This window comes from Streptomyces sp. PH9007 (genome assembly GCF_059813725.1).
The window spans coordinates 1-167,087 of record NZ_JBQRUY010000002.1; the positions used below are offsets into that span (position 1 = coordinate 1).

The 167,087-nt window shown below is 70.7% G+C and carries 172 protein-coding genes and 4 pseudogenes; 110 read left to right on the top strand and 66 right to left on the bottom strand.

Annotation, left to right across the window (positions count from 1 at the left end; all coding sequences use genetic code 11):
* Positions 1-137: 137 nt before the first annotated feature.
* Positions 138-2,153, bottom strand: a complete 2,016-nt coding sequence (locus ACTFAP_RS28875) for a hypothetical protein (RefSeq protein WP_500469805.1) — start codon at positions 2,151-2,153, stop codon at positions 138-140.
* A gap of 465 nt (positions 2,154-2,618) precedes the next feature.
* Here ACTFAP_RS28875 and ACTFAP_RS28880 point away from each other — a divergent pair, with 465 nt between their 5' ends.
* Entirely contained in the window at positions 2,619-3,725 is a 1,107-nt protein-coding gene (locus tag ACTFAP_RS28880) for a hypothetical protein (RefSeq protein WP_500469807.1), read from the top strand.
* Between the two features lie 62 nt (positions 3,726-3,787).
* Here ACTFAP_RS28880 and ACTFAP_RS28885 read toward each other — a convergent pair whose 3' ends face one another.
* From ACTFAP_RS28885 to ACTFAP_RS28910, 6 genes are all read right to left on the bottom strand, one after another.
* Positions 3,788-4,744 carry a replication-relaxation family protein gene (locus ACTFAP_RS28885; RefSeq protein ID WP_500469808.1) on the bottom strand — a complete coding sequence of 319 codons (957 nt, stop codon included), beginning with the start codon at positions 4,742-4,744 and terminating at the stop codon, positions 3,788-3,790.
* A gap of 168 nt (positions 4,745-4,912) precedes the next feature.
* Positions 4,913-5,104, bottom strand: a complete 192-nt coding sequence (locus ACTFAP_RS28890; protein WP_500469810.1) for a hypothetical protein — start codon at positions 5,102-5,104, stop codon at positions 4,913-4,915.
* Positions 5,101-5,346, bottom strand: coding sequence for a hypothetical protein (locus ACTFAP_RS28895; RefSeq protein ID WP_500469812.1), 246 nt, complete (start codon positions 5,344-5,346; stop codon positions 5,101-5,103). Before ACTFAP_RS28895 ends, ACTFAP_RS28890 begins: the two co-directional genes overlap by 4 nt.
* Positions 5,346-5,561, bottom strand: coding sequence for a hypothetical protein (locus tag ACTFAP_RS28900; protein WP_500469814.1), 216 nt, complete (start codon positions 5,559-5,561; stop codon positions 5,346-5,348). The genes ACTFAP_RS28895 and ACTFAP_RS28900 overlap by 1 nt, the downstream gene beginning before the upstream one ends.
* 106 nt (positions 5,562-5,667) lie before the next feature.
* Positions 5,668-6,909: a helix-turn-helix domain-containing protein gene (locus ACTFAP_RS28905; protein ID WP_500469816.1), complete on the bottom strand. Its 1,242-nt coding sequence runs from the start codon at positions 6,907-6,909 to the stop codon at positions 5,668-5,670.
* A gap of 503 nt (positions 6,910-7,412) precedes the next feature.
* Positions 7,413-7,829 carry a hypothetical protein gene (locus ACTFAP_RS28910; protein ID WP_500469817.1) on the bottom strand — a complete coding sequence of 139 codons (417 nt, stop codon included), beginning with the start codon at positions 7,827-7,829 and terminating at the stop codon, positions 7,413-7,415.
* 221 nt (positions 7,830-8,050) lie between these two features.
* Here ACTFAP_RS28910 and ACTFAP_RS28915 point away from each other — a divergent pair, with 221 nt between their 5' ends.
* From ACTFAP_RS28915 to ACTFAP_RS29025, 23 genes are all read left to right on the top strand, one after another.
* Positions 8,051-8,929, top strand: coding sequence for a hypothetical protein (locus ACTFAP_RS28915; protein WP_500469818.1), 879 nt, complete (start codon positions 8,051-8,053; stop codon positions 8,927-8,929).
* A 97-nt stretch (positions 8,930-9,026) separates the two neighbouring features.
* Positions 9,027-9,275: a hypothetical protein gene (locus tag ACTFAP_RS28920; protein WP_500469819.1), complete on the top strand. Its 249-nt coding sequence runs from the start codon at positions 9,027-9,029 to the stop codon at positions 9,273-9,275.
* Positions 9,272-10,261: a conjugal transfer protein gene (locus ACTFAP_RS28925; protein WP_500469821.1), complete on the top strand. Its 990-nt coding sequence runs from the start codon at positions 9,272-9,274 to the stop codon at positions 10,259-10,261. The genes ACTFAP_RS28920 and ACTFAP_RS28925 overlap by 4 nt, the downstream gene beginning before the upstream one ends.
* Positions 10,258-10,560, top strand: a complete 303-nt coding sequence (locus tag ACTFAP_RS28930) for a hypothetical protein (RefSeq protein WP_500469822.1) — start codon at positions 10,258-10,260, stop codon at positions 10,558-10,560. Before ACTFAP_RS28925 ends, ACTFAP_RS28930 begins: the two co-directional genes overlap by 4 nt.
* The gene (locus tag ACTFAP_RS28935) at positions 10,557-11,126 is read left to right on the top strand and encodes a hypothetical protein (RefSeq protein ID WP_500469824.1); all 570 of its coding nucleotides are present in this window, start codon (positions 10,557-10,559) and stop codon (positions 11,124-11,126) included. The genes ACTFAP_RS28930 and ACTFAP_RS28935 overlap by 4 nt, the downstream gene beginning before the upstream one ends.
* Entirely contained in the window at positions 11,123-13,666 is a 2,544-nt protein-coding gene (locus ACTFAP_RS28940; protein WP_500469826.1) for an ATP-binding protein, read from the top strand. The genes ACTFAP_RS28935 and ACTFAP_RS28940 overlap by 4 nt, the downstream gene beginning before the upstream one ends.
* Complete coding sequence (locus tag ACTFAP_RS28945; protein WP_500469828.1) at positions 13,663-16,281, top strand: hypothetical protein; 2,619 nt, start codon at positions 13,663-13,665, stop codon at positions 16,279-16,281. The genes ACTFAP_RS28940 and ACTFAP_RS28945 overlap by 4 nt, the downstream gene beginning before the upstream one ends.
* Positions 16,278-17,315, top strand: a complete 1,038-nt coding sequence (locus ACTFAP_RS28950; protein WP_500469830.1) for a C40 family peptidase — start codon at positions 16,278-16,280, stop codon at positions 17,313-17,315. The genes ACTFAP_RS28945 and ACTFAP_RS28950 overlap by 4 nt, the downstream gene beginning before the upstream one ends.
* Positions 17,316-17,432: 117 nt before the next feature.
* Positions 17,433-18,581, top strand: a complete 1,149-nt coding sequence (locus tag ACTFAP_RS28955; protein WP_500469832.1) for a hypothetical protein — start codon at positions 17,433-17,435, stop codon at positions 18,579-18,581.
* Between the two features lie 58 nt (positions 18,582-18,639).
* Positions 18,640-19,113: a hypothetical protein gene (locus ACTFAP_RS28960; protein ID WP_500469833.1), complete on the top strand. Its 474-nt coding sequence runs from the start codon at positions 18,640-18,642 to the stop codon at positions 19,111-19,113.
* Entirely contained in the window at positions 19,110-21,314 is a 2,205-nt protein-coding gene (locus ACTFAP_RS28965; RefSeq protein ID WP_500469835.1) for a type IV secretory system conjugative DNA transfer family protein, read from the top strand. Before ACTFAP_RS28960 ends, ACTFAP_RS28965 begins: the two co-directional genes overlap by 4 nt.
* 192 nt (positions 21,315-21,506) lie before the next feature.
* Positions 21,507-22,136 (top strand): hypothetical protein, encoded by a 630-nt coding sequence (locus ACTFAP_RS28970; RefSeq protein ID WP_500469837.1) that lies wholly within the window; start codon positions 21,507-21,509, stop codon positions 22,134-22,136.
* A gap of 362 nt (positions 22,137-22,498) precedes the next feature.
* Entirely contained in the window at positions 22,499-23,011 is a 513-nt protein-coding gene (locus tag ACTFAP_RS28975) for an ATP/GTP-binding protein (RefSeq protein WP_500469839.1), read from the top strand.
* A gap of 15 nt (positions 23,012-23,026) precedes the next feature.
* The gene (locus ACTFAP_RS28980) at positions 23,027-23,707 is read left to right on the top strand and encodes an SAF domain-containing protein (protein WP_500469841.1); all 681 of its coding nucleotides are present in this window, start codon (positions 23,027-23,029) and stop codon (positions 23,705-23,707) included.
* A 10-nt stretch (positions 23,708-23,717) separates the two neighbouring features.
* The gene (locus ACTFAP_RS28985) at positions 23,718-24,581 is read left to right on the top strand and encodes a hypothetical protein (protein ID WP_500469843.1); all 864 of its coding nucleotides are present in this window, start codon (positions 23,718-23,720) and stop codon (positions 24,579-24,581) included.
* Complete coding sequence (locus tag ACTFAP_RS28990) at positions 24,574-26,133, top strand: TadA family conjugal transfer-associated ATPase (RefSeq protein WP_500469844.1); 1,560 nt, start codon at positions 24,574-24,576, stop codon at positions 26,131-26,133. Before ACTFAP_RS28985 ends, ACTFAP_RS28990 begins: the two co-directional genes overlap by 8 nt.
* Positions 26,133-27,047 carry a type II secretion system F family protein gene (locus ACTFAP_RS28995; protein ID WP_500469845.1) on the top strand — a complete coding sequence of 305 codons (915 nt, stop codon included), beginning with the start codon at positions 26,133-26,135 and terminating at the stop codon, positions 27,045-27,047. The genes ACTFAP_RS28990 and ACTFAP_RS28995 overlap by 1 nt, the downstream gene beginning before the upstream one ends.
* On the top strand, positions 27,047-27,925 hold the full coding sequence (locus ACTFAP_RS29000) for a type II secretion system F family protein (RefSeq protein ID WP_376049748.1): 879 nt from the start codon (positions 27,047-27,049) through the stop codon (positions 27,923-27,925). Before ACTFAP_RS28995 ends, ACTFAP_RS29000 begins: the two co-directional genes overlap by 1 nt.
* A gap of 36 nt (positions 27,926-27,961) precedes the next feature.
* The gene (locus tag ACTFAP_RS29005; protein WP_376049811.1) at positions 27,962-28,159 is read left to right on the top strand and encodes a hypothetical protein; all 198 of its coding nucleotides are present in this window, start codon (positions 27,962-27,964) and stop codon (positions 28,157-28,159) included.
* Positions 28,160-28,194: 35 nt separating this feature from the next.
* On the top strand, positions 28,195-28,533 hold the full coding sequence (locus tag ACTFAP_RS29010) for a TadE/TadG family type IV pilus assembly protein (RefSeq protein WP_500469846.1): 339 nt from the start codon (positions 28,195-28,197) through the stop codon (positions 28,531-28,533).
* Positions 28,530-28,967: a TadE/TadG family type IV pilus assembly protein gene (locus ACTFAP_RS29015; protein ID WP_500469847.1), complete on the top strand. Its 438-nt coding sequence runs from the start codon at positions 28,530-28,532 to the stop codon at positions 28,965-28,967. Before ACTFAP_RS29010 ends, ACTFAP_RS29015 begins: the two co-directional genes overlap by 4 nt.
* 4 nt (positions 28,968-28,971) lie before the next feature.
* The gene (locus ACTFAP_RS29020; protein ID WP_500469848.1) at positions 28,972-29,406 is read left to right on the top strand and encodes a pilus assembly protein TadG-related protein; all 435 of its coding nucleotides are present in this window, start codon (positions 28,972-28,974) and stop codon (positions 29,404-29,406) included.
* Between the two features lie 6 nt (positions 29,407-29,412).
* A complete protein-coding gene (locus ACTFAP_RS29025) occupies positions 29,413-32,895 on the top strand; it encodes a LysM peptidoglycan-binding domain-containing protein (RefSeq protein WP_500469849.1) in 3,483 nt (1,160 codons plus the stop codon).
* Between the two features lie 136 nt (positions 32,896-33,031).
* On the opposite strand, the gene ACTFAP_RS29030 is transcribed toward ACTFAP_RS29025, so the two are convergent.
* From ACTFAP_RS29030 to ACTFAP_RS29055, 6 genes are all read right to left on the bottom strand, one after another.
* Complete coding sequence (locus ACTFAP_RS29030) at positions 33,032-34,870, bottom strand: hypothetical protein (protein WP_500469850.1); 1,839 nt, start codon at positions 34,868-34,870, stop codon at positions 33,032-33,034.
* A gap of 270 nt (positions 34,871-35,140) precedes the next feature.
* Positions 35,141-36,013 (bottom strand): hypothetical protein, encoded by an 873-nt coding sequence (locus ACTFAP_RS29035; protein ID WP_500469851.1) that lies wholly within the window; start codon positions 36,011-36,013, stop codon positions 35,141-35,143.
* A gap of 141 nt (positions 36,014-36,154) precedes the next feature.
* Positions 36,155-37,453, bottom strand: a complete 1,299-nt coding sequence (locus ACTFAP_RS29040) for a phosphoadenosine phosphosulfate reductase domain-containing protein (protein WP_500469852.1) — start codon at positions 37,451-37,453, stop codon at positions 36,155-36,157.
* A 102-nt stretch (positions 37,454-37,555) separates the two neighbouring features.
* Complete coding sequence (locus tag ACTFAP_RS29045) at positions 37,556-38,950, bottom strand: hypothetical protein (RefSeq protein ID WP_500469853.1); 1,395 nt, start codon at positions 38,948-38,950, stop codon at positions 37,556-37,558.
* 83 nt (positions 38,951-39,033) lie between these two features.
* Positions 39,034-39,552, bottom strand: coding sequence for a hypothetical protein (locus ACTFAP_RS29050; protein ID WP_500469854.1), 519 nt, complete (start codon positions 39,550-39,552; stop codon positions 39,034-39,036).
* A 65-nt stretch (positions 39,553-39,617) separates the two neighbouring features.
* Positions 39,618-40,289, bottom strand: coding sequence for a hypothetical protein (locus ACTFAP_RS29055; protein ID WP_500469856.1), 672 nt, complete (start codon positions 40,287-40,289; stop codon positions 39,618-39,620).
* Positions 40,290-40,535: 246 nt separating this feature from the next.
* On the opposite strand from ACTFAP_RS29055, the gene ACTFAP_RS29060 reads away from it, so the two are divergent.
* The 3 genes from ACTFAP_RS29060 to ACTFAP_RS29070 all read left to right on the top strand — a co-directional run bounded on the left by ACTFAP_RS29060 (position 40,536) and on the right by ACTFAP_RS29070 (position 42,068).
* On the top strand, positions 40,536-40,988 hold the full coding sequence (locus tag ACTFAP_RS29060) for a hypothetical protein (protein ID WP_500469858.1): 453 nt from the start codon (positions 40,536-40,538) through the stop codon (positions 40,986-40,988).
* 114 nt (positions 40,989-41,102) lie between these two features.
* Positions 41,103-41,513, top strand: coding sequence for a hypothetical protein (locus ACTFAP_RS29065; protein WP_500469860.1), 411 nt, complete (start codon positions 41,103-41,105; stop codon positions 41,511-41,513).
* 78 nt (positions 41,514-41,591) lie between these two features.
* Positions 41,592-42,068, top strand: coding sequence for a hypothetical protein (locus tag ACTFAP_RS29070; RefSeq protein ID WP_500469862.1), 477 nt, complete (start codon positions 41,592-41,594; stop codon positions 42,066-42,068).
* Between the two features lie 226 nt (positions 42,069-42,294).
* Here ACTFAP_RS29070 and ACTFAP_RS29075 read toward each other — a convergent pair whose 3' ends face one another.
* On the bottom strand, positions 42,295-42,918 hold the full coding sequence (locus tag ACTFAP_RS29075) for a hypothetical protein (RefSeq protein ID WP_500469864.1): 624 nt from the start codon (positions 42,916-42,918) through the stop codon (positions 42,295-42,297).
* Positions 42,919-42,969: 51 nt separating this feature from the next.
* Entirely contained in the window at positions 42,970-43,386 is a 417-nt protein-coding gene (locus tag ACTFAP_RS29080; protein WP_500469866.1) for a hypothetical protein, read from the bottom strand.
* 238 nt (positions 43,387-43,624) lie between these two features.
* Here ACTFAP_RS29080 and ACTFAP_RS29085 point away from each other — a divergent pair, with 238 nt between their 5' ends.
* Entirely contained in the window at positions 43,625-44,083 is a 459-nt protein-coding gene (locus tag ACTFAP_RS29085) for a hypothetical protein (protein WP_500469868.1), read from the top strand.
* A 372-nt stretch (positions 44,084-44,455) separates the two neighbouring features.
* On the opposite strand, the gene ACTFAP_RS29090 is transcribed toward ACTFAP_RS29085, so the two are convergent.
* The 8 genes from ACTFAP_RS29090 to ACTFAP_RS29125 all read right to left on the bottom strand — a co-directional run bounded on the left by ACTFAP_RS29090 (position 44,456) and on the right by ACTFAP_RS29125 (position 52,204).
* Complete coding sequence (locus ACTFAP_RS29090) at positions 44,456-44,743, bottom strand: hypothetical protein (protein ID WP_500469870.1); 288 nt, start codon at positions 44,741-44,743, stop codon at positions 44,456-44,458.
* Between the two features lie 16 nt (positions 44,744-44,759).
* Positions 44,760-44,906, bottom strand: coding sequence for a hypothetical protein (locus ACTFAP_RS29095; protein WP_500469872.1), 147 nt, complete (start codon positions 44,904-44,906; stop codon positions 44,760-44,762).
* 195 nt (positions 44,907-45,101) lie between these two features.
* Positions 45,102-45,734 carry an HAD-IA family hydrolase gene (locus tag ACTFAP_RS29100; RefSeq protein ID WP_500469874.1) on the bottom strand — a complete coding sequence of 211 codons (633 nt, stop codon included), beginning with the start codon at positions 45,732-45,734 and terminating at the stop codon, positions 45,102-45,104.
* Positions 45,735-45,873: 139 nt separating this feature from the next.
* A complete protein-coding gene (locus ACTFAP_RS29105) occupies positions 45,874-46,761 on the bottom strand; it encodes a Scr1 family TA system antitoxin-like transcriptional regulator (RefSeq protein WP_500469876.1) in 888 nt (295 codons plus the stop codon).
* Positions 46,762-47,281: 520 nt separating this feature from the next.
* Complete coding sequence (locus ACTFAP_RS29110) at positions 47,282-48,118, bottom strand: Scr1 family TA system antitoxin-like transcriptional regulator (RefSeq protein ID WP_500469877.1); 837 nt, start codon at positions 48,116-48,118, stop codon at positions 47,282-47,284.
* Between the two features lie 187 nt (positions 48,119-48,305).
* Entirely contained in the window at positions 48,306-49,262 is a 957-nt protein-coding gene (locus ACTFAP_RS29115) for an FAD-dependent oxidoreductase (protein WP_500469879.1), read from the bottom strand.
* 26 nt (positions 49,263-49,288) lie between these two features.
* On the bottom strand, positions 49,289-50,668 hold the full coding sequence (locus ACTFAP_RS29120; RefSeq protein ID WP_500469881.1) for an NsdA family TPR-like regulatory protein: 1,380 nt from the start codon (positions 50,666-50,668) through the stop codon (positions 49,289-49,291).
* A gap of 285 nt (positions 50,669-50,953) precedes the next feature.
* Positions 50,954-52,204: an NsdA family TPR-like regulatory protein gene (locus ACTFAP_RS29125; RefSeq protein WP_500469883.1), complete on the bottom strand. Its 1,251-nt coding sequence runs from the start codon at positions 52,202-52,204 to the stop codon at positions 50,954-50,956.
* A 117-nt stretch (positions 52,205-52,321) separates the two neighbouring features.
* Here ACTFAP_RS29125 and ACTFAP_RS29130 point away from each other — a divergent pair.
* The 6 genes and pseudogenes from ACTFAP_RS29130 to ACTFAP_RS29155 form a co-directional block, all read left to right on the top strand.
* Positions 52,322-52,621: pseudogene (locus ACTFAP_RS29130) on the top strand (hypothetical protein); the annotation flags it as partial.
* A gap of 190 nt (positions 52,622-52,811) precedes the next feature.
* On the top strand, positions 52,812-53,837 hold the full coding sequence (locus ACTFAP_RS29135; RefSeq protein ID WP_500469885.1) for an aminotransferase class III-fold pyridoxal phosphate-dependent enzyme: 1,026 nt from the start codon (positions 52,812-52,814) through the stop codon (positions 53,835-53,837).
* 75 nt (positions 53,838-53,912) lie between these two features.
* Complete coding sequence (locus tag ACTFAP_RS29140; RefSeq protein ID WP_500469887.1) at positions 53,913-55,157, top strand: SIR2 family protein; 1,245 nt, start codon at positions 53,913-53,915, stop codon at positions 55,155-55,157.
* Between the two features lie 96 nt (positions 55,158-55,253).
* Positions 55,254-56,576: a UDP-glucose dehydrogenase family protein gene (locus ACTFAP_RS29145; RefSeq protein WP_500469888.1), complete on the top strand. Its 1,323-nt coding sequence runs from the start codon at positions 55,254-55,256 to the stop codon at positions 56,574-56,576.
* A 37-nt stretch (positions 56,577-56,613) separates the two neighbouring features.
* Positions 56,614-57,072, top strand: coding sequence for a GNAT family N-acetyltransferase (locus tag ACTFAP_RS29150; protein ID WP_500469890.1), 459 nt, complete (start codon positions 56,614-56,616; stop codon positions 57,070-57,072).
* A gap of 168 nt (positions 57,073-57,240) precedes the next feature.
* The gene (locus tag ACTFAP_RS29155) at positions 57,241-58,068 is read left to right on the top strand and encodes an SDR family oxidoreductase (protein WP_500469892.1); all 828 of its coding nucleotides are present in this window, start codon (positions 57,241-57,243) and stop codon (positions 58,066-58,068) included.
* 36 nt (positions 58,069-58,104) lie between these two features.
* Here ACTFAP_RS29155 and ACTFAP_RS29160 read toward each other — a convergent pair whose 3' ends face one another.
* The 6 genes and pseudogenes from ACTFAP_RS29160 to ACTFAP_RS29185 form a co-directional block, all read right to left on the bottom strand.
* On the bottom strand, positions 58,105-58,608 hold the full coding sequence (locus tag ACTFAP_RS29160; RefSeq protein ID WP_500469894.1) for a hypothetical protein: 504 nt from the start codon (positions 58,606-58,608) through the stop codon (positions 58,105-58,107).
* Positions 58,598-59,158: an IbrB-like domain-containing protein gene (locus ACTFAP_RS29165; protein ID WP_500469947.1), complete on the bottom strand. Its 561-nt coding sequence runs from the start codon at positions 59,156-59,158 to the stop codon at positions 58,598-58,600. The genes ACTFAP_RS29160 and ACTFAP_RS29165 overlap by 11 nt, the downstream gene beginning before the upstream one ends.
* Before the next feature lie 93 nt (positions 59,159-59,251).
* Positions 59,252-59,734, bottom strand: a pseudogene (locus tag ACTFAP_RS29170) (IbrB-like domain-containing protein); the annotation flags it as partial.
* Positions 59,734-61,056, bottom strand: a complete 1,323-nt coding sequence (locus ACTFAP_RS29175) for a DUF3440 domain-containing protein (RefSeq protein ID WP_500469896.1) — start codon at positions 61,054-61,056, stop codon at positions 59,734-59,736. The pseudogene ACTFAP_RS29170 and the gene ACTFAP_RS29175, both read right to left, overlap by 1 nt.
* A gap of 135 nt (positions 61,057-61,191) precedes the next feature.
* Positions 61,192-62,547, bottom strand: coding sequence for a helicase-related protein (locus tag ACTFAP_RS29180; protein WP_500469898.1), 1,356 nt, complete (start codon positions 62,545-62,547; stop codon positions 61,192-61,194).
* 105 nt (positions 62,548-62,652) lie between these two features.
* The gene (locus ACTFAP_RS29185) at positions 62,653-64,158 is read right to left on the bottom strand and encodes a hypothetical protein (protein ID WP_500469900.1); all 1,506 of its coding nucleotides are present in this window, start codon (positions 64,156-64,158) and stop codon (positions 62,653-62,655) included.
* A 274-nt stretch (positions 64,159-64,432) separates the two neighbouring features.
* Here ACTFAP_RS29185 and ACTFAP_RS29190 point away from each other — a divergent pair, with 274 nt between their 5' ends.
* From ACTFAP_RS29190 to ACTFAP_RS29210, 5 genes are all read left to right on the top strand, one after another.
* Complete coding sequence (locus tag ACTFAP_RS29190; RefSeq protein WP_500469902.1) at positions 64,433-64,750, top strand: hypothetical protein; 318 nt, start codon at positions 64,433-64,435, stop codon at positions 64,748-64,750.
* Positions 64,750-65,769, top strand: a complete 1,020-nt coding sequence (locus ACTFAP_RS29195) for a hypothetical protein (protein WP_500469904.1) — start codon at positions 64,750-64,752, stop codon at positions 65,767-65,769. The genes ACTFAP_RS29190 and ACTFAP_RS29195 overlap by 1 nt, the downstream gene beginning before the upstream one ends.
* 120 nt (positions 65,770-65,889) lie before the next feature.
* The gene (locus ACTFAP_RS29200) at positions 65,890-66,129 is read left to right on the top strand and encodes a hypothetical protein (protein ID WP_500469906.1); all 240 of its coding nucleotides are present in this window, start codon (positions 65,890-65,892) and stop codon (positions 66,127-66,129) included.
* 165 nt (positions 66,130-66,294) lie between these two features.
* On the top strand, positions 66,295-67,290 hold the full coding sequence (locus tag ACTFAP_RS29205; RefSeq protein ID WP_500469908.1) for a hypothetical protein: 996 nt from the start codon (positions 66,295-66,297) through the stop codon (positions 67,288-67,290).
* 31 nt (positions 67,291-67,321) lie between these two features.
* Entirely contained in the window at positions 67,322-67,783 is a 462-nt protein-coding gene (locus tag ACTFAP_RS29210) for a hypothetical protein (protein ID WP_500469910.1), read from the top strand.
* A 118-nt stretch (positions 67,784-67,901) separates the two neighbouring features.
* On the opposite strand, the gene ACTFAP_RS29215 is transcribed toward ACTFAP_RS29210, so the two are convergent.
* The 6 genes from ACTFAP_RS29215 to ACTFAP_RS29240 form a co-directional block, all read right to left on the bottom strand.
* On the bottom strand, positions 67,902-68,363 hold the full coding sequence (locus ACTFAP_RS29215) for a hypothetical protein (RefSeq protein ID WP_500469912.1): 462 nt from the start codon (positions 68,361-68,363) through the stop codon (positions 67,902-67,904).
* A gap of 99 nt (positions 68,364-68,462) precedes the next feature.
* A complete protein-coding gene (locus tag ACTFAP_RS29220; protein WP_500469914.1) occupies positions 68,463-69,242 on the bottom strand; it encodes a hypothetical protein in 780 nt (259 codons plus the stop codon).
* A gap of 306 nt (positions 69,243-69,548) precedes the next feature.
* On the bottom strand, positions 69,549-69,842 hold the full coding sequence (locus ACTFAP_RS29225; protein WP_500469916.1) for a hypothetical protein: 294 nt from the start codon (positions 69,840-69,842) through the stop codon (positions 69,549-69,551).
* Positions 69,839-70,087: a hypothetical protein gene (locus ACTFAP_RS29230; protein WP_500469918.1), complete on the bottom strand. Its 249-nt coding sequence runs from the start codon at positions 70,085-70,087 to the stop codon at positions 69,839-69,841. The genes ACTFAP_RS29225 and ACTFAP_RS29230 overlap by 4 nt, the downstream gene beginning before the upstream one ends.
* Positions 70,088-70,273: 186 nt before the next feature.
* On the bottom strand, positions 70,274-70,645 hold the full coding sequence (locus ACTFAP_RS29235) for a hypothetical protein (protein WP_500469920.1): 372 nt from the start codon (positions 70,643-70,645) through the stop codon (positions 70,274-70,276).
* 82 nt (positions 70,646-70,727) lie between these two features.
* Positions 70,728-72,062, bottom strand: coding sequence for an exonuclease domain-containing protein (locus ACTFAP_RS29240; RefSeq protein WP_500469921.1), 1,335 nt, complete (start codon positions 72,060-72,062; stop codon positions 70,728-70,730).
* A 458-nt stretch (positions 72,063-72,520) separates the two neighbouring features.
* Here ACTFAP_RS29240 and ACTFAP_RS29245 point away from each other — a divergent pair, with 458 nt between their 5' ends.
* Positions 72,521-73,186, top strand: coding sequence for a hypothetical protein (locus ACTFAP_RS29245; protein ID WP_500469923.1), 666 nt, complete (start codon positions 72,521-72,523; stop codon positions 73,184-73,186).
* 358 nt (positions 73,187-73,544) lie between these two features.
* A complete protein-coding gene (locus tag ACTFAP_RS29250) occupies positions 73,545-74,330 on the top strand; it encodes an SAM-dependent methyltransferase (RefSeq protein ID WP_500469925.1) in 786 nt (261 codons plus the stop codon).
* Positions 74,331-74,401: 71 nt separating this feature from the next.
* Here ACTFAP_RS29250 and ACTFAP_RS29255 read toward each other — a convergent pair whose 3' ends face one another.
* The 3 genes from ACTFAP_RS29255 to ACTFAP_RS29265 form a co-directional block, all read right to left on the bottom strand.
* Positions 74,402-75,379, bottom strand: a complete 978-nt coding sequence (locus ACTFAP_RS29255) for a DUF8094 domain-containing protein (RefSeq protein ID WP_500469927.1) — start codon at positions 75,377-75,379, stop codon at positions 74,402-74,404.
* A gap of 209 nt (positions 75,380-75,588) precedes the next feature.
* Positions 75,589-76,581: a DUF8094 domain-containing protein gene (locus ACTFAP_RS29260; protein ID WP_500469929.1), complete on the bottom strand. Its 993-nt coding sequence runs from the start codon at positions 76,579-76,581 to the stop codon at positions 75,589-75,591.
* Between the two features lie 148 nt (positions 76,582-76,729).
* Positions 76,730-77,125, bottom strand: a complete 396-nt coding sequence (locus ACTFAP_RS29265) for an ATP-binding protein (protein ID WP_500469931.1) — start codon at positions 77,123-77,125, stop codon at positions 76,730-76,732.
* Positions 77,126-77,343: 218 nt separating this feature from the next.
* Here ACTFAP_RS29265 and ACTFAP_RS29270 point away from each other — a divergent pair.
* Positions 77,344-78,057, top strand: a pseudogene (locus ACTFAP_RS29270) (MmyB family transcriptional regulator); the annotation flags it as partial.
* Positions 78,058-78,204: 147 nt separating this feature from the next.
* Here the strand turns inward: ACTFAP_RS29270 and ACTFAP_RS29275 are convergent.
* Entirely contained in the window at positions 78,205-79,233 is a 1,029-nt protein-coding gene (locus ACTFAP_RS29275) for a PhlD (RefSeq protein ID WP_500469933.1), read from the bottom strand.
* Between the two features lie 164 nt (positions 79,234-79,397).
* On the opposite strand from ACTFAP_RS29275, the gene ACTFAP_RS29280 reads away from it, so the two are divergent.
* On the top strand, positions 79,398-79,787 hold the full coding sequence (locus tag ACTFAP_RS29280) for a hypothetical protein (protein WP_500469935.1): 390 nt from the start codon (positions 79,398-79,400) through the stop codon (positions 79,785-79,787).
* A 39-nt stretch (positions 79,788-79,826) separates the two neighbouring features.
* Entirely contained in the window at positions 79,827-80,129 is a 303-nt protein-coding gene (locus ACTFAP_RS29285) for a hypothetical protein (protein WP_500469937.1), read from the top strand.
* Positions 80,130-80,388: 259 nt separating this feature from the next.
* Here the strand turns inward: ACTFAP_RS29285 and ACTFAP_RS29290 are convergent, their stop codons facing one another.
* Positions 80,389-81,771 carry an AlbA family DNA-binding domain-containing protein gene (locus tag ACTFAP_RS29290; RefSeq protein ID WP_500469939.1) on the bottom strand — a complete coding sequence of 461 codons (1,383 nt, stop codon included), beginning with the start codon at positions 81,769-81,771 and terminating at the stop codon, positions 80,389-80,391.
* 348 nt (positions 81,772-82,119) lie between these two features.
* Here ACTFAP_RS29290 and ACTFAP_RS29295 point away from each other — a divergent pair, with 348 nt between their 5' ends.
* From ACTFAP_RS29295 to ACTFAP_RS29315, 5 genes are all read left to right on the top strand, one after another.
* Positions 82,120-82,530, top strand: a complete 411-nt coding sequence (locus ACTFAP_RS29295; RefSeq protein ID WP_500469941.1) for a DUF6233 domain-containing protein — start codon at positions 82,120-82,122, stop codon at positions 82,528-82,530.
* A gap of 31 nt (positions 82,531-82,561) precedes the next feature.
* Positions 82,562-82,876 (top strand): hypothetical protein, encoded by a 315-nt coding sequence (locus ACTFAP_RS29300; RefSeq protein WP_500469943.1) that lies wholly within the window; start codon positions 82,562-82,564, stop codon positions 82,874-82,876.
* A 257-nt stretch (positions 82,877-83,133) separates the two neighbouring features.
* The gene (locus ACTFAP_RS29305) at positions 83,134-83,859 is read left to right on the top strand and encodes a hypothetical protein (protein ID WP_500469945.1); all 726 of its coding nucleotides are present in this window, start codon (positions 83,134-83,136) and stop codon (positions 83,857-83,859) included.
* A gap of 70 nt (positions 83,860-83,929) precedes the next feature.
* Complete coding sequence (locus ACTFAP_RS29310; RefSeq protein ID WP_500469658.1) at positions 83,930-84,355, top strand: NUDIX domain-containing protein; 426 nt, start codon at positions 83,930-83,932, stop codon at positions 84,353-84,355.
* Between the two features lie 198 nt (positions 84,356-84,553).
* Positions 84,554-85,126 carry a hypothetical protein gene (locus ACTFAP_RS29315; protein ID WP_500469660.1) on the top strand — a complete coding sequence of 191 codons (573 nt, stop codon included), beginning with the start codon at positions 84,554-84,556 and terminating at the stop codon, positions 85,124-85,126.
* A gap of 167 nt (positions 85,127-85,293) precedes the next feature.
* Here ACTFAP_RS29315 and ACTFAP_RS29320 read toward each other — a convergent pair whose 3' ends face one another.
* The 3 genes from ACTFAP_RS29320 to ACTFAP_RS29330 form a co-directional block, all read right to left on the bottom strand.
* Positions 85,294-85,875 (bottom strand): hypothetical protein, encoded by a 582-nt coding sequence (locus ACTFAP_RS29320; RefSeq protein WP_500469662.1) that lies wholly within the window; start codon positions 85,873-85,875, stop codon positions 85,294-85,296.
* 438 nt (positions 85,876-86,313) lie between these two features.
* Positions 86,314-86,706 carry a hypothetical protein gene (locus ACTFAP_RS29325; RefSeq protein ID WP_500469664.1) on the bottom strand — a complete coding sequence of 131 codons (393 nt, stop codon included), beginning with the start codon at positions 86,704-86,706 and terminating at the stop codon, positions 86,314-86,316.
* Positions 86,707-86,929: 223 nt separating this feature from the next.
* Entirely contained in the window at positions 86,930-88,318 is a 1,389-nt protein-coding gene (locus tag ACTFAP_RS29330) for a hypothetical protein (protein ID WP_500469666.1), read from the bottom strand.
* Between the two features lie 382 nt (positions 88,319-88,700).
* On the opposite strand from ACTFAP_RS29330, the gene ACTFAP_RS29335 reads away from it, so the two are divergent.
* On the top strand, positions 88,701-89,054 hold the full coding sequence (locus tag ACTFAP_RS29335; RefSeq protein ID WP_500469668.1) for a hypothetical protein: 354 nt from the start codon (positions 88,701-88,703) through the stop codon (positions 89,052-89,054).
* 38 nt (positions 89,055-89,092) lie between these two features.
* On the opposite strand, the gene ACTFAP_RS29340 is transcribed toward ACTFAP_RS29335, so the two are convergent.
* The 8 genes from ACTFAP_RS29340 to ACTFAP_RS29375 all read right to left on the bottom strand — a co-directional run bounded on the left by ACTFAP_RS29340 (position 89,093) and on the right by ACTFAP_RS29375 (position 94,567).
* A complete protein-coding gene (locus tag ACTFAP_RS29340) occupies positions 89,093-89,470 on the bottom strand; it encodes a toxin Doc (RefSeq protein ID WP_500469670.1) in 378 nt (125 codons plus the stop codon).
* 2 nt (positions 89,471-89,472) lie between these two features.
* Positions 89,473-89,721 (bottom strand): hypothetical protein, encoded by a 249-nt coding sequence (locus tag ACTFAP_RS29345; protein WP_500469672.1) that lies wholly within the window; start codon positions 89,719-89,721, stop codon positions 89,473-89,475.
* A 309-nt stretch (positions 89,722-90,030) separates the two neighbouring features.
* The gene (locus tag ACTFAP_RS29350) at positions 90,031-90,342 is read right to left on the bottom strand and encodes a hypothetical protein (protein WP_500469674.1); all 312 of its coding nucleotides are present in this window, start codon (positions 90,340-90,342) and stop codon (positions 90,031-90,033) included.
* A gap of 64 nt (positions 90,343-90,406) precedes the next feature.
* A complete protein-coding gene (locus ACTFAP_RS29355) occupies positions 90,407-91,189 on the bottom strand; it encodes a hypothetical protein (protein WP_500469676.1) in 783 nt (260 codons plus the stop codon).
* Positions 91,190-91,244: 55 nt separating this feature from the next.
* Positions 91,245-91,610 (bottom strand): hypothetical protein, encoded by a 366-nt coding sequence (locus tag ACTFAP_RS29360; RefSeq protein WP_500469678.1) that lies wholly within the window; start codon positions 91,608-91,610, stop codon positions 91,245-91,247.
* A 37-nt stretch (positions 91,611-91,647) separates the two neighbouring features.
* On the bottom strand, positions 91,648-92,502 hold the full coding sequence (locus ACTFAP_RS29365; RefSeq protein WP_500469680.1) for a DciA family protein: 855 nt from the start codon (positions 92,500-92,502) through the stop codon (positions 91,648-91,650).
* Positions 92,499-93,941, bottom strand: coding sequence for a helix-turn-helix domain-containing protein (locus ACTFAP_RS29370; protein ID WP_500469682.1), 1,443 nt, complete (start codon positions 93,939-93,941; stop codon positions 92,499-92,501). The genes ACTFAP_RS29365 and ACTFAP_RS29370 overlap by 4 nt, the downstream gene beginning before the upstream one ends.
* Before the next feature lie 503 nt (positions 93,942-94,444).
* Complete coding sequence (locus ACTFAP_RS29375; RefSeq protein WP_500469683.1) at positions 94,445-94,567, bottom strand: hypothetical protein; 123 nt, start codon at positions 94,565-94,567, stop codon at positions 94,445-94,447.
* Between the two features lie 342 nt (positions 94,568-94,909).
* Between ACTFAP_RS29375 and ACTFAP_RS29380 the strand changes: the two genes are divergently transcribed.
* Positions 94,910-95,533 (top strand): hypothetical protein, encoded by a 624-nt coding sequence (locus ACTFAP_RS29380; protein ID WP_500469685.1) that lies wholly within the window; start codon positions 94,910-94,912, stop codon positions 95,531-95,533.
* 43 nt (positions 95,534-95,576) lie between these two features.
* Here the strand turns inward: ACTFAP_RS29380 and ACTFAP_RS29385 are convergent, their stop codons facing one another.
* Positions 95,577-96,125 (bottom strand): GNAT family N-acetyltransferase, encoded by a 549-nt coding sequence (locus ACTFAP_RS29385; RefSeq protein ID WP_500469687.1) that lies wholly within the window; start codon positions 96,123-96,125, stop codon positions 95,577-95,579.
* Positions 96,126-96,128: 3 nt separating this feature from the next.
* Positions 96,129-96,947 (bottom strand): GntR family transcriptional regulator, encoded by an 819-nt coding sequence (locus tag ACTFAP_RS29390; RefSeq protein WP_500469689.1) that lies wholly within the window; start codon positions 96,945-96,947, stop codon positions 96,129-96,131.
* A gap of 114 nt (positions 96,948-97,061) precedes the next feature.
* Between ACTFAP_RS29390 and ACTFAP_RS29395 the strand changes: the two genes are divergently transcribed.
* From ACTFAP_RS29395 to ACTFAP_RS29565, 35 genes are all read left to right on the top strand, one after another.
* A complete protein-coding gene (locus ACTFAP_RS29395; RefSeq protein WP_500469691.1) occupies positions 97,062-97,529 on the top strand; it encodes an RNA polymerase sigma factor in 468 nt (155 codons plus the stop codon).
* A 327-nt stretch (positions 97,530-97,856) separates the two neighbouring features.
* On the top strand, positions 97,857-98,828 hold the full coding sequence (locus ACTFAP_RS29400) for a hypothetical protein (RefSeq protein WP_500469693.1): 972 nt from the start codon (positions 97,857-97,859) through the stop codon (positions 98,826-98,828).
* 41 nt (positions 98,829-98,869) lie between these two features.
* Positions 98,870-99,211 (top strand): hypothetical protein, encoded by a 342-nt coding sequence (locus ACTFAP_RS29405; RefSeq protein WP_500469695.1) that lies wholly within the window; start codon positions 98,870-98,872, stop codon positions 99,209-99,211.
* Between the two features lie 53 nt (positions 99,212-99,264).
* Complete coding sequence (locus tag ACTFAP_RS29410; protein ID WP_500469697.1) at positions 99,265-99,474, top strand: hypothetical protein; 210 nt, start codon at positions 99,265-99,267, stop codon at positions 99,472-99,474.
* Between the two features lie 321 nt (positions 99,475-99,795).
* The gene (locus ACTFAP_RS29415; RefSeq protein ID WP_500469698.1) at positions 99,796-100,617 is read left to right on the top strand and encodes a hypothetical protein; all 822 of its coding nucleotides are present in this window, start codon (positions 99,796-99,798) and stop codon (positions 100,615-100,617) included.
* Between the two features lie 111 nt (positions 100,618-100,728).
* A complete protein-coding gene (locus ACTFAP_RS29420; protein WP_500469700.1) occupies positions 100,729-100,920 on the top strand; it encodes a hypothetical protein in 192 nt (63 codons plus the stop codon).
* Positions 100,921-100,985: 65 nt separating this feature from the next.
* A complete protein-coding gene (locus ACTFAP_RS29425; protein ID WP_500469701.1) occupies positions 100,986-101,189 on the top strand; it encodes a hypothetical protein in 204 nt (67 codons plus the stop codon).
* 328 nt (positions 101,190-101,517) lie between these two features.
* The gene (locus ACTFAP_RS29430) at positions 101,518-101,724 is read left to right on the top strand and encodes a hypothetical protein (RefSeq protein ID WP_500469703.1); all 207 of its coding nucleotides are present in this window, start codon (positions 101,518-101,520) and stop codon (positions 101,722-101,724) included.
* Positions 101,724-102,023: a hypothetical protein gene (locus tag ACTFAP_RS29435; protein ID WP_500469705.1), complete on the top strand. Its 300-nt coding sequence runs from the start codon at positions 101,724-101,726 to the stop codon at positions 102,021-102,023. The genes ACTFAP_RS29430 and ACTFAP_RS29435 overlap by 1 nt, the downstream gene beginning before the upstream one ends.
* 203 nt (positions 102,024-102,226) lie before the next feature.
* Positions 102,227-103,867 carry a DUF2637 domain-containing protein gene (locus tag ACTFAP_RS29440; protein ID WP_500469707.1) on the top strand — a complete coding sequence of 547 codons (1,641 nt, stop codon included), beginning with the start codon at positions 102,227-102,229 and terminating at the stop codon, positions 103,865-103,867.
* Positions 103,868-104,039: 172 nt separating this feature from the next.
* Positions 104,040-104,561, top strand: a complete 522-nt coding sequence (locus ACTFAP_RS29445) for a hypothetical protein (protein WP_375878409.1) — start codon at positions 104,040-104,042, stop codon at positions 104,559-104,561.
* The gene (locus ACTFAP_RS29450; RefSeq protein ID WP_375878410.1) at positions 104,558-104,794 is read left to right on the top strand and encodes a hypothetical protein; all 237 of its coding nucleotides are present in this window, start codon (positions 104,558-104,560) and stop codon (positions 104,792-104,794) included. Before ACTFAP_RS29445 ends, ACTFAP_RS29450 begins: the two co-directional genes overlap by 4 nt.
* 1,854 nt (positions 104,795-106,648) lie before the next feature.
* Positions 106,649-107,176 carry a hypothetical protein gene (locus ACTFAP_RS29455; protein ID WP_375878411.1) on the top strand — a complete coding sequence of 176 codons (528 nt, stop codon included), beginning with the start codon at positions 106,649-106,651 and terminating at the stop codon, positions 107,174-107,176.
* 8 nt (positions 107,177-107,184) lie between these two features.
* Positions 107,185-107,853 (top strand): hypothetical protein, encoded by a 669-nt coding sequence (locus ACTFAP_RS29460; protein ID WP_500469709.1) that lies wholly within the window; start codon positions 107,185-107,187, stop codon positions 107,851-107,853.
* 74 nt (positions 107,854-107,927) lie between these two features.
* Positions 107,928-108,794: a hypothetical protein gene (locus ACTFAP_RS29465; RefSeq protein WP_500469711.1), complete on the top strand. Its 867-nt coding sequence runs from the start codon at positions 107,928-107,930 to the stop codon at positions 108,792-108,794.
* Positions 108,791-110,398, top strand: coding sequence for a DNA/RNA helicase domain-containing protein (locus tag ACTFAP_RS29470; protein ID WP_500469713.1), 1,608 nt, complete (start codon positions 108,791-108,793; stop codon positions 110,396-110,398). Before ACTFAP_RS29465 ends, ACTFAP_RS29470 begins: the two co-directional genes overlap by 4 nt.
* Positions 110,399-110,457: 59 nt before the next feature.
* A complete protein-coding gene (locus tag ACTFAP_RS29475) occupies positions 110,458-111,006 on the top strand; it encodes a DUF6197 family protein (protein WP_500469715.1) in 549 nt (182 codons plus the stop codon).
* A 61-nt stretch (positions 111,007-111,067) separates the two neighbouring features.
* Positions 111,068-111,244, top strand: coding sequence for a hypothetical protein (locus ACTFAP_RS29480; protein ID WP_500469717.1), 177 nt, complete (start codon positions 111,068-111,070; stop codon positions 111,242-111,244).
* Between the two features lie 139 nt (positions 111,245-111,383).
* Positions 111,384-112,349 carry a hypothetical protein gene (locus ACTFAP_RS29485; RefSeq protein ID WP_500469719.1) on the top strand — a complete coding sequence of 322 codons (966 nt, stop codon included), beginning with the start codon at positions 111,384-111,386 and terminating at the stop codon, positions 112,347-112,349.
* A 262-nt stretch (positions 112,350-112,611) separates the two neighbouring features.
* On the top strand, positions 112,612-113,133 hold the full coding sequence (locus ACTFAP_RS29490; RefSeq protein ID WP_500469721.1) for an AAA family ATPase: 522 nt from the start codon (positions 112,612-112,614) through the stop codon (positions 113,131-113,133).
* 83 nt (positions 113,134-113,216) lie between these two features.
* Positions 113,217-113,750, top strand: a complete 534-nt coding sequence (locus ACTFAP_RS29495) for a hypothetical protein (protein WP_500469723.1) — start codon at positions 113,217-113,219, stop codon at positions 113,748-113,750.
* Positions 113,747-114,145 (top strand): Pycsar system effector family protein, encoded by a 399-nt coding sequence (locus ACTFAP_RS29500; protein WP_500469725.1) that lies wholly within the window; start codon positions 113,747-113,749, stop codon positions 114,143-114,145. Before ACTFAP_RS29495 ends, ACTFAP_RS29500 begins: the two co-directional genes overlap by 4 nt.
* Before the next feature lie 14 nt (positions 114,146-114,159).
* Positions 114,160-114,726, top strand: a complete 567-nt coding sequence (locus ACTFAP_RS29505; protein ID WP_500469726.1) for a hypothetical protein — start codon at positions 114,160-114,162, stop codon at positions 114,724-114,726.
* A 104-nt stretch (positions 114,727-114,830) separates the two neighbouring features.
* Positions 114,831-115,481 (top strand): hypothetical protein, encoded by a 651-nt coding sequence (locus ACTFAP_RS29510; RefSeq protein ID WP_500469728.1) that lies wholly within the window; start codon positions 114,831-114,833, stop codon positions 115,479-115,481.
* A 175-nt stretch (positions 115,482-115,656) separates the two neighbouring features.
* Positions 115,657-115,992, top strand: coding sequence for a hypothetical protein (locus tag ACTFAP_RS29515; protein WP_500469729.1), 336 nt, complete (start codon positions 115,657-115,659; stop codon positions 115,990-115,992).
* A gap of 187 nt (positions 115,993-116,179) precedes the next feature.
* On the top strand, positions 116,180-117,079 hold the full coding sequence (locus ACTFAP_RS29520; RefSeq protein WP_500469730.1) for a hypothetical protein: 900 nt from the start codon (positions 116,180-116,182) through the stop codon (positions 117,077-117,079).
* Positions 117,080-117,183: 104 nt separating this feature from the next.
* Entirely contained in the window at positions 117,184-117,612 is a 429-nt protein-coding gene (locus ACTFAP_RS29525) for a hypothetical protein (protein ID WP_500469731.1), read from the top strand.
* Positions 117,613-118,069: 457 nt separating this feature from the next.
* Positions 118,070-119,215 carry a DNA polymerase III subunit beta gene (gene dnaN / locus ACTFAP_RS29530; RefSeq protein WP_500469732.1) on the top strand — a complete coding sequence of 382 codons (1,146 nt, stop codon included), beginning with the start codon at positions 118,070-118,072 and terminating at the stop codon, positions 119,213-119,215.
* 38 nt (positions 119,216-119,253) lie between these two features.
* A complete protein-coding gene (locus tag ACTFAP_RS29535; RefSeq protein ID WP_500469733.1) occupies positions 119,254-119,742 on the top strand; it encodes a hypothetical protein in 489 nt (162 codons plus the stop codon).
* A gap of 131 nt (positions 119,743-119,873) precedes the next feature.
* Positions 119,874-120,320 carry a WhiB family transcriptional regulator gene (locus ACTFAP_RS29540; protein ID WP_500469734.1) on the top strand — a complete coding sequence of 149 codons (447 nt, stop codon included), beginning with the start codon at positions 119,874-119,876 and terminating at the stop codon, positions 120,318-120,320.
* Positions 120,320-122,032 (top strand): DNA cytosine methyltransferase, encoded by a 1,713-nt coding sequence (locus ACTFAP_RS29545; protein WP_500469736.1) that lies wholly within the window; start codon positions 120,320-120,322, stop codon positions 122,030-122,032. The genes ACTFAP_RS29540 and ACTFAP_RS29545 overlap by 1 nt, the downstream gene beginning before the upstream one ends.
* A 477-nt stretch (positions 122,033-122,509) precedes the next feature.
* Positions 122,510-123,001, top strand: coding sequence for a plasmid transfer protein KilB (gene kilB, locus ACTFAP_RS29550; protein WP_500469738.1), 492 nt, complete (start codon positions 122,510-122,512; stop codon positions 122,999-123,001).
* Positions 123,002-123,082: 81 nt separating this feature from the next.
* Complete coding sequence (locus tag ACTFAP_RS29555) at positions 123,083-124,534, top strand: hypothetical protein (protein WP_500469740.1); 1,452 nt, start codon at positions 123,083-123,085, stop codon at positions 124,532-124,534.
* A gap of 172 nt (positions 124,535-124,706) precedes the next feature.
* Positions 124,707-126,368 (top strand): DNA cytosine methyltransferase, encoded by a 1,662-nt coding sequence (locus tag ACTFAP_RS29560; RefSeq protein WP_500469742.1) that lies wholly within the window; start codon positions 124,707-124,709, stop codon positions 126,366-126,368.
* Between the two features lie 120 nt (positions 126,369-126,488).
* On the top strand, positions 126,489-126,992 hold the full coding sequence (locus ACTFAP_RS29565; protein ID WP_500469744.1) for a VUT family protein: 504 nt from the start codon (positions 126,489-126,491) through the stop codon (positions 126,990-126,992).
* Here the strand turns inward: ACTFAP_RS29565 and ACTFAP_RS29570 are convergent.
* Positions 126,976-127,170, bottom strand: coding sequence for a hypothetical protein (locus ACTFAP_RS29570; RefSeq protein ID WP_500469746.1), 195 nt, complete (start codon positions 127,168-127,170; stop codon positions 126,976-126,978). The genes ACTFAP_RS29565 and ACTFAP_RS29570 overlap by 17 nt on opposite strands.
* A gap of 348 nt (positions 127,171-127,518) precedes the next feature.
* On the opposite strand from ACTFAP_RS29570, the gene ACTFAP_RS29575 reads away from it, so the two are divergent.
* From ACTFAP_RS29575 to ACTFAP_RS29610, 8 genes and pseudogenes are all read left to right on the top strand, one after another.
* Positions 127,519-128,256, top strand: coding sequence for a hypothetical protein (locus tag ACTFAP_RS29575; protein WP_500469748.1), 738 nt, complete (start codon positions 127,519-127,521; stop codon positions 128,254-128,256).
* Positions 128,253-128,942, top strand: a complete 690-nt coding sequence (locus tag ACTFAP_RS29580) for a hypothetical protein (RefSeq protein WP_500469750.1) — start codon at positions 128,253-128,255, stop codon at positions 128,940-128,942. The genes ACTFAP_RS29575 and ACTFAP_RS29580 overlap by 4 nt, the downstream gene beginning before the upstream one ends.
* 138 nt (positions 128,943-129,080) lie before the next feature.
* Positions 129,081-129,659, top strand: a pseudogene (locus tag ACTFAP_RS29585) (XF1762 family protein).
* A gap of 40 nt (positions 129,660-129,699) precedes the next feature.
* Positions 129,700-130,263, top strand: a complete 564-nt coding sequence (locus ACTFAP_RS29590) for a DUF1643 domain-containing protein (RefSeq protein WP_500469751.1) — start codon at positions 129,700-129,702, stop codon at positions 130,261-130,263.
* A 225-nt stretch (positions 130,264-130,488) separates the two neighbouring features.
* Positions 130,489-131,418 (top strand): ParA family protein, encoded by a 930-nt coding sequence (locus tag ACTFAP_RS29595; protein WP_500469753.1) that lies wholly within the window; start codon positions 130,489-130,491, stop codon positions 131,416-131,418.
* The gene (locus ACTFAP_RS29600) at positions 131,418-132,515 is read left to right on the top strand and encodes a hypothetical protein (protein ID WP_500469754.1); all 1,098 of its coding nucleotides are present in this window, start codon (positions 131,418-131,420) and stop codon (positions 132,513-132,515) included. The genes ACTFAP_RS29595 and ACTFAP_RS29600 overlap by 1 nt, the downstream gene beginning before the upstream one ends.
* A 136-nt stretch (positions 132,516-132,651) precedes the next feature.
* Positions 132,652-134,199 (top strand): DUF2637 domain-containing protein, encoded by a 1,548-nt coding sequence (locus ACTFAP_RS29605; protein ID WP_500469756.1) that lies wholly within the window; start codon positions 132,652-132,654, stop codon positions 134,197-134,199.
* A 413-nt stretch (positions 134,200-134,612) separates the two neighbouring features.
* Positions 134,613-135,521, top strand: a complete 909-nt coding sequence (locus tag ACTFAP_RS29610) for an ATP-dependent DNA ligase (protein ID WP_500469758.1) — start codon at positions 134,613-134,615, stop codon at positions 135,519-135,521.
* Positions 135,522-135,712: 191 nt separating this feature from the next.
* On the opposite strand, the gene ACTFAP_RS29615 is transcribed toward ACTFAP_RS29610, so the two are convergent.
* On the bottom strand, positions 135,713-136,483 hold the full coding sequence (locus ACTFAP_RS29615) for a hypothetical protein (protein WP_500469760.1): 771 nt from the start codon (positions 136,481-136,483) through the stop codon (positions 135,713-135,715).
* A 149-nt stretch (positions 136,484-136,632) separates the two neighbouring features.
* Positions 136,633-136,851 carry a hypothetical protein gene (locus tag ACTFAP_RS29620; protein ID WP_500469762.1) on the bottom strand — a complete coding sequence of 73 codons (219 nt, stop codon included), beginning with the start codon at positions 136,849-136,851 and terminating at the stop codon, positions 136,633-136,635.
* A 118-nt stretch (positions 136,852-136,969) separates the two neighbouring features.
* Between ACTFAP_RS29620 and ACTFAP_RS29625 the strand changes: the two genes are divergently transcribed.
* Positions 136,970-138,247 (top strand): hypothetical protein, encoded by a 1,278-nt coding sequence (locus tag ACTFAP_RS29625; RefSeq protein WP_500469764.1) that lies wholly within the window; start codon positions 136,970-136,972, stop codon positions 138,245-138,247.
* Positions 138,248-138,273: 26 nt separating this feature from the next.
* Here ACTFAP_RS29625 and ku read toward each other — a convergent pair whose 3' ends face one another.
* Positions 138,274-139,077, bottom strand: coding sequence for a non-homologous end joining protein Ku (ku, locus tag ACTFAP_RS29630; RefSeq protein ID WP_500469766.1), 804 nt, complete (start codon positions 139,075-139,077; stop codon positions 138,274-138,276).
* A 232-nt stretch (positions 139,078-139,309) separates the two neighbouring features.
* On the opposite strand from ku, the gene ACTFAP_RS29635 reads away from it, so the two are divergent.
* Together ACTFAP_RS29635 and ACTFAP_RS29640 are read left to right on the top strand one after the other, a co-directional pair.
* Positions 139,310-141,172 (top strand): zinc finger domain-containing protein, encoded by a 1,863-nt coding sequence (locus tag ACTFAP_RS29635; RefSeq protein ID WP_500469767.1) that lies wholly within the window; start codon positions 139,310-139,312, stop codon positions 141,170-141,172.
* 69 nt (positions 141,173-141,241) lie between these two features.
* Entirely contained in the window at positions 141,242-141,754 is a 513-nt protein-coding gene (locus tag ACTFAP_RS29640) for a DUF6624 domain-containing protein (RefSeq protein ID WP_500469769.1), read from the top strand.
* On the opposite strand, the gene ACTFAP_RS29645 is transcribed toward ACTFAP_RS29640, so the two are convergent.
* Positions 141,738-142,571 carry an HAD family hydrolase gene (locus ACTFAP_RS29645; RefSeq protein WP_500469949.1) on the bottom strand — a complete coding sequence of 278 codons (834 nt, stop codon included), beginning with the start codon at positions 142,569-142,571 and terminating at the stop codon, positions 141,738-141,740. The two genes, ACTFAP_RS29640 and ACTFAP_RS29645, sit on opposite strands and share 17 nt — an antisense overlap.
* Positions 142,572-142,819: 248 nt before the next feature.
* Between ACTFAP_RS29645 and ACTFAP_RS29650 the strand changes: the two genes are divergently transcribed.
* The 6 genes from ACTFAP_RS29650 to ACTFAP_RS29675 all read left to right on the top strand — a co-directional run bounded on the left by ACTFAP_RS29650 (position 142,820) and on the right by ACTFAP_RS29675 (position 150,570).
* Positions 142,820-144,217 (top strand): NsdA family TPR-like regulatory protein, encoded by a 1,398-nt coding sequence (locus tag ACTFAP_RS29650; protein ID WP_500469770.1) that lies wholly within the window; start codon positions 142,820-142,822, stop codon positions 144,215-144,217.
* Positions 144,214-144,741 carry a GNAT family N-acetyltransferase gene (locus ACTFAP_RS29655; RefSeq protein WP_500469772.1) on the top strand — a complete coding sequence of 176 codons (528 nt, stop codon included), beginning with the start codon at positions 144,214-144,216 and terminating at the stop codon, positions 144,739-144,741. Before ACTFAP_RS29650 ends, ACTFAP_RS29655 begins: the two co-directional genes overlap by 4 nt.
* Positions 144,742-145,581: 840 nt before the next feature.
* Entirely contained in the window at positions 145,582-147,222 is a 1,641-nt protein-coding gene (locus ACTFAP_RS29660; protein ID WP_500469774.1) for a hypothetical protein, read from the top strand.
* 176 nt (positions 147,223-147,398) lie between these two features.
* Positions 147,399-148,346: a DUF8094 domain-containing protein gene (locus tag ACTFAP_RS29665; protein ID WP_500469775.1), complete on the top strand. Its 948-nt coding sequence runs from the start codon at positions 147,399-147,401 to the stop codon at positions 148,344-148,346.
* Positions 148,347-149,453: 1,107 nt separating this feature from the next.
* On the top strand, positions 149,454-150,101 hold the full coding sequence (locus ACTFAP_RS29670) for a helix-turn-helix domain-containing protein (protein WP_500469777.1): 648 nt from the start codon (positions 149,454-149,456) through the stop codon (positions 150,099-150,101).
* Positions 150,102-150,144: 43 nt separating this feature from the next.
* Entirely contained in the window at positions 150,145-150,570 is a 426-nt protein-coding gene (locus ACTFAP_RS29675; RefSeq protein WP_500469778.1) for a hypothetical protein, read from the top strand.
* A gap of 187 nt (positions 150,571-150,757) precedes the next feature.
* Here ACTFAP_RS29675 and ACTFAP_RS29680 read toward each other — a convergent pair whose 3' ends face one another.
* Positions 150,758-151,915 carry a competence protein CoiA family protein gene (locus ACTFAP_RS29680; protein WP_500469779.1) on the bottom strand — a complete coding sequence of 386 codons (1,158 nt, stop codon included), beginning with the start codon at positions 151,913-151,915 and terminating at the stop codon, positions 150,758-150,760.
* Positions 151,916-152,563: 648 nt separating this feature from the next.
* On the opposite strand from ACTFAP_RS29680, the gene ACTFAP_RS29685 reads away from it, so the two are divergent.
* From ACTFAP_RS29685 to ACTFAP_RS29715, 7 genes are all read left to right on the top strand, one after another.
* A complete protein-coding gene (locus ACTFAP_RS29685; RefSeq protein ID WP_500469781.1) occupies positions 152,564-154,777 on the top strand; it encodes a type II toxin-antitoxin system prevent-host-death family antitoxin in 2,214 nt (737 codons plus the stop codon).
* Positions 154,777-155,352: a transcriptional regulator gene (locus tag ACTFAP_RS29690; protein WP_500469783.1), complete on the top strand. Its 576-nt coding sequence runs from the start codon at positions 154,777-154,779 to the stop codon at positions 155,350-155,352. The genes ACTFAP_RS29685 and ACTFAP_RS29690 overlap by 1 nt, the downstream gene beginning before the upstream one ends.
* A gap of 105 nt (positions 155,353-155,457) precedes the next feature.
* Positions 155,458-155,718 carry a hypothetical protein gene (locus ACTFAP_RS29695; protein WP_500469785.1) on the top strand — a complete coding sequence of 87 codons (261 nt, stop codon included), beginning with the start codon at positions 155,458-155,460 and terminating at the stop codon, positions 155,716-155,718.
* A 311-nt stretch (positions 155,719-156,029) separates the two neighbouring features.
* Positions 156,030-156,542, top strand: a complete 513-nt coding sequence (locus tag ACTFAP_RS29700) for a hypothetical protein (RefSeq protein WP_500469787.1) — start codon at positions 156,030-156,032, stop codon at positions 156,540-156,542.
* Between the two features lie 147 nt (positions 156,543-156,689).
* Positions 156,690-157,121, top strand: coding sequence for a hypothetical protein (locus tag ACTFAP_RS29705; protein ID WP_500469788.1), 432 nt, complete (start codon positions 156,690-156,692; stop codon positions 157,119-157,121).
* A 688-nt stretch (positions 157,122-157,809) separates the two neighbouring features.
* On the top strand, positions 157,810-157,992 hold the full coding sequence (locus ACTFAP_RS29710; protein WP_500469790.1) for a hypothetical protein: 183 nt from the start codon (positions 157,810-157,812) through the stop codon (positions 157,990-157,992).
* Position 157,993: 1 nt separating this feature from the next.
* A complete protein-coding gene (locus ACTFAP_RS29715) occupies positions 157,994-158,440 on the top strand; it encodes a hypothetical protein (protein ID WP_500469791.1) in 447 nt (148 codons plus the stop codon).
* A gap of 350 nt (positions 158,441-158,790) precedes the next feature.
* Here the strand turns inward: ACTFAP_RS29715 and ACTFAP_RS29720 are convergent, their stop codons facing one another.
* From ACTFAP_RS29720 to ACTFAP_RS29750, 7 genes are all read right to left on the bottom strand, one after another.
* A complete protein-coding gene (locus tag ACTFAP_RS29720) occupies positions 158,791-159,216 on the bottom strand; it encodes a hypothetical protein (protein ID WP_500469792.1) in 426 nt (141 codons plus the stop codon).
* Complete coding sequence (locus ACTFAP_RS29725; RefSeq protein WP_500469794.1) at positions 159,213-159,506, bottom strand: hypothetical protein; 294 nt, start codon at positions 159,504-159,506, stop codon at positions 159,213-159,215. The genes ACTFAP_RS29720 and ACTFAP_RS29725 overlap by 4 nt, the downstream gene beginning before the upstream one ends.
* Entirely contained in the window at positions 159,503-162,169 is a 2,667-nt protein-coding gene (locus tag ACTFAP_RS29730) for a helicase associated domain-containing protein (protein WP_500469795.1), read from the bottom strand. The genes ACTFAP_RS29725 and ACTFAP_RS29730 overlap by 4 nt, the downstream gene beginning before the upstream one ends.
* A 31-nt stretch (positions 162,170-162,200) precedes the next feature.
* Complete coding sequence (locus tag ACTFAP_RS29735) at positions 162,201-163,949, bottom strand: hypothetical protein (protein WP_500469797.1); 1,749 nt, start codon at positions 163,947-163,949, stop codon at positions 162,201-162,203.
* Positions 163,946-164,962 (bottom strand): exonuclease domain-containing protein, encoded by a 1,017-nt coding sequence (locus ACTFAP_RS29740; protein WP_500469799.1) that lies wholly within the window; start codon positions 164,960-164,962, stop codon positions 163,946-163,948. The genes ACTFAP_RS29735 and ACTFAP_RS29740 overlap by 4 nt, the downstream gene beginning before the upstream one ends.
* 238 nt (positions 164,963-165,200) lie before the next feature.
* Complete coding sequence (locus tag ACTFAP_RS29745; RefSeq protein WP_500469801.1) at positions 165,201-165,584, bottom strand: hypothetical protein; 384 nt, start codon at positions 165,582-165,584, stop codon at positions 165,201-165,203.
* Between the two features lie 77 nt (positions 165,585-165,661).
* Positions 165,662-166,321: a hypothetical protein gene (locus ACTFAP_RS29750; protein ID WP_500469803.1), complete on the bottom strand. Its 660-nt coding sequence runs from the start codon at positions 166,319-166,321 to the stop codon at positions 165,662-165,664.
* Positions 166,322-167,087 lie beyond the last annotated feature (766 nt).

Consider the following 167,087-nt stretch of genomic DNA (forward strand, 5'->3'; position numbering starts at 1 on the left):
TTTAGAATTGCTCCGCAATTCTAAAGCTCCGTAGGTCAAGCGTCCGACCGCCCGGGCAGGCGTCCTAGTCGGGCGCCAACTCCCGGGTGGTCGGCGGGGCATGCGGGCAGGGGTGGGGCCGCCTGCCCGCATGCCCGCTACTGCCTGTGAGGGTAGAAGGGGGAGGGCTCCTGCTCGATGACGACTTCAGGGCACTCAGGGCATCGCTTGCCAGGTGAGCCGCTGGCTGTGCGGGGGATTCCATCCTTCCCCAGTGGCTCCACCCTGCGGCGCGATGCATCATGGGTAGAGTGAGGGCATTTGCTGGGGTGGGGGTATTTCACGCACCAATGGCTTCCGGAGTAGCTCAGATGCAACTGGCAGGTCTGCGTGTCTTCGAATTCAAGCCTTTCGATCCCCAGATGTACTACGTGAGCCACCATCAGGTTCCAGCGCATCGGTCCCACATTTCCCTCGGGGCTCCGGACTGAATACCACAAGTCCTCATCGAGAAATGACAGGAGTTCCACGATCGACTTTCCCTGGAATTCGGCAGGGATGTGGGTGACGTTCCCGCTCGTTTCCATTTCCGCAACGATGTCGGGCCGCTCGTTTTCCTCTGCCTGGAACTCTGCGCCTTCCTGATGCGCCTCGATCTCGGGGGGACTTGCCTTGCCCTGAGTCCGAGCAAGACGGACAGATCGCTTCTCCAGCGCCGCCGCGCGCCGCTGGGCCTCAAGCTCATGTGCGTGAGTGCGCATAGCCTCCTTGGCTGTGCCCATCGGCAGATCTTCGGCGATGGCATGACCGTCCCACGAGAGCTCGTACGTGAATCCGGTGGCCGCCTCCGACAGCTGGTACTCCTCACCGTTGCACGACCAGCCGTAGTAGGCCTTCACCTCCCATTCCTCGCTGTCGACGGGGGGAAGGTCAGTCAGGAGGGGGAGCTTCGGGAGGTCATTCCTGCGCTCCTGTTGGCGTGCGGCTTCCCAGTCGGCGACGGACTTCTCGTGAGCCAGGAGGTCCGTCCTGACCTGACGCACACGCTGCGCAGAGAGGATGTCTGAGATGCTGCTCCGCTCCGCCTCGGTCTCCTCCAGGGTGGCGTTCAGGCAGGTCGAGCACATGGCCTCGCCTCCGTTGAGGGAGCCGAGCAGACTGGCTTTCCTCTCCTTGCCGTACCCGGGGTTTGAGCACTTCCAGCAGATGCGGACTTCGGTGAAGGTCAGCTTCTGAAAGCGCCGGTTCTTCCACACTCGGCGTTCGGCTGTCTCATCGACCGAGCGCGCATACCGTGCGATCGATTCCAGCATTGCCCGGCGCGAAACGAAAAGGCCCAGATTCTTGACCAATTCTTCGCCATTCCACACGAGAGGCTGGTAGGTCTGCCGGAATGTTCCTTCCTGGGTTTCGTCGTCCCAGTCCAGCTTGACCGTGAAGGGAATTCCGTCCGCCATGACCTCAAAGTGCGGGAACTTGTGGCCATCCCATGCCGCTGGCTTGTTCTCGGAGATGTCGAGAGTGATCGGACGCTGCGGGTACTGCCACTTCTCCCATTCCTTCCCATAGGGGCGCCATGCGGCGTACGAGGGCGGGGGGGAGGAGACCTTGGCGCTCGGCGCGATCTCCAGGTCGATGTCGAACAGGGTCTGTTCCTGAGCCTGTCCGGCCAGCGAGGTGACCGGCGCCCCGCCGATCCAGCCCCTGTATCCGCCGCCGCTGCCGGAGGACTTCTCGCGCTCCATCACGTGGTACTCACCGGTGATCGCCGAACGGTCCGTCACGACGAAGAAGGTGTTCTTGGGGCCCTGCGACCAGATGGAGCCGGTGAGCGTCTCGCCGTCGCCAGCGTTCCACTGAACCCAGTCGCCGATCCCGAACTCCTTCGGCTGGAAGCCGGGCGCGTCCGGGGACTTGGGAAGCCGGATCTTCGGGTGTGCCGGCTTCTTGGCCGGACGCCACTTCGGGGCACCCTTCTCCTGCGCCTGGACAGCCTTCGTGAAGTCAGCCTTCCACTGGTTGTACCGATTGAACACGGCCTCCACGTAGCGGTCGCGCTCCTCGAACGGCGGAGGGCACGGCTGCGTGAGCCGCAGGCGCCCGTCCTCCGAGCTGATGACCTCGCGCTCGCCTCCGTGCCGCATCTTCATCGTCTCCACCAGCATCTGGTTCACCCTTCTCGTCTGCCTGCTGTGCTCGTGAGAGAACATTAAGAGTGTCGACTGTCGAAAGTCAAGTCTCTTGATGAAGATTTCTGCAGGTCAGAGGCACTTTCCGAAGCATCGCTACGCTCTGCAACGGGCGTCGGATGCTTGGCGAGGCGCCTGGGACGGGCGGCCGGCGCGCGCTGCGGCACGCCCTCGGGACGCCCTGCTTCAGTGGCCTCGGCGCCTGGTCCGAGGTTCGCTCCGCCCGGCCCCCTGCACCACGACATGTACTCAACTGCTGAGCACATATAGGGGTGTCAGGAAACCCGTGGCCCCTTGGTTGAGCCCCTGACCTGCGACGATGGCTGTCGCGCGCCTTGCCTTGCCGGAAGTGGTCTTGGAAGTGGTTCTGGAAGTGGTTCTGGAAGTGCAGCTCAGGGCTAGCCCAGGTCAGGGCAAGCCCCATTAGGAGAGTTCACTTGCGTCTTACGCATGGCGGTTGAGATCCTGGTCGGTATGACCAGCAGAGATGACCGCTACGCAGGACTTCGGGTCCGCATTCGGGAGCTCCGCGACGCCGACCAGCGTCTGGAGAAGGTGCAACGCCGGCTGTGGGAGAACCTGACCGATGCGCTGCCCGACACCCCTTCCGGCGGAGGCCAGCATCTCTCCGGGGCCGACCGAGGCGTCGCCAAGGCCCTGGCCGAGGAGTTCGAGATCAGCGACACCTGGCTGCGGCACAACACGACCGGCCCGGAGGGGATCCGGGCGGAGCGTGTTCAGGACGGCAAGTCGCCGCGGCGCCTGACCCGGGAAACGGCGCTGCGCAGAGCGCGTGAACTGGCGCGGCCTCGGACAGCCGATGACTACGCCGCGCTGGGCTACACGTTGTTCGACCTGCCCGCCGAGGATCCGGCGCTGGCGACCCTCCAGGCATTCCTGGACGCCTACCTGGCCGGCGCTGGTGACCTCTCCGGCCTGCTTGCTCCCGAGGCAGATGTACAGGCGATCGCCCTCGCTCCGTACGCAGTCCTGCGGGGGATCACCTCCGTTGCCGTGCACGGGGAGACGCCCGAGCCGGGCGGGGTTCTGCCGGCAGCAGACGGCACCACGGCTCAACTCTTGGTCCACGCCGAGGTGGAGACGCACTGGGGCGCGGAGAGCTCCGTGACTTACGCGCTCACGCTCCTCGCGGCCGGTGGACTGTGGAAGGTCTCCGGAGCCGAGGACCAGGCGCCGCTCCTGCAGCAGGCCCAGGAGCGCGTTCAGAGGGCCCTGAGAGGCGTCTACGAGGAGATTGAGCGACTGGTGCCCGCTCCGCCGAAGCAGCGGGCACGCAGAGGGCATCAGCGCGGCGAGGCGGACACGCTCGCGGAGATCAGCCGGCTCACCGGATACAACCCGGTATGGATCCGCAAGATCCGCGGCAGGATCGCTGACCGGCGAGAGGCGCAGGAGCTTGTTGCCAAGGGCCTGGCGGACGGCACCATGACTCCGGAGGAGGCTCGCGAGGTCTTGAGGCCGTTCACTGCACCGCTCAAGCAGCCGTCGGGGAGTAACCGTTTCTCGCGACAGCAGGGCGCCGGCGCGAAGGCTTGACCAGCCGGACGGGCTTCTCCGAAGGCTAGACCAGGCGTCCTGCTGGCCGGTTGACGTGCAGGTCAGGGGCGTTGCCGGGCGAGGCTGTCCGGGTTGTCCAGGGCGTCGAGGAGGGGCTGCAGTTGGGATCGGCCGTAGCGGCGCCAGACCGGGCCGAGGGGGCCGTGTTCGGTGAGCAGGGGCAAGGTCGTGGCGATGACGGGGACGGTGTCCTCGTGGTCGGTGTAGGAGATGCCCTCTCCCCAGGTGGTCTGGGTTTGCCCCGCCCATACGGTGCGCGATAGTTCTTCGACGGCCCGGGTGCGCTGGGCCAGGCCGCGGGGTCCGGCGCCAGCGAACACCAGGGCCACCGGGGGATACCCCTCGCGTTCGCCGGCGGGGTAGGTCAGTCTCCACAGCGGGGTCTCGCGGCGGTGACCGGGCAGCCGCACCTTGCGGCGGTAGTAGGTCCGGTAGCGGCTGATCTTCTCGGCGATCCGGGGCGGGGGCATGGTGCCGCGGTCGGCCTCGACCATCAGCACTGGGAGGCCGGCCTCCGGGGCCCGCAGCACCGCGTCCGTGATCACCGACTCGCGGCCGAAGATCGGGTGCTGAACCTCGGTCAGCCAGTCGGTCACCTCGACCTGCGCGAGGCCGTCGCTCTCGCGGAAGCCCCGGGCGAAGGCGACGACGATGTCGTTGACCATCATCGCGTGGGGTGCGCCGCTGCGTCCGGCGCCGCGGGCGGTGCTGCCCATGGGTGTGCCGGTGGGCAGGACTTCGGAGGCCGCCATGAGTCCGGAGGGTGTGAGGCGCCACAGCTTCTTGCTCTGCACCCGGGGGCCGGCCGCCGCCGCTGATTCCCGTGGCCAGGAGCGGCGGGAGGAGCCGTCGGACACGGCGAGGTGGTGGACTTCGAGATCCAGCAGGGCGATCCGGGCTGGCTTGGTGGAGGTGGCGGTTGGCCACATCAGAGCCGTGATGTGGTCGGCGGTCGCGATCTTCAGAATGCCGAGTGCGGCCAGGGCGCGCTCGCGCATGCCAGACGTCGAGCGGTGCGGGTACAGGCTCGAAGACGCGAATCCTGTCACGGGTTTCTCCCCTTTTCGGATCGGGGCCTGCGGTTCGCAGGTCCTCTCACGCGCGCTAAGGGGGTGCGGGTCGGTGATTGTGACCGCCGTGGCGGGCCTTCCCGGATGGGCTGCTGGTCACCGGGTGGCGCGCTTCGCGTCCAGCTTGGTGCCGGCGGGTACACGCAGGGATGGGGTGCCGGGTGAGAACTTGATGACGACGATCGGGCTGCCGGTGACCATGCGGTCGTGGCGGACGCTGGTGACGAGGTGCTGGCCCGTCTCGAGGGTGATGGTGTCGCCGGGGGCGATGAGGCAGGCGACGATCACCGGCTTGCCGCCCGCAGTTCGGGGTCGGCGTCGGCGGCCGCGGTGATGATTTCTGCGAGGCGTGCCGCGGCGCCGGCCGTGCATCCGCCGAGGTGGATCTGTGCCTGGCCGCTGGGCGTGGGTTCGCCGGCGATGAGGGCGGGCAGTGCCAGGCCGACGCGGTCGAGAGCGTCCTGCAGGGCGCGGGCGGCGATCTGTCCGGCTCGTACGGCGTCGCCGTGTGCGGGGGCCGGCGCGTCCATCACAGCACCTCGCGAACGGCTTCGGGGTCGGTGCTCCACTCGGTGCCGCCGTGTTCGGGCCGCAGGTACAGCCGGGGGATCTCCCCTCCTGCGGGGCCTTCTTCGAGGAGGCCGCCCATCAGGACGCCCTGGCGGTTGTGGAGGGCGTCGTGCACCAGGGTTCCGGGCTTGCACGGCAGCTCGTGATCGGGGATGTACGCGGCTCTGGGGATCATTCATTGACCGTATGGGCGGTTCTGTGGGGGAAGGGGGACAGTCTGTCCCCGGTGCGGGCCGGGGACGTTCTGCCCCGCTGTGGTCACCCGGCGGGGTGAGTGGTGGTCAGGCTGCGACGCCGAGGTCGTCAGCGAGCTGCCCTGCGGCGCGGGACAGCGGGCCGGTGGTGGTCCGGGCCAGGGCGCGCACCAGGGACCGGCCCGACGGAACGTAGCGGACCGCTTCGGGACTGGCCTCGACGGCGGCCCGCGCGTAGTACAGGGCTGCGGCCGGCTCTCGGCGCAGCTGCTCGCCGCGCGCTGCGTCAAGGTAGAGGCGTGAGCGCCGTTCGGTGGAGGGGATCGAGTCGATGTCCGTCTCCGCCAGCTGCGCGAGTGCGATGCCCGGGGTGTGCAGGTCGGTGCCGATGGTCACCGCGTGGACGGCCACGTTGCCCGGGCCGAACGCGGTCCAGGGGTGTGCGTACCCGGTGGGGAGTGCGCGGGCGATCTGGTCGGCCTCGCCGTGCCAGCGCCATGCGTCGCCTTCGTGTCCGTCCTGTGCGGCGGTGACGGCGGCGCTCAGGCATAGCGAGCCGTGGGTGGCGCGAAGCCGGGGTGATCCGCCTTCGAGTTGGGGGCGCAGTACGCGGGCGGCGTCGGCCACGATCCGCAGTGCGTCTTCGGTGTGTCCGCCGGCTCGCAGGCCGTTGGCGACGATCCAGGCGGCGGCGCCGAGCGCCACGGGGTCATCGGCCTGTTCCGCGTGGGTGCGGGCTCGGTCGACGATCACCCAGTACAGCTCGGGTTCGACGATGTGCGCCGCGTACTGCTGGGCCAGGGCGTAGACCTCGGCGGTGAGGACCGCCGCCCGGCGCCGCTCGGGGCCGTCCGCGGTGCGCATCGTGGCGTGTGCGGTGGCGATGAGGTCGGGCAGCAGGCGGGCGACGTCGGTGCGCTGCATGCGCGCGGTGTGCCAGATGTGCCATGCGCGGCGGACGCGGCCGGCGAGCTGGCCGATGTCCTGGGCTTTCCCAGCCGGGCCGAACAGGGGGGCGTGCACGGCCTGGCGCAGGTCGGGGACTGCGGGGTGGGTGGTCTTGCCGCCGTCATCGACGGGGATGCTGGTGTCGCCGCCCATGAGGTCCCGGATGTCGGTGAGCCCGAGCACGCGGGTCAGGGTGAGGACCATGGGGAGGGCGCGCAGCGGCCGCTCGCCGCGCTCAATCTTTTTCACCCAGTCCGCTGATCTTCCGACGAGTCCGCCCATGACGGGGCGGCTCAGTCCTCGGCGTTCGCGCCAGTACTGCAGTCGCTCGCCAGGTGTTGCTTCCGGTGTCAGCCCGTACCCGTGCTCGTGATCAGTCATCGTCATCGCCTCTGGTTGGCTCGTTGGGCCATGGTGATAACGGGTGCTCCGCGCGCCCGGTCACCGTGAGGATTCCCGCTGCGGGCGTGGCCGACGCGGGGCGGGGGCGATCCGCGGTGCGGATTCGCTGTGCGGATCGGCGCGCTTGCGGGGTCTGGATGGGCCGGGTTGGCGGGCGGCCCCGGGCTGGCGGGATGTGGGCGTGGGTGCTGCTGGGTTCTCGGTTGGTGGTGCCCGTTGGTGCGGGCTAGTCCAGGGGCTTGTCGTCGCGGTGTATGCCCAGGTCAGGGCCGGGGGCGAGAGTGGTCAAGCCGGGGCGGTTGGCAGGGCTGTGCGGGTGTGGGCGTTGGCGGGTGCCTTGCCCGATTGGCGGTGCCAACTGGCGGTCGGGGAAGGTCTTCGGGGGGCGCGGTGGCCGCTGCCGGGTGCGAGTAGGGGTGCGGATACGCGAAGGGGCCGGAACCGTTCGGTGGCTCCGGCCCCTGCGTGCTCTGGGTGGCTGCTCAGATGCCGCGCAGCTCGCAGAAGGCGATGAACTCTCGTGCCACCACGCGCCTGTAACGGTCCATCTCCCGGGCCACCGCGCTGGTCGAGGTGTTCTCCGGCGCCTCCACCAGCTGCGCGGTGGCGAACTTCAGAGCGCGCTGGGCCGCGCCGAGCAGACCCACCTCGTCGCTGGCGAGGCTGACCTTGCCCCACAGGGAGGCGGCCCGCTCGATGTACATGAGGTGCTCGTGGAAGGCCGGGGTGAGGGGGCGGATGTTGTCCTCCAGGGTGCGGATGGACGCGGCGCGCGCTTCGGTGGCGGCGATCAGCACCCTGTTCATCTCGTCCCGGATGGCCCGCTCGGTCCGCTCGGTCCGCTCGGTCCGCTCGGTCCGCTCGGTCCGCTCGTCGATGGTGGTGGTGTTCTCCTGCATGGGGCCCTCCAGTTGTTGGCTGTGGTGGCCTGACCGAGAACACATTAAGAGCGTCGACTGACGACAGTCAACACTCTTAATGGTGCAGAGGCTGCACCTCGGGCTTCACCACGAGCGGCTCGTCCACAAGAGACAAGCCCCCACCAGGCAAAACCCCGGATTCTGCGAGCCAGCGGACAACCCCTGATCCGGAGCATCGACGGCATCTGAACGAAAGGCAGATGCCCGTGTCGCTCATCTCCCGCACCACCACAGGCGCACCCCGTGACGCATTCCGACTGCTGGATGCCGAGTGGGACCGGCTCGACCAGCACACCGGACCCGCGCGGACCGTCGCACGATGGCTGCGGGATGCCAGAGCCATCGAGGACACCCTCGCCCCCCTGCGGATCAGCAGCCTCCTCGCCGTCCTGAAGACGCGCGACAGGGCTCAGGAGAGCCGCGAGCACAGCGACCGCTGGCTCGGTGCGCTCCTTGCCCGTGCCGGCGGTGAAGGCGCCGACGCCGAACTCGCCACCCAGGTCGTCATGAAGGCGATGGTGCCCGCGGCGGTGCGCACCGCTCAGCGCCTGGCCGTCTACAGCGGCGCGATGGAGGACGTCTCGCAGGTCGTGGTCGCCGGCCTGTGGCAGGTCGTCGTGTCCTACCCGCTGGAGCGCCGGCCGGTGAAGGTCGCCGCCAACCTGGCGCTGGAGACCCTGCACCTGGCCACCCGCGAACTGGCGCGCGAGCGGCCCGCCAGCTGGGGCCAGGACCCGGACTGGCAGTTCGCCGACGAGGAGATGTCCCCGGAGCGGATGGCGGAGAAGTCCTGGCTGTCCGACCACGCTGCCGGTCTGTCGCTGATCTCGGAACCGGGATGGGAACAGGCCACCGGCCGCCGCGGATACCTGCTGGACCTCCTGGTGTGGGCGGTCGATGCCGACGTGGTGAGCATCCAGGACGCGCGGGACCTGATGGACATGGCCGAGAGCCAGCACGAGGCGGGACTGCTGCGGCGGCCCGGGGTGAACGAGCCCGCACGGCTGAGGAAGCGGCGCAGCCGGGCCGTGCAGCGGCTGCGGGTCGCCCTGCCGGAGTTCCTGGCCGAGATCGCCTGACAAGACTTCCCGCTCTTTCCCCTCGCGCGTCACAAACGCGCCTTCGGCGGACCTGGGCGGGCGAGCGACGGACCCATGCGGAGATGAGGAGCGATACATGCCCGAGGTGACGGAGAACGAGGCGCAGTTGGTGCGTGCGCACCGGGCGGCCGGGCGGCTGGCGGTCGCGCTGGTGATGGACCCGTTCAGCGACGAGACCGTGCAGCGGCTGGAGGACTGGCTGCCGCAGGCCCTGGAGGCGGCCACGGTGTACCGGTCGATGGCGGGCGGGACGGAGGATCTGCGGCGGCGGATCACGCGCCTGTCCCAGGTCGCGGTCGACGCACGTCTGGCCGGTGCGGCGTGAGGGGGCGGTGGTGGCGCGGCGCCGCGCGGGCCGGGGCGGATGAGGATCTGGTGTGGCGGGCGTCGACCGGGGGCCGGGCGAACGTGGCGCTGCTGGCCCGGGTGGGGGTGTGGGCGCTGGTGGCCGCCGGGCCGTTGCTGGCGGTGGTGGCGCTGCTGAAGCCGGCCGAGGCCGCCCCGGTAGCGGCGGAGCCGCTCCCTGCGGATGTCGTGGTGGGAGATCCGGTCGGCCCGGCCGGGTTCGGTGAGCTGTACCTGCGGGCGTTCCTGGAGGGCGATCCGCAGGCGGCCGGCGAGGAGTTGGCGCAGTTCTATCCGCAGGCGCGGTCCCGGCCCGCTGGTGGAGGCGGCGGCGCGGTCGAGGTGCGGCACTCGGGTGTCGTGAGCACCGAGGCCGTCGGCAGCGGGTACTGGTCCGTGCTGATCGGCGCGCGGGTGGCCGAGGAGGTGCCGTCCCCCGACGGTTCCGAGGTCATCACCTCGGAGCAGCTGCGGTACTTCCGGGTGCCGGTGGCGGCGGTTGATGACGGCGGCTGGGAGGCCACCGCGTATCCGGCGGAGGTCGTGGCGCCGGCGTCGGGCGGTCAGCGGACTGCGGACTACGAGCTGGTCGCGCTGCAGGCCGGTGACCCGGCTCAGGTCACGCTGCATGACTTCCTCTCCGCGTACCTGACCGGTGTGGGGGACGTCTCCCGCTATCTGGCGCCCGGTGAGGACGCGCACGCGGTGTGGCCGGCGCCGTACGTCGACGTCGAGGTGACGTCGGTGTCGGCACAGCCGGGCGGTGACCTGCAACTGCAGGCAGGGGCCCGGGAGCAGCTGCTGGTGGAGGTCCAGGCGCGGTCGGCCTCGGGGCGGGCGTGGCCGCTGTCGTACGCGGTGGTCCTGACGGAGCGGGACGGCCGGTGGGAGATCGGGGCGCTTGAAGCGGCCCCGCAGTTGGTGGAGCCCGCACAGGGCTCGGACACGGTTGGGAGTGAGCGATGAGCAACGGTGTGGTGATGGCCGGGGTTATCGAGGGCCTCGGGAACCTGGGGCTGGACCTGGCGGGGCTGGCCGACGGCGTGCTGTTCTCGCTGCTCGTGGTGGCCGCGGCGCTGTTCGTGGGAGCGAAGACCCGGAGCATGGTGGCCGGGATGGTGACGCTGATCGCCGGGATCCTGCTGTGGTCGCTGGCGGTCAACCGGGAGAACGTGCGGGACAGCATCAACGAGGACGTCGGCGACTACTTCGCGGCCGAGGTCGTTGAGGGTCCTGCGGGGCCGGCCGGGCGGGGCGAGCTGTGAACGGCAGTCAGGAGGACGCCGGCGGCGAGGGCCTGATGGGACGCTCGTTCACCCGGTCCCGGCGTCTGCCCGGGATGGTGGGGCGGCTGCCCGGCAGCGACAAGCCCCTGATCGGCGGCCCGTACACGCTGCCGCAGGCCGGAGTGATGGTCGCTCTCATCACGGTGATGGCGTTCACGCCCGGGGTGTGGGCCAGGTTCGGGCTGCTGGTGAATCTGGTGCTGCTGCTGGGGGTGCCGTACGGGGCCGGGTTGGCGGTGCGGCGCCTGCAGGGTGAGGGGCGCTCGCCGTGGGCGGCGGTATCGGGCGCGGCCGGTTTGCTGGCTGCCCCGGGCGCTGGCCGGATGCGGGGCCGGCCGGTGAAGCGGCCCCGCCCGGTATCGGCGGGCGGCGTGCTCACGCTGCACGTCCTCAAGGGCCAGGAGCAGGACCCGGTGCCCGAGGACCAGCAGCCGTGCTCGGCGGCGGTGCCGGTGGTTGAGACCGATGCGGTGGAGAACGGGCCGGTGCTGTCGCCGGTCCAGGCGGCGCTGGCCCGCCGCCGGCAGGAGAGGGGCGGGCTGTGAAGGCGCCGATGCGGCATCTGGCCGGGAACGTGATGTGGAGTGGGCACGGCGGAGCATGGGCGGTGTGGCGGGTCGAGGGCCCGGGGCTCGCCCTGGTGTCGACCCGGCAGCGCACGCAGCATCTGCGGGTGATCGAGGGCCTGGTCAAGCAGTTGCGGGGCGAGGCGATGCTGCTGTCGCTGTGTCCTCCCACTGATCCGGGCGCGGTTGCTGACCGGATGATCCAGGGCGTGGCGCTGGAGGAGTCCGGCCGGTACGCGGCGGTGGTGGACCGGCTGCTCGATGAGCTGGGACAGGTGGAGCTGTCGGGGCGCACGGACTGGCTGGCGGTGCCGCTGCCGGCGACGCCGTGGCAGATGGTGCGCGACGGACTCTCTGCGGCGCGGGCCGAAGTCGCCGCGCGGATGGGCCTGCTGCCCGCTCCGGTCTCGGCCGATGAGGAGCTGCGGGCGCTGGAGGCGGCGCAGCGGATGGCGGCGACATGGCCGGCTGGGCTGCAGGTCCGTCCGGCGCGGGAGGCCGAGATCCTGTGGATGGTGGGGCACGCGCAGCGGCGCGGCGCCGGGGACGGGGCCCTGCCCGATGCGGTGGGGTCGCGGTTGGGGCGCGGACGGTCGGGTGCGGTACTGGAGGAAGCCGTGCTGCGCGAGGGCGGCCTGCGCGGTCCGGCGCAGGAAGGGCGGGGCAGGGTCGAGGCCGGCGCGGACGTGTTCCGCCGCCGGTGGCTGGAGGTGGCGACCGAGCACGGGACGTCGTACCAGTCGCTGCTCACGCTGGCCGAGATGCCGGCGGCCTTCCGTTTCCCCGGCTCGGAGTATCTCCAGGTCGTGGACGCGTGCGACTTCGCCGTGGACTACGCGGTGCGGCTGAACGTCGTCCCGCGTGCGAAGGCGCAGCGCGGCGTGCAGCAGCAGGCGAACGAGCTGGCTTACCAGGTGGGGCAGCACGGCGCTTCGCCGACGGGTGTGCCGGATGCGATCCCGGAGGCCGACGCCGAGCTGCGTGAGTACAAGCAGCGGCTGGCCGCCTCGCAGACCGAGGTCGAGGTCCAGGTCATGGTGACGATGTGCGTGTGGGGGGAGTCGGCGCGGGAGGCCGATGACCGGGCCCGGGCGCTGACCGGGATGCTGGCGGAGGGCGAGTACCAGCTGGCGCGGCCGGTGGGCCAACAGGAGGCGCTGTGGTACGCGATGCTGCCGGGGACCCGTACGCCGCAGGTGCTGGGCCGGTACCGGCAGTACCAGCTGGCGGCGGACTTCGCGATGTCCGGTCCGTGGGCGGGTGTTGAGCTGGGTGACCCTGCTGGGCCGCTGCTCGGTCTGCAGACGACGTCGGGCGGGGTGCGGCCGGTGCTGTGCGATCTGGGGATGGCGCCGCGCCGCCAGCAGTCGGCGTCGGCCGCGTATGTGGGGGAGCTCGGCTCTGGTAAGACGTTCGCGCTCAAGTCCGCGGTGTTCAACGTGCTGGCGTCCGGCCGGAGGTCGGGTGTCCCGGGGTCGCGGGGGCGGGCGGTCATCGTGGACCGGACCGAGCGCCGCGAGTGGGCCGCGTTCGCGGCGACGTGCCCGGGTGACACCCAGACCGTGGTCATCGGCCCCGACGCCGGGTTCAGTCTCGATCCGCTGCGCATGTTCTCCGATCTGAAGGAAGCGCAGCGGCGGGGGGAGACGTTCCTGTCGATCCTGCTGGGGGTGCCGTCCTCCGGGGAGCTGGCCTCCGCGCTGTCGGAGGGGATCGCGGCGGTGCTGGCCGCCCCGGGTCCTTCGCTGCTGCGGCTGATGGCTCATCTGCAGGAGGCGGGCGGTACGGATGCGGCGGCCCGGGCGGTGGCGCGGTCGCTGGCGGCGGTGGCGCGGCGGGATTTGACGCAGCGGCTGCTGTTCGACGCGTCGCTGCCCGCGCTGCGCGTGGGCGATGCGGATTCGATCGTCTTCGCGGTGTCGGCGCTGGAACTGCCGATGCCCGAGGACCTGGCGGGCGGGCGGGAACACCTGGCGGCGGAGAAGATCCTGGGCCAGGCCGTGATGTATCTGGTCACGGCGCTGTGCCGGCAGGTGTGCATGGCGGACCGCTCGGAGTTCGCGGTGGCGGTGTGGGACGAGTGCTGGTGGGTGGCGTCCATCCCCGAGGGGCTGCGGCTGCTGGTGGAGCTGATCCGGGACGGACGCAAGCACAACGCCGGGGTGCTGCTGGGTACGCACGACGCCGACGACATCCTCCAGGTCAGTGCCCAGCTCGGGCAGGTCGCGCTGGGGCTCATCCCGAGGCGGTTCCTGTTCCGGCACAGCTCGGTGGAGCTCGCCGAGCGGGGCCTGCGGTTTCTGGGACTGCCGGTCACCGAGGACCTGGTGCAGCTGGTCACCACCGGCCTGTCCCCCACCAACCTGCCGGCCGCCGAGGCCGAGGTCCGCGCCGGCGAGTGCCTGCACCGGGATCTCGCCGGGCGGATCGGCGCGATGAAGATCCTGGCGCCGCTGGGCGACCCGGTCGTGTCCGCCATGTACTCCGAGCCGGACTCCGGCGTCGAGGTAGCGGCGTGAGCGGGGCGGTGCGTACGGCGTGGATACGGCTGTGGGGTCCGGCCCGGCAGTCGATGACGTGGCGGGCGATCGTGACGCTGGCGCTGCTGTCCACGGTCACCTCGGTGCTGCTGTCCGGGGCTGGTACGGCGTGGGCGGATCCCGGGGGCGGTGAGGGCTCTTCCAGTTCGGTGGAGGAGGAGGGCGGGGGCGCCGGTGGCGGGTCGTGGGAGGACGACCCCGCTGCCGGCGGGGGAGACGGGGGCGGAGCAGGGGGCGGGTCGGGCGGGTCCGGGCAGCCGGAGCCGTCGCCCGAGCCCCGGCCTGCCGACGAGGAAGTCGAGGATCTGTCCGCGGCGGAGCAGTTCGAGGAGCTGGTGCGCGAGCAGCGGGAGGCGGACGCCCTCAACAAGGGCGTCCTGTCCGCGTTCGATGTCCGGGACCGCGACGGCGCGCCGGTCGGCTCCTACCGGGTGTACTCGGACACCGGCGGGGTCACGGACTGGCAGTTGTCGGTCCTGGATCTGCTGGTCCAGCTCTGCTTCACGGGCATCGTGTGGACGATCTCCCTCACCTGCTGGATCCTGGCCTGGGCTCTGAGCTTCAGCCTGGCGGCGCTGCTGTTCCGGCCGGTCCACGCCGTCGCCACCTCGCTGCACTCCAACGTTTTCGTGGCGATGGGCCTGCCCGGCCTGTTCCTGGCGATCGCCATGCTGGTGGCCGCCTGGCACGTGTTGTTCGGCGCGCGGTCGCGCGGATGGGGCGAGGCCGCTGCCGCCCTGCTGATCTCCGCCCTGTCGGTTGGTCTGCTGGCTTCCCCGCCCGACCTGCTGCTCAGCGAACGCGACGGAATCGTCGGCACGGTCCGCGATCTGGCCACCGAGATCGCCGGCGTCACGATCGGCCCTCTGGATGACCAGCGGCCGCTCACCCCCGAGGAAGAGCACGCCCTGGAGCAGGACTTCCACCGCGGCGTCGACATCAGCCGCACCCCCGATCTCCCCGACGCCCCGCACGAGCTGAGCCGGCCGATCACCGACGCCCTGGTCGACGCCTTCGTCGCCCGTCCCGCTCAGCTCCTGTCCTACGGCCAGACCTTCGAGGGCGAGTGCGAGGTGGCGTTCCGCGACATGCAGGTACGTCAGCGCGTCTACGAGGAGGTCCTGGAATCGAAGCGGGACGGGAACGATCCCATCGGTGACTGGATCGACAGCACGGTCCGGAGCATCCCCGGCGTCGGCGGCTACCTCGCCGACTTCATGTCCTGGCACGGCGACAACACCCGGGAGCAGTGGGGCGCGAACGACGTCATGTACGAACGGATCGACGACGCGTGGAAGGAGATTCTCAACGTCGGTCCCATCGCCGACTTCGAGGAGTCCTGCGTGGCCGGCTCGGCGTCGAAGCGGGCCTCACTGGAGAAGGTGGGCGGCGCGTTCTTCGCACTGATCGCCGCCGTGCTGGCCGCCGCGTTCGTGCTCCTGCTGGTGTCCACCTTCCTCTCCGCGCAGTTCTGGCTCGGCGTCGAAGCGATCCTGGCCAAGCTCGCCCTGGTGGTGGGTGTACTGCCGGGCATCGGCCGGGCGTGGATGCTGGCCAGGGCGGCAGAGATCCTGCGCCGCCTGCTCACCATGCTCGCCTCGGCCGGAGCGCTCGGCGTCTTCGTGGTCATCATCACCGAACTCATCCGCGCGCCGGACTCGGAGATCCCCGGAGGGCTGGCCACCCGCTTCATCGTCATCGACCTGGCCTGCATCGCCGGATTCGCCGCCCGCAAACGGCTCGCCGCCACCGCCGGCAACCTCGCGCAGCGCACGAGGGAACGGCTCAACCTCTCCCCGCTCGGCGGTGGCACGACCTCCGCCGCACGGCCCCTGGGGATGGGCGCGGGGCTGCGCGCGCTGCCCATCGCCGGGCTGGGTGGTGGAGGCGGCCGGGGCGCGGGCATGGGCGCGCTCGCCGGCGCGGTTGCCCTGGGCGCGGTCACCGGAGGTGGCTCAACCGCCGCCCGCTCCCTGGTCCGCGCACCGGGCCGGGCAGTTGCCGGGCTGGCCCGGAACACCGGTCGCACCGGCGCGGTGATGGCACGCGGCGCCGGCATCGGCACCGACGCGGCCACGACCGCCGGGAGGGCCGTACTCACCAAGGCCGGACGGCAGCAACTGAACACCGGCGCCCGCAACATCGCCGCCCACGCACGTACCGGGCTCCCCGCCGGGGTTCCCGCGACCGCCGCAGGGCTGCGGGCGCGCATCGCCGCGCTCCAGGCCGCCGCGGTCAAGAAGAACGGCACACCGGCCCGGCCCGCGGGCCGCCTGTGGGTGCCCGCCGGATCACGCCCGGCCCGCCGGACCGGCGGACCACGCGCCGGCCGGGTGACCGCCCCGGCCACTCCCCCGCCCGCCCCCGGGCCCGCGCAGGTCCCGCCCTCGGTGGCGGCCATGCGGCAGCGAGCCGCGCGGATCCGGGCACGCCACGCCGCCAAGACCACCGGGGCGCCCGCCACGCCCAGCACTTCAGCTCGCCGTACGGAGCGCGGGGTGCCTCCGGCGCCAGGGAAGAACGTGCGCGGGTCAACTCCCGCGCCCCGCAAGCCCAATCCCCGCCGTCGCGGCCAGCCCGGGAAGTCCTCGTGAAGTGGACCGCCTGGGCCGCGGCGGCCGCCGCCTGCTGCTCACTCCTGCTCCTCATCCTGATGGGTCCGCTCGGCGCACTCGCCGAGGAGGCGCAGCGCCAGGAGGAAGAGCGGCGCGCCGCCGCCGCGGCCGCCGGTGCCGGAATGCTCGCCCCAGGGTCGGACATCCCCCGCGCCTACTGGACGCTGATCGAGGAGTGGGGCACGTACTGCCCCACCCTCACCCCGCCGAGGCTCGCCGCCCAACTGCAGCAGGAATCCGGCTGGAACCCGGCCGTCATCAGCGGCAGGCAGCTGTCGACGGCAGGGGCCATCGGCATCGCGCAATTCCTGCCCGGCACCTGGGCGGAGTACGGCATCGACGCCAACGGCGACGGCGTCGCCGACCCCACCGACCCGGAAGACGCCATCCCCTCGGCCGCGATCTACGACTGCGCCGTCGCCCGGATGGTCCGCGACGTACCCGGCGACCCGATCGACAACATGCTCGCCGCCTACAACGCCGGCCCCGGCACCGTCATCAACCACCAGGGCGTGCCCGCCAAGACCTGGGGCAACGGAGAGACCTACAACTACGTGCGGAACATCCGCGCCCTGGAGAAGACGCTCGCCGCTCCCCCGCCGGCGTACGGGCAGGGCCCGGTCACCGCGCAGGCCGCCGCCGTCCTCAGCCTGGCCCGCGAGCAGATCGGCGCACCGTACGTGTGGGGAGGCGGTGACAAGGACGGGCCCACCGGTGGCGGCTTCGACTGCTCGGGCCTGGTCGTCTACGCCTACTTCCAGGCAACGGGGGGACGACTCGAACTGCCGCGCACCTCTCAGACCCAGCGGAGCGCGGGTGTGCGCGTCACGGCCGAGCAGATGATGCCCGGCGACATCATCGTCATCAACAACGACGGCGACTGGGGCCACGTCGGCATCTACGCCGGCGGCGGGATGATGATCCACGCCCCCCGCCCGGGAAAATCGGTCGAGGAGGTCGAGCTCGCCGGCTACTGGAGCGGGTTCACCTGGGACATCCGGCGCGTCCTGTGACTGATGAGCCCATACCGATGGCAGGACGGCTTGTGAGTTCCATCCTGGCCAGTTCTCACCCCGGGTGCCGGGCGGCAGGTCCATCCTGATGTCCCACGCTCATGGAAAGGAACGGCTGTGACCGATGAGGCACCGCTGACCTGGGACGAACTGTTGTCCACGCCCTTCAATATCTCCGTGGTCACCACCCACAACAGCAGTCTCCTGACGGAGACGAGACAGATGTTCAACATGAGCGACGAAGAGTTCCACCAGATGATGCGGGTCAACTATCTTCTGCTGCGCCGCGAGCTGGAGACCCACGACATCACCTACGAAGAGCTGACGAAGGCCATGAGGCCGTATCCCACACGCGAGGAGATCGCTCTCTTCTTCGATGTGGAAGTCGCATCAGCCCGCAGCAACGGCTGGTACGCCATCGACATCGCGTCCGCCTGGCTTCCGGCGCTCCCTCAGTCGAAGGGCCGCCCGGTCAACTCGATCCTGCGAGGCGACATCGTTGCCGGCACAGCCGCTGAAGTGGCCCAGGCCATGCAGGAGAGCGTCATCTACCACCGGCCCCACACCATGACCCATCCCTTGATGATCTACTGCGTCTACATCACCAACCTGACGAAACACCAGGCCGCTCACATGACAGCGGTCGCCGAGAAGCACCCCGCGTACTTCGGGCACGCGAACTGTCATGGCCGCAGCGCCATCAAGGAGTACCTCGGCAGGTCTCTGTTCAACGCAGGTCTGCGTGTCGGCAACATCATCCTTGAGGGCGTCCCGTTCCTCGGCGACGTTCCGGACGGGGTGCCGAATCCAGCTCTGCTTCCGCTCGCCGAGTACGGGTTCACGGCCGTTGCGGTGCGCGAGACCCGATTCCTGCCCTTTCTGAGCTACCGGATCAACAGGCATCTGACTGGCAGGAACCGGGAGGACACCTACGCGGAGCTCACGACGTTGCACCCTGACGCCTACCTGATCGAGGCGCCAGCGCTCTGGATGACCGATGGCCGCTATGGCTACCTCCATCAGAAGAAGGCAGACTCCCTCGCCGCAGCCGGGCTCCTTCATCTCGACCGGCCAGCCCTCGAGCAGGCTCTGAGTGAGCTGGCCGCAGAGAGCCACCTCTACAACCTTGAGCTCAACGAGTGGGGAGCTCTGAAGTACAACGCCTTGATCACGGTCGAGACGAACAGCGGGGGACACCGGACCCTGACCCTCGGCCTCCGGTTCGATCCCCGGGATAAGCGGGTCGAGGTCGTCACTTTCTTCTGAGCTGAGGCCGGTCACAAACCCTTGTCCTCCTCCACCTAGGTGGTGTGAAGGAGGCGAGATGATCGACATTTTCCTGGAAACGGCCGGACAGTGGCTGCGGCCCATCGCGGATGCACGCTGGTGGCTGGCCGCTGCAGCAGCCGGGACCGGCATCGGCCTGGGCGGCGCGGTGTGGTGGTGGCGCATCCGTGCACGGGCTTCCCTGCTTTCCCGGCACAGCGTGCAGCTTCTGCCGACCCAGACATTCGAGCCGAGCCGGGGCCAGATCCTAGGCGCAGCGCCAAGGCTGCACCGGCTTCCCCAGTTGGCGGGGTGGCTGCCCCGCCGTGCGCGGGCTGTGAGGATCCGTTTGAGCATGGCGGACGGGGAGCTGGCGTATTTCCTGGATGCCCCGGCTGCCGCAGAGCACGTGATGAAGGTGCCGCCCTTCGACGGCGTCGAGGTTCACGGGGCCGCGGTAGGCAGTGAGCAGCAGCAGGTGCCCTCCGTCCGTTTCGCGGGTGCGGAGCCGCTGGTGGAGTCTGCGCCGTGAGCGCGCCTGAGATGTTCGTTGCGCGGGCGGAGCTTGTGCTGGCGCGGGCGGACCACCGGCCGCTGCGGGAGGTGGGGCTGGATCCTGACCCGCTGGGGATGATCGCTCTCGCCAGTGCGGCGGCGGACACGGAGGCCGGTGAGCGGGTCGATGTGGTGATGGACCTCCTGCCGGTCTCCGGGGCGGCTGTGCTGAGGCGTCGGCGACGGCTGATGCGGCGGGGTGCGCGCAAGGGGCCGTCCATGTACGGAACGCCGGTGCCTGGGGCGGGTGCGGGTGGAGGTTCCACTGGGGGGTGGGGCGCGGTACAGGCGGGGCTGACGGGGGGCGGGGGTGATCTCTCCGGGGCTGCGTGGGCCGGCCTGTCGGGGAGTGGGGCGCGCGGGGGCGGCGGGCGGGGCCGTGGGCCGGGGAAGGTGCTGCCGCGTCAGCAGGACCTGCAGTGGGAGGTGGGTAAGTACCGGCCGGAGGAGACGGTCTTCGCCTTCCAGCTTCTGATCCGCGCGGTGGCAACGCATCCGGTGCGGGCCCGGGCGCTGTTGCAGCGGGTGCTGGCGGCTTGCGACACCTGGACGGCGGAGAACTGGCTGCGGCCGGTCGGTCCGCGGCGGACGGCGTGGAAGCCGTACAGCAACATCTGGTGGCGGCGGCGCAGCTTCGACCGGCGGTTTGGCCGGGGGGACTTCGCTCCGGCCGCGCCGCCGTGGCGCCGGTGGGTGGGGGCCGGGGAGCTCGCGCCGTGGCTGAAGCCGCCGACGCAGAGCGCGCTGGGCGCCATCGCCCGGTGCGGGGGCGTCGTTCCGGCGGCGCCGGCGGCGCTTCCGACCTTTACGGGGCAGCCCGGGGTGGTGCCGCTGGGCATGGTCAGCGGTGCTGACGGACGTGCACGGCTGGCCGGGGTGTGGGCGAAGGACATCCTGTTCGGCGCGTTCTTCGGAAAGTCGGGGTACGGCAAGACCGAGTTGGGCCTGGTGCAGTTCCTGGCCCGGGCGTACGCCGGCGAGGGCACCTGGTTCCTGGATCCGCACGGTGCGGCGGTCTCCAGGGCTCTGCCGTACCTGACGCATCCGTCGGTCGCCGAGCGGGTGTGGGTGGTGAGCCTGGCCAGCCCGCGTATGGACACGCGGATCGCGACGTGGAACCCGCTGAGCATGGAGGGCCGGCAGAAGGAGGAGGTGCAGTCGGTCGTCGGTTCGGTTGTGGGGGCTATCGCTTCCGCGCAGGGGTGGGGCGAGGGCGCGCCTCGGGCCCGGACCATCCTCAGCAACGCGGTACGCACGCTCGCGCACCTGGGCCTGAGGATGTGTGAGGAGAAGAAACCGGAGCTGCAGCCCACGATCTTCCAACTGCGCACTCTGCTGACGAATGAGGAGTGGCGGGAGGCGGTGCTGAAGTGGCTTCCGCCCGAGGTGCAGTCGTTTTGGCGCACCGCGTTTCCGTCGTACACGCCGGACGCGATCACGACGGTCACCAACGCCATCGACCGGCTCGACGCATCCCTTTCCCTGCGGGCGTTCCTGGGGTCTCCGCGTTCGGGGTACGACGTCCGGCGGGCGATGGATGACCGCCGTGTCGTGCTGATGTCTCCGTCCGGCACAGGTGAGGCGGACAAGATGATCGCCAGCCTTTTGATCTTTGATCTGTTCAGGGCTGGGCTGTCGCGTCAGGATCTTCTGGACGAGGGCAAGACACCGCCGACTTTCTGGGCCTGGCTGGACGAGCTCACAGCGATCGATGGCGCGTCGAAGGGCTATGTCGCGGCGATCCTCGAGCAGCTGCGGAAGTACGAGGTCAGGATGATGGCCATGACCCAGATGGCCATGAGACTGTCGGAAAGCACCCGCTACGCGCTGATGAACAATCAGTCGCTGCTGTCCGCCACGGGCGCCGACCACGAGGAAGCCGCCTATGTCGCCAAGCGGCTGCCAGGCATCAAACCGGAGACTGTTATGGGCGTCGACCGGTACGAGTACGTGATGTCTGCCGTGGTGCGCGGGCGCCGTTCGGCGCCTTTCCGGGTCCGCGGAGTTCCGGTGGAGAAAATCTATGCGGACTACCACAATCCGGATGGAGTCGACGGCCTCAGGGACCAGGTCGACAAGAACCTCGAGCGGAAGCCGATCGGCACGATTGTCGACAATCTGGCGAAACTCGACGGCGACATCGCCGGTTTCATCAAATCTCGACCCGCACAGGAGTGACGCTTCGCCATAGTTACTAAGGGGTTGTCACGAAATTCTTTTCATATAGGTCTATGCCAGCTGGGGGGACGTCGCTTACTGTGCTGGTCACAGCACCTATTGCGACTCGTGAGACCCTAGTGAAGTTGTGGGACTACGTAGCGCGACGACCGGCGGGGGATCCAGCCGGTGCGAGAGTGCAAGGGGAGAAGCATGAAGAGGACCGCACGGAGCAAGGCCATCGCCTGGGCCAGCGCCACCCTGCTCGCCGCCACCGCGCTCAGCGGGTGCAGCGGAGACGACACCAAGGCCAACAACGAGCCTCCCTCTCCGTCGGCCCCGGACGCCAGCCCGACGGAACCAGAGGACGAGCCGGACCCGTCCGTGGACCCTGACGAACAAGCGGTCCTCGCGGTTTACGAGGGTTACTGGACCGAGTACGCCGCAGCGGTCTCCGAGCCCGGAATCGACGAGTACGTCGCCGGCCTGGCAGAGGAACAGCCGACATCGGCCTTCCCTCTGGGCCAGTACGCGACCTTGGATGCCTTCGGTGAAGCGACGGGAACCGTTCTGAGCCTGGATGAGGGCGGCCGGGTGATGGCTGGCAGCCCGGAGAGCACCAGGGCGGAGGTCACGGCCATCGATCGGGAGGCCAGCATCCCCACAGGCGCCGTGCGGGATTGCCTCGACGTCCAGGGATGGACGGTGCATGACCGGGAGAGCGGGGACCAGATCGAACTGCCCGAGGAGCGGCTGACGAAGTACGTAGTGACGGCAGAAGTTGAGCAGTGGGAGGGGCAATGGCTGGTCACGGCGGTAACGCCACACGAGGAAGGCTGCTAGCAGCGGCTGCCGTTGGGGTCCTGGCCTTCGCCCTTCCGGGTGGCGCTCAGGCGCGGCCACAAGGGGTGGACGCTGGAGAATGCGATTCCTACTTCGTCTGCGTGGGGGCAGATACCGACGAACAGCAGGGAGAGGACGCTGAGGCGGGAGGTGGTGGGGGGACTCCTTCGGGCGGGGACAGCGATCCAGGATGGACGCCTCCTCTGGAGATTTGCCCCGTACTGCCTGTTGATCCCCCGCCGCCCGCCGGTCATCCCTGGTGGGGCGGCGCGGATCCCGCCGAGCACACGCTGTATGCCCGGTACTGCAGGACGGATCTACGGCCGCCAGGGTTCGCATTGCCGCCGGTGTACCAGCCGATCGTGATCGCGAACGACACCGGCGAGGTCGTAATGGGACCGACACCGGCAGAGCTGGCGCAGCGCGCGGTGGACCAGATGCTGCTGGAGGGCCCGGACATCCAGCTCGCCCCCGACCCGGCGGGCAAGGGAACGGTGGGGGTGCCGGTCTGGATGTGGACGGCGCAGAGCCCGACCACGACCGGTCCGAACGAGGCGTCTGCCTCGGCAGGTGGGGTCACGGTGACGGCGGTAGCCACCGCCGTGTCGATCGCCTGGGACATGGGTGACGGCACAACTGTGACGTGCACGCCGCCCGGTACGGCGTATTCGGCGGAGCGGGGGATGGCAGCGTCGCCGGACTGCGGCCACATCTACACCTCGCCGTCCACTGGGCAGCCCGGAGACCGTTACGCGCTGGAGGCCACCACCACGTGGTCCGTGCCGTGGGAGGGCGGAGGCGAGTTGGGGACGATCACCACGACCCGCACCTCCAGCTCCACCGTGGCCATCGGCGAGCTCCACGTCGTGAACTGATGACAGAGGAAAACCATGGACGTCACCACCCACTCCCCCGCGCCAGCTCCGGCCCCGCCCAGGGGGCGTGCAGCCGACCTGCCGATCTCCAAGCCGGCCGCGCCGGCGGCCAACCGCTCCTGGCTGTGGATCGCTGCGTGCGCCATCGCGGCGATCCTGGCCGGCTTGGGCGCGGTGACGGTGGTGGCGCAGGTCAATGACAAGGAGCAGGTCCTGGCGGTGGCCCGTGACGTGCCGGTCGGTACCCAGCTGTCGAGTTCGGACCTGCGGGTGGTGGAGGTGGGCACCCATCCGGCGCTCTCGCCCATCTCCGGGGGGCGTCTGGACGAGTTCGTGGGCCAGTGGGCGGCCGTGGATCTGCAGGCCGGAAGTCTGCTGACCTCCGGTCAGGTGGCCGCCACCGACGTCCTTTCCGACGGCCGGCAGGTCGTGGGGATCAAGGCGCAGCGGGGCCCGGTTCCGGTGGAGCAGTTGTCTGCTGGTGATCGGGTGCAGGTGGTGTTCACGGCGCAGGCCGATCCGGTTGATGAGTCTGGGGCCCCGGAGTACATCGGCGGGACGGTGATGTCGGTGGGCGAGCCGGATCCGTCGGGGGCGGTGGTGGTGTACCTGGCCGTGGAGGACGGGGACGGGCCCGCCGTCGCAGTGGGTGCCGCTTCCGGTGATGTGGCCCTCGTGATCGAGCCGAGGGAGTGACATGGCAGTCGTGAGTCTGGTGCGCGCGAAGCGGTCTGCGGTGACGGTCTGCGCGACGGCGATGACGCTGGCTCATCCCCAGCCCTCGTTGCTGGTTGAGGGGGATACCGCGGGTGGCAGCGTCCGGTTCGGGTTGCTGCGGGGCCTTGTCGGTACCGGGATCGGTATGGAGCGGCTGGCTGCTGCTGACCGGCAGGATGCCCTTCCCGAGGCGTTCGAGAAGAACCTTCGTGATCTGGACGACGGGTCCGGGCACCGGAAGGTGCTGCTGGGGTTCAGTGATCCCCGGCAGGCGGCGGCGATGGGTGCCACGTGGGAGCGGCTGGCCGCTTTGCTGACGGTGATGGACCAGCAGGCCGGCTTCCACGTGCTGGTCGACGCCGGGCAGGTCGTACTGGAGGCCGGTGCGCTGCACCCGGTCCTCACCGCAGCCGATGTTGTACGGCGCTCCGATGTGGTGCTGCTGGTGGTGCCGTCGGTGTGGAGGTCGGTGGTGGAGGCGAAGCCGGTGGCCGACGCGCTGCTGGAGGATCTTCAAGCCCGTGGTGGGGGCGCGGATTCGCTGGGGCTGCTCGTGGTGCAGCAGGGGGCGAGCCCGCACCCCACCGATGAGATCTCGCGTTATCTGCGGGCGCCGGTGCTGGGGTTGATGCCGTGGGATCCGCGGACGGCGGCGTACTTGAGCGAAGGGGGCCAGGTGCCGCGCGGGTTCGAGGCGAGTCCGCTGATGCGCGCGGCGCGGTCGGCGACCGATCAGGTGCGGGCTCTGGCCGAGCGGCGCCGGGTGCGCACGCAGTGGGGGCCGGCTGCGGATTCCCCGGTGGCGCACCGGCTGGTGCAGCAGATGCGGCAGCGGGCGGTGCGCGGTGGCTGAGTACGGACGTCCGGGCGGTGTCTCGCTGCACGAAGTGCTGCGCAGCGGGATGGAGTCGCTGCCGCAGGCCGCCCCTGCGGTGGCGCCGGCGCCGAGCGCGGGCGCGTGGGGCCCGGGGCCGGCTGCTGCGGAGGAGCCGGCGGACCCTCGCGTTCCGCAGCAGATGCCTGGCGCGGTGCCGGTGCCGCCGGAGACGGTCACGGAGCTGCGCCGGCGGGTGTCGGAGCGGCTGAAGGCCGAGCGGCAGCAAATGTCGGAGCGCGGGGCAGACCTGTCGGGTGATGACGAGCGGCAGTTGGCCCGCTCGATCATCCAGCAGGTGGTGTCGGAGTGGGCGTCCGATGAGTGGGCGCTGCACCACGGCGCGCTCTCCCGCGATGACGAGAAGACCCTGCGCGAACTGACGTTTGACTCCATCTACCGGGCCGGTGCACTGCAGGCGCTGCTGGACGACCCCGACCTGGAGCACCTCACCATCGACGGGGACACGCTGCACCTGGAGTACACCGGGCGGCCCCGGCGCAGCCAGCCGTCCCCGTTCCGTACGGACGAGGAACTGCGGGCGTGGGTCAACGACATGGCGTCGCGCTCGGGGGCGGGTGAGCGGCAGCTCGCCGCGGCACGGCCGACGATCGACTTCCGGCTCCCGGATGACTCCCGGGTCGCCGCAACGCTGCTGACGACCCGGCCCGCGGTCTCGATCCGGCGGCACAAGCTGGTCACCAGCAGGCTGGAGGACCTGGTGGCGCTGGGGTCCATCGACCCGTGCCTGCAGGCGTTCCTCACCGCGTGCGTGCGGGCCCGCCGCAACATCTTGGTCGTCGGGGACATGGGGGCGGGCAAGACCTCGCTGCTGCGGGCCCTGGCCCGGGAAGTACCGCCCCACGAGCGGATCGTGACGCTGGAGTCCGACCGCGAGCTGTTCCTCGACCACACGCCGCCGGACCTGCCCAGTGGGCCGTCCGCGCACGTGCTGGCGTTCGAGGCGCGGGACTCCGGCGGCGAGCGGGGCGCCGACGGGCGGCTGCTGGGCGAGATCTCCCTCAACGACATGTTCGCCCACACCCTGCGCTACAGCGCGTCGCGGGTCATGGTCGGCGAGGTCCGCTCGGACGAGGTGCTGCCGATGCTGGAGTCCATGGCGGCCGGCGGCTCGGGCTCGATGTGCACCCTCCACGCCCGCAACCCGGCGGGCGTGATGGACCGTCTGCTGTACCTGTGCAACCGAGCCGGCCTCAGCGACAGCGCGGCGAGCAAGCTCATCGCCGGCGCGGTGGACATCGTGGTCTACCTGCAGCTCATCGACCAGACCGCCGTCGGCGGCCGGAAATGGCGCTGGGTGTCCCACGTCCTGGAGGTCGCGGGGCGCGGCGAGCAGGGCTACCCGGTGACCAACACGATCTTCGGGCCGCAGGGCAACGAGCCGCGGGCCGTCTTCCAGCACCGGCCCGGCTGCCTGGAGGTCCTGGAGAGCGAGGGCGGCTTCGACCGCCGGACGCTGATCCCGGGAGGCCGGTGGCCGCTCCTGCCGTGGCAGAGGGGGAACCGGTAGTGGTACTGACGTCTGCAGGATCTGCCCTGGTCGCCGGGATGCTGGCCATCGCGTGTGTCCTGGCAGTGGTCGGGGCGGTCGCCGGGGCACGGGGCTGGAGGCCCGGCCGGGGCGCGGCCGAACGCGGCCGTGGCGCGGCGCGCCGTCTGGTCGGGCAACTGCCGCCGCAGTGGCGGGGCCGGTACCGGCCGCTGCTCGCCGGGGCGGGCGGGGTCGGTCTGGGGGTGTGGATGTTCACCGGTTGGCCGGTGCACGGCTTCGTCGCGGCCGCTGCGGTCGCTGGCTTCCCATTCGTGTGGAACCCCGGTGGGGCGGCCCCGGTGCGGATCCGGCGGCTGGAGGCCCTGGCGGAGTGGCTGAACCAGCTCGCCTCGATCACCGCCGCCGGTCTGTCCCTTGAGGAGGCCGTACGGGGGTCCACCGGCCGGGCGCCCGCGGGGATCCGTGATCACGTGCAGGTGCTTGCGGCGCGCTTGAGCGGCGGGTGGCCTCCTCATGACGCGTTCGGGGGCCTGGCGCACGACATGGCTGATGGCTCGGTGGACCACGTCGTGATGCTGCTGCAGACCCACGCGAGGGACCGGGGCCCGGGCCTGACCCGCACCCTGGAGTCGCTGGCGACGTCGATGCAGGGGGAAGCCGGTGACGCACGCGCGGTGGAGGCGGACCGGGCCAAGGTCCGTACCAGCGCCCGCTGGATCAGCGTCTTCGTGCTGGGTGTCGTCGGTGTCTGCATGGTGAACGAGGACTACATGGCGCCCTACGCCTCCCCGCTGGGGCAGGCCGCGCTGCTGGCGCTGGTCGGCGCGTTCGCCGCGCTGCTGGTCCTGATGCACCGCATGGCCCGTACGCCGCCGCCTCCGCGGCTGCTCAACACCACGGCGGACGTGTCCGCGACGAGGAGCGCGCTCTGATGCCCGTTGCCGCCATGACCTTCAGCATGATCGCCGCCGTCGCCCTGGTGCTGCTGGTGCGCGCCGTACTGCCGTCCGCACCTGCCCTGTCCCAGGCCCGGCGCCCCGACCGGTCGGTGGCCGCTGGGGTGCTGCTGCCGTCCGGCCAGCCGCTGGCGGTGTGGGTCGGCGTGCGGATCCTGCGCTCGGCCACCGGGGCGCTGCGGGCCCGTCCGCAGGATCTGCGGATCCTGGACATCAGCCCGGCCGCCCACATCGGCCGTCAGGCCCTGTACGCCTTGGGTGCCTTGGTTTTCCCCGCTTTCCTGACCGCCCTGATGACGGCGGTGGGCGCCCCTCCGCCGGTGGCCATGCCGGTCATCGGGTCGCTGTTCTTCGCGGCGCTGGTCTGGCTGCTGGTCGACTACGACGTGCGCAAGCAGGCGGGCCTGGCCCGGGAGGAGTTCCGGCAGGCGGCCGCGTCGTTTTTGGACCGGGCGGCGCTGACCCGCCAGTCCTCGGCCGGCGCGTCCGACGCGCTGGTGCGCACCGCCGCGGTGGGGGACAGCCCGGCCTGTGTTCGGATCCGTACCGCCGTCGAGGAGGCGCGGCTGTCGGGTGAGACGACCTGGGCGGCACTCGCCGCGCTGGGGCGGGACATCGGTGTCGATGAGCTCGCCGGGCCGGCCGACACGCTCGCCCTGGCCGGTGAGGAGGGTGCCACCGTCACCACCACGCTGCAGGGCCAGGCGCGTGTCCTGCGCAACGCCATCACCACCGATGCGAAGGCCGCCGCGAACCGCGCCTCGGAAAAGATGGTGCTGCCGGTCACCGGCCTTGCTTTCCTGTTCTTGCTGTTCCTCGGCATTCCCGCTTTCACCCGGGTCATGGGCTCATGACCACACATCACCGCCTCACTAGGAGAGGACACCACCGTGAAATGGATCATCCGCTGCCAGCTGGCGATGAACGAGCGCATCTCGGCCCTGCAGCAGCAACGCGACCGAGGGGCCTCCGAGGTGCTGGGCTGGGTCATGCTCGGCGCGATCACCGTGACGGTCGTCGCCCTGGTCTATGTCGCCGTCGAGGCGAAGGTGCTGGAGAAGATCGGCATCATCGAGTCCACCGGCTGATCGCCGGGCCGCGCGGTGACCGGGGGGTCTTCACCTTGGAGCTGGCGATCCTCGCGCCACTCCTGTTTCTGCTGCTCTTCGGCACGATCCAGGCGGGCCTGTACTTCCACGCCCGCGAAGTCGCACACCGCGCGGCCCAGCGCGGTGTTGAGGTGGGCCGCAGCATGGACGCCGGCCCCGAGGACGGCGCGGCGGCGGCACGGGACTTCCTGCAGCGGATGGGCGGCTCGGTGAACTCCCCCTCGGTGAGCGTGGACAGCACCGCCGAAGAGATCCGCATCGAGGTGACGGGCTCGGTCTCTACCCTGATCCCCGGGCTGCAGTGGGGAGTCAGCGCCGGCGCGAGCGGCCCGATCGAACGGATCACACCGTGAACGCGTTCCGCCGTCCCCGCTGGGGGGACGCCGGGAGCTACGCGCTGGAGACCGTGATTCTCGCACCGCTGTTCTTCGCGCTGCTCGGGCTCGTCATCGCCGGCGGGCGGATCCAGCTCGCCAACGGAGCCGCCGAGAACGCGGCCCGCGCCGCCGCCCGGGCCGCGTCGCTTGAGCGCGACCCCGTACGGGCGCTGTCCCAGGGCCAGGAGGCGGCGCTGCGGAGCCTGGCCGACTCGGGTCTGAACTGCACCGAGTCCTCGGTGGACATAGACACCAGCGGCCTGTCCGCGCCGCTGGGGCAGGCGGCCACCGTCGAGGCCACCGTGTCGTGCACCGTGCCGCTGGGAGACATCAGCCTCCCGGGCCTGCCGGGCGCCAAGACCCTCGATGCCAGTTTCAGCAGCGTCGTCGACCAGTTCCGGGCCCGGTGATCACATGAACCGGATCCCGTGCAATCGCCGCCGCCGTGGGGACGCCGGCAGCATCACCCTGTTCTACATCGGCTCCGCCCTGTGCCTGCTGATCATCCTGGGATTCGTCTACGACGCGGGCGCGGCACTGAACGCCGCCGCGCGCGCGGACGCCATCGCGCAGGAAGCCGCCCGGGCCGGCGGGCAGCAGATCGACGCGGCCCAGGCAATCGAGGGGACCGCGATCGTCGTCGACCCCCCGGCCGCGGTAGCAGCAGCGCAGGCGTACCTCAGCGATGCCGGCGTCACCGGCACCGTGTCCGTCAGCAGCGACGGCACCTCCCTGGAGGTCACCGTCACGTCCTCTCACGACGTCGTGATGACCTCGCTGATCGGCTTCTCCACCATCACCGTCACCGGCACCGGCAGCGCACAGCTGATCCACCAAGCAGGAGGCTGAACCCCCATGCCGCCCCGTTCGACCGCCCCGCGGCGGCGCCGCACCGTATTCGCCGATGTGCTGCGCGCCGTGCTCAGCGCTGTCACCCTCGCCGCTTTGGTCATCGGCGTGCCGGTGGCGCTGTGGGTCCTGGGCACGCTCCCGCAGTCCGTGCCGTCGCTGTCGGAGGCGGGCGACGCCCTCACCCAGCCCGACGACGGCAGTCTGCTGCTCGTCGTCCTCACCCTCATCGGCTGGGGGCTGTGGCTGGCCGTGACGTACGCCCTCCTCCTGGAGGCCGGCGCGCTGCTGCGGCGACGGACTGCCCGGCGGCGGCGGGGCCTTGGCGGTATGCAGTCGATGGCCGCCTGGCTCCTGGGCAGTCTGGTCACGCTCTCCACGCCGGCCATCGCTTCGGCCGCGGTAGCTCCTGCCGCTGTGGCGGCTCCTGTGCAGGAGGAACAGAGGGAGACCGGAACGCCGGCGGCCGAGGAGGTCATCGCGTCGGTCGAACCCGAACTGGTGATCTCCGAGGACGGAATGACGCTGTGGGACGTCGCCGAGGAGCACCTCGGCTCGGGGCAGCGCTGGCGGGACATCGCCGTCCTCAACCCGGGGATCGAAGCGGACCAGGACAGGTCCGGTGTCCTGCGGATCGGGACGACCCTGAGCATGCCGTCGAGTTGGATGCCCGCACCAGCGTCAGAGCCCACCGATGTACCAACCGTGCAGGAGCATGCCCCGGCGGCGGTCCCGGAGGGCGGGGAGCAGCAGATCGCGGCGCAGGAGCGGGGCGAGGAGAATCGCCTCGGTGAGGCAGCAGCGGAATCCCCCGACACCCCGGGCGGCGACGCCGGGCAGGCCCCGGAGGAGCATGCCCAGCCAGGGGGCGAGCGCGTCACAGTCGAGGCGGGCGACAGCCTGTGGGCGCTCAGCGAGCGGCACCTCGGTGACCCGACCCAGTGGCCGGCGGTGTACCAGGAGAACCAGCAGGTCATCGGTGATGATCCCGGCCTGATCCTGCCGGGCCAGGAGCTCACCATCGAGGGCTCTCAGTTCGCCGAACCCGGCGGCGATGCCGCCCCGGCCCCCGAGGAAGTGCCGCAGGAGCCGGAATCGGCTCCCGAGACGCCCGCTCCGGAGCAGCCCGGGGCCGAGGAGGAAGCTGCCGGAGCGGCGGATACGCCGGAGGGCCAGGAGGCGGGCGAGGACCGTACCGCGCTCCCGGATCCTTCGGAGGAAGCTCAGTCCGACGCCGGTGCTGATGACGATGTGCAGGATGGCCCGTCGACCGGTGTGGCGGCGAGGGTGCTGGCGCTGAGCGGTACCGGCGCGCTGGCTGCAGGTGTGCTGGGCATGGTGACCCGGCGCCGGCTGCTCCAGCAGCGCAGTCGGCAGCCCGGACACCGCATCGCGAAACCGAGCGGGCCGGCGGCCGTCGCGGAGCAGGCGCTGCGCTACGTGGAGGTCGGCGACCAGCTCGGGCACCTGCAGCGTGCGTTGCAGAGCGCGGCGGTCAACCTCGCTGCGGCCGGGCGGGAACTTCCTGCCCTGGTGGCCGTCTCCCTCACTCCGCGCGGTGCAACCCTTCACCTGGCCGAGACGGCTGACATCATCGCGCCGTTCGTGCCCGACGGGGGCGAGACATCGTCTCGGCGCTGGTACGTCGCCTCGGGCAGCAAGCACGTCCTCTCGGCCGAGGACCTGGCTGACGTCGAGGCGCCGTACCCCTCGCTGGTGAGCATCGGCCGCACGCGCGACGGCGACCTGGTCCTCATCGACCTGGAGCAGATCGGCGTGGTGCACCTGACCGGGGAACGCCGCCGGGAGACCATGCGGACGATCGCTGCCGAGCTCGCCTGCTCCGAGCTGGCCGATGACATGGAGATGGCGCTCGTGGGCGCGGGGCTGGCGCCGGGCCTTGAGCATCTCGGGATCGCCGAGCGCCTCACCCCGTACGACAGCGTGGCCGGGGCTGTTCCTGTCCTCGCCTCCCAGTACCGGGGACAGCAGGAGGCCCTCGCCGCGATCGGCGCGCGGCACCTGCGGCAGGCGCGGCTGAACGCCGAGTTGGACGGGGCGTGGTCGCCGCTGATCATCCTGGCCGATTCGGCGTTCACCTCGGATGCGTCCGACGACGAGGAGGCGCTGGCCGAGCTGCTGACGTTGGTCAGCCGTGAGCCGCGCGCTGCGGCGGCGGTGGTGATCAGCGGCACTCCGGTCGAGGAGGCTGATGGTCCGCTGGCCGATGGGGTGTGGATGCTGTCGACCGATCCCGGTGTCACGGTGGAGGTGCCCGGTACGGATCTCGCGGTGGTGGTCGAGCCGCTTTCGGATGCGGACTACGAGTCCCTGACGACGATCGGCGCTGTGGCTCTGACCGGCGCCAGCGTCCCCGCAGTCCCTGGGCCGGGTCTGCCTGATGACGACGTGGAGATCGGGCCGGGGCCCGGCGTGGTGCCGGACGCGGGTCTGCCTGCGGCCGAAGAGCCTGCTGTCACGCGCCATGACGAGGTAGTCCTTGACAGTGCGGCAGGCGCGGCGGGAGATGCCGACGAGCGCTCGGCGCAGACGGCCGGGGCGGTGGGCCTTGATCTCCTGGGCGCTCTGGCCTCCTACACCGACGAGCCCGATGAGCCGGAGGCCGCGATCCCTGCCCCGGAGAACGTTCCGGTCGGGCTGGAGAAGACGGGCAGGGACCGGGCGGTCGTGCCGCAGCAGCCGGTTGCTGCGGATCTGCTGCCTCCGCCGGCCCAGGCCGGGCCGCTGCCGACAGGTCCTCCGATGATCCGGGTACTCGGGCCGGTGGACATCACCGGTGCCCGTGGCCAAGTTGCCTCCTCGCGGCGGCGCACCGTCCTGGAAGCGGCGGCCTGGCTGGCGCTGCACCCGGGGTCCGGCCGTCACGCGCTGGATGAGGCGCTGTGGCCGGGGATGCCGGAGGTGCCCAAGACGACTCGGAATCCGAGGATCAGCCAGGTCCGTGTGTGGCTGGGCCGAGACGATGACGGCGAGTTGTTCCTTCCCCGGTCGAGTTACGAGTTTGCCCCGTCCGTCCGCTGCGACTGGGCGTTGTTCCAGCAGTTCGTGACTGCGGCCGGGCAGGCAGACGGGGCGGAGGCAGAGGGGCTGCTCAGCAGGGCGCTCGGTCTCGTGCGGGGACGGCCGTTCCTCGGTATCGACCCGCGCCGGTACGTGTGGGCGGAACACCTCATCCAGGACATGATCTCCGCCATCGTGGACGCGGCGGCAGACCTGGCCGAACTGCGGCTGGAGCGGGGTGCGGCCCGCGACGCGTTGTGGGCCGCAACCAAGGGGCTGGAGTGCGCCCCCGAGGCGGAGACCTTGCACCGCGTCGCGTTCCGCGCTCACCACGCCCTGGGCGACATGGAGGGACTGGAGCGTGCCGCACGTCAGCTCGACATGCTGCTGACCCAGTGGTCCGTCGACATGGAGGGCGAAACCGCCATCTTGCTGCGGGAACTGCTCAACCGCTCTGCCCAGCGCTGACGTCCATCAAGAACGCCGCCCGATGCGCGTCGGGCGGCGTTCCCGTGAGTCCCCGAGGGCCCGGAGCTCGTGGCTTTCCGGCCCCCGGGCACGATCGAGCACATCCATCATGGCTCCGGGGCCGCCCGGGCTGGTGTCATGTCGTGGCGGGTGCCGAGACGGGCGCCGGCCACAGGCTCTGGTCCAGGTTCGCGACGGCCGAGAGCATCTGCGTGTGCGTGGGCCGCTCAATGGGCGGGTCCAGAACGGTGGGCGGGTGCGGGCTGTGCTGGCTGCTGCGGATGATGAACGAGTTGGCGGGGAAGCGTCCCAGGACCGGCAGCCCGAAGCGGGCCAGATGGGCCTCAACGGCCCGGTCGAAGTCGTCTGGGTCCGCCAGTGCCGTGCGGCCGGTGTTGATGAGCAGCATGCCGGTCACCGGGCTGTTCGGCGTCCAGGATCCGAGTTGCCGCTGGCGCCACAGTACGGCGGACTCGGTCGGGGTCAGCGTCACGGCGCTGGCGTCCTCTCCCGGCGCTGCGGGGAGTGGGATGTGTCGCTCGTACGCCCGGGTCCGCTGCGCGAGGATGCGTGCATCGTAGAGCTGGGGGTGGGTCTGCTGGTGGGCCGGCCATTCGTCGACCCGGTCGACGACCAGGGTCCGGTCGTAGGAGACCCGGGCATGCTTCACCGCGGCGGCGAACTCCTCGTCCTTGAGGGTGGCTTCCAGGTGCCACAGCTCTCCGGGCGGTTGAGCGAGGCGCAGCCGCCGCCATCCCGGGCCGGTCATGGGCATTGGACTGGTGGGCCAGACCGGTCGGCCACGGTCACCCCAGTTGAAGTTGAAAGGGAAGTCGGTGGTGCGAACCAGGAAGGCTGCGGAAAATCCCTGGGAGGCCCATACTGCGGCGATCTGTTCGGCGATCCACGCCAGGTCGTCCCTGCTCGTGCCCTCGGGGCTCGGCTGGCTCATGAGGTGGATGACGGAGCCGGTGCGGTCGGTGGCAGGAGGGCGCGGGCTGCTGGGGCGGGCAGGCGGCCGGCTGGCGGGCCGGCGGTCACCGATGGCGGTCAGCGGGCGGGGCCCGGGGATCTGATCGTGGGGGCGCGGGAGTTCGGGGCGGCTGTGGATGGTGAGGAGGCCGCGCCCTCCTCCCGGGCCGATTTGCGGTGCGAACCTCAGGATGCACTGGTGGGCGTCGCAGGTGTGGTCCAGGAGCCCCCGGCAGAAGCCGGTGACGTGGTCGGTGACCACCTCGATGAGCCGGTCGTCGTGCAGGTGAGGGCCCGTCACATGGCGTTCGACGACCCAGTCGAGTCCGTGGTCGGCCATCGTGGTCTTCAGCCGGATGTCCCCGTGGCCGGCGAGGCTGTCCCACAGGCGTGGGCGGCGCAGCAGCGCGCTCCCCAAGTCGCAGGAGACGCCCAGTTGCCGGATGAGGTTGCGGGTGACGGGCTCTTGGCGCCCGGGCCCGGGTTCGGGGTGCTGGGGGTCCCACTGTGGATTGCCGCCGGTGGCGCGTACCTGCGTGTGGTGCCGGGCCAGCAGGTTGGCCAGGTCGTCCCCGTGGGGGCCGGTCACCCACACGGTGGCGTCTGGGATGTGCCAGGACCGCTGGTGAACCCAGGGCCGGAAGGCGAGGCGCAGCTTCGATCCGTCGGTTTGGGCGACCAGGCCGCGCACGCCGCGCCACGTGTTCTTCTTGTTCCGGTACGGGAGCAGTTGGAGGAGAGCCGTCACGTCCTCGGTGCGCTCCAGCCGGAGCGTCAGGCCGTCCGTGGAGGGCTTGGCCTCTCGCACGCCGAGCGGCCTGCTCTGGCCGTCCGACGTGCCCAGCGCGGTGGCGATCACGGACTCGAGCAGCTCCTGACCATGGGACGCTGCTGGGATGAGGTGGTCGAACCGTTCCTGACTGCCGATGCGGCGTCGGGCCCCTTCGAGGGACTCTCCCGTGAGCTGGGCAGCGGCGTTGCTGAGCTGGTCGATGTCGTACATGGCGGTCTCCCGAGCCCCCCGACCTGGGCAGTGAAGGCGCATGTTGACGACAGCGGCTGAGCGAAACGGCGAAGCGTTCAACGACGTGGGTTCTCTGTCGATGCCCAGCGGTCGGGGCGAACATCCAGAACTGGCCGCGTCCCAGGCCAGGCGGCAGCAAGTTAACCCACGCGCCGCTCGAGATCCAACTTGGATGGGCCGCGCTTCCCCCGTTTGGAGCAGTGCGGAGGCGCGGCAGGCGGTCGTGCTGGGGCGCGTTCGTGAACGCTGCTACGGGCGGGGGCTGTCGTCGTCGCGGGCTTGCTGTGCTGCGTTGAGGCGCCGCCTCCAGGTCCGCGTGGACTCGCCGTGCTGTTCGGCGAGTACGCCGGCCAGGGCGTTGATCGTCGTGTCCGGGCTGGCTTCCCGCAGGGCCTGGGCGGCTGTCTGCAGGTTCGGGTCGTTCGCCGTGGTCTTCTTCGGCCCCGCCGATCCGGGCTTGCGGCCGGCGGTGCCGGCTCTTGAGCGGCCGCGGCGTTCGGGGGAGGCCAGGTAGTCGAGTAGCTGCGCGAGGGTGCGGTACTCCCGTACTCGGCCGGAGGGCAGTACGGTTTCGCGGGCTGCGGCGGGCCAGCCGGCGGGGGGCTTCCGCCGGTATCCGCTGACGGCTCCTGGCCGCAGGCCAAGGAGCTTTTCCTGTTCGCCGGGGTCGAGTTCGCGCTGCGGGTCGTTGAGGTAGTCCACCAGTTGCTGGCGGGTGCGGTATTCAATCGGGCGGCCGGAGCTCTGCGTCTCCTCGCGGACGGGGGCCGGCCAGGCGGGTGGCGGGTTCTCCCGGTGCCGGCGGATCGTGCCCTTGGAGAGGCCGAGGTACTTCTCCTGCTGTTCCTCGTCCAGTTCCTGGTCCTCGGTCCCGCCTCCGAGGTCGTCCGCCGGTGGGACGGGCAGGGTGGCCCCGGTGTGGCGCAGGCGTTCGCGGTACTCCTGGTACCAGCTGTCCCACAGGGCGAGGTCGACGTGGAAGACGCCGTCGAGGTCCATTCCCTCGGGGTGGCCGTTCTCTGCGCGGGCGGCCCAGAGGTAGGTCACCATGCGTTCACTGAGGCCGGCGCGCTGGGCGAGTTCGCGGCGGTTGGCGTGGATCCGCTGGCGGTGGGTCTTCACGGGTTGCTCCGAGGCTGCTGTGGTGGTCGATACGATGGTGACGCCCAGGTTCGTCCCGTGGTCGGGTCTCAGTTCCGGGCATCGCGGCGGCCGGCGGAGGTCCCAACCTTTACCGCCGGCCGCCGCACTCTGTTTCGCAGGTCAGGCTGCCAGATCCATACGTCGCAGGTAGGCGATGGCGGCCCGGTCCCCGAGCTGGCGGCGGATCTCATCGCCCCGCGCCCAGGTGAGCCGGCCCTCCTCCTGATCCAGGCGTCGCGCCCGGTCGATGATCTCCACCAGGGAGATGTTGGCCTTGATGGTGTGCCCGATCCTCTGCTCCACGGCCACCCACACCTCGGGCGTCGACAGCCCCAGGGCGTAGCAGATCCGCACGGCGGTCACGAGCGAGGGCACTCCGGCCAGGACGCACAGGATGCAGCTCAATCGGTGGAGGCCGGCGTCGTAGACGGGGTGGTACTCCAACCCGTGATCGGCGATCTCCTGCCAGATCTCGCGCTCGCTGAGGTCGTGCACGGAGTTCCAGGTGAGGATCAGGCGTCGCGAGCTGGAGGCTCGCTGGTCGACCGAGAGCGGGGCCTTGAGGCGGCGGGCGGGTGATTCTTCGGCGCGGAGCCCGTAGACCTCGACGAAGACGGCGCGCTCGCCACGAGGCAGCTTTCCTTCGGCCTGAAGTTCGCGGATGAGCTGGCTGCGGAGCGGGGCCAGCGCATCGCGTTTCAGCCTGGAGGTGCACAGCCGGCGGGCCGAGTCGGGGAACATCTCCCTGTCCTCGACCAGGCCGAGCATACCGCCCTGGGGTTCGACCACGCGCAGGTCCAGGTCGAAGTGCTCGGCTTGCCGGCGCACCAGGTCCCCGACGCCGGGCCACTCGGCGTGCTCGCCGAGGTTGCTGTGGAGCACCACGAGCTTGTCCATAGCGTCCGCCAGGCGGGCGGTCTCTACCGCCCGCAGCAGCGCCACCAGACCGTCCTTGCCGCCGGAGATATGCACGGGGATCTTGTGGGCGACACGGAAGAGGTCGACCATCCGCGCGTTGAACGGTCCGAGCAGCGCGGCGGATGCGGCAGCACGGGACAGCAGGGGCTGGGCATCATCGGGTGCGCTGCCGGTGTGGATGGCGTAGTCCTGGCGCCAGGTTCTCGCCGTCTCCAGCGCGACAGAGAAGGCGGCCGCCCACTTCTGTGCGGCCTCCGTCTCTGCCATCTCGGCGACGGCCACCTCCTTCTCGGCTTCGGCGGCCAGGTCGGCGAGGAGATCGTGTTCGTGGTCGGTGGTGGCTTTCAGGGTGCGGTCGGACGACAGGTGGTGGCGGGCGGTGGCGGCTTCGAGGGCTGTCTCGGTCTTCCTCCATCGGCGTTGTGCGGTGAGGAGGTCGGCGGTGGCCTTGTCCGCGCGGCGAATGACTTCCAGGAGAGCGAGCGTATCGAGCGTGTTCATGGCGTCCCCTTCTTTGCGAGGTCGAGGAGAGCTGGGAGAGAGCGGCTCCGGCTGCCGGCCGGGGCGGGCCCGTGAGGGAGCTCCGCCCCGGCGGCTGCGTTGTCAGGCCGCGAACATGACGAGCTGCTCGTCGTCTTCGGCGGCGCAGCGGGGCGTCGCGGTGGTGTTGGTCTCCCAGGTGTGTTCGAAGCCGGGCCGCTGCTTGTCGTGCGGGAACGCGGGGGCTGCGACGAGGAACTCCTCGACGGCCGGGTAGTGGTGTGCGTTCCGGGTGCGGGCCCAGGCGCGGAGGATGGTCATGCCGGTCTCGATGGTTCCGTCGATGCTCAGGCCCTGTTCGCGTGCCTGGTCGTGGAGCCAGGTCTTCGCGGCGGTGCGCGGGTTGTCCGTCAGCAGGGGGGAGGCGAGGTAGAGGCGCTCGATCGCCCGCCAGGGGGAGCCCTTCTTCGGGTTGCCGCTGGCATCCTTCTCCGGCTTGCCGTCGGCGTCCTTCTTGGCGGTGATGACGCGGCGGATGCGGTAGACGCCCCAGGCGGCCGTGTCGAGCTGCTGCTCGAACTCCGCCTCGATGGCGGCGACCTGCTCGGGGGTGAGGGTGCCGTCGTGCTGGGCGCGGCGGATCTCGCGCAGCAGCGAGGTGTCCCCGTAGAGGAGGACGCGCGGGTTGAGGGCGTTGGCGACGTACTCGCGCATCAGGACGCCGACCGTCTCGGTGGGGGACTCGGCGCAGCTGCGCAGGTGGTCCCCGCGCGAGGCGAGCGTGTTCGGATAGGGGCAAAAGGTGCAATATGACTTGGGCCAGGTCACGCCGGTGCGGGAGCGCACGTAGGCGATGACCTGGGGCCGGTCCATGTGCCGGTCGGCGAGGGGGTAGATGGTGGTGCAGTGCGCGGCGCGGGGCTGCTGGTTGCGCTGCTGGGTGAACTTCGTGTCCCGCTCGGCGCGCTTGATCTCGTGCGGGCTGCCGTCGAAGCCCATGATGCGGCGGTAGCGCCAGGCCGGGCCGGTCGGGGCGCCGAACTCGGCATCGAACCAGGCGTCCAGCACCTCGCCCTTGAATTTCTGCGAGCACTTCCTCGGCCCCGTCAGATCTGGGACCGTCCCGGTGATGCGCAGCTCGTCATCGAGGGTGTAGGGCCCGGCCGGAACGAGGTGCTGGGTGTTGCGGGAGTCGGAGAGGACGACGATGCCGTCCCGCTTCCTGGGGCCGCCCCGGGCCAGCTGGACCACGCGGACGTGCCGGGCGCGCAGGCGCGGGAGGATGTGCTGCTCGAACAGGGCGATCGTCTTGTTCCACTCGCGGCCGGTCATGGCCGTGACCACGATCCAGTCCTGGAGGTCGGGGCGCAGCCCGAACGTCGGCGGGTCCTCGAGAATCGTGAGGATGAGCGCGACGGAGTCGGCGCCGAGGCCGTTGCAGAGGACGGTGTAGGTGCCGGCGGGTGTCTCGTAGCGGGTGATGGGCGGGGGCGGCAGCGCGAGGCGCTGAGCAGTCATGTGGTGCTCCGTGGTCGGTGTCTCGGTTCCGGTGCACCGGGGGCGGGCGAGGTCCCGTTCGCCCGCCCCCGGAAGAGGCTGTCCTAGTTGGAGTGCTCGCCGGGCGAGGGGGCGAGGTTCAGGCCGTAGCGGGCGATGACGGCTCGCGCGGGGTCGCCGATGGGTGCCTTCGGCGGGCTTACGAAGCTCCGGGTGAGCGGGGTGTCCGGGCCGTCGCCTTCTTCGAAGTAGAAGCCCCTGGGCAGCAGGTTGGCGCCGGGGTTCAGGGTCAGCCTGGTCAGGTCGTTCAGGTTCCAGGCCCAGTACGTGGGCGAGGAGGAGTAGGCACAGCCGGTGTTGTAGACGGTGAGCACTGCCCCGGGCTCGGTGGCGGCAAGCACGCCGCTGAGGACCTCCAGGAAGGTGCTCAGCTCTTCGGGGTCGAAATCGTCCTCGTAGGTGGCGTAGCGGCGACCCTCGGCGTGGACGGGTGTCTTGCCGTCGCGGTGGACGGTGAGCACCAGAGTGGAGGACTCTTCCTCGGAAGCGGCTTGGTAGGCCGCGATGAACACGCTGGCGGCGGTCAGCCTGCTGTTGCGGTGGGGCGGGTTGGCTGTGGTCACGCGGGGTCTCCTGGCGGTTGTGGAGGGAACGGGGGCGCGGCGGTGGGCCGCGCCCCCCGTTGTGGTCAGGTACCGGGGGCAGGGATGGGGAGGTCGACCCCTGCGAGCGGCATGATCCTGTCGTCGGGGCGGACGTTGGCGCGGTCCCTGGCGAAGAACTGGCGCGCGCGGCGCTCGGCGTCCCGGTGGTCGCTCGCAGCGACGATGTACGACGAGATGTGGCAGCCCCGCAGAAGCGGAGACAGCTCATCGTCGGTCAGCGGGGTGGGGAACTTCCCGAGTACGGCCATGTAGTAGCCGTGGTCGGCGAACACCACCGTCCAGGTGTCCGCCTTGGCGTAGTCGTACGAGAGGGTCTCGTGCGCCCACTCGTGGTACCACCTGGTGTCCCGGTCGGTGTACTCCGACCAGCCCCACAGGTAGGAACCGACTTCCCATCGGCCATCGACTGCCTCGATCGAATCGACGAGTTCGCAGTCGCCGCCGAGCCCGCTGAAGGCGGGGGACCAGATCTCCACGGTGTCGCCGTTGATGCGGACGATGTCCACGCCGCTCCGGCCCTCGGCGAGCTCCTCGGTGTCCGCCGCGATCCGCTCGACATCCTTTCTGTCGAAGCGGGGGCACATGAAGCCGTTCCACCGGTGGACGGTCACCTCCGCCCGGTAGGGGCCGAGGCCGTCGAGATACACCCGGCTGGGGAACCAGGTCTGCTCGCTCTGCTCCTGCTGGTCCGTCATGTTCACGCTCCTGTGGTCGACGGTCAGTTCGATCGAGACGGGCCCCGCCGTCACTAGAGACACTACCCGCGTTGGACAAAGAAATTCAACCCACTTTTTTCTGTGCCTCTAGATCGTGTATGTGCAGTTCAGGGCACTGCTCCTGCCGAGATGGAAGGCAACGGGCAGCTTTGCATGTGTTGACTGTCGAAACTAGAGACTCTTAATGTGGGGTGCGCCAGGCCGTCCCACATCCAGGAGGAGCCCATGCCGGTGGACCCGTTCGAGAAGGCCAACGCGTACGTCGCGGCGTACATGAGCGCCTCCCAGGGCCGGGAGGTGAGCCACCCGTCCGAGCTGGCTGCGCTCGGCCACGCCGTGCTGCGGACCGTCGCCCGCGAAGACCAGGACCTCACCCTGCGCATGACGAACGGGCAGGAGGCGATGGAGCTGATCGGGCTGGAGATGAGCTACCTCCCGCACTCCGTGCAGGCGCCGAGCGACCTGTTCCTGGCGGCGCAGCAGATCAGGGCCGGACGCTCGCGGGGGGTCGCCATCACCCAGGGGGGACTCGTGGTCGCGCAGGCGCTGGTCGCTCTCGCGGAGTGCGCGCGGGCCTTCGGCGCCGACCCCGGGCAGACGCTGGCCTTCGGCCTGGAGACCTACCGGGAGCGCCTGCAAGTGCACGACACGGCATGTGAGTTGGCCAGCTCCCGCTGAAACCCGTCTGCCGCTAGGTGGTCCGGCAGCGGGCCACCTAGCGGCGGACCGCACCTGTCACATACAGGGCCGTGATCGCCCTTGCCCACGTGAAAACGACCGAAGGAGACCTCCATGAGGACGCCGAAGCTCGGCAGTCACATCACCGTCACCCTCCACAACGGCAACACCTCGACCGGTGGAGTCACCCGCTGGCCGCGCGGAGGCAGCTCCATCCCGGTGTGCCTGGACCACAAGCCGATCGGCCCCAGGTACGCGGTGAAGTCCTGGACCCTGGCCACGGAGAGCGAGCCGCTGGAGGAGTACCGGTTCGTCGGCCACATCTACCAGCCCGGCGGCCGGTTGGTGTGGACCGTCCTGGGCGCCACTCAGCAGGCGACGGCCAGCAGGGTTGCGGACTTCTTCGTCCGGCAGCGCAGCGACGCCAGCGAGGAATTCGTCGCCCGCCACCTCTCCACCGCCGCTCTCGGGGAGCGCCACACCCACCTGACGGGCTGGGCCTTCCAGCTGACCGCTCTGGCGTAGTCAGCCCTCGCCGCTCCGCCCCGGCCCCGGGCTCGAAGTGAGCCCGGGGCCCCACCGCTGCCTCACTCAGGAGGAACCTTGCCGACCTACACCTTCCACGTGGACTGCACCACGGTGACGGAGATCGAGGAGAGCAGCAGCGCGGCCGCGCTGCGCTCGCTCTACGACATGCGTCACGAGACCTTTCTGATGGTGCAGCTCAGCGACGATGACACCTTCACCATGGGGTATCCCCTTGCGGAGGGCATCGTCCTGGACACCTTGGACCTGTGGACGCACAACCCCGACAACATCAGGCCCCTGTGGGTGAATGGCCAGCACTTCGCTTACGAGGTGGCGTCCATGGCCACGGTGGACATCGTCGCCCCCGACGAAGCGACCGCGCTGGGCCAGCTCGTGGACCTGCGGCTTGAGAGCGTCGAGGTGGAGCAGCCCTTCAGCGGCGGGCTCTTCAAGAGCATCCGCTGGAGCAGGAGCGAGCGGGAGGCGGCCACGCTCTACCGGGATGACCTGGAGGGCAGCGGTCACGGGTGCCTCGCGGAGGCGTCCGGGTAGTTCACCGCCGGACATCCGTGCGCAGCGGCGCCTCGCCCGAGGCCACCTCGGGCGAGGCACGCGCGTCTCTCGGAGGCCGGCGCGCCGCCGGCGGCAGGGTCCTGGCGTCGCCTCCGAAGGGGTCGTCTTCCTGCGGGGCTGGGAGATGGTCCTTCTGTTCATGGGCCGGCACGTACGGCGCGCCGCGCACGGTCCCGTGGTGGGGGGCCGTGCGCGGGTTTCCGGGTCAGGCCGCGCTGCGTCGCGGGCCGTTGCTGATGTCGCAGAAGGGGAGGCTGCTGTGAGTCTCGACGTGGAAAGGCCATTTCCAGCGGCTGCTCTGCGACTCGATCCAGGCGGCGTTCTCTTCGACGCGCTCGCGTGCGGCGCGGGTGTGCAGGACGACGTAGGTGGCGCGCCGCTCTCCGTGGTGGTAGTCGCCCCGGATGGCGAATCGCAGGTGGTGGTTGCGCTGCTGCTTCAGGCCGAGGGCTCGCAGCACGAGGGCGATGGCCTCGCTGGGCGAGGACGGAGGCTGGATCGCCCAGGGTGAGGTCTCGGCGTGGTAGGCGATCCGCTGGTAGGCGAGCGAGTACGGGTCGGTGTCGCCCAGGGCGTCACTCACGGACCCCTCGATGGCGCTGATGGCGTCGCGCTTGCTGCTGCAGGCCGTGTCCGGGCCGAAGCCCTGACGGTCGGGGTAGGTGAGCATCCATACGGGCCGGGCGCCGTAGGAGTCGTAGGAGGGGTTGTCGGGGGTGAACTGGTTGCGCTGGATGCTGTAGGTGCCGTTGGGGGTGTGGATGTCGTAGGCGCCCGCGTGGCGGCGGATGACGAGGGTCTTCGCCGGGTTGCGGATGGTGGTGTTCAACGGGCTCGGCTCTCCTTGGTGCGGCTCGGTGGGAACAGGAAGTGCGAGGGCTCAGGGCAGCGGTTCGCCGTCGATCGAGTAGAGGTCGTATCCGTCGGTGTCGAGTTCGAGGTCGGTGAGCCGGTATCCGGGGGAGCCGGTGATGTCGAGTTCGACGCTCATGTCGTGGGCGGCCTCGACGATCGCCTCGGCGCGTTCCTCCGCCGGTGCGTTCACTGTGAGGATGAGGGCCGCCCGCAAGTGGTAGCGGAAGGCGCCGTCGGGGGCTCGCCCCAGGTTCGGGCGGCGGCCGAGGTGCAGGTCCTCGATGCCGGACAGGTGGTGGCCGTCCTGGGTGGTGATCGTCGTGGCCGGGAAGTTGTCGGTGTCCTCGGCTACGAGGGCTGCGGCTCTGTCGGCGGTTTCGCGGTCCGGAGCGTCGATCACCAGTGTGAAGTCGGCGCTGATGCTGTATCCGAAGCTCGCCATGGGCATCCTGACTGTTCGCGATTCGGCTTCTGTAGCCGCGTGTTGGCTGTTCAACGACGGTACGCTCCGCATATGTCGCAAGTCAACACTCTTAATATTCAGATTTAGAGTCTTGTATGTCGTCACTGTAATCCCCTAATCTCGGGAGAGTCAGCCGGCGGATTCGCCTCGCTGCCCGGCGCTTCCCCTGTGCCCGGCCCACGGCGCGCAGCCCCACTGCCACGAGAGCAGGTCCTCCATGCACGATGAGATCCACTTCGACAGCCGCGTGCGGGTCGCCTCGCGCGGCGGCGAGATCGGAACCGTCGTCCTCGCGGTGCCGAACGCGTTCGGCACCGGCCGCACCGCTGCGCTCATCCGCTTCAACGGACAGCGCTACGCCTACAACTGGCCCGAGCAGCTCACAGCCCTCGGCGGGCCGTTCGCCGAGCCGGTCCTGGACCGCCCGCTCAACGGCCGCTCGACGTTCTACCTCAACGGCTGCCGATACGAGGTGTACAACCAGACGGGCGTGGACGTGCGAGGGTACTGGGCGTGCCGACGTACCCTTCCAGCCGCATCCCCTGTGGACTCGGCCCTCGTACTTGCGGGCGCGGTGAGCCGCAGGGGTGCCTTCAACCGGGCCCTGGCCGAGCTGCGGGGCCCGCTGGGCGGGGACGCGGGCAGCGCGCGGTCGCTGGAAACTACAAGGAGCTGACCCTCATCGGTGGCGCTTATGCCGACCGCCGACGGTCCGCCGGAAACAGCGGCGGACCGGCTGGGCGCGCGGGAGCGGATGCTGGCGCGCGTCGCGCATGCCAGGGAGGTGCTCACCGGATTCCACAGGGCAGCGGGGAACCGCCAGCCGCGGGGGAGCCTCATGCTGCCTACGCGGCGGCAGGACGACGGCGAGTGGGTCTGCGCTCTCGCGGGTCCGGGCCGCGTACGCGCGCAGCCCGTCGGTGGCGCCGGGCTCCAGTTGCTGCCGGGCGGCGGCAAGGGCGGGGGCCGGCTGTTCGCTCATCGGCGCCCCAGGCGCGAACGGGCGTGTGTCACCGCGGCAGTACGGCCGCTGTAGGGCCGCTCCGCTTCACCCAGGCTCGAGGCTCGCGGCCGCGGCTCCCTCGACCTTGAGGCACCAGCGTTCGCCGGCGCACTGCCCGCCGAGTCCGGGGTCGGCGCAGGTGCACTCCGGGTCGCGCTCGGTCACCTGCGTGATGCGGTAGAGCCCCGGAGTCATCTTGTCCAGACGCAGCGACTGCACCTTGCCAGCGGCCTCTTCGATCGAGGCGGCGTGGGCGGTGTAGATCAGGGTGGTGAAGCCCGGGTGGGACGGGTCGGTGCACCGTGCCACGACCTGGTAGGGGTGCTGTGTCATCGCTCCTGCTGGGTTCTCAGGCGAGCAGGCCAGGCAGGACCTGGCCGTCGGTGATCTGAGTGTGGGCGGTCAGAGCCCGGCCGTCGCAGACCACATAGCGGTCGACGGCCTCGGTCTGGACGGCGTGGATGGCCAGCTCAGGGCAGGCCGCGTCACTCCCCACGGGACGGCGCAGCCAGCGGGGTAGTCGACGGTGTCCTGCAGAGCACCGGAGGAGGGCGCGGCCGTCGCGGTGTTGGTAGTCACCTGGGTGATTCTCCCCCACCTGGGCCGAGGTGGCTCTTATGCCGTCTTCCTGAGACTAGCGGATCGAAGCGTTACGGAGAATCCGGACTGTTTCGCTCGTCGACGTTCCGTTTTAACGGTCCAGCAGGACGGCCAAAGCCTCACGCAGATCATCAGGTCCGCGATAATGCACACCTGTCATCCCGAGTCCGATCGCGGCTTCCACATTCTCAAGCCGGTCGTCCACGAACAGGCACCGGTCCAGGGCAACCCCCGCCTGCCCGGCCGCGATCTCATAGATCTTCTGGTCCGGCTTGGCCACTCCCACCCGGGCACTGCTGATGACGTGATCGGCGAAACCGGCGAGCCCCAGCGACACCAGGTCGTCCTCCAGTTCCACGGTCGCATTGGTCACCAGCACCAAGGGCACGTGCCTCCGCACCTGAACAAGCATGTCGACCACGACACTGTCGGCACGGGACGGTGCGTTGGCGAGCGCCGTCCCCAGCTCGCGCGCCTGGGCCTCGGGTATCCGGCCAGCGAGGCCCACCACAATGGACTCCACCCACTGCTCTTTGCTGATCTCGCCGAGGAGCAGCGGGAGGTCTGTCTCCGGCGCGAACGCCACTCTCTCGGTGATCCCCTCCGCCAGCCCCGCACCGCGCTCCAAGCTCGCCAGTTCCCTCGTGTCATAGAAGCGGATCACGTTGTCGAGATCGCACAGCACTGCGTCGAAGGGTCTGCTGGAGATCCTGGGAGAAGTCACGGCCCTTGAATAGCACAGCAACGCGCCATCGATGCTTCCGGTTGAGCGAGACAGGCGGCTGTGCCCCGGTCGGTGTGCTGCGCAGGTACGGGTGCGCACCGCCCTGCTGTGCTTGCGGTGGTTGGCCGGGGGCGGGCGGTCATCGCGGTCTGCGGCCGGTGCGATGAGCCAGGATCGCGTCGCGGATCAGGTCTCGGCTTTCGAGGGTAGACAGCCCTGCCCGCCATGCGTCGGCGAACCGCTGCCCGTAGGCGTTCAGTTGAGCAGGTTCGGCGGTGTAGTCGACGCATGCATGGAGCTCGTCGTAGGCGAGACGCCCGCGGCCGGGGCCGTAGTCCAGTTGCACAGCCGGCGTGGGCTTCAGGATCGGCGCGTCGAACCCGAGCACCCGCAGTATGACCCGGCCGGCGTGCTGGAGCCGCAGCAGGTGCTCGAGCTGCTCGGCCATCACGGAGTGGGAGCCCAGCACGCGCTTGAGCCAGCTGGCGTCCAGCAGCAACACGGCACGGCCAGCGCGCCCGGCGGAGAAGTCGGCCGCGTGTCGGCGACCTGCCTCCAGGTCCCGCTCCCCCCAGCCGTTCATCCCCCGGGCAAGGTCCTCCATCGCACCCGGGGTGCGCACGACGGCCGGCAGGTGGGCAACCGCCCAGATCCGCAGCTCGACGGCCGGCGCCTCGATTGCTGTCATGCGCCTCCGTCGTGCTCGGCCCTCGTCCTGCCAGCCGTCATCCGGGAGGCGGGAGAGCCACATCAGCCTCGCGAGGTCCTGGCGCTGGTGCTCGCCGGCTCGGTAGGCGCGCAGCAGGAGGGGACGGGCGCGGCGGCCGAGGCTGCTCTCGCCCCGCTCGGCGCTGCGCAGTAGTTCGGGCGTGATCCGAGCGGCGATGGCTGCCTCCTCGAGCCCCAGGTTGGCGTCGTGGCGCAGGGTTGCGAGGTGGGCGCCGATGCGGCGCCGGGCGACCGGCACGGGGTTGGTGGAAAGTTGATGCGCGTTCACCGGGTGCTCACCGGTGTCCGGTCGGCGCACGGCTGGCGCTGTTCCTGGGCGAGCGGCGTCCGGGCCGCCGGCGGGGGGATCACGAGGGGATCCCGGTGAGCAGGGCCGTGGCGAGTACGGCCAGCACTGAGGTGGTGAGCAGCCAGGCGACGATGGCCAGTTCCGTCACTGCGCCGGTGGCCATGGCCTGTGCGAGCCCGACATCCGCGCAGGGCTCGGCCGGGTGGTCGGGCGGTAAGGGTGAAGAGGGTGGTGCTGAGGCGTGCGGGTGTGTCTGGGGGTGGTGGCCGGAGGAGAAGGTCATGTGGTGTGCCGCTTTCTGGTGGGTGGAGCGGGGGGAGGTCGGGCCGCCCCGGCGGGGGTGGGTGGGTGCCGGGGCGGCCCTGTCCTGCCCGCTGCGCGGTGACCAGCCGCACGGTGTCGGCGGGCAGGGATTCGCGGGGTCGCTGCGGGCTCGGCTTGGATGCGGCCTTTCAGGCGCCGCCCGGGGGCCGGGAACGACGGCTCGATTGGTTCGGTCCGGGCGCGCGGCATGCGGAGCGGAGCGCTGTCACGGCTGTGCCCTTGTGCGTGCGGGGCGCTGGCCGATGCCGCAGGACTGGGCCAGGGCGGCGCGCAGTATCCGTGCGCTTGCCTCTTCGTTCATCGCCGCTGCGGACGCGTCGGCGATGAGTGCGGGTGGGGGCCCGGTGTGGAAGGTCGCGGTGGACACAAGGTCGGCGCACACCAGGTCCGGACGGTCGTCCGGCAGCCGCAGGACGGTGGTCGTGGTCGCATAGCCCGGGATAGGTGCGGCGGCGGGCACGATCCGTACGGAGACCATCGGGCTGCGGGCGGTGCGCAGCACATGCGCCAGCTGGTCGGCCATCACTTCCGTGGCCCCTGTCGGGGGTTGGCGCAGGGCCTTCTCGGCTATCAGGGCGGTGAGGCGCTGCTGGCTGTTCCGTCGCCGGCTGCGCGGCTGAAGGTCCTCGGGGTGGAGGTCGGCCGCCAGGAGTGCACGGGCGTAGGCCGGGGTCTGGAGCGGCCCGGGGATCGTGCACAGGTCGACGGTCTGTACGTCGGCGGCCGCTGCGGTGAGTCCGTGCAGCAGAGGCACGCTCCAGCGTCCGGGGTCCGGTGTCAGGCCCATCGTGGCGTCGCGCATGAGCGACCAGGCGATGCTCCGGTCCTGATCGGTGGCCCGGTAGCGGGTGAGCAGGTCCTCGAGATCGCGCTCGGTCAGCGGCGACTGCGCACGCTCGACGCGGCCGACCGCGCCTGATGCGTGCGTGGCCACTCCGGCCCGGGCTGCGTTCTGCGCCTCGAGGTCTTGGCGTAGTTGGGCCAGCATCTCGCCCAGCAGCACCCGGGCGACCATGCCCCGTACGGGCCTGCGGCCGGTCACGGGCGGCCGTTCGTCGGCGCGCGGCGGGCCGGGTACCGATCTGCTGGGCGCGCGGTGTTCCACGCTGGGGGTCGGGGGAAGCGCGGGAAGGTCGGCACGCTGGTCTCCGTGGCTGTTGGGCTGACCTCCACGGTCTCGTCGCCTCCCGGCGAATGGAAGGTGAGCAGTCGTTGAATGCTGTTGATCCTCAACCGTGCGCGAGGCGCTCCACGGCGGCGGCGGACGCCCAGGAAACGGTGACGCCGGAGCCTCCGTGTCCATAGCAGTGCACGCAGGGCGTGCCGTCGGCGAGGGGTGCCCGCTCGATGCGTACCTGCGGGCGGTACGGGCGCAGTCCCACGCGGGCGGTGATGACGCGGGCCGTACGGATGGCGGGGAAGACGTCGGCGCAGCGGTCCACGATGCGCTGGGTGGTCGCGGGGTCGGGGGTGGTGTTCCATCGGTGCTCGTACGCGGTGCCGCCCAGTACGAGGGTGCCGTCGGCCTGCTGGGGGAAGACGTACAGGCCCTCGGTGCCGCCACCGCTCGCCTCGACGAACCAGTGGTCGATGCCGGGGTTCTGGACGATGACGAGCTGTCCTTGGATCGGCAGCATCGTGTCGTCCGGAACGAGGTCCTGCGCGCCCAGGCCGCTGGCGTTCACGACCAGGTCCGCTTCCCGGGCCGCGTCGGCGAGGTGTACGACGGTGCGGTATTCCACTCTCACTCCGTTCATGGCGAGGCGCCTCTGGAGGTAGCGCAGGTAGCGGGGCATGTGCAGCAGCGGCAGGGTAGAGCGAAGGGCCCACGCGAAGCCCTCGGGGAGGGCGGCCGGCTCTGCCGGGGTGGCCGGGGCGAACCGGTTCCACCACAGCTTCGGCGGTGCCCCGGATCGGCCGGCCTTGATCCCGCTGACCATCCGCACGCCGGTGCCGGGCTGTTCGCTCAGGGCGGCCAGCGTGCCGAAGGTCTCCGCCGCCCAGGCGTTGACGAGGTCCTGCGGCTGCGCCTTGTACGGCTCCCACAGGGCGCCGGCTACGGCGGAGGTGGTGTGCTCGACGGGGTCACGGGACCAGATCCGGACGTCGGTCACGGTCTTGGACTCGGCCAGGACGATGGCCGAGGTGAGCCCGATGACTCCCCCGCCGACTACTACTACGCGCATGGCTGCACGCTACAGAGGTGGCCCCGTCACCTCGGAACGCGTGCGAGCCCTTCGCGCAGTTGAGGGAGGAAGGAGCGTACCCACGTGCTGGTCTGCCGGCGCCCGAGGAGGCGGGCGGTCTCCGCGAGCAGTTGCCGGGTTCGGGGGGTGGGGGCCGATTCGTACATGGCCAGGGCCCGGTCGGCGGCTGCGCACGCCGCTTCCAGGTCTCGCCGGTAGATGTGGCCGAGCGCCGCCCATCCCAGCTCGAACGCTGCTTTGCGGGGGCTGGGCGGCCCGCCGGCGTAACCTTCCCGGCCGGCGGCCGCGAGCAGCGGATCTCCTGCTGCGGCCAGGCGGCGAGCAGCCGCGGCTGAACCGCTGGTGTAGGAGCCGCGGCCCAGGGCGACCAGCGAGTACCCCATCTGCACACTCAAATGGTGGGTGGTCAGGTAGTACGCCCACGGGGCGTCGACGGCTTCAGCCGCGCGCCCCATGGCCGTCTCGGCTGTGGAGCGGGCCTGGTTGAACGCGGACTTCTCGCCGGCGGCGGCGTAGGCGAAGGCGCAGCGGCCGGAGACGCTGGCTACGGCCAGGGCGCTGGCACCGCGCACTGCCCGCTCCGCTCCGGCCGCGAAGTGGCACGCTTCCCGGTGCTGCTGGAAGACTGCGGCCTGGTAGGCAAGGTCGGCCAGGGCGTGGGCTGCCAGCGGGCGGTCACCGGCCAGGTGCGCGGCGCGCAGTGCGCTCAGCAGGTAGCGCTGGGCCTGGCCCTGGCCCGGCCCGCAGTGGTCTCCCAGCTCGAGTGCCATCCATCCGGCGAGCTGGCACAGGTGGCTCGTCGACGTCAGCAGCCGCTGCTGGATCTCTGCGGGGGCGCCGAGGCGCAGCTGGTGGGCGACTGCCCTCACGTGGTTGTCGACGTGGATCAGGGAAGACGTCGTGGTGTTGTGGTCGTCCATCCGGCGCAGCAGGGGAATGGACTGCTCGATGCTCTCGGCGAGGAGGCCGTCGGGGGCGTGCCGCGTACCGGCGGCGGCGCGCCACCGTTCCCGCGCTGCGGATTCGTATCCCGTGACGAGGGCGCCCGCTTCCTCTCCGGTGGCGACCCAGGTGCCCGGTGGCTCCGTCGGCTCGATCGTGTCCAGGAAGCCGTTCAGCGACCAGGGCGAGGCCACGTAGTTCCGGCTCGGCGTCTTGATGCCCGGCCAGATGTCGGTCACCTGGATGCGTTCGCCGAGCGCGGAGGACAGAACGCCGGCGGCTGCCTGCGCTGTGGGCACCGACGGGACGATTCCCCGGCGCACCCAGCGCCAGGACGTGGTGCGCTCGACCTGGTGGCCAGCTTCGGTGATCTTCTTGGCGAGTCGTGTCGGCGTCCAGCCGAGTTCGTCCAGGAGAGCCTCGAGGCGCCGGTCATTCGTCACGGGCACTCCATGTGGTGTCGGGCCGGAACATGACACCGAAACCGGCGATGCCCTGTGTGATCAGCCGATAGCAGCCCGTATCAGTGTATTGCAGTTTCCGCACCGGACAGCTACGAGGCGTCAACTGCCCTGCGTGCAGCGTCCTGTGACGCTCAACCACCTGGCAGCAGCGGCTGTCGCACGGCTGCGGGCTGCTCGGGCCTGCTGGCCGCATTTGCCGCACGGGCCTGCCGCCCCATGAGGCAGCGGTTGTGGCCTTCCCGGGGCAGGCCGTTAACTACGCGCTCAGATGAGGGCCTGGCCGAGGAGATCCCGTGGCCTGCCGTCGAGGGCGTGGTGGAGGGCTTCGGCCCGGGAGCGGATCAGGCCCTCCCGGTAGGGCGCGGGGATCCGGTCGAAAGTGCTTGCTGCCATCTCGGCCGCCGTGGAGGCGTCGCCGTCGACTCTCAGGCAGGTGGCGGTGTCCATCGCGATGAGGGCGCGGGTCATCACTGAAGGAGATGTGGTGAGGTACAAGGCTTCGTCCTGCGCCGAGTACGCGGCTTCCGTGTCTCCGAGGAGTGTGTATGCCTGGGAGAGGTGGACGAAGTGCTTCTGTGCGGGGTAGCCGAACCAGGTGTCGGCCTCTTCCGGTCCGCTGAGCCGTTCCGCGAGAACCCGGGCGTCCCTGACTGCTTCCCGGGCGCCCCGCTGATCGCCGATGGCGGCGAGGGCACGGGCGGTGACGGCCGACGCCAGTGCTGAAGCCGCGGTCGGTGTGCCGCCGGCCGCCCGGCGGGCGCGCGCCGCGACCCGCAGGGCCACTTCGGGGGCTCCGTAGTTCAGCGGCACCATCGCGTGCCGTGCCAGCACCCAGGCGGCCATGTGGCGGTCTCCGGATTCCTTGGCTGCCCTCTCCGCGGTCGCGAACCACCGGCGGGCGTCATCCCGGTCGCCACGATCGTGTTGGACGATGGCAACCAACCCGGCGAGCCCGGCGGCGGTGCGCGCGAGATCAGCCCGTGCTCCAGCGGGGTGCGGACGGTTGAGCGCCTGCCCCAGATGATTGAGGTCCGCGCGCATCTCGTCGAGTACGTCCTCGGGCGAACGGCCGCGGTATCCGCCCCGGTGTCGCTCGAAGGCCGTTTCCAGATAGGCCAGGTCACCGCCTCCGGATCCGGCGAGGGCCCCGTCGATGCCCTCGCGAGCCTGCGCCATGCCTGGAGCTGCGGTCGCACCCACCGTGGCGGCCGTCACCCCGAGGAAACTGCGTCGCTTCACGTCCTCACTCTCCCTGCGCTGGCTACGTCGGTGCTGTCGCGATGCGGCAACTGCCCGCTGGACGTCCGCCACGCTCATCCCGTACACGCGGGCGATCGTCTCGTGCCAGTCCGGGACCGGTAGCCGCTTCTCCGTCTCCCACCGCTTGATGTTCTCCCAGTCGAACCATCGGCCGTTCTGAGCTTCTTGAACGATCTTGGCTTGCTCTTCACGGGTGCGGCCCGCGTCTTCGCGGATCGAACGCAGTAAAACACCGATGCCGTCCGGGGCCACCATGGCATTTCCCTTCGGTCGCAGTCGGGTGTGGCCGTCATCGTGGCCCCCCAGAGTGGCCCCTCGCCGGAAAACGCACCCGCCCCTGGCCCCTCTTTCCGTGTGTTCCCCAGCCGTTCAATGGACGAACGCCGCACCCCCGGCCCGCCGCCTGGAACGGCCAGCGGCGGCCCGGGATCGGCCGCCCGGACGGCGCCGAACAGGAGGGACATCTTCGTGGAACGGAACCTGCCCCATCGTGAGCGACTTCTGACGTCAGCCAGACCGTTGCCAGACCTCGAGGTCGTCGGCACAAGCGGCCCGTGGCTCCACCTCGCGGACGGCCGCCGGATCCTCGACGGATCGAGCGGACTCATCTGCGTGAACGTGGGCCACAGCAGCAACGCCGTCCTCGCCCGCATCGAGCAGCAGTTCCAGCGCGCGTCGTTCGGCGGCGCCGCCGTCGTCCAGCCTCGCGTCCAGCTGGAGCTGATGGAACGGCTGTGCCAGGCCGTGGGCCGGCCAGACGACTCCGTCGCGCTGGTCACCAGCGGCACCCTCGGCGTAGAGGTCGCCATCGCCCTGGCCCGGAACATCGCGCGCGCCCGGGATGGAACGGCTGTGCCAGGCCGTGGGCCGGCCAGACGACTCCGTCGCGCTGGTCACCAGCGGCACCCTCGGCGTAGAGGTCGCCATCGCCCTGGCCCGGAACATCGCGCGCGCCCGGGGCGGCAAGCGCCGCGCAGACATCCTGACTTCCACCCTCAGCTACCACGGCATGAGCGCCCTCACCCTGGCACTCGCCGGCAACGGCGCCCGGCGCCCGCGCACCGAGGACGCGCTCGGCCTCGGCCCCGCCTTCCCTGCGCCCTACCCGCCCGCCCACGGGCACGTGCACGGATCGTGCGACGCTTCCTGCGCCGACGAAGTCGCCGGCGTTATCGACAGCCGGGGGCCGGAGAACGTCGCCGCTGTCCTGTTGGAACCCGTCAACGGCACGACGGGAGGTGCTTTCGTGCCGCCCGACGGCTACCTCCGGCGAGTGTCGCAGATATGCCGCGAACGCGACATCCTCGTCATCCACGACGAGGTGCTCACCGGCCTGTGGCGCACCGGCACCCCCCTGGCCAGCCACCACTGGGACGGCGCGGAGCCGGACCTGTGCATCATCTCCAAGGGGCTGGGAGCCGGGTACACGGCGGTGGGTGCGGTGCTGGTGTCGCCCGAACTCGCCCCGCTGCTGCGCCACGCGGACGCCGACCCGCTGCCCGCCATGGGCACCATGGCCGCCCACCCGCTCCAGGCCGCGGCCTGCCTCGGCGTCCTGGACGAGCTGCAGGCGATGGACGCTGACGCCTTCCGGGCGCGCGGAGACCAGCTTGGCGCGGGCCTGCGGTCCCTGACCGGCCTGCCGGGTATCCGGGATGTTCGGGGCCTCGGCCACCTGTTCGCGGTGGAGCTCGACCCCGGCCTGCTCTGGCCCCTGATGCAGCAGTCCGAAGCGAACGGGGTCTTCTTCTACCCGTTCACCGGTACCGGCCAGCCGAGGAGCGAGGGCCTCGTCGTGGCGCCCCCGCTCACCTCGACGGCCGGCGACATCAACCACCTGATCACCGCGCTGGCCGATGCGGTAACGGCCTTGGCCCGCCTCGGCTGAGGCGAACACCCGACCTCCGACCAGACGCCGATTGCCGCGCCAGCGCTGACCATCCGCTGCACAAGGAGACGCACCGTGTTGCTGCCTCACCCCGTGATCGACTCCCTCACCCCAGTACAGGTACGGATGTGGGAACAGAACTTCTCCCCGGAGGCCGGCGGGCAGCGCCACCCCGCCATGGAGGAAGGCATCTGGCGCCGCACACAGGACCCGGCCAACGCCCAGCAATCCGGGTGGACCGAAGACGCCGCAGGCCGCAGACGCGTCGTGCACTACCGCCTGCACTACGGCATCGACCGGACCCAACCGATGGAGCGCCTGGTGCTGGAGGAGCTGTACCTGTACGTGTCGTGGCTCGCCCCCGCCGCCGAGGTCGCCGGCCACCGTCGCGAGTTGGACCATTGGCTCGCCGCCGGCCGGTGGCGCCCCACCAGCGCCCGAGGGGGCTCTTGGCGCCGCGGCGACCTCACCGTCATGGTCACCGAGCATGCCGTGCACCCGCAGGACGAGCGCGCCGCCCGGGAGACCCCCGACGGGTTCACCTCACTCGACGTCACCATCCAGTCCGAGGGGTACACCCTCACCCGCGCCGCCAGGAACCTGCCCTGGGACGTCCTGGCCGGCGGGATGCGGGTCAAAGAACAGCGCGGGGCGCCCACCTACGCCGACGACCTCTCCGGCCTGCTCGACCGTTTGCCGTTCGTCGTGGAAGCCGGGTGCGGGACCAGCATCGAGGCCGGAGTCCCACCGCTGCACTGGCTCCACGAGGTGTACCGGGTCACCGCCCGTCAGGGAAACGACCTGAACCAGGGCTACGCGTTCACCCTCGCCCCGGCGGACGACAACCTCGTCCGCGAAGTCCTCACGGAGACCGAGCGCAAGGTCGAAGACATGGTGACGATGTTCCGCACGGTGTTCCTGGCCGAGCCGACCGGCGCGCACCGCGCGCTGAAAGCCCTGCACGATGCCGGACACATGGTCGGTCCCGTGGCGACCCACAACTTCGACCGGCTGTTCGCCAGGGCAGGGCTGGAAGAGGCGTACATGCGTCGCTACGACCAGCGCATCCCGCACATGCCGTTCCCCCAGGAGGCCAAGGCCCTCCTCGTCGTCGGTCTCCACGCCGACCGGCGAGCTGTCCAGGCCCGCGCCCGCGAGCTGGGACTGCCCATCTTCTACCTCGACACCGAGGGCATCACCGAGCACGGGGTCCACAAGCCCTACCTCATCGAGGGCGCCCGCCCGGGCGACGTGGTCGTCCGCTCCGAGGCCATCCCCGCCCTGCTGCGCCTGTGCGGCCTCCTCGGCGTGAACATCTGAGCGAACTCGTCCCAAATCCGGACGTGTTCATCCACCGATAGCGTCTGTGGGGCAGACCGGGCACGGTGTGCCCCCGGACCAGACAAGGACCCTGCAATGCGCGTATCCGTGATCGGCTGCGGTCACCTCGGCATCCCGCACGCGGCAGCGATGGCCGAACTCGGCCACGAGGTCATCGGCGTCGACATCGACCAGGCCAAAATCAACCGGCTCAACGCCGGCCAGTGCCCCATCTACGAGGCTGGCCTCCCCGAACTCCTCGCCCGTCACACTGCCAGCGGGCAACTGCGGTTCACCACGGACATCCGCGAGGCCGCCGAAAACGCCGAGCTCCACTTCATCGGTGTCGGCACGCCCATCGACGCCGACGGCCGCACCTACGACACCACCCACGTCTTCGGCGCGATCCGCCACCTCGCCCCACATCTCGACCGCCCGTGCACCATCGTCGGCAAGAGCACGGTCACCGTCGGCACCACCCGCCAGGTCACCGCCCTCGCCCAGCGTCTCGCCCCCGCCGGCGAGAACGTCGAGGTCGTGTGGAACCCGGAATTCCTGCGCGAAGGACACGCCGTGCACGACACCCTGCGCCCGGACCGGCTCATCGCCGGCGTCACCACCGCGGAGGGAGAGAAAGCGATCCGGGCCGTGTACGCCGGCATCATCGACGCCGGAGTCCCCATCTTCGTCACCGACCCGCAGACCGCCGAGCTGGCCAAGGGAGCGGCGAACACCTTCCTCGGCCTGAAAATCTCCTTCATCAACGGCGTGGCCGACATGTGCCAGGCAGCTGACGCCGACATCTCCCAGATCGTGGAGATCCTCGGCGTCGATCCCCGCATTGGCAGCGGAGCGATGCAGCCAGGTATCGGCTACGGCGGTGGCTGCCTCCCCAAGGACATCCGTGCCTTCACAGCCTCCGCCCGTCAGCTCGGAACCGACCGAGCCGCTGCCCTCCTTCGCGCCGCCGAGGAAATCAACGAGAGCCGTACCGACACCGCCCTGGCCCTCATCACCCGCGCCTTGGATGGCCATCCCCTCGAGGGCAGCCGGATCACCGTATGGGGCGCCGCTTTCAAGCCCGGCACCAACGACGTCCGGGACTCCCCAGCTCTCGCCCTCGCCCACGCGCTCCGGCACGCCGGCGCCACCGTGACGGTGCACGACCCACAGGCCGTCACGACAGCGATGGTCCGCCATCCGGAGCTGGACTACTGCGAGGACCTGGCGCACTCCCTTGACAGCGCCGACCTCGTGGTCCTGGCCACCGAGTGGCCCGAGTATCGGCAGGCCGACCCCCAGGCCCTGGCCGCCCGCCCGGCCACCGCACTGCTGGTCGACTGCCGAACCACCCTGGACCCCGAGCCCTGGCGCGCCGCGGGCTGGACCATCCACCAGCTCGGCCGCCCCGGCAAATAGCAGCCCATCCATCACGAGGCACTGGAAGGCCCGCACCGTGAACAGTGAGATCGTGCTCCGCCGGGCAACCGACGCCGACGCGCTCCCGGCCGCCGAGGTCTGGCTCCGCTCCTACGCCGCAGCTCTGCCGACGGTGCGCTGCGCCCATGACGAGGATGCCGTGCGGGACTGGTTCACCCACGTACTCGTCCCGGGGTACGAAACGTGGGTGGCCGTAGCCGGCTCCCCCGTAGTGGGTGTCCTCGTGCTCAACGGACCTGAGCTGAAGCAGCTCTACCTGGCTCCGGAGTGGCGTGGCCGCGGGCTGGGCGATCGGTTCATCGCTCTGGCCAAGGACGAACGGCCTGATGGGCTGTCGCTGTGGACCTTCCAGGTGAACGCAGCGGCCCGACGGTTCTACGAGCGGCACGGCTTCAGCGAGGCGGAACGAACGGACGGCTCACGCAACGACGAGCGCGAGCCCGATGTCCGCTACATCTGGCGGCCGGAAACCTGACCACCTGGGGCAGGCCCCCCAGACATGCCGACGTGGGCGGTCACCTCGGTCTCGGGGTGACCGCCCACGCGCTGGGCTCGGGGTGCGGCTCGCGCCCTGCGAACAGGCTCCCGGGGCGCGGACCTCGCCTGCGGCGGCCCCCACGGACGCCCGTCTACTGTGGCGCACATGACGACTCTCATCATTGGCGGCAGCGGCTTCCTGGGCGGCGAACTGGTCCGGCAGGCCGTCGCCGCCGGCCACAGCACCGCAGCCACGTACGCCACCAAGCCCGGAGAGGCGGCCGGAGCCGCTTGGTACCCGCTTGACCTGCGGAACGTGGGAGAGCTGGACGCCATCATGGCCGAGGTCAGCCCACGCCTCATCGTCAATGCAGCGAGCTCCAAGGCCAATTGGGGGATCACGGCCGAGGGCCCCGTACGACTCGCGGTTGCCGCCGCGGAGCACGGAACCCGCCTCATCCACGTCTCAAGCGACGCGGTGTTCTCCGGTGCCCGAATCACCTATGACGAGTCCTGTCCTCCTGACCCCGTCAATCCGTACGGAGCAGCCAAGGCAGCCGCTGAGACCGGAGTGCTCATCGCGTATCCGAAGGCCACGGTCGCCCGCACCTCGCTGATCGTCGGCCACGGGCGTTCCGTGCACGAGCGCACCGTGCACGAACTCGCCGCGGGAACCCGCGACGGTGCACTGTTCACCGACGACATCCGTTGCCCAGTCCACGTCGCCGACCTGGCCGCCGCTCTACTGGAACTGGCGTCGCACGACGCCGCCGGCATCCACCATCTGGCCGGCTCCGACGCTCTCAGCCGCCACGAACTCGGGGTGCTCATCGCCGGGCGTGACGACCTCGATGCCTCGCGGCTGCCCGCGGGCCTGCGAGCAGACATCCAGCCTGCCGGCGCCCTCGATGTACGCCTCGACAGCCGAGCAACCCAGGCGAATCTGCGGACTGTGCTGCGTGGCGCTCGAAGGTTTTGCACCGAGCCTGCGTGACGGTCCAGACCGCGTCGGTCCCGGGTGCTGCCTGCGTCAGTCCTGGCGCTCATCTCGCTGTTCTTGACCTGCGAGCCGTTGCCTGGTGACGGGCCGGCCGCGCGTGCGACGGGTTGGCCACCAGCTACAGACGGCGTAAGCGTCGTACAGTGCCTTTCTGCCCGATTCCGGGTTCGCCGGTCGGGGGGCGTCCTTGTTGTTGGCCAAGGCGCGGGTGAGGGTGGACAGGTCCACACCGAGCAGGCGGGCCAGGCCGGCGGGCGGCAGCAGGAGGCGCTGGTTCCGCAGCACGCGCTCGATCGCCTGGGCTAGGTCGGTGCCCCTTTCAGCTGCGGCCTGCTGAGCCCGCCGCAGCAGGTCGGGGTCGACGAGGCTGGTGTGGGGGATCGGCTGGGCGTCGGTTGGCGGGATGCCGGAGGCGATGTCTTCCAGCACGGCCTGCAGCAGCGCGTTGGCCGACGGCTCGTGCGCTGCGAGGGCCTGCGCGGCTGCGGGAGTCAGCGGGAGGGTGATGGGGATCCTCGTGGGTTCAGCCGACATTGGGCGCCTCGGAGAATGCGCGGCCCTTGAACGCGGCTGCCAGTGGTTTCGGGTTCTTCAGGTTCAGAAGTTCTTCGGCGCCCATGCCGAAATTCTTCATCATCCACGCGTTGCTCTTGCCTTCGAGGGTCTCGCCGGTGGCGGTGGTGTATCCGGCGGCGGCGCTCTGGACGATGCTGGACATCCGCCGGATGTCGTGGGCTCCGCGGGCGCGGTTGTGGCGGATGGTGCTGGCCATGCGGTGGGCGAGGTCCGCTTCCGGGAGGACGACGACGGGCAGCATCCCGCCCTCCCGCTCACGGATACGGCGGACGTCGCGAACCGTGCGGAAGCGGTGGTATCCGTCCACGACCTCGAAGAAGCCGGTTTCCTCGTCGTAGTAGACGACGACGGGCTGGGTGATCCCGTCCATCCAGATCGAGGTCTCCAGCAGCCGCATCTCGCGCGGGGCGACGACGTTGGGGTTGTACGCGTTGGCCCGCACGAGGTCGAGAGCGACGGCCTGCACGCGGTAGACGGGGCTGCGTCCGTCGTGGTCGGCGGGGAACAGCTCCTGCTGCTGCGGGGGCTCAGGCGCGCCGGTCGGAGGAAGGGCGCCATCGTCGGTGTCGGTGTCGGCGGGCCGGTCGGGGGCGATCTGCTTGACCTTCTGGATGCCGGTGATCTGCTTCAGCCGCAGGACCTCATCCTTGCTCATGCCGAGGTTCTTGCTGATCCAGGCGTCGCGCATACCGGAGTCCACCAGCTCACGCACGATCTGCGCCATCAGCTCGACGTCGTGCGTGCCGCGGGCGCGGTTGTGGCGGATGGTGCTGGCCATGCGGTGGGCGAGGTCCGCTTCCGGGAGGACGACGACGGGCAGCATCCCGCCCTCCCGCTCACGGATGCGGGGGGTGTCCCGGACGGTGAGGTAGCGGTGGTAGCCGTCGATGACCTCGTACTGGTCCTCGCCGGCGTCGTACCCGACGACGACGGGCTGGGTGATGCCGTCCTGCCAGATCGAGGTCTCCAGGAGTGCCATCTCGGGCGGCGCCACGGCGTTCGGGTTGTAGGCGTTGGCCCGGACCTGCGTCAGCGGGACGGGCCGGACGTCGTAGACCGGACTGGTGAACGTCTTCTTGGTCATCACAGGATCTCCCGGTACTTCTCGACGGCTTCGGAGCGCTTGGTGACTTCGCGCTTGGTCTGGCCGAAGCCCATGTACTTGCAGGCGTGGTCGAAGCGCAGGATGGTGATGACCAGGCGCTTGTAGGTGGGGATGAGGGACAGGTCGGAGACGCCCGGGATGTCGTCGGGGTAGCGCTTGAAGCGGACGACTTCGTAGGGGCCGCGGCGCTTGCGGTTGTCGGTGGGCTCGCCGAGGAATTCGGTGCCGGCCGGGGCGTCCTCGCGCAGTTCGTCGGCGGACTCCTGCGGGAGGGCTCCTCCCTGGACGGTCCAGTACTTCATGGAGGATTTGAGTTTCCGCAGGTAGCCCTGCTTGATCTCCTCGTCCTCGATCGTGTCGAGTAGGAAGTTCGCGTACGTCTTCCAGGTGTGGCCGGCGGGCAGCTTGATGTCTTTGGCTCCCATGGCGCGGGTGCCTCCGTAGATCGCGGCGAAGTTCGCGCCGTTCACGCGCCCGACGAGCTTCGCCCAGGTCTCCGGTTCGATGACCCGGTACAGCTTGAGCGATTCGTGGCCCTCGCCGCGGAACGGGGAGGCGACGCGCATGTCGTGGATCGGGACGCCGGCGAGGTGGAAGAGGTCGTACAGCTCGTTGTAGGACCAGCCGAAGGTCGCGTTCGCCGTCCAGATGTCCTCGGTCACCCAGTCGAAGATGGGGTAGACGTTGTAGACACCGCGCCGTCCTTTGCGGCTGGTCCAGTTCAGGCCCTCCAGCATGGAGTCGTCTGTGCGGTCCTGGCGGTAGAGGGCGGCGTAGCGGTGGTGGCTCTCCTGGGTGCGGATGCCGACGAGGACGGCGGTGCGCTTGGCGCCGGAGCGGCGGTGCAGCCAGGCGCCGATCTGCTCCTGGAGGGTGTAGTCCCAGACCCCGTCGTAGTCGGGGAAGTCGTCGGGGACGTTCCCGGTGTGGATGACGCCGGGGGCGTCGGGCAGGTCGCGGACCCAGATGTCGCGCTCGGCGGGGTTCCAGGGCTGCCAGTGGCCCTGGTACATCGAGACCTCGCAGGCCGCGGCGAAGGGGAGGCAGATCCATACCGGGTCGATGAGGTCGGTGTTGGACGTCATGACCTCGGTGACGTAGTCGGTGGTCGCGCTGTACTGGCCCTCGTAGTCGAGGTGCAGCACGGTGACCTTGCGCGTGATCCCGTTCGCGCGCATGTAGTCCAGCGTCGCGTTGAGCATCACGCCGGAGTCTTTGCCGCCCGAGAACGCGATGACGATGTTGTCGAAGTCGGCGAAGATTCGTTCCAGGCGTTGCTGGGTGGCCTGCCAGACGTTCACTGTGTGACCCTCTCTCCCGGGCGCTGATCCGCGCGCGGCGGTTCGGGGGCCGGCGGATACGGTGCCCGCCGCGGCCGGTGCGGACACCGTACTCGCCGGCCCAAGTTATTCGCAACTTCTACTTGCCTATAATGCTCAGAGGATAGCTCTCGGGTCGATCTCCCGCCGGAGCAGCTGCGCCAGCCAATCCTTCGTCGCGAGGTTCCGGCCGATCAGGGTGTCGATGCCGAGTTCGGTGACGTGCGTGGCGTAGGTCAGCGCGCGGGTCTGCCCGAGCCGGCGGATCCTGCTGCGCGCCTGCTCGACGGCCCCGTAGTCAAAGGGGAGCGAAGCGAAGTGGCACGACGCCACATGCTGGAGGTTCAGGCCGTAGCTGCCGGTGCCGTACGTCAGCAGCAGCGGCACCTCCTCGCGCCGGGAGCGGCGGAATGCCTTCGCCCGCTCCGCGTCGGGGGTATCACCGTTGACAACCAGGCAGTCCTCCAGATGCCGGGCGATCTCCTTCTGCTCGGCCCTGTACTGGCAGAAGACCAGGGTGTGCTCGCCGGCCACCTGCTCGGCGACCGACCGGCACTTGCCCGGGTCGGTCGCCGCGATGCGCTTGAGGTTGCCGAGCATGCGGTAGAGCGCCATCTCCTCGCCGAAGGCGGCCCAGGCGTCGAGGAAGTCGTCGCGCTCGGCCTCGTAGGCGGCCTGGGTCCTCTCGCTCACTCCGTGCTCGTACTCCAGGGACGTCTCCGGCACCCCGATGTCGAGACGGGCCTCGAAAATGTACGGCTCCATCCGTGACTTCAGGTGCTTGACATTCGGGGCGTAGGTCTCGAACCAGACCCGCTGCCCGCCGTCGCGGTCGACCTTCTTGTGCATGGTGAAGTACCGGTACTGGAAGGCTCGGTCGTCGGTGGCGATGATCTTCGGGGACAGCCAGTCCATCTGGCGCTTGAGGTCCCACAAATCCTTCGTGAGCGGTGTGCCGGTCAGCACGAGCGCGTAGTCCGCGGCCTTCCGGATCTCCGTCATCCGCTGGTGCCGCTTGGAGTCCTTCCGCTTGATGAAGGTCGACTCATCGGCGACGACCATCAGCCGCCGCTGCTGCGCCCACTCCAGGATCTCCAGGTAGGTGCGGTCGGACTGGGAGAGGGTCTGGTAGCCAAGGAACCGCACCGGCACCCGGCAAGCCCACTTCGCGGCCTCTTCCTGCACGGCCGGGAGAACGGAGTAGGGCGCGACCCACAGCACCGCGTCCAGCCGGTGCGCGCGGCTGTTGGCCAGTTCCAGCGCGACGCGGCTCTTGCCCATGCCCTGCTCCAAGAACGCGGCCCCGACCTTGAGCCGGGCGAAGCGCCGCAGCGCCTGCTCCTGGGAGGTGGTCAGCTTCGGTGAGCGCTGCGGCTTCCGCAGCAGATCGCAGCGCCCGGCGGCGGCGCTGCTGTGGGCGAGGACTGTGGGCCCGGTGGCGCGGCGGTGGCGGTCGTGGGTGAACGGCGACATCGGCTTCTCCCGTCAGCAGGGGTGGGATGAGGCGGGCGCGGGGCGGGATCGGCCGCCCCGCGCCGCCGTGGCGCCGCCCGGCCCGGAAGGGCGGGCGGGGGCGGGTCAGATGGCGCCGGTGATGGCGGGGTCGTCCTCGTACAGGTCGTCCGGGATGGCGACCTCGTCCTCCACGTCCAGGTCCTCGGGCTCGCGGGTGAAGGTGCCGGGCCGGGGCGGCGTCCCGGCCCAGCGGGAGACCGCCTCCATGAACTCGTCCGCCGGCACCTCGATCGGGTCGCCGTCGGCCGGGCGCACGCGCAGGGACCAGTCCTCGGGGATCCGCCACACCAGCCATCCGTCCTCGTCCCGGCGGCACATGCGCACCGAGTGGAAGACGACGGCGTCGGGCCAGGGGCCGTCATGGTCCAGCCGGGCCCACCAAGCGTCTTTCCGCTTGCCCAGGCGCACCCGCGCCGGATGCCAGGTCAGGGAGTACCACTGCCTGGGCTCCACGGCCAGGGATTCGCCGGGCTCGGGCAGGGGCGCGGCCCGGTCCTCGTACAGCTCCCGCCCGCCGACCAAGAGCATCTTCGCGCCGCCCAGCAGCTTGAAGTCCCACTGCGGGCCGAACCGGATGATGACGCGGCCGGGACGGTGGGCTCGCACCATGCTCGGCGGGTGAAAGAAGTGCAGGCCCTCCCACCGGGAGCGCGTCAGCTGCACCCTGGCCAGGGTCCGGCCCTTCACCTTCTGCTCGGTCACGTCCTCCGCAGCCACCTCCAGCTCATTCCACCTGCCTGCCTTGTACGGGGGGATGTCCCAGTAGTGCCGCTCCCCCGGCTCGGCCCGGCGGTGAACGCGGTCGTGGTGGACTTCGGCTGCTGGCACGGAGCGCCGGCGGGCACCGTCATTGATGGTGATGTTCCACTCCCCGCGGAAGCGGACGGTGACCGAGCCGTCCGGCTGAGGGTCGGCCAGTGAGCCCGGGGTGCTCATCGTGCAGCCCTCCCACCGGGAGTGCACCAGCCGCAGCACGCACCGGCGGTCGTTCTTCGTCCACCCCACCAGCTCGTCGGCCGGGAACGTCAGTTCGTTCAGGCCGAAGGGGTCGAACTGGTCCTGCTGCTGCGCGGCCGTGCGCGGCCGGAGCTGGCCCCGGGCGGCCATGGCGACCAGGGTGCGCAGATTCTCGTGTTGGTGGTCGATGTACCAGCGTGATGTCTTGATCTCGGGCAGGGCCGCGAGAGCCGTCTGGACGTGTCCCAGCTGCTCCTGCTCGTCCCGGCCGTGGACTCCCGTGCCGGGCTCGGCCCGTTCGAGCCTCTTCGTCAGGCGGTCCTGTTCCCGGGTCAGAATGCCGAGCAGATCCGCTCGGATCCTCTCTGCCCAGTCGACTTGCTTGGTCGACCCCTCCAGCTCGGGCAGCCCTGCGGCCCGGTTCTCCTCCACGCTCTGCGCGGTCCGCTCGGCACGCTCCTCGGCCGGCCGTGACACCCACTTCTCCCGCCAGCACGAATCGCAGTCCGTAGTGGCGAGCCACTTGGCGCGGGACTCCCGCCGCGAGCTCGGCCCGTAGAGCTGGACGGTCCCCTTGTGCCCGCACGCGAAGGTGATCAGCCACTTAGCCACAACGCCCCCTCGTGTACCTGGTGTTGGACAGCTGACTCATGCGTCCCCTTCCAGAACGGCGGACCCAGGGCCCGTTCGGCGTGCCTGGCCTCACTCGGCGTCCGCTGGCCCGCCGGCGCCGTTCGGGCAGGCCGGCAGGGGCACCAGGGAGGACACCCATAGGCACTCGAAACACGCTATCCAGGCTAAGATAAATTCGCAAGTAGAACTTGCTAATTAGACCCGGCCTCGGATACGGTCGCGGCGCAACGCACCCCAGCCGAAGGAGAACGCGATGCAGAACGCCCCACACACCGCCCCGACGGAAGGCGACGTCCGCGCCTATCTGAAGTGGCTACTGGCCGCGCTGGAACAGCGGAACCTGGGGCGCGGCGTCCTCGAACGCCGCCTCCCGTACGTCAGGGAGATGCGGATCCTCACCGAGCGGACGCTGAACGACCGGGCCGTAGCCCGGGTCCTCGACGCCCCCGAGGCGGCCTACACCGTCCTCGCCGCGCTGCGGGACCACCGCAGCGCCATGCAGGTCCTGTCCCTGGTCAACCGCGTCTACTTCCTGCGCCGCTACGTCACTGATGGCCAGGAGGCGAGCTGATGCGGCTCACCCACCACCCGCTCCAGCGCTCGGGTGCCTGGGCCGCGTGCGCGCTGCGCGGCCGCGTCCATCCCGCCGACCTGACGGGGGAGGATCTCGACGCCCTGGTCGCCCTGATCGCCGGTCACGCGGCGCTCGCCGCCGCGGCGGTGAAGGGCGGCCCCGGCTGGGCCTGGCAGCAGAAACTGGGCGCGATGTACGCGCAGGCTCCCCCGACGCACCCCAGTCGGTCCCGGCGCCTCGCGCAGGGTGCCGACATCGCCACGGAGATGACCGGCCACTTCGGCGCGGACGACCCCGACCTCGCCGAGCCGTGCTGGACCTGCGGCGACGCGGCGAGCGTGCGGTGGGGCAAAAGCATGTGGCCGTTGTCCGAGTCCATCCGGTACCTGAACAACTCCACGGGCGGCCGGGGCGGGCACCCGGTGTGCCGCAGCTGCCGCATCGCCGTGTGGTGCCTGCCCTACGCGGCCGGCTACGACCGGGGAACAATCGTCTCCCCCGGTGTCGCCGACGACCACATCGAGGAACGGGTAGCCCGCACCAACACCGCGCTGTCCCTGTCCGCCCTGGAGGAGGGATGGCCGGACTGGTCCCGCGCGCCGCACCCACACGACGTGCTGCTCGACGCCATCACCGCCACCCCCGGGTACTGCGAGGTTCTGCGCTGGAACTCCGGCAACCGTGCCAGCTCAATGACGCAGCACCAGATCACTACCTCCGCCACCGCCTGGCTGGCGGCCACCCGCGAACACGGCTGGGAACCGTGGCTGCGGTGGCTCGCCACAGCCCGGGACCGCGCTGCCGGCCACCCGCTGCTGCTCGCCGCCCTTCCCGCCGAGGACTTCGAGGAGCTGCTGGAATCCTCCGCCCAGCGGCTGTCCGGTGACCCCCGCGCCGCCGTGCAGCACCTCTCCGCCGCCCGGCACGCCGCCGCACAGGGGACTCCCCTGGCGGGTCTCCTCCCGGTGGCACCGCCCGCACCTCATCAGACAGCACAGGCCGGGCGCGCCGGATAGCGAACAGCAGCAGTTGCTCGATCGGCCCGATGAGCACGCCGGGCGACCGCCCTTTGAGCGTCGGCCAGCCCCGTATACCGGTTGGCCGGCAACCACTCACACCCCCGAAAAAGAGGCGTCATGACTGACATGCACCGAGCTGAAGTCCAGCTCCCGATCTACCTCCACCACGGAGTGCCGTACGTGCCCGCGAGCACCGTCACCGCGCTGCTGCGCCGCATCGGCAGCGAACTCACCGAAGCCGTCGACGAATGCGGGCTCGACCCCGCCACGATCCACACGGTCCGCACCGTGCTGGCCAACACCGCGAACGGGTTCGACGCCGAGTGCATCGCTCTGGTGTCGGCCGACCGGACCTGATCTCCCAGGGGCGCGCACGCCGAATCCCGAGGGCATCACGTGCGCGCCCCTGTGCCGGCCGGCTGACCGCTTCCGGGCCCGCCCCGTGCAGCACAGCCCCCCGGGGCGCGCCCATCTCACACCCCGGGGCCCACCCGCCCCTCCCCCGACTGCGAGGAGACCACGATGACCGATCACGGCCCGAACGCCGACTACCTGACCGCCGTGGCGGCGCTGCCGCCCGGCGCCTGCCCCCTGCTGGCCCCCGTGGAACAACTCCGTGCCCGCCGGCACCCGAACGACGACTGGGAACTGCTGGAAGCCACCGCGGGCACCAACGCCTCCACGATGCTGACCCGGATCCTGTGGAGCGGCTTGACCTCCCGGAACCTGTCGGACCTGGTGGACTACGGCTCGTACCGCACCATCTACCGGCACGCCGATCCCTGTGCCCTGTGCGAGCACCGGCAGAGCCCGGGCCCGCGCGTATGGGCGACGTGGTTCTCCCAGCCCTGGCTGGCCGCCGAGCACGCCCACGGACTGCGCGACATCCACGAACGCAAGCTGCTGGAGCTGCCGAACGCGGCGGCGGCCGAGAACTGGGCCCGCGAGCACGCCGAGTACTACCGCGCACACCCGCCCGCCCTCACGGGCATCTGCGTGGAGATCCTGACCTTGCAGGTCCCCGCCGACGAGCGCCAGCTGCCGGCCGTGAATGCTCTGGCCGTGGAGACCGGATCCGAGCTGTGGGTGTGGGACCGGCGGCCCAAGGCGGACGAACTGCCGGACCGGGTGATGCGCGTGGAGCGGGACGGGTCGCTCACGGTGCTCAGCGGAGCAGAGGACGCGGCCCTGCGCCCGCCGCTTCCGGAACCGGAACCGGCCCCATCCCCGTTCCGCTACGCCCAGTCCCCGGACGGCTCCCGGGTCCTGGAATGGTTCGACGACGGCGGCAGCGGCCTCTTGATGTCCGTACGGGACACCGGAAGCACGCGACCGGCAGTCCGGGTACTTACGGACGGCCGGGAAGAACCGATCGGTGAGGAAGCGCCGGCGGGACTGCGGGTCTTCGGCCACAGCCGCCACGACCGGCCGCCACTGACCGATCTGCACAGCCTGGCACCGGACTTCGCCGACCTGCTCCCTCGCCCGGCACAACGGCGATCCACCACACCGGCCTGACCAACCGAACGTGTCTCCCAAGGGATCGACTGTGGAAATCAACTACCCGACCGGCCGCGCGGAACGCCGCGCCCTCTACGAAGAGGCGGAGCGTCTGCGGCTGGAACGCCGGCGGACGATCCGAGCCCTTCCTGCCGATGAGCAGCAGCGGCGGGCCGTCGCTTCCGAGGCCGAGGCGGAAGCCGTCCGTGCCCGAGTGCTGGAGCGCCTGGTCCTGCCGAAGCTGCGCGGCAGCATGCGGGTCGCCGAGGCGGAGGGCATCCGGGGCGTCTGTATCCGGGCGGCCCTGGAGCACACGGTCGGCCAGGCGGACGGCACCGTCCTCTACGCCCTGGCGGCCGTACACGATCCGCTGCGGATGCACGACATCCCGCACGCGGATCCTCCCGGCCAGCTCTACGAGAGCGAGGAGATGCTGCTGGCTGGCGCGATGGCGGCGCTGTCACACGCTGGCCGCTCCAGCGCCTCCTGGTGGATCGACAACAACCGTTAGTTCCAGTTCCACACATGACGCTGCCCGGCCGGGGATTCCCGGCCGGGCAGCGTCATTGCCTTCAATCAATGGCGGCGAGGGCTCAAGGTCCTGCGCAACAGCCCTGCCGGTGAGACCGTCAGAGTGAGCGCAGATGAGCCAGGGACGCTTCAGCGCTGTCCAAGGCCATGCCCACCGCCGTCCAGACCGCCTCGTGGAAGCCGCGTTCATCCGTGCGGTTCGGGGCCACGATCACGGCCGGCGGCATCGAGACGGTACGGAGCCCCTCGGCGTTCATGACCCACTCGCATCCGCCGCGCGGCTCCGGATCCGGCACGGGAATGCGGTACTCGGCCCACGCGGTCAGCTGACGGTGCAGCTCCGGGTTGTCGGGGTGGTCGCGGTCGAGGTGGTCCACATCCCCGATCCGGACGTGAACCTCGGGGCCACCACGGCCGGTTCGAAATCGCAGGTTGGGGTCCCCTGCTTGCACTGCGATCTCACCCTTGGGAGCACCCAGGGCCATCGGGCTCGTCTGCCGCAGCTTGGGCCACTCCGCGCGCACGGCGGCACCTGGGGCGTCGTCGATCTGGTCGCTCATCGCTTCCTCCGGTTCAGTGAACGTGATCCCGCACGCGCGCACTGCGGACGTGGCGGGTTGAGTCCTTTGCTTCTGCGGTCGGGTCCCAGCGGCTATGGGTCACGCCGTGTCGGTGTGCTGCGATGAGAGGGCGCCGTCCTCATCGGGCACGGCCTCCTCGCACCCGCCGCCGTCGGCCAGCCACGCGTCCACCGTGGGCCGCGAACGCCCTCCCCAGTCGGCCATGTCACGCTTGAAGCCCCGCCGGGCCGGATTGCCCTGTTCCCGCGCTGCGTTGCGCATGAGGCGCGCCAGGCTGATTCTGCTGCTGGCTACCGCGGCCTCCAGCTCAGCCAGGTGCACGCCCTGCGCCATAACCCGCTGTTCGGCGGTGAGCTTCGGCGGCCGGTGGGTGTCGAGGAATTCGGCCAGTTCACGGGCGGTGGCGTCCCAGTCCCGCACCAGCCGGTCGAAGTTGATGTCGATGGGATTGCGCTTCATTCCACCGATGTGGGCGCTGCCCAGGTATTGCTGGCGCAGCTGCTCCCGGTGCATCTCTTCGACGCTGCGCCCCAGCATTCGGGCACTCCGCTCCGCCTGGTCGCCGGTCGGCACCGGGTGGCGCTCCAAGAGCGCGGGCCAGATCTCCTCTTCCGGCCGGAGCGGAGGCCAGTCCAGCTCGCCGGCCCCCGCGATCAGGTGCCAGGTGTGCCCTGCCGGGTACTCCTCGCGCAGCTCCTGCGGGTGCAGCACCGGGCAGACCCACTGCATGGTCAGCCCCTCGTCGATGAGCAGCGTGGCCGACCACGCATCAGTCGGGAGACGGTGACCCAGACGCTCGTAGGCGCGGGCCAGTTGACTCTGCGTGACGTAGTTCCGGGTGTACTCGACTCTCGTCATGTAAGTCATTTTACGGTATCCGTAAAGCCTTTTACAAACCCCGTGGCCTGCCCCGGCGAAGGGCACGAGCGGCTTCCAGTGCCCCGCCCAGCTCAACGCGCCACATCCGTGTCTCCCCGCTCGCTCGGTGATGAGCGGCCAGCAGCCACACACCGATATGCGACACCCCGCTCGCTGTCGCACCCCGGCCGCTCCCGCGCCTCCTGGTGCGACAGCAACCCGGAGAGCCGCTCCACACGCGACGACGCCCCGGCCGGGGGATTCCCGGCCGGGGCGTCGTCATGTTCCGTCAGCAGCTGCGCCTGGTCAGAGCCTCACGTCCGGCGCCCAGGTGACATCCAGGATCCGGCAGATACGCCGGGCCGGCGACTCCACCAGGAACTCCACCTGGCCATAGACGTCGACATCGTCCTCGATGAAGACGCGGCGGATCTCGGCCGGCCAGGGGTAGGGCAGCGGGTCACCGACGGCGTCCGCGCGCCACTCCAGCGCGGCAACGATCTGGCGCAGCGCGTCCCAGGGCGGTCCGTCGCGCTTCGCCAGCTGCTCGTCCAGTTCGCGGTCGCCGTAGACATCCCAGCGGCGGTCGGGTTGGGTCACGCGGCGCCCACAGCAGTCCAGGAACCCTCGCCGTCGCGGGCCGCCGCGTACTGGTCCGCGCGGGCCGGGCGCTGTGCGGCGCGTCCCCGGATCCACCACCTGCGGTAGATCCTGCGACGCTGCGCGGGATCGGCCGCATCGGCGGTCTGGAGGTCCGCTCGGCACGCCGGGCGGTCCCCGCGGTCCTGCATCGCGATGATCTCTTCAGCCTGCGGCATCTGGGTGCCGGGGTGCGGGTCGTCCATGGTGCGGCTCTCCTCCCACCGGGGGTCTACGAGCAGGGTAGCGGCTCCCCGCTCGGGGCGGTCCAACGAGCGGAAGCGCCGGTGCGGCAGCGCAAGGGAACGCGGGCTGCCCGTGCGGCAACCTGCTGCACCGGGTGCCGAACGTCGCCCGGAGCGGAGATCAACACCTTCGACAGGCACGAGTTCTTACGCGTCGTGGAGAAGTTCCGAGGTCTCCAGGTCAAGCTCAACAATCAGGTCATCCAGACGCAGTCGCTGGTCGGTGGTCAGCGCCAGGACGTTGTCCTGCGCGAGAATCTCAAGGGTCGCGGCGGCGAACCCACGCGCAACGGCGCCCAACGCATGGCTCATAGCCTCTCCGGCCGCATCAGCATCGTCGTCCGCATAGTGCAGCGCGATCCCGTATGCCTCAGCAGCCCGCGCGACCAACGCGTTGAACGCTCTGGTGCGGTCCTCATCCTCGGCGTCATGGCTGAGGACGAGGCGATCGCTGAACTGTCGGGCCATCTGAAGGGGTGAGCCGTCGTCGGCGTCTGGCTGGGTCACGCCATTGATCATGTCAGCTCGATACCGCTTCGGGATCAGAAGCAGGTTCCTACCTCCCGTGAGGTTGATCGGCCCTGCCTGTGCCGTCGTCGGGTTACCAGTACCCGTCGAGCGGGTCGTGCTGCGGCGGCTCGCCCAGCATCCGGGTCAGGCGGTCCAGTACGGCACGGCAATCCCCCAGGGAGCGGTGTCCGCCTGCGAGGCGCTGCCACCGGTAGCCGTCCCCATATTGGTTGGGCTCGCCCCACCATGTGGAGTAGGCGCGCATGGCGCACTGCCAGCGGCCGGCTACGAGGGCAGCGGCGGCTGGGTGGACGCCGTGCTCGGGCACTCGGTGGCCGCCGGTGGCGCGGGCCCGGTGGTGCAGGTGCGCCCCGTACCGGATCCGCCCCCGGTCGAACGGGGCGTTGTACACGACGATGCGGCTGGCCGCGCGCAGGATGCCGGACAGGCGCGGGAGGACATCGCCCAGCGCCGGGGCGCCGGCCACGTCCTGGTCCCGGATCTTGTGCACGGCGGTGGCCCGCGCGGGAATCGGGACGCCCGGGTTGATGAGGGTGTTCAGCAGGATGTCGCCGCTGGTGCTGAGGGCGGTGATCTCCACGATGCGAGCGTCCTGGTCGGTGCCGGTGGTCTCGGTGTCCAGCACGATGGCGTGTGGGTCGGCGAGGACCTCGCGCGCCCACGCCTGTACGGCGGCAACCTCCCGCCGCCGGTACGCTGCCGGGTCGTGCTGGCCCTGCTCCCAGGCCCGCTCGGACTCATCGGCACGCCGGTCGACCTCGGCTCGGCAGCGGGCGCAGCACTGGGGGTCCCACCAGCCGTACTCGCGCAGGCGGGCGCTGATGTCGGTGTCCGTGGCGGTGACGGCTCCGCAGGTGTCGCCGTCGCCGGGTCCGGGGCAGGTGCGGGCCCACGCGGTGGTCCGGCCGGCCTCGGCCTGGTGCCACAGGGCGTAGTGGAGCGCGCAGGTGGCGCAGCGTCGTTGCCCGTCCGGGTATGGGCGTACCGCGGGCCGGCCGCATCCGGTGCACGCGCGCAGCCGCTCCTCGGCCTCCTGGCGGTGCACGGCCGCGACACAGTCGGGGCAGACTCCGACGTCGCGCGGGATCGGGTCGGCGCCGACCGTCCCGCAGTGCGGGCAGGTGCGGCGCGCGGTCATCGCCCGCTGCTGGCCGGGCGACAGCGCGCGCATCCGTTCCGCGCCGTCCGGGTCGTAGAGGCGGGTGAAGCGGACCGCTCCGGCTGCCGCGTCGGGGTGGCCGTTGACGTAGGCGGCCGGCCGCTGGCCACGGGCCGGGCGCAGCCGCTGCTCCTTGAGCTGGTCCTGGGTCAGCAGGTGGGCTGGGGCTTCTCCGGCCGCGTACATCGGGATGCCGTCCACGTGCCGGATCGGAGCGCTGCTCCCGCTGGGTGCTGTGCTCGCCATGTCCCCCGCCCTTTCTGCCGGTGGTGTGATGGTGGTCTGCGGTCGACCGTAGTGGGGGGCGGTGACACCGGGGCGGGATTGGGGGAAGGCGACCCGATCGGGGCGCGGTGCACAGCGTCGCTGGCGCGCGGCCGGTGACCTCGGGCTGCGCGTCGGCGGTTTGCCGGGGTCGGACAGGGCCGGTGTTCGGCCAGACGGGCGGGAGCCGGTGGCGGCGGTGGGTCTCCACGGCCACGGTCGCCCCCGCCCGCGACGGCTACGCGTCCTCCTTCGGGGAGAGCTTCATCGACTGGGGTCGGCGCAGCGGGCCACAACAGCGCGTTCGCACCGACCTGTTGATCCCGAGGCCGTATCCATAGACGGCCCGGCTCGTTGCACGCGGTGTCGCGACGAACGGTCGCGACACCGCGCGCGGCCGTGCGACATGTTGTCGCGCACCCGATGACCAGGAGAACCGAATGAGCGAGAGCCCCACCGAGATCCAGAGGGCGGCGGCGGCCCTGTTGAGCGCGTACCGGGCCCTGGGCGCGGAACACCAGGCGCTGGTGATCGAGTTGCACAAGGCCGAGCCGAAGGAGCGCCGGGGGACGCTGAGCCGCATGGCGGGCCAGGTGCGTGAGGTCGGCAACTCGACCGCCGACGCACTGGAGCACCTGGCGGCAGCCCATGGATCGCAGGACCTCGGGGTCGCCGGGCAGTGGCCCGTGAACGAGGAGGGAGGCGACTACCACGGGCTCGGGGGCATTGAGGGCGTGGGCGAGACGCTGTTCATGGCGGCCCTGTCGATCAAACGAGCGGTCGACCAAGTGGAGAAGGCGTATGCGCCGACGCGTAAGTATCCCCAGCTGGGGGTCGCTCGCCGTCCGGAGGCGATGCGCCAGGTCCTCGCCGGTCTGCGCGAGGCGCTGACGGCGCTGAGCACGGAGCCGGCGGCGACCGATCCGGAGGACGGTGTGGACATCGGGCCTCTGCTGGTCACGCTCGACGAGATGGAGAGCCGGATCTGCCGTATCGAGCCGACTCTCCCCCTCCCCCGGCAGGAAGATGTGGTCCGGGCGGTGCTCACCGATCCCGGCATCGAGGCCGCAGTCGTCGCGGCCCTCAACTCCCGCCCGACTGCTTGATCCGCACCGGCCGGCTGGCGATGTCGGGCGTCGCCCCCCTGGGGGGCGTGGCTGGAAGTCACGGGCCTGTCTGAACCCGCCAATCCGATGCCGCGGGCCGCCCCGCTGGAAGGTTGGCTGGCCCCGTGCGTACGGGCGCTGACGGATGGAATGCGGGCCGCACAGCGATGACCGGCACCTCTGGAACTGTGCCCGCCGGTTGACGGGGCACAGTCATTTCCGGTCGGGAGAGCGGTCGCAGAACGCTCCCTTGACGTCCAGGGGGAATTGCCCAGAGGACCTGATCGTGGCTGGTGCCGTGGTGGCTGCTGGTGTGGTGTTCTTGAGGTGGCCGCTCATTCCCATGGACGGAGGCTCCATGACCGATCCCGACTCCCTGCCAGCGCGCATCGACACGACCGTGCCGCACTCGGCCCGGTTCACGGACTATCTGCTGGGTGGTACGGCCCATTACGAGGCGGACCGTGCGATGGGCAGGCAGGTGGAGCAGGAGTTTCCCGGCTTGGTGGCTGCGGCCCGTGCCTCGCGTGCTTTTCTGGGCCGCGCCGTCCGGTACCTCGCCCGGGACGTCGGCGTACGGCAGTTCCTGGACGTCGGCACCGGGCTGCCCACGGCGGACAACACGCACCAGGTCGCCCAGCGGCATCTGCCGCAGGCGAGGGTCGCGTACGTCGACAATGACCCGGTCATCCTGATCCACTCCCAGGCGCTGCTGACGTCCACGCCGGAGGGTGCCACGGCGTACGTCGAGGCGGATCTCACCGACCCGGAGTCGGTGCTGGCGGGCGCCGCACGGACGCTGGACTTCGGGGAGCCGGTGGCGCTGCTGATGCTCGGGGTTCTCGGACATGTAGATCCTGACGGAGCTCCCGGCCTCGTGGCCGCCTACATGGACCACCTGGTGCCGGGCAGTTACTGGGTGACGTGCGACAGCAGCGTGAGCGAGGAGATGCTGGCCGCGCAGGAGGCGTACGCGGCCAGCGGGGCCGTGCCGTACACCGTACGTACCCCTGACCAGATCGCCGCTACGGCGCGGGGGCTGGAGATTCTGGAGCCGGGCGTGGTCCCGGTGTCGCTGTGGCGGCCGGATGAGCTCAATCCGGCGCATGTTGACCAGACGGGTCTGGTGGCCCGTAAGCCCTGAGGAGCAGTGGCGGGAACGGCGATGGGCCCGGAGGGACACATCCTCCGGGCCCATCTCACGTCGGGCAGCCGTTACTCGGCGCCGATCAGGTGCCAGCGGTCGCCGAGTACCTGCGGGTCGGCGGCGGCCGGGATCGACACGATGATCTCTCCCGTGTGATGGGTGATCAGAGGGTTGCGCGGGGTGGAGTTGTAGTGCGCGGACGATTCACCGGGGATGACGTCGCCGTCTACAGCCGTCAGGGTCTCACTGTGGGCGACGGTGGCCACGGTGACGGTGCCGCCGTCCTCGGTTCGCAGTGTCCAGACGTGCTCGTGGAGGGGGGTGGTGGCGGTGTAGCGGGCGAGCAGCAGCGGGTCCTCGGTGCTGCGCCGGTCCAGGATGTTCTGGCCGCCGGGTGTGGTGGTCAGGGGTGCTCCGGGGCCTTCGCCTCCGGTTTCCCACAGGTCCTCGTAGGCTGCGGCGGCGTCCTGGGGCAGGAGTTCACCGGCGGGGTCGTCGGCCGGTGCGGCCTGGGCCAGGCCGTGCTCGTCGATGGCGATCGCGGGCAGCTTCTCCTTGAGGGGGACCACGGAGACGAGCAGCCAGTTCTCCCCCTCGCCTTGTTCGAACGTCAGCAGTCGCGGGTCGCCGGCGTCCGGGGCTTCGTCTGCCTGGGCCATCCACCAGGTCTCGCCGGCGGGGATGAAGACCTCGGGATTGATGTATTCCCAGTCCTCGATCGGTTCGCGGTCCGCTTCCGGACGTCCGAGGTACTGCTCCAGGTCAGCGAGGGAGCGCTGCAGCAGCGATCCGCCTTCGATCTCTTCCAGGAGGGAGGCGTCGAGGTCGCGATATGCCTGGTTGTTGGTTTGGCTGTAGGCCGTGATCACCTCCAGTGCCTGGGCCTCGGTGATCACCCCCTGCGGTACTTCCGGGGTCTGCTCCTCGGCTGTGGCGGGGGGCGCGGAGTCGGTGGTGGTGTCCTCGCCGCCCGATGAGCAGGCGGCCAGCACGGCCAGCGCGGCCGTTGCGCTCAGAAGTGCCGTCTTGTGCGCGAGAGGTCTCATGATCCCCGTCCTAGATGTGCGATGAAATGGTCAACGAGCCTAGACCGGGCGTCGTGGCTCGATGACAGCGGGTGAACCGGAGGTGGGTCCTCCAACGTCCACACCGCAATCGGCAAAGCGGTATTGAGTTCGCGACGGGCCGGGGCCCAGCACGTGAACGGGCAGGGCCTGGAGGGGAACCCCGGGTCCGGCCGGCGTTCAGGTGCCGGTCATTCGGCTCCGATGAGCTTCCAGCGGTCGCCGAGGACCTGCGGGGCAGTGTCGGCCGGGATCGATACGGCGATCTCGCCGGTGTAATGGGCGATCAGGGGGCTGCGCGGGGTGGAGTTGTAGTGCGCGCTCGCGTCCCGGGGGGTGAGCGGCGCGTCGAAGATGTCGGTCATGGTCTCGCTGTGGGCGGTGGTGGCCACCGTCAGGGTGCCGCCGTCCTCGGTGCGCAGCGCCCAGGTGTGCTCATGGTCGGGGGTGGTGGCGGTGTAGCGGGCGAGCAGCAGCGGGTCCTCGGGGCTGCGCCGTTCCAGGACGTCCTGGCCGCCGGGTGTGGTGGCCAGCGGTGCGCCCGGGCCGGTGCCGCCGGTCTCCCACAGGTCCTCGTACGCCGCGGCGGCGTCCTGCGGCAGGAGTTCACCGGCCGGGTCGTCGACCGGGACGGCTTCGGCCAGGCCCTGCTCGTCGATGGCGATCGCCGGCAGGTCGGCGGAGAGGGGGACGGCGGCGACGAGCAGCCAGTGCGCCTCGCCGTGGGGGCCCTGGCGCTGTTGGAATGTCAGCAGGGCCTGGCTCTCGCCGCCGGTGGTGTAGCCGGCCTTGGCCATCCACCAGGTCCCGCCGGTACGGGGGATGTAGATCTCGGGGTCGGCGTACCCCCAGTCCTCGACCGCCCGGCGGTCGGATGCGGGCAGACCGAGGTACTGCTCGAGGTCGGCGCTTGAGCGTTGCAGCAGCGAGCCGCCCTCGATCTCCTCGAGGAGCCCGGCGTCGAGTGCCTGGTAGGCGGCGTTCCTGCGGGCGTTGTATTCGGCGATGACCTGCTGGGCGTCGGTCTCGGTGAGTGCTGCCTGGGGTGCTTCGGGAGCTGGTTCCTCGGCTGTGGTCTGGGGTGCGGGGTCGGTGGCGTCTCCGGTGGCGGTGGAGCAGGCGGTCAACAGAGCCAGTGCTGCCGTCGCGGCCAGAAGGGTTGTGGTGTGCAGCGGAGTTCTCATGGTCCCGTTCCTGTGCGTGGTGCGGTGCTTCGTCCGGGCTGTGGGCAGCGGGGGAAGCCGGCGGATGGGCTCTCCGTCCGCCGCACACCTCAGGAGCGGGTGGGAGGTGTTTGTGACCGCCGGCGTGTTCTCTTTCCGTCGAGGTGGGTCACCAGGTGATGCGGGCCCAGCAGGTGGTGGAGCCGTCGGTGCGGTCCCAGCCGTGTGCCTCGGCGAGGGCGTCCACGATGACCAGGCCGCGGCCGGATTCGGCGAGGTAGTCGGCCGGGCGGGTGAGGGGGGCGGCGCCGCCGGCGTCGCGGACGGAGACGACGATCCGGTCGCGGTCGCGGCACAGTGTCGCGGTGACGGGCGGGTGGCCGTGGCGGATGGCGTTGACGGCGAGCTCGTCCAGGACGAGGAGGGCGTCGTCGGTGACGGCGCTGGGGACGGCCCACGTGGTGAGGGTGCGGGCGGCTGTCCGCCGGGTGGTGGCTATGTCTCGGGGTTCATCGCCCACGAGCCAGGTCTGCACGGATATCTCGTCGGGCAGCGTGAGGGGCATGTGGTTGTGGCCTTTCTGCGCGAGGGGCAATCCGGTCCACGCTCTACGGTGTCGGGCGGTCGGCGTTTTCGGAAGGCCGGATTCCCGGCCGGGCGATGCTCCGACCGGCCGGATTGGCGACCGGACGGTGGGCCGTCCGGACGGTTCGCCGTCCGGTTGGAGTGCCGTCCGGCTGGGAATCCGGCATGCTGGAAATGAGCGCACGGAGGACGATGGAGATGGCCGATCCGGCACGGGAGCTGAGAAAGAGTGACCTCGTCAAAATCTGGCGGAGTCGCACTCCCATCGGAAATCTGCCCGGGATCTGTGACGCTCCTCCTCATCTGACCCGGGGCGGAACGCTCACGCAGGAGCTGGCCGCGTACCTGCTGGCCACCACGGACCGGCAGATCCGCAGGATCGAGGCGGGCGAGGGCGAGACCAGCCCGAAACTTGTCGCCGCGTACGCGCGGCTGCTCGATCTCAACTCGGCTGAGACCGCCGTGCTTTACGACAACTGCGGGCATCCGCCGCCGGTGAAGAAGTACGCGCACCGCGAGGACGCCGATATCCCACCCGGTCTGCTGAAGTTCATGCACGGAATTGAGGCCGGCGCCTACATTTCGGATTCCACGTATGCCGTTCTCGCGTACAACCGGCGGGCAGCGTGGCACTGGCCGTGGATGCAGCACGAGGGCGCCAACATCATGCGGGAATTCCTGGCTCCCGAATCGCACGGCCGGGAGCAGTGCCGTCAATGGGATACCCACTGGGCGCCTTATCTGGTGGCGCAGCTGCGGCGTGGCGCGATCCAGGAACCGGACCACGCGTGTCTGCAGGCGCTGGTGCGGGAGGTGCGCGGGCACCAGGCGGTGCGGGATCTGTGGGACCGGGACGAACGCGCTGAGCTGCGGGTGCACGCGTACTTCACGCGGCGGCCGATGAGCGGGATGACCCTGTTCGGTGAGGAGCAGTTGGTGTGGCTGGAGGTGCAGGGCTGGGAGCCGATGCACCGCCGGGATCTGCGGCTGATCACGCTGCTGCCGGTGGAGGCGGAGGAGCCGCCGCTGCCGGTTGGCCCTCCCCCGCCGCCGCGCACGCTACGCCCCCAGGCGCAGTCCGGAGGCGACGAACCCGGGCCCGTACGCCACCAAAGCACCATCGCCGTGCGGGGTGCCGGCCTGCAGAGTGCGGGCCAGGACGTCCAAGGCGGCGACACCGCCGAGGTTGCCGCGCCGTAGGGACGCCAGGGAGTGGGCGCCGGCCGCCGCGCCCAGACCCAGGGCGGTGAGGGTGCGCATGATGATGCCGGGCCCGCCGGGGTGGATCACGGCCCAGGTAACCGGGCGGTCCGCGATCCACTGAGCCAGGTGCGGCGCGACCTCGGCGGCCGCGCCCGTTGCCCGCGTGGTGGAGTCGAAGACCAGGCCCTGGGGCAGCACCTGGGACCAGTAGGTGTCCCGGCTGTCGGGCAGGACGAACTCCCAGCTCTCCAGCACCTCCACCCCGAACGCGCGGTCACCCGGGTGGGAGGAGACGATCACGGCGCCGCCGGCGTCACCGAACAGCGCCCCGTACAGGACGCTCTGGAGCTGGAGCCGGTCCGGGTGGTACAGCGTGCTGAGCGCTTCCGCGCCGACGACCAGGGCCCGCGCGCCGGGTCGCGCCCGTACGAACTCCGCCGCGAGGATCAGGGCCTGTGCCCCGCCGGCGCAGGCGGCTGTTGTCAGGGCCCGGCGGGAGACCGTCGGGCGCAGGCCCAGCCGGTTCACCAGGTCCGTGTCCAGTCCGGGGATGGTCCAGCTGGTGGTGTGGGTGGTGACCAGGCAGCCGATGTCCGCCGGGTCCAGGTCCGCTTCGGCCAGCGCGGCGTGGGCGGCTGCCACTGCCAGGTCCCGGGCGCCCTCGTACGCGGCGCGGGAGCGGGGCTCGACTCCCTTGAGGTTTCCGGTGTCCTCCAGCGGGCGGCACCAGGGGCGTTCCAGGACGCCTGCGGCGCGCACCATCTCCAGCCATTTCGGCAGTTCGGGGTGGGTGGGGTGCCGGGTGAGGAGGTCGTCCGCGATGTCTTCGGTGGTGACCGGGTGCGGGGCCGGGCGTACCACGGGGCGCCTGATGATCACAGCCATGGCGGTCACGGTGGCACACGGCCGGCCTGGTGGGTGCGGGATCGGGGGTCAATCCACCGCTGGGTGTGACGTGAGGCGGGACCGGACGGTGTTCCGGCCTGTTCACCTCGGGGCGAGGGGCGCCATCGTGTCCGGGCGGGGAATCGACGACGGAGAGAGGACCGATGATCCAGCATCTCGCAGGCCCACTGCCACGTCCCGGGGCGGTGGCCGCGCCCCCGGCGGTCCGGGACTACCACCGGGTCGCCGGTGTCGTGCAGGTGATCGATGTGCGCGAGTTCGTGGTGGCGCAGCGGCGCGCCGCGGGTCTGATCCAGCACGCGATCGCGGCCGCGCGGGTCGCTCCGGAGACTGCTGCGCTGCTGGGGTACCGGCCGGGGCAGGAGATGGGCCTGCACACGGCGATCGCCTTGGTCACCGCGGTGGAGGAGGCGGAGGACCTGTCGGCTGCAGGGCTGCGGCGGGTGGAGCACCACGCGCGTATCGCTGCTACCACCGGCCCGTTGGAGCGGGCGATGCTCGAGCTGGACCTCGACGTGGATGACGGCCGTTGACGGTCCGCTGTGGGCGGCGGGGCCGGGCCGCCGGAGTGGATGCGGCACTGCGAGACCAGCCTGTGCCGCAACCTCACGGAGGGCGTCAGCGCACTCAGGGGCACCCTGGAGCAGACGTTCGGCCAGATGACCGGCCGCCTGCACTTGGAGGACGGCGATGACACCAGGCGCCCCCTGCTGGCCATCCACTCCGCGGCGCTCCTGCGGGGCGACGTTGATCAGTGGCAGGTCGAGGCGGTCCGCGCGGCCCGCGCGGCCGGCTTCTCGTGGGAGGAGATCGCCGATCCGCTCGGGCTGAGCAAGCAGGCCGCCCATGAGCGGTTCGCCACGCAGGTGGAGTAACTGACAGCCACCCGGGGGCGATGCCGACGCCCCGGGCGTAGATCCCCTCGCTGGCCCGGCATCGCCAGACCGCTCCCTGTCACCCCGGACGTCCCGCCGGTGCCTTGAGAAACGATCAGCCCCGGCCTATCCCGCCGGGGCTGACGCACGCCTGGCTCACCGAGAGGCCAGCAACCTCATGAGATGACGCATCTGGAGCCTAAGCAGGATGACGTGACGGAGACCTGGCTGCGGTAAACAGCGGCCGGACAGGGCTCGCTCATGATGGGGGCAGCAGGTCGCGGCTCCGGGCCCATTCGGCGACGGTCTCGGCAGTGCCCTCCGAGAATCCGGTGGGGTTGAGTTCACCGGTACGGGAGATGAGTCCGGTCTCGGGATAGCCGTAGGTCTGCAGGAGTTCATCCGCGAGGACAGCTGTGGCCTGCAGGAGGCCGCGGTCACGGTCGGCGAGATCCTCCAAAAGGACGCTGGCACTCGCCGTCGCGTGTGGGTGAAACTCCCGTGTCAGCGCCCGTGGGCGGCCCGTTGCCGGATCGACCCGGTCAACGCGGAACAGCGCCATGTCCGGCCGCTCCAGGTCGACAACTCCTGCCCGCACCGGGTGCGCGGCCATGTCGGCCACCAAGGTGACGCGGGCCTGCGCCAGACCGCTGGCGCCTGCCCGATCGCGTGCATGTGTGGCCAGGAACGGCAGAGCACACAGCAGCGGGTACACGATGTCCCCGAGCTCTGCGGTGTGGAGCTGAACGTCTTCCAGTTCGTCCACGAAGACCCGCCCCTGCAGGGCCAGTGCAACGGCGGCGCTGCCGTCGCGGTGAAGCTCACCCCGCAACGCTCGCCAGAAGGGGACGCCTTCAGTCACTATCAACCGCCGTGGGCCGACCCTCACACTTTTGTGTTTGGAGGACGGCTGCCCGAGGTAGATCGGAGCGTCCAGGATCTCTTCCCGGTACCGGGTGAAGCGCGCGGAATCGATCACCATGTCGCCGGGCTGCTCAGGTACCACAGTCACGATCAGGTGCGGTGCGGTGCGAGATGCCAGGGCGTTGACGAGATCCTCTTCGACATCGACGAGGCGCTGCCCGCGCTCGGCGGCCGCGGTGAAGCGGGCCCGGTAGGCGGTGGCGACGTCGGTTTCCGTCAGCCATTCGGTTCCGCTGCTGCCCCGGCGGGGGTAGCGCAGGATGTCCTTCGGCGCCTTGGTCGGCGGGGCGGTCACCGCGTGTGGGGCCGCGGGACTGCGCGGGACAGCCAGCAGCAACAGGCCCTTGCCCGGTGCGTCGGGGTTGGGGACGGCGATGGCCTCGTACGGCACGGGCGGCGCCGTGTTGGAGACGATAACTTGCCGGATGTGACGCAGCTCGGCGTCGTCCAGGTCTACGTCCAGCGCCTTGCTGGGCACGCCTTTGGTCTCCGCGATGCCGATGATGATCAGGCCGCCTGTGTGGTTGGCGAGGGCGGCCACGTCCTTGGCCAGCTCCTCGCGACCCCAGCCGTCGTGCCTGTAGTGCTGCCCCTTGTAGTCGAGGTCTTCGCTCTCGGCCGCTTCGGGCGTGCCCACGAGCTCGGCGATGCTGCGGTAGTCCAGCTGGTCGAGCCGACAGCCGAACAGCCCCTCTATCCTGCCCAGTCGCGTCACCATGCGCTGACCCTACCGACCCCGCTGGCTGCTGCGAACGGGTATCCCGGGCCGGCGGGCCGGGCAGGGCGCGGCGTGGATGGTCTTGCCCTGTTCCCCGGTGGCACGGGGTGTGACAGGGAGTGGACGGCTGCGGGCGGGTTCAGGTTCTGGTGGCGATGGCGTGCAGGGCGAGCCACAGCCGGTCGGACCCGGGTGGCCAGGTGCCGTTGGGCTTCGCGTGAGGCCGTGGCCCGTTCCGAACAGGACCGTCCGGCGGGGGCGGGTGTTGCGGCCGGGGCAGGTGCGGACCGTATCGTCTGGCGTGTGGTGTTCTATCCGGATTCTGATGGTGGTGGCCCTCAGGCTGAGGTGACGCTGCCGGATCGGCAGGTGGTGCTGGCGACGGTTCTGCGGCGGCGGCGGGAGCCGGGCCGTGACGGTGGCTGGTGGTACGAGGTCGAGATCCCGCTGTGGGGTGCGGAGCGGGGGGCGGACGGCAGTGTCCAGGCGGTGCCCGTGCCGGTGAAGTGCTGGGCACCGTCGGAGGTGTGCACCCCACTGGACGGGGAGGACTACTCGCAGGTGCCGACCTCGGCGCGCGGTCGCGCGGCGAGGTGGGTGATCGAGGAGGTCACGGGCGAGGGCGAACGGCATGTGGTGCACCGGGGTGACTGCGCGGCGCCGCACGGAGTTGTGCACGCGGCCGGTGCCGCGGTGGTTCATGCCGCGATCGCCGCCGGGGCGGCGCTCTGCCCGGTATGTGCACCGCCGGTTCCGTGACCGGGGCCGACCCCGGATAGCATCCGAACATATGAGCGACATGCCGGTGGAGGGCACCCAGTCCCTGCACATCCTCCGCAGATGGCTGACCGAGCGGCTGCGCGAGGTGGACGAGGCGATCGCCGCCGCCGAGTCTGCGCCGCGGTGGTGGGTCTGGAGGCACAGGCGCCGTGATGGCATCCCGCTGGAGGGAGAGCTGCACGAGGCGGGATGCTGGCGGCCGGGTGAGCCGGACTTGACTACGCGGGAGCTGCAGGAGCTGCTCGCGGCCGGGGATGTGCGGGTCGCGGGGTGCCCGGTGTGCCTGGCCGATCCGTCGTCCATCCCGCCGCTGGCGGATGGCTGAAGCGGCCGGAGTCCCCGCTCCGCCGCCCGCCCGGCACCCCCGCCCCGCCCGTTCGCCGGCGGGTTCCCCTGGCAAAATTAGGAGCCTTGACTTTCGTCAATTGGTCCAGGAATACTGTCACCGAAGGGTCACCACCCGTCACCGACGGGCGGGTTCAGCCCTCGCCTCTGCCCGGCCACCGCAAGACGAGCCGACCCCAGAGGCGGTTCCCGGCCCAAGTCCAGGGCCCCGACACCGAATCGCGAGGACGATCAGCCATGCCCACCCACACCGTCAGCGAGACCAACCCCGTCTATGTGACCGGCGCCGACACGTACCGGATCTCGTTCACCGGCATCATCACCCCCGACCAGCCGCACTTCCTGGAGATGCAGGACTTCTTCAGGCCCGAGCACCACCGCGCGGACGGCCTCGGACTCGCCTTCCTGGAGTCCGAGGAGCACTCCCTCACCTACGCCGGCACGATCGCCCAGATCACGGCCTACCGCGAGGCCGGCGGCGCCGAGCCGCTCGACGTCTCCCAGGGCGCGGCCTACGGGTCCTGGCCGAAGGGGCAGGGCTGGGACGACCTCATCCCGCACAACACCTGGAACGCCGGCGGCGAGGGGATCGTGGCCGAGTTCGACCACCCGCAGGGCGGGAAGGTCGTCGTCTACGAGTACCTCAAGGAGAACGGGGACGGCACCACGACGCCGATGGTCGCCCTGCACTGCGAGCGCTGCCACACCGATCCCATCTCCGACCCGGGCAGCTACCGGGTGAACCGCAAGCCGTTCGACCGCCGCTGGACCGCGCGCAACGCCCGCGTGCACGTCCGCCGCCCGCAGGACGAGTGCCGCCCCATCGACCCCCGGATCGCCCAGGTCGTGACCGCCTACGCCAACCAGAAGTACGGCACCAACAACCCGGTGACCACCAGCGAGTCCGCCTGCGCCACCACCGGGGCCTGCTCCCAGATCCGTCACCTGCGCGCACGCGCCTGACTCCCTGCCCCCACAAAGCCGCCGCCCGCCAGGCGCGGCGACCACCACCCCTACGAGAAAGAAGCCGCGCATGAGCGCCAGGAACGAGACCGAGATCATCGAGACCGCCGACGTCGTGCTGTTCGCACCCGGCCGGGTGCTGCTCATCGAGCGGGACTGGCCCCCGTTCAAGGGGCACTGGGCGCTCCCCGGTGGTCACATTGACCAGGGAGAGGAGCGCCTGGGCGCCGCGGTGAGGGAGCTGGCCGAGGAGACCGGCATCCCCATCCCGGCCAAGGAGCTGCGCTTTGTCGGGCGGTTCGGCGCGCCCGGCCGGGACCCGCGCGGTCGGTACGTCACCTACGCCTACACAGCCACCGTTCCGGAACTGATGGTGCCGGCCGCCGGGACCGACGCCCGCGCCGCGCGCTGGTGGCCCCTCGACGCGCTGCCGATGCCGTTGGCGTTCGACCACGACCTGATCCTGAAGGCCGCCCGGTCAACGGCCCGGACCTGACCCTCGGGCCGGCCGGACCAGCCGCCGCGTTCCGGCGGGATCGCCGCCAGCAGCAGGGGCGGGAGCCCGCAGCCATTCGCACTGGCTGCGGACTCCCGCCCCGAGCCTACGGCCCCCCGCACAGGGCCAGCACCAGCACGACCCCAGACCTGAACTCCTCCACCCGCCGCTGCTGCAGCAACCGCACAAGGAGAAATCATGATCTCGCCCATCACGATCGACGGCATGACCGGCCTCCGCCCGGAGGCCGACCACCAGGCGCTCGAAGCCGCCCTCGACCGCTTCCGCGCCAAGCACCCGCACCGGTCCATCGGCGAGGAGGAGTCCAGGCTCGTCCAGCTGAACAACGCCCTGCGCCGCTACAACATCCTGCGCCCCCGGTTGATGGAGGAGTCCGTCGCCCGCGACGAGCGCGACAAGGCGCTCGCGGAGGTCGAGGCGCGCTGGGAGGCACTGTCCACCGCCGCCAACTGGCTGGCCGCTCACCACACATACGTCCTGGCGGTCGCCGACGCCCGGATCGCCATCGGCATGTGGGAGGACCGGGCCGCCGCGGCGCAGTGGCCGGACCAGCACCGGATGAACGAGCAGGATCTGTCGGGGTACCGGCAGATCCTCGCCGCGGGGCACCCGCCCGTCGAGCCGCTCGATATCAGGCCGGCCGTCATCGCCGAGCGGCTGATGGCGGACCTGGAGCAGGCGTACGGGCACCGCCGGCAGCTGGCGGCCGAGACCCTCGGGCTGGCGGCGGCGGGCGACGGCCGGGTCTGAACCGGTGGCCTGCGCCAGCAGGCACAGTAGGGGCGGGGCGCGGGGAGAAGTCTCCCGGCGCCCCGCCCTTCGTCGTGCTGCGCCGGACAGATACCGGCTGTCGACGGGGCCCCGGCCCAGGTGCGGCGGCGCGTGTCGGCGCTGGGCTGTCGGCGCCGTGAGCTGGCCTAGTCGGTGACGTACACGAGGGTGTCGACGCGGTGCGTCTGCAGGCCCTGGTCGCGCAGTATCTCCGTGATGGTCTGCGCCATCCTGGTCGTGCGGTCGCGGCGGGCGGCGGGGCTCTGCTGATCGGGCCGCGCGGGCGCCGTGCCGGGTGTCCAGCGCACGATGACGGTGCCGTAGCGGTCAACGACCGCCTGGACGTGGTCGGCGTCCGCGGTCTCGGGCTTGAGCGGGAACCCGGCGGCCCGCAGGGTTTCTTCGACGGCTGGCAGGAGCGGGACGCGGGCGGGCGTGGGCAGTGTCGCGGCGGGCGCCGGGGCCCGGGCGGCCTCGAGGAGGCTGGCGGCGGTGCCCGCGATGCTGCCGGCGATGACCGCGCAGGAGCACGGCGTCATCTGCGAGGTGTCGCCCCCGGCCGCGGCGTTCGCCACCAGCGGGGTCAGGCACAGCGGCACGACCGCCATGCACAGCACGCTGATCCTGGCGCGTGCCCGGGGCAGCAGCCAGACCGCGGTGCCGAGACCAGCGATGACAGCCAGGGGGTACCACCAGCCATCAGCGGCGGACGCGATGAGGGCGGTCATCGGTTGGCCCCGGTGCGGTGGGCGGTCATGGTGCGGCCGGCACGGTAGGTGCCGATGGGCCGTGGATCGCCCGCGTACAGCGGCGTCATGCTCACTCCCCTTGTCGACTGCGGCGCCGGCACAGCTCTGGCGCCGGTTCTCCGGGCCCGAGGGGACCCTGCAGTCGTACAAGGAGGGCGTTGTGCGGTTTGTGACAAGGAGAGCGGGCCGGGCACGGTGTGCAATCACCTCTGCGCACCCGGCATCAACCGACGCGATCGTCGCCCCCGTCGACGGACAACGAGGGCGACGATTGTGCCTGGAAGAGGAGCCGGGGCGGGTCCCGTCTGCAGGTTCAGCGGCGGAGGCAGTTGGTGGTGATGACGGCGGCTTCCATCGCGGTCTTCTCCACCTGGTGGCGCTGGGGCAGTTCGGCGGTACCGACCTGGAGGGGTCGGGTCAGCAGCTGCACTGGGGTCCGGTTGACCTCCGCTTTCGGAGGGCGCAGTAGTTGGCCCGGTGCGGGGAAATGCAGTAGCTGGGCCAGTACATGTCGCTTCCGTCGTACCAGCTGTACCTCTGCAAGTCGCGCCAGTCATCCACCTGCAAGTCGTACCCGATGACCCAGTCCTGGTGGCCCCAGCCCGGGTGGGGGTTCTGTCCGACGAGGTTGTCGGCGGTGGCCAAGGGGTGCTTCGGCGAGAGCGTAACGCCCTCGATGCGGCCCTCGGCATGGGCCTGCCGGAGGACATCCCTTGCGCTGAGGTCGTGCTTGCGCATGTACCGGGAGACCACGAAGGCCCATTCGTAGGCGCTGGCGATCGTGGCGCTGTCAGGGGGCGGGGTGTTCACGTGTGGCTCCTCGGTTCGGTCGGCGTTCTGTTAACGCGGCGGATGGGTGTGTCACAGGTGAAGCGGCGGGCGCTGGTCCGGCATTACGGGCGGCGATGCGTCGTGCGGCGGGTCCCAGCTCGCCGACCAGGTCGTCGGGGGCAAGGTCCTCGCGCGGTGTGGAACCGACCGGGCCGGGCCTGGTCCCGTCTCGGGACCAGGCGCTTCCTCTTGTGGGCGGCTGTCAGCTGGTCGGTTCCCGGGGGATGACCAGCTCGAAATACTTCTCGAGGTCTTCCTTGGTCATCTGGCCGTCCATGGACAGCGAGCTGCGCAGTGCCCGGCCGGTGTCGTGGGCTGGGATGTCCCAGCGGGCGTTGGTCTCGCGGAGGATTTCGCCGATCGTCCACTGTGCGGAGTCGGGGTGGTGCTGGATGTACCAGTCGAGCATCTTCGCGACGGGCGGTGTCAGGTTCAGCTCCCACCAGCCGCGCTCGGTGTCGGGCTTCTTCTTGTTCTTCTTGGGTCGGTTCATCATGTAGGCGAAGTCGTCGAGGACGGCGTGCCGGATGGTCGGCCCGAGGATCGCGGTGGGCAGGATCTGGTCGAGGCTGACCCCTACGCTCCACGCGAGGATGTCGGCGACTTCCCTCACCGATGCCGGGTTGCGGTGCCTCAGGGCCCAGCGCTTGCGGTTGTTCGGCTGTCCCCACAGGGTGCCGTAGAAGTCTTCGGTGAACCGGTCGCGGACGCGGGCGGCTCCGGGTGAGAGCTTGTCCCGGTCGCCGGCGGACATGGCTTCGCGGATGCCGTCCGCCGAGCGCTGCCGGGATTCCACCCAGTCCTCGGCGACGGGGCGGGACCACTGTGCACGGCCTCCGACGGTGGCCTGCGGGAGGGGGACGTCGGCGGTGTCGCGGGAGATGTAGCTGCGCAGGCTGGAGGGGCTGATGCCGGCGAGCTGGGCCATCTCGGGTACGCCCAGCAGTTGGTCGCCGGAGAGTTCGGGGCTTGCGAGGTTGATGACGCACTGGTTGAGGGGAAGCGCCGGCTCCTGCTGCTGGTGGTGCCGGGCCCACAGGGCGAGGTGGTCGCGCCAGTTGTCCGGTGCCGGTGCCTGGGGGTCGAAGGTGGCGATCTTCTCCAGGTGGGCGTCGGCGGGCTGCGCTCGCGGGTCGAGCATGTCGTCGGCGGTGACGGTGACCGCGGCGCTGGCCTTGCGGCGCTCGTGGTCCTGGCTGACCGGGTCCCACACCTGGCCGGGCCGGTACCAGGTGGTGCCGTCCCACCAGTAGCCGCCGGCGCGGTAGAGCAGGGGGGCGTCGGTCCAGTCGCTGTGCAGGGACGAGGCGTCCCCGTCGTGGACCAGGAGCACGGTTCGGCCGTGGTCGGGGTGGTAGCGGACGGCCCATGCGAGGGTGTGGCGGATCGGGTCGGTGGTGAAGGCCCTCCATCCGCCGGAGGAGTAATCGGGGTCGAAGCGGCCCCACCTGCCCTCGGCTTTGTTGCGGCCGACGGCCTCGATGGCTTCGGGCCCGTCGTCGAGCGGGATGTGGGAGTCGTCGATGAACGGCAGGCCGGGGACCGGGTGGTCGGTCCGGATGCCGTTCGCAAGCGGACGGATGCGCGTCAAGGCGTTGCCTCCTGTCATTCGATAGCGTTGCTAGATAGTGCAGCACTTGCAACACGTCTTCCGCAACACAGTTGACTCGATAGAGGCAACACTTTCTGGCCAACCTCGGCCAGTCCTCCAACCCGCCGCACAACAAGAGGGAAGTGCCCGTCGACGGAGGCTCCCCGGAAGCCGGCTCTGAGGCCACGTCAGCCGAGTGCCCCCTCGAAGGAGACGACGTCCGTTTCGGCCGGGACCTCCAGAATCGGAAACGCGACCACGGCCGCGGCCGTCTTGGCGCGGTTGCCCCGGCCGTCAGCGGGTCGACCGTCAGATCACCCATGTGGGACCGGATCTGCGGATTCCCGTACGGGCCCGCGATCCGGCCGATAGCCTCCCGCGCGTGGCTTACATCTACCGCTGTCCGCAGTGCAAGGTCTCCTCCCCCCGGGGGAGTTGGGGAGACGCCAAGGAGCAGCGTCGCCGGCACCGCGCTGTCGTCCACCAGGGCCTGCTCCCCGACAGCGACCGCATTGACGAGGAGCCCGGTCTCCTCCGGCAGTTGCTGGGGCTGATCGGGGACCTGCTGCAGTGGCTGATGGACGGCGCGGTGTGGCTCATCCGCCGCGCGGCGCGCTCGCAGGCGTGGCAGTCCTTCCGCGCCTCGCGGTACTGGGCCCCGACCGTGCGGGCACTGGGCGGGGTCTTCGTCCTGGGGTGCGCGGTGTATGCGTGCACCCACAGCACCCTCGGGTAGATCCGGATGCACCGGCCGAGCGCGCCGGGGCGGACGGCTCAGATACGCCAGGCGCGCAGGCGGTCGGCGGCGGTGTAGACGTCGGCTTTGCCCTCGATGACGTCGCGGGCGAGGTCGACGAGCGCTCCGTACGGGGGGTCGATGCCGTGGCCGCTGATGTGCATGTAGGCGACGGCGGTGGCGCAGGCGAAGCGGGCGTTCGCGGCCGGCAGCGGTTTCAGCAGCACCAGGGTGTGCAGCAGCGCGGCGGCGCGCCATGCGGCGTCCGAGTTCGTGCCGAGGCGGGGCGGGTCCACGCGGTGGCGGGCGACGGCTGCCACCAGGCCGGAGAAGTCGTTGACCGATGGCTGGTCCGGCAGGGCTTCTTCGTGGCGCTGGAGGAGCCAGGGGACATCGATGTGGATGACGGGGGCCACGGTCAGGCTGCGGCTCGTGTCTGGGGCCCGGCGGGCAGTTCGTCGTCGGGGAACGCCGTGGCGAACTCTTCCGCGTACTGGTCGAAGACGGTGCGGAACACCTTGGCGCCTTCGTTCAGAGCGCGGTGACGCTCTATGCCGGCGGCGGCGGCTTCACGGACGAGCGCTTTGAGGGACATGCCGCGCTCGCGGGCGATCGCCCGGAGGTCCGCGAGCTGGTCCTCGGTGAAATCGACATTCAGGGCAGGCATGGACTCACGGTACCGCCCGGGTACCGAGGCCACAATCTCCGCAGCTCAGAAGCATATTTCTCTGGTACCGGCGCAGCGGTTCTGCCGAGTTGGCGGGGCGGGCCCGCGGTTCCTGCTCTTCGCGGGGGACCGTGCTACTGGCATTCCTCCGCCCTTGAGGAGGTCGCGCGGTGCGGGCGGGACTTCTCGGACGTGGGCCAGGTTCGTCGTCATCGTGGGCTCCTTCATTTCCGGGGTGTTCGTGCCGGGCGGCGCGCCCCGCTGGGGGCGTGTCCGTACGCGGCCACGCCCCCAGCGGGGTCGGTGCTGTCAGTTGCTGGGGTCGGCGGCGGTCGGGCGGCGGGTGGTGAGGTCGGTGACGATGACGGGCCCCTGTGCGGGGCGGGGGTCGTTGCGGTGGCGCCACCGGTGGAGGGTGCGGCGCGGGGCGGTGATCCAGCAGACGGCGGTCATCGCCATCCAGATGGGCATGGCCAGCCACCAGCGGATGTGCCGGCGGGTGAGGGGGCGGTAGGACATGCGGTCGCCCCAGGTCCAGATGCGGTGGAGGGGTTTGATGCGGCCGGCGAGGTAGCCGGCGGTGAGGGATCCGGCGGCGGTGAGGAGGAGTTCGGTGCTCATCGGGTCGGGGGCGTCCCTTCGTGGGGCGGGCGGCGGCGGGGCCTGGGGCCGGCGCCCCGGGGGTTCAGGGGGTGTCGGGATCGACGGAGGTGGGGGCGGGGATCAGCCGCAGGCGCTGGCGGGCGGTGGGCGGCGGTGTCTGTCCCGGGGTGGGCCATTCGTCGGCGCTGATGCCCCAGCTGGGAGGAGTCCAGCGGGGGCTGGCGGTCGCCCACCGGTACACCTGCAGCCAGTCCGCCGTGAAGTAGGCGGAGAGGAGACCGCCGCGGTTGGGGACAGGTTCGGGGGCGGCCGCGTTCTGCTCGGCGAGCTGCTCTTCCACCCGCTGGGCTTCGGCGCGGTGCCGGGTGCAGTAGGAGTGGAGGGTGTGCCAGCCGGTGGCCGGGTCGCGTTCGGTGACGTGGAGGGTGGCGGATGTCCCGCACACCCGCTCGGTGTTGCGGTCATCGGACTGGGCGCGGTGGCGTTGCTTTGCGCTGGCGTCCCGGGGTACGTACGGGCGGTGGCGGGCGGCCTTGCACCAGCCGGTGATGTAGGTCTCGCTGCCGGGGGCGGCGTAGCGGGGCAGGTCGGCGGCGATGAGGGGCTTGATGCGCCAGCGTCCGGTCTTCGGGTGGCGGCCCAGGGCCTTGCTGACGGTCTTGATGATGGCGGAGGCCGGGACGTCGGCGACGGTGAGGGCGTAGGCGAAGGCGAGGAGCAGTTCGCGGGCGCCGGATCGTTCGGTGCGGGGGTCGGCGTAGATTTTTTGGGTGTACATGGCGAGTGCTTCGGCGGGGGGCCGCTGGGGCCCGGGCAGGGTGGAGGGGGCGGCCGGGGCCGGCTCCAGGTGCCTGGGTGTGTTCACGGTTCTCCCTAGGGCGGTGAGTGGTCGGTCAGAGGCGGCGCGGCTGTGGCTAGGGCTACGGCGATTCGTACTTGGCCAGGCGCGCTTCGAGCTCGGCGACCAGGTCCTGGAGTTCCTCGATCGCGTGCTGGGCCTGGCCGCAGGACTCGCAGTGGTACGGGCGCAGGAGGCTGTGGGGCGGGGCGGGCAGGGTGCCCAGGAAGCGACGGTGCCGGGTGGCGGCGGCCTCGGCGACGCCCTTCGTCACGCTGGTGGCGAGGTTGTGGCCGTGGAAGCCGCAGCGGGGGTCGCAGCAGTCGGCGACCCATTCGCCGGTCTTGGTGGCCTGGACGACGTAGACGTTGGGGTTGTGGGGTGCGCGGCGCCTGGCCCGGGTGGTGTCGGGGGTGGCCGTGGATGAAGTGTTGGAACGGCTGGTCACGTTCAGGTCCTCCTCGCGGTCGTGGTGTTCGTGGCAGTCAGGCGCCGGTGCCGAAGGCGCGGCGGGCGGGCGGGGTGCGGTTGGCCTTGTCCTGGCGGGCGCGCAGGACCGCGGCCTGGCGGGAGAGGGCGTCGCGGCGGGCCCTGGCGGCAGCTGCCAGGGCGTCCTCATCGATCTCGGGCTCGGGCTCGCGGTCGTAGGCGCCGGCGAAGTACCTTTCGCGCAGCGCGACGGGGTCGGCGGGTGCGTCGCGGGCGGCCCGGGCGGCGCGCATCTCCTCGCGCATGCGCCTGAACTCGGGTGGGGCGATCGACTGCGACTCCTCCCCGGTGGCACGGGCCGGCCGCCGGACCGTATCGGCTGCCGGATCGGTGCGGTCCGGGAGCGGGGCAGGGGTGGAGGGCGGACCGGTTCGGCCCCGGCCGGATCCGGGGGGCAGGACTTTCAGCTGCCGGACGACGTCGGCGTGCATGGCGCGGTTGATGCGGGCTATGAGCTGGGGCCCGAACAGCCTCAGTTGGGTGCCGTAGGCGCTGCTGGCCGGCCGCAGGGTCAGGACCTGCCGCTCGGTGTCGTAGGCGACCGGCACCACGAGGTCGCCCTCGGCCAGCTCGGGGGCGATCTGCGCCCAGCGGTCCATGACCGATCCGCCCGCGGCAGGCCGCTCCCACGCCTGGGCGGTGACCAGGTGGGGCAGGACCGAGCCGATCCGGGCCGGGTCCCGGCGGTTGGGCCCGCGCATCGAGGAGCGGGGCTTCCGCGGCTGGTTGACGGGGCCGCGGGGCCGGGTCTTCGATGCGGCCCGGGCTGCGGCCAGGGTGGCGCGGGCGAGGTCGGCGCCGGACGGGCCGTCAGCAACGGTGGCCGGGCGGCTGGTGGGGGTGCTGGTCATGCCCACCCCCCGCCGCTGTGGAGCACCATGTGGCGGCTGCGCAGGCTGTGGCGGACGCGGTCGACGATGCGGTGGGTGAACAGGCGCCGTGCGTGGGTCTCGGCCGTTTCGTAGCCGTGGGTCGCGGCGATCGACTCCACCCACATCACCACGACGGTGCCGTCCTGCTCGGCCTGCTGCCGCAGCTGCACGATCTCCTGGCGGGGGATGTCTTCGAGCACCGGCAGGGACCCGTCGCCGATGCTGATGAGCTCGGCCTGGGCGTCTTCCTCCGGGCTGGCCGCCCAGATCTGCTGGATCTGCTCCAGCACCGACTGGTCGGCCGGCGGCTGCCAGCTCTCGTCCCAGCCGGCGTGCCGCTGCTGCTCAGCGCGCCGGGAGTCCCGGGCAGCCTCGAGCCCGCGCTGCCGCTCCTGGGGGGTGGACCAGGTGTGGTGGGCGCCCTGGAGGCGGTAGGCGAGCAGCCCGGCCGGGGAGTAGCGGCGGTCGGGGATGACCATGAGGTCCAGCCAGGCGATGACCTCGGCGGATGTCCATCCGGCGTCGGCGACGTGCCGCAGGACCCAGGCGGCCCGGGCGGTGTCGGTGTTGGCGAGCCACGGCAGTTGCTGGACGAGTTCACGGGCGAGCTGGTGACGGCGCCCGACCTTGTTCAGCCGCTGCTTCCGGGGGTGCTGGTGGGGCTTCTGGGGGGATGACGACGATGCTGCCCCGCTGGCGAGCTCTGCCTCATAGGGAACACGAGTATCAGCAGCAGAGGTAGTAGTAGCTGAACCCCCCAAGATTGGGGTGCAATCCGTGGTCCCCTGCGAGGTGTTGGTGGCGACCTTCTTCCCCTGCCTCCTGCCGGTGGTGCCGGTGGTGCTGCTGGCCGCGCGCATCCGACGCCGCCGGGTCCTGCGCCGGGCCTTCTTCCCCAGCTTCCCGATCGTCTTGCGCCCGGCCTCCTCGATGCCGACCGGCCGCCGCTGCAGGCCCTCGCCCACCGTGCGGATCCCCAGCGCGACATCGAACACCGCAGGGATGGTCCACAGGAACTCGGACGCCTGCGGCCGGCTGCCCTTCACCCGGGTCCCGCGCGCCGCGTACACGAGCAGCCCGGCCTCCCGCAGCATCTGCAGGTGGTACTGGACGGTGCGCTCGGACAGGCCGGTGCGCCGCGCGAGGTAGCTCACCCCGGGACGGCACGGCGACAGCTCGGCGCACAGCTCAGCAATCCGGACCGTCGTGGTCCCGAACCGCGGACCGTGCTGCCGCCGCGCCGCGTACACGCCGGCCCCGGCGACCCAGTGGACCGCCTGGAGCCAGGAGTACGGGTGCGGCGCGATCCGCGAGCGGGTGGTGACGGGCCACTGCTCGGCGTCCGGCACGAACAGCTCGGCGGGCATGCCGAGGTCCGCCCCGGCCGCGGGTGCGGCCTGGACTGGTGGTGTGGTCAACGCTGCCCCCGGAAGGAGAGCGCAGCGGACGTGATGGCTCCCATGCCCCCCGAAAGGAGCAGACCCCCCGCGTTAGTGACCGCTCCCGGGAAGTTCACCCGGGATGTGTAATGCGACACAGCCGCCCCGGGGCCCTGGCCAGGCCCGATGCGGTCCTGGAGGCGTGCAACTCCGTGACGAGAGAGCGAGTTCAGTCGCCGGGAAGTAGCCAAAAACAGGCCCCGAGCAGGGCGAGATGGCCGGATCCGGGCATGGCCAAGCTGACAAAGCTCCGACTGATGATGCATCATGACTCCGTGCTCGAGCGATCGCGAGGGCACGACGAAGCCCCTCGCGGGGTGACGGTTCTGGAGAGAACTGAAAATCGAACTGTTCGAAGCCGGCGGAAGCCGGGTCGAGCAGAACCTCCGAAGGTCAATTGCGTGACCTGACGGGGACCATGTGGCCGTGCGGTGCGCCAACACCTCACACGGCCGGGCGGACAGCTCGTCCGCCTAGTGGATCTAGGTCATGAGGACCACCTCGTCCCCCGAGGTGGATCCGGCCTCCGAGTTGATCGGGGCTCTCCTGACCGGCGAGACGACGGTGTCGCCGGTCAGGAGAGCCCCGATCGCATGTGCGGACACGCTCAGCTCAATGAGGGCATGCCAAGAGAAGCCGGCGCCTTCCGGAGCGGCCTGCAGAGCGTGGGACAGCGACCTGGCGGCGAAACGGCCCGCACGAGGACCTGCGCTGGGCCCCTGGTCCAGACAAGTAGAATCCATCCGTCGCCACCTCCTTGTGGGTGCGATCGCTCCCCCGGACTTGCTCAAGGTCGCGGGGGATAGACATTTATGGATCATCGCCGGGGTCACTCTACTCCCCCGCGTATCAACAGGTGTGCCGAGAGTAGCGACGTGTCGGTACACCTGATCGATCGTCACATCACCGTGCCGGGCCGGGCCTCGGCGGCGGGGCATCATAGAAGCATGCTCGCTGTCGACATCGAGACCGCCGCCACCTTCGCCGCTCCGCGCCGGGCCGAGAAGTTCATCGCCGCCATGCAGCGCATCGCGGCGACCCGCAGCCCTGGCACCCCGGTACGGGTATACCTGAGCGCCCCGCCCCAGTTGACCGACGATTTCCCCCGATGGGAGCGCCGCACCGCGCAGGTCCGCGAACAACTGCCCGCCGGCGTCGAGATGCTCTCCTACACCGACGTGATCGCCCAGGGCCTGCAGATCCCGGAAGACTGGGCAGCTCTGACGGAAACCCTCGACGGCCTCGTCCTGCTGCCGCTGCGCAAGGGCAGCCGCCACTCGCACGTCTACCGGACTGGGCCCCAGGCACGCAACGAACTGCGCTCCATGGTCGCCAGCAAACCGACCCTCCTGCACGCGTACGAGCAGGGCCTGGTCCCCATCATCGACTGCTACACCCGCCGCCGCGGCAGCAGGCAGGACCAGCTCGCAATCACCGTCCCGAAACGATGGGACCGCAACTCCCAGACCCTCCGTGCAGCCTTTCGCGCCATGCAGCCCACTGGCCAAGCCGGTGAAAACGCCACCGCCACGACGGGCTACCTTGCGGACCCCTTCGTGGCAGCCGGGTAGGCCGAGAGCCGTCGAATATAACTTCGTCATATTGCTTTCGCGTTCAGCTTTCCGGAAGTTCAGGCAGAGGAAATCCTGGATGCAGTAGCAAGCGAGAAGGACGCTGCCCGAGCCACCCAGACTTTCGATGCTCCGGATCTTCGGTTCGCACATGAGCGAATCCCTCCCGAAGATAGAATGCCTGCAATTTCTTGTTGTCTCGCCAGCAATCCAACCGCACCCACGGCAGCCCTTGCGATTGAGCGCGCAAGCAGGCGAAGTCGAGCATCCGCCCCCCGAGCACTTGGCCAACCGCCGCGCGACTGGTTATCAGCTTGGCGACATAGATAGCAGATTCGGGGGCATCATCGGCATGCCAAAAATCCATGTCCGGTCCAGTCAAAGTGACCGTCCCCACTGCTCGCCCCTGGTCGTCAACCACCCAGGTGTGACCGAGACGAACATCCTGATGCCACTTGGCCAGAGCAGGCTCACGGGTCCCTGGGTCTCGCCACTGATCGATGCCGGCCGCTGCCAGCCATCCTTCTGCCTCGACTCGAAGAGCCATGAGGTCTGGCAAGTCTGCCTCTGTCGCCCGTCTGATGAACTCCATAACTCAGACCTCCAGCTCGTAGGTCAGCTCATTGCGATCGCCTGGGGCGACCGTGACCATGACGCGCAGCGGCGTTGCGTCCGCCGCATAGCCGACCCGTACGTGCTGAAACACAGGGGTTCCTGCAGACAGCTCAAGAGCACGCACTTCATCTGGAGTTGGCATTCTGGTTCGGATCGAATCACGAACGCTCTTCTGAGGATGGCCGATGTAGGCCAGAATTCCCCCAGGCAGTGCTACGTCATTCGGCTCCATGAGCGGCGTGTCGCGAGCGATTCGTTCATCAAACCAGGAAGTCGACAACTGGTACGGCTTTCCGTCCACCCTGCGGTGACGGGAACGGCGAACGACCATGCTGCCTTGTGGCAGTTCGAGCCAGGCAGCGACAGAGTCAGGGGCTGCCTCGATCGATACCGTGACGTCCTGATGGGGTGTGCGCCCCTGCTCCAGTACGCCGGCGGACCAATCGTCGAGCCCCCGTACGGGGTCGTCTCGTCGACTCCCTCGCTCGTAGGTGCTTAGAGCCCACAGCAAGGGCTCCCGCTTGCGGACAGTCCGGCCGAGCCGTCCTCGACCCTCGGAGATCAACCCTTCGTTCTGAAGCCGCATCAACGCAGTACGTACGGTGTTGCGGCTCACCTTGTGCTGCTCTGCGAGTTGCAATTCACCCGGCACGGTGTCGCCGTCTTGCAGCGTTCCCTGCTCGATGCGGCTTCGGAGGTAGTCATAGACGACCTCCCATCGCGACCGGCTCACGGCGTCATCACTCCCTGGCATCGTTTCTGTGGGTACATTACCGCCTTCCTTCTCGACTGCAAGCATCCGGGCCTCCTGATCTGACTTCTGTATGGACTGTTGCAATCTTAGGTTCTGTAGGTACAGTACCGTCTGTCGGGTCCTCGCAACCGAGAGGATTCGCAGATGAGGAGTCCTGCCATGTCTTACAAGTCGATCAACCACCCCACCCCCCAGACCCACTCGGCCCTCGGGTTCGTCCCGATCCATCACCAGGACCTGGTGGCCTTCATCGCCGGCAGGCTGCCGGAGCACCAGGTGCAGAACGCGGAGGACCTCGCGCAGGACACATGGATGGTGGTTCTGTCCCGGGGTGAGCCCCTGGAGGGCGCCGGCTCCCCCGGCTTGCCGGCCGCCCTGATTGCCGCCGCGTACGACGTCCTGCACGACGTCCTGCACGAGGCCCTCGAACAGCCGGAGCTGCTCCGCTTCCGCGACCACCACGCCCCCGCCCCGTCTGCCGCCTGCGTGATCGAGGCGCTGCCCGCGCCCGACCAGATCACCCGCAGCGAGATCTCGACCGCGCCGATTCCCACCGCGCCCACCGACCTCGACGAGGTCCTGGTCCAGCACGGCGTCACCGACTCGCCAGTCGCGGCGGCGGCCTGACGTTCCGGCCCCCACGATGCGGCTCCACCCCCGGTGGGGTCCGCGTCGCGGGCGCCGGGCCGACAGGCCCGACATCCGAACCGATCAACAACATCCGCCCGACTGCTGGTGACGTCCCCGGGCCGGTCCTCAGACCGGATGAACCGGAAGGTGACAGCGGAGAGGCAGATACATAGGGCAGCCAACGGCGGCGCGGCGACGAAACACAAGGTCCCGAGGCCACCAGCGGAACACCTGCCCACCTCTTTCACACAGAGTGCGATGTCCACTCGCTGCGGCCCATGTCCGTGGCGGCCGGAGACCGCAATCCACGAAGGAGAGCAGCACGTGCGACACAACGGACGGCCGTGGATCGCGGCCAGCACCAGCCCCCGCCGCATCCACATGCGGGAGACCACCCACTCCTTCGCCTGTCACGACTGCGGGCAGTGGGAAGACCTCCGCAAGGGCGACATCGCCGACCGGGACAGCAAGGGCCAGATCATGGGCGGACAGACCGTACGGCTCATCGCCGTACACCGCCCGGACGGCAAGCGTTGCCCGGGCAGCGGACAGCGCATCGTTCTCGACATGTCCCTCGCCACCTGGCGCCAGCGCCTAAAGAAGCGGGACCGCATGCGGGCCAGCACCATCGCGGTCAGCGACATCGACCTGACCATCGGGAAGCAGCAGCCCTCCATCGTCTGCCGGGACTGCAAGACCTGGCGCTCCCTCGAGGACGTCCTCCCGCGTACCGGATCCGACCCGGTGTGGATGATCACCCCGCACCGCAACGGCAGTGGAAACGCGCTGTGCCTCAGCAGCGGCCGCCACGTCGTTCTCGACCGCGACCCGATCCTCTGGCAGGAAGCGCTCGACCGCCAGATCGCCAACCAGGAGACGGTGGATGCCGGCTCCCGTACCCGCACCACCGTCTCCAAGCGGCCCTCCCCGCCCGCGCCGGCCGTCCTCCAGATTGCCCAGCAGCGGCAGTCCCAGCGTCCCGCCGAACAGGCCCGGCTGAAGCTGCGTGCCCACCAGGACCTCTGCCGCAGCTGCATGGCGGCGAAGTACGGCCGCGGAATCCCCTGCGCCACGGGGACCGAGCTCACCGCCGCGTACCGGACGGAGATGACCAAGGAGAACCAGGCCCAGCCCTCCAGCAGGGACCGGGCCAAGGCCCGCGCCGGACAGTGGAAGAAGGTCCTCCCCGCCGTCCAGCTCGCGGACGCCCAGCGGTTCCCCGGCCACCTCACCGCCCAGCTACCGGAAGCGCCGATGCCCCCGCGCTCCACGCTCCACCCCGAGCCCCGCCACTGAGCGACCTCAACCGGGGCCAGCAGCAGATGCTGCCTGCCGCCGTGGAAAGCAGCGGCCCCGTCCCCGGCCACATCAACAACGTGCTGGCCCTCACCTGCACGGACCTGTGCGGCCGCTCGCCGCCTCACTCAGCCCGCCGCCTGACCAGGAAGAACCTCATGGCCACACCGCACAACCACCGCCCGGCCTACGGCCGGAAGATCGACGGATGCCCCCGCTGCACCGAGCTGAAGGAAGGCGCCGAACCCGTCAGCCAGCCCTGGCGGACCCAGTACGCCGACCGGAAGCGGATGCAGCAGTCCGCGCACGAGAAGCACTTCGCTCCCGGGGGCCCGCATCAGACCGGAAAGTGCGGCCCCGTCTGCACCTTCGGCGACTCGTGACCCCACCGACCAGCCGAGGCCACCACCACCAGCGCAACACCTGAGAGGACCTCATGAAGAACACCACCAGCTCTTCGCTCAGCCCCGCCGCCGCGCGAGTCCTGGACCGCGCCTTCCGCCACCCCCGCCGCTCGGTCATCACCCACAACGGCGACGCCCTGTGGGAGCTGGCCACGGCCGGTCTCGTCAACGGCGACGCCCTCTCCCCCGAAGGCATCGCCGCCGCCGAGCTCCAGGCGCAGCAGAACCAGCCCGCCGCCTGACCCTCCTGTCGCCGCCGGCCGCCGCCCACCAGCACCACGGGCGGCGGCCGGAGACGTGCAGCGGGGCCAGGCCACCAGAGGCCGCGCCCACCGGAAACAGAACCGGAGGCAGCAGATGAGCCAGGGCAACCAGCAGGCCGAGTCGAGCAAGAAGCCCCAGCCGACGGCGGCTGAGGACCTGATCCGCCGCAACTTGACCCGGGCCCGCCAGCAGCTCGCAGGACAGCCCCAGAAGTAACGGACCTCCACCAGCCACGAAAAAAAAGCGGCCCCCTGGATTGCCGTCCACGGGACCGCCTCGATCGCCATGGAGGCAATCAAATGACGCGCACCATCATTGCATCCCGCCACCACCGAGGCCAGACACCCCCCACCCACTCCTCACCCCAGACCAACCACCAGACCCCCCGCTGCCCCAACCCCTCCCCGGCCACCGGAGGGACCATCGACGGCTCGCGCTGCCCCTGCGGAGCTGATCTCGAGGGCTGCGTAACTCCCCGCTGCCCCAACCCGTCCGTCGCCACGCAGGGCAGCGTGGCCGACGACATCCAGCGTGAAGCGGATGAAGCCGACCAGCCCGAATACGACGAGGACGACAACCCCGGGCTGCTGCTCACAGCGCCGCTCGTACCCACCAGCCAGTACATGTGCCACAACATGCCCATGCGCCAGGTCAGCCCCGGGCGATGGGAATGCCAGAACCCCGACTGCAGCGCCCTGAACATCGAGACCGGCCGGCACACCCCCGCGGTGAACGCCGACTCCCGGGAACCGCTGCCCATCCGGAAGCCCGGCGCCACCAACCCCCCGAACCTCCCCCCGATCAACCAGCCCCGCCAGCACAACCACCGCAACCAGGCCGACGAGGCCCTGCACCGCACCCGGATGGCACACCGGACCGCCCGCTCCCTCGCAGGCCCGGCTCCGCACTCCGAGCGGGACCTCCGGGGTCAGCTCTTCCAGACCACCGGGCAGCGTACTCAGCGCGCGACCGCCGGTACGGGCACCCTCAACACCCTCGCCGTCCTGACGGCGCCGCTCGCCGCCGTTGACGAGTGGCAGTGCCGCGTCTGTCAGGACTGGTTCGCCGGACGCTACCCGCCCCGGCCCCAGGTCTGCGCCAGCTGCCCCGCCAGCGCCTGACTCGCCGCTACCCCGGTCGGGGCGGTCCACTACCCGCCCCGACCACCGAACAGACTCACCCGCCTCGGCCTGCCCTACTGGCAAGGCCGGCTGACCCCCTCACTCCAACCCTTGGCCCATCTCGTTACCAGCGCCCGCCAGTCCCTGGCAGCAGCTGAGCTTGCCATCGCCGAACACGGCATAGACAGCAAACCCGCCTCCAGGGCCCTGCATCGGGCCAACCACGCGGTGGCCGGCGCCCTCGACGCCGGCCACCGCGTCACCGACATCCACCACCGCCTCCCACCGAAGGCGGGCACGTGAACAGCGGGCCAGGGCACTGGCCGCGCGCCCCATGACATCCCGACCAACGCCGAAAGGACTCCGAAATGTCCCGCCCCCGCACACTCCCCGCTCCGACGCTGGGCTTCCTCGCCGAGATCCAGATCGGAGGCGACCTCGTCAACCACGAGGGCCGCGTGCCCCTGGCCGGCACCTACGAGGAAATGCGGCAGCGGGCCATCGCCCTCCTCCGCAGCACCTGGCCGCACACCACCGGCGCCTCGATCCAGCAATTCGTCTGGAAGCCCTGACCAGCTGGCCCGGCCGCCGAACGAGCGGCCGGGCCCGCGCTGTCCCGCCTGCCCAGACCAGGCCGAACGGCCTGGGCAGACCGGAGAGCCGACAGTCGACGCCTTCCGTCATGGAGCAGCCACCCCGGCTGCTCGCATCCACTGCCGCATCCCCGCCCCCACAGAGGGAGTTCCCCATGAACCACCGTGCCCGCGCCCGCGCCGCGCGCCGCGAGTCCACCATCTTTCTGCTGGCTGCCATCGCCTGCGACGCCTTCGCCGTGATTGTGCTGGTGACGGCGCTGTGAGCGGGGGGAGTACGGCTTGGCCGGTCGCGTGGCCGCCCGGAGTGATCGTCCGCTACCTCACCCTCGCCGGAGCCGCCCTGGCGGACCCCGCCGCCACGGTGGACGTGTCGTGGGCTGGCGGGCAGTTCATCTGCCGCTGCCGCGGCTGCGACTACCGCCGGTCCTGGGACAGCGGCGACTTCGCCCATGATTCGGCCGTGAAGCACGCCGAAAAGTGCCGGGCGCTGCCACGGCCCGGGGAGTCCTGATGCCGACATTCATCCGTCGCCGCCACCTGGCCCTCCTGCCTCCGGCGGTGGCCTTGGTTATCAGCTGCACGGCGGTACGCCAGCTCGTCGCCGCAGGCGTACCGGTCGTTGCCGCCGTCGCGGTGGGCCTGCCCGTCCTGTTCTCCTGGTGGTCCGCGTCCAGGCGACTGCTGCTCACCCAGCACATCCGGTGCCCGCGCTGCGGTGAGCACATGCGGCTGGTCGATCCCGAGCCCGGCCTGGTCCGACGGCTCCAGGAGGACCACGCCGGCCACTGCCCGTCCGACCCCAGGGCGTAGGGGCCGTTTCGTCGAGACCTCCGCCCATTTTCGGTCCCGGCGCCTCCCGTGCCGGGACCGTTTCGCGCGCCCCGCGCGGCGCGCCCGCCGCGGCCCCGCCCCGAGCTCGACCCGGGGGCGCAGCTTCGTCGCGCCCCGAATCTTTTCGCCTCCACCCCGGACTGTTTCGTCTCCCCTCACATCGCACCTCCAGGAGCACCCCCATGGCACTCACGCAACTGCCTCTCAAGCGCCGGTCGACGGACCCGATGCCCCCCAGCGGGGACCTGAGAGAGAAGGAGCACCCTCCTCCGCCGACCACCGTTTCGCCCGAGCCGACCGCGGTTTCGCCTGAGCCCGGCGACGTTTCGGGGACAGCCGAGAGCGTTTCGCCTCAGCCCAACGCACGTCTGCGGCTGACCAAAAGCCAGGCATGGGCCATCGCCGGAATCGTCCTCGGATCATTTGCAGTCGCAGCCATCGGCCTCTACCTCAGCTTCGACCACGTCGCCCATTTCGCCTACGAGCGACTCCATTTCGGCGCCGACGGCAACCTCACCAACGCGAGGCTGTTCACGATCGGCGTCGATGCCGGCATCCTCGTCCTGATCGGCGTCGACCTCGTCATGGCCTGGCTCCAGCGGCCGATCCACTGGATCCGCTACCCGGTGTGGCTGCTCACCGGCGTCACGGTCGTCCTCAACTCCGCCTCCGCCTCGCCCCAGGGCCGCGCCTGGGAGCTGATGGACTATGTCGCGGCCGGCGCCCACGGTGTCGTGCCGGTCCTGTTCATCGTGGTGGTGGAGATCGGCCGCCACGCCATCGACCGCATCCTGCGGCCCAAGCCGCCCAAGCCGCCCAAGGTGAAAGCCGACCGGATCCCCCTCCACCGCTGGCTCCTCGACCCGAGCAGCAGCGGGAAGATGTACCGGCAGATGCGGTTGCGGGGCATCCACTCGTTCAGCGAGATGCAGAAGCGCGACCAGGACCTGCGCGGCTACGAGACCTGGCTGCGCAAGAAGTACGACGGCGACCTGGGCAAGGCCACCGAAGAAGAGAAGCTGCCCATGACCATGGCCAAGCTCGGATACACCGTCGACCAGGCCCTGGCCCTGCCGGGAGAGCTGGCCCGCAAGGCCATGAACCGGCAGCACGCCGCCACCATGGAGGCCCTGGAGCGGCGCAAGGAGAAGGCGATCCTCAAGGGGGAGGCCGAGGCCGCGGAAGGGGTGGCCGAGCAGGAGACCAAGGCGGCCATCGCCGAAGCGCACAACCGGGCCACAACCCGCGCCACAGCCGCCCAGCGAGCGGCCGAGCGCGAGGCTGAGGCTCTGGAGACCGAGGAAACAGCCAGGGCCCGCCAGGCAGCCGCCGAAGCTGATCTGGAGGCCCTGCGGGCCCGCAAGGAGGCCACCGAGCTGGCGCCGGCCGTCATCGAGAAGGAGCGGGCGCAGCTCGAGGAGCGCCGCCGCCTGGCTGATGAGGCCCACGCTGTGGCGGCCCGCGAGGCCGATGCGGCCAGGCTGGCCCGGGAACAGGCCGAGGACGAGGACCGGACGCAGGCCCTGGCGAAGGAGGCCGCCAAGAAGCGGCTGGCCGCTGCCGAGGCTGAGCAGCAGGCCCGTGAGCTGGAGGAACTCGCCAAGCTCTCCACCCGCGAGCGCAACCGCCGCAAGGTGATGCGGATGATTCTGAACGCTGACGGTGTCGTTGATGACGTACCGCTCGACGACATCCGTAAGGCGCTGAACGTCTCCTCGACGGACACCGCCTGGAAGTACCGGACGGAGGCCGCGAAGGCCCTCCTTGACGGCGAGAACCCGTTCACCAGCCCCGCCGCCACCCAGGGCGGCGAGCAGGAGTGACCCCGTGCTGGATCGCCGGCCACCACCGTGACCCGGCGATCCAGCACGCACCGACAGCTGGCGCTGCCGCTGCCGTTCCCGGCCACCCCCCTTGCGGTCGGGCGCGGTTGTGGGGCCGCCAGCCCCCGTAACCCACGCACCCAGGCCCCACACCTTCACGAGGAGATCAGCGATGACCGCAAAGACGACCGAGGAAGAGCCCCGCTGGACTTCCGACCACCTGCTCACCGAGGACGGAGTCCGCGCCTACAGCGAGCAGCTGCGAATGATGTTCCGCCTGTACGCCCAGGACTTCCGCACCCTGGCCACGGAGGTCCGCGACGACTACCTGGCCGACCCGGCCGCCGGTGACCGCTGGCCGATGACGAACCTTCACGCGCGCCAGCTCGCGAGCGGCCTGAAGGAGATGGAGCGCCACGCGCAGGCCATCGTCAAGGCGGCCAAGCGGCTGGAGGCGGGGCACCGAAAGGTCCGGATCGAGCTGCCGCAGGCCAGGGCGGAGCGAGCGCTCCGCAGGAAGGCCAAGAAGCGCCGGATGCTCGACCGGGGCGGCGCTGCCGAGCAACTGCCCGGTGGTGTCACCGGCAGAGTGGCCGCCGCAGCCTCCGGACAGCCGCTTCCCGCCCGCAGGGAAGGCGACGGGGCCGGGCCGGGCAGCACCCCGTTCTCCGAGCTGATGCGGAAGAGCGGATGAGCGAGGAACTCACACCCGCCGAGCGGCGTGCACGTGAGAAGCGGCAGGCGAACATCGCCGCCTTCTACAACGGCCGCCAGAAGACCGCCGGGAGCCAGCAGGAGGTGGCCTCCGTAATGGCCGACTACGCCCGCGCGGTGGCCACGCAGAAGTCGGGCGGCGACCCGCATTCCCCGGTGTGGGCGGACCTGGCCGAGACGCTCCACACCTGGAGCCGCAGCCACAATCAGTGACTTGTTGTTGTTGCCGGTTGTTGTTGCCGGGGGCCGGGCCCGGGGTTGCCGCCCACCCAAGGCGCGCGCGCGACGCGCGCGCGCGAGGATCTCATTCGACGTAACACATTGTCAACTCCTTGAAGGGGGATTCTCATGTCCCATGACGGCGAGCACGAGGACGGGAACGACCACGGGAAGGTGCTGCACCTGCCCGTGGTCGGACTGCGGCCTCCCGAGCCGGAGCCGCCCGACACCTCCGATCCCGATCCACCGGACTCCCCGGCCGCGATCTCGCCCGACGCGCACGTGCGCCAGGGCGAGGACGGCGGCTCCACCGGGTTCCCCTCCCTGGCACCCCTGCGCATGGAACCTCCGCCCGGCCTCCGGCTCCCGCCTGTCGTCCCTCTGAACGGCGGTCCCGCCGACGAGGACCCGGGCCTGGACGGTGCAGGCTCCGACGGCCGCGGCGAACGGCTGGGTCTTGGCGGAGCTGCCGCACTCGGCGTCTTGGCGTTCGCGGGCATCGCTGTCGCGGCCAGCCGGGGCGCCGCCGCTCTCCTGGACCGGGGCAACACCCGGCCCGAGCACCACCAGGCGGCCCGGTCTGCGGCGGCGTCCGGCAACAGCGCGTCCCGGCCCTCAGCGCAATGGGCGACCGGAGCCGGCGGCGGCACCGCAGGATCCGGGCGCAGCAGCGGCCTTGGCGATCACCGTTCGGGGCGGCTGTGGCCCGCTGGGAATCAGCAGGGCCAAGGCCGCGGCAACGGGTGGTCCTCAGGCGACCGGCCGAAGCGAAACAGCGGGAGCGGGGGACCTCTCCAAGGGCACGGGCAGAGCGGCCACGACCCCCTCCGTCGACCCGGGCACCGGGACCCCCTCCGCTCGTCCCGAAACGACCCGGGGTCGTTCGCGAAAGAGAACCCCCGGACCCGAAACACTCCGCACCCGCAGACGAAACAGCAACACCGCGGCGGCACCCAGGAGGACCCGTTCGGCTCGCGAAGCGGCGGGCTGGACCGACGCCGGGCGCCGCGCGGCCCGATGGGCCCGCGGCACAACCACCCATCGACGAATCCCGGTGGCCCGGGAGCGAAAGGGGACGGGGCGGCACCGAAAGAGAACTGGGCGACGCCGAAACGCAGCCGCGGGTCCCACGGCGACACCTGGTTCGACCCGAAACAGCCCAGGAGGAACAACAAGGGGGACGAGGTGAACTGGCTGGGGAAGCTGCCCGGCCTGGCAGCCCAGGCAGCGCGACGTGCCCGCCGGGAGGGCCGGAGCGAATCGCGGGACCGTCGAGCCGAAAACCTGGAGGCCGACACCGCCTCACGGGTTCGGCTTCGCGCAGCACGGAACGCGGCCAGGCGAAACCGGGAAGCGGAGCGGGAGGCCCGCCGGGTCGCCCGGCTGCGGTGGCAGGCGCGGCAGCGACGGCGATGGAACACCACACGTCGCGTCAGCAGCCAGCAGTGGGGCAACAGCAAGCGCGCCGGCCGTGCCTACCGAGCCTGGTGGGACCGTCTGCTGTGGCGGATGCAGACCGGATCCATGATGACCGGCAGCGGCTCCGGCCCGCACGGCGGCAACAGCGGCCCGGCGGGGGGCAGTGGCTGGGGCCCGCACGGCGGCACCGGCGGATCGGCGTTCCGGTCTCCGCCCGGACCGGGCTGGGGACCCGGGCCAGGCGGAAGCGGCCCATGGGCGGGACACGGGCCGATGCGGCCACCGCCCGGCATGAACGGCATGAACCAGCCGATGACCGTGCACCTCACCCGGATCAAGCCGGACCCACCGCCCCCGCAGAGCGCGGGCGCCATCGCACCGCCGTCGCCCGCGACGGGGAACAGCGGCCCCGCACGAAAGGACCCCCCCATGGCGCAGGACAGCCAGCCCGCGGCGACCACCACGGAGACGGTGTCCGTCACCCTCACCAAGACCACGGCCACCACCACTGCGGCAGCAAGCACCGGCGCAGCAACCACCGCACCGGCGAGCGCGATGTTCGCGGCCAATCCCCTCTACGCGGCCGACGGGGACCTGACGATCTACGACCTCGTCGAATCGGACCTCGACACCGCCGAGGAGATCCTCGAACGCGTCGCGGTGGCCCGGGCGGACGCCGAAGCCACCCAGGCGTTCGCAGCCCTCATGGACCAGCTGCTGGCCTTCGTCACCCAGACCAAGATCCCCGGCTCCCTGTACGGGTGGACGATCCGTCTGCGCGAACGCGCCGACGAGATCAGCAAGCTCGCCCTCGCGCTGGCCGAGCAACTCCCCCAAGCCTCCGAAGCCATCGCCACCGCGGGGAACCGCGCCGCCGACCGGCACCAGCAGCTGGCCGACACCGTCCGCGACCTCGGCCACTCCGCACCCGCCGAAGCGCCCTACCACAAGGAGTAAGGAGCCACATGCCCGACAATCTCCCCGCCGTCAGCCGCGGACACCTCAGCCCACCCGTTCCGGCCCGGCGGGAAACCGCCGCTCCCCCGGCACCCGCCGCCTCGCCGGCGCCGTCGCCGCCTCAGCAGGACGCCGTACTGAAGTGGTTCCTCGGCAGCAACACCCCGCCGCCGCCCCCCACCCCGCCCGGCGTACCGCCGTCGCTCTCCGGTGACAGCACCTCCCTGCCCCTGCCCCACAACCTTCCCTCCCCAGTAGGCGCAGCCCCCGCCGTCAGCAGCGCCGGCGGCGTCATCGGCGCCATCAGCGACACGGTGCGCTACAGCGGCGTCCTCGCCAAACTCGCCCTCGCCGCCATCGCGCTCCACCGAGCCGGTAACCGCGTGAGGGACACCTACTCCTACATCACCGACTGCGCGCAGAGCGTCGACAACCAGGCCGACCTCGCAGCCAACCTGAGGGTCGACTCGGACACGCTCGCCGAGCACCGGCAGGCCGCCAACATCATGCGCAACGCGCTGAAGCTCTCCGACGATCTGGCCGCCAAGACGGACGACCTGGCCCTGATGTTCGACCAGGCCCGCGCCGACCACGCGCGGGACTACGGCCCCGTTGTCCAAGTGGCGCAGGCCATGACCGTGGAGATGGCAGACCGCAGCTTCTACCGCAACCGATAACCACCCTGACACCCGTTCACCACGGGGCGGCCCGATGAGGGCCGCCCCGTCGCCGTATCCAGGAGACCCACCTCATGTACCTGCCCAGCAGCGACCGGGTGCGGGGCGCCGCCCGTACCGCCCGCAACACGGCAGGCCGGGTCGGCACCTTCGCCGGCGCCGCCGCACTCGCCGCCAGCACCCTCGGCGCCCCCTCCCTCGCCCTCACCCTCCCCGTCACCGCCGGCGCCGTAGCCGTCGGCTACACCGTCTTCGTCGGCGCCCGCAAGGACGACCCGCCCGGGAAGTTCCTCAAAGCGCTCTACCTCTCCCCCGGCATCACCCTCGGCGCCCAGCTGGCCGCCGGATACGCCGTACCCGGCACGCACTGGTGGGAGTTCGCAGCCACAGCCGCCTGGACCGGCATCGTTCTCAAGGTCCGGCCCTCCGCCTGGGCCAGGGACCTGCACACCCCGCCCGCCGAGAACCTTCCCGAGCTCGACGCCGTGTACGAGGTGATGCAACCCGAGGAGGACGACGACGACCACATGCCGGCCGTCATCACCACCGGGCCGATGTCCCTGCGGCTCGCCTCCTTCTGGGAAGTCCACGTCGCCGCCACCGGCGGCCCGGCGCCCGGAACCCGCCTGGACAACATCTCGGTGAGCGGCCCCAGACAGTGGTCCGCGCACATCCTCGGCGCGCCAGGCCAGCCCGTGGGCCAGGTGAACGTCCCGAAGCTGTCCGCGCTGACGGACATCCCCGAAGAGCTCATCGCGATCGGCCCCGTCCCCGGATCCGGGTCCGGCCGCCGCCGCATCACGGTCGGCACATCCGGACCACAGAGCTTCGAGGAGCTGTGGGCCCGGAACATCGCCCCCGCCGCCATGCCCGGCACGACCGTCGTGCAGATCCGGGCCGGAGACGCCAACGGCAACGAAGTGCCCCTGGAGAACATGTGAACCGCAGCACTGAGGTCCCCGAGTTCATCGAGATCGCCCTCGCCGTCCCACCCGGGCAACTCGTGCAGTACAACCACGCGAACCTCGTGTCCGCACTCCGCCCGTACGGTGTCACCGACCCAGCGTGCGTCATGGTCGAGACCGACGGCGCCGGCGGGGCACTGCTCACCGTCTACCGGCGCCCACCGCTGGAGAACCTCCCCGAGGTCCGGCCTGCCGACCTGGTGATGGACAACGACGGCTACATCACCGTCGGCCGCTACCACGACGGCGAACCAGCCCGCATGAGGCTCTACGTCCCAGGATCCGGCGCCCAGAGAGCCGCGATCTTCGGAACCACGGGCGCCGGAAAATCACGGGTGCTGCACCTCCTGCTCGCGGCGGAGAAGCGCTCGGGCATCGTCTCCTGGCTCGCTGACCTGAAGCAGGGCGGCCAGTCCGTCCCCGAAGCCCGGGGCCAGGTCGACGTCCGCGTCACCACCCCCGAAGGGGCCATCCTCCTGCTCCAGGCGGGCCTGTGGGACGCCGAGGACCGGATGCGCCGCTACGCCGAGATGGGCCGCTCCGCGTTCGTCATCAACCGCCCCGATCCGCTGCTCTCCCTCCGGATCGATGAAGTGAACCGTCTGCTCGGCCCGGTCTGCCCCTACCGCAACTGCGGCGCCCACTACATCAGCGAGATCGGCCGCGCCGGCCGTTCCGTCGGCGAAGGCATCTCCATCTCCGGACAGGCCGCACACGTCGAAGAACTGGGCGGAAGCGACACCCTGCGGTCCATGCTCCGCGAGGGCGACACCGTCCTGCTCCGCTGGTCCTCCGGCGTCATGGCCAGCCTCGTTTCCGACGGCCTCCTCCCAGGAGACGCGCACCTCGTCCCGATCCCCCGCCAGTTCGGCAACCGCCAGCTCATCAGCCGCTTCGACCGCAGCAACGCCCGCCCCACCGGGGCCAGCACCGGCGGAATGGCCTACCTCCTCGGCGGCCCCCGGCCCAACTCCCTCATGCGCTTCAGCCGCGTCGGCTCCCTCGGCGAGGTCGACGGCATGGACCCCGAGATCCTCGCGCTCTACGGCACGGGCGAACCGGCCCGTCTCCACCAGCACGCGCCCGAACTCACCGACTGGTACAAGCTCGCCCGCACAGAAGGGGCCATCGACGAAATCGCGGCCAGCCTGCCCGTGCTGGCCGCCAACCTCATGACCGAGCAGCGCGGACTGGGCAAGGACCAGGCGCTCCAGGCCGCAGCCCAGCACCTCGTACGGACCGCCGACAGCAGCTACACCATCACCCCGCTCGACGACGAGGCAGCCGAGGCGGCCGACACGTTCTCGCCGCCGGCGGCTGAAGCCATGCCAGCACCGCAGGAGAGCGTCACCCCGCCGGTGCCCCCGCTGCTGGAAGAAGAACCCGCCCCGCAGACCGCTGCCGCCCGGATCGCCACCGCGCTGCAAGGAGGACCACTCGACAAGCAGGACATCATCACCGCCCTGGAGAACGACGGAGGACGCCGCATCTCGGTGTCCCGCGTGAACACCGTCCTCTCCGAACTGGTCCGGGCGAACAAGATCACCTCCCCCGCCCGAGGCCGCTACCAACTCCCCTGAACCACCCGCCACCCACTCCGGGGCGGGCCGCCCACGCCCGCCCCGGGAGCACCCCCGCCATGACCACAACCCACACCCCGACCACCGCCCCAGCACCCAGCCCCACCCAGCCAGGTCAGCGAGAGCTGGACCTCGACGCCCGCCTCGCCCTCACAGACGCCGCGATGACCCTCCGCCTCGAACTGGCACACACCCGGCTCGCCGTCGACACCGCCCACCCCGAGACCCGGCCAGCCGAAGTGAGCACCGAGGCCCTGACCGCCTACGCCACCCGCCGCTTCAACGCACCGCCCGACCTGTACCCCACCCCCGTGGCCGCCCTCCTCCAGCGTGCCGCTGTGCGTCTGGAGACAGGCGGATGGTGCCGCGGCGCCACCCGAGACACCTCGGGCGCCACCTGTCTCTACGGCGCAGTCCACGCCGAGGCCGCCGGCCACCAAGCACTCGAGGGCGACGCGCTCACCGTGCTGCTGGAGGCCATCCGCCGCGCTTTCGGCCCCGACATCGAATCCGTCCCCGCAGCGAACGACCACCGCGTGCGGGATACCGACAACGCAGTCCAACTACTCAAACGCGCCGCGCTGATCGCCGACGCACACGCCATCTGACCCACTCGCCCAGCAAGCCAGCCTCAACCGGCCCGCTCCACCCGCCAGACAGGAGACCAACATGCCGACCGACAACCAGCCCCAGGAGCACACCGAGAACACGGTGTCCGGCCAGACCAACACCGACTCGATCACGCAGGCCAACAACATCACCGTCACCGTCACCGCTCACCGCGGTTTCGCGAACGGCCCCGGCACCACCATCACCGGCGGCCAGCACTTCCACGACAACAGCTGAACACCGGGCCGTTCGGCCCACCCACAGCACCCCCGGCCGGGCGGCCCCACCAGGACCGCCCGGCCCGCGCTTGCACCAGCGGCCCCGGCCGACGGGCCCGCACATCCAGCAACCCGCCACCAGCAACAAGGAGCAGCACATGAACGCGACCTCCGACACCGCTCTCAACGAGATCCCCGACCAGCCCACCGCCAGCACAGCCCTCTCCCACCGAGGCAAGGACCTCGGCGCCGCCGCCGCACTGCTCGCGACCAACAGCTTCGGCGACTTCTACCCCGACCGGGCCTGGCGGGGCAGCTCCGGGCTCCACGTCACCGGCGAGGGCGTAGCGGCGGCTCTCGCCATGGTGCTCAGCGATGTCGAGCGTTCGTGGACCGGGGGCCGTCGTCGCGCGGCCGACGGCGACGCCGCTCACCCTCTGGACGCCGTCAACGAGAGCTCCTCGATCAGGGACATTCTCCGCGCGGCCCTGCGCTGGATGCGCAAGGAGGGCGAACTCCCCGCACCGGACACCGCGTGGATCGCCCTGCACCGGCTCGGCTCCTCCGAGCACAGCGACCGGGACACGGTGACCGTCGCGCAGCGCTGTGTCCAGGCCGTACTGCGGGCCCGCACGGGCGCCGACCACCCGAGCCTGCGGGACTGGGAAGGGCGCACCGGGCGGACCCCTGCGCAGGTCCACGACCTCCTGGCCGCCGCCGCCGCACTGGCCCGCGAGTACGGGCCGACCGGCGAAGACGGTGCCTGGCGGCGCCTGCCCGACCTGGAGCACATCGCGCCGGTCAGCGGTGTGTGGAGCCACGTGCCCGGCCAGCGGGTCAACCAGCCGCTGGCGGCGGCGGCCAGGGCGGTCGCGGCCCACGGCTGGAACCGGGAGGACACACTCCGCTCGGTACTACGGGCCCACGACACGCGCAAGGACTGGGCCGCCCAGGAAGTCGCTCTCCGCCTGACCAGCCTGATGCTCCAGCACCGTGCGGCCAGCGCCACCCGGATCGACTCCTGCGCCTGGGCCAGGGCCGAGGGACGTACTCGGGAGCAGGTCCAGGAACTGCTCGTCGCCGCTGCCCACGTCGCCTGGCGCTACGGGCCGGACGGGAGCTGACACCGGCTTCTCCCCGCCGACGCGCGCAGTGCCGCGGTGGACAAAGCGCCGCACCGATCCACATCCCCGGGCCGCCGCCCGCCCACAGCAGGCGGCGGCCAAGAACTCCACCCCACGCCAGAAGGGCGCCCTCGTGACCACCTATCCCCCGCGAGCCAGCGGCTCTGCTCCGCCCGTACCTCCACGGGGAGCTCCGCCGTCCCAGCCCACAGCGGCCACCACCGAAGGCCAGCCGGATGTGTTTCCCGTACCCGACGGTGAGGTGGACCGGCTCTCAGAGCTCGTCATCCCGCAGTGGCCGGACGATGCCGTTTTCCTCCTGGTGGGTCCGCCGGCGGCCGGGAAGTCGACCTTCGCCCGTACGCACTTCCATCCGGAGTGGCGGATCAACCTCGACTCGCTGCGGCGCTCCGTCAGCGGTGACCCTGCCGACCAGAGCGCCACCCGCGCGGCAGTGAAGATCCAGACGATCGTGCTGATGGAGCGCTTGGGCCGCGGATTGCCGACGGTCATCGACTCCACCAATGGAGACCGTCTGGTGAGGCAGCGCATCCGGCGTCTCGCGATCCGGTACCGGCGGCCGCTGATCGTCTTTCTCTTCGACGTGCCCGCGGACGACTGCAAGACGGGAAACGCTCGTCGTGCCCGGCACGTTCCCGACGACGTCATGGACCGCCTGCTGCGTAAGAAGCCGACCGCCGAGCAACTCCGCGCCGAGGGGTTCCTGCACGTCTTGGTGCTCCGCCGCCCCTCCCCCGCCGACGCGGTGACCTGCGGCTCCTGACAGGCCACACCGGGAGAACCACCCACCATTCACGGCCGCCTGGGCTGGAAGCCCAGGCGGCCCTTTGCTGACCCGGAGACACCATGTCACAAACCGCCCCGCCCCTCCCCCGCACGACTGAGCAAGTCCGGCGCTTCATCAGCCGCTCCCTGTACGCGGCCCGCAGCCCCGTCCGCCGCTTCCTCACTTCCGTCGCCGTGATCGCCGCATTCAGCGTCCTCCTCCAAGACCCCCAACTCCTCCTCAAGCCGCAGCTGTGGGTCGTCGCCCTGGCCCTGTACGGAGCCGATCGCCTCATCCAGACGTCCCTCGAGGCCCTCGCCGACCTGATCGACCCCGACGCCCGCGACGGCGACAAGTCCTGCCAGGCCATCGCCCACCATCTGCGCGCCGTGGAGCACGGTCTCAGCAGCGGCGCCAACCCCGTACACGTCCTGGAGGCGCTGAACGGGGCCGAGGCGCTGCTCACCGCCAGCAGCACGCTCGACACTCTGGCCGACAAGCTCGACGCCGCCGGCCACCACGCGGACGCCGCCTCCGTCCGCAACGCGGTCCGCAAACTCGACGCCGCCGACAACGCCCTGATCGGGCACCAGCCCACCCCGGCCGACCGGTGACCGCCACGCCCACGGCCGCCGATCCGGCCACCTGCATCGCCGAGATGCAGACGCACTGCGCCCGGGCTGACACCAAGGCGTCCTTCCTCCTGGCGCTGGCCGGCGCCGCCGGCCTCGCGCTCGGCAACCCCCTGGGCGCCGCCGCTCCCCTCGCGCGTATCGCCGGAACGGCCACCTCCGCGGCTCTCCTCCTCGCGATCGTCTTGCTGCTCACCGCCGTACGGCCCTCCACCCACGGCAAGTTCAGCGCCGACCGGCTGCTGAACGGTGACCCGCACGAGCACCTCACCGCGCTCTGCAACCTCGCCAACCGCAAATACCGGCTGGTCCGGCACGCGGTCGACACCCTGTACGCCGCCATCGGCTTCGCCGCTCTCACCGTCCTCACCACCTGACAGGAATCCACGCCATGAGGCTCTTCCCACGCCGCCGCCCGACTCCGACCCCGACCCCGGCACCGCAGGCCACCCCGCAGACCTGGACACCGGAAGGCACCACCGTCACCCAGCGGTACCTCGGGCTCGCCGGCGCCACCGTCCTCGTCTACAGCAGCGGATCCCCGTTCTTCACCGCCGGCTGCCTCGGATGCACCTACCAAGCCGCGACCGACCAGGAGCTGAGGGAAGCCAAGGCCGCCGAACTCGCCAACGCGCACGCCGCGCAGTGCCGGGCCCTGCCCCGGGGAGTCCCCGAGCGGCCCGATGACGCCACGGCCGCGACCATCGTCCGCACCCGCGTCCGCGAGCTGCAGCGCTACGTCGACGAGCGGCACTTCACCCTGGACGACTTCCTGCCCGACCGCATCGACCTGCAGCGCAGCGGGGACTGGATCCAGGCCGCTCTCATCGACCTCGCCGAGCGTGAACCGCAGGTCCTGAAGGTGACCGTCGACCGGCCCAGTGAGTCCGGCAACACCTACACCTACCTCACCGCCCTGCCCCGCCAGAGCTGCACCACGACCAGCGACTGGCGCTGACAGCCCCGGCTCTGTCCACCCCACCCCGACCGGCCCCCGCCAGCACCAGCAGGTGGGGCCGGCGCTCACTGACCCATCCCGCAACCGACCTCGAAGGGGTCCTCATGCAGTTCCTGCAGCGCACCGACCACCGCATCGCCGGTACCGACCACGCCACCATCGCCCTCGACGAGGGCGTCCTGGTGATCGCCGACTGGGAGCTCGTTGAGAAGGCCCCTGACCGCGACGGCCGCGTCTACGTCACGCTGCGCGGCTGGCTGGCCAACGGCTCCGGCTCCGGCCGCCTGGACGACCCGCACACCCAGCCGGTCCAGGCCGGACGGGCCCACCTGGTCCGCGCCGACCTGCGCGGCCGCCGCCCCGTCACCGACCGCCGGGTCCACCTCGACTACCAGCACGTGGGCCGCCCGTACCCGTCCAACTGGGACCACCCCGGCTACCTGGCCACGATCACCTGGGCAGACCGCCGCGTCGACAGCAACGGCGCCCCGATCCCCGAGGACGAGATCGGGCGCACCGAGTGGACCGACCCGGCCACAGGCTGCACGTACGACCTGACCGACGAGTACGTGCCAGCCGGCACGACCTACCGGACGGGTGACCGCACCTGGCGGCATTTCGACCGCTGGAGCGGCGGGTTCCCGGTGCTCCACCCGTTCATTGGCGGCAGCACGACCCCCAGCAGCGGATCCAAGCTCATCACGCAAGGAGAGTGGGTCCGGCTCGCCGACGCCCCCAAGTACTCCGAGATCTAGCGGGCGGCTAGCCCAACCCCGCGGCCCCTGCCAGCCCCCGCTGGCAGGGCCGTCGCGCTGACTACCCGCCACCATCCGGACACCACCTCCGGATGGTCGCCGGCCGCCAGACACCGAAGACACCGCCGATCCGGCCGCGACCCCCAACCCCACCCTGAACCGAACGGAGACATCCATGTCCTTCACCCCCTCGGTCCGCGAACTGCTGGAATCCGAACTCGAAAGGGCGGTACGCGGACTGCGCCGCGCCCGTCGCGAGCCCGACCCGGCCCTGACCGCCGACTTGAGCCTCGCCGCCTCCTCCGCTTACACAGCGGCCATGGCACTCGCAGCCTTCGCCGCCGACAACCCGGAGGCTGCCGAAGAGCTGGCCGCCGGGCTCCTCGACCCGGCTGCCGAGGACTTCGGTCCCGAGGCCGACTACGCGGCCCGGGCCCTCGGCCTTCCGGTCGACAAATGGCTCACCGAGGAGAGCGGAACAACGGCCCCGCCCGCCCACTCAACCACGTAGCGGGCCCACCGACCCGCCACGTGGCGCAGCCCAGGATCACACGGCCGCAGGCGGCGGCACTCCGCCGCCCCCGCGCCCCGACAGCCCGACCGGTCACAAATCCCCGGCCACCTCTCCCTGACCCAGCGACACACCACGACCCCCACGCCGTGGACACGGCGCCCATCCTCACCCACTGGAGAACCTCATGGGCAACGCCCGATACGACGTCGTCCGCCGAGACGGCCTCGTCATCCCCGCCGGATACGACGTCAAGGGCCCCTGTGAACGCCCCGGCTGCATCACGGAGATCCACCGGGGCCTCGATGCTCTGTGCGGCGACACCCCCGGCATCCCCGAACACGGCTGCGGCGGCTACTTCTGCGACAAGGAGCTATACACCGCCCCCGAGGGGCAGACCGGCTGGCGGTGCACCGACTGCGCCAGCACGCGGCAGGACGAGCCCGAGACGGAACCACAGGACGACCCCGCGGCCTACTCCCCCACCCCGCACATCCCCCGCCTGCTCACGGAGATGTGCATCGCGGAATCCCAGACCGGCATCACCGGCCGGGCCCACGACGACTACCGCCGCGCCCAGCGCCGGACGGTGCTGCTGCTCCGGGCGGTGATCGCCGACCTGCTCGCCCTGGCCCGCCCCGAGGACACCAGGGCCGCCGGCGATGCCGCGCGAGCGGCCCTCGCCGTCCGCCACCACGACTGGCTGACCCGCGGCATCAGCGCGGATCAGGCCCGCGAGTGGCTGCGCGCCGAGTACGCCCACTGGGAGAAGGCCCCCTTCCACCACCCGCGCTGCCCCGGCGGCTGCCAGGGATCCGGAATCGTCGAGAGCATCCAGGTCTGGCAGGACGACGGCGTTCCCCTCGACGTGGAGCCCGCTGACTGCAACCGGGGTAGGCCGCAGGACCCCCACCTCAGTGACTGCGTCTGCCGCGGCAGCGGCCGAATCCCTGACCCCGGTCACCCCCACGAGATGGTCCGCTGCACCGGCGAGACCATCCCCGGCCCCGGCCAGCCGCAGCCGGCACCGGAACCCGCCTACGCCGCAGCCGTCACCGGCCGCTGGGACGACTACGCGCCGTTCTGACACCCGGCGTGCCCAGCCCGCCACCGGGCTGGGCACGCCGGCCCTCACAACAACCCCTGGCTCCGCGCGCCCGCGCGGACACCGACACCCCGAAGAGGACGCGCATGAAGCCCTGGAACCGCGCCGACCACCACATCAGCGAAACCGACCACGCCACCCTGGCCTTCGCCGAGATCGGGAACGTCACCATCGCCGACTGGGAGATCACCACCGAAGCGCCGGACCGCGACGGCCGCATCCACACCACGCTCCGCGGGTGGATCAGCGACGGAAGCGGGCGCGCCCACTTCGACAGCTCGTACCCGCTCCCCATCGAATCCGGCCGAGCCCACCTGCTCCACGCCGCCCCGCGCGGCCACCAGCCGATCCACGACCAGCCGGTGCACATCAAGATCCGCCCCTTCGGCAAGCCCGTGCCCAACACCTGGGACCACCCCGGCTACATGCTCACCGCCCGGTGGATGGACCGCCGGGTGGACGACCAAGGCCGCCCGAACCCGGACGGCAAGCCCGGAACACAGGCCAGCCGCTAACCGGCCGACCTCAACACGACGGGCGCGCCCACACCCCCACGGGCCGGGCGCGCCCGCTTCGCACAGGAACCGGAACACCCCTCCCCCACCCCGCTGCGGAACCTGCGCCCCGGGCGGCTGCCGTGCCGCTCGCCGCCTCCAGGTCGCGGGCGGTCAGCCATACAGCGGCGGCCGCCGCCCGGGCACCGGGCGCGGGCTGGCCCACCAGGTTCCCTCCGGGCCGCAGCCGGACGCCGGAGCGCCGGAGCCACTTCCCGCAGACCTCCAGCCGCCACGCCACTGCGGCGGCCGGCGCCACGCCGTGCCCGCACCCGGCGCCTAACTGCCCAGCCGGACGCGCCGAAACGGTCACGAAGCCCGCGCCCGCCCCCCTTCTCCTCACGAGACGTCCCTGTGCCCCAGCGGGCGCGCGTGCTCACGAGTCCATCACCGAAAGCTCAGACCACCAGGAGACCTCATGAACCTGACCATCGACCGCTCCGCATTCGCTGAGGTTGTCGTCGCCGTCTCCCGCACCGTGCCCCAGCGGCCGGTCCAGCCGGTGATGGCCGGCATCAAAATGACCGCCAACGACGGGACGCTCACACTCGCCGCCTGGGACTACGACAACTCCACCGTGCAGCACGCCGAGGCCAACGTCACCGAGCCCGGCGAACTGCTCGTCTCCGGCCGCCTGCTCGCCGACATCGCCAAGCAGCTCCCGGCCCAGCCCGTCACCCTCACCACCGACGGCGTCCGCGCGGTCATCACATGCGGCGCCTCCCGCTACACCCTCCACACCCTGCCGCTCGAGGAATACCCGCAGCTGCCCTCCGTACCGGAGCAGTCCGGCACGGTCGACGCCGCCGAGTTCGCCCTTGCCGTCGCCCAGGTCGCCCCCGCGGCTTCCACCGAGCACGACTTCATCGCAGGCGTGCGGATCGAGGTCGACGAGGACCACCTGGTGCTGGCCGCCACGGACCGCTACCGCGTCGCGGTACGCCGCCTGCCCTGGAAGCCCGCCGGCGACCTCCCCAACACCCCCGCGATGGTGAGGGCCACCGACCTGCTCACCCTGACCAAGTCCCTCTCCGGAGCCGGGACCCTCACCCTGCACCTGCCCCGCTCCCAGGAACTGCTCGCCATCACCACCAGCACGTCCACCATCACCACCCGCCTGCTGGACGGCTCGAAGTTCCCGCGCTGGAAGGCCATCATGCCCACGGGCGCCGAGGCCACCACCAGCGTGCGAGCCGAGCGGGCCGCCCTCATCGGCGCCATCAACCGGGTCTCCCTGGTCATCACCAGGGGATCCCAGGTCTTCCTGCGCTGCACCAGTGAAGGCATCGACCTGACCGGCGGAAACGCGGACGAGGCGCAGGCCCACGACCACACCGACGCCGCCGTTGAGGGCGAGGACACCTACGTCGCCTTCAACCCCAACTTCCTCCTCGCCTCCCTGCAGGCAGCCACCACCCCCCAGGTCACCCTCCACCTCCAGGGCCCCGAGAGGCCCGCCCTTGTCGTCCCCGCCACCGACGACCCCGACCTGAACTACGTCGTCATGCCGGTACGCACCGTCGAGACGACCCCCGACAACGCGCCCGCGCCGAAGAACGCCTGACCCCAGCAGCGTCCGCACTCACAGACGAGGTCACCGCCATGACCAGCACCATCACCACCAGCCCCTGCCCCCACCGCGACTACGACCTGTCCGACCTGGACCCCACCAAGGTCCCCCTCGTCATCTGCTTCGACTGCGCCGCACGCGAGGAGCGGCGCGAAGAAGCCGCCCGGGCCCGCCAGCGCGCCGCCACCGCCCGCCCCGGCACCTGCCCGGCCTGCTTCCAGCCCCGCGTCCTGTTCGCGTTCACCCTGCAGCCGCGCCCCTGGCACGCCCCCGACGACACCATGCCCTCCGTGTTCCTGTGCGCCCGGGACTGGGAGCGCACCACCCTGGCCGAGGAACGCACCTTCAAGACCCACGAGTTCTACGACATCAGCGAGCTGATCGCCCGCGCGGCCGCGATCGCCGCCGGCGACAGCGGGCCCCACCCGTCCGGGAAGTCCCCCCACACGAGCCGTGCACCCCGCCTCGCGGCCGGCCGCGGCGCCATCCCGGGAGACGTCCCGATGTTCGACCTCAGCTGACCCCCCTTCTCCACGCGCAGCACCGCGCGGGCCCGCCGGCCACCCCCGGCGGGCCCGCGCCCACCCCCGGGCGCCCTCGCCTGCCAGCACCAGGCGCCCACCCCCAGCCCGCCACCGCAGAAGGGACCGTCATGCCCGCCACCGCCACCGGCCAGCCCAAGTTCATCCAGGCTGACCCCCGCGTTCCCGAGCCCGACTACACCAACGCCCCCTGCCGCCAGCTCACCCCCGCACAGGCTGATGAGCTGGCCTTCCCCGAGCGGATGTCTCCCGCAGCCACCGCCACCGCCAAGGCCATGTGCCGGAAATGCCCGCAGGCCGCCGACTGCCTCCTGTACACACTCGCCAACCCCAAGCTCCACCCCGAGGGCATCCGGGCCGCCACCACCCCCAACGAACGAGACGACCTGCGCAGCAGCCTCCGCGAGCGCCTCGGCGACGACTGGGTGACCACCGCCGCCCGCTCCCGCCGCGCCGCACGCAGCGCATCTGCAGCAACCCGCACCACCAGCACCCGGACTCCGACCAGCCCCCGGCACCGCGCCGCCGCCCTCAACACCGAGAAGGCGGCCGCCTGATGTCCTCCGCCACCCGCAAGAAGCGCACCCAGCACCGCACCGCGACCCACCGGCCGGCCACCCGGAGCCGCCGGTTCCGCCATGACGAACACACCGCGGTCGACCTGTTCTCCGGCTTCGGGGGCCTCACCGAAGCCGTCAAGAAGGCTGGGTTCAGCACGATCATGGCCGCCAACCACAACCAGTACAAAGTAGAGGTTCACGAGGCGAACCACCCCGAGGCTGAACACTGGATCGCAGACCTGATCGACACTGACGCCTCGGACTACCACTCGGCCCGGGATCTTCCCGCCGCAGACTTGCTGGCCGCGGGCGTGAGCTGCACCAATCACTCATCTGCCAATACGGTCAAAGCATATGAACAGGGACTTACCCTTTTTGAATTGGATGATCCGGACTTCGAGACCCGGGTGACGCGCTCCGAGCGGGACCGGGCGACAGCCAACTGCGTCCTGCACTACGCCGCGCAGCACCACCCGCGGCTCATCATCGTCGAGTGCACCACCCAGCTGTACTCCTGGGGGCCGGCGATCCCCGGCCGCCCAAAGGTCGGCGACGGCTCCACCTACCGGTGGTGGATCAAGCAGTTCGACCTGCTCAACTACAAGCACAAGGTGCTCTACCTCAACTCGCAGTTTTTCGGGGTCGGCCAGTCACGGGACCGCGGCTACTGGATTTTCTGGGACAAGTCCCTGCCCGACCCGGATCTGGAACACCGGCCGGTGTCGCACTGCGGCAGCTGCGACAAGCACGTCGAGGCGGTGTGGACCTGGCGCACGGGCATCCCGGCCACCGGGCTCGTGACCTACGGCAAGCAGTACGAGTACCGCTGCCCCAGCTGCCGCCGCCCGGTCATCCCGCCGATGACGCCATCGCTGGCCGCTCTTGACATGACCGACCTGGGTACACGTATCGGAGACAGGGACAAGCCGCTCGCGGCATCCACCATGGCCCGCGCGGAACGCTGCCGACAGCGGTTCGCCGACTTCCCCGCCGTGCTCCTGCCGGCAAAGGCCGTCGGCGCGGGGATGCGCCCCTGGGAGCCGCGGGCGACACGGGTCGGCCGGTGGGAGTCCTCAATCCTGTCGCAGGCCCTGCTGGCCGGCGACGACAGGGGGAGGGGCACCCCCCTGCCGACGGGCCCCGGCCCCTCGCCGTACGAGGAAGCAGTCCTGCTGGCCGTAGACAACTACCAGGGCAGCCCGCGCGGGGCGCACAGCCCGCTGCCCACCCAGGTCGGCTCGGAGACCCTCGCCGTGATCTCCTCCGGAATCCTCCCGTTCCGCAAGAACACCGTGCCGACCCCGCACAGCGAGGCAATGCCAACCGTCACCGCAGACCAGATCCCGGGCCTGCTCACAGCTGCCGGCTGGTACAAGCAGAACGGCAGTACAGGCAGCGAGACCGCGCCGCACCCGCTGAGCGACCCGCTCGGAACCCTCACCGCCCGCGACACAACCGGACTGCTCAGGGCCGACTGGCGCGCCGCGATCACGGATCTGCCGCTGGAGGAGTGCTTCTTCAGAATGCTGCGCGCCCACGAAGTCGGCCGAGGCTGCGGCTTCGACACCGACTTCCCCGGCCACAAAGGGACCTTCCAGGTCTGGGGATCTCCCTCGGACCAGGTGGACGGATACGGCAACGCCGTCTCCCCGCAGGTCGGCGCCTGGATCGGATCCCGGCTGCGGGCCATCCTCCACGGCACGGCATGAGGGGGATGCACCCGCCGCCCTCGGCCAGCGCCCGTTGGCCCTGGGCCTCGCCCGCACCTTGAGCAGCAGAGACGAGAGGGGGTTCCCCGGCCTGCCTACGGCAGCCGGGGAACCCCCTTGCGAGTCGACGCCCTCGCCTGCCAGCACCAGGCGCCGCTATCCCTCAACCAACCCGGATCGCCGAGACGGAACCGCCAGTATGCCCGCCGCGGGCCCTTCGCGCGGGCCGACCCGCCTCGGCTGGTCCGGTCAACACATCGGCGCTGGAACAGCGTTCCGCAACTACGGGCACCTGGCCGCAATCCGCCCGCCAGGCGCACCGAGCTGTGCTGTCCCTGAACGCGCGAAGGGAGTACTCCCCTTCGCGGCGGACCTGCCAGCGCCGGGCCACCGCTGTCTCCCATCCCGAACCCCCCGGGGGGACCGCCAACGAGACTGGTGGCCCCGACCCAACCTGGCCGGGTCACCGTACTCCCCGTGAAAGGAAAACTGATGGGCACCGCCATCGCCGCCGGCGTCATCGCCGTCGTCGGCACCCTCCTCGGCAGCATCGTCTCCGGCGCCCTGCAGCGCCGCATCGCCCAGGACGGCCTCGCCGCCAGCGAGCGCGCCGCGTTACGCCGTGACCAGATCGCCGCCGTCGCCGCCCTCGCCGCCGCGGCCGCCGACCACCGCCGCACCAGCTGGCACCGCCGCTGGCTCCAGGCGGACGGCGCCGACGAGCCCACCCTGATCGCCGCCGTCGCCGCCGTCCACGCCACCCGCAGCGCGATGGCCGAACCCCTGGCCCGGGTACGGCTGCTGATCTCCTCCCCCGCCGTCCGTGAGGCCGTCGAGGAACTGGTCGAGGTCACCTTCTCGCTGCACGACTGCGAAGACTTCGACGGCGCGCGACTCGCATCGATCGCCGCCCACGACCGGCTGCTCGACATCGCCGCCGACGTCATCCGAGAGGACGGCCCCCGCTGAACACCCTCCCCCTACGCCCGCAGCACACACCCCGGCCAGCGGCCGTAACTGCAGGCGCCGCATCGGCGATACCGTCCGTGCATGGGGACGAACGACATCTCGGGCGGCACCTTCCACACCGCCATCCAGGCCAGTCAGATCCGCCAGCTGACGGTCAACGCTGCAGCGGCAGAGGCGACCCCGCGCTACCTGCGCGACCCCACCCGCTGGGTCCTCGCCAGCGGGTGGGACGCCCTCGCGGCCGGCGCGCACCGAGCACGCCCGGGCACGGACGGCAGCCTGCTGCCGCCGTACGTACAACGCGACATCGATGTCGTGCTGCGCCACTGCCTGGCCCAGGGCGGACTGACGTTGGTGATCGGTGACTCCACGGCAGGCAAGACGCGCGCCGCGTTCGAGGCCGTACGCGACGTCTTCCCGCAGCACAGGGTCCTGGCCCCGCCGCCCGGAGCCAGCATGAGGCACCTCCCCGAGGCCGTGGAGACCGCAGACATGCCCGTCTTGGTGTGGCTGGACGACCTGGAAAGGTATCTGGTCCCCGACGGCCTGGACCCCGAACTCCTCGAGGACCTGCGCCACATGCACGTGCCGATCGTCGCGACCATGCGCCTCAAGGCGTACAGAGCGTTCACCGGCGAACACGACGGTGAACTCGGCGCGCAGGTACTGCGGTCCGCAGAGATCGTCGACCTGCCCCGCCTGTGGAGCGACGCCGAACAAGAGCGCGCCGCGCACTGCGACGACCCCCGCGTCCTCGACGCCCTGGAGCACCACGGGCCCTACGGCGTAGCCGAATACCTCGCCGCCGGGCCCGTACTGCTGCAGGAGTGGCACCGCGCCCGTGCCGCCCACGGTCACGCCCGCGGCGCTGCCCTGGTGGACGCCGCCGTGGCCCTGAGTCGCACGGGACTGCGCGGCCCCTATCTCCGCGCTGACCTCACCGAACTGCACGAGCACCACTTGGCCGCCGCAGGCGGCGCCGCGCTGCGCCCCGAATCCCTGGACGACGCGTTCTCCTGGGCGACCCGCATCCGCTACGGGGTCACCAGCCTGCTCTTACCGGCCCCGGACGACACCTCAGGACAGCGCTGGGCGCCCTTCGACTATCTCGTGGACCAAACAGATACGCCTATCCCGCACTGGACCTGGGAGTGGTCGCTCGCTCACGCCGTCTGCCGGGCCGACCTCCTCGCTATCGCCAAGAGCGCGTTCACCGCCGAGCCCGACATCGCCGAGCGCGCTCTGACGCCTGTGGCAGAGTCGGGTCACAGGCTCGGCCAGCTCAACCTCGGGAAGCTCCACCACCGCAAAGGTGATCTAGCGTCAGCCCGGCATTGGTGGACCGTCTCCGCAGGAGCCGGTCAAGGCCGAGCTGCCCTGCGCCTCGCCATGCTGGACACTCGTGCAGGCAATCTGGAGCAAGGCCAGCGCTGGTGCACGCTGGCGATCAAGAACGGCAACCCCGAGGTCGCGGCTAGCGCGGAAAGGCTCCTGCGCGCACTGAACTGGGAGATCCTCGCCGGACGCTCATGACCCACGCGGCCGAACATCACACCGCTGTAACCCTGGTAGCAGGCACGAGCGCGTCAACGGCCCCGCCACCCGAAAGAATTCTCACCAGAGAACTTTCCGACGCCCTGTCACAAACCCTTCGCCGACGCTCCCAAGCCTCACGAAACGAGCACTCCATGGCGAAAGGACCCTTATGGCAGATCGGACCGGACACACCCTGACGTCACGTCAGGCCCCCGCGGACCACCCCCGGTCCGCACCCGGGCGCCCCGGGAACCCGGGGCGCACCCGCACCGCGACCCTCCACGCCCGGGTCACCGACCCCCCGGCCCAGCGGGACAACCGGCCCGGCCGGCAGCGCCACGCCCCGCCGCCCGACCGCCACGCCCCGGCCGCCGGACGCCGCCGTACCCCCCGGCCTCCCGCGGCCCGCAGCCGGGGCCTCATCCTGGACCTGTTCGCCGGCCCGGGCGGATTCAGCGAGGGCCTGCGGCCTCTCGGCCTGACCGACCTCGGCCTGGAATGGGACCAGGCGGCCTGCGACACCCGCGAAGCGGCCGGGCACGCCACCATCCAGTGCGATGTCGCTGCCCACCCCACCCGCCCGCCGCGCGGCCGCCGCGTCGCCGGCCTCATCGCCTCCCCGCCCTGCCAGGCGTGGTCCCGCGCCGGCAAACGCCTGGGCCTGGCCGACCAGCCACTCGTGCACCAGGCCGTCGCCGACCTCGCCGCCGGCCGCGACACCCGCGCGCAGCTGCTCGCCGGCTGCAAGGACGAACGGTCCCTCCTCGCCGCCGAGCCCATGCGCTACCTCCACGACCTGCGCCCTGCCTGGGTCGCGATGGAGGAAGTCCCCCCGGTTCTCCCGCTGTGGGAGCAGTACGCCGAGATCCTCACCACCTGGGGCTACAGCGTGTGGGCCGGCATTCTCAACGCTGCGGACTACGGCGTCCCCCAGACCCGCCGCCGCGCTTTCGTCATCGCCTCCCGCGAACGCGACGTGACGTTCCCGGCCGCCACCCACATCGACCCCCGCAAGCACACCGAGGGCTGCGGACGGCTGCCGTGGGTGAGCATGGCGCAGGCCCTGGGCTGGGGGCCCACCCAGCGGACCTCTCCCACCATCTGCGCCGGCGGCCCCAACTCGGGTGGGCCCGAGCCGTACCCGTCCGGGTCCCGCCGCGCCCTGGAGCGCGCCCGCGACGAAGGCGCCTGGCTCCTGCGTCACGGACAGCGCACGAACGCCGCGCTGCGCTGCCAGTACGAGCCGGCCGCCACTCTCCTCTCCCGGCACGACTACGACTGGGAGCCGTGCCCCTGCACCCTCCCCGACGACACCGGTCGCCGCCCCGAGGACTGGATGCTGCGGCACAACACCTCGGCGAACGCCTGCCGCCGCCGCGCCGACCAGCCCGCCGGCACCCTCCACTTCGGGGACCGCCTCAACACCGTGACCTGGGTGCATGAGCGGCCCTCCACCACGGTGTGCGGGGACCCCAGGCTCTCCCCGCCCGGTCACCGCGACCGCTCCCCCGGCGGCGAGAGCCAGTTCGCCAGCAAGGACTCCATCCGCATCACCGCCGAGGAAGCCGCCGTCCTCCAGTCCTTCCGCGCCGACTACCCCTTCTCCGGCACCAAGACCCGTAAGTTCCAGCAGATCGGGAACGCTGTCCCGCCGCGCCTGGCCACCCACGTCGTGGCCGCGGCCACCGGGCTGCCGGTGCCCGAGCACCTCGCCGCCGCCCCGGCCGCGCCCGGCGCCGCCCACATGTGCCCCAACCCCCCGCGCCGCTCCACCACCCGCCGCCACTGCCTGCGCGGCCAGCAGCCCATCCACAAGCACCGCGACGAGTGACCAACAGCCCTCCCGAGAAACGGTTCTGAAATTTCCGGCCGGTGGCGTCACAAACGCCGCCGGCCGCCGCCTTGCCCCCGCGAAATGGCCCACCAGGCGCTGAAACACAGGGGGAGCACATTGGAGAGCCGGACCGCCACCGTCACCGCCGCCTACCTCGCCACCGTCCCAGCAGCAAACTTACTCACCACGCACATCGGCACCATCCCCGTCGGCTTCGGCCAGGCCGCACCCGCCGGAGCCCTCGCCATCGGCGTCTCCTTCGCCCTGCGCGACCTGGTCCACTCCCGGGCCGGAAAACCCGCCGCCCTGGCCGCGATCGCCACCGGGAGCCTCCTGGCCTACCTGATCGCCACACCGTCCCTGGCCGTCGCCTCCGCCACCGCCTTCGCCGTCGCCGAACTGGCAGACACCGCCATCTACGGACCCCTGCGCGAGCGCGGCATGCTGCGCGCCGTCGCAGCCTCCAGCGCCGCCGGCCTGATCATCGACAGCCTCCTCTTCGTCTGGCTGGCATTCGGCTCACTCGACCTCGCCCCCGGCCTCATCCTCGCCAAGGCGTACGTGACCGCCACCGCCATAGCTGCCCGCGCCACCCAGTCCATCCTCAGGGAGCAGGCGTGACCTTCGCCTTCCATCTCGGCACCACCTGCTGCACTGGCTGTGGCTGGACGACCCGCACCTCGACGGCGTCACCCTGTGCGTCAGCCGCAACCGCGCCGCCCGCCGCAAGACGCCCTTCCCGCCGGCCCGCCACGACTTCGTCCTCGACAGCGGCATGTTCACCGGCCTCCAGCAGCACGGGCGCAGCCCCATCACCAACGCCGAATGGGCCGCCGAAGCAACGGCCGGTGGGCCGCGCCCCTGGACCACATGTGCGAGCCCGAAGTCATCTATGGCGGCACCCGCCCTGCGGTGGCGCACCGACGTCATCCGCTGGCCCGAACGGGCCGCAGCCCAGGCCAGCCTGGCCGACGGCGCCTTCCAGCCCGCGCTCTTCGACACCGCAGCCTGAGACCCGGCACAGGAACTGGCATCCGATGCTCGGCCACGCCAGAGGCCACCGAAGCCCGCCGGCCCGCAGCGCCCAGCCCCCTTGAACGCGGCCCACTCCCCCAGCCCGATCCTCACCGACAGTAAGGAGCAACTGTTGCCCAGCCCCACCGCGATCATCGACATCAAGGCTCTCGGTCCGGCCCCCTACCGCCACCCCATCTGGCAGATCGTCGTCATTCACCGGACGGATCCCTACGAGCCGCGCACCGAAGGAATCCACTGGTGGCAGATCCGGCCCAGCGACGACGAGCTGCGCGACGCCGACCGCCACACCCTGGAAACCGGCGGCTACCGCGCCCAGATGAGGGTCCCCCGTGACGCGGAGGCCGTCAGCTTCCTGGCGTCCACCGGCCCCACCCAAACCACACGGGCCGACCTCGACAGCGCTCTCCTGGCGCTCCTCGACGGAGCCGAACTGATCGGCGCCACCCCCAACTTCGACGCCGGCTTCCTGCAGGCGCACCTCGACGCCGCGCCGTGGCGCCCCAGGCCCCTGGACATCACCACACTCGCCGCCGGCTTCCTGCAGGGCCTGGCACACGCCTACACCAGCCGCGAACCGTACTGGGGCACCCCACCCGACCACTACACCAGCACCCGGTACCTCGTGGAGGGCCGGCTGCCCGCTCGCCTCTCCAGCGGCGCCGGAGTCCGGCCTCCCCACTCCGAACCGAACCGCTCAGCGCTCTCCAGCGCCCTGTGGACCCGAGCCCTCCACGACCGCATCATCCTCCCGCCCAAGCTCTACGCCGCGACGCACCCCTCCCCCGTCTTCGCCCCCGCTGACCGGCGGCCGGCCCGATCCCCGCACACCCACTGGGAGAACACATGACCAAGCCCGAAGCCGTCGTCGATACCGAGACGCTGGGCCTCGACCCCACCATCCACCCCATGTGGGAGATCGCCGTCAGCGCGCCCGACCGCACCGAATTTCTGTGGCAGATCCGCCCCACCGAGGAACAACTCGCACACGCCGACCCCCGCGCCCTCGAGATCAACCGCTACCACGAGCGCATGGAGGTCCCGCCCTGGGCGCTCGCCCTGGACATGCTCCACCCAGGGGGCCCCTCCCCCATCGACCCCTGCGAGATCGACGCCATCCTCCGCCGCATCCTCCACCGGGCCCGGCTGCTCGGCTCCCACCCCGACTTCGACGCCCGCTTCCTCCAGGTCCGCCTCGGCGAGGCCGTCTGGTACCACCGCCACAAGGACGTCCCCACGATGGCCGAGGGCTACCTGTACGGGCTGGCGGCCGCCAGAGCCAGCACCCTCCGCGCCCGCACCTCCGCGCCGTACGAAGAGGTCCGCGACCAGATCGCCAGCCACAGCTCCTACGCCATCTCCGCCGCCCTCGGAGTCCCGCCCCCGTCAGAAGAGGAAGCGCACACCGCGCTCGGCGACGTCCGCTGGATCCGCCGCCTCCACGACGCGATCACCACCGAGACCGGAACCCGCCCCGCAAGCCACCATCACCTCCCGGCCCCGAGCGCCGCGCTGCCAGCCGGCCGCACCGGCTGACCCCCAACCCGCTCCCCCGTCGCACACGCAGCGCCGTGTCACGCCCAGCACGGGCAACCCCACGGCGTTGCCGGCATCCACGGCCCGGCCGGACCTGGACCGGCCGCACCAGACCCAGGAGGATCAGTGGCGATACAGATGCAGCTGGACGACGTCCTCGCCCCGCCCCCGGATGGCCGCCAGCACAAGCTCACCGTCGTGCCCCTCACCTTCAAGGACGCCTGCCGCGCGGTCGACTTGTGGCACCGCCACCACAGCAGCCCCCAGGGCCACCGGTTCAGCATCGGCGTGTGGGACGAGGCACAGCACCTGCGCGGAGCGGCGATCGTCGGCCACCCCACCGCCAGGGCCTTCGACCAGCACTTCACCCTCGAAGTCACCCGGGTATCGACCGACGGCACCCCCAACGCCTGCAGCGCCCTCTACGGCGCGGTCTGGCGCGCCGCCAGAGAAATGGGCTTCCACCGGGTGCTGACGTACACCCAGCACAAGGAATCCGGAGCCAGCCTCCGCGGCGCCGGATAGCGCCCCATCGCCGAACGCCACCCCCGCACCGGCTGGGACACCCCCAGCCGCCGCCGCACCGACCGCGGCACCGACAACATCCCGCGCACCCTGTGGGAACGGACCACAGCAGAAGCACACCCGCCACCATCCATCGAAGCCCTCCGCGCCCAACTCAGCGACGAGACCCCCAGCCACCCGCACAGCAACTGACCCCGGCAGCCCGCGCAACCACACCCAGGACGGACCCCCCGTGAACAACCCCGCCACGCAGATCGACCGCTGCGCCTTACAGCACCAGCTCATCCACCAGCAAGGAACCGTCGGCAACACGACCGGCAGCGCGCTCCTGAGCCCCGACCACCTCTACCGCTACGCCCTCACCCGCACATGGGCCTCCGATACACCGCACGCCCTGTGGGTCATGCTCAACCCCAGCACCGCCAGCGCAACCCGCGACGACACCACCCTGCGGCGCGTCGCCTCCTTCTCCCGCCGGCACAAATTCGGCGGCATCATCGTCGTCAACCTCTTCGCCCTGCGGGCCACCAACCCCCGCACCCTCATCCAGCACCCCGACCCGATCGGGCAGCTCAACGACGCGATCCTCGCCGAGCTCATCCCCGCCGCCCCCACGGTCATCGCGGCCTGGGGAAGCCACGGAACCCTCCACGGCCGGTCCACCGCCGTCGCCAAGCTCCTGGCATCCGCCGACCACAAGCTCCACTGCCTCGGCACCACCAGGACAGGACAGCCCCGGCACCCGCTGTATCTCGCCGCCACCACCCCCCTGAGCTCCTACGCACACGCCACCTGAGCATCAGCACCACGATGGCCCGGCCCGTGTTTCCCACGGGCCGGGCCATTTTTCGTTTCGGGACCATCAGGGACAGTGAACGCTCCGAAGCCCCGTCAGCCCTCAGTGCATACGGTCAAGATGAGCCAGCAGACGGCGGCTGAGGCTCCAAGCAGGAAGCGCCCCACCGCGTCGAATCGCTGGGTGGGGCGCCTCTAGGGTGTTTCACCCGATACGGTGCGGGCTATGCGAGAAACACAATCCCAGACCGTACAGGTTCCACCGCTCAGCGACGACCTGGCCTTCCTCGACATCGTCACAGAGTGGGACATCACGAGCCCGTACCACGAGTGGAAGGTCGGGATCGTAGTCCCGCCGACCTTCATGCCCGGCACGTTCCCGCGGGTCATCGCCGTCTGCAATCAGAAAGGCGGCGCGGGCAAGACCACGACTGCGCTCGAGCTGGCGATGGCCCTGGTCTCCCGCGGCCTGCGCGTCCGCCTCATCGACGCCGATGATCAAGAGGCATCGCTGACCGCGTGGCTCCCCTTCACCTACCCCGAAGGGACGCCCGAGGACCGGCGCCTCAACCTGGCACACCTCTACTTCGACCCGACGGTCACGCTGCAGCAGATCTCGTACGCCACGCCGTACGAAGGGCTGCGCCTCGTGCCGTCGTACGTGGACCTGGACGACGTCAAGACCAAGCACCCGACCGGCACCGACACCGCGCTGCAGTACCACCTGAAGAAAGCTGATGACGACGTCGATGTCACCGTCATCGACTGCGGCCCAAGCCTTGGTCCTCTCACGGTCTCGGCCCTGGTCGCAGCGGACGACATCGTCATCCCGGTGCAGGCCGACTCGGGTCTGGACGTTCGAGGCTCAGCAGCACTCAGCCGGACGCTGAAGACCGTCAAAGCACGCCTCAACCCGGATCTGCGCGTCGCGGCGGTCATCCTGAAGGACTTCGAGAAGTCGCAGTTGGCCCGGAAGATCGGCAACAGCATGGCGAAGGCATTCCCCGAGGCGGTCATCGCGCCGGCCCGGACCAACGTTCGTGTCGGAGAAGCCCAGCTCGCAAGGAAGCCGCTGCGAGCCTTCGCGCCCGGCGTGACCACCGTCCTCGACTACGACCGAGCAGCAGGCATCCTCTTCGGTCAGAAGGCGGCCTGATGTCTGGGTTCGACGCCAACGACGCACTCGATGATCTCTTCGACGACTCCTACGCCACCGGTGCCGGCGCCGCCGTCGCGCTACGCACAGAGGCAATCATCGACGGGCCTGCCCCGTCAGAGAGCATCGACGCTGTACTGCGCCTGGCCGAGGGCCTGCCGAACCTGAACGATGTCCGGGAGGTAGCGGAAGGCGACCTGTCGGAGCTGACGGACAGCGAGCAGCAGCAGAAGGCTCAAACGGAAGACGTCATCCGTACGGCACTGGCGACCGGCGACGCCTCGGTATGGGTCATCGCTCAAGGTCTGGAGCGAGTAGCTAAGGGCAAGTGGTGGCGGTGTACCCACCGCACGCTCGGCGGGTACGTCGAAGACATCACTGGGCGTTCCGCCGTCTACGGCCGCCAGTTGCGTGCGGGCGCGCCTCTTGCGCTGGAGACAGCTGAGCGAACCGGCACAGTTCCCAACCCCGGGCAGGTCAAGGAAACCCTGAAGACAGAGAAGCTGCACGGCAGGGACGCTGCCGTCACCCTGTATCAGGTCGTCCAGGACGTGAGCGCTCAGTTGGGCGAGAAGCCGACAGCTGCGGCGCTTCGAGCAGTGCATGAGGAGCTCCCGTCTCGCCTGCCCGAGGTGCCGGAACAGCAGCGCTCGGTGATAGAGGAGGCGGCGCGGACAACGCTGGGGGTCCCCGGCGCTGCAATTGCAGCGCCCGCGTTCGAGTCTAATTCGAACAGTGGCGCTGCAATTGCAGCGCCGGAGGTAGCCGGCGGCGCGACGGGCGCCTCCCAGGGCGAGGCAGCGGGCAAAACGCCTGAGGCACAGGCATCCGGGCCGCCCGACAAGCCCTCCTCTCTGAGATCCGCCCGCGATGGCGATGGCGACATTGAGGACGCTGAGATCGTTCCCGACCACCTCGCAACCATGAAGGACGCCCTGAAGAAGCTGAACGAGGTCCATCAGCTCCTCACTGCAGAGGTGTACACCGCAGCCGCAGGCGACCCCGCTGCGGCATCGGAGTACGGCAACGTCAGGAGCAAGATCACGAAGAGGGCGACGGCTATCAGAAACAGGGCGATTAGCTCACCAAAGCCCTAGCCGAGCACCCGGGCCGTGAGGGCACAACGCGAACTGCCAAGCCCTCACGGCCTGCGCCCAGGTACTGAAAACTGCACTTCTCGCTCCGGCCTGAAAGACTGGTCGAACGTAGAGTCGAGAGGGCGGAGTGGCAGCTGTGGCACAGGTGAAACTCACACGCGCACACCGCGTCCTGGTCGGCATCATCCTGGCCGGGGCGGTCGTCATCGCCGCCATCGGCTTTGTCGGCTCGTACACGGCGGTCCGCGATCTGGCCGAGAAGAAGGGATTCGGCGCCTTCTCGCCGTTCTTTCCCATCGGCATCGACGCGGGCATCGTCGTCCTGCTCGCCCTGGACCTGCTGCTGACCTGGCTGCGCATCCCGTTCCCCCTGCTGCGCCAGACCGCCTGGCTGCTCACCGCCGCCACCATCGCCTTCAACGGCGCCGCCGCGTGGGGCGACCCGCTGGGCGTCGGCATGCACGCGATCATCCCCGTGCTCTTCGTCATCACCGTGGAAGCGGCCCGGCACGCCATCGGGCGGGTCGCCGACATCACGGCGGACAAGCACATGGAGGGCGTCCGCATGTGGCGCTGGCTGCTCTCCCCCATCCCCACCTTCCGGCTGTGGCGCCGCATGAAGCTGTGGGAACTGCGGTCCTACGACGAGGTCATCACCATGGAGCGGGACCGCCTCGTCTACCAGACCCGGCTGCGCGCCGAGTACGGCCGCGCCTGGCGCCGCCGCGCACCGGTCGAGGAACTCATGCCGCTGAAGCTGGCCCGCTTCGGCGTCCCGCTCTCGGAGACGACCCTCCCCGGCACCGCGCAGCGGACCGAGACCGGGGCAGGGGCCCTCGAGGAAGGGCTGACCGTACCCACGCAGCGGACCAAGGCGCAGACGCCACGAGAGCTCCCGGCGAGCCCGGCGGAAGACCAGGTCCCCTCGCCACTGCCCCCTGCCCCACCACGTGCTGAGCCGGAACCTCTGGTGCACGGGTCTGCCTTGGAGGACACGCCCTGGAGTCAGGTACCTGACGGGGTGAACGACGTGCCCGGCGGCGGAGGTGGCGATCCGCGGCCGGCAGCCGACCCTCAGCCGCCGGTTGGCAGTGCGGATCGTGAACTCGCGTCGGCGGGGACGGCCTCCGCCGAACAGGGAGCGCGAGCGCGGAAGCGCGTCGATGCCCTGATCCCGCCCGACGACGTCCGCCGGATGGAACGGCTCCTGGATGACCAGGACGCCGCTGCGGAAGGTCTGGCCGGCGATGAGGAGACCGCGGACAAGGAAGCGGACGAGGCCCCGGAAACCGAGGACACCGGGGAGAGCGAGCAGGGCCTCGTACAGGACTACACGGGATGGGAGGGCAAGGACGCGGTCACCCACGCCTACTGGCAGCTCGGGAAGGAAGCGCGGGCGCTGTCCGCGAGGGCCCTGGGACCCATCCTCGCCCTGCGCACTGGGCTGGTCGTAGAGAGCACAGCACGCCGGTACGTGGAGACCCTCCGCCGCCAGCTCATCAGGGACGCCTACGAGCAGCTCGACAACAGCCAGCGGGCCATGCCGGTGACCGAACTCGCCGGCCTGCTCGCGGAGCAGACCGGGCTGACCACCGTCATGACCCATAACTTCATCGAGGTCCTGCGCAAACGCGCCACGGCTGACGCGAAGGGCCCCGCGGGCAATCCGCTGCCGATCCCGTAGCACCGGCCGGGACGACTCATTCCTCACTGCCAACCGGGCTGCCAAGCCGGGAAGGGCCCAGCTTCCTCACTGCCAACTGGCCACGCCAGCCAGGAAGGTCACCTGGGCATGGTGACGTCCTGGTCGTGGTCAAGCCGTGCTGGCGATGCCTGGTGCTCACCTACCGCCAACGCGCCTGGCCGTCGCACAGGTCAAGCCCCGACCCCGCAGGAGGGCTTGCCCAGCAGACCTTCGCAGGCTTGACCACTCCGCCGAGACGGCCGCGACCAGCGATTGACCTCTCCGCGACCAGGCGCCGCGCACGGCCGCCACGCCCGTACGCGGCGGACGGGACTGCGTCCCCCTGGCCGGTCCGCGACCAGGGCGCGGCGAGTCCTGCACCAGGTCAAGCCTTGCTCGTCCGATGCTGAGCCATGGCCGCCACCCCCGACGATGCTCCACTTCCTCTGCCGGTCCTGGTCGCGCTCGCCACCACGGTCCGCACCCTGCCCACAGGCGCCGGAACGCTGTACGAGCCGAAGTTCGACGGCCACCGACTGATCATCATCTGCACCTCGGGCGGAGTCCTGACCCAGACCCGCTCGGGCCGCTACACCCACGCCTTCCCGGACATCGCCGCAGCAGCCGACCAACTGCCGGCCGGCACCGCGTTGGATGGGGAAGTCGTCATCTGGTCGCAGGGCCGCCTCGACTTCGGCGCCGTCCAGCGCCGCGCCGCCAGCACCACCCGCCGTGCCGAGCTCCTCGCGCGGCAGATTCCCGCCTCCTACGCGGCGTTCGACCTCCTCGCCCTGGCCGGCGAACCGCTCCTTCGGCTGCCCCTGTCCGAACGCCGAGCCCTGCTGGTCGAGCTGCTGAGCCCTCTCGGTCCGCCGCTCCAGCCCGTGCCGCAGACCGACGACCCCGACCTGGCCGCCACCTGGTACCGCGACCTGCCCGCCGCCACCGGCATCGAGGGACTGGTGATCAAGACGGCGAGCGTCCCCTACCGCGCCGGCCGGGCCAGCGGCTGGCGCAAGTACCGGCATGCCGACACCACCGAGGCAGCCGTTCTCGGGTACGTCGGATCCGCGCACCGCCCCCGGGCCCTGCTCCTGCTGCTGCCGGGCCGTTCCGGGCCCGACTGGTCCTCCCCGCTCGCTCCGGAGGTCGCCGCACAGGTCGGCGCGCTGACAGGGGCCGCGCAGCAGGCGCTGCCCGTCACCGGGGGAGACGGCATCACCTACCGGCCCATTCCGCCGGGGCTGGAGGTTGAGGTCCTTGCCGGCACGACCGCCCGTCACGCCGCGCTCGTCGTTGCCCGGGTCCGCTTGTCGGGATGAGCGTCGGCTCGGGGCGGGGGAGTGGTCGCTGCGGCGCGGCGACCCGGGAGCGGACCCGGTCCTGCTCCGGGGCGGCGCCAGGGGGTGGCCGTTCCGGGCTCGCGGCATTCGGGCCCGGCACAGGGAACTGCCCGCCGGTTCCTGATGAGTCCCGGGCGGGCGGCGCCCTGTCTGGTGTCCGGTCAGCCTGGCTATCCGACGGGTGAGGCGCTCGAGGTGGCACGGGCCAGCTCCCGCCAGCTGTTGCCGAGCTCCTGCAGCTGCTCTTGCAGCTGGGTCCGCTGTTCTTCCGGCGCGGCCCAGCCGGTGGAGTACGCCATGTACGGGGTATCGCCCATCGGCACGAAGCCCGCACGTGCCCAGGTGTCCCGTAGACGGGCGACCACAGCGCGGTGCTCGGGTGCTGTCATGCCGGTGGAGTCGAGGGGCTCGGGGTGGCAGATCACCGCTCCGCAGCCGCCCTCCAGCGTCCGCAGGGCGCTGCTCATGAGGATGGGGCCCAGTCCGTAGCCTCGCCAGGCCGGCGCCAGTTCCGCCTTGTGGGCGACGAGGATGCCGAAGCCGCTGAACCCGTCGTCCATGATGTCCGCGAACTCGGGGGAGTAGCCCTGCTGGTCCCGGGTGAAGATCGCCTCGGCGATCTCGTACAGGTCCTGGCTCTCCTCCTCCATCGCCCAGAACGGGTGTCGGCTGCCGTCCGAGCGGATCTTGTAGAAGGTGAACGAGCCGACCGTCAGCTGATGCTCGCAGGCATCGTCCTGCTCGCCGCCTGGATCGGGGGTGCAGGTCTCACAGTTGGGCAGGTCCGGAAGAAGGCTGTCGGCTTCGATGCGGGCGGTGACCTCCCACTCCTCGATCGTGTCCTGGTGCCCGAGAGACGAGTGCAGTTGGTAGACGAGCTGGATCCACGTCGGATCCTCCGGCAGGTCACTCACCGGCCGTGGCGCGTTGGGGGAGGTCATGCCCGGCAGAGTAGTGCCGCCGGTGCCGGGCCGGGCCCCGTTCACCCGTACGGGGGAACAGCCGGCGGGGTGGCCCCGTGAAGCTGCGCCACGCGGGCCCGGCGGCACTGGAGCGGCTGCGGACAACTCGTCGCCCGCCGCCGGTGCGGCTACCGGTCGGGGAGTTTGCGGGTCAGCTTGGTCAGCGCGTTGATGAGCGGCTCCAGTCCCTGGCTGAGCACCAGCGCGGTGGTGAGGGCGAGGGTGGCGTAGGTCTGGGCGAGGTCCGCCGCGATGGCAGGGTCGGTCCTCGCTGCCTGCTGGGCGCTCTTCGCCCAGGCCGTGGCCAACTGCTCGTACCGCTCGATCAGTTCTGTTGGGGTCGTCATGGCGACACCGTAGATTCCCCTCGTGGGCTCCCGCGCCCGATTGCGCACTGTTCATGTCATAGTCTGCGAATTGATCGCCTCCGGGTGGGGGACAGGCTGTGAGGAAGGACGGCGGTACATGAGGGCGCGTACGACGGGATGGGCGGCGGGCATCGCGGCCGGGGTGCTGCTGGTGGCCGGCTGTTCGCATACCGGCGAATCCGGGTCGCAGGACAAGCCGGATGCGCAGCAGGGGGAGGAATCGCCAGAGGCGGCGCCGGTGCTGCCGCTGCGCTTCGCCGAGGAGCCGGCGGTCCGTATCGAGACCGGGCCCGCGGCGTATCCGCCGGTGGCGGTGCGCGGGGAGCACGCGTGGGTGGCTGATGAGGCCGGGATGAGCCTGGTGGCACTGCAGACCGCAGAGGTCCTGGCCAGGGTCGAGCCGCAGCTGCCCGCGCTCCAGGAGGCGTGGAGCGCCGACGGGCCCATGACGGCCGAAGAAGAGGCCGCCGCGGTGGAGCAGTTCGCCAGCACCCGGCCGGTGAACCGTCCGGTCCTCGTGCAGGACGGCGGGGCGGGGGAGGAGGCGGTCATGGCCGTCGTCGCGGTCGAGCAGGGCGGGGACCCCGCGCTGGAACTGGTCGTAGCCCGGGCATCGACCGGGGAGGTCACCGCCCGGGCGGCCTTCACCCCCAAGTGGGGGTCCGCCGAGGCCGACAGCCGGTTCTCCGGCCGCCTGGTCGCAACCCAGCAGGGCCTGGCCGCCGTGGAGGTCGCCGTGGACAGCCGCCCAAGGAGCGTCGCCGTCGTGGACCTGGACGTCGGCGAAGTCCTATGGGAGCGCACCGACTATGTGGCCATGGATGGCCACGACGGTGTTCTGGTCGGTGTGCTCTCCACGGATGAGGGCTACTCCGTCGCCGGAGTGAGCCTGGCCGCAGGGGAGGAGATGTGGACCCAGCCGGCGGGACCCGGGCCCACACTGCAACCGAGGGGCCCCTGGTTCGGCGTCGACGAGGGCCGCGGCCCGGACGGGATCCGGATGGTGGACGTCGCCACCGGCCAAGCAGTGCTGGACCCGGGCGAGCAGCTGACCGAGGACACCCACTGCTCCCCGGCCGCCACCGCCATGGTGTGCGTGACCCCGGATCAGCAGGCCACGGGATACGACCTCGCCGGCGGCGACGCGCTGTGGACCCTGCCGGCAGGCGACGCCGATGACGCCGGAGCGTGGAGCGGCCGCATCACCGCGACGTTCGAGGACCTCCTCTACACCAGCGGCCACGCTGTCCTGGACGCGCGCACCGGCGAGATCCTCTCGACGCAGTCCGGGATCGCCCCGCAACTGGTCTCCGCCACCGCAGGACTCATCGCGACCGGCACCCACGTGGATGTCCACCCCGTCCTCACGGACTGAATCAGCGCGCCGCCGCCCGGCCGGGTCTATCCGGCCGGGCCCGCGCGCCGACCCCGGGCCTGCGCCAGGCTCTGCTCCAGCGCCGCCATCAGGTCCACGACTTCGCCGCCCGCCGCGGCCGGGGGAGCGTGCGGCGGCTCGGCGCCCTCCAGCTTCGCCGTGATCACCCGCTCCAGGGCCTGACGGTAGTGGTCCCGCTCGGCCCCCAGGTCAAAGTCCTCGCCGACCGCGGCCATCAGCGAGGTGGCCATCTGCAGTTCCTGGGGCCGCGCCGGCGGCACCTCGGGGACGGAGACGTCGTCCGGCGGCCGCAACTCCTCCGGCCACAGCAGGGTCTGCATCGCCAGCACCTGACCTCTCACCCTCAAGATGCCCAAGCTCTCCTTGCTGCGGAGCGCGACCCGGACAACGGCGACCTGCCCGGCCTGTCTCATCGCGTCCCGCAGCAAGGCGTAGGGCCGGGCGCCAACCGGCCCATCTACCCCGATCCAGTAGGGCCTGTCCGCGAGCAGGACATCGACCGAGGACTCGGCGATGAACGCCTTCACCTCGATCGCCCGGGCGGTAGGCAGCGGCACATCCGCCAGGTCCTCCTGCGTCAAAATGGCCACCCGCCCGTCCGGGGCCTCGTAGCCGCGGGCCACCTCGCTCCAGGGCACCTCAACCCCCTCGCGCTCACAGAACCGGCGCTGCCTGATCCGCCCACCGCCGCACACGGTGTGGACTTGGTGCAGCGGTAGCGAACTGCCCGTCTCGGACGCCGAATGAACGGTCACAGGGATCGACACCAGCGCCCACGAGATCGCCATGCGGGCGATGGTCTGCGGCATAACCCCCATCCCATACCGCACCAGCCACTCACGCACCTTCACCTGCGCCGACCGGCGCCAGCGACAGCCGCTGGCCCCACCGCGGGCCGCAGCAGCCGACGGCTCGGGATCCAGACAGATTCCTCCGGATTGCCCTCACAGCCAGTGTTCGCGGTGACACGATGGGACATCCGTACGCGCACTACGAGGGGGTCGTGCATTGCGCGATGACAGGCGGCGTATCCAGACAGCCGTGTTGGGCCACGCCGACTCGGACGAACCCCTGATCCTGCCGATGGAAGCCATCGAGCTGGATCAGTTCCGCCAGCACCACGCAGGGGACACGTACTGGTGCGGGACCCTGCTGGGCGGCTGCGGCGCCCGGCTATCCACCAAGCTCTATACGGACAGGGTGTGCCACTTCGCGCACCTCCCGGACCCGACCGGGCTGCACGTCTGCGACCGCCGCGCCCGGGACGTCAGCAGCGCCGACCACCTGTACGTCCGTCAGGCCGCGCTCCCCTGGCTCAAGGCCCAGGGCCAGGACGCCGACTTCCACTTCGAGCACGACGGCGCGCCGATCGGCGCGGTCGTGGACATCACCTGGAAGACCGGGGGCCGCGCTCTGCGCGTGCACCTCAACGAGGAGGTCCCACCCGCGTGGGACGACGACGGGACCGAGCCCGTCCTGGGCATGTCCGTTCCGGTGGATGACGAGACCCTTGTGCGCCGCTGGTACGTCCACCGGGTCCGCCTCACCAGCGCAGGCACCGCGCGCCACGTCGAGATCGGCACGCAGGCGTTTGCCCGGGACACCCAGTGGGTCGGGCTGGGGGAGTGCGAGATGACGGACGAGGGCCTGCGCACCCCCGCGGTGCAGCGCATCATCCAGGAGCGCGGCACCCGGCCCACGAGTGTCCCCTTCCAGCGCAGCCGGCCGGCACAGCGGCCGGTGAAGCGGCCCGATCCGCTACGCCGGCTGGCTGCCGCGGTCGAGTCGGGATCGCTGTTCGCCGTCCGCTCCGCGTGCCGCGATATCGAGGACCTGCCGCTGGAAGAGCGGACCGCTGACCACACCACAGCCCTGGAAGAGGCCGCCCTCTGGCTCAAGGAACAGGAGGTCGAACGGGACGAACTCTACGGGCAGCTGGAGCAGGCAGTGCAGCAGAAAGACCCGCCCGCCGTCCGTCGGCTCCTGAAGCAGGTCCACGCCCTGACAGCCCATAGCCACAAGTTCCTCAAAGCCCCCGCCATCGTCGGGGCCGAGCGCTACCTGGCGGACGAACGCCGCGCCCGCGAGCAGCAGCTCCGCGCGGTGCAACTCTCGCGCCAACAACCGGCCCGCAACCACAGCACCGTGCGGCGCAGCACTCCACCAGCCACGCACCGCACCGTGCCCTACCAGGACGTCGCTGCCCACCGGCGGGTCAAGGATCTCCTCGCCAGCCTCCGCCGCGACCAGCTGCCGGAGCAGGACCTGCAGCGTCTGACCCGGTCGCTGGCCAGAGCAGTAGCAGCAGCCGGCACCCAGGTCACCGGGCCCGAACTCGCCGAGGCCAACTCCCGGATCAACATCGCCCGGCTCCGTGCCGAAAAATTCGCTCGTTCCCGAGGCGCCGTGCGCGAGCAGTCCAGCCGCCCGAAGGCCGACCCGGAACCGAAGAAGAAGACGGCCCGGGAAAAGAAGACCGCGGGGGAGAGGAAGACCGCAGGGGAGAAGAAGGCCGGAGGGAAGAAGAAGACAGGAGGGGAGAAGCGGCCGGGCCTGTCGTCCGAGACGATCGCCACGACAGCAGCCGCTGTGCGGGGGGCCCTGAAGAAGGCGGCCCGGGAACGCACGGCGACGTCCTGGACGCGGCTGCGCAGTGCCCTTGGCAGTGCCCTGCCCTCACTGAGCCGGGAGGACCAGTTGAAGGTCCTCCTCGCTGTCGACGCGGATACGCCCGCCGATGAACCCCTGCTGTCAGCCCAGCTGGCGGCGGCCGACACGAACAACCCCCACCCGTACCGCGACCTGGCCGTCCGCCTGGGACGGCAGCCACCGCCGGACGGGGACGCCCGCACCCACTGGCAGACCGAGGTCCTGCGCCTGCAGCAGGCATTCCGGTACCGGTAGACCTTCCACCGTCCGGGCCTCGGTCGCAGCGGCCGGGGCCCGGACGGACGGCCACATCACGAGGAGACCGTGAAAGCCCCCGAGATCGCCCAGGAACTCCTGGCCAGAGCCGCCGCGGACCAGGAGGTACGCAACCGCCTGCCCAAGCAAGGCCCCTGGCCGCCGGAGATCACCCAGCAGATGCGCGACATCGACGCCGACAACACCGCCGCGCTGCGCAGCATCACCGCCACGTACGGCTGGCCCGGCCACGCCCTCGTCGGAGAAAACGCGGCACGGGCAGCCTTTCTCCTGGCCCAACATGCGGACGATCCGGTGTTCCAGCGCTTCGCGCGGGATCTGCTCGCCCAGGCCGTGGCAGAGGGAGACGCGAAGGCCGATCAGCTGGCCTATCTCACCGATCGCTGCCTCGTGGCCCAGGGGCAGCCGCAGATCTACGGCACCCAGTTCTACGACGTGCACGACGGCGCCGGGTACCGGCCGCGCCCCATCGCCGATGTCGCCCACCTCGACGACCGCAGGGCTGCGGTCGGCCTGGAGCCGTGGGAGCAGGCGCGGGCGCGCATCACCGGCCGACCCTGACCAGCTCGTCGGCCGACCGGCCACCGAGCACAGCGGTGCCGTTCCCGGGCTGGTCCCACGCTCGGCGCTCACCCACGAGCTGCTCCAGGCAGCTGGCGAGGGTGGCGAACCGGGCTGCGGGGCCGGGCCCGGGCGGAGCCGGCGCGGTGACGTCCGGCTGGATCCACACGGTGCGCATTCCGGCGGCGTGCCCACCCCCGACGTCCGCCCGCCAGGAATCGCCGATGTACAGGCACCGCTCCGGCGGGACACCCAGGGCCCGCGCGCAGGCCCAGAACGGCCGCGGATCGGGTTTCTGCATCCCCTGGTCGAGGGCGCACACCACGGTGGCGAAGTGGGGGAGCAGGCCGGCGCGGTGCAGCCGGGGCTGCTGGGTGGCGGTGTCGGAGTTGGTGACGATGCCCAGCGGGAAGCGGCGGGCCAGCCGGGCCAGGAGAGCGTTGAGCTGCGGATCGGGTGCCACCTCCTGGAGGTGGCGGTGGGTGAAGTCGACCACCAGGTCGTTGAGCTGCTGCGCGGTGGGGGAGTGGCCGCGGTCTTCCAGCGCGCGGGACCAGATGTGGCGGCGGATCGCGGCCACCGACCCGAGGTGGGCCAGGGCCGCGTCGAAGTCGGACCACAGCGCGCGCGAGATGACGCGGTAGGAGCGGGCGATGTCGTCGGCCGCCCCGGCGGCGGGATCGAGGGCGGCGGCCGTGCGGCTGACCGCCGCGAGGGACCTCGCGACGGGGGAGCGGTGCGGCATGAGGGTGTCGTCGACATCGAGCAGTACCGCGGCGATGGGCGGGATCGGCTGCAGGACGATGGAGGAGCGCATGGTCACCGTGGCCTCTTCATGGATGCCGGTAGGGGACCGGAGAAGCAGGCATCCCAAGGCGCCCGAGGGCGCCGGCCGAGACCTCCCTGAGCCCCGGGCAAGGACCTCGTCTCCGGGTCCTGCCAGCCCATCGCGAGACGCCTGGCGCTGTCCCCGCCCGCAGCTGCGGTACTCGTGAACGTTGAGGGCCCGCTGCGATAAGCCGCGATTCCCCCAACTCCCCGGGCCAGGTGACCTACTGTCGGCCCATGGCCCCGTTACGCAACGCCGCGCTGCAGCAGGCCCTGCACCACGCGAGGTGGTCGCCCCGCGACCTGGTGCGCGCCATCAACGCCCGCCTGGACGCGGCCGGCGAACCCGCCCTGCACCTGTCCGCCGCCCACATGTGGCTGCGCGGATCGGTACCGCGCAGCTCCCACGTACGGAGGCTGGCAGCGGCCGCCCTCAGTGAGGCCGCCGCCACCCGTGTGAGGGACGGGGACCTGTGGCCCAGTGCCCCGGCCCCGGCCGGGCCCACCGTGCTGTCGGCCACCACCGCCCTCACCAGCAGCCGCCCCCTCGCCGAGGTCCTGGCCACCGCCACGGCCTGGGCCCGCACCAGCCCCAGGGAACAGGCAGCGCTCCACCCCGCCAGCGAACACGAACTGTTCGCGGCCGCCTGGGACGCCACCCGCCAGACCCTCGCCGAACTCGCCCCCGCACCCAGCGCGGACCGGGTACTCCCCCCGCTCATGGACCTCCTCGAGGGTCATGAGCGGGACCTGCGGCGCCTGGACGACCGCGCCGGCGGAGGCGCGCTGTCCCAGCGGTACGTCAACACCGCGCTCGCCGCTTCCCTCGACCTCCTGCGGAACTCCCACTACAGCCAGCCCATCGGCCGCCGCCTGCTGGCCAACACCGCCGGCCTGGCCCAACTCGCCGGCTGGATGGCCTTCGACGCCAACCTCACCGCCGCCGCCCACCGCCACCAGCTCCTCGCGATCCGCCTGGCCCGCGCCGCCGGCGACACCGCCACCGTCTCCAATGCCCTGGGCATGCTCGCCTACCAGCACGCCGCCGCTGGCCGCCCGGCCGCCGCCGTACGGTTCGCGAACTCCGCCGTCGACCACGCCGCGCGCAGCACCCCCACCGTCCGGGCCCGCGCCGCCGGCCGTCTCGCCACCGCCCACGCGGCCGCCGGCGACCTCACCGGTTTCCGCGCGGCCACCGACCTGTGCCGCTCCCTCCTGGACCACCGGCGTCCCGATGACCCGGACAGCCTCTACTACCTGACCGCGCAGCAGGTCGACGCCGAGGCAGGCGCCGCACTCGTCGACCTCGCCGCCGCCCACCCCGGCCGCTCCCGACGCCTGCTGGCAGAAGCCGCCGCCCACCTGACGCCGCTCGCCGAGCAGGGGCCCCGGGGCGGATACCTGCGCTCCGCCGTCCTGCACGGCACCCACCTCGCCCGCGCACACCTCCACGCACGCGACGCCGAGGCCGCCGCCGCCACCTTGGTGCAGCTCGCCCGCTGCGTACCGGACGTCCAGTCCATCCGCTGCCGCCGCCTGCTGGCCCTCGTGCGCCGCGAGGCCGGAAACCGCCTGCGCGGACCCGCCCGCCACGGTGCCCTGTCCGCCGTGGACAGGGCACTATCGGCCGCATGACACCACCGCGCCCCCCGATACCCGCAGCCCCCGTATTGGAGCTGGCCCCCGTGCCGTACGACAGCCCCCAGGCGGTCGACCTCACCCGCCAGCTCCAGGCCGAGCAGCGAGCGCTCTACGGGTTCGCCGACGACCCCGCCGACACTCCGCCAGCCGAATTCGCCCCACCCCACGGCGTCTTCCTCATCGCCCGGACCGCCGACCTCGCCGTCGCCTGCGGCGGATGGCGCACCCTGCGCCCGGGCACCGCAGAGGTCAAGCGCATGTACGTCCGGCCCCAGGCCCGCGGACATGGCCACGGGCTCCGCCTGCTGGCCGGCATCGAAGCCAGCGCCACCAGCGCGGGAGCCGTACGGATCGTGTTGGAGACCGGCGTCAAGAACACCGCCGCCCTGGCCCTCTACCAACACTGCGGCTACAAGCCGATCGCCCCCTACGTGCCCGGCCGCAACCCGGACATCAACCGCGCGATGACCAAGACCCTGCTCCCCTCCGGCGATGTCCCGCCGCCCGGGACCTCCTGAGCCCACAGGCGCGTCCGCCCCCAGGGTGCCGAAACAGCAGTCCGGTCGTTGAGTACGACGTGACAACGAAGCCCCCCGCAGCGCGGCCCGACAGCACCAGGCTCGGCGTCTGCCGCTGCGCCAACCCCCAACCGACCCCGCCGGCATCATCAGCCTGCGAACACCACGAGCTGTGGACCTGCCGCCAGTGCCACCTGGTCGTCCACATCGCCGTGCGCTGCGCGGGCCCGTGCGAGCCGCACGCGGACGACTCCAGCCTGGCGGAGCTGTGCACGCGGTGCTCGCTCCCAGTGTGCCTTTACTGCCACTCCGCTCCGGTCCCCAACCGCCTGGACGTCTGCATCCACTGCGGGCTTGCTGAGTCCGCGGCGGAGGCACAGGACGCTTGGTTGGCCGCGCAAGGTCCCGACAACTGGGACAGGTAAGCGCCTCCGAACCACCCCCGCCCCCGACGGCGCAGCTGCGGGACCACAACAAGGCCAACCGACGTACGAGGACTTGGACGTCACCGCATCGAGGAGGTCGCCGTTGACTCGCTGCTCCAGCGATTCACCGCAGAGATCGACCGGTTCGCCCAGATCACGGGCTGCCACATCGAGATGACTCTCAGTTCCTTTATGCGATGTTGTGCGGCGCGGTTGGCCCTGCCAGGATGGGTTCCGCCGCGCTCACGGTGCGCGGGCCCCCGGTCATCCCACCGTTGACCGTCCAGGGTGAACTGAGCACACGCTCGAACCGGCACGATGAGCATGACCGACATGATGACGGCGCCCTGACCTTATGACTTGGCGTCGCACCGAGGTGGGCGGTGCGCTACGCGAAGTCCGGTCGAGGAGCCCCATGTCCACCACCAGCCCTTCCCACGACAGGCAGCGGCGCGTCCAGCGCACGCAGCTGACCCGGCTTGCCCGTCTTCTGGCAGCCGAGACGCAGATCGGCTACCAGAAGGCGCTCCAGGACGTCACCGGCGCCAGCGACGCCGGCCTGCTGCCCGAGCGCCTCGATCACCACGGCCTCGACAAGGCGCTGCGGATCCTGATGAAGCAGGACCACGCGATGTGGAGCCCGCTCTCCACTGGCCACCCCTGGCCCGGCGTCTACCACCCGCTCACGCACGCTCTGCCCGGTGCCCGGAGCAAGCGAGCCCAGGACGCCGCGAAGAAGGCACGACTCGCCGGGGTCCGCGAAGCATACGAGGACGGCGACTTCCATCCCGACGAAATCCTCTACGCCTACGAGGACTACGACGAGGACGAGGACGGATTCGGCACGGAGCCCGAGACCGCCCATGACGGGTCAGAGGACCCGGCAGAGTCGGGCGATGAGGGCCTCGATATCTCCCCAGGCCCCCAGAAGGACACCGAGATCGCCGCGCGCTGGTGGCTGGACCAACTGGCCAAGGACGGAGTTCTGCCCCGCTACCGGATGCCCGACCCCTACCCCGGGCGTGCCGAAGTGCCGCTCAACGCCGCACTGGATCACAGGCGTGCCACCGCAGACGTGGACGGCTACGAGCAGCAGTTGCGCCGCATCATCGCCGCCGAACCCCGAGACGTCGATGCCTACGCCCATCTCGGCAGCCTTGCTCTGCAGCGCCACGACGGCGACTTCGGCGACCTCATCTCCTGGTTCGGCCCCACCCCCGCCGAGCGCCGCCGCTTCCTGAAGGAGGCGCTGGCCTGGTACGAGGCCGCGACCGCTGTCGGCGAGGCATCCCTCCCGACGGTCTTCCACGGCCGGCTGCCCTGGGACGAGATGGACAACCGCCCCTTCCTGCGCGCCCTCCAGGGCCTGGCTCTGACCCTGTGGCGGCTGGGCCGCTTCAACTCCGCCGAACGCGTCCTGGTGACCCTGCTCTACCTCAACCCGAACGACAACCAGGGCGCGCGCGAGATCCTCGCCGATGTCCGCGCGCACCGCCGCTGGCACCCTGGCATCACCGAGACCGACGACCAGCACATCCGCAACAACATCCTGATCGTCGCCCGCCGCCCGGTCCACACCCAGCCCGGCAGCCTGCGTACCCTACTCACCACCGCCGCGCAGCCTGCGCCCGAGACGGTTGCCGACGTCGTTCGACGCGCCGCCGCCGAGGCCCTGGGAGCCACCTGGGACGGCGAGTCGCCCCATATTGTCGTCGGCAACCCGCGCACCGGCATCAAGGTGACCATCGTCGCCCGACACCAACGGGGCCACAGCCTGACCCCGGACGAGTACTGGTGGGACGCCCACCGCGACGGCGCCGAGATGGAAGGGCCAGTCCTGTTCACCCTGATCGCCGACCGCGGCTACATCGCCCTCGCCCAACTCCTGCGCGCCGACGAGCTGGCCGCCTACCGCGCCGCCGACCTCCCTCGGCGTGAGCGCACCGCCTTCACCACCACCTTCATTCACGGCGCCACCCGCTACGGCACCGATCTGGCCTCGCAGCTCGACAACGCCCTCCACTTCCTTCCGGCGCATCCCGGCGCCTGGCTATGACCGGGCGGTGCCGAGCCCCGCGGGCAATCGCCGGGCCCGGAACCGCGATCTTCTTTCGGTGCGGTGTCACAAACAGCCCCCTCCACCTCCTGAGCGGGGTGGGCATGGCAAGCGTGAACGGCGATGCCCTCAGAGCGCCCGCAGGAGGCGCTCAACCAACAGGGGAGGTCTGTTCCATGAAGCTGCTGAAGGGCGCTGTACTCGCCGGGGTGCTGGTCGCGCTGAGCGCGTGCTCCTCGGACAAGGTGAGCGACTGGGGGGCAGAAGGCGCCGAACAGGAGACGCGGGAGATCGGAAACCGGCATATCCAGCCCGTCACCGAAGCCGAGGCAACTGAGGTGATCGCCAGCTACAACGAGGCCAGCACCCGCGCCTACGACGAACTGGATGCCACCGCCCTCGAGGAGGTCGCCGGCGGATCGCTGCTGCAGAGGTCCACCGCCGAGATCGTCCGCCGCACCGAGGTATCGGGAGGCGACTGGGAACCGGCCGAGAACAAGCAGTACACGGACCCGCAGCTCATCATCCCCAGCGGCGCACCATGGTGGATGGCCGACGTGGCCACCGAAGACGACTCCCGGCGGCTGCTCACCTTCACCCAGGGCGAGGACAGGCAGTGGCTGCTCGTCTCCGCGATCACCCTGGACGCGGCACTGCCCGCGATCGCCCTGGACGAGGACGGATTCGCGCAGACGGCCCCCGACGATGACCGCGCCAGCCGCTTCCTGCCCAAGGACGCCACCCCGGCCTACCAGGACCTGTGGGAGACCGGCGGGGAACTCTCGGGCTCGACCCTGGCCGCGACACCGGGCGGCGCGGAAATCCTGGACCATCGGACCCCGGACGACCCGCTGCTGCTGACCCGCTACACCTCCAACACCCCCGAGCACAGCGGCTTGTGGGTGCTGCGCACCGAGGACGGTGGCACTCTGACGGTCGGCCACGTCGCCCACACCGAGACGGTTACCGCGCTCAGGGTGCCCGGCGGGGCGGCCGCCGACTACAACCCCGAGCCCAGGAACCCGCTGCAGAATCAGCACGCCGGCGAGATCGCCGTGTGGATGCCCGCGGGTGACTTCCCGGAGATCGTGGGCGACGAGTGGACGTGGATCAGCGTCCTGTAGAGCAGCACCTGCGCCCCGTGGGCCGTGCCCCGACCGGGGTACGGCCCACCACGGAGACATGCCGCTCCTGCCCGCCTGGCATCCTCCCCTGCGCCGCAGCAGCCCGGGCCGCGCGCTGTGCGTGCCTGCACTCCCGCACACGGAGGCCGGCGCACCGCTCGGCTTCGGCTGGCGATTGGGTTCGACGTGCCCGTACGTCAGGAGCGACACCCGAGGCGGTGTAGGTGAGCGCCACACCTTACTGTGAGTCATGCTCACCACTGTTCGATGCGGGCCCCTGGTGCGAGGCCATGCGTTGCTCTTGAACGTCAAGGCCCCACCGCCGGACGGAGGCCGGAGAGTTCCGGGAGTGCGGCAGTCGTTGGGCTTCCGGGGGCGCTGCCCCGCGGACCCCCGCCAGCGCCCCGGCGGCGCTGGACCCGCCACCTGCCGCCCGTCCTCAAGTGCTCGGCGCTCCGCGCCTGTGCGCTTGACCACTCGGGCCTACGGCCCTCCCTGGACGGTTGGCCCAGATCGCCGGTGGTGCTGTTCTGCGGTGGCACCGGTTGCTGGCCCAGCCCGCCCGGCAACTGCGGCTCATACAGGGTGACCGTGTGTGGCGCGGGCCGAGTTGGGATGTGACCGAAGAGGCCATCCGGGCTGATGACGCAGGGGTGACGACGGCAGGTGGGTGGCGAAGCCGACGCCCCGGTTGTAGCCCAGGTGCCCCCTCTACTACAAGAGGCGGCCGCGAGGAAAAGCCTCTGACCTGCGCTTATAGGCATGGGCAGGTGTTCCGGCGGACACCTTTCGCGCGATCTTTGTCACCCTGGCCGACACCTTCGGGATGAAAAGACAACCACCCGTTGAGATTCCATATGTGCAGGTCACAGGCTTCTGGTCCGGTGATGCAGGTTGTGATTGCGGGCTCAGAACGTGTCCGCGCGGACCCAGAAACACAACCACACGTTTACTTTCGGCTCGAAAGACAACGCCTGGTTGATTTTCAGGGTCCGGGGGAGCACGTTCGGCGAGAAGGTGGCCGAGCGGACACACCGAAGGGGCTAAATACAACTACCAGTTGAGATTTCGCTAGGGTGGGCGGCGCCTGAATCCTAGGAGGTGTCCGTGCAACCCAGTAAGCCCCCGTCCCCGGATGCGCAAGCCATCCGACCGGCGGACGAGGCAGCGTTTGGCCAGCTCCTGGCCGCGTTCAACCAGGAACTCGACGTGCGCGAAACGCCCCACCCGGGGCGCCAGAAGCGGCTGAAGAACGTCCACTTCGAATACGAGGCGGAAGACCGCACCGTGCACGACATGGCCGGAACCGAGGGCTACAGCCTCGCCAGCAACTGGTTCCTCGCCCGGCTCGCGCAGCTCATCATCGCCCACCAGGTCTCCATCAGCCGTGTCTGCGTTTTCCTTCTCGTCGTCAGCGCCCAGCGCAACGGCACAGGCATCGCGCATCTCACCCAGCAGGAGATCACCGACACACTCAACCGCGTGGCCGAACGCCTCGGCGGGCGCCACATCACGCGAAACACCGTCAACAAGAGCCTCAAGGACCTGTATGCCCTCGGCTGGCTGGAGCAGGTCACCGGCGAGGACGGCAAACGCGTCAACGGGCAGATCCGCGTGAACCCCTACCTGTGGTTCCGCGGCAACAGCCGCCAGCAGCAGGGCGTCCTGTTCGACCTCCAGCAGGACCGCACGGCGGAGGACTTCCCCAACGCCATCGGCCCCGAGGACGAAACCCCGCTGGAGGCCGCTGGATGATACGAAGCCCGCACGATCGGTCCTCTACCACCAGGAGGTTGTGATGCAGACCTTGTCCCCCCTGGTCTGGGAGCGCCTGTGGATGCTCCCGGTACCCCCGGCGTCGACCGTGATGATGTCCTACCTCCTGGGTGTCTCCGAGTACGGAGGGAACATCCCGGTCAAGCAGGACGACATGGCGAAGACCCTGCGTACGACCCAGCAGGCGATCAGCAAGCGGCTCAAGCCCTTGTGCGAGATCAACCTCCTGCTGCGGCCGGACGGAGAAAAGCGCGCCGGCAACCGGTACCGGCTCCACCCGATGGCTGCGAAGTACGAGAACGCCGACCAGATGACGGAAGCCATCCGGCAAGCCATGGCCGACATCCAGGCAGGCCGCCTGGCAGCGCCGCTCATCCCGGACTACATCCACGCGCCCCCGGCAAAGGCGGGTCGCCCCGACCTGCGAGTCGTCCGCGACGTGTCCTGACCGCCCGGCACAGGCAAGGGCCCCGGCCGTATTGGCCGGGGCCCTGCGCCTGAATACCTGGAATCGCGCCCAGCATACTGCGTTCCGGGTCAGGGCGCCCGCGCGGCCCGGTTCCATCCGGCCAGCCGGGGATCCAGCAGAAGCCGAACCCGAGCCGGCGACCGCGCGCCCAGATCCCGACGCCCCATCACGTGCGTCGCGCAGCCCGGGACAACAGGCGCCGAAGGAGACCGGCGCGTCCCGCGCGAGGCCGCGGGAGCTGTGGCGGGCCCGGCGGCAGCGGCGGCACCACGGGCGGTGGTGGTGGCGGCGGTGGCGCAGCGGCCGAAGGCGCCGCGACCGGCGGAGGTGCTGGCTGCGGCGCATCCGACGACTGCGAGTCCGCAGGGGCCTGCGCCGGGGATACCGGCGGCTCGGGGAGGGCTGGGCGTCTCCGGCTCTCGCCCACCTCGAAAGCACGCCGATTGCGCCATTGGTGACGTGCGCTTTGTGCGGTGAACAGCTCGTCCATCACCTGGTGCGCCCGTGAGGGCTGGAACAGTGCGCGCGTCCTGGTCATCGAGCTCATGTCGATGGGCACCAGTCCCCACCGGTCGGCGTCCCCGGCCGGGACCGGCTTGCTGATCCGCCAGTCCTGGCGCGGGTCGCTGCGCCACCGCGGCCAATTCGTCCAGTCCTGTCCGGGCCGTGCGGGGTGAAGGAAGTCGTGGATGCCGTAGGGGACGAGGACGACCTTGCCGTCCAGCCAGTACACGTGGCCGCCGCTGTCGAGGATCGCCTGCTGCTGCTCGGTCGGGGCGAGGGTCTGGTGCACGTGGTTCCCGCCGCCGTACCGGACGGTGTGCTGCCCGACCACGGCGAACTGCCTGGGGTCGCGCGCCAGGAACCACACGTGCGCGGCGTCGGCGTGGAGTTCGCGGACGGTGCGGATGCGGCGCCGCAGCTCTTCAGCGCCCGGCAGTTCCGCCCCGGGGCGTTCGATCGCGATGACCGTGTCACCGTGCCGGGCGATGATGACCGGCGGGAGGACCGTCTGCTGGTCAGCTCCCTCTCCCGGAGTCTCCAGCGTCGCGGTCACCCCGGGAAGCGCCTGGACGATGTCCCGCAGCCGCACGAGCAACTCGGCGTCCTGGTCCAGGAGGGCCTCGCGTTCCGGCGCGGCACAGCTCTCGCCTCCCCGGTGCGAGAAGTAGCTGCGGGTCCGCTCCCCACCCTTGAGGATCAGCTCCGCGCCGCAGGCCCGGCAGCGGTACCGTCCGCCAGCTCGTCCTCGAGGGAGCCCCGGCGCGCCGTCGGCCAACCAGATCGCGTTCCCGGTGACCTCGTCCCGGGCGCTCGTGGCCACGTCAGCCCTTCCCGTTGATCGCCGCGCTGGTGCGCTCCGGCGTGCACTGTGGGCAGCCGGCCACGGCGCCGGTCTGGGATTTCATGAATGCCCTCCCCTGGCTGGTGGAGGGAGGTTACCGCCTGCGTCCGACACCGATGCTCAACGGCATGTGCTGATGGCCCCGGGTCAGGACTGCCACTGGCTGCTGGACGGGACGCCGTCGACCGTCTTGACCGTGGGCCTCCAGCACAGCGACTGAAGCGACTGACGTCCGTACTTATCAGCCCACGCGCGCACGCGTTCGGCTGACAACAGCGACCCTCGGTCGCTTCAGTCGCTGCCCATTCGACCAAAGGCGCTTTGACCAGCGCTTTTGCGGCTAACGGTTGAGCGACTCAACCCAGCGACCAGCGAGGCAGCGCGCTCAACGCCCGGACGGCACCCCGCTGCTCCGCCTGCTGACCCATGCTCGGTCGCTCGGTCGCTCGGTCGCTTGGGTCGCTGCCGGGCCCGAGGTACGGGCCCCCTCTCCCTGCCGCCGGTCCCGCGTCGATGTCCCCGGGTGGCATCTCAGCGAAGGAAGAACGGACTTCGGAACGAGTAATGTACACGCGCGGTACGTTATGACGTACACTTGAAGTACGTAGATGTACGTTAGGGGTTGAGATGCCACACCCACAGAGTCCGAACCAGACGCTGCGCCTCCTGGAGGCGCGCAAGCAGTTCTTCGACCTGGTGCGCAGCGCCCAGGAGGGCGGGACCGAGACCTGGATCCGGGACAGTGACTCCGGCGCCGAGGCCGGCATCCTTCCGCTCCCCGAAGGCGACCCGCAGGGCCAGCGCCTGGCGGTGAGTGAGGCGCGCACGAAGATCGGCGAGCTTGTCCGCCAGGCCGCCGACGGCCAGCCAGTGATCCTGGTGCGCAACGGCAAGCCGGTTGCGAGGCTGGCCGGCCGAGCCGCCGCCCGTCGGCGCCGCCTGGTCGGGATCGGCGACGCTGTTGAAGGCGTGGTGGCCCCGACATCCACCGTGCTCTCCTATGGCCTGCCCGCTCTGGACGAGGCGGCCGGCGGACTGCTCCCGGGGCGCCTGGTGCTGGTGGCCGCAGCCCAGGGAGCGGGCGGATCCCTGCTGGCGACGACCGCGGCCCGCCACGCCGCTCTCCACGCCGGCCTGCCCGTGCTGTACGCGGCGTCGGGTCTCACCCGCGCGGACGTCGCCGCCCGCATCGTCGCCGCGGAGGCGGGCGTGGACTACCGGCGCCTGCGCGCGGGAGCGCTCACCGGCGACGCACAGGCCGCCGCGGCCCGCGTCGCCCAGGAACTGGGCAAGGTCGCGCTGCACATCGACGACGGCACCGACCTGACGGCCGAGGCGATCGCCGAGACCGCGCCGTACGTCGAGGGCCTTGCCCTGGCCGTCGTGGACCGCCTCCAGGCCGCCTTCGACCCGGCTGTGCCGCTGTCGGGCCCCGCGCTGCCCGAAGCCGCCCGCGTCCTAGCCCGGATGGCCCGCGAACAGCAGGTCCCCGTCCTGGCGGTGGTGGACACCGACGACCCGGAGACGATCGCCGCGCTCGACGCGGATGTCACCCTCCTGCTGACCCGCGCCGGCGACCACGCCGGTGTACGGGTCACCGAACGGGACCTCGGCGTTGTCGGCGAGGTGGCACTGCGCGCGGAGTTCGCGTGCGTCCGATTCGCTGACGCCCCGGCAGGCACGCCCGTCCCCGGCCCGCAGGGTCCTCCCGCGCAGCCGGAGCCAGCCGCAGCCCCTGCCAGCCCGCAGGCTCGACAGGAGCAGCAGGCGCCCGCGCCGGTGACGGAGAGCCCGGAGTCCAAGCAGGCCCGCGCGGGGAATCAGAAGTACCGGGCCGGCCGACGGACGAAGTCGGCGGAGCAGGCCCGCGAGAACCTGCTGGAGATGATCAGCAACGCGGTCGAGCACGAGCTGGAGAAGGCCGCCGGCGACACCGAGGAGGCCACCGGCAGACTCTTCAAGCGCGCGATCCCGGACGCCATGCGGCTGTTCGACCAGACCCGCGACACCGCCCGCTACGAGTACACCGCCTACCCCGCCCTGCCCGACATCCTCAACCGGCCGAGCAAGAACGAGCAGGACGCCATCTGGGAGGGCCGCCCCAGCTGGCAGAACCCCAACTACGGTGCCAACCCCGACGGCACCGTACGGGTCACCGCCCTGGACGTGAACGCCGCCTTCCTGTCCGCGCTGCGCGCCCATCTGCCGATCGGCAGGCTGGAGCACTCCACCGGCCCCGACTACGGCACCAAGCGAGCCGGAGTGCACCTGATCACCCCGTCGCCGTGGGACCACGCCGATCTGCCCAATCCGCTGGGTGACCGCGATGAGCCAGGCCCCCTGTGGATCACCACAGCCACCCTGCGGCTCCTGCAGCGCTGGTCCGGCCCCAAGTACGACCTGCTCGACCCACCGCAGATCCACGAGTCCTGGACCAGCAGCTCAACGGAGAACTTCCTGGAGTCCCTGAGGCAGGTCCTCGACACCGCTCGAACGACGGCCATCGCCGAGGGCGACCACGTCACGCTCCCGTACATCAAGATGATGTACAGCAAGCTCGTCTCCACGATGGGCCAGTCCTCCGACAACCGGGCCATGGTGCGCCCGGACTGGATGCACAACATCCGCAGCCAGGCTTTCTCCAACCTCTGCGGGCGCGCGCTCAAGGCGCGCCAGGCCGGGCTGACCGTCATCGCGGTCAAGGGCACCGACGAACTCCACGTCGCCGGCGACTGGCGCCAGGTGTTCACCGAGGGCACCGGCCTGGCCGAGATGAAGATCAAGAAGGACAAGACGACGGGCGCCCCCGTCGAGTACACCGTCGTTGAGAGGAGCCGCTGATGGCCGGCCGCTGGATGGTCCTCGGTAAGTACCACGCCCGGGGGATTTCCGGAGCCGACGCCATGGGGCAAGGCATCCAACGGATGGTCACCGGCATCAGCTCCTCGCCCGACAGCGACCGCGGCGTCGCGGCACGCCTGCGGTACCTCACCGAGTCCAACGCCGGATACGAGGCGATGGACCGCGCCGGCATCAACGTCACTCCCCGCACCCTGTATGCGTGGCTGGCCGAAGAACGATCGCCCAGCCGCGCCAACCGGGCCAAGCTCGACGCGGCCTACTGGGACCTGCGCCGGCACAACGTCGCCGCAGACCTCAAGCGCCGGCTGATGTCCGGAGGCGGGACCCGCATCGAGATCGACCCGGTGGACCAGAGCGGTGTGGATCCGCTGCACCGCCGTGACGTCCAGGTCCGCCGCGTGCGGGTCCCCGCGGACATCTGGGACCGGGCCGTCGATGCCTGGGACAACGACGACTACCAGGCCATGGACGCGGTCTGGGACGAGGTGCTGGACCTGCTGGGCTCCGACTACGACTCGTACACCTACGTCTCCTCGGTCGGCTGGAACGCCTGACAGCACGCACGACCCGTACGTGAGGGGCGGAGCCAACCGAACTGGCTCCGCCCCTCACCGCTCAGCACCGTACACCCACGCTCACCCCACCGTTCAGGAGCCGTCATGCGCGACCTGCCCACCACCGACACCCCACCCACAGCTCCTCACATCGAATGGGGCGGCGAGTGGGAATGCCTCGGCTGCGACGCCGGAGGCGACGACATCTGGGAAGACGAAGAGCGACCCAGGGCCAGCCACCACTGCGAGGAGGAGGAAGTCACCTGGTACGCCCGGTGGACCTGCTCGGAGTGCGGAGCCTCGGGCGACGCCACCTTCTACGACGGGAAATCGCCCTCCGCCACACACAACTGCTCCCCACGATGACCACCCCTCCCACCGGGTAATCAGGATCTCCGCCGGCTGGAACCCGCCGCCGCCAGGGCAGAGGGTTCCAGCCGGCGAAGAACCGTCGTCCCCAACGAGATGCCGAGGCCGCCCGGCCGCACCCTCCTCCCGCGGCACCCAGCGCGGCGCCGTCGAACCACCAGGTGCCCACGCCACCGCAGGCGGCGCACAGTACGACTGCAGTCTCCTCGATACCCAACGTCGGCCGAACCAGAAGCACCCCGGGCCCCGCAAGAACAGGGGCCCATACTCAGTGGATTCGAACCAATCCACTGAGTCACAATGGCCATGTGACATACACGAGCCCGTTCTTCGACATCGACGACTTCGACCACGACAGCGGGGGCGAAGCGCTGTGCCTGTCGCGGACCCACTGCGACGCGGCCCCCGAAGAGACCGTCGTGGAGTACGGCCTGGCAGTCCTGGCGGCCATCGAACGGCCCACCCCGCTACCGGCGTTCCACCTCGCCCGCCAGCACGCCGAACTCATCCTCAAAACCCTGCACCCCGCCCAGGCCCCGTTCACCCACAGCCTCCGCAAGCTCCTGGACGGCCTCGCCCGGGCCGGAGACGACCTCCTTGCCGGCGGCCGCCGGCAGAACCTCATCGTCGCCTTCATCCGCGACCTCGACCGCCGCGACCCCACCGGCGACCAAGGCCGATACCCCACCACCCGCGACGGCACCCCCTCACTGGCCACCGTCTGCTGCGCCCACGCCGGCCTCCTGCGCACACACGTCGAACGCCTCCACGACTACGCCCTGGACCGCTTCGCCGCCCGCCGCCTCGCTGCCGCCGCCTGACCGAAGCCACCCCACGGATTGCGCGACTCCTGGTGGGGCCGACGGCGCCCGCGGCGCCGCCTCGGGCGCCAACAGCCGAGTTGTCGGCTCCTGGCCGTACGTGCACGGGTATGGACATCCCGTGCGCGAACGGTGGAGGCTTTCGAGATGAGCGAGAACCCTGCGCACGGCGACGCGCACGCCAAGGCCGCGGCCCTGGTCGTGTTCATGGAGATGCAGCGGGCCCGCCTGGATGAGAAGCACTTCGACGAACTGCGCGAGGCCCTGAGCCACCTGCTCAAGTTCCTCGCCGAGGACCGGGTGGGCTCCCACTTCGAGGTCCCCGAAGGGATCGGGGAGGAGCTCACCGAGGCTCTCGCTGTCCTGATGACCGGCCGGGTCGACGCCCCCATGGTCAGGATCGACAAGTCGGACGGCACCGCTGGCTGGGCGGTCCTGGCGCCGGGAGCTGAGGACACTCCCGAACGGCGCGAGGAAATCCGGGAATGGATCGAACGGCAGGCCCGGGAACGGCGGGAGACAGCCGCCGAGCTGGCCGGCATCGCCCGCGTCAGCGGTATTGAGGAGGCGGGACCCTGACCGGGCTGTGGGCCCGGGCGCGACGATGGCTGCTTTCGCGGGCGGAGCGCGGCAACCGAGGGGACCGGTGGGCAGGTCACCTCGTCCCACGGGCCGCGCCGACTCTAGAGGACCTCGAGCCTGCCGCCCGGGGCGCGTGTGCCTCTCGCCCCGAGCCTGTACACGGCCCTGAGCCCGTAAGGAAGGCGGAGGACCACGCCGCTGCACCGCTGCCCGTACTGGCCCTCGGGAGTGTTCGAACGGGGGTAGCGGCAGCTAGATGATCTTGATTCCGCTTCCGGCCTCGGGGGCCAGCCGTACGGCAGTTGGCGCGGTAAGCCGGTTGGCGTCGGATTGATCATGAGGTGAGGGCGGTGGGTTCGCCCGGGGCGGGGCGGCCTTAGTGCCAAGGGGTGATCTTGGGTCGCTGGCGAGGTCGGGTTGGGGGCACGGTTCGTTGGGTGGGCATGGGACGAGCATCGCGGGTGCGGGCGGCGGGTCGGGCGGAGCGTGCAACGAAAGGTGGGCTGCTGTTCCGTGATCCGCGCCCGGCTGATGAGGCGGCGTTGGTGGAGCTGTTGGGGAGGGTGGAGTTCACTCGGCCGGGGACCGGGGTGGAGATGGCTCATGCCGTGGCGCACCGTCATCAGCTTGAGCCGGCGTGCGGTGTGCGGGCCGCGTGGGTGGCCGAACGGCGGAGGTGGTCGGGGTGCTGACCGCGGTACCGGCGCTGGGGTGGATCGGTTCGATCGAGACGCTGAGTCCGGAGCACCGGTCGTACGTCGCCCAGCATGTCGTGGAGATGGAGGCGCTCTCGGTCGCACCGAAGGCCCGGGGGCGCGGTCTGGGGCACCGGCCGCAGCAAGCCGGTGCGACGGCGGGGCTGCGCTGAGGTGCCCGCCCCCGAACCGGTGAAGCTCCGCAGCGATCACGGCGAGCCGTACATGCTGGCCGTGTCCCACACCCCGGTCACCGACGCCCGCCTGTCCGCAGCGGACGTCGGTGTCTACATGCGCTGCCGGTGGCTGACGGACGTCTGCGCCCCGTACGGCGATCTCGACTGGCTGATCCGCGAACTGGGGATGCCTGATGCGGAGACCCGCGCGTCGGTGTGGCGCCTGGTCGAACTCGGCTACCTCAGTACGGTCGGGCCTGTCGAGATTGAGGCCGTTATCGCCCGGGATGTGGCCGAGCGCGTTCGGGAGGCCATCGAGGCAACCGTGGACGAACTCACCCCGGCCGAGCGGACGACCCTCGCCCGTGTCGCCGACCTCGTGGACCGGCGCCAGGACCAGGCCGTCGAGGCTCTCGTTGCCCATCTGCGCCGTGAACCGGACTGAGGTGATCTGGGGGCGGAGACCCGCATGTGCCGTCTCCATCAGATTGACGTCTGCTCCTGAGGCGCAAGCCCTTGACCTGGGAAGCTTCACTGACTGAGAAGGGGGGTCTTGCCTGGGGGTGGGCGTGCTGTGGCTCGTCTCAAGGCTGTGACCTGCAAAACCTTCAAAGTCTGAGACGTGCCCTCAAGCCCACTGAGACGCCGCTGTCGTGGTCGCGTCGCCATTCCCCGCCGGCTATCGCCCTGGGAGGCACCGGACCATGGCCGAGCTGCCCGCACCCGAAGAGATCGAAGTCCAGCGGGGCCGGGCAGGATTCCTTCTGCCCGGCCCCGTGTCCTACCTCCGGCTGGTCATCGGCTGAGGCGGATACGCGGTCCCCATGCGAACTCCAGATCGTCCAGGAGCAGCAGATCCAGCTCGTCGCTCCATGCACCGCGTAGGTGGAACGGCGCGGTTTCCATCCGTTCGCAGATGATCAGGGTCTCGGGCTGGCCGACGAGCATGTACCGGCCGCGCGAAGCGGGCGTGCTGCCCGGCCCGTACGCCCGCAGCAGTTCCTCCAGGCGCTCGCGGTGCTCTTGGACGAACTTCTCCAGGCGGTGGGTGTAGCCGTCCCGCTCGTCCTCGCGTACGGCGCTCAGAGCCACTGTCAGGATCTCGTCCGACGCCTCGGGAACCAGGAAGTCTTTCGGGTCGGCCAGGGCCCATCCGCACCGCAGTGCGGCCGCACGGACGTTCAGGGCGTACGTGTCCAGGCTGTGCTGCTCGGTGCTCATGCCGAGCCTCCATCGTTCTTCTCGAGCGGTGTTTCGGCTGGCTTGTGCCGGTTCCGGCCCTTGTGCAGGTACCGGCCCTTGCGCAGGCTGCGCCATGTGGTCACCGGCGCGGTGAGGAACAGCGCCGCGACCAGCACGGCTTGGCGCGTCTGCCCGCCGCACGCCCAGGGCCCGGTGAGCCGCACCTCGTCCTGGGCCCAGTCGGCCAGGGACCGCCACGGCCGCAGTCGGCCGGCGACGTAGCCGATGGCGAGTACGAGGGCGCCAGCCATCACGGTTGGTGTGGTCACTTGGCCCACTCCAGTCCGAGCGCGGCCAGGACGGCCAGCTGCTGCGGGTTGAGCTTCGCCTTGCGGCTCTTGGTGTTCGACAGAAAGACGCCGGCCTTCGTTTCCACCGTGGCGGGACCGTCCGTGTCGGTGGGGTCGGCGTGGAGAACTTCGATGTGCTGGCGGGGGATCCGCAGATGGCCCTCCCGTTTCCGGTACTGGGTGAGGGCGGCCACGCCGAGGTCGAAGCCGCGCAGGGAGGCCAGGCCGGGCACCGTCGGGTGCTGCGCGTCCTGCTGCGCCCCGGCATCGGGCGCGGGCGCGTTCTCGGGTCCGGTTGCGGCCGGGGCCATGCCCAGCTTCTCCAGCAGTTCCCGCTGCCCGTCGAGGAGGGACGCCCACCGGCGCCACTGCTCGGCCAGCCACTTCCCGACGTCCAGACCGTTCACGACGATGCCCGGCGGCGGGACCTGGGGGTTCTTCTCCTCGCCGACCAGCTGCGCCAGCGCCGCGTACGCGTACTGCCACGTGACGGGCCACCCGGGCTTCCAGTGTTCGTCGATGGCGGCGAGCTGCTTACGCCGTTCGTCGGCGACCTCGGCGTTCGAGCCCAGGCCGTTCGCCTTCCGGAGGTTGGCCATGGTCTGCCCGATCTGCACTCCGTCGATCACGGTGCTGCGTGGCACGCACAGGGTCCCGTACCGGGCGGCGCACTGGCGGGCCAGGGCGAGGGTTTTCGCGAACCGGGCGTCGGCCACCGACCAGACCATGCCCAGCTCCTCCAGCAGCTCGAAGCGCCACGGCTTGAGCTCTCCGGCCCGGAAGGCGCGTGTCTGCTCGGCCACCCACACGCCGAGGTTGTACTCGCCGCCGCCGCTGTCGATCGTGGCGCTGCGCGGCACCTCGGGCGTCCCCTTCGTCTCCACCCAGGTCCGGAACGCGCTCAGCCCGCGCAGCCAGACCTCGGAGTCCGGCTGCAGCACCCGGGTGCGCAGGAACATGTTGATGATGTCGGGGTTCTTCGGCAGGGAGAAGCGCAGCAGCGGCACCGAGCGCGGGTTGATGCCGCTGCCGGCATCCTCGGAGCCGGACCCGTCGGCGCGGTCCGTACCGCCCGGCCCCGGGTCCCGGCCCGGAGCGCTGCTCCCGCCGGCGTCCTGCGCGGTGCCGGCGTTGTCCTCGCCGGCCGCCCCGGCACCGTTTTTCCCCGGGGCGGGGTTGGCGGGATCGAGAGCCACGACATCGGTGGCCTTCCCGCCGGTGCCGCTGGAGGCGACGACGAGCCGCTCGATGATCCGCTCGTCATGGGCCCGCAGGCCCTGCAGCACGTTCACCAGGGGCCGGTAGGAGTCGGAGCCCATCATGTCGTCCGGGCTCTCCCCGGGCCGCAGGTACACGGGCACGATGATGCGGGCGACCTTGCCCTCGCCGGGCTCCTGGCGCAGCGCGCGGCCGATCATCTGCACGAGTTGGACCGGTGATGTGCGGGTGTCGGCGATCACGATCCCGTCCACGCCCCGCTTGCCCCGGATGTCGACGCCCTCGCCCAGCACCTGGCAGGAGGCGAGGAACTGGAGGTCGTTGACCCACCCCTGCTCGTCCAGGCCGTCGGCGAACCGTGCGAGGACTTCCCGCCGGTGGGCGGCCGGGTGCTCGCCGGAGAGCCAGTCGGCGCCGACCCTCGCCGGGTATACCGCGGGGTCCATGCGGTGGAGTTCGTCGGCCGTGCGCGGCATGGCCCGGGCGAAGGCCATCGCAGCCAGGGTGGTGGAGTGGAAGGTCAGCAGGGAGCGGGCACCGGTCTCGTCGCAGAGTTTGAGCAAAGCGGCCTGCAGCGTGGCGATCTGGCGTCCCCGGATCTCCTCCTCCGAGGCGTCCGGGCCGGGCGGGTGCGGATCCCGGATCTCCAGGATGTCCACCTCCCAGGAGGCGAGCAGCTGCCGCTCCACCGACTCCATCAGCGCCATTTCGAACAGGCGCTCGCCGTACAGGTCCACCGAATCCATCGACGCCACCAGCTCCCCGCCGCTGCCGTCCTTCGCCGACTTGGCGGCCTCCCACAGGCGCGGCGTCGCGGTCATGAACAGCCGCCGGTGCGCGGGGATCCGCTGGTTGTCCAGTACGGCCGCCCACGCCTTGGAGGCGTTCCCGGACGTCCTGTGCGCCTCATCGACCACCAAGAGGTCGAAGACGGGCAGAGAGCCGTACGAGGAGCCCTGCACGGCCTGCTCGAGCACCCCGGGCCGCGCCCCGCCGCCGCCTTCCTCCGCCGGGCCCTGCGGCGCCAGGGACGCGTAGGTGGCGAAGATCCGTACCGGCCCGTTGGAGGCCCACGCGGCGATCTGCACCGGGTCGGTGGAGCACCGCACGCCGAGCGACTCCAGGTACGGGTCGGCCCCCAGCGAACAGATCGCGATCGCGGGCTCGTTGTGCCCGACCCGGCGCCACGCCTCGACAGTCTGGGTCAGCAGTTCGAGCGTAGGCACCAGGACGCCGGCCAGCCCCCGGGGCACGAGCCACCGCGCGGCGGCGGCGGCGGTGATCGTCTTCCCGGTGCCGGGCGCCATGATCACGGTGCCGCGCAGGCCCCGGGCAGGCATCCGGCCGTCCGGACCGGCGGAAAGCCCCTGAACAATCCTTGCCACAGCTTCTTGCTGATGGTCACGAAGAGGAATATCGGACATTATCTGTTCTCCTTTCTCGGCGGATTCCTGCTCAGTGGCTTTCTTTATGGGCCGTACCGTACAGCCAGATTTCCTCAAGCCTTTCCAGGGGGGTGTCGTCGTGACCATCATCGGCCCATGCTTCTGAAAGCCAGTACCGGTCATTGTCGATTCGCTCGCACAGGGCGACCACTTCGGGAGACTCCACCAGGTGGTAAACGCCCCGGGGGTAGATTCCGTCGGGACCGTAGCGCTGCCACAGCCGCTCGAGCCGCGCCCGGTTGGCCTCCAGGTACTTCTCCAGCGCCTGCGGGTACTGGGCCCGTTGCGCGGTGCGCATCGCGCGCAGCACCACGCCCAGCAGCCGGGTGGAGAGGTCATCGGCCCACTGATCGGGGCTGGCTCCGGTCATGGCGGCGTAGTGCCGCCGGCAGATGGCCAGGACCTCTTCGACCAGTTCTGCTGACGCCTCGCTCCCCTCGGCCGGTCCAGCCTTCGGGGTGTCCTCGATGGTGGCGGTGTGCGCGAGTCCGGCAGCCTTGGGCTTCTCGTCCCTCCAGAGCTGGCCGCCGGCCTTGTGCCAGCCTCCGGGCTTCCCGTCCTTGAAGGGCGGCTTGTTGGCGGGGTCGTAGTGCCCGGCATCGAGCGTGCAGACCACGATGTCCCCGTCGGCGTCCACCGTCCGCGCGGTGCACAGGCCGCCGGCCTCCCCCAGCGCCTCCAGCGCCCGCCGCCGTGGTGTGGTGTTCGGGTAGGTGCGCGCCAGCAGGTGCCCGCGGACGAAGGTCTCCAGCCGTGCCCGCTCCGCTTCCCGCTGCCGGGCGTCCTCGAGGTCGGCGTCCCGCGTCACGGTCAGGCCGTTGTGCTGGAGGTGGGCCAGGAGGAGGCGGCTGAGCACGCGGGCGGAGTCGCTGGAGTGCAGCTGCCCGTCGTCGTCGGGGTGCTGGCCGGGGAAGCTCACCGCGCGGGCCATGAAGTCGCACAGGACCTTGTACGTGGCCCGGTCGGGATCCGGTCGCGTCCGCCGCTTGGCGCCGGCCGTGATGGCGGCCTCGGTGATCTCGGCGAGGACCTGCTGGCGGGCCTCTTCCCGGTGGCGTTCGTGGACCTGCGGCGCTTGGAGGGTGACCTCGACGATCTGGTACTGGCCCTGGTCCCCGTAGATGCTGCCCGGCTCCTCGTGCTCCTGGCGCACCTGGGCGATGGCCTCTTCGGGCGACCGGGCGCAGGTGGTGTGCGTCAGCACCCGGGCGCCGGGCTGCACGTCGTCGGTGCGCTGCGCCACGACCCGGTAGCGGCCGGCGGGTTCGTCGCGGCCCGGGGCGCGGGTGGAGCCGGGGCGGGGGCGTCCGTCCGGCGCGGTGCCCGCCGCGACCCGCTGGAAGAGGACCTGCGCGTGGGCCTGGCGGAGGGCGTTGATACGGCCGGTCAGCCCGGCGCGCTGGTCCCAGGTGCGCTGGGCGATCTGAGCCAGCCGTCGCTCCGCCGCTTCGATGGCGGCGCGCCATCCGGCCTCGTAGGCGTCGCCGTGCTCGGGGTGGTCCTCGTCGATCAGCATTTCGACATCGGTTCGGGCGCTGTCGATTCCGCCGGCCTCGGTGGCCGCCAGCAGGTCGTCGGCGAGTTCGTGGGGGAAGCCGCTGTCGGCGAGGTGGGCGGCGAGGACGTTGCGGGCGTTGATGCCGGCGATGGAGTGGTCGCCGGCCTCGGCCGCCGCGGTGACTCCCGGGCCGCGCATGGGTGGTGCCGGGAGGGCGTTGCGGGTCGGGGGCTGGCCGTCGTGGTTGCTGGTGGTGGTCATCGCGGGTTCCCGTCGGTCTCGGTGGAGCAGGAGGCGGCCATCTCTCGGATCCGGTCGATGACGACGCCGCAGTCGCCCGTGCTGTTGTGCGGGCCGTCAAGGGCCTGCCACTGGTAGTCGCCGTGGTAGGCGCTCCACTGGCCGTACCAGGCCGAGTACTGCTCCATGGCGCACTCGGCGTTGCCGGGGAGGGCCGGCCCTGTGCCGCCGGCCTCGCGGTGGCGGCGCACCTCGTTGCCGAGGATGCCGAGGTCGAAGGGCGCGTTGTAGATGATGACCCGGCACCCGGAGAGCACGCTGGCCAGGCGGGGCAGGACCTCGGCGAAGGTCGGCGCGTCGGCGACGTCCTGGTCGTAGATGCCGTGCACGGCGCTCGCGTCGGCGGGGATCGGCACGCCGGGGTGAAGCCGCTGGTCCATCAACGCGTCTCCGGCGGCGGTGAGTACGGAGATCTCCACGGCGTAGTCGGCGCGGTCCTGGTTCAGCCCGGTGGTTTCGAGGTCGAGGATCACACTGCGGGGGTCGGCGAGAACCCCGCGCGCCCACTCGGCGGCGGCCTGCCGGTCGGCGGCGATCATCCGTTCCATCGCCTGGTGTTCCCGCTCGGCGCGCTCGATCTTGCGGTCGATGACGGCCTGCTCGGCGGCGGGCTGGCAGGGGCCACACACGGCACCGCCGAAGTAGTCCTGGCCGTCCTGGTTCCAGCGGGTGCGGGAACCGCAGCGCATGCAGGGCCGGGTGCTGGCAAGAAGACGTCCTGCGGCGAGCGCGGCCTGCTGCGCTTCGGTGATCGGACGTACGGGGCGGGCCTGGGCCCGGCTGTAGAGAGCACAGATGCGGTGGTACGGGTTGTAGTGGTGCAGGCCCACGGGCGCGAGGCCGGCGATGCTCAGCCCCTCGCTGCGCAGCTGCGTCTTGTTCGCGAGGTGAGCAGGCGCGTGGTCGGTTCGGTAGACGGGGAGCCCCTCCTGGTAGCGGAGGACGGCGTTGGAGAGCTGATTGTCGGCCATCATGCTGGGTTCCCTTCGGTGTTGAGATTGCGCTCCGGGAGTGGGTGGTGGGGCCTGCCGGCGGTCGCTGGCCTTGGCTGCTGCGGTGACACTCGGGGCGCGGATGGGCGGCGCGGGAAGGGCATGGGGCGTTCTTTTCGTCGCGGGGGATGCCGGGGCCCGGAGTTCCGCCGGCCCCGGAGGCGAGCTGCCGGGGAGGATGGGGCTGTCCCCGCGCTCTGCGCGGGGACAGCCCGTCAGCTCAGTGCTTCAGGGGCAGGCAGTAGACGAGGACCCTGGGATGCTGCAGGTGCGGGGGAGCCATCTCGAACCCCACACCGATCTCCGACAGAGAGAGGACGAGTTCCCTCACGCCGCGCTCCCCCGGGCCCATCGTGAACCAGGGGAACCCCTCGGCGGGTGCGGGCTTGTCCATCTCGCTCAGCACGGCGCCGTCCTCGGTGGTCAGCCGCAGGTTCTGGTACCCGAGGAACGCCTCGCTCAGCTTGTAGTCCATGACGAGGTAAGCGCCGTCGGGGTAGCAGCAGCCGAGGACCGTGGCGATCTCGTCGCGCAGCTCGGCCCCGAGGGCGCGCAGCTTGCGCCGCTCGGAGCAGATGCGCTGGTAGGTGTCCGTCTCGTTCACTTGTTGCTCCTGTAGATTCCCGGTGGGGACGGGCGCATTTAGGGTGCGCCCGTCCCCACCTGCGTCTGGGGGGGCGGTCAGTGGCGCAGGTGGCTGATGTCGAAGCCGTTGAGCTTGGAGAGGGTCTCCAACTGCTCGCGGGCGTCGAAGATCGCCTCCTCGGGCAGCCCGAGGTAGGTGGCGAGGTGTCCGGGGCCGTACATCGAGCGCCGTGAGATGTACAGGGCGGCGTCCCCCCAGTGGATCTCGAACCCCTGCTTGAACACGAGGACTTCGGCATCCACGAGTTCGGAGCTGAGGATCTTCCGCATGACGTCCACCGTGTCGTGGGGGACGTCATGCTCCAGGATCGTCGCGACGCCGCTCTTCAGCGCGTTGTCCATCGCGGTGCTGAGGATCCACTCGGCGCCGTGCACGTACCCGAGCAGGGTGTCGACCAGCAGCCGCACGTCGGTGGCGTAGTCCGGCTCGGTCCAGTCCCTGGCGGACGAGTACAGGTCGCCCTCCTCGGCGTCCTCATCGGAGGGGTCCACGGCGCACCAGGTTCCGTGCTCGTCGATCGCGTGGTGCACGCTGATTGTGCCGTCGTGGGTCTGGCCGGTGATGACCAGCCGCCGCCCGTCGGTGAGCGGCACTGCCAGGTGGTCGCCCTCATCGATCGCGTCCAGCCCTGCGGCTCGCAGCGCTTCCAGCAGCTGCTCGGCGGCATCCTGAGCGCTGCTCTGTGTGTTCGTCATCTGTTCCTCCTGCTGAGGGGGTTGCAAGTGGCGGGCCGGGCGTTTCGGGCGACCGGCCCACCACGGGGTCAGTGGACGAGTCCGAGCGAGGTGATGAGCTGATCCGCGCACCGGGCGGCATCCCGAGCTTTTGTGACGCCGAGCCAGGACCCACAGAGAACCTGCTGACGGTGGTGGTAGATCCCCCACCCCCAGCACGGGTCTTCGTCGGTGCGGGTCATCTCCAGATGGAAGTCTTCGCCGAGTTCTACGAACGCCGACCAGCATGAGCTGCCGGTATTCTCAGCAGTGGCAGAACGGCCCAATGTTTCGAGGTGAAGGGCAATCCTCTCTGCCCGATTCCTCTCGCTATTCATAGCGAATCCTCTCTCGTGCTGCTACTGGGGCGGCTGCCCGTTAACCCTCACTCTACCCATGATGCATCACCGGCGGTACCTAGTTGGAGAAGTCCAGTTGCAAGAATCTCCAGCTCCATCGTACCCTGAGTTAAGTAGCCCTTCATGCACTGGGACTGACGGCATGTGACCTGACGGCGAGCGGATCGGAACTGGAAGGGCCGGCGCCTGGCCCGGCAGACTCCCAGAGGGGAGGACCCCTGCTATAGCTGCGCAAATCAAGCCACTTGAGGGAGGGTCACCTGTCGAATCTACGTTCGGATTTACGAACCCAAGGGAATTGCGTAGCAATTCTAAAGCCAATCACGTAGTGATTGGCTGTCAATTCTGGAGGAATTGACATGAAATTGCGTAGCAATTTCATTGACGCC

What these genes read in the sequence shown, in the direction of transcription:
- ACTFAP_RS28880 (WP_500469807.1), top strand. Translation starts at nt 2,619, where the DNA reads ATGGCGGTTGAGATCCTGGTCGGTATGACCAGCAGAGATGACCGCTAC.
- ACTFAP_RS28885 (WP_500469808.1), bottom strand. Translation starts at nt 4,744, where the DNA reads ATGCGCGAGCGCGCCCTGGCCGCACTCGGCATTCTGAAGATCGCGACC.
- ACTFAP_RS28895 (WP_500469812.1), bottom strand. Translation starts at nt 5,346, where the DNA reads ATGGACGCGCCGGCCCCCGCACACGGCGACGCCGTACGAGCCGGACAG.
- ACTFAP_RS28900 (WP_500469814.1), bottom strand. Translation starts at nt 5,561, where the DNA reads ATGATCCCCAGAGCCGCGTACATCCCCGATCACGAGCTGCCGTGCAAG.
- ACTFAP_RS28905 (WP_500469816.1), bottom strand. Translation starts at nt 6,909, where the DNA reads ATGACTGATCACGAGCACGGGTACGGGCTGACACCGGAAGCAACACCT.
- ACTFAP_RS28910 (WP_500469817.1), bottom strand. Translation starts at nt 7,829, where the DNA reads ATGCAGGAGAACACCACCACCATCGACGAGCGGACCGAGCGGACCGAG.
- ACTFAP_RS28915 (WP_500469818.1), top strand. Translation starts at nt 8,051, where the DNA reads ATGCCCGTGTCGCTCATCTCCCGCACCACCACAGGCGCACCCCGTGAC.
- ACTFAP_RS28920 (WP_500469819.1), top strand. Translation starts at nt 9,027, where the DNA reads ATGCCCGAGGTGACGGAGAACGAGGCGCAGTTGGTGCGTGCGCACCGG.
- ACTFAP_RS28930 (WP_500469822.1), top strand. Translation starts at nt 10,258, where the DNA reads ATGAGCAACGGTGTGGTGATGGCCGGGGTTATCGAGGGCCTCGGGAAC.
- ACTFAP_RS28960 (WP_500469833.1), top strand. Translation starts at nt 18,640, where the DNA reads ATGATCGACATTTTCCTGGAAACGGCCGGACAGTGGCTGCGGCCCATC.
- ACTFAP_RS28970 (WP_500469837.1), top strand. Translation starts at nt 21,507, where the DNA reads ATGAAGAGGACCGCACGGAGCAAGGCCATCGCCTGGGCCAGCGCCACC.
- ACTFAP_RS28980 (WP_500469841.1), top strand. Translation starts at nt 23,027, where the DNA reads ATGGACGTCACCACCCACTCCCCCGCGCCAGCTCCGGCCCCGCCCAGG.
- ACTFAP_RS29000 (WP_376049748.1), top strand. Translation starts at nt 27,047, where the DNA reads ATGCCCGTTGCCGCCATGACCTTCAGCATGATCGCCGCCGTCGCCCTG.
- ACTFAP_RS29020 (WP_500469848.1), top strand. Translation starts at nt 28,972, where the DNA reads ATGAACCGGATCCCGTGCAATCGCCGCCGCCGTGGGGACGCCGGCAGC.
- ACTFAP_RS29025 (WP_500469849.1), top strand. Translation starts at nt 29,413, where the DNA reads ATGCCGCCCCGTTCGACCGCCCCGCGGCGGCGCCGCACCGTATTCGCC.
- ACTFAP_RS29030 (WP_500469850.1), bottom strand. Translation starts at nt 34,870, where the DNA reads ATGTACGACATCGACCAGCTCAGCAACGCCGCTGCCCAGCTCACGGGA.
- ACTFAP_RS29040 (WP_500469852.1), bottom strand. Translation starts at nt 37,453, where the DNA reads ATGAACACGCTCGATACGCTCGCTCTCCTGGAAGTCATTCGCCGCGCG.
- ACTFAP_RS29045 (WP_500469853.1), bottom strand. Translation starts at nt 38,950, where the DNA reads ATGACTGCTCAGCGCCTCGCGCTGCCGCCCCCGCCCATCACCCGCTAC.
- ACTFAP_RS29055 (WP_500469856.1), bottom strand. Translation starts at nt 40,289, where the DNA reads ATGACGGACCAGCAGGAGCAGAGCGAGCAGACCTGGTTCCCCAGCCGG.
- ACTFAP_RS29060 (WP_500469858.1), top strand. Translation starts at nt 40,536, where the DNA reads ATGCCGGTGGACCCGTTCGAGAAGGCCAACGCGTACGTCGCGGCGTAC.
- ACTFAP_RS29065 (WP_500469860.1), top strand. Translation starts at nt 41,103, where the DNA reads ATGAGGACGCCGAAGCTCGGCAGTCACATCACCGTCACCCTCCACAAC.
- ACTFAP_RS29080 (WP_500469866.1), bottom strand. Translation starts at nt 43,386, where the DNA reads ATGGCGAGCTTCGGATACAGCATCAGCGCCGACTTCACACTGGTGATC.
- ACTFAP_RS29085 (WP_500469868.1), top strand. Translation starts at nt 43,625, where the DNA reads ATGCACGATGAGATCCACTTCGACAGCCGCGTGCGGGTCGCCTCGCGC.
- ACTFAP_RS29090 (WP_500469870.1), bottom strand. Translation starts at nt 44,743, where the DNA reads ATGACACAGCACCCCTACCAGGTCGTGGCACGGTGCACCGACCCGTCC.
- ACTFAP_RS29115 (WP_500469879.1), bottom strand. Translation starts at nt 49,262, where the DNA reads ATGCGCGTAGTAGTAGTCGGCGGGGGAGTCATCGGGCTCACCTCGGCC.
- ACTFAP_RS29125 (WP_500469883.1), bottom strand. Translation starts at nt 52,204, where the DNA reads ATGGTGGCCCCGGACGGCATCGGTGTTTTACTGCGTTCGATCCGCGAA.
- ACTFAP_RS29145 (WP_500469888.1), top strand. Translation starts at nt 55,254, where the DNA reads ATGCGCGTATCCGTGATCGGCTGCGGTCACCTCGGCATCCCGCACGCG.
- ACTFAP_RS29155 (WP_500469892.1), top strand. Translation starts at nt 57,241, where the DNA reads ATGACGACTCTCATCATTGGCGGCAGCGGCTTCCTGGGCGGCGAACTG.
- ACTFAP_RS29160 (WP_500469894.1), bottom strand. Translation starts at nt 58,608, where the DNA reads ATGTCGGCTGAACCCACGAGGATCCCCATCACCCTCCCGCTGACTCCC.
- ACTFAP_RS29180 (WP_500469898.1), bottom strand. Translation starts at nt 62,547, where the DNA reads ATGTCGCCGTTCACCCACGACCGCCACCGCCGCGCCACCGGGCCCACA.
- ACTFAP_RS29190 (WP_500469902.1), top strand. Translation starts at nt 64,433, where the DNA reads ATGCAGAACGCCCCACACACCGCCCCGACGGAAGGCGACGTCCGCGCC.
- ACTFAP_RS29195 (WP_500469904.1), top strand. Translation starts at nt 64,750, where the DNA reads ATGCGGCTCACCCACCACCCGCTCCAGCGCTCGGGTGCCTGGGCCGCG.
- ACTFAP_RS29200 (WP_500469906.1), top strand. Translation starts at nt 65,890, where the DNA reads ATGACTGACATGCACCGAGCTGAAGTCCAGCTCCCGATCTACCTCCAC.
- ACTFAP_RS29205 (WP_500469908.1), top strand. Translation starts at nt 66,295, where the DNA reads ATGACCGATCACGGCCCGAACGCCGACTACCTGACCGCCGTGGCGGCG.
- ACTFAP_RS29215 (WP_500469912.1), bottom strand. Translation starts at nt 68,363, where the DNA reads ATGAGCGACCAGATCGACGACGCCCCAGGTGCCGCCGTGCGCGCGGAG.
- ACTFAP_RS29220 (WP_500469914.1), bottom strand. Translation starts at nt 69,242, where the DNA reads ATGACGAGAGTCGAGTACACCCGGAACTACGTCACGCAGAGTCAACTG.
- ACTFAP_RS29230 (WP_500469918.1), bottom strand. Translation starts at nt 70,087, where the DNA reads ATGGACGACCCGCACCCCGGCACCCAGATGCCGCAGGCTGAAGAGATC.
- ACTFAP_RS29235 (WP_500469920.1), bottom strand. Translation starts at nt 70,645, where the DNA reads ATGATCAATGGCGTGACCCAGCCAGACGCCGACGACGGCTCACCCCTT.
- ACTFAP_RS29240 (WP_500469921.1), bottom strand. Translation starts at nt 72,062, where the DNA reads ATGGCGAGCACAGCACCCAGCGGGAGCAGCGCTCCGATCCGGCACGTG.
- ACTFAP_RS29245 (WP_500469923.1), top strand. Translation starts at nt 72,521, where the DNA reads ATGAGCGAGAGCCCCACCGAGATCCAGAGGGCGGCGGCGGCCCTGTTG.
- ACTFAP_RS29250 (WP_500469925.1), top strand. Translation starts at nt 73,545, where the DNA reads ATGACCGATCCCGACTCCCTGCCAGCGCGCATCGACACGACCGTGCCG.
- ACTFAP_RS29255 (WP_500469927.1), bottom strand. Translation starts at nt 75,379, where the DNA reads ATGAGACCTCTCGCGCACAAGACGGCACTTCTGAGCGCAACGGCCGCG.
- ACTFAP_RS29260 (WP_500469929.1), bottom strand. Translation starts at nt 76,581, where the DNA reads ATGAGAACTCCGCTGCACACCACAACCCTTCTGGCCGCGACGGCAGCA.
- ACTFAP_RS29265 (WP_500469931.1), bottom strand. Translation starts at nt 77,125, where the DNA reads ATGCCCCTCACGCTGCCCGACGAGATATCCGTGCAGACCTGGCTCGTG.
- ACTFAP_RS29275 (WP_500469933.1), bottom strand. Translation starts at nt 79,233, where the DNA reads ATGGCTGTGATCATCAGGCGCCCCGTGGTACGCCCGGCCCCGCACCCG.
- ACTFAP_RS29280 (WP_500469935.1), top strand. Translation starts at nt 79,398, where the DNA reads ATGATCCAGCATCTCGCAGGCCCACTGCCACGTCCCGGGGCGGTGGCC.
- ACTFAP_RS29285 (WP_500469937.1), top strand. Translation starts at nt 79,827, where the DNA reads ATGCGGCACTGCGAGACCAGCCTGTGCCGCAACCTCACGGAGGGCGTC.
- ACTFAP_RS29290 (WP_500469939.1), bottom strand. Translation starts at nt 81,771, where the DNA reads ATGGTGACGCGACTGGGCAGGATAGAGGGGCTGTTCGGCTGTCGGCTC.
- ACTFAP_RS29300 (WP_500469943.1), top strand. Translation starts at nt 82,562, where the DNA reads ATGAGCGACATGCCGGTGGAGGGCACCCAGTCCCTGCACATCCTCCGC.
- ACTFAP_RS29305 (WP_500469945.1), top strand. Translation starts at nt 83,134, where the DNA reads ATGCCCACCCACACCGTCAGCGAGACCAACCCCGTCTATGTGACCGGC.
- ACTFAP_RS29310 (WP_500469658.1), top strand. Translation starts at nt 83,930, where the DNA reads ATGAGCGCCAGGAACGAGACCGAGATCATCGAGACCGCCGACGTCGTG.
- ACTFAP_RS29315 (WP_500469660.1), top strand. Translation starts at nt 84,554, where the DNA reads ATGATCTCGCCCATCACGATCGACGGCATGACCGGCCTCCGCCCGGAG.
- ACTFAP_RS29320 (WP_500469662.1), bottom strand. Translation starts at nt 85,875, where the DNA reads ATGACCGCCCTCATCGCGTCCGCCGCTGATGGCTGGTGGTACCCCCTG.
- ACTFAP_RS29345 (WP_500469672.1), bottom strand. Translation starts at nt 89,721, where the DNA reads ATGCCTGCCCTGAATGTCGATTTCACCGAGGACCAGCTCGCGGACCTC.
- ACTFAP_RS29350 (WP_500469674.1), bottom strand. Translation starts at nt 90,342, where the DNA reads ATGAGCACCGAACTCCTCCTCACCGCCGCCGGATCCCTCACCGCCGGC.
- ACTFAP_RS29365 (WP_500469680.1), bottom strand. Translation starts at nt 92,502, where the DNA reads ATGACCAGCACCCCCACCAGCCGCCCGGCCACCGTTGCTGACGGCCCG.
- ACTFAP_RS29380 (WP_500469685.1), top strand. Translation starts at nt 94,910, where the DNA reads ATGCTCGCTGTCGACATCGAGACCGCCGCCACCTTCGCCGCTCCGCGC.
- ACTFAP_RS29385 (WP_500469687.1), bottom strand. Translation starts at nt 96,125, where the DNA reads ATGGAGTTCATCAGACGGGCGACAGAGGCAGACTTGCCAGACCTCATG.
- ACTFAP_RS29390 (WP_500469689.1), bottom strand. Translation starts at nt 96,947, where the DNA reads ATGCTTGCAGTCGAGAAGGAAGGCGGTAATGTACCCACAGAAACGATG.
- ACTFAP_RS29395 (WP_500469691.1), top strand. Translation starts at nt 97,062, where the DNA reads ATGTCTTACAAGTCGATCAACCACCCCACCCCCCAGACCCACTCGGCC.
- ACTFAP_RS29410 (WP_500469697.1), top strand. Translation starts at nt 99,265, where the DNA reads ATGAAGAACACCACCAGCTCTTCGCTCAGCCCCGCCGCCGCGCGAGTC.
- ACTFAP_RS29415 (WP_500469698.1), top strand. Translation starts at nt 99,796, where the DNA reads ATGACGCGCACCATCATTGCATCCCGCCACCACCGAGGCCAGACACCC.
- ACTFAP_RS29425 (WP_500469701.1), top strand. Translation starts at nt 100,986, where the DNA reads ATGTCCCGCCCCCGCACACTCCCCGCTCCGACGCTGGGCTTCCTCGCC.
- ACTFAP_RS29435 (WP_500469705.1), top strand. Translation starts at nt 101,724, where the DNA reads ATGCCGACATTCATCCGTCGCCGCCACCTGGCCCTCCTGCCTCCGGCG.
- ACTFAP_RS29440 (WP_500469707.1), top strand. Translation starts at nt 102,227, where the DNA reads ATGGCACTCACGCAACTGCCTCTCAAGCGCCGGTCGACGGACCCGATG.
- ACTFAP_RS29445 (WP_375878409.1), top strand. Translation starts at nt 104,040, where the DNA reads ATGACCGCAAAGACGACCGAGGAAGAGCCCCGCTGGACTTCCGACCAC.
- ACTFAP_RS29450 (WP_375878410.1), top strand. Translation starts at nt 104,558, where the DNA reads ATGAGCGAGGAACTCACACCCGCCGAGCGGCGTGCACGTGAGAAGCGG.
- ACTFAP_RS29455 (WP_375878411.1), top strand. Translation starts at nt 106,649, where the DNA reads ATGGCGCAGGACAGCCAGCCCGCGGCGACCACCACGGAGACGGTGTCC.
- ACTFAP_RS29460 (WP_500469709.1), top strand. Translation starts at nt 107,185, where the DNA reads ATGCCCGACAATCTCCCCGCCGTCAGCCGCGGACACCTCAGCCCACCC.
- ACTFAP_RS29465 (WP_500469711.1), top strand. Translation starts at nt 107,928, where the DNA reads ATGTACCTGCCCAGCAGCGACCGGGTGCGGGGCGCCGCCCGTACCGCC.
- ACTFAP_RS29475 (WP_500469715.1), top strand. Translation starts at nt 110,458, where the DNA reads ATGACCACAACCCACACCCCGACCACCGCCCCAGCACCCAGCCCCACC.
- ACTFAP_RS29480 (WP_500469717.1), top strand. Translation starts at nt 111,068, where the DNA reads ATGCCGACCGACAACCAGCCCCAGGAGCACACCGAGAACACGGTGTCC.
- ACTFAP_RS29485 (WP_500469719.1), top strand. Translation starts at nt 111,384, where the DNA reads ATGAACGCGACCTCCGACACCGCTCTCAACGAGATCCCCGACCAGCCC.
- ACTFAP_RS29495 (WP_500469723.1), top strand. Translation starts at nt 113,217, where the DNA reads ATGTCACAAACCGCCCCGCCCCTCCCCCGCACGACTGAGCAAGTCCGG.
- ACTFAP_RS29505 (WP_500469726.1), top strand. Translation starts at nt 114,160, where the DNA reads ATGAGGCTCTTCCCACGCCGCCGCCCGACTCCGACCCCGACCCCGGCA.
- ACTFAP_RS29510 (WP_500469728.1), top strand. Translation starts at nt 114,831, where the DNA reads ATGCAGTTCCTGCAGCGCACCGACCACCGCATCGCCGGTACCGACCAC.
- ACTFAP_RS29515 (WP_500469729.1), top strand. Translation starts at nt 115,657, where the DNA reads ATGTCCTTCACCCCCTCGGTCCGCGAACTGCTGGAATCCGAACTCGAA.
- ACTFAP_RS29520 (WP_500469730.1), top strand. Translation starts at nt 116,180, where the DNA reads ATGGGCAACGCCCGATACGACGTCGTCCGCCGAGACGGCCTCGTCATC.
- ACTFAP_RS29525 (WP_500469731.1), top strand. Translation starts at nt 117,184, where the DNA reads ATGAAGCCCTGGAACCGCGCCGACCACCACATCAGCGAAACCGACCAC.
- dnaN (WP_500469732.1), top strand. Translation starts at nt 118,070, where the DNA reads ATGAACCTGACCATCGACCGCTCCGCATTCGCTGAGGTTGTCGTCGCC.
- ACTFAP_RS29535 (WP_500469733.1), top strand. Translation starts at nt 119,254, where the DNA reads ATGACCAGCACCATCACCACCAGCCCCTGCCCCCACCGCGACTACGAC.
- ACTFAP_RS29540 (WP_500469734.1), top strand. Translation starts at nt 119,874, where the DNA reads ATGCCCGCCACCGCCACCGGCCAGCCCAAGTTCATCCAGGCTGACCCC.
- ACTFAP_RS29545 (WP_500469736.1), top strand. Translation starts at nt 120,320, where the DNA reads ATGTCCTCCGCCACCCGCAAGAAGCGCACCCAGCACCGCACCGCGACC.
- ACTFAP_RS29555 (WP_500469740.1), top strand. Translation starts at nt 123,083, where the DNA reads ATGGGGACGAACGACATCTCGGGCGGCACCTTCCACACCGCCATCCAG.
- ACTFAP_RS29560 (WP_500469742.1), top strand. Translation starts at nt 124,707, where the DNA reads ATGGCAGATCGGACCGGACACACCCTGACGTCACGTCAGGCCCCCGCG.
- ACTFAP_RS29580 (WP_500469750.1), top strand. Translation starts at nt 128,253, where the DNA reads ATGACCAAGCCCGAAGCCGTCGTCGATACCGAGACGCTGGGCCTCGAC.
- ACTFAP_RS29595 (WP_500469753.1), top strand. Translation starts at nt 130,489, where the DNA reads ATGCGAGAAACACAATCCCAGACCGTACAGGTTCCACCGCTCAGCGAC.
- ACTFAP_RS29600 (WP_500469754.1), top strand. Translation starts at nt 131,418, where the DNA reads ATGTCTGGGTTCGACGCCAACGACGCACTCGATGATCTCTTCGACGAC.
- ACTFAP_RS29610 (WP_500469758.1), top strand. Translation starts at nt 134,613, where the DNA reads ATGGCCGCCACCCCCGACGATGCTCCACTTCCTCTGCCGGTCCTGGTC.
- ACTFAP_RS29615 (WP_500469760.1), bottom strand. Translation starts at nt 136,483, where the DNA reads ATGACCTCCCCCAACGCGCCACGGCCGGTGAGTGACCTGCCGGAGGAT.
- ACTFAP_RS29620 (WP_500469762.1), bottom strand. Translation starts at nt 136,851, where the DNA reads ATGACGACCCCAACAGAACTGATCGAGCGGTACGAGCAGTTGGCCACG.
- ACTFAP_RS29625 (WP_500469764.1), top strand. Translation starts at nt 136,970, where the DNA reads ATGAGGGCGCGTACGACGGGATGGGCGGCGGGCATCGCGGCCGGGGTG.
- ku (WP_500469766.1), bottom strand. Translation starts at nt 139,077, where the DNA reads ATGCCGCAGACCATCGCCCGCATGGCGATCTCGTGGGCGCTGGTGTCG.
- ACTFAP_RS29645 (WP_500469949.1), bottom strand. Translation starts at nt 142,571, where the DNA reads ATGCGCTCCTCCATCGTCCTGCAGCCGATCCCGCCCATCGCCGCGGTA.
- ACTFAP_RS29650 (WP_500469770.1), top strand. Translation starts at nt 142,820, where the DNA reads ATGGCCCCGTTACGCAACGCCGCGCTGCAGCAGGCCCTGCACCACGCG.
- ACTFAP_RS29655 (WP_500469772.1), top strand. Translation starts at nt 144,214, where the DNA reads ATGACACCACCGCGCCCCCCGATACCCGCAGCCCCCGTATTGGAGCTG.
- ACTFAP_RS29660 (WP_500469774.1), top strand. Translation starts at nt 145,582, where the DNA reads ATGTCCACCACCAGCCCTTCCCACGACAGGCAGCGGCGCGTCCAGCGC.
- ACTFAP_RS29665 (WP_500469775.1), top strand. Translation starts at nt 147,399, where the DNA reads ATGAAGCTGCTGAAGGGCGCTGTACTCGCCGGGGTGCTGGTCGCGCTG.
- ACTFAP_RS29675 (WP_500469778.1), top strand. Translation starts at nt 150,145, where the DNA reads ATGCAGACCTTGTCCCCCCTGGTCTGGGAGCGCCTGTGGATGCTCCCG.
- ACTFAP_RS29685 (WP_500469781.1), top strand. Translation starts at nt 152,564, where the DNA reads ATGCCACACCCACAGAGTCCGAACCAGACGCTGCGCCTCCTGGAGGCG.
- ACTFAP_RS29690 (WP_500469783.1), top strand. Translation starts at nt 154,777, where the DNA reads ATGGCCGGCCGCTGGATGGTCCTCGGTAAGTACCACGCCCGGGGGATT.
- ACTFAP_RS29695 (WP_500469785.1), top strand. Translation starts at nt 155,458, where the DNA reads ATGCGCGACCTGCCCACCACCGACACCCCACCCACAGCTCCTCACATC.
- ACTFAP_RS29705 (WP_500469788.1), top strand. Translation starts at nt 156,690, where the DNA reads ATGAGCGAGAACCCTGCGCACGGCGACGCGCACGCCAAGGCCGCGGCC.
- ACTFAP_RS29720 (WP_500469792.1), bottom strand. Translation starts at nt 159,216, where the DNA reads ATGAGCACCGAGCAGCACAGCCTGGACACGTACGCCCTGAACGTCCGT.
- ACTFAP_RS29730 (WP_500469795.1), bottom strand. Translation starts at nt 162,169, where the DNA reads ATGTCCGATATTCCTCTTCGTGACCATCAGCAAGAAGCTGTGGCAAGG.
- ACTFAP_RS29735 (WP_500469797.1), bottom strand. Translation starts at nt 163,949, where the DNA reads ATGACCACCACCAGCAACCACGACGGCCAGCCCCCGACCCGCAACGCC.
- ACTFAP_RS29740 (WP_500469799.1), bottom strand. Translation starts at nt 164,962, where the DNA reads ATGATGGCCGACAATCAGCTCTCCAACGCCGTCCTCCGCTACCAGGAG.
- ACTFAP_RS29750 (WP_500469803.1), bottom strand. Translation starts at nt 166,321, where the DNA reads ATGACGAACACACAGAGCAGCGCTCAGGATGCCGCCGAGCAGCTGCTG.